Annotated in this window: 178 protein-coding genes, 1 tRNA gene and 4 pseudogenes; 87 read left to right on the forward strand and 96 right to left on the reverse strand. The window is 62.5% G+C overall.

The window, feature by feature from the left end; genetic code table 11:
• The 6 genes from NKI66_RS21055 to NKI66_RS21080 all read left to right on the forward strand — a co-directional run.
• On the forward strand, positions 1-2,588 hold a 2,588-nt coding region (locus tag NKI66_RS21055), incomplete at its 5' end, for a cadherin-like domain-containing protein (RefSeq protein WP_352752887.1).
• Between the two features lie 60 nt (positions 2,589-2,648).
• Positions 2,649-3,020 (forward strand): hypothetical protein, encoded by a 372-nt coding sequence (locus NKI66_RS21060; protein WP_023809946.1) that lies wholly within the window; start codon positions 2,649-2,651, stop codon positions 3,018-3,020.
• A gap of 31 nt (positions 3,021-3,051) precedes the next feature.
• Positions 3,052-3,825 carry a lytic transglycosylase domain-containing protein gene (locus NKI66_RS21065; protein ID WP_128305813.1) on the forward strand — a complete coding sequence of 258 codons (774 nt, stop codon included), beginning with the start codon at positions 3,052-3,054 and terminating at the stop codon, positions 3,823-3,825.
• 92 nt (positions 3,826-3,917) lie between these two features.
• Positions 3,918-5,117: a type 1 periplasmic-binding domain-containing protein gene (locus NKI66_RS21070; RefSeq protein WP_128305810.1), complete on the forward strand. Its 1,200-nt coding sequence runs from the start codon at positions 3,918-3,920 to the stop codon at positions 5,115-5,117.
• A 348-nt stretch (positions 5,118-5,465) separates the two neighbouring features.
• Complete coding sequence (locus tag NKI66_RS21075; protein WP_245486389.1) at positions 5,466-5,855, forward strand: thermonuclease family protein; 390 nt, start codon at positions 5,466-5,468, stop codon at positions 5,853-5,855.
• Positions 5,856-6,083: 228 nt separating this feature from the next.
• On the forward strand, positions 6,084-6,836 hold the full coding sequence (locus NKI66_RS21080; RefSeq protein ID WP_352752889.1) for a GGDEF domain-containing protein: 753 nt from the start codon (positions 6,084-6,086) through the stop codon (positions 6,834-6,836).
• A gap of 58 nt (positions 6,837-6,894) precedes the next feature.
• On the opposite strand, the gene NKI66_RS21085 is transcribed toward NKI66_RS21080, so the two are convergent.
• Complete coding sequence (locus NKI66_RS21085) at positions 6,895-8,442, reverse strand: GMC family oxidoreductase (RefSeq protein WP_352752891.1); 1,548 nt, start codon at positions 8,440-8,442, stop codon at positions 6,895-6,897.
• Between the two features lie 43 nt (positions 8,443-8,485).
• Positions 8,486-9,163 carry a FadR/GntR family transcriptional regulator gene (locus NKI66_RS21090; protein ID WP_023809939.1) on the reverse strand — a complete coding sequence of 226 codons (678 nt, stop codon included), beginning with the start codon at positions 9,161-9,163 and terminating at the stop codon, positions 8,486-8,488.
• Positions 9,164-9,367: 204 nt separating this feature from the next.
• On the opposite strand from NKI66_RS21090, the gene NKI66_RS21095 reads away from it, so the two are divergent.
• The 9 genes from NKI66_RS21095 to NKI66_RS21135 all read left to right on the forward strand — a co-directional run bounded on the left by NKI66_RS21095 (position 9,368) and on the right by NKI66_RS21135 (position 18,457).
• Positions 9,368-10,996, forward strand: coding sequence for a GMC family oxidoreductase (locus NKI66_RS21095; RefSeq protein ID WP_128305807.1), 1,629 nt, complete (start codon positions 9,368-9,370; stop codon positions 10,994-10,996).
• Between the two features lie 290 nt (positions 10,997-11,286).
• The gene (locus NKI66_RS21100; protein ID WP_027039500.1) at positions 11,287-12,438 is read left to right on the forward strand and encodes a cupin domain-containing protein; all 1,152 of its coding nucleotides are present in this window, start codon (positions 11,287-11,289) and stop codon (positions 12,436-12,438) included.
• Positions 12,439-12,483: 45 nt separating this feature from the next.
• The gene (locus tag NKI66_RS21105) at positions 12,484-13,641 is read left to right on the forward strand and encodes an LVIVD repeat-containing protein (protein WP_050592656.1); all 1,158 of its coding nucleotides are present in this window, start codon (positions 12,484-12,486) and stop codon (positions 13,639-13,641) included.
• A gap of 9 nt (positions 13,642-13,650) precedes the next feature.
• Positions 13,651-14,058, forward strand: coding sequence for a RidA family protein (locus tag NKI66_RS21110; protein WP_023809936.1), 408 nt, complete (start codon positions 13,651-13,653; stop codon positions 14,056-14,058).
• A 26-nt stretch (positions 14,059-14,084) separates the two neighbouring features.
• Positions 14,085-14,705 carry a glutathione S-transferase family protein gene (locus tag NKI66_RS21115; RefSeq protein ID WP_023809935.1) on the forward strand — a complete coding sequence of 207 codons (621 nt, stop codon included), beginning with the start codon at positions 14,085-14,087 and terminating at the stop codon, positions 14,703-14,705.
• Positions 14,705-15,634 carry a 5-formyl-3-hydroxy-2-methylpyridine 4-carboxylate 5-dehydrogenase gene (fhmpcd1, locus tag NKI66_RS21120; RefSeq protein WP_023809934.1) on the forward strand — a complete coding sequence of 310 codons (930 nt, stop codon included), beginning with the start codon at positions 14,705-14,707 and terminating at the stop codon, positions 15,632-15,634. Before NKI66_RS21115 ends, fhmpcd1 begins: the two co-directional genes overlap by 1 nt.
• A gap of 130 nt (positions 15,635-15,764) precedes the next feature.
• Positions 15,765-16,595, forward strand: a complete 831-nt coding sequence (locus NKI66_RS21125) for an ABC transporter ATP-binding protein (RefSeq protein ID WP_023809933.1) — start codon at positions 15,765-15,767, stop codon at positions 16,593-16,595.
• Positions 16,592-17,407, forward strand: coding sequence for an ABC transporter permease (locus NKI66_RS21130; RefSeq protein WP_023809932.1), 816 nt, complete (start codon positions 16,592-16,594; stop codon positions 17,405-17,407). Before NKI66_RS21125 ends, NKI66_RS21130 begins: the two co-directional genes overlap by 4 nt.
• 39 nt (positions 17,408-17,446) lie before the next feature.
• Positions 17,447-18,457: an ABC transporter substrate-binding protein gene (locus NKI66_RS21135; protein WP_023809931.1), complete on the forward strand. Its 1,011-nt coding sequence runs from the start codon at positions 17,447-17,449 to the stop codon at positions 18,455-18,457.
• Positions 18,458-18,495: 38 nt separating this feature from the next.
• Here NKI66_RS21135 and NKI66_RS21140 read toward each other — a convergent pair whose 3' ends face one another.
• A complete protein-coding gene (locus NKI66_RS21140; RefSeq protein ID WP_023809930.1) occupies positions 18,496-18,921 on the reverse strand; it encodes a hypothetical protein in 426 nt (141 codons plus the stop codon).
• A 154-nt stretch (positions 18,922-19,075) separates the two neighbouring features.
• On the opposite strand from NKI66_RS21140, the gene NKI66_RS21145 reads away from it, so the two are divergent.
• The 8 genes from NKI66_RS21145 (at position 19,076) to NKI66_RS21180 (ending at position 27,531) form a co-directional block, all read left to right on the forward strand.
• A complete protein-coding gene (locus tag NKI66_RS21145) occupies positions 19,076-20,050 on the forward strand; it encodes a putative B6 ABC transporter substrate-binding protein (protein ID WP_023809929.1) in 975 nt (324 codons plus the stop codon).
• 79 nt (positions 20,051-20,129) lie between these two features.
• Positions 20,130-21,698, forward strand: coding sequence for a putative B6 ABC transporter ATP-binding protein (locus NKI66_RS21150; RefSeq protein WP_352440320.1), 1,569 nt, complete (start codon positions 20,130-20,132; stop codon positions 21,696-21,698).
• Positions 21,695-22,792 carry a putative B6 ABC transporter permease subunit 2 gene (locus tag NKI66_RS21155; protein WP_023809927.1) on the forward strand — a complete coding sequence of 366 codons (1,098 nt, stop codon included), beginning with the start codon at positions 21,695-21,697 and terminating at the stop codon, positions 22,790-22,792. The genes NKI66_RS21150 and NKI66_RS21155 overlap by 4 nt, the downstream gene beginning before the upstream one ends.
• 3 nt (positions 22,793-22,795) lie before the next feature.
• Positions 22,796-23,731, forward strand: a complete 936-nt coding sequence (locus tag NKI66_RS21160) for a putative B6 ABC transporter permease subunit 1 (protein ID WP_023809926.1) — start codon at positions 22,796-22,798, stop codon at positions 23,729-23,731.
• Positions 23,732-23,778: 47 nt separating this feature from the next.
• Positions 23,779-24,585 (forward strand): 4-pyridoxolactonase, encoded by an 807-nt coding sequence (gene pldA, locus NKI66_RS21165; RefSeq protein WP_127290290.1) that lies wholly within the window; start codon positions 23,779-23,781, stop codon positions 24,583-24,585.
• A gap of 25 nt (positions 24,586-24,610) precedes the next feature.
• The gene (gene ppaT / locus NKI66_RS21170) at positions 24,611-25,789 is read left to right on the forward strand and encodes a pyridoxamine--pyruvate transaminase (protein WP_352752894.1); all 1,179 of its coding nucleotides are present in this window, start codon (positions 24,611-24,613) and stop codon (positions 25,787-25,789) included.
• A gap of 33 nt (positions 25,790-25,822) precedes the next feature.
• On the forward strand, positions 25,823-26,569 hold the full coding sequence (gene pldH, locus NKI66_RS21175; protein ID WP_352721711.1) for a pyridoxal 4-dehydrogenase, SDR-type: 747 nt from the start codon (positions 25,823-25,825) through the stop codon (positions 26,567-26,569).
• Positions 26,570-26,694: 125 nt separating this feature from the next.
• Positions 26,695-27,531 carry a sulfite exporter TauE/SafE family protein gene (locus tag NKI66_RS21180; protein ID WP_352752895.1) on the forward strand — a complete coding sequence of 279 codons (837 nt, stop codon included), beginning with the start codon at positions 26,695-26,697 and terminating at the stop codon, positions 27,529-27,531.
• 21 nt (positions 27,532-27,552) lie between these two features.
• Here NKI66_RS21180 and NKI66_RS21185 read toward each other — a convergent pair whose 3' ends face one another.
• Positions 27,553-28,902, reverse strand: coding sequence for an HlyD family type I secretion periplasmic adaptor subunit (locus NKI66_RS21185; RefSeq protein ID WP_352440323.1), 1,350 nt, complete (start codon positions 28,900-28,902; stop codon positions 27,553-27,555).
• Positions 28,899-30,668, reverse strand: coding sequence for a type I secretion system permease/ATPase (locus NKI66_RS21190; protein WP_352752897.1), 1,770 nt, complete (start codon positions 30,666-30,668; stop codon positions 28,899-28,901). The genes NKI66_RS21185 and NKI66_RS21190 overlap by 4 nt, the downstream gene beginning before the upstream one ends.
• 390 nt (positions 30,669-31,058) lie before the next feature.
• Here NKI66_RS21190 and NKI66_RS21195 point away from each other — a divergent pair, with 390 nt between their 5' ends.
• Positions 31,059-31,277, forward strand: coding sequence for a hypothetical protein (locus NKI66_RS21195; RefSeq protein WP_352752899.1), 219 nt, complete (start codon positions 31,059-31,061; stop codon positions 31,275-31,277).
• A 543-nt stretch (positions 31,278-31,820) separates the two neighbouring features.
• Positions 31,821-33,914: a DUF5801 repeats-in-toxin domain-containing protein gene (locus NKI66_RS21200; protein WP_352752901.1), complete on the forward strand. Its 2,094-nt coding sequence runs from the start codon at positions 31,821-31,823 to the stop codon at positions 33,912-33,914.
• Between the two features lie 350 nt (positions 33,915-34,264).
• On the opposite strand, the gene NKI66_RS21205 is transcribed toward NKI66_RS21200, so the two are convergent.
• Positions 34,265-34,903 carry a response regulator transcription factor gene (locus tag NKI66_RS21205; protein WP_352440327.1) on the reverse strand — a complete coding sequence of 213 codons (639 nt, stop codon included), beginning with the start codon at positions 34,901-34,903 and terminating at the stop codon, positions 34,265-34,267.
• Positions 34,904-35,001: 98 nt separating this feature from the next.
• On the opposite strand from NKI66_RS21205, the gene NKI66_RS21210 reads away from it, so the two are divergent.
• The gene (locus tag NKI66_RS21210; protein WP_023809917.1) at positions 35,002-35,211 is read left to right on the forward strand and encodes a hypothetical protein; all 210 of its coding nucleotides are present in this window, start codon (positions 35,002-35,004) and stop codon (positions 35,209-35,211) included.
• Between the two features lie 270 nt (positions 35,212-35,481).
• Positions 35,482-35,931, forward strand: a complete 450-nt coding sequence (locus NKI66_RS21215) for a hypothetical protein (RefSeq protein WP_352553336.1) — start codon at positions 35,482-35,484, stop codon at positions 35,929-35,931.
• Positions 35,932-36,308: 377 nt separating this feature from the next.
• Here the strand turns inward: NKI66_RS21215 and NKI66_RS21220 are convergent.
• Positions 36,309-36,385, reverse strand: a tRNA-Met gene (locus NKI66_RS21220).
• Positions 36,386-36,625: 240 nt separating this feature from the next.
• Between NKI66_RS21220 and NKI66_RS21225 the strand changes: the two genes are divergently transcribed.
• The gene (locus tag NKI66_RS21225; RefSeq protein ID WP_352440334.1) at positions 36,626-37,591 is read left to right on the forward strand and encodes a Gfo/Idh/MocA family protein; all 966 of its coding nucleotides are present in this window, start codon (positions 36,626-36,628) and stop codon (positions 37,589-37,591) included.
• Between the two features lie 24 nt (positions 37,592-37,615).
• On the opposite strand, the gene mnmA is transcribed toward NKI66_RS21225, so the two are convergent.
• Positions 37,616-38,806 carry a tRNA 2-thiouridine(34) synthase MnmA gene (mnmA, locus tag NKI66_RS21230; protein WP_023809913.1) on the reverse strand — a complete coding sequence of 397 codons (1,191 nt, stop codon included), beginning with the start codon at positions 38,804-38,806 and terminating at the stop codon, positions 37,616-37,618.
• A gap of 288 nt (positions 38,807-39,094) precedes the next feature.
• Between mnmA and sciP the strand changes: the two genes are divergently transcribed.
• On the forward strand, positions 39,095-39,370 hold the full coding sequence (sciP, locus tag NKI66_RS21235; protein WP_013529904.1) for a CtrA inhibitor SciP: 276 nt from the start codon (positions 39,095-39,097) through the stop codon (positions 39,368-39,370).
• 64 nt (positions 39,371-39,434) lie between these two features.
• On the opposite strand, the gene NKI66_RS21240 is transcribed toward sciP, so the two are convergent.
• On the reverse strand, positions 39,435-40,361 hold the full coding sequence (locus NKI66_RS21240) for an NADP-dependent oxidoreductase (protein WP_352721705.1): 927 nt from the start codon (positions 40,359-40,361) through the stop codon (positions 39,435-39,437).
• 90 nt (positions 40,362-40,451) lie between these two features.
• Here NKI66_RS21240 and NKI66_RS21245 point away from each other — a divergent pair, with 90 nt between their 5' ends.
• On the forward strand, positions 40,452-40,850 hold the full coding sequence (locus tag NKI66_RS21245; protein WP_023809911.1) for a winged helix-turn-helix transcriptional regulator: 399 nt from the start codon (positions 40,452-40,454) through the stop codon (positions 40,848-40,850).
• 85 nt (positions 40,851-40,935) lie between these two features.
• Here the strand turns inward: NKI66_RS21245 and NKI66_RS21250 are convergent, their stop codons facing one another.
• Positions 40,936-41,313, reverse strand: coding sequence for a flagellar export protein FliJ (locus tag NKI66_RS21250; RefSeq protein ID WP_109659601.1), 378 nt, complete (start codon positions 41,311-41,313; stop codon positions 40,936-40,938).
• A 451-nt stretch (positions 41,314-41,764) separates the two neighbouring features.
• On the opposite strand from NKI66_RS21250, the gene ctrA reads away from it, so the two are divergent.
• Entirely contained in the window at positions 41,765-42,460 is a 696-nt protein-coding gene (ctrA, locus tag NKI66_RS21255) for a response regulator transcription factor CtrA (RefSeq protein ID WP_006203583.1), read from the forward strand.
• 104 nt (positions 42,461-42,564) lie between these two features.
• On the opposite strand, the gene NKI66_RS21260 is transcribed toward ctrA, so the two are convergent.
• Positions 42,565-42,969: a response regulator gene (locus NKI66_RS21260; protein ID WP_024504503.1), complete on the reverse strand. Its 405-nt coding sequence runs from the start codon at positions 42,967-42,969 to the stop codon at positions 42,565-42,567.
• A 239-nt stretch (positions 42,970-43,208) separates the two neighbouring features.
• Positions 43,209-43,838 (reverse strand): histidine phosphotransferase ChpT, encoded by a 630-nt coding sequence (chpT, locus tag NKI66_RS21265; RefSeq protein ID WP_024504504.1) that lies wholly within the window; start codon positions 43,836-43,838, stop codon positions 43,209-43,211.
• 391 nt (positions 43,839-44,229) lie between these two features.
• On the opposite strand from chpT, the gene NKI66_RS21270 reads away from it, so the two are divergent.
• Entirely contained in the window at positions 44,230-44,766 is a 537-nt protein-coding gene (locus NKI66_RS21270; protein WP_245273156.1) for a DUF1134 domain-containing protein, read from the forward strand.
• Between the two features lie 189 nt (positions 44,767-44,955).
• A complete protein-coding gene (locus tag NKI66_RS21275) occupies positions 44,956-46,092 on the forward strand; it encodes a coiled-coil domain-containing protein (protein WP_352721703.1) in 1,137 nt (378 codons plus the stop codon).
• Positions 46,093-46,183: 91 nt separating this feature from the next.
• Here NKI66_RS21275 and NKI66_RS21280 read toward each other — a convergent pair whose 3' ends face one another.
• The 6 genes from NKI66_RS21280 to NKI66_RS21305 all read right to left on the reverse strand — a co-directional run bounded on the left by NKI66_RS21280 (position 46,184) and on the right by NKI66_RS21305 (position 51,013).
• Complete coding sequence (locus NKI66_RS21280; protein WP_352721701.1) at positions 46,184-46,999, reverse strand: TrmH family RNA methyltransferase; 816 nt, start codon at positions 46,997-46,999, stop codon at positions 46,184-46,186.
• 164 nt (positions 47,000-47,163) lie between these two features.
• Complete coding sequence (locus NKI66_RS21285) at positions 47,164-47,508, reverse strand: ArsR/SmtB family transcription factor (RefSeq protein WP_023809905.1); 345 nt, start codon at positions 47,506-47,508, stop codon at positions 47,164-47,166.
• 152 nt (positions 47,509-47,660) lie between these two features.
• A complete protein-coding gene (locus tag NKI66_RS21290) occupies positions 47,661-48,440 on the reverse strand; it encodes a HugZ family pyridoxamine 5'-phosphate oxidase (RefSeq protein ID WP_023809904.1) in 780 nt (259 codons plus the stop codon).
• A gap of 31 nt (positions 48,441-48,471) precedes the next feature.
• A complete protein-coding gene (locus tag NKI66_RS21295; protein WP_023809903.1) occupies positions 48,472-49,647 on the reverse strand; it encodes a CaiB/BaiF CoA transferase family protein in 1,176 nt (391 codons plus the stop codon).
• A 6-nt stretch (positions 49,648-49,653) separates the two neighbouring features.
• Complete coding sequence (locus NKI66_RS21300; RefSeq protein WP_023809902.1) at positions 49,654-50,415, reverse strand: 3-hydroxyacyl-CoA dehydrogenase; 762 nt, start codon at positions 50,413-50,415, stop codon at positions 49,654-49,656.
• A gap of 61 nt (positions 50,416-50,476) precedes the next feature.
• On the reverse strand, positions 50,477-51,013 hold the full coding sequence (locus NKI66_RS21305) for a GNAT family N-acetyltransferase (protein WP_023809901.1): 537 nt from the start codon (positions 51,011-51,013) through the stop codon (positions 50,477-50,479).
• A gap of 275 nt (positions 51,014-51,288) precedes the next feature.
• Here NKI66_RS21305 and NKI66_RS21310 point away from each other — a divergent pair, with 275 nt between their 5' ends.
• Complete coding sequence (locus NKI66_RS21310) at positions 51,289-52,281, forward strand: glutathione S-transferase family protein (protein WP_023809900.1); 993 nt, start codon at positions 51,289-51,291, stop codon at positions 52,279-52,281.
• Position 52,282: 1 nt separating this feature from the next.
• Here the strand turns inward: NKI66_RS21310 and NKI66_RS21315 are convergent, their stop codons facing one another.
• The gene (locus NKI66_RS21315) at positions 52,283-52,777 is read right to left on the reverse strand and encodes an NUDIX domain-containing protein (protein ID WP_023809899.1); all 495 of its coding nucleotides are present in this window, start codon (positions 52,775-52,777) and stop codon (positions 52,283-52,285) included.
• Between the two features lie 53 nt (positions 52,778-52,830).
• Here NKI66_RS21315 and NKI66_RS21320 point away from each other — a divergent pair, with 53 nt between their 5' ends.
• A complete protein-coding gene (locus NKI66_RS21320) occupies positions 52,831-53,760 on the forward strand; it encodes a metallophosphoesterase family protein (protein WP_023809898.1) in 930 nt (309 codons plus the stop codon).
• Here NKI66_RS21320 and NKI66_RS21325 read toward each other — a convergent pair.
• The 4 genes from NKI66_RS21325 to leuA form a co-directional block, all read right to left on the reverse strand.
• Entirely contained in the window at positions 53,744-54,361 is a 618-nt protein-coding gene (locus NKI66_RS21325) for a hypothetical protein (protein WP_023809897.1), read from the reverse strand. The two genes, NKI66_RS21320 and NKI66_RS21325, sit on opposite strands and share 17 nt — an antisense overlap.
• A gap of 113 nt (positions 54,362-54,474) precedes the next feature.
• Entirely contained in the window at positions 54,475-55,278 is an 804-nt protein-coding gene (locus tag NKI66_RS21330) for an alpha/beta fold hydrolase (RefSeq protein ID WP_023809896.1), read from the reverse strand.
• 198 nt (positions 55,279-55,476) lie between these two features.
• Positions 55,477-57,252 carry a tetratricopeptide repeat protein gene (locus NKI66_RS21335; protein ID WP_352752904.1) on the reverse strand — a complete coding sequence of 592 codons (1,776 nt, stop codon included), beginning with the start codon at positions 57,250-57,252 and terminating at the stop codon, positions 55,477-55,479.
• A 184-nt stretch (positions 57,253-57,436) separates the two neighbouring features.
• Entirely contained in the window at positions 57,437-59,113 is a 1,677-nt protein-coding gene (gene leuA, locus NKI66_RS21340; RefSeq protein WP_023809894.1) for a 2-isopropylmalate synthase, read from the reverse strand.
• 712 nt (positions 59,114-59,825) lie between these two features.
• On the opposite strand from leuA, the gene NKI66_RS21345 reads away from it, so the two are divergent.
• Together NKI66_RS21345 and NKI66_RS21350 are read left to right on the forward strand one after the other, a co-directional pair.
• Positions 59,826-60,992, forward strand: coding sequence for an ATP-grasp domain-containing protein (locus NKI66_RS21345; RefSeq protein ID WP_023809892.1), 1,167 nt, complete (start codon positions 59,826-59,828; stop codon positions 60,990-60,992).
• Between the two features lie 4 nt (positions 60,993-60,996).
• A complete protein-coding gene (locus tag NKI66_RS21350; protein WP_023809891.1) occupies positions 60,997-61,773 on the forward strand; it encodes an esterase family protein in 777 nt (258 codons plus the stop codon).
• A 23-nt stretch (positions 61,774-61,796) separates the two neighbouring features.
• On the opposite strand, the gene NKI66_RS21355 is transcribed toward NKI66_RS21350, so the two are convergent.
• Positions 61,797-63,332 (reverse strand): MFS transporter, encoded by a 1,536-nt coding sequence (locus NKI66_RS21355; RefSeq protein ID WP_023809890.1) that lies wholly within the window; start codon positions 63,330-63,332, stop codon positions 61,797-61,799.
• Positions 63,333-63,479: 147 nt separating this feature from the next.
• On the opposite strand from NKI66_RS21355, the gene NKI66_RS21360 reads away from it, so the two are divergent.
• The gene (locus NKI66_RS21360) at positions 63,480-64,364 is read left to right on the forward strand and encodes a LysR family transcriptional regulator (RefSeq protein ID WP_352721693.1); all 885 of its coding nucleotides are present in this window, start codon (positions 63,480-63,482) and stop codon (positions 64,362-64,364) included.
• A 122-nt stretch (positions 64,365-64,486) separates the two neighbouring features.
• Entirely contained in the window at positions 64,487-65,566 is a 1,080-nt protein-coding gene (locus tag NKI66_RS21365) for a siderophore-interacting protein (protein ID WP_023809889.1), read from the forward strand.
• A 36-nt stretch (positions 65,567-65,602) separates the two neighbouring features.
• Here the strand turns inward: NKI66_RS21365 and NKI66_RS21370 are convergent, their stop codons facing one another.
• From NKI66_RS21370 to NKI66_RS21390, 5 genes are all read right to left on the reverse strand, one after another.
• The gene (locus NKI66_RS21370) at positions 65,603-66,706 is read right to left on the reverse strand and encodes an AbrB family transcriptional regulator (protein WP_023809888.1); all 1,104 of its coding nucleotides are present in this window, start codon (positions 66,704-66,706) and stop codon (positions 65,603-65,605) included.
• A 90-nt stretch (positions 66,707-66,796) separates the two neighbouring features.
• Positions 66,797-67,042, reverse strand: a complete 246-nt coding sequence (locus NKI66_RS21375; RefSeq protein WP_023809887.1) for a type II toxin-antitoxin system Phd/YefM family antitoxin — start codon at positions 67,040-67,042, stop codon at positions 66,797-66,799.
• A 28-nt stretch (positions 67,043-67,070) separates the two neighbouring features.
• Positions 67,071-67,379: a putative quinol monooxygenase gene (locus NKI66_RS21380; RefSeq protein ID WP_127290228.1), complete on the reverse strand. Its 309-nt coding sequence runs from the start codon at positions 67,377-67,379 to the stop codon at positions 67,071-67,073.
• A gap of 62 nt (positions 67,380-67,441) precedes the next feature.
• Positions 67,442-68,221 carry an SDR family NAD(P)-dependent oxidoreductase gene (locus tag NKI66_RS21385; protein WP_023809885.1) on the reverse strand — a complete coding sequence of 260 codons (780 nt, stop codon included), beginning with the start codon at positions 68,219-68,221 and terminating at the stop codon, positions 67,442-67,444.
• Between the two features lie 150 nt (positions 68,222-68,371).
• On the reverse strand, positions 68,372-68,809 hold the full coding sequence (locus NKI66_RS21390; RefSeq protein WP_352721689.1) for a DsrE family protein: 438 nt from the start codon (positions 68,807-68,809) through the stop codon (positions 68,372-68,374).
• 102 nt (positions 68,810-68,911) lie between these two features.
• Here NKI66_RS21390 and NKI66_RS21395 point away from each other — a divergent pair, with 102 nt between their 5' ends.
• A complete protein-coding gene (locus tag NKI66_RS21395; RefSeq protein WP_352752906.1) occupies positions 68,912-70,015 on the forward strand; it encodes a hypothetical protein in 1,104 nt (367 codons plus the stop codon).
• A 245-nt stretch (positions 70,016-70,260) separates the two neighbouring features.
• On the opposite strand, the gene NKI66_RS21400 is transcribed toward NKI66_RS21395, so the two are convergent.
• The gene (locus NKI66_RS21400; RefSeq protein ID WP_023809882.1) at positions 70,261-71,208 is read right to left on the reverse strand and encodes a cation diffusion facilitator family transporter; all 948 of its coding nucleotides are present in this window, start codon (positions 71,206-71,208) and stop codon (positions 70,261-70,263) included.
• 5 nt (positions 71,209-71,213) lie between these two features.
• The gene (locus NKI66_RS21405; protein ID WP_352752908.1) at positions 71,214-73,403 is read right to left on the reverse strand and encodes an anthranilate synthase; all 2,190 of its coding nucleotides are present in this window, start codon (positions 73,401-73,403) and stop codon (positions 71,214-71,216) included.
• A 318-nt stretch (positions 73,404-73,721) separates the two neighbouring features.
• On the opposite strand from NKI66_RS21405, the gene NKI66_RS21410 reads away from it, so the two are divergent.
• Positions 73,722-74,492, forward strand: a complete 771-nt coding sequence (locus NKI66_RS21410) for an isocitrate lyase/PEP mutase family protein (protein ID WP_352752910.1) — start codon at positions 73,722-73,724, stop codon at positions 74,490-74,492.
• Between the two features lie 273 nt (positions 74,493-74,765).
• Here the strand turns inward: NKI66_RS21410 and NKI66_RS21415 are convergent, their stop codons facing one another.
• The 4 genes from NKI66_RS21415 to NKI66_RS21430 form a co-directional block, all read right to left on the reverse strand.
• Positions 74,766-75,821 (reverse strand): succinylglutamate desuccinylase/aspartoacylase family protein, encoded by a 1,056-nt coding sequence (locus NKI66_RS21415; protein ID WP_352752912.1) that lies wholly within the window; start codon positions 75,819-75,821, stop codon positions 74,766-74,768.
• A gap of 86 nt (positions 75,822-75,907) precedes the next feature.
• On the reverse strand, positions 75,908-77,080 hold the full coding sequence (locus NKI66_RS21420; RefSeq protein WP_352752914.1) for an MFS transporter: 1,173 nt from the start codon (positions 77,078-77,080) through the stop codon (positions 75,908-75,910).
• Positions 77,081-77,206: 126 nt separating this feature from the next.
• Complete coding sequence (locus NKI66_RS21425; RefSeq protein WP_352752916.1) at positions 77,207-78,583, reverse strand: FAD-containing oxidoreductase; 1,377 nt, start codon at positions 78,581-78,583, stop codon at positions 77,207-77,209.
• Positions 78,580-79,041, reverse strand: coding sequence for a DUF4126 domain-containing protein (locus NKI66_RS21430; protein ID WP_352553394.1), 462 nt, complete (start codon positions 79,039-79,041; stop codon positions 78,580-78,582). Before NKI66_RS21430 ends, NKI66_RS21425 begins: the two co-directional genes overlap by 4 nt.
• A gap of 141 nt (positions 79,042-79,182) precedes the next feature.
• Between NKI66_RS21430 and NKI66_RS21435 the strand changes: the two genes are divergently transcribed.
• Complete coding sequence (locus NKI66_RS21435) at positions 79,183-79,740, forward strand: sugar O-acetyltransferase (protein ID WP_128303722.1); 558 nt, start codon at positions 79,183-79,185, stop codon at positions 79,738-79,740.
• Between the two features lie 5 nt (positions 79,741-79,745).
• On the opposite strand, the gene NKI66_RS21440 is transcribed toward NKI66_RS21435, so the two are convergent.
• Positions 79,746-80,741 carry a GlxA family transcriptional regulator gene (locus NKI66_RS21440; RefSeq protein ID WP_023809874.1) on the reverse strand — a complete coding sequence of 332 codons (996 nt, stop codon included), beginning with the start codon at positions 80,739-80,741 and terminating at the stop codon, positions 79,746-79,748.
• A 127-nt stretch (positions 80,742-80,868) separates the two neighbouring features.
• Between NKI66_RS21440 and NKI66_RS21445 the strand changes: the two genes are divergently transcribed.
• Positions 80,869-81,513 carry a cysteine hydrolase family protein gene (locus NKI66_RS21445; protein WP_023809873.1) on the forward strand — a complete coding sequence of 215 codons (645 nt, stop codon included), beginning with the start codon at positions 80,869-80,871 and terminating at the stop codon, positions 81,511-81,513.
• Between the two features lie 65 nt (positions 81,514-81,578).
• On the opposite strand, the gene NKI66_RS21450 is transcribed toward NKI66_RS21445, so the two are convergent.
• The 8 genes from NKI66_RS21450 to NKI66_RS21485 all read right to left on the reverse strand — a co-directional run bounded on the left by NKI66_RS21450 (position 81,579) and on the right by NKI66_RS21485 (position 92,160).
• Positions 81,579-83,258 carry a formate--tetrahydrofolate ligase gene (locus NKI66_RS21450; protein WP_023809872.1) on the reverse strand — a complete coding sequence of 560 codons (1,680 nt, stop codon included), beginning with the start codon at positions 83,256-83,258 and terminating at the stop codon, positions 81,579-81,581.
• 312 nt (positions 83,259-83,570) lie between these two features.
• Positions 83,571-84,695 carry a DUF2333 family protein gene (locus NKI66_RS21455; RefSeq protein ID WP_013529949.1) on the reverse strand — a complete coding sequence of 375 codons (1,125 nt, stop codon included), beginning with the start codon at positions 84,693-84,695 and terminating at the stop codon, positions 83,571-83,573.
• Positions 84,696-84,800: 105 nt separating this feature from the next.
• A complete protein-coding gene (locus NKI66_RS21460; protein WP_352610501.1) occupies positions 84,801-86,111 on the reverse strand; it encodes a DUF6638 family protein in 1,311 nt (436 codons plus the stop codon).
• Positions 86,112-86,306: 195 nt separating this feature from the next.
• A complete protein-coding gene (locus NKI66_RS21465; RefSeq protein WP_352752919.1) occupies positions 86,307-88,217 on the reverse strand; it encodes an AAA family ATPase in 1,911 nt (636 codons plus the stop codon).
• Between the two features lie 24 nt (positions 88,218-88,241).
• On the reverse strand, positions 88,242-89,387 hold the full coding sequence (locus NKI66_RS21470) for a hypothetical protein (protein ID WP_352610498.1): 1,146 nt from the start codon (positions 89,385-89,387) through the stop codon (positions 88,242-88,244).
• Between the two features lie 31 nt (positions 89,388-89,418).
• The gene (locus NKI66_RS21475) at positions 89,419-90,507 is read right to left on the reverse strand and encodes a hypothetical protein (RefSeq protein WP_127266549.1); all 1,089 of its coding nucleotides are present in this window, start codon (positions 90,505-90,507) and stop codon (positions 89,419-89,421) included.
• A gap of 311 nt (positions 90,508-90,818) precedes the next feature.
• The gene (locus NKI66_RS21480) at positions 90,819-91,208 is read right to left on the reverse strand and encodes a c-type cytochrome (protein WP_023809867.1); all 390 of its coding nucleotides are present in this window, start codon (positions 91,206-91,208) and stop codon (positions 90,819-90,821) included.
• 94 nt (positions 91,209-91,302) lie between these two features.
• Positions 91,303-92,160: a LysR substrate-binding domain-containing protein gene (locus NKI66_RS21485; protein ID WP_128303730.1), complete on the reverse strand. Its 858-nt coding sequence runs from the start codon at positions 92,158-92,160 to the stop codon at positions 91,303-91,305.
• 101 nt (positions 92,161-92,261) lie between these two features.
• Here NKI66_RS21485 and NKI66_RS21490 point away from each other — a divergent pair, with 101 nt between their 5' ends.
• On the forward strand, positions 92,262-92,975 hold the full coding sequence (locus tag NKI66_RS21490; protein WP_352752921.1) for a DMT family transporter: 714 nt from the start codon (positions 92,262-92,264) through the stop codon (positions 92,973-92,975).
• 8 nt (positions 92,976-92,983) lie between these two features.
• A complete protein-coding gene (locus NKI66_RS21495) occupies positions 92,984-93,157 on the forward strand; it encodes a hypothetical protein (protein ID WP_352752923.1) in 174 nt (57 codons plus the stop codon).
• Between the two features lie 70 nt (positions 93,158-93,227).
• Here the strand turns inward: NKI66_RS21495 and NKI66_RS21500 are convergent, their stop codons facing one another.
• Complete coding sequence (locus NKI66_RS21500) at positions 93,228-93,839, reverse strand: thymidine kinase (RefSeq protein ID WP_023809864.1); 612 nt, start codon at positions 93,837-93,839, stop codon at positions 93,228-93,230.
• Between the two features lie 258 nt (positions 93,840-94,097).
• On the opposite strand from NKI66_RS21500, the gene NKI66_RS21505 reads away from it, so the two are divergent.
• From NKI66_RS21505 to choV, 3 genes are all read left to right on the forward strand, one after another.
• The gene (locus tag NKI66_RS21505) at positions 94,098-95,033 is read left to right on the forward strand and encodes a choline ABC transporter substrate-binding protein (RefSeq protein ID WP_023809863.1); all 936 of its coding nucleotides are present in this window, start codon (positions 94,098-94,100) and stop codon (positions 95,031-95,033) included.
• Positions 95,034-95,156: 123 nt separating this feature from the next.
• On the forward strand, positions 95,157-96,011 hold the full coding sequence (gene choW, locus NKI66_RS21510) for a choline ABC transporter permease subunit (protein ID WP_128303732.1): 855 nt from the start codon (positions 95,157-95,159) through the stop codon (positions 96,009-96,011).
• Positions 96,008-97,189 (forward strand): choline ABC transporter ATP-binding protein, encoded by a 1,182-nt coding sequence (gene choV / locus NKI66_RS21515; protein WP_023809861.1) that lies wholly within the window; start codon positions 96,008-96,010, stop codon positions 97,187-97,189. The genes choW and choV overlap by 4 nt, the downstream gene beginning before the upstream one ends.
• A 51-nt stretch (positions 97,190-97,240) precedes the next feature.
• Here the strand turns inward: choV and NKI66_RS21520 are convergent, their stop codons facing one another.
• Both NKI66_RS21520 and NKI66_RS21525 read right to left on the reverse strand, forming a co-directional pair.
• On the reverse strand, positions 97,241-98,647 hold the full coding sequence (locus NKI66_RS21520) for an ATP-binding protein (protein ID WP_023809860.1): 1,407 nt from the start codon (positions 98,645-98,647) through the stop codon (positions 97,241-97,243).
• Positions 98,644-99,360: a response regulator gene (locus NKI66_RS21525; protein ID WP_013529960.1), complete on the reverse strand. Its 717-nt coding sequence runs from the start codon at positions 99,358-99,360 to the stop codon at positions 98,644-98,646. The genes NKI66_RS21520 and NKI66_RS21525 overlap by 4 nt, the downstream gene beginning before the upstream one ends.
• 252 nt (positions 99,361-99,612) lie before the next feature.
• On the opposite strand from NKI66_RS21525, the gene NKI66_RS21530 reads away from it, so the two are divergent.
• The 4 genes from NKI66_RS21530 (at position 99,613) to clpS (ending at position 101,202) form a co-directional block, all read left to right on the forward strand.
• Entirely contained in the window at positions 99,613-99,915 is a 303-nt protein-coding gene (locus tag NKI66_RS21530; protein ID WP_023809859.1) for a hypothetical protein, read from the forward strand.
• A gap of 39 nt (positions 99,916-99,954) precedes the next feature.
• On the forward strand, positions 99,955-100,188 hold the full coding sequence (locus NKI66_RS21535; RefSeq protein WP_013529962.1) for a hypothetical protein: 234 nt from the start codon (positions 99,955-99,957) through the stop codon (positions 100,186-100,188).
• A 215-nt stretch (positions 100,189-100,403) separates the two neighbouring features.
• Positions 100,404-100,769, forward strand: coding sequence for a hypothetical protein (locus NKI66_RS21540; protein ID WP_023809858.1), 366 nt, complete (start codon positions 100,404-100,406; stop codon positions 100,767-100,769).
• A 127-nt stretch (positions 100,770-100,896) separates the two neighbouring features.
• Entirely contained in the window at positions 100,897-101,202 is a 306-nt protein-coding gene (gene clpS, locus NKI66_RS21545) for an ATP-dependent Clp protease adapter ClpS (RefSeq protein WP_023809857.1), read from the forward strand.
• A 2-nt stretch (positions 101,203-101,204) separates the two neighbouring features.
• Here the strand turns inward: clpS and NKI66_RS21550 are convergent, their stop codons facing one another.
• The 4 genes from NKI66_RS21550 to NKI66_RS21565 form a co-directional block, all read right to left on the reverse strand.
• Positions 101,205-103,283, reverse strand: a complete 2,079-nt coding sequence (locus NKI66_RS21550) for a membrane protein (protein WP_023809856.1) — start codon at positions 103,281-103,283, stop codon at positions 101,205-101,207.
• A 63-nt stretch (positions 103,284-103,346) separates the two neighbouring features.
• Positions 103,347-106,169, reverse strand: a complete 2,823-nt coding sequence (locus tag NKI66_RS21555; RefSeq protein ID WP_023809855.1) for a DUF4159 domain-containing protein — start codon at positions 106,167-106,169, stop codon at positions 103,347-103,349.
• On the reverse strand, positions 106,166-107,131 hold the full coding sequence (locus NKI66_RS21560; RefSeq protein WP_023809854.1) for a DUF58 domain-containing protein: 966 nt from the start codon (positions 107,129-107,131) through the stop codon (positions 106,166-106,168). Before NKI66_RS21560 ends, NKI66_RS21555 begins: the two co-directional genes overlap by 4 nt.
• Positions 107,131-108,135, reverse strand: a complete 1,005-nt coding sequence (locus tag NKI66_RS21565) for an AAA family ATPase (RefSeq protein WP_023809853.1) — start codon at positions 108,133-108,135, stop codon at positions 107,131-107,133. Before NKI66_RS21565 ends, NKI66_RS21560 begins: the two co-directional genes overlap by 1 nt.
• A 154-nt stretch (positions 108,136-108,289) precedes the next feature.
• Here NKI66_RS21565 and NKI66_RS21570 point away from each other — a divergent pair, with 154 nt between their 5' ends.
• From NKI66_RS21570 to NKI66_RS21580, 3 genes are read left to right on the forward strand one after another with little or no spacing between them, the layout of a single operon-like run.
• Positions 108,290-108,919 carry a DUF1285 domain-containing protein gene (locus tag NKI66_RS21570; RefSeq protein ID WP_023809852.1) on the forward strand — a complete coding sequence of 210 codons (630 nt, stop codon included), beginning with the start codon at positions 108,290-108,292 and terminating at the stop codon, positions 108,917-108,919.
• Positions 108,919-109,551, forward strand: coding sequence for a CoA pyrophosphatase (locus NKI66_RS21575; RefSeq protein WP_023809851.1), 633 nt, complete (start codon positions 108,919-108,921; stop codon positions 109,549-109,551). The genes NKI66_RS21570 and NKI66_RS21575 overlap by 1 nt, the downstream gene beginning before the upstream one ends.
• Positions 109,548-110,813, forward strand: a complete 1,266-nt coding sequence (locus NKI66_RS21580) for a CCA tRNA nucleotidyltransferase (protein ID WP_023809850.1) — start codon at positions 109,548-109,550, stop codon at positions 110,811-110,813. Before NKI66_RS21575 ends, NKI66_RS21580 begins: the two co-directional genes overlap by 4 nt.
• A gap of 1 nt (position 110,814) precedes the next feature.
• On the opposite strand, the gene NKI66_RS21585 is transcribed toward NKI66_RS21580, so the two are convergent.
• The 3 genes from NKI66_RS21585 to hemF all read right to left on the reverse strand — a co-directional run bounded on the left by NKI66_RS21585 (position 110,815) and on the right by hemF (position 112,715).
• Positions 110,815-111,000: a DUF1059 domain-containing protein gene (locus NKI66_RS21585; RefSeq protein WP_013529972.1), complete on the reverse strand. Its 186-nt coding sequence runs from the start codon at positions 110,998-111,000 to the stop codon at positions 110,815-110,817.
• A gap of 228 nt (positions 111,001-111,228) precedes the next feature.
• A complete protein-coding gene (locus NKI66_RS21590) occupies positions 111,229-111,489 on the reverse strand; it encodes a DUF1344 domain-containing protein (protein WP_023809849.1) in 261 nt (86 codons plus the stop codon).
• Between the two features lie 311 nt (positions 111,490-111,800).
• Positions 111,801-112,715: an oxygen-dependent coproporphyrinogen oxidase gene (hemF, locus tag NKI66_RS21595; protein WP_023809848.1), complete on the reverse strand. Its 915-nt coding sequence runs from the start codon at positions 112,713-112,715 to the stop codon at positions 111,801-111,803.
• A gap of 167 nt (positions 112,716-112,882) precedes the next feature.
• Between hemF and NKI66_RS21600 the strand changes: the two genes are divergently transcribed.
• Positions 112,883-113,140 (forward strand): hypothetical protein, encoded by a 258-nt coding sequence (locus NKI66_RS21600; protein WP_013529975.1) that lies wholly within the window; start codon positions 112,883-112,885, stop codon positions 113,138-113,140.
• On the opposite strand, the gene soxR is transcribed toward NKI66_RS21600, so the two are convergent.
• Together soxR and NKI66_RS21610 are read right to left on the reverse strand one after the other, a co-directional pair.
• Positions 113,137-113,598: a redox-sensitive transcriptional activator SoxR gene (gene soxR, locus NKI66_RS21605; RefSeq protein WP_023809847.1), complete on the reverse strand. Its 462-nt coding sequence runs from the start codon at positions 113,596-113,598 to the stop codon at positions 113,137-113,139. The two genes, NKI66_RS21600 and soxR, sit on opposite strands and share 4 nt — an antisense overlap.
• A gap of 161 nt (positions 113,599-113,759) precedes the next feature.
• A complete protein-coding gene (locus NKI66_RS21610; RefSeq protein ID WP_023809846.1) occupies positions 113,760-114,218 on the reverse strand; it encodes a tRNA (cytidine(34)-2'-O)-methyltransferase in 459 nt (152 codons plus the stop codon).
• Positions 114,219-114,681: 463 nt separating this feature from the next.
• Here NKI66_RS21610 and NKI66_RS21615 point away from each other — a divergent pair, with 463 nt between their 5' ends.
• The 5 genes from NKI66_RS21615 to NKI66_RS21635 are packed head-to-tail and all read left to right on the forward strand — an operon-like array spanning position 114,682 to position 119,695.
• On the forward strand, positions 114,682-115,077 hold the full coding sequence (locus NKI66_RS21615; RefSeq protein ID WP_023809845.1) for a hypothetical protein: 396 nt from the start codon (positions 114,682-114,684) through the stop codon (positions 115,075-115,077).
• A gap of 29 nt (positions 115,078-115,106) precedes the next feature.
• Entirely contained in the window at positions 115,107-116,993 is a 1,887-nt protein-coding gene (locus tag NKI66_RS21620; protein ID WP_023809844.1) for an ABC transporter ATP-binding protein, read from the forward strand.
• 10 nt (positions 116,994-117,003) lie between these two features.
• Positions 117,004-118,887 (forward strand): ABC transporter ATP-binding protein, encoded by a 1,884-nt coding sequence (locus NKI66_RS21625; RefSeq protein ID WP_023809843.1) that lies wholly within the window; start codon positions 117,004-117,006, stop codon positions 118,885-118,887.
• Between the two features lie 3 nt (positions 118,888-118,890).
• The gene (locus NKI66_RS21630; RefSeq protein WP_023809842.1) at positions 118,891-119,382 is read left to right on the forward strand and encodes a GNAT family N-acetyltransferase; all 492 of its coding nucleotides are present in this window, start codon (positions 118,891-118,893) and stop codon (positions 119,380-119,382) included.
• Position 119,383: 1 nt separating this feature from the next.
• A complete protein-coding gene (locus NKI66_RS21635; RefSeq protein ID WP_023809841.1) occupies positions 119,384-119,695 on the forward strand; it encodes a DUF6665 family protein in 312 nt (103 codons plus the stop codon).
• 62 nt (positions 119,696-119,757) lie between these two features.
• Here the strand turns inward: NKI66_RS21635 and NKI66_RS21640 are convergent.
• From NKI66_RS21640 to NKI66_RS21650, 3 genes and pseudogenes are all read right to left on the reverse strand, one after another.
• Positions 119,758-120,103 (reverse strand): annotated as a pseudogene (locus NKI66_RS21640) (cupin domain-containing protein).
• The gene (locus NKI66_RS21645) at positions 120,104-120,526 is read right to left on the reverse strand and encodes a type II toxin-antitoxin system VapC family toxin (protein WP_023809840.1); all 423 of its coding nucleotides are present in this window, start codon (positions 120,524-120,526) and stop codon (positions 120,104-120,106) included.
• Positions 120,526-120,801, reverse strand: a complete 276-nt coding sequence (locus NKI66_RS21650; RefSeq protein WP_031212730.1) for a type II toxin-antitoxin system Phd/YefM family antitoxin — start codon at positions 120,799-120,801, stop codon at positions 120,526-120,528. The genes NKI66_RS21645 and NKI66_RS21650 overlap by 1 nt, the downstream gene beginning before the upstream one ends.
• A gap of 260 nt (positions 120,802-121,061) precedes the next feature.
• Here NKI66_RS21650 and petA point away from each other — a divergent pair, with 260 nt between their 5' ends.
• The 6 genes from petA to NKI66_RS21680 all read left to right on the forward strand — a co-directional run bounded on the left by petA (position 121,062) and on the right by NKI66_RS21680 (position 126,541).
• Entirely contained in the window at positions 121,062-121,622 is a 561-nt protein-coding gene (petA, locus tag NKI66_RS21655) for a ubiquinol-cytochrome c reductase iron-sulfur subunit (protein WP_023809838.1), read from the forward strand.
• A gap of 16 nt (positions 121,623-121,638) precedes the next feature.
• Positions 121,639-122,940, forward strand: coding sequence for a cytochrome b (locus NKI66_RS21660; protein WP_013529985.1), 1,302 nt, complete (start codon positions 121,639-121,641; stop codon positions 122,938-122,940).
• Positions 122,941-122,968: 28 nt separating this feature from the next.
• Positions 122,969-123,841: a cytochrome c1 gene (locus NKI66_RS21665; protein ID WP_023809837.1), complete on the forward strand. Its 873-nt coding sequence runs from the start codon at positions 122,969-122,971 to the stop codon at positions 123,839-123,841.
• Positions 123,842-123,968: 127 nt separating this feature from the next.
• Positions 123,969-124,664: an acid phosphatase gene (locus NKI66_RS21670; protein WP_023809836.1), complete on the forward strand. Its 696-nt coding sequence runs from the start codon at positions 123,969-123,971 to the stop codon at positions 124,662-124,664.
• Between the two features lie 176 nt (positions 124,665-124,840).
• Positions 124,841-125,986: an alpha-hydroxy acid oxidase gene (locus NKI66_RS21675; RefSeq protein ID WP_023809835.1), complete on the forward strand. Its 1,146-nt coding sequence runs from the start codon at positions 124,841-124,843 to the stop codon at positions 125,984-125,986.
• A 9-nt stretch (positions 125,987-125,995) separates the two neighbouring features.
• The gene (locus NKI66_RS21680) at positions 125,996-126,541 is read left to right on the forward strand and encodes an adenine phosphoribosyltransferase (RefSeq protein WP_013529989.1); all 546 of its coding nucleotides are present in this window, start codon (positions 125,996-125,998) and stop codon (positions 126,539-126,541) included.
• Positions 126,542-126,586: 45 nt separating this feature from the next.
• On the opposite strand, the gene NKI66_RS21685 is transcribed toward NKI66_RS21680, so the two are convergent.
• The 4 genes from NKI66_RS21685 to NKI66_RS21700 form a co-directional block, all read right to left on the reverse strand.
• Positions 126,587-127,057: a MaoC family dehydratase gene (locus NKI66_RS21685; protein WP_023809834.1), complete on the reverse strand. Its 471-nt coding sequence runs from the start codon at positions 127,055-127,057 to the stop codon at positions 126,587-126,589.
• On the reverse strand, positions 127,054-127,530 hold the full coding sequence (locus NKI66_RS21690; RefSeq protein ID WP_023809833.1) for a MaoC family dehydratase: 477 nt from the start codon (positions 127,528-127,530) through the stop codon (positions 127,054-127,056). The genes NKI66_RS21685 and NKI66_RS21690 overlap by 4 nt, the downstream gene beginning before the upstream one ends.
• A 123-nt stretch (positions 127,531-127,653) precedes the next feature.
• Positions 127,654-128,628: a magnesium/cobalt transporter CorA gene (gene corA / locus NKI66_RS21695; protein WP_023809832.1), complete on the reverse strand. Its 975-nt coding sequence runs from the start codon at positions 128,626-128,628 to the stop codon at positions 127,654-127,656.
• A 236-nt stretch (positions 128,629-128,864) separates the two neighbouring features.
• Positions 128,865-130,199 (reverse strand): uracil-xanthine permease family protein, encoded by a 1,335-nt coding sequence (locus tag NKI66_RS21700; RefSeq protein ID WP_023809831.1) that lies wholly within the window; start codon positions 130,197-130,199, stop codon positions 128,865-128,867.
• Between the two features lie 136 nt (positions 130,200-130,335).
• Here NKI66_RS21700 and guaD point away from each other — a divergent pair, with 136 nt between their 5' ends.
• Positions 130,336-131,700 (forward strand): guanine deaminase, encoded by a 1,365-nt coding sequence (gene guaD / locus NKI66_RS21705; protein ID WP_023809830.1) that lies wholly within the window; start codon positions 130,336-130,338, stop codon positions 131,698-131,700.
• Positions 131,701-131,767: 67 nt separating this feature from the next.
• On the opposite strand, the gene ychF is transcribed toward guaD, so the two are convergent.
• The 4 genes from ychF to NKI66_RS21725 all read right to left on the reverse strand — a co-directional run bounded on the left by ychF (position 131,768) and on the right by NKI66_RS21725 (position 135,637).
• Positions 131,768-132,871, reverse strand: coding sequence for a redox-regulated ATPase YchF (gene ychF / locus NKI66_RS21710; RefSeq protein WP_023809829.1), 1,104 nt, complete (start codon positions 132,869-132,871; stop codon positions 131,768-131,770).
• Between the two features lie 91 nt (positions 132,872-132,962).
• Complete coding sequence (gene pth, locus NKI66_RS21715; protein ID WP_023809828.1) at positions 132,963-133,688, reverse strand: aminoacyl-tRNA hydrolase; 726 nt, start codon at positions 133,686-133,688, stop codon at positions 132,963-132,965.
• A gap of 23 nt (positions 133,689-133,711) precedes the next feature.
• Positions 133,712-134,353: a 50S ribosomal protein L25/general stress protein Ctc gene (locus tag NKI66_RS21720; protein WP_023809827.1), complete on the reverse strand. Its 642-nt coding sequence runs from the start codon at positions 134,351-134,353 to the stop codon at positions 133,712-133,714.
• A 249-nt stretch (positions 134,354-134,602) separates the two neighbouring features.
• Positions 134,603-135,637, reverse strand: coding sequence for a class I SAM-dependent methyltransferase (locus NKI66_RS21725; protein WP_023809826.1), 1,035 nt, complete (start codon positions 135,635-135,637; stop codon positions 134,603-134,605).
• A 292-nt stretch (positions 135,638-135,929) separates the two neighbouring features.
• Here NKI66_RS21725 and NKI66_RS21730 point away from each other — a divergent pair, with 292 nt between their 5' ends.
• The 8 genes and pseudogenes from NKI66_RS21730 (at position 135,930) to NKI66_RS21765 (ending at position 146,249) form a co-directional block, all read left to right on the forward strand.
• Positions 135,930-137,936 carry a putative bifunctional diguanylate cyclase/phosphodiesterase gene (locus tag NKI66_RS21730; protein WP_023809825.1) on the forward strand — a complete coding sequence of 669 codons (2,007 nt, stop codon included), beginning with the start codon at positions 135,930-135,932 and terminating at the stop codon, positions 137,934-137,936.
• A gap of 478 nt (positions 137,937-138,414) precedes the next feature.
• Positions 138,415-139,848: pseudogene (locus NKI66_RS21735) on the forward strand (LLM class flavin-dependent oxidoreductase).
• A gap of 91 nt (positions 139,849-139,939) precedes the next feature.
• Positions 139,940-140,734: an ABC transporter ATP-binding protein gene (locus NKI66_RS21740; protein ID WP_031212725.1), complete on the forward strand. Its 795-nt coding sequence runs from the start codon at positions 139,940-139,942 to the stop codon at positions 140,732-140,734.
• The gene (locus tag NKI66_RS21745) at positions 140,731-141,612 is read left to right on the forward strand and encodes a branched-chain amino acid ABC transporter permease (protein ID WP_023809823.1); all 882 of its coding nucleotides are present in this window, start codon (positions 140,731-140,733) and stop codon (positions 141,610-141,612) included. Before NKI66_RS21740 ends, NKI66_RS21745 begins: the two co-directional genes overlap by 4 nt.
• A gap of 3 nt (positions 141,613-141,615) precedes the next feature.
• On the forward strand, positions 141,616-142,686 hold the full coding sequence (locus tag NKI66_RS21750) for a branched-chain amino acid ABC transporter permease (protein WP_023809822.1): 1,071 nt from the start codon (positions 141,616-141,618) through the stop codon (positions 142,684-142,686).
• Positions 142,683-143,982 (forward strand): annotated as a pseudogene (locus NKI66_RS21755) (ABC transporter substrate-binding protein). The gene NKI66_RS21750 and the pseudogene NKI66_RS21755 overlap by 4 nt, the downstream one beginning before the upstream one ends.
• A gap of 86 nt (positions 143,983-144,068) precedes the next feature.
• Positions 144,069-145,418 carry an ABC transporter substrate-binding protein gene (locus NKI66_RS21760; protein WP_023809821.1) on the forward strand — a complete coding sequence of 450 codons (1,350 nt, stop codon included), beginning with the start codon at positions 144,069-144,071 and terminating at the stop codon, positions 145,416-145,418.
• 60 nt (positions 145,419-145,478) lie between these two features.
• Complete coding sequence (locus NKI66_RS21765; protein ID WP_023809820.1) at positions 145,479-146,249, forward strand: ABC transporter ATP-binding protein; 771 nt, start codon at positions 145,479-145,481, stop codon at positions 146,247-146,249.
• Positions 146,250-146,345: 96 nt separating this feature from the next.
• Here NKI66_RS21765 and NKI66_RS21770 read toward each other — a convergent pair whose 3' ends face one another.
• Positions 146,346-146,774, reverse strand: a complete 429-nt coding sequence (locus tag NKI66_RS21770; protein ID WP_023809819.1) for a MarR family winged helix-turn-helix transcriptional regulator — start codon at positions 146,772-146,774, stop codon at positions 146,346-146,348.
• 150 nt (positions 146,775-146,924) lie between these two features.
• Here NKI66_RS21770 and NKI66_RS21775 point away from each other — a divergent pair, with 150 nt between their 5' ends.
• The gene (locus tag NKI66_RS21775; protein WP_023809818.1) at positions 146,925-147,782 is read left to right on the forward strand and encodes an alpha/beta fold hydrolase; all 858 of its coding nucleotides are present in this window, start codon (positions 146,925-146,927) and stop codon (positions 147,780-147,782) included.
• Between the two features lie 76 nt (positions 147,783-147,858).
• Here the strand turns inward: NKI66_RS21775 and NKI66_RS21780 are convergent, their stop codons facing one another.
• On the reverse strand, positions 147,859-149,100 hold the full coding sequence (locus NKI66_RS21780) for an MFS transporter (RefSeq protein WP_023809817.1): 1,242 nt from the start codon (positions 149,098-149,100) through the stop codon (positions 147,859-147,861).
• A gap of 172 nt (positions 149,101-149,272) precedes the next feature.
• On the opposite strand from NKI66_RS21780, the gene NKI66_RS21785 reads away from it, so the two are divergent.
• A complete protein-coding gene (locus tag NKI66_RS21785) occupies positions 149,273-150,157 on the forward strand; it encodes an AraC family transcriptional regulator (protein WP_023809816.1) in 885 nt (294 codons plus the stop codon).
• A gap of 117 nt (positions 150,158-150,274) precedes the next feature.
• Here NKI66_RS21785 and NKI66_RS21790 read toward each other — a convergent pair whose 3' ends face one another.
• The 7 genes from NKI66_RS21790 to lgt form a co-directional block, all read right to left on the reverse strand.
• Positions 150,275-151,210 carry a ribose-phosphate pyrophosphokinase gene (locus NKI66_RS21790; RefSeq protein WP_013530002.1) on the reverse strand — a complete coding sequence of 312 codons (936 nt, stop codon included), beginning with the start codon at positions 151,208-151,210 and terminating at the stop codon, positions 150,275-150,277.
• Between the two features lie 63 nt (positions 151,211-151,273).
• On the reverse strand, positions 151,274-151,405 hold the full coding sequence (locus NKI66_RS21795; protein WP_280940280.1) for a hypothetical protein: 132 nt from the start codon (positions 151,403-151,405) through the stop codon (positions 151,274-151,276).
• A 42-nt stretch (positions 151,406-151,447) separates the two neighbouring features.
• Positions 151,448-152,035 carry a hypothetical protein gene (locus tag NKI66_RS21800; RefSeq protein ID WP_023809815.1) on the reverse strand — a complete coding sequence of 196 codons (588 nt, stop codon included), beginning with the start codon at positions 152,033-152,035 and terminating at the stop codon, positions 151,448-151,450.
• Positions 152,036-152,078: 43 nt separating this feature from the next.
• Entirely contained in the window at positions 152,079-153,230 is a 1,152-nt protein-coding gene (locus tag NKI66_RS21805) for a M24 family metallopeptidase (protein ID WP_352721648.1), read from the reverse strand.
• The gene (pgeF, locus tag NKI66_RS21810) at positions 153,230-154,024 is read right to left on the reverse strand and encodes a peptidoglycan editing factor PgeF (protein ID WP_023809813.1); all 795 of its coding nucleotides are present in this window, start codon (positions 154,022-154,024) and stop codon (positions 153,230-153,232) included. Before pgeF ends, NKI66_RS21805 begins: the two co-directional genes overlap by 1 nt.
• A 107-nt stretch (positions 154,025-154,131) precedes the next feature.
• A complete protein-coding gene (locus NKI66_RS21815; protein WP_023809812.1) occupies positions 154,132-155,220 on the reverse strand; it encodes a class I SAM-dependent methyltransferase in 1,089 nt (362 codons plus the stop codon).
• Positions 155,217-156,071, reverse strand: coding sequence for a prolipoprotein diacylglyceryl transferase (lgt, locus tag NKI66_RS21820; protein ID WP_023809811.1), 855 nt, complete (start codon positions 156,069-156,071; stop codon positions 155,217-155,219). Before lgt ends, NKI66_RS21815 begins: the two co-directional genes overlap by 4 nt.
• Before the next feature lie 166 nt (positions 156,072-156,237).
• Here lgt and NKI66_RS21825 point away from each other — a divergent pair, with 166 nt between their 5' ends.
• The 3 genes from NKI66_RS21825 (at position 156,238) to NKI66_RS21835 (ending at position 157,771) form a co-directional block, all read left to right on the forward strand.
• Positions 156,238-156,540, forward strand: coding sequence for an accessory factor UbiK family protein (locus NKI66_RS21825; protein WP_023809810.1), 303 nt, complete (start codon positions 156,238-156,240; stop codon positions 156,538-156,540).
• Positions 156,541-156,884: 344 nt separating this feature from the next.
• Positions 156,885-157,385, forward strand: a complete 501-nt coding sequence (locus NKI66_RS21830) for a type III secretion system chaperone family protein (RefSeq protein WP_013893499.1) — start codon at positions 156,885-156,887, stop codon at positions 157,383-157,385.
• Positions 157,386-157,411: 26 nt separating this feature from the next.
• Positions 157,412-157,771, forward strand: a complete 360-nt coding sequence (locus tag NKI66_RS21835) for a tRNA-binding protein (RefSeq protein WP_023809809.1) — start codon at positions 157,412-157,414, stop codon at positions 157,769-157,771.
• A 78-nt stretch (positions 157,772-157,849) separates the two neighbouring features.
• On the opposite strand, the gene NKI66_RS21840 is transcribed toward NKI66_RS21835, so the two are convergent.
• From NKI66_RS21840 to NKI66_RS21855, 4 genes are all read right to left on the reverse strand, one after another.
• A complete protein-coding gene (locus NKI66_RS21840; RefSeq protein ID WP_023809808.1) occupies positions 157,850-158,872 on the reverse strand; it encodes a glycosyltransferase family 4 protein in 1,023 nt (340 codons plus the stop codon).
• Between the two features lie 221 nt (positions 158,873-159,093).
• On the reverse strand, positions 159,094-160,509 hold the full coding sequence (locus NKI66_RS21845) for an ATP-binding protein (RefSeq protein WP_023809807.1): 1,416 nt from the start codon (positions 160,507-160,509) through the stop codon (positions 159,094-159,096).
• Between the two features lie 49 nt (positions 160,510-160,558).
• Positions 160,559-161,278 (reverse strand): response regulator, encoded by a 720-nt coding sequence (locus NKI66_RS21850; protein WP_013530014.1) that lies wholly within the window; start codon positions 161,276-161,278, stop codon positions 160,559-160,561.
• A complete protein-coding gene (locus tag NKI66_RS21855; protein WP_023809806.1) occupies positions 161,265-161,798 on the reverse strand; it encodes a MarR family winged helix-turn-helix transcriptional regulator in 534 nt (177 codons plus the stop codon). The genes NKI66_RS21850 and NKI66_RS21855 overlap by 14 nt, the downstream gene beginning before the upstream one ends.
• A gap of 246 nt (positions 161,799-162,044) precedes the next feature.
• On the opposite strand from NKI66_RS21855, the gene NKI66_RS21860 reads away from it, so the two are divergent.
• From NKI66_RS21860 to NKI66_RS21870, 3 genes are all read left to right on the forward strand, one after another.
• Positions 162,045-162,938, forward strand: a complete 894-nt coding sequence (locus NKI66_RS21860; RefSeq protein WP_023809805.1) for a branched-chain amino acid aminotransferase — start codon at positions 162,045-162,047, stop codon at positions 162,936-162,938.
• Positions 162,939-163,083: 145 nt separating this feature from the next.
• Positions 163,084-163,401 (forward strand): hypothetical protein, encoded by a 318-nt coding sequence (locus NKI66_RS21865; RefSeq protein ID WP_023809804.1) that lies wholly within the window; start codon positions 163,084-163,086, stop codon positions 163,399-163,401.
• A 137-nt stretch (positions 163,402-163,538) separates the two neighbouring features.
• The gene (locus NKI66_RS21870; RefSeq protein ID WP_023809803.1) at positions 163,539-164,177 is read left to right on the forward strand and encodes an MBL fold metallo-hydrolase; all 639 of its coding nucleotides are present in this window, start codon (positions 163,539-163,541) and stop codon (positions 164,175-164,177) included.
• A gap of 126 nt (positions 164,178-164,303) precedes the next feature.
• Here the strand turns inward: NKI66_RS21870 and NKI66_RS21875 are convergent, their stop codons facing one another.
• The 3 genes from NKI66_RS21875 to NKI66_RS21885 form a co-directional block, all read right to left on the reverse strand.
• Positions 164,304-164,732, reverse strand: coding sequence for a BA14K family protein (locus NKI66_RS21875; RefSeq protein WP_023809802.1), 429 nt, complete (start codon positions 164,730-164,732; stop codon positions 164,304-164,306).
• A gap of 183 nt (positions 164,733-164,915) precedes the next feature.
• Entirely contained in the window at positions 164,916-165,128 is a 213-nt protein-coding gene (locus tag NKI66_RS21880) for a cold-shock protein (protein WP_013530020.1), read from the reverse strand.
• A gap of 320 nt (positions 165,129-165,448) precedes the next feature.
• Entirely contained in the window at positions 165,449-165,661 is a 213-nt protein-coding gene (locus NKI66_RS21885) for a cold-shock protein (protein WP_006202520.1), read from the reverse strand.
• A 495-nt stretch (positions 165,662-166,156) separates the two neighbouring features.
• On the opposite strand from NKI66_RS21885, the gene NKI66_RS21890 reads away from it, so the two are divergent.
• Positions 166,157-166,579: a Kazal-type serine protease inhibitor domain-containing protein gene (locus tag NKI66_RS21890; protein WP_352553468.1), complete on the forward strand. Its 423-nt coding sequence runs from the start codon at positions 166,157-166,159 to the stop codon at positions 166,577-166,579.
• A gap of 31 nt (positions 166,580-166,610) precedes the next feature.
• Here the strand turns inward: NKI66_RS21890 and NKI66_RS21895 are convergent, their stop codons facing one another.
• The 7 genes from NKI66_RS21895 to NKI66_RS21925 all read right to left on the reverse strand — a co-directional run bounded on the left by NKI66_RS21895 (position 166,611) and on the right by NKI66_RS21925 (position 170,319).
• A complete protein-coding gene (locus tag NKI66_RS21895; protein WP_352752929.1) occupies positions 166,611-168,164 on the reverse strand; it encodes an EAL domain-containing protein in 1,554 nt (517 codons plus the stop codon).
• A 149-nt stretch (positions 168,165-168,313) separates the two neighbouring features.
• Entirely contained in the window at positions 168,314-168,532 is a 219-nt protein-coding gene (locus tag NKI66_RS21900) for a hypothetical protein (RefSeq protein ID WP_136615974.1), read from the reverse strand.
• Positions 168,533-168,631: 99 nt separating this feature from the next.
• The gene (locus NKI66_RS21905; protein ID WP_164482279.1) at positions 168,632-168,769 is read right to left on the reverse strand and encodes a hypothetical protein; all 138 of its coding nucleotides are present in this window, start codon (positions 168,767-168,769) and stop codon (positions 168,632-168,634) included.
• A 39-nt stretch (positions 168,770-168,808) separates the two neighbouring features.
• Complete coding sequence (locus tag NKI66_RS21910; RefSeq protein ID WP_352721643.1) at positions 168,809-169,072, reverse strand: hypothetical protein; 264 nt, start codon at positions 169,070-169,072, stop codon at positions 168,809-168,811.
• The gene (locus tag NKI66_RS21915; RefSeq protein WP_352553473.1) at positions 169,069-169,338 is read right to left on the reverse strand and encodes a hypothetical protein; all 270 of its coding nucleotides are present in this window, start codon (positions 169,336-169,338) and stop codon (positions 169,069-169,071) included. Before NKI66_RS21915 ends, NKI66_RS21910 begins: the two co-directional genes overlap by 4 nt.
• Positions 169,339-169,482: 144 nt before the next feature.
• Positions 169,483-169,689 (reverse strand): cold-shock protein, encoded by a 207-nt coding sequence (locus NKI66_RS21920; protein ID WP_023809797.1) that lies wholly within the window; start codon positions 169,687-169,689, stop codon positions 169,483-169,485.
• Between the two features lie 219 nt (positions 169,690-169,908).
• Positions 169,909-170,319 (reverse strand): hypothetical protein, encoded by a 411-nt coding sequence (locus NKI66_RS21925; protein ID WP_352752932.1) that lies wholly within the window; start codon positions 170,317-170,319, stop codon positions 169,909-169,911.
• Positions 170,320-170,383: 64 nt separating this feature from the next.
• On the opposite strand from NKI66_RS21925, the gene NKI66_RS21930 reads away from it, so the two are divergent.
• Positions 170,384-172,036, forward strand: coding sequence for a tetratricopeptide repeat-containing sulfotransferase family protein (locus NKI66_RS21930; protein ID WP_352752934.1), 1,653 nt, complete (start codon positions 170,384-170,386; stop codon positions 172,034-172,036).
• A gap of 144 nt (positions 172,037-172,180) precedes the next feature.
• Here the strand turns inward: NKI66_RS21930 and NKI66_RS21935 are convergent, their stop codons facing one another.
• Positions 172,181-172,534 (reverse strand): DUF1428 domain-containing protein, encoded by a 354-nt coding sequence (locus tag NKI66_RS21935; protein WP_023809794.1) that lies wholly within the window; start codon positions 172,532-172,534, stop codon positions 172,181-172,183.
• 75 nt (positions 172,535-172,609) lie between these two features.
• Complete coding sequence (locus NKI66_RS21940; protein WP_023809793.1) at positions 172,610-173,038, reverse strand: VOC family protein; 429 nt, start codon at positions 173,036-173,038, stop codon at positions 172,610-172,612.
• A gap of 238 nt (positions 173,039-173,276) precedes the next feature.
• Here NKI66_RS21940 and NKI66_RS21945 point away from each other — a divergent pair, with 238 nt between their 5' ends.
• Positions 173,277-173,891 carry a glutathione S-transferase family protein gene (locus NKI66_RS21945; protein WP_352752936.1) on the forward strand — a complete coding sequence of 205 codons (615 nt, stop codon included), beginning with the start codon at positions 173,277-173,279 and terminating at the stop codon, positions 173,889-173,891.
• A gap of 23 nt (positions 173,892-173,914) precedes the next feature.
• Here the strand turns inward: NKI66_RS21945 and NKI66_RS21950 are convergent, their stop codons facing one another.
• The 4 genes and pseudogenes from NKI66_RS21950 to NKI66_RS21965 all read right to left on the reverse strand — a co-directional run bounded on the left by NKI66_RS21950 (position 173,915) and on the right by NKI66_RS21965 (position 176,426).
• The gene (locus NKI66_RS21950) at positions 173,915-174,073 is read right to left on the reverse strand and encodes a hypothetical protein (RefSeq protein ID WP_352553483.1); all 159 of its coding nucleotides are present in this window, start codon (positions 174,071-174,073) and stop codon (positions 173,915-173,917) included.
• A gap of 135 nt (positions 174,074-174,208) precedes the next feature.
• A complete protein-coding gene (locus NKI66_RS21955; RefSeq protein ID WP_127268663.1) occupies positions 174,209-174,517 on the reverse strand; it encodes a HigA family addiction module antitoxin in 309 nt (102 codons plus the stop codon).
• A 27-nt stretch (positions 174,518-174,544) separates the two neighbouring features.
• Positions 174,545-174,822, reverse strand: a pseudogene (locus NKI66_RS21960) (type II toxin-antitoxin system RelE/ParE family toxin).
• A gap of 77 nt (positions 174,823-174,899) precedes the next feature.
• A complete protein-coding gene (locus NKI66_RS21965) occupies positions 174,900-176,426 on the reverse strand; it encodes an ABC-F family ATP-binding cassette domain-containing protein (protein ID WP_352752939.1) in 1,527 nt (508 codons plus the stop codon).
• Positions 176,427-176,753 lie beyond the last annotated feature (327 nt).

Genomic DNA, 176,753 nt, shown 5'->3' on the forward strand with positions numbered 1-176,753 from the left:
TCGAGACCTTCACCTACCAGGCGACCGACGCCAACGGCAACACGATCACCAACACCATCACCATCGACGTCACCGACGACATTCCGACGGCACATGCCGACACCAACAGCGTTGTCGAGGGCGGCATCGTGAGCGGCAACGTGCTGACGGACGGCACGGACGACGTGTTCGGCGCCGACGGCGCGGCGGCGGGCGGCGGGGTTGTCGGCGTGGCCGCCGGGAGCAACACCGCGGTTCCTGTGAGCGGCGGGCTTGGCGCCGGCATTCCCGGCACTTACGGCACGCTGACACTGAACGCCAACGGCAGCTACAGCTATGACGGCCTGCCCAACGTGGTCCCGCCGGCCGGCGCGACGGAGACCTTCGTCTACACCATCATGGACGGCGACGGCGACCTGTCGACGACGACCTTGACCATCAACCTGTCGGATAGCGGCCTTGCCGCCTCCAATGACGACCTGACGGTCAACGAGGCGGCGCTGCCGATCGGCAGCAACCCGTCGAGCACCGCCGAGACCATCGCCGGAACGGTCGTCGACAATGTGTCGGGCGGCACCGGCCCCTACACCTACGCCCTGGTGGGCAGCGGCACCGGCACGCACGGCACGCTGACCTTCAACGCCAACGGCACCTACAGCTACACGCTGACCACGCCGGTCGACGGCGCCGATGCCAACAACGGCACCAACACCGTCAACAATGTCGAGACCTTCACCTACCAGGCGACCGACGCCAACGGCAACACGATCACCAACACCATCACCATCGACGTCACCGACGACATTCCGACGGCACATGCCGACACTGGCAATGTAAACGAAGGCGCTCTGCTGACCGTGACGGCGGCGGCGGGCGTGCTGGTCAATGACGTTGCCGGCGCCGACGGTGCAACCATCGACGGCGTGCGGGCAGCGGGCGGCAATACGACGACGGCGGTGACGACCGGTGTTAACACCGACATTGCCGGCCTGCACGGCACCTTGCACCTCAACGCCGACGGCTCCTATACCTACCAGTCGACGACCCACAGCATCAGCGCCAACACCACGGACGTGTTCGTCTACACCATCAAGGACGGCGACGGCGACCTGTCGACGACGACGCTGACCATCAACCTGGCGGACATCAATGACGCACCCGTTGTCGCGAACACCCAGAACTGGATGTCGAGCGACCCGGCGCAGCAGACCTTGAGCACGCCTAGCTATCCGAATGGGTATCCGTTGCTGGTTTCCATTCCGACGGATGCGGACGGGGATAACCTCATTGTCACCGCCACGGGAACGATCCCCACCGGCACATTCTATTTCAACGGCGTGACCTATGTCGCCCTGACAGCCGGCACGGTGCTCTACAATCCGTCCGGCGGTATCGATTTGCTGGACGACCTGGTTTATCGGCCAACAGCATCGCAAACTGACACGGTCAACAACAACCTGTCGCTGGATGTATATGACGGTCATACTCACATAGCGCAGACGGTCGGCATCCACGAAGTGCCGCCGACTAGCCTGCCGAGCGACACGTCGCAGATTGGCAATGGCAACAGTCCGCTTACGTCGGGCAACGATCAGATCACAACGCTCTCCCTGTCGCAAGCGACGGTCAGCGCAATCCTGGCTGATCCACACAACTCGACGGTAGTGGTCTATACCGACTTCCAGGAGTCGCCTTTCATCACGCCTATTCCCTTGGGCGAACGGAATCCGGGTGTCTACGGAGACAGCAGCGCGGGCTCGCATCGTGAGCAGGAAGTGCAAGTCGAAATCAGAATTGGCTCGGATCGCTTCGCGATCGTCGAAGATGACACCAGCCCTGGGACTTTCGAGCAGAGCTGGTTCTACGATCCGACCACAGGTTTGATGAAGGCGACCGTCGACTACGACCACATTTACCTTCTGGACGGCAGCGGCAATGCCACCTCCACAACGCTTGCCAGCTACCTGATCACGCATCCGCCGTCAGTCGGCGACAACTGGACCCTGTCTTATTTCGACAATGATGGCGGCAATTTCCAGGCGCGCAAAGTGAGCTTCTCTTTCTTCTCGCATGATCCAGGCGACCCCGGGATCACGGTGAATGGCGATGCCACACTGGCCGACCAGATCTATGGAACGTCCGGCATCGACCATCTTAACGGCAATGGCGGCAATGACATCATCATTGGGCGAGGTGGCAACGACTTCCTTGACGGTGGTGCTGGCAACGACACGCTCGATGGAGGTGCTGGCAACGACCTGCTCATCGGTGGCGCGGGCCAAGACACGCTTACCGGAGGCACTGGCGCCGACACGTTCAAGCTCGATCATCTCGACATCAAGGATCTCATCACTGACTTCAATGGCGGCGAGGGCGACAAGATCGACCTGACCGGGCTGTTCGACACAGCACCCGGAGGGGCTAATATCGGTGACTTCGTGAACTACGATGCGGGGACGGGCACGCTCAGCGTAGATGCGAATGGGACAACCGGCGGAGCCAATTTCATTGACGTGGCAACGCTGACGAACCTGCCCGCTGCCAACACCATCACGCTGCTCTACGACGATGGCGTAACCCAGCATACGACGACTGCAAACGTGGTTTAACGCCATGGCGCACGGCCACGCGACTATGTTATACATCGCTAATATCTAGGGGAGCTCAACATGAAACGTTCTGCAAGACTGCTGGTTTCCGCTGCGACGCTGTTGCTGGCAGTCGGGTCGACGGGGTATGCCGCCGACATCATCGATGGCCCGACCGGCGATTATTGCCGTGTCGTGGGGACGTCCAACCTGGTGCTGAACGACAACATCGTCGATCTGAAGCAGCAAGTGGTGAAGCTGATGGACGAGTCGGTCGCCGCCGCCAACAGTTCGGAGTGGATCAACTCGTCGCGTCCCGTCTTCGTCTGGGCATCGGAAGCCAAGGTCGCCTGCGGCATGGCTTACGGCTACCTCAAGACGAACTACAAGGACGAAGACACCCTCAACAAATGCGAGTGTTTTCACGATCGCATGGTCGAGTACATGCACTGACCGGCTAGGCGAACCACGCCTGTTGGCCATCATGACAGCCGACGGATCCTTCCTGAAGGCGGTCGCGGGCGCGATCGTGTTGCTTGGCTTTGTCCAAACGGTCACGCCGGCCAGTGCCAACTGGCTGGAACGACCATCCGTGAAACAACAGCTTTCGTCCGGCCTGAAGCAGGCAGTGCGCTGTGATCCGGCCACGGAGTGGACCCGGCAGACATTCAAGGCATTTGCCAGCTGCCAGGCATCGATCCATGGCCTGGAGCCGCTGCTGGCGCATGCGGTGATGGAGATCGAAAGCGGCTTCGATCCCGGCGTGCAAGGCGCCGACGGCGAAGTCGGCCTGATGCAGGTGATGCCGGCGACGGCCAGGATGCTCGGCTTTCGAGGTTCTCTGGACGATCTGAGCGCGCCGGCGACCAACATCGCGCTGGGAGTCAGATATCTTGCACAGGCCAACAGGTTGGCCGGGGGCGATCTGTGCACCACCGTCATGAAGTATCGCGCCGGGCACAATGAAAGCCGGTTCTCGGCCCTTTCGGTCCGCTACTGCCAGCGTGCGCGGGCAATCCTGGCAAGGGAGGGGATTGAAGTGACCGGGCCGTTGCCGGTGGCGACGTTCGGCTTTTCCGCCTTTTCAGGCGGTGAGGGTGGAGCCGCTGCCCAATTCTGGCCGGGGAAGGGGGCAAAGGGCGTTTGCGTGCGCCGCCTGTTCGTGCCCGGGCCGCGATACATGAAATGCGCCGACTATCGAAGTGCCGGGCAAGCAAGGCAGATCAGGACGCTCAGAGGCAGGCTTTTCGGCGGCTAAAAGAACTACAGACGGCACTGCAAGTCCGCCGTAACATGCGTTGGAGACCAGACCGGGAACAATATCCGGCGGCACATAGGGGTGGAGCATTCATGGAAGCTGGCCGACAGGTCCACTGTCCGCGGACATGGGCAATCGCCTTGGCGCTCGCCGCGATCGTGTCGGGCTGCCAGTCGAAAGGCGGCGTGTCCGAAGTGCTCGATCCGGCGGCGGTTGCCGCGCCTGCCGGGCAGAATGGGGCCGCTGTTACCGGTCCCGTCCAGGCGACCCAGTCGCTGGGCACCGGTTCGACCAAAGTCACGATGCTGCTGCCGTTGTCCGGCTCCGGAACAGCGGGCGAAAACGGCAGGAAGATGCTGGATGCGGCCAAGCTGGCGATGACGGATATTGGCAATGGACTGCTTACGCTGACGGTAGAAGACACCAAAGGCGACAGCGCACTGGCCGGCAAAATGGCGATAACGGCCATAACGACGGGCTCGAAGGTCGTGATCGGCCCGACCGAACTGACGGCAGCCCAGCATATTGCCACGCTGTCTGGATCGAAGCGGCCACCGGTCCTGGCGCTCGCCGATAATTTCGCCGGTGGCGCCGGGGTTTATGCCGTGCTCCTTGGCGAAGCGGACAGCGCCGCCGCGGGCGCTGCGGGACTAGCCGCGAAAGGCAGCAAGAAGTTCGTACTGCTTGTCGCGGATGGCCCAAACGCCGGCGCCATGGAGAAGCGGGTCGCAAACAGCCTCAGCATCTACGGCGCGGCGCTCGCGGTCACTCTCCGATATTCCGCCGGCGACGGCGCCGCGAAGGCGGTCGACGAAATGGGCTCACTCGTGGACGCCCCCGACGCCGTCATTGTCGCCAGCGGCAATGGCAGTCCGTCGCCTGTCCTTGCCGCCCTCAAATCGAAGGGCATTCCGGGAAAGACTGTCTCCGTCGTCGGAACGAACCGTTGGCTGGAGCACCCCATGGATCCGCTCTTAGAGGGGGCGTTTATCGCCACGCTCGATCCAAGTGAAACCGGGCCGATCGCCGACCGCTTCAGGACGGCATACAACTATCCGGCTGACGTCAATGTGGCCTATGCCTATGACATGGTTGCCCTGACGGCAGGGATTGCCAGCGCGATCGGGCCTGATGGCTTCAGCAAAAAGGTTCTCGAGAATCCAAACGGCTTTCGCGGGTCGACCGGCCTGTTCCGGTTTCGGGCCGACGGATCCAGCGAACGCTCGATGCCGTTCTATCGGATTGAAAAAGGTGCGCTCAAGCTGGTTGCCAAATCGACGTCGGGTTTCTGACCGGCGCAAATCCCTGAGATCCTGTTCAAGCTGATGGGCAGGCCGGGCCGCAGCCGCTTGGCGATCGCGCTCGGAAGCCTGCTGCTTCTGGCCGGGATACTGTTGATCATTCAAGGTGGGGCGTTGCTTTCGGTCGATCGGCCTGTCCGTGCCCCGTCGCGGGATGTTGACGATACGCAGCCTATCCGGCCGGTTGCCCCGGTAGCCGGCGCACAGCGCCTGGAGCCGGCGCGCAAGGTTGCTCAAGACCTGATCGCTCCGCCACGGCTTGATCCCGCTGAGATCGAACGGACCGAGCCCCGTCCGCCACTCAGCGAGCTCGGTCTCGCCGTGCCCCCGAAAACGCCAATGCCTGGGGATTGGCGGGAGGTCTTGCTCTACCGCCCGGTTGCCACATCGTCGGCGATGTTCGAATCCATGGGCCGCAAGGTGGTCATCAGCGGAGTGCGAGGCATCGATCTCGACAGCTCCTGCTCGTTTCATGACGTCACCTGGCCTTGCGGCCTGCGCGCACGCGCCGTTTTCAATTCCTGGCTGAGGGGACGCGGGCTGCACTGTTTCGTACCGCCGGACGTCGAGCGTTTTGCCGTCGCCGCACCGTGCAGGCTGGGCAAGCAGGATGTTGGCGCCTGGCTTGTCTCCAACGGCTGGGCCACGGCGCTGCCGAGCGGCATCTACGGCAAGGCGGAGGCGACAGCCAGGAAGGCTGAGATGGGCATATTCGGCCCGGCACAATAGCCTGCCATTCAACCCTGATGTTTTGTTTGTTAACCGCCACGGGCGCAGCTTAGATCTTTGTTTTTCTGCATGTCCTTTTCCCAAAGCCGAGGTCATGCATTGGGAGCAAGCCGATTTCGTCCGCAGCCTTGATGGGGTCATCGCGCAATCGATTAAATTGCAAGGTTCCTTGAAACTGAAATTGCAACACACCGGCCCTATACCAGTCCATCCACAGGAGATCGGCCAGTGACAAAGACTATGGTGAGCACCACCGACCAGGCATGGAAATGCGTCGCTTTGCTGACGTTTCTGGGAACCACTGCAATCCTGGGCGTTTCCGTCGGCCTCAATTATCTGCTCCTGTTCTCCGAGGCGCTGACGCCATTTGGGCGCAGCATGATCACGGCAATCCTGTTGCCTGTCGTCCTTGGTGTTCCGCTTTTTCTGTTCGTTGGATTGAAACAGATCGAGCTTCGTCGCTATCGCCGGGAACTCGACAAGTCGGCAACCTTCGACACCACGACCGGCTGCCTGAACGGAGCGGTCTTCACGTCGATGGTCGAAAAAAGAACGGCAAGGCCGTCGGTGCCGGGGCCTAAATCGGGCGCCTTCCTGGTTATCCATTCGGAGCATCTGCGGTCCATCAACCTGCGCTTTGGTCTTGAATGGGGCGATCAAGCCTTGCGGCTCATAGCCTCGACCATACAATCGTCGGTGCGCGCGGAAGACCTGGTTGGACGCATGGGGACGTCTATGTTCGGGGTTTTCCTCGCCGGCGCGACCGAAGCAGAAGCCAGGGAAATCGGCGAGCGTATCGAGGCGCGCATCGCGCAAGTCTATTTCGCGCCAAAGGGGACCGAGGATGCCCTGACCGTCAAGGTCGGCGGCGTGGTGTTCGAAAACCAGGTGGAGTTCGCGGACATGTTCCGGTCCGCCGAGCAGCGCATGGCCGGCGTCCAGGACGGAGCCGCGTTTGAACTGACGCATCTCCATAGCTGACATTCGCCGGGAACCAGAGCCATTCGGAACCCAGGGGAATTGTCGGACGCGGCCGCGGTTACGCTGACGACGGGGTAGCCCGTGAAGACGCCGCCCAGGTTTCGGCTACGGCGACGATCGCGGCATTGATCGGTCCGCTCGGGATCGCCGGCATCACCGAGGCGTCGACGACAAAGGCATTGTCGAAGCCGTTCAGCCGCAAGTCAGGATCGACGACGGCCTCAGTGTCACGACCCATCCGGCACGTGCCGGCCGGATGGTGATGGGTGGAAGCAGCCCTGGCGATGAAAGCATCGAGTTCGGCATCGGACTGAACCGGGGCGCCTGGCAGGATCTCCATATCGCGCCATTCGTCCAGAGCCGCATGATGGCCGACCATGCGCGCCCGCTTCAACGCCATCCTGAATGTCGCGCGATCGTGTTCGGTTTCGAGATAATGCGGGTCGATGACCGGCGCATCGTTGCGGCCCGGCCCGCTTGGTGTGATGCGCCCTCGGCTTGTCGGATGGGTGACGCCGCACAGGATGGTAAAGGCGGAGCCATAGGGCGGGGTCTTCAGGCCCTCGGCCGCGGACGGGGCGACGACGCAGGCGAGCACGATATCGGGACTTCCCGTAGAGCGGGTCGGATCGTCGCTGTGCAGATACATCAGCGATTCGGAGTGCTGCAGGCGGGAGGGCGGCACCGGCTTTTTCGTGCTGTAGACATTTCCGAGAGCCAGCAGATGATCCTGCAGGTTGCGGCCCACATCGCCCCGATCGGCAAGGCAGCGTATATCCGCCTGCTTCAGCGTATCGGGACAGCCAATGCCCGACCGCATGAGGATGAGCGGCGTGGATACGGCGCCGGCGCAAAGGACGATCCGGTCGGCGCAGAGTGTTCCGGTCTCACCCTCGCACACCACGCTCACGCCCGTGATCTTGTGGCCGTCCAGCACCAGGTGCTCGACCTCGTGGCCGGCGAGCAAGGTCAGGTTCGGCCGCGCCATGACCTGCGACGGCAGATAGGCGTCGGCGACGCTCAGGCGCTTGCCGTCACGTATATTGAGTGAATTGGGACTGGTGCCGACCAGTTCGCCGCTGTTGTGGTCGCTCAGGGTGGGAGCGCCCAGGGATCGCCCGGCGGCGATGTAGGCACGCACGACCGGACTGACCTCGGCGTCCGGCAGATAGACGTCCAGCGGGCCGCTCTTGCCGCGTGTCGGCGCATCGAAGGCGGTGAAGGCTTCGCTGCGGATGAAGCCCGGCAACAACCCCCGATAGGACCAGCGCTCGCCGCCGGCTTGCGCCCAGGGTTCGAAATCATCGGGATGGCCGCGCACATAGGCCATTGCATGCAGGCAGCTCGAGCCGCCGACTATCCTGCCTCGCGGCCATTCATGGATGCGGTCGGCGGTGAAGGGCTGGGGCACGGTCCGGTGGCTCCAGTCGTAGGCGCGGCCCTGGAGCATCGTCCACTTAAGCGGATCGGCGATGTCGGGATCGGCCGGCATCGCCCCGGCCTCAATGAGGCCGACCTGGCACGACCGGTCTTCACTGAGCCGGCTGGCAACAACCGAGCCGGCGGATCCCGCACCGATCACCAGCACGTCGAAATGACGTTTCAATTTGGAATTCCCCGCACAGGCTCAATGTCGGAAGCTGATACGATCACGCGGCAAAGGCGCCGGCATTCGACCGTTCCATGATCTGTCTCTGCACGGACAAAAGGTGCGCGCGCATTGCGGTCTCTGCCGCTTCGGGATCGCGCTGCGAGATCGCTTCGGCGATCAGGCGATGCTCGCCGTCGCGGTGGGCGATCCGCTTGGGGCAGGTGGGTGCCGCGGTGCGCGCAACCTTCACCCGCGCATCGACACCGACCTGGCGCAGCATCTTGTAGAATTCCGCGGCGAGGTGGTTGCGGGCCGCGGCAACGATCGCGAGATGGAAAGCGAAGTCGACCTCACCCGACGGGGCGTTCTCAGGCGTGGTTGCCGCGTCGAGGATCCGCGCCGTCTCGAAAGAAGAGGCGCGCAGCGACGCCAGTCGGGCAAGGCCCGGCTCCATGATCAGGCGCAATTCCAGGACCTCGATCGGATTGGTTACCCTGACCAATTCCTCGCCATATCTCGGAAGGGCGGTCGGCGCCCGCCTGGCGCGCGCCGGTTTGAGGTCGCCCGAAAGGCGCAGCACTTCAAGCGCCTTGCGAAGCTGATGGCGCTTGACGCTCAGATGTTCCGCAAGATCGCGCTCGGACGGAAGCTTGCCGCCGCCCTGCTGCAACTGGCGGACCGCGGCGATGATGTCGTCGAGATCCGATGGTCCGACCTGCGGCTCGAATGCGCTCAAAACCAAATCTCCTGTCCGATCGGCAGACCGCCGACTCAACGTCCCGACATCATATTGTGACACGAAAACCTGTTCGACGGCACTCAACCAATTCAACCAATCTACAACTGTACGCAATGGTTGACAACACCAGTTGCGCGATGGTTGACTGCCCATGTCGACGGTTGCCATCGCGGCGGACCGTCTTTCTCCCGAGGATCACGCATGCCGGCTGGCGAAACCTTTGACTACGTCATTGTCGGTGCGGGATCGGCCGGCTGCGTGCTGGCGAACCGGCTGAGCGAAGACCCTGCCGTGTCGGTGCTTCTGCTGGAGGCTGGGGATTGGGACCGCGATCCGATGATCCACATCCCACTCGGCTGGGGCAAGATCCTGACCGAACGCCGCCACGACTGGATGTATTTCTGCGAGCCCGAGGCCAATGTCGGCGGCCGCAAGGTCGAATGCGCGCGCGGCAAGGTCATCGGCGGCTCTTCCTCAACCAACGCCATGGCTTATGTGCGCGGCAATCGCGGCGACTATGATCGCTGGGCGGCAAGCGGCCTGACGGACTGGTCGTTCGACAAGGTGCTGCCCTACTTCAAGAAGCAGGAGCGCTGGGAAGGAGGCGAAAGCCGGTATCGCGGCGGCAGCGGGCCGCTGAACACCCAGTTCTGCCGCTACAAGGACGAACTGATCGATGCGTTCGCGACGGCCAGCCGTGATGCCGGATATCCGCAGACCGACGACTATAACGGCGCCATACAGGAAGGCTTCGGCCGCCTGCAGATGACAATTGCGAACGGCCGCCGCTGCTCGACCGCGACCGCCTATCTGCGGCCGGCTATGCGTCGCGGCAACGTCAAGGTGCTGACCGGCGCGATGGCGACGAAGATCCTGCTGAAGAATGGGCGCGCAACCGGCGTTGCCTACACCAGAGGCGGGGCGAGCCATGAAGTTGTGGCGCGGCGCGAGGTCCTGCTTGCCGGCGGCGTCATCAACACGCCGCAGCTGATGATGCTGTCAGGCATAGGCGACAGCGGCGAGCTCGCGGCGCATGGCATCGAGACGAAAGTCGATCGTGCGCAGGTCGGCAAGAATTTGCAGGACCATGTTTCGGTCATCCTGATGTATCGTCGCAAACAACCGGGACCGTTTCTCAAGATGATGCGGGCCGATCGTATCGGGCTGGATTTCGTCAAGACCTATCTCACCGGAAAGGGCTTTTCGGGAGATGTGCCTGGCGGCGTCGTGGCATTCCTGAAGAGCGACGCAAGCCGGCCGTTGCCGGACGTACAGCTGCTTTTCACCGCCGCACCGCTTGGAGCATGGCCTTACATGTCGCCGTTCAAGGCGCCGTTCGCCGACGGCTTTGCGACCCGTATCGTTGCCGTGCAGCCGGAGAGCCGCGGCAGCGTCAGGCTGGCGTCCAGCGATCCGGTCGCCGCGCCCCTGATCCATCAGAATTTCCTGTCCTCGCAGCGCGACTGGCAGTCGCTTCGCGCCGGCTTTCGTGTTGCGCGCAACCTTGCCAGCCAGCCGTCCATGGCTCCGTTCGTTGGTGCGGAGTTCTTCCCCGGCCCGAAATGCGAGAGCGACGAAGAGATCGACGAGCATATCCGCAAGACCTCGATCACCGTGCATCATCCGGCCGGCACGTGCCGCATGGGCGTCGATGCGGCATCGGTGGTCGATCCGGAATTGCGGGTGCGCGGCATCGCCGGACTTCGTGTCGTGGACGCCTCGGTCATGCCCGACCTCGTCTGCGGCAACATCAATGCGGCGGTCGTCATGATCGCCGAAAAGGCCGCGGATCTGATCCGCAGCCGCGCCCAACAGAGCGTGGCGGCCTGACAGAGGCGGCCGGAATACAACCAAAGTCTTTTGGTTGAGATTGAAAACTGCGTTGGTTGGACCGTCATGTGCCTCCGCCTGGCCGTGACGAGGCGGCTTCATGCCCTGATTTCAAGGCATATTTCGAGCACTCTTGGGCTATTTCTGCCTGTTTCTGGGCATTTGCCTCTCAAAAATGCACCTCAACCAAAAACTTATAAAATTCGCAATTTGGGTATTGTCGCGCAAAACCAATGCGAATACGGTTGAGTTGGTTAGAAGTATTTTCTTCGTGACGAGAGGTGTCCGATATGTCCCTGGCGCAACCAGCTAACGATGTGCTCACCAACAAGAAGGCAGCACTCAAGGGCCTCTATGACGCCCTCTACGCAAAGAACATGTTTCCGTTCTGGGCGACGTCGGAAGGCGTCGATCATGACGAGATAAAGCAGCTGATGGCGACGTCGAAGGCCGTTCCCTTCGTGTGGTCCTATTCGGACATCGAGCCGCTGCTGCAACGCGCCGCCGAACTGGTGACCATGGACGACAGCGAGCGCCGCTCGCTGATCCTGGTCAATCCTGGCCTTGCGCCCAAGCGTGCATCGGTCAGCACCATGTACACCGCCTACCGCCTGAATGATCCCGACGAGATCATGCCGCCGCACAAGCACTCGCCGAGCGCCATCCGCTTCGGCCTGACCGGCAAGGGCAACTTCACCGGCGTCGAGGGCGAAGACGTGGTCTTCGGCCCCGGCGACATGGTGCTGACGCCCAACGACGCCTGGCACAATCATGGCACCGTCGGCGGCGAGCAGGCGGTCAACCTGTCGGTGCTCGACCTGCCGCTGGTCGAAACGCTGCACGCCGTCCATTTCGACCACAAATACACCGAGATGGTCGACGGCAAGGAAGTCGAGAAGAAGGTGCAGACCGCCCGCTATCCCGGTGACTATTCACAGCGCATCTATGGCGAGGGCGGCCTGATGCCGCGTTTCGTCGACCACAAGCGCGGCGGCGGCCTGTCGTCTCCGATGTATGTCTATCGCTGGGAGAAGATGGAAGCGGTCCTAGACGCTCACAAGGATTGGGATGGCGACCCTCATGAAGGCATCGTCATCGACTATGTCGATCCGACGACCGGCGGACCCGTCTTCCACACCATCAATTTCTACGTGCAGATGCTGCGCCCCGGCGAGAAGACCTTGCCGCAGCGCGAGACCGCCAGCCTGCTCTTGGCGCCGTTCCGCGGCAACGGCCATTCGATCATCGACGGCAAACGATATGACTGGAACCAGTTCGACACCATCGCCATACCCGGCGGTTCCTGGGTCGAGCATGTCAACGGCTCGTCGAGCGAGCCGGTGATCTTCTTCGGCGCCACCGATGCGCCGACGCAGAAGGCGCTGCTCCTCTACAAGCGCTGGGGCCGCAACCAGGCCGGCGATCTGCTCCGTCTCGTCTAGTTCCCATCCTACTGCCCCGCCGCCATTGGCGGCGGGGACATTGAAATGACGTTTCAGCAGCAAGGGCGTATGCATTTGGTTTCGGCGTTCAACACCAAGCAGATCGGCCATGTCGACTGCCCAGGCGGCGGCCAGGTCTGGGTCGACGGCAACATCCTCTATATCGGCCACATGCGGCCGCCGAGCGGTACGACGCTGGTCGACATTTCCGACCCGCGCAATCCGCGCAAGATAGCCACGATCGATGTTCCGCCCGGCTGGCACTCGCACAAGGTGCGCGCCAAGGACGGGCTGATGATCATCAACCACGAGCGCTTTGGCGATGCCGGCCCGGCCGATTTCGGCGGCGGGTTGGCACTCTACGACACAACCAAGCCGGCACAGCCCAAGCTCATCTCGAAATGGATAACCGGCGGCAAGGGCGTCCACCGCTACGACTTCGACGGCCGTTACGTCTACATCTCGCCGACCGCCGACGGTTATGTCGGCAACATCGTGATGATCCTCGACCTGATCGATCCCACAAAGCCGGTCGAGGTCGGACGCTGGTGGATACCCGGCCAGTGGACGGGTGGCGGCGAGGAATACCCCTGGCACGACTATGTCACGCCGCGTTGCCACCATCCTTTGCGCATGGGCGACCGGCTGTATGTCAGCTACTGGCATCACGGCCTGTTCATCCTCGACATTTCGGACATCACCAAGCCGAAGCTGGTCTCGCACGTCAATTCGAGCCCGAGCTTTCCGCATCCCACCCACACCTGCCTGCCGATTCCACAGCCGCTCAAGGGCCGCAACATCATGGTGGTGGCGGACGAGGACGTCGCCAAGCTTCGGCCATCACCGCCGGCCTTCACGTGGATCTACGACATCACCGACGAGACCAACCCGTTGCCGATCTCGACCTTCCAGGTGCCGGGCCTCGACCCGGATGGTTCACCGCAGCCGCAGATGACCGGCTGCCATCAGCCTTCCGAACGGTTCAAGGGCACGATCATTCCGTTTGCATGGTTCGCGCAGGGGCTGCGCCTCGTCGACATCGCCGACCCGTTCGCGCCAAAGGAGGTCGGCCATTTCGTGCCCGACGCGCCCGAGGGGGCGGAGCGTTCCTCGTCCAACGACGTGACCATCGACGACCGCGGCATCGTCTACCTGATCGATCGCATCCGTGGCGTCGACATCATCGAAACCAGTGTTCTCTAGGAGCAGGCATTGAGCGACAGCACGCGAAAATCCGCCAGCCATTACGCCATCGGCAACAAGAACCCGAACCTGCCGTTTCATCCGGCGGTGCGTGCCGGCGACTTCATCTTCGTCTCGGGCCAGGTGCCGAAGGACGACAACAACAACATGATCAGCGGCACGATCGAGGAAGAGACGCTGGCCACGCTGAAAACCATCGCGCGCGTCATCGCGCATGAGGGCGCGACGCTGTCGGATGTCGTGCGGATCACCACCTATCTCGAGGATACGCGCGATTTCGGCCGCTACAACAAGGCGTTCCTCGAAGGGATCGGCGATGCCGTGCTGGCGCGCACGACCGTCGAGGCAAAGGCCGTCATCAACACCAAGATCGAAATGGACGCGATCGTCTACAAGCCGCTCCCAGCGAGCAAGTAGGCATTGGACACAATCGAGGAGACGACATGTACAAGCTGTTAGGCCGCCAGACATCAGGCAACGTCCAGAAGGTGCTCTTCATGCTCGAAGAGCTTGGGGCATCCTACAAGCGCGAGGACTATGGCCGCCAGTTCGAGAACACCCAGACGGCGGAATACAAGGCGCTCAACCCGACCTCCAAGGTGCCGACGCTGGTCGACGGCGACACCGTGATCTGGGAGTCCAACACCATCCTGCGCTATCTCGCGGCATTCGGTGGCGAACAGTTGAATGGCGCCACGCCGGCGGAAAAGACCGAGGTCGAGCGCTGGATGGATTTCCTGCTGGCGGCGGTCAATCCCGGCTACCTGGCGGCCTTCAAGGGCGCCAAGCTCACACCCGAGGAACAGACCGCCGAATACAAGGAACAGGTGAAGGACCTTGTCGCGCAACTCAAGATCGTCGATGGCCACCTGGCCGGCAAGGACTTCCTGGCGCTGGACAAGCTGACCCTTGCCGACATCGCCTGCGCGCCGATCCTGAAGCGCTGCGTCGACTTCAAGATCGACCGGCCGTCGATGCCCGATCTGGAGCGTTGGGTGGCCGCGATCGCCGCCCGGCCGGCCTTCAAGGCGGCAACCACTGCTGCTCCCGCAAAGGCCGCATAATGATCAGGCGCGCCGCTCTCATCGGATTGGGAACGATGGGTCCAGGCATCGCCGCGCGGCTTTCGCGCGGCGGCCTCGATGTCACGGCGTATGATGTTTCACAGGCGTCGGTCGAGCGTGCCCGCGGCATGCTCGATCTCGCCGGCGGCGTGCTCGATCGTCTCGACATCAAGGCGCCCGGGACAGGCGCCGGCAGCGTGCGATTCGTCGAGACGATCGCCGAGGCCGTCGATGGCGCCGAACTGGTGATCGAGAACGTGCCCGAGAATATCGACATCAAGGCGCAGACCTATCGCGACATCGATCCGCTGATCGGCCCGTCGGTCATCGTCGCTTCCGACACGTCGGGCATCCCGATCACCAAGCTGCAGGCGCATATTTCGCATCCCGAGCGGATGGTCGGCATGCACTGGTCGAACCCGCCGCACATCATCCCGATGATCGAGGTGATCGGCGGCGAGAAGACCGCACCTGAAACCGTGGCTGTTATCCGCGATCTTATCCGCTCGATCGGCCTGCTGCCGGTGGTGGTGAAGAAGGATGTTCCAGGCTTCGTCGAGAACCGCGTGCTCTATGCGCTGCTGCGCGAGGCGGTTGATCTTGTCGAGCGCGGCGTCATCGAGCCGGAAGACCTCGACACCTGCGTATCCTGGGGCATCGGCTACAAGATCGCCGTCATCGGTCCGATGGCGCTGCTCGATATGGCGGGGCTGGATATCTACAAATCCGTCTCATCCTTCCTGAATGCCGATCTCTCCAACCGCGACGATGTCGCGCCGATGGTGCTGGAGAAGACGGCTGCGTTGAAGTTCGGCATCAAGTCGGGCGAGGGCATGTTTGCCTACACGCCCGAGCAGACAAAGGCGCTGCAAGGCGAACGGGCGCGCAAGCTCGTCGCGGTGCGGCGCATCCTGGAAGGCCGGGAGTAGCTAATGTCAAACGGTGCGCAGAGGGCAGGCCGGTTCGAGGAGTTCCACCGGTCGGCTGTTTGTGTGAAGGGTGCCTTCGCCATCAAGACGGCGTGGCTGCGGCCGACGAAAGCGCGCGGGGCGACAAGCCATGCGCATTGAAACCATTCGAGCCGCCGGTGACAGGCCGGCCCATATCCGCCATGACAATCTGATCTCCGCCAAGGGCGTTTCGGTGGTCATCGCCCGGCAGTTGATCCTCAGCAACATCGATCTCTCTGTGCCGAAGGGGTCGTTTGTCTCCCTTATCGGCCCTTCCGGTTGCGGCAAGAGCACCTTGCTCAAGGTGCTGGCCGGGCTGGTGCAGCCGACCCAGGGCAGCGTTGCGATCGCCGGGCTCGCACCGGTCGAGGCGGCGCGCAAGTGTATGATCGGCCTCGTCTTTCAGGACGCCAACCTGCTCCCCTGGAAGAACGCCGTCGACAATGCGTCGCTGCTGCTCGGCATCGCCGACAAGTCGCTGTCGCGCTCGGATTTGCGGGCGCGCGGGCAGGAGATGCTGGAACTGGTGGGGCTGGGCGACAGCGCCCACAAGCGCCCAAACGAACTGTCGGGCGGCATGCGGCAACGGGTCGCCATCGCACGGGCCCTGGCGCTCGATCCGGCGGTGCTGCTGATGGACGAACCGTTCGGCGCGCTCGACGCCATCACCCGCGATTCGATGGGGCAGTCGCTGCTGGAAATCTGGCAGCGTACCGGCAAGACGATCGTGCTCGTCACCCATTCCATCGACGAGGCCATCCATCTGTCGCGCCATGTGCACGTGCTGGGGATCAAGCCCGGGCGGATCACCGAGAGCCTCGACATTGCGCTGCCTTATCCACGCGACCTGTCGGTCAGCGAAGATCCGGAGTTCGTCAGGCTGGTGGTCCAGTTGCGAACCATGCTGCGCTCCAGCCATCAGCCGGGAGGCGCGTCTTGAGCGACCAACCCATCACGGACCTTCCCGAGCCGCGCCTCGCCTCCAGCTGGAGTGCGGCGACCGGCAGTTGGCTACCGGCGGTCATCCTGCTGCTGGTGACGATCGTGGCGTGGGAAGCCGCCGTGCGGATCTTTGCCATATCCGCCTTCATCATTCCCGCCCCGTCCGAGATCGCGAAGTCGCTGGTGGCGCAATGGGGCACGCTGATGCAAGCGACGCTGGTGACCGCGGGCGAGATCCTGTTCGGCTTCCTGGTCTCGGTCGTGGTCGGCATTGCCATTGCGCTGGTCATCGTGCGCTTCGACTGGCTGGGACGCGCGCTGTATCCACTGGTGGTGCTGTTCCAGAACGTGCCGAAAGTCGCGCTCGCGCCGATCTTCATCCTCTGGTTCGGCTATGGGCTGGCGCCCAAGATCGGCCTCATCCTGGTCATCGCCTTCTTCCCGGTGACACTGTCGATGCTGGCGGGCATGCAATCGGTCGACCGCTCGCTGCTGTCGCTGATGAATTCCGTCGGAGCCAGCCCGACGCAGATCCTGTTCAGGATCCGTGTTCCGCATTCGCTGCCGAACCTGATGGCCGGAACCAAGATCGCCGCCACGTTGAGCGTGATCGGCGCCATCGTCGGTGAGTTCGCCGGGGCGTCGGACGGTCTCGGCTACGTCATCCAGTTCGCTTCGACCCAGCTCGACACGGCGCTGGTCTTCGCAGCGCTGCTGCTCGTTTCCGTGCTTGGCATCGCCTTCTACTACGCCGCCGAAATCCTCGAACGCATCGTGGTGCCGTGGGCGCCGAAATTCAGCCAGTCCTAGGTCCGCTCGATCAACCAAATTCATAAAAGGGAACAAAAAATGCTGAGACGCTCACTTATCAAGGCCGCTACCTTCGCGGCGTTTGTTGCAGCACTCGGTTTTTCCAACGCTGCTCTGGCGGCGGACAAGGTCAACGTTCAGCTCGACTGGGTGGTGCGCGGCAATCACGCCATGTTTTTCGTCGGCAAGGAAAAAGGCTTCTTCGCCAAGAACGACATCGATGTGGCCGAGATCCGCAAGGGGTCCGGCTCGCCGGACGCGATGCGGCTGGTGGGCAATGAGAACGCGGATTTCGGCTTCGGCGATCTTCCCACGCTTGCCGTCGCACGGTCGCAGAATGTCCCGGTCGTGGCGCTGGCGGCCGTCAATCAGCACTCGCCGCTGGGGATCATTTCGCTGGCCAAGACGCTGAAGCTCACCAAGCCGTCCGACCTCAAGGGACTGACCATCGGCATTCATCCGGCTGGCTCCACCTACATCTTCTTCAAGGGCTTCCTGGCCGCCAATGGCCTGACCGAAAAGGACATGACGCTGAACAGCGTCTCGCCTCCCTATGAAAGCTATCTGCTGCTGGGCCGGGTTCAGACGGTCGTCGGCTATATCGACGCGGAGGTTCCCGAGCTGGAGGCGAAGGCCGGAGGCCCCGGCTCGCTCAGCATCATGATGGGGGCGGACCATGGGTGGAAAGCCTATGGCTCGGGCCTGTTCACCTCGCAGGCGATGATCAAGGACAAGCCGGACGTCGTGCGCCGCTTCGTCAAGGCGTACAGGGAGGCCTTCGACTATGTCGTGGCTCATCCGGAAGAGGCCGCCGAGATCACGGCCAAGGCAGCGCCCGGCTATGCGGACAAGAAGGACGTGCTGCTGGCGCAGATCAACGCCGACATCGCCTCGACATTCAGCAGCCCCGACACCAAGGAACACGGTCTCGGCTGGATGACGAAGACGCAGTGGGAGGAGACCCTAAAGACGCTGACGGACCAGGGCGTGCTCAAGGCGGCTCTGTCGGCGGACGACGTCTTCACCGACGCATTCCTGGCAAAAGAATAAGGGGCGCGCGGTGTTCGAACGGAAAGATCGATGAGCGCCTACCGGCAGACCAGGCTGTCCTGCGCGATGGCGCAGGACACATCACGCTCGCCTTTCGCCGCATCGGCGCGGTCGAGCGTGACCTGCACGCGGGTGGCATATGCCCGGCTCGCCAGACCGCACCACAGCCGCTCGACGGGCAGGTTCTCGCGCTTGTCGTTGAGGATCGTGAACGTGCCGGTCTTCGCATCGAACCAGAGCTCGACGCGGGTCTTCTTGCCCGGCTCGATCGTTGCGATCCCGGCTGAATACCAGTGGGCGAAGTCGGCGTTGCAGGAGAGGCCTTCGCTGCCCGCATTCGAAATCGTCAACGGAACCATGTCGAGCCCGTCAGTGCCGGTGCGGACGGTGACATGGTGCAACTCAACCGCGTTGGCGAAGGACGACAACGCCAGCATCACCGGAAGGGCATAACGGATCTTCACTTTGCCTGAGCTCCATATATAAATTTCGCAGGCAGTCTATCTCGCTTTCGCGCAATAACAATAAGAATGTTGATTGGTAAATCAAAACAGAGAGGGTAACATGTTAAAGATTCTCAAGAGCAGTGTAAGTGCAGTTATATTGAGCGGTGTCTTGATGAGCGGCGCGCTTGCCGGCGAGGTCAAGTCGATCGCCATCCTGACGCCCGAAGAAGGCACGGACTATGGCTGGAACCAGCAAGGCATCGACGCTGCCAAGGCGGCGGGCAAAGCCGCAGGTGTCGAAGTGGTCGTGGCCCAGGGTCTCGGCTATGGCGACGTTCGTCCGACCTTGCGGGAACTTGCCTCCGACGGCGCCAGCCTGCTGATCGCGCATGCCAGCGGCTACAACACCTCGGCGCCCGAAATCGCCAAGGAATTGAAAGTTCCGGTGGCGATCGTCGACACGCCAGCCGGCCTGGAGAAGGGCCTTGTCGCCGACTACACGCTGAGCGGCCACGAGGGTGCCTATCTCGCCGGCCGTCTCGCCGCCAAGGTGTCGCGTTCCAAGTCGGTCGGCATCGTCGTCTCGGGCGAACCGCCATCGTGGAATTCGCAGTCGGCGGCGTTCGCACAAGGCGTGAAGGCGGAAAACCCTGACGTCAAGATCACCTATGCGGTGATCGGCCCTGCCGCCTACAGCGACGCGGCCGGCGGCAAGCGCGTCACCGAAAGCGTGATCGCATCCGGTGCCGACATCATCTTCGGCCAGGGCAACGGTTCGAGCTTCGGCATGCTGCAGGCGGTCGAGACGACCAAGGCAGCCGATGGCGGGAAGGTCTATTTCATCGATGTCATCGGCGACAAGTCACCGATCGACAAGGGCTTCCTGCTGTCGTCGGTGGTGTGGAACATCGAGCCGGTTTATGCGGCAATGATTGCCGACCTGAAGGCCGACACGTTCGGCACCAAACACTATACGATCGGCCTCAAGGACGACTCGGTCAAGCTGCTGAAGACCGCTGCGATCCCGGACAATGTCTGGACGGAAATCCAGGCGCTGCGCGAGGACGTCATTTCCGGCAAGATCAAGGTCGAGCCGGTCTATGACGCGGCCGCCGTCAGGGCACTGATGACCAGCGTCGCCCAGTAAGGCGATCACGGTCAACTGCCGGAGGGGTGATCCGTTCACCCCTCCGGACGATTCCCGTTTTTTTTGGTGCTGGGCTTTCATGAGCGGTTTTTCTTCATCGTCCGTTGCCGGGCGCGACATCGTCGCGCTTGAAGGCGTGACCAAACGGTTCCCCGGCATCGTTGCCAATGACAGCGTCGACCTGTCGATCCGCCCGGGCGAAGTGCATGTGCTGCTGGGCGAGAACGGCGCTGGAAAATCGACATTGATCGGCATGTTGTCCGGCCTGCAGCAGCCGGACGAAGGACGCATACTGGTCGACGGCAAACCGACGCCGATCACCTCGCCGCGCCATGCGCTGGCACTCGGCATCGGCACCGTATTCCAGCACATGATGCTGGTGCCGACGCTGACGGTGGCGGAGAACCTTCTGCTTGGCGGGCCGTGGTGGCAGCGCCCCAGGACCGAGGAACTGGCGGCGCGCGTCGCCGAGATCACCGGCACGCTCGGCATCACCGTCAAGCTTCAAGCCAAGGTATCGGAGTTGTCGCTCGGTGAGCAGCAGCAGGTCGAGATCCTGCGCGCGATGCTGCGCAACAGCCGGCTGCTCATCCTTGACGAGTCCACCTCCATGCTGACGCCGAAAGGTATCGACGAACTGGGCGCGCTGATGCGCCGCCTTGTCGAGCAGGGCCTGGCGATCGTCTTCATCACCCACAAGCTCAAGGAGGCGGCTGCCTTCGGCGACCGCATCTCGGTGCTGAAGCTTGGCCGCAAGGTCGGAGAGATCCCGCCCGAGCGGTTTCGCACGCTGGGCGAACAGGAGATCGTCTCCGAGATCGTGGAATTGATGTTCGGCAAGCAGAAGGATGATCCGGAAGCCGTCGAGCGTCCGGTCCGCACTGCCCGAGCAGAAGCGGCCCCGCTGCTTCAGGTTACGGATCTGGCGGTAGCACCGACGGACAATGCACCGGGCCTGTCGTCGATCTCCTTCGACATCCGCCCGGGCGAGATCCTGGGCATAGCCGGCATCGACGGCAACGGCCAGAAGCAGCTGGCGGAAGCGCTGGCCGGCCAGCGTACAGCTGCCGGCGGCTCGGTGCGGCTGGAAGGCGCCGCCATCGAGACGCTGAGCGTCGGCGAGCGCCGCCGGCGCGGCCTTCGCTACCTGACCGACGACAGGCTGGGCGAGGGCACTGTCGGAACCTTCCCGGTCTCGATCAACTTCTTTCTCAAGCAGGTCGGCGCGGCTCCGTTCTGGCGCAACGGCGTCGAGCAACGCGCGGAGATCGACAAGCGCGCCGCCCAGCTCGTGCGCGAATATGATGTGCGTACGCCGAGCCTGAAGACGCCTGTCGCGCGGCTGTCCGGCGGCAACATCCAGAAGGTGCTTCTGGCGCGAGAACTGGCTGAGGGCGCCAAGGTGGTGATCTTCAACAAGCCGACCTACGGGCTCGATCTCGCCAACACTTTGGCGTCGCGCCAGCGCATCCGCGACACGGCGGCGCGTGGCCTTGCGGTGCTGCTGATCTCCACCGACCTCGAGGAATTGCTTGGCATGTGCGATCGCATCGCCGTCATCGCCGACGGAGCTTTGGTCGGCACCGTCGAGAATGCCGACGACGCCCGCACCAAGGTCGGTCGCCTGATGATCGGACTTGCCGCATGAGCATTGACACCGCACCCACGGTCAGTGCTACCGCACTCGATGCCACGAGCGGGGCAACGACGCGCCGCGACATCCTGCATCGGCTGCTGATGACGCTCGGCCCGATCCTCATCGCTCTCGTCATAGCCGGCTGTATCCTGCTTGCCGTCGGCGTCGACCCGCTCGCCTATTATGGCTTCGTGCTGGAGAAGGGACTGTTCTCGCCGCTCGGCATCCAGCAGACGCTGACGCGCATGGCGCCGCTGCTGTTTCTTGCCGCCGGCCTGATCGTGGCCTTTCGCGCCGGCATGTGGAATCTCGGCGGCGACGGGCAGTTCCTGCTTGGCGCGGTGACGGCGGCTGCCAGCGCTCCCGTGTTCGTGCAGATCATGCCAGCCTGGCTGGCGCTGTTCTGCTCGTTCCTCGTCGCCATGGTGGTGGCGATGATCTGGTCGCTGGTGCCGGCCCTGCTGCGTGCCTATCAGGGCGTCAACGAGATCATCACCACGCTGATGATGACGTTCCTCGGCACTTCGCTCGCCAATGTGCTGGTCAAGCTGGCATTTCGCGATCCGGGAACGACCGTGCCGCAGACGCGCACGCTGCCGGTGGAGGGCCGGCTGCCGCGCCTGTTCGAAACGACCATCACCAGTGGCCTGCTGCTTGGGCTGGCGGCGATCGTCATCGTGCATCTGGTGATGACGCGCACGGCGTTCGGGCTGAAGCTGAGGATCGTCGGCGCCAATCCACGCGCGGCGGTTCACTCGGGGCTCGGCGTTCCCGGCCTGACCGTTGCCGTCTTCGCCATTTCCGCCGGGCTGGCCGGACTTGCCGGCGCTGTCGACATCATCGGCGTCCAGGGCAATGTCCGCGCCGACTGGAATCCCGCCTACGGGCTTGCGGTGATACCCGCTGTCTTTCTCGCCCGCATGAACGGCTTTGCAGCCATTGGTTTCGTGTTCCTGCTCTCGGTGCTTTCGATCGGCGGCGAGAGCGCGGCGCGCCGGCTCGGCGTGCCCAATCATTTCACGCTGGTGCTGGTTTCCATCGTGCTGATCGTGCTCGCGCTCGCCGAATATTTCGATCACCGATACAACCAGTCGCGGAGGGCCTAGGGCATGACCGGGCTGTTCAGCGAAGTCTTTCTCAGCGCGCTCCTGTTCGGCGCCGTCACCGCGGCGATCCCGCTGCTGCTTGCCGGGCTCGGCGAGCAGATCTCCGAGAAGGCGGGCGTGCTCAATATCGGCATCGAAGGGATGATGCTGGCCGGCGCCTATCTCGGCTTTGTCGGCGCTTTCTATTCGGGGTCGCTGTGGCTGGGCTTTCTCACCGGTGCCGCTGGCGGCGCCGCGGTGGCGCTTGTCATGGCGCTGCTTTGCGTGCGCATCGGGCTGAACCAGATCGTCATCGGCATCGCGCTGACCTTGGGGCTCGAGGGCCTGACGGCACTGCTCCACCATTTCCAGTTCTCACGCAGCTACCCGCGCCTGCCCGCGGCGGATGCTACCGTCATTCCGCTGCTTTCGGGCATCCCGGTCATCGGGCCTGCATTCTTCAAGCATCATCTGATCGTCTATCTGGCGGTCGCGCTGGTTTTCGGCATGAGCTACCTCTATCGGCGCACGCAACTCGGCCTCAATTTGCAGGCGGCAGGCGACAAGCCGGCCGCGCTCGATGTCGCCGGCATCGATGTCGTGCGGACCCGCACCATCGCCGTGTTGACGACCGGAGCGCTGGCTGGGCTCGGCGGCGCCTATCTCGCCAATGTCGGGGCTGGGCTGTTCATTCCGTTCATCACCAATGGCGCGGGCTTTCTCGGCATCGTGCTGGCCATGCTGGCGCGCGGTCGCCCGATCTGGGTGCTGTTCGGCGCGTTGCTGTTCGGCGTCTGCCTGTCGCTGACGACGGCCATGCAGGTGGCCGGCATCAACATACCGACCGACATCATCCAGATGCTGCCGTTCCTGGCGGTGATGATCATGCTGGTGCTGTTCGGCCGGCGCGCGAGCCTGCCGGCGGCGCTCGGCATTCCATACGAGCGCGGCGCGCGCTGAGCACAATTCATGCGCGGACGGGACCCGCGCCAATAAAGGAGGCAAGAATGTCGGATACCAAGGTCTACCTGCTCGACGGCGGCTCGCTCGTTCTCGACGGCTATCATGTGTTCTGGAATCGCGGCCCTGGCGGTGAAGTGCGCTTCCCCGTCTATTCGATCCTGATCGAGCATGCCGAGGGTCGGTTCCTCATCGACACCGGCTACGACTACGACCACGTGATGAAGGTGCTGCCGTTCGAAAAGCCGATCCAGGAAAAGCACCAGACCATCCCAGGCGCCCTGGCGCTGCTCGGCCTCGAACCGAAGGACATCGACGTCGTCGTCAATTCGCATTTCCACTTCGACCATTGCGGCGGCAACAAGTATTTTCCGCATGCCAAGAAGATCTGTCACCGGACCGAAGTGCCGCAGGCCTGCAATCCCGAGCCCTTCGAACATCTCGGCTATTCCGATCTGAGCTTTTCGGCGGAGGCTGCCGAAGCGCGTGGCGCGACCGGGCAATTGCTGGCGGGCACGACACGGGCGAACTCGACCTTTGAAGGCGTCGATGGCGACGTCGAGCTTGCCAGGGGTGTCCGGCTGATCTCGACGCCCGGTCATTCGATCGGCCATTACAGCCTGCTGGTAGAGTTCCCCAAGCGCAAGCCGATCATGTTCACCATCGACGCGGCCTATACGCAGAAGAGCCTTGAAACGCTGTGCCAGGCGGCCTTCCACATCGATCCGGTGGCGGGCGTCAATTCGATGCGCAAGGTGAAGAAACTCGCCGAGGACCATGGCGCCGAGTTGATGTACTCGCACGACATGGACAACTTCAAGACCTACAGGACCGGCACGCAATTCTACGGCTGACCGCCTGCAATCGGGAGACAAGACGATGCGCTATCTCGAACACGCCGATCCGGTCATCACCCTGACCGCGGGGCCGGTGAACGCCTATGCCGAAGTGCTGCGCGGCCTCGGTCGCACGGTGCTCTACGACTACGACCCGGCGTTCCAGCTCTTCTACGAGGGTGTGGTCGACAAGGCGCAAAAGGCGATGCGGCTGTCGAACAAGCCGGTCATCCTGCATGGCGAGCCGGTGCTTGGCCTGGAGGCCGCCGCGGCCTCGCTGATCACGCCGGACGATGTCGTGCTCAACCTTGCCTCAGGCGTTTACGGTAAGGGGTTCGGCTATTGGGCTAAGCGCTATTCGCCACATCTGCTCGAGATCGAGGTGCCCTATAACGAGGCGATCGATCCGCAGGCGGTCGGGGCAATGCTGAAGGCGCATCCGGAGATCACCGTCGTTTCCGTCTGCCACCATGACACGCCGTCGGGCACCATCAATCCGATCGACGCCATCGGCGCGCTGGTTTCGGCGCATGGCGGCTATCTCATCGTCGATGCCGTCTCGTCATTTGGCGGCATGAAGACACATCCTGAGGATTGCAAGGCCGATATCTATGTCACCGGCCCGAACAAATGCCTGGGCGCGCCTCCCGGCCTCACGATGATGGGTGTCAGCGAGCGGGCCTGGGCCAAGATGAAGGCCAATCCTCTGGCGCCGCGCGCGTCGATGCTCAGCATCGTCGACTGGGAGCATGCGTGGTCGCGGGACAAGCCGTTTCCATTCACGCCGTCGGTCTCGGAGATCAACGGGCTCGATGTCGCGCTCGACCTCTATCTCAATGAGGGACCGGAGGCTGTGTGGGGGCGCCATGCACTCACCGCCAAGGCCATGCGCGCCGGCGTTGCCGCGATGGGTCTGTCGATCTGGGCTGCCAGCGACAGCATCGCGTCGCCGACCACGACCGCTGTCCGCACGCCCGAAGGCATCGACGAGAAGGCGCTTCGCCAGGCCGCGCGCGCCCGCTACGGCGTGGTGTTTTCGTCTGGCCGCGGCGAAACCTTGGGCAAGCTGACACGCATCGGCCACATGGGTCCGACCGCCCAGCCGATCTATGCGATCGCGGCGCTCACGGCGCTTGGCGGCGCCATGAACGCGGCCGGCCAGAAACTGGCGATCGGCAAGGGTATCGACGCGGCGCTGGCCGTGATCGACGCCGACGCCTGAACAGACATCACCACGGATTGAGGGAGCATTTTCATGACTGAACGGCTTGCGGGAAAGACGGCCCTGGTTACGGGCGCCGCGCAGGGTATCGGCAAGGCGATCGCCGCGCGGCTTGCCGCCGATGGGGCAACCGTCATCGTCAGCGACATCAATGCCGAAGGCGCCGGGGCGGCGGCCGCGGCGATAGGCGGAAAGGCGAGGGCGATCGCCGCCGACATTTCCGATCCGGCATCCGTCAAGGCACTCTTCGCCGAAATCCAGACCCTGACCGGGGGCATCGACATCCTGGTCAACAATGCCAGCATCGTGCCGTTCGTCGCCTGGGACGATGTCGATCTCGACCATTGGCGCAAGATCATCGACGTCAATTTGACCGGCACTTTTATCGTCAGCCGTGCCGGTACGGACCAGATGCGTGCGGCGGGGAAGGCCGGACGGGTGATCAGCATCGCATCCAACACCTTCTTTGCCGGCACGCCGAACATGGCGGCCTATGTCGCGGCCAAGGGTGGCGTCATCGGTTTCACCAGGGCGCTCGCCACCGAGCTTGGCAAATACAACATCACCGCCAATGCGGTAACGCCCGGCCTGATCGAGAGCGACGGCGTCAAGGCGAGCCCGCACAATGAGGCGTTCGGCTTCGTCGAGATGCTTCAGGCGATGAAAGGCAAAGGGCAGCCGGAACATATCGCCGACGTGGTTTCGTTCCTGGCCTCCGACGATGCGCGCTGGATTACCGGCCAGACGCTCAATGTCGACGCCGGGATGGTGCGCCACTAACCAAAAGCGCATTCCAAAAACGCTATGACCCTTCTGGGCGACCTGCATTTTTTGGGTCGCAACAGCGGGAGCGCGGCCGTGCCCGCAAGGCCGTGCCGCAAATAGCCAATCAAGGAAAAATCACGGTGGACTTCGGATTCGACACGTCGGTTTTCGACGGGCTGACGATTGCAATGCTGGTCGCTGGCTTGGCCATGACCGGAATGGCCTCCGGCGTGCTCGCCGGTCTGCTGGGAGTCGGCGGCGGCATCGTCATCGTCCCGGTGCTGTTCTGGGTGCTTAGCCTGTTCCACTTTTCGCCTGCTGTGATCAGCCATCTGGCGGTCGCGACCTCGCTCGCGGTCATCATCCCCACCTCGATCTCGTCGATGCGGTCGCACAACAGGCGCGGCAATGTCGATCGGCCTCTGCTCACTCTGTGGGGACCGGCCATTTTCGCCAGTGCCCTCGTCGGCGGCATCATGTCGAAATTCATCCCGGGCGCCGGCTTGCGGCTGGTCTTCGGCGTCGTCGGCCTGCTGGTGGCCGTCAACATGGCGCTGCCGAAGCACCTCGTGATCTCCGATCACCTGCCGCAAAGCGGCTGGATCAACCGCGCGATCGCTGCTGTGATCGGCTTTGTCTCTTCGCTGATGGGAATTGGCGGCGGCACGCTCTCGGTGCCGACGCTTTCCAGTTTTTCCTTTCCGGTGCATCGTGCCGTCGGCACATCGTCGGCGCTTGGCCTGCTTATCGCGCTTCCGGCAGTGGCCGGCTTCATCTGGTCGGGTCTTGAAATCGCCGGCAGGCCTCCGCTCAGCCTGGGTTACGTCAGCCTGCCGGCGGTTGCCATCATAGCGCCCATGAGCTTTCTGTTTGCACCGTTGGGCGCCAAGCTCGCCCACGCGCTCAACCCGCGCTACCTGAAACTCGCCTTTGCGTTCTTCCTGGCGATCACGGCCGGGCGAATGTTGCTGTCTTGAATTTCGTTGGGCGGCGTACGGCTATTTTTCCCGCATGGCCCGGCGGAAGTTCTGCGTGATTGGCTCGGCGAGATAAGAGAGCACGGTGCGAGCCCCCGTCCGGATCATCGTCTCGCTCGACATGCCGGGCAGCAGCTTGCGGCCCTCCAGCTTGCCGAGTTCGCTTTTGTCGATCACAACGGTCGCGGCGAAATAAGGTGCGCCGCTGCGTTCCTCAACCATGCGGTCAGCCGACACGATCTCCACGACGCCCTCGAGCGGCGGCAGGTTGTAGCGAGCGAACGCCGGGAAGCTGACGCGCGCGGGCTGTCCGGGTGCGATCGTCTCGACATCCTCCGGCTTGACCATGGCCTCGACCACGAGTTGTTGTCCGAGCGGCACGATCGTCATCAATGTCTCACCGGGTTTCACGACGCCGCCTGCCGTATGGACCTTCAGGTCCATGACGATGCCGTCAACCGGTGCGGCGACGTTGGTGCGGTCAAGCACGTCCTTGGCGGAGCGCTCCTGCTGTCCGAGGTCGAACAACTCCGCCTCGACCTTGCTCAACTCATCGACGGCCTGGTTCAGCCGCACTGTGTTGAGGTTCAGGATCTGCATATCAATCTCGGCCATGGCGCTTCCGGCACGGGCGATTGCGGCAATGTTGGTAGCGCGCTCCCCTTCGATCTCCCGCTGTTGGCGTCTGAGCAACAGGTTCCGTTCGCGGGTGGTCAGCCCTTTCTTGAGCAGCCCCTCAAGGTCTTTGCTTTCATCCTCGATTGCCTCGATCTGTTTGTCTTCGGTGACGATAAGCTGCTCCAGTCCCGTTATCTCTTCCTCGACCTGGTGACGGCGCTGGCCGAGAATTTCCCGCTCGTCCTTCAGATTGTGGTGCTTCGCGGCAAACACGTCACGCTGTGCGGCCACCGCGTCCTTCACGGCCGTGGCGGGGTCTGCGAGCAACGCCGGATTGAACTCGATCCCGGTCTTGCCGTCACGCTCGGCCCTGAGACGCGCGGCCAGCGCCTCACGCGTTGCTATCCGGTTCTGGATCAGGTCGAGCTGCGCCTTTGCCTGCGTGTCGTCGAGCCGGACGAGGACCTTGCCGGTCTTGACGATATCCCCGTTGGCGGCGTTCAACTCTGCGATGATGCCGCCCTCGAGGTGCTGGATGAGCTTGCGGTCGCCGGCCACCTTGATAACGCCCGGCGCCACGGCGGCGCTGTCCAACGGCGCCAGTGCCGCCCAGCCCCCGGCCACGCCGAAGAACAGGAACATGATCGCGAACCCGGTGCAGGTCACGCCGGTGAGACGCAGCGGCACCGGTTCCAGCAGCGAGGGCGGGGGAAGGGGTAGCGGCACGACGTTCAATCCGGGGGGGCGGCTCATGCTTCCTTGACCTCTTTGATTTCCTTGACCACTTCAAGGGCTGGCAACTGGGCCGCCTTGGGCAGATGGGCCACCTTGCTGACACGGTTGGCGAGTTCGTTGAAGACATGGTCGCGCGGCCCGAAGAGATCCTGCTGACCTCTGTTGAGCACCAGTATCTTGTCTATCTTGTCCAAAAGGTTGGGGCGGTGCGCGATCAGGATAACGGTTGTGTTCGTGGCCTTGGCCACGCCGAGAGCAGCAATCAATGCCTCCTCGCCCTCTCTGTCGAGGTTGGAATTGGGTTCGTCGAGGATAAGCAGCGCGGGGTCGCCGTAGAGTGCCCGCGCCAGCCCGATGCGCTGGCGCTGCCCGCCTGACAGGACGGCGCCGGATTCGCCGATCTCGGTGGCGTAACCCTTCGGCAGTCCCTTGATCAGTTCGTGGACTCCTGCCAACTGCGCGGCCTCGACCACCTTGTTGAAGACCGCCGGGTTGAGCGTCGCGAAGCGGCAAATATTTTCGGACACGGTGCCGGCGAAGAGTTCGATGTCCTGCGGTAAGTAGCCGACATGACGGCCACGGTCTTCCGCCGCCCATTGAGCAACATCCGTTCCGTCCAGCAAGGCGCGCCCTGCGGACGGGCGCCAGGCGCCGGCGAGTATGCGCGCCAGGCTCGTCTTGCCGGCCCCGCTGGGACCGATCAACGCCATCGCTTCACCCGGCTCCAGGCGGAAGTTGATGCCTTTCAGGATATGTTCGCCACCCTGTCGGGCAAGCACAATGTTCTCGGCCTCGAACCTGCCTTTCGGTCGTGGTAGCGGCAGAACCGGTGTGGATTCCCGGTGCTGTCCGGCGACAGCGGTGAGACGCCGGTAGGCGGCACGCGCTCCGAGCGTCGCCTTCCAGGTGCCGATGGCTTGCTCGACCGGTGACAATGCGCGGCCCATCAGGATCGAGGCGGAGATCATGATACCGGGCGAGGCCTCGTTGCGAAGGACCAGATAGGCGCCGAGGCCGAGTATCGCCATTTGCAGGGCCAGCCGGTGACAACGCGCGATAGCCGCGATGGCCCCACCCCGGTTGGCGGCAAGAACTTGTCCTTTGTTCGCCTCGTCCTGCTGTGCCTTCCAGCCCTCCAGCAGGGGCTTCAACATGCCCATGGCCTGGACGACCTCGGCGTTGCGGATCGCCGCCTCGGCCTGCACATAGGCCCGCGACTGCGCACCCGAAGCCTCGGTCAAGGGCTTTCGCGTGACGTATTCGTTGAGCAGCGCCAAAGCGAACAGGACGATCCCGCCGCCGAGCGCCAGCCATCCAAGCCATGGGTGCATGACAAAAATGGCAGCGAAAAACAGCGGCGCCCAAGGAGCGTCGAGGATCGGGAAGACGCTCGGGCTGGTGAAGAAATTCCGCACCTGGTCCAGATCGCGCAGCGGACGGGCGTTGGCCTGGCCAGGCGCCGACGCGGCGTATTCCACCGATGCGGTCAGCAGAACCGGTCCCAAGCGCGCGTTCATCCATGATCCGACCTTGGCCAGAAGACGCCCGCGTATTACTTCCAGCCCGGCGAGCGTCCCGAGCGCGGCCGCCGCCATCAGCGACAGCATCACCAGCGTCTCCAGGCTATGGCTGCCGAGTACGCGGTGGTAGACCTGGAGCATGTAAAGCGCCCCGGTCAGCATCAGCACGTTGATGCCTCCGCTGAACCAGATCAGCGGCCGAATGGCGCGTTTGATCTCTTTCATCACCACCTGCAGGGCAGGGGGCTGTTGCTTGGTTTTCATCGCTATTTCTCTGGTGTGCGGAGTGACATCCGGCGCAAGGGATTGCAGTGAGGCCAGCCATGAGCTGCTATGGTGGGTGCCATCGAGATTCCCCCCTTTTTGAACGCATCAAGAAAAGGGGATCCCCCCAGATGCCCTACCCGAGTGCATCCGCTGGCGCGCTGACGCGCTGAACTGCGGCCTTTGATCCTCGATTGTGTCGCCGCCGACGAGGAGGCGTCCATTCCCGGTTCGATAGTATTGAGATCAATGTCCGCACCTGATCGAACGATATATACCTTTCGATAGATCAGGCCGGCGCAGGCGCTGCGGCGGGTATCACGGCCGATGCCATCACGCGGCTTTCCAGCCCCTTTGCCAGCTTCATGTCGATGCCAGTTGAAGGTGCTGGTGTCAGAGGAGGCCCGTTTCTGGACGCGCAGCGCCTTTGCCATGCGCCATCCAGGCCAGCTCCGCCCGGCTGCCGAGGTGCAGCTTTCGCAAACGTGGTATATGTGCAACGTCGTCGATCTGCTCAACCAGCTCAAGACCGAGTGTCGCGCCGACTATCTCACTCGCCTCGGCTTCGTCGTCTTCGATGAACTCGGATCGTCTCACGCATCACTGTGAGATCATCGAGACTGTCAATGAGTGCGGGCGCTTCAAGAACCGCGCCTGATCACCCAACACGGCCAAGCTCATCCGCGCTCGCCGGGCTGCGCAACCCGATAAGCTCCGGCGATCGCTAAGCGACGTGCCCTACATAGAGGGCGACGCCGATCGGGCCAAGGCTTTTGACACATATGGTTTGCTCCGGCGCGGGCATTCACTACGGCGCTTCTCCGCCAGGTCAATATTCCCATTTAACTGACGACGGCGACCCTATCGAAAACGATATATATCGTTCGATATAGGTCAGAATACTACCAGACGGAAAGTTGACTTGCCATCCTTAGGCTGCGCCAAATTGACCCCTGAGCATCTGGGGTTTGTTAGCATTTCAAGTGGCATCTCAAGTGATGGCGGACGGGCAATCGTAGCTTTCTACGCCTCCGGAACTTACGCACGTCAAGGCGTGCTCTGTTCCGGTTCTCGAAATCCACCATTTTCGGCGCGCCCTGACCTAATCCCAACTGACCCTGGAACAGCTCGATCACAATTGGGAGGAAGATTATGACTACGATTACCGCCACCAATCTCGTTCTCGACGAGCAGATCGGCGTACAGACCGTCACCGATGATAATGATGTCCTCCTCGACCAGACGCTGAGCGACGCGCTCACCGCTCTCGGCGTGCTTGGAATCAGTCCTACCGACCCCGCGACAGGCTTCCCGCAGGTGGCCGTCAACGCCGCTCTCCTTGACACTACCGGAGCTACCGATCTGGCGCTGTCGATCCCCGCTGACGGCACGTCGAGCGGCCTCTTTACCGTCGACGGTGTGGAAATCTTCCTCTACAACCAAGACGGCATCATTTATGGGCGCGAGGCCGACGGGAATGGTGACGCCGATCCCGCTGGCGCCTTGGCGTTCGCGGTTGCGCTTGACGAGACTGACCTGTCATCGGCGCAGATTTACCTCATTCAATACGAACCGCTGCAGCACAACGTTCCTGGTGATCCTCCTGTCATTGACGATGACGACATCCTGTCATTTGCCCAGGGCAAGATCACACTGGATGTAACGACCACCGAACTCGTAACGACGTTTCAGGTGCTGGACTTCGCGTCGATCCCATCAGGTAGCCCACAGGAGACACTCACGGTTGCGACAGCCGATCCCACTGACAATCACAGCGCCAAGTTTGATGGCATCATCTTCCCGGCAGGTGCAGTCGCGGATCCGACGACCATCAACAAGAACCCCGGAACCAATGATGATCTGAACCCCGACGCGGTCGGCTTCGGTGTGAAGGGCGGCCAAGCCTCTCAGATGAATCAAAATGAGGGCTTCTTCGTTCAAGACGCGGCCTGGACCTCGGCTACTCCGGATGCGAACGAGATCGGCGGCATCAGGTTCGACGTCCAAGGCATAGGCGGCGTGAAGAGCGTTAACATTCAGTGGTGGGCTATCGATGATGGAGGCATAGTTGAGCAGGGCAGTAGCACGGTAAGTTTACCTGCAGGCAACGCCGTCTTTGAGAATTATACCATCGAAACGACCGATAGCGTCGATCAAATCTACGTTCGATTTACCTACGACACGAAGCAAAGCACCTCCGGCGTGCGCGTTGAGAACCTCGAAGTCGCGTTCCCATCATCGAGCGAGGTGACGGTCGTCAACCACGAGGACCTTGGGACGCACCTCGTGTTCGAGGACGCCGGGCCGACGTTCACCGGCATCATTGGTGACGGCACGGACTTCCAGGTCGGATTGGCCGCCGGTCAGCACGACGATGGGACGTTCACCCTTAGTCCCGGAGCCGACGGCTCACACGTCACCATCACCGACTGGACCGATCTCGGTGGCACTGCCATCACGGAGAACCTCACCAACGACGGAACCACGCTGACGTACCACGACGTGGCCACCAATCAGGACCTCTACCAACTGAACGTGACGGACTCGGGATACACCTTCGACGTGCTCTTCACCCCCCAGGGTGAGCAGTCCAACCTCGACTTCAACGCGGTCAAGTCGGGCGGTCCACAGGAGACCTTGACGGTACCCACGGCGGACAACACCGGCAGCATCGTCTTTGACGGCCTGATCTTCAACGCTACGCCCGCAGCGGACGCGATCGAGGCAGCCTTTGCGCCGTTCAACACTGCTCCACTGGGAGGCCCCACTGTAGCGGCTGACGATCTTAACCCCGATGCAGTTGGTTTCGGCGTGAAAGGCGGTCAGGCTTCGCAGATCAATAACAACGAGGGCTTCACCTTCTCCACTGCGGACGGTTCTGACATCAACAATCTAACCTTCGCGGTCGCAGGAATTGGAAACATCAACGCCATCACGGTAGAATCGTGGCTTTACGACGATGCCGGTAATCTGATCGATCACAATACCGACAATGTCACCGGCTTGCGCTCGGGTAATCAGACCGTGACCATCAATGACGATGGTGGTCAAGCCTTCGACACGGCCTACGTTCAGTTCCACCTCACCGGTGCCAACTCGGGTGTTCGCATCCTCGACTTCTCGACGAGCATCGAGGGTCCGGTTGACGATCAGCCGTTCGAATTCACTCTGGCAAACACCGACCTCGACGGGGATGCTGCTACGCAAACACTGAGCATCCTCGCAAGCCAGGACTTCATCGTTTGATGACGTTCTCGTAGCTTCATTAGCTTCAACGCAGGCGATCCGGCCCCCTTCGAGGGGCCGGATGTTCAAGACACCAAGGCTCTGGACTCAAACCAGGCGACACGCAAAGCGGCGGCTTGCGGTGTATGCTGTGGCGGCTTTCCGACAACCAGCCTGTTTGGCTGAAGGAATCGGAGGAGGGGAGAGCCAGCAACCGCCAAGCCAATCTCCAATGCCCCGGTTATCAGGCGGGTCGGACCGAGAGCAGGCTGTCGCAATCGTCGAGAACAGAGGGTGTCACGGCCGATGCCATCGCGCGGCTTTCCGGCCCGCTGCCGGCCTCACGTCGATGCCCGTTAAAAGTGCTGCTTTCAGAGGAGGCCCGTTCCTGGGGGGGCGAGGCTTTTGCCGTGCGTCATCCAGGCCAGTTCCGCCCGGCCGCCGAGGTGCAGCTTCTCGTAGACGTGATGCAGGTGCATCTTCACCGTGCCTTCGGATAAATGCAGCCGCTGCGCGATGGTCTTGTTGCGCAGCCCGCGCGAGACGAGATCGGCGATCTCGGTCTCCCGCCCGGTCAGCCGGGACATTGGCTGCGGCTGCGACCCGGGCATCAGCAGTTGCTGGACGATCTTGTTGTCGATCCACTTCTTGCCCGCCGCCACCGCATTCACGCATTCGATGAGAAAGCGGTGGCTGATGCCGTCCAGAAACAGGCCGTCGACGTCGAGCGTCTGTATCTCCTTGACATCGAGCCTGCCGGTTGGCTGCACGATGAAGATGATGCCGAGAGCGCTGTTGCCGGCCTTCAGCCGTGAGGAGAGACCTGATGTCTGCTGGTCCGCGAGATCCACGCCCACGATGACGATATCAGGTTGATGGCGCTCCACATGAGCGAGAACATCCACAGGGCGGCGGCACTGGGCGACAACATCGTGTCCAGCCTTCTGCAACACCCATTCCAGACCGGCGAGATACACCCCCCGCGGGTCGGCGACAACCAAAGTCGACATACCAACACCGTCCGAAAAAAACGCAACGAACTTGGTTAAACACCCGTTAAATCAGGAAACCAGAGCCCAGGCAGATTGTCAAGTAACAGCTAATATACATGTTGCTATATCCGCGACGGGCCGGGGAGCAACCAAAGCCCTGGTTCCGGAAGGAACTGTCGGAGATTAAGCTTGTTCGTCGGATCGGCAAGGTGCGCGATGTCGGCCGCAAGATGCTGGACAAGTCGACCGACCGGCATGCCCAATGCTATCGCGACCGGGTGACGACCGGCCCGCTCAGCGACGGCCAGGGGGGCAGCGCTGCATGACTGCCTTACAGTTGCGACTCGTTGAGCCTGCGGTCGGGAGGTTCCGATCTCACTGGCCCGCGGTATCGCGTTGGCGGTGCAGCGCCTATCAGGTCGCGTGTGAGTGGCTGCTGCTCAGGTCTAGAACGTCGACGCCGACCGACTTCCGCACGAGCCAGGCCGGCATGAGTTCCCGGACAACCGATTTGAGATAATCAACCATGGGCAACGCATGTTGCCTTCTGCGGGTTCCGTATCACCGCCATCCCTCGCAGTTCAGAGCCCGAGGGTTTGGCCCGCTTCAATCTGAAGGAAATCTGCCGACGAATTCCGGAACACAGCGTCCTGGAACGCGGCGACGGCAGAGCCATGGGTGACATCGACCAGCACGGTCGCCGCAGCTTCAACTTTGTCGGCCGCTTCGTCGACCTTGTCGAATCGCATCATCATTCGATCATGGAGCATCGAAAGCCGGGCCGCGTGGTAAAGCACGCTGCGTTTGTGATAATCCGAGTCCAAGGGTTCGAACAGCATTGTCATTTGGGGCTATCGATCTCGTTTGGCGGCCTCGACCAGACGCCGAATCCTGCCGGACCGTTCGATGCTTTGGGCCACCATCTTTTCCGCGCGTTCAATCGCGAGTTCGGCCCGTTCGATCCGCGGCTTGGCGGCTTGGCATTGGCGACATCGGACGCAATCCCGATTCCGTGGGGTTTGATGGTGTTCATCATGAGTTTGTAACCCACCGAGGGCGGAATCGTTCCTTGACCGGCCAAGTAGCCCTGTCGGCCGACGTGGGGGATTCTCTTGACGATGTCAGCACCCTCGACCATCGGCAAGCCATGCACGTGGGCAAGCAGCATGCCTAGCGCGCCGTCCAACGAAGCGCAGGCCAACACGAGGTCGAACATTATCTCCGGTGCCTGGCCTTCAACACACGGTCTATATTTCGCTCATCGAAAAGGGGTTCAGGTCGCATCCATGTCGCGTGGACCTGCCGATAGTTGCAGGAAACCCTTGGAAATCAACGGTAGTCATTTGCAACATGGTGCGACTTGAGAATGGCAAAGAAGGCGCGCTAGATGACGCCTAAACGCCTAAATTTATTTGAAGAAATTTGGTAGCGGGAGAGGGACTTGAACCCCCGACCCCAGGATTATGATTCCCGTGCTCTAACCAACTGAGCTACCCCGCCAGGGCGGCGAAAGGCCCGAAATCCGCCTCAAATCGAAAGGCATGTCGGAGGCGTTCGCCAAGGTCGCGCGGATATAAGGTTGGGAGGGTGAGCCTGTCAAGCTTCGAAGCAACCGGCTTGCCGGCTTATCGTCATTATCGAAAAGCTTTGCCGTGCGGACATTTGGTTGCCGCCGCCGGGGTTGAGTTCGAAGGGGCACGTCGCTATGTCTCGGCCAAGAGTTTTTAGAGTTTGAAACAGATGAAGCCGCGCATAGCAGTCCTCGGTTGCGGATACTGGGGCAGCAACCACATCCGCACTCTCAAGGCGCTCGGCGCGCTGTACGCGGTCTCCGACACCAACCGGGCCCGCGCAGAAGGCTTCGCCAGTGAGCAGGACTGCCTGGCGATCGAGCCGGACCAGTTGTTCGTCCGTGACGATATCGACGCCATCGTCATGGCACTGCCGCCGCAATTCCATGCCGACCTTGCCGTGCGTGCCGTCGAGGCCGGCAAGGACGTGCTGGTGGAAAAGCCGATCGCGCTGACGGTTGCCGATGCCGAGCGTGCGGTGCGGGCGGCCAAGGACAATGGCCGCGTCTTCATGGTCGGCCATGTCCTGCGGTTCCACCCCGCTTTCGAGACGCTGAAAGGGCTCATCGACAAGGGCGAACTCGGCGAAGTCCGCTACATCCACTCGCACCGGCTCGGCCTCGGCAAGTTCCACACAGAGAACGACGCGCTGTGGGACCTGGCGCCGCACGATCTGTCGATGATCCTGGCGATCACCGGCACAGAGCCGATCGAGGTGCGCGGCGAGGGGGCCGCGCTGCTCGACAGTCTCAGCGACTTCGCGCATCTGCACATGCGCTTTCCCAACGGCCTGCGCAGCCATCTCTTCACCTCGCGTCTCAATCCCTATCGCGAGCGGCGGCTGACCGTGGTCGGCACCAAGGCGATGGCGGTGTTCGACGACGTCGAGCCATGGGAACGCAAGCTAGCCGTCTACCGCCACGCGGTGTGGCAGGACAGCGGCCAATGGGCCTTCACCACCAATGAGCCGTCCTATGTCGCGGTTGCCCAGGGCATGCCGCTGACACGCGAGCTGGAGCATTTCATCCAGTGCATCGAGACGCGTGCCGAACCGCGTACCAGCGGCGAGGAAGCGATCAGGGTGCTGCGCATCCTGACCGCCGGCACGGTCACCCACACCAAGTCGAATTCCTGAAGCGCGGATTATTCGGCGGGAACCTTATTCGGCAGGTATCTGGGCCGGCCTGGCGGCAAGCCGGGTCAGCATCGCCTCGGCCTCGGCGCCACGCTCCGAACGCTCGATGAAGCCGCCGCCGAACACGCGAGCTTCGTTGCCGTCATCGGAGTAGAGCACGCAGGCCTGGCCCGGCGCGATGCCGGACTCGCCGTCGATCAGTTCCACCCATGTGGCACCGGCACGATGATGCAGCACGGCCGGGCGCGGCGGCCGCGTCGAGCGGACCTTGGCGAACAGCTCCAGGCCGCCAGCAGGGACGTCTGTGAGCGGTCCGTCGCCCAGCCAGTTCATGTTGCGCAGATAGATCTTGTGCGTCTCCAGCGCCTCGCGCGGGCCAACCACGACGCGAGCGCGGTCGGCATCGAGGTGGACGACGTAAAGCGGCTCGCCGGAAGCGATGCCGATGCCACGGCGCTGGCCGATCGTGTAGCGCAGGATGCCCTCATGGCGGCCGAGCACGCGGCCGTCGATGTGGACGATGTCGCCCGGATTGGCGGCGGTTGGCTTCAGCTTGGCGATGATGTCGGAATACTTGCCCTGCGGCACGAAGCAGATGTCTTGACTGTCCTGCTTGGCGGCAACCGCCAGCCCCATCTCCTCGGCAATGGCGCGAACCTGAGGCTTCGGCAGGCCGCCAAGGGGAAAGCGCAGATAATCGATCTGTGCCTGCGTGGTGGCGAACAGGAAATAACTCTGGTCACGGTCGGCGTCGACCGGCCTGTAGAGCGCGCGGTGGGCGCCGTTGGCGCCGGAACGGATGTAGTGGCCGGTGGCCAGCGCGTCGGCGCCGAGCTCCTTGGCGGTGGCCAGGAGGTCGGCGAACTTCACCGTCTGATTGCAGGAAACGCACGGGATCGGCGTCTCGCCGGCGACGTAGCTCTCGGCGAAGGGATCGATGACCGCCTTGCGGAAGCGTTCCTCGTAGTCGAGCACATAATGGGGGATGCCGAGCGTCTCGGAGACACGGCGGGCATCGTCGATGTCCTGCCCGGCGCAGCATGAGCCGGCCCGGTGCGTCGCCGCGCCGTGGTCGTAGAGCTGCAAGGTGACGCCGACGACGTCGTAGCCCTCACGTTTCAGCAGGCCGGCGACGACAGAGGAATCGACACCGCCCGACATGGCGACGACGATGCGGGTGTTTTCGGGACGTCCGGGAAGATCGAGACTGTTCATGATGCTTTCGTTCTGCACGGCGCCTCAATGCCAATGTCGAGAATATAGGTCAAGCTTTACCGGCGCGCCAGCGTGCAGGGCGATTCACCGGTTGCGTCCGATCTCCGCCAGGGGATGCATTTTCCCCGGCAAATCAGGGTTTGCGGGCAGATGTTTCAAATGCCGGCGAAAAGACTAACGCGGCGTTCATGATCCTTACCTAGTCATTAGGGTCTGCTTAGGCAATTTTTAAAGCTGTGGCGGTAACGTGGCGGGGATTGGGTCTTTGAGTTTTTTGTAGAGAGTACGATGACCGATCTGGTTAGACCGAGAGTCAAATATGTTATCGGGCCTGACGGCAGCCCTCTTACGATTGCCGATCTGCCGCCGACCAATACACGTCGCTGGGTTATCCGGCGTAAGGCGGAAGTGGTTGCGGCCGTGCGCGGCGGGCTTTTGAGCCTGGACGAGGCATGCCAACGCTACAAGCTCACCACCGAGGAATTCCTGTCCTGGCAGGCGTCGATCGACGAATATGGCCTTGCCGGGCTGCGCACGACACGCATCCAGCAATACCGGCACTGACCATTGCGAATTTAGACGAAGGGCGCGGCTAACCCCGCGCCCTTCTGTTTTTCACCGCTCCCGCTCAGAGCGACAGCACAACCTTGCCGATCGGCTTGGTGGCGAGGAAGGCGTGAGCGGCCCCCGCCTGGTCCAGCGGGAAGCTCTTCGCCACATGGACGGCAAGCTTGTTGGCATCGATCAACCGAGCCAGTTCCAGCAGGCCCTCACTGTCGGGCACGACGGACATACGCTCGACCCGAATGTCTCGCGCGCCGGCCTGGGCCCTTGTGTTGTCGCTGACATCGAGCAATGACACCAGCACGCCGCCACGCTTGAGCACCTTCAGCGAGCGTTGGGCGTGGTCGCCGCCCATTGGATCCAGCACCAGATCGATGTCGCGGACCTGATCGGTGAAATCGCCCTTGGTGTAGTCGATGACTTCGTCGGCGCCCAGTTTGCGGACGAAATCGAGTTTTTGCGGGCTGGCGGTGGCGATGACGTGAGCGCCGCGCGCCTTGGCGATCTGCACCGCGAGATGACCGACGCCGCCGGCTGCGGCGTGAACCAGCACGCGCTGGCTCGATTCCAGCCTGCCATGACGGACGAGACCTTGCCAGGCAGTGAGGCCAGCCAGCGGCAAGGCGCCTGCCTCGAGGTGGTCCGCGCCCTTCGGCTTCAGTGCGATTTGATCGGCAGGCACGGCAGCCAGTTCGGCATAGGCCGCCGCCTGCTTGGGGAAGCGCGGCATGCCGAACACCTCGTCGCCGATCTTGAAGCCGATGACGCCGGGGCCGAGTGCTTCGACAGTTCCCGAGATGTCCCAACCCAGGATGAAGGGCGGCTCGCCGAGCAAGGGGTAGTAGCCGGCACGGACGGCGCCGTCGACCGGATTGATGCCTGCGGCCTTGACGCGAACCAGCACTTCGCCGGCCTCTGGCGTGGGATCCGGCTGATCGGCGATGACAAGGACGTCGGGTCCGCCGACGGAATTCTGGATAACGGCACGCATTGAGATGTCTCCTGCTCGGTTGATGCCACTATCATTTGGATAGTAATAGTCTCTTGTCCAGTATGTACCTTCCTGATATATACGCACCCTATGGATAGTGAAGATGATTGCGGTTTCGGCTATGATGCGTTCCGGCGGACGTGTCCTTCGCACACCGTGCTGGAGATGCTGGCCAGCAAATGGGTCTATCTGGTGGTTTGCGCGCTGCGCAAAGGCCGGCTGCGCAATGGCGAGCTCGCCCGCAAGCTCGAAGGCATCACGCCGAAGATGCTGACGCAGACGCTGCGGGTGCTCGAGCGCGACGGCCTGGTGCGGCGCGAGATCTTCCCGGTCATTCCGCCGCGCGTCGAATATGAATTGACCGAGCTCGGCCAGAACCTGGCGGGACTGCTTACCCAGATCAGGTCATGGGCGGAGCAGCATGCGCCGGATATCAAGGATGCCCGTGCAAGGGCAATTGCCGAGAGTGAAGGGGATTGGGCCGCGTAGGGCGGATTCATTTTTCCCGCCGGAGCCGCAAGCCGCGACAATGCGCCAGCCTGATGGCGGGCGTTGGCGCGGCAAACCGCCAGTCTTAGCCGATCATGGCGCTGCGGCCGCCGATTTCGGCTTCGCGGATCTTGGTGTCACGCGATTCCAGCATTTCCGCCTTGGAAAGCTCCGCTTCAGCTTCGCCGAGTAATGATTCGGCAGTGCTTCGCTGCTGCGCGAGGTCGCTTTGCGAATTTCTGAGGTTGTCGCGGCGCAAACGCGCCGCCTTGGCGAAGGTCGGATAGGCGAAATGGTTGATGTCGGTGATGCCGGCCTTCTTTTCCTCGGCGGTGATCTGAAGCTCCAGCTCGACGGCCATGCGTTCGAACTCGGCGATCATCATGTCGAGCTGCAGCAGCTGCCGCCGCTTCTCATTCACCTGAAACTGTTTCAGCCGAACGAGGTTTTCACGTGACTTCATGATTCGGTACTCCCGGAAACGCACACCCGCATCTATCGTCCAAACCACCTGGAAACGCCCAGGCCGCACCCGTGTCCACCGCCTTTCCCCTAACTATGGGAAACAAAACCCTAAAGTTTTTTGCCGACGGTAACCATTCGTTTACGGGCATTGTTAATCATACGGGTCAGGACTTAAGGCCGGGTAAAAATTCCGACCACCGATGCGGAAGCGACGTCGATGAGTCCCTGGAGTCGCTTAGTCCAGGTTGTTAATGTGTTGCATTAGAATTTGGTTCTGAGATTCGTTATTAGATTCAAGAGGGTGTAGAAAGAGGTTAAAAAATCTGGTACCGTCATGGACGGGAAATTAGGATTTGTTAACCATTCAATGGCAGCCTCTGCACAAGGCAACCACTGCTCCGGGTCCGGACGGGTCGTGAAATGGTCCGGCAGCAGAAAAGGGGAATGAAATGCGTGTTCTGCTGATAGAAGATGACAGTGCAACCGCACAAAGCATCGAACTGATGCTGAAATCGGAAAGTTTCAACGTCTACACGACCGATCTCGGTGAAGAGGGCGTCGATCTAGGCAAGCTCTACGACTACGATATCATTCTTCTCGATCTCAACCTGCCTGACATGTCGGGCTACGAGGTCTTGAGAACGCTTCGCCTTTCCAAGGTCAAAACGCCTATTCTCATCCTCTCCGGCATGGCCGGCATCGAGGACAAGGTGCGCGGCCTCGGCTTCGGTGCAGACGACTACATGACCAAGCCATTCCACAAGGATGAGCTGGTTGCCCGCATTCATGCCATCGTGCGGCGCTCCAAGGGCCACGCCCAGTCGGTCATCACTACCGGGGACCTCGTGGTCAACCTCGATGCCAAGACAGTCGAGGTCGGCGGCCAGCGGGTGCACCTGACCGGCAAGGAATACCAGATGCTGGAGTTGCTTTCGCTGCGCAAAGGCACCACGCTGACCAAGGAAATGTTCCTCAACCACCTCTATGGCGGCATGGACGAGCCTGAATTGAAGATCATCGACGTCTTCATCTGCAAGCTGCGCAAAAAGCTCGACGCGGCATCGGGCGGTCAGAACTACATCGAAACGGTCTGGGGACGCGGCTATGTGCTGCGCGAACCGGAAGACATTCGCGTCAGCGCCTGAGCGACGAATCGTTCGAATCTTTTCAATAAAAAACCCGGCTTCGGCCGGGTTTTTGCATGATGGGCTGGTAACAGTCTGTTTTCGGGCTTCCGAGCAGAAAACCGTCACGCACTTTTTCTGGAATTGCTCAAGGATGCCGAATCAGGTGCGCTCTTCAAGGTGCGAAAGCGCTCGAGCAGCTGCGGGCGGTTGAATGGCTTCAAGAGATAGCCCTGGGCGCCGGCGCGCTTGGCCCGCATGATCGAAGCAATATCGAGCTCGACCAGGGAAATCAGGATCTGCGGCCTTATCGGGCTCTCCATGGCGCGGACGCGACGGATGAGATCGACCGCCGGTACGTCGGGCAAGGCGCCATCGACGACGATGATGTCGGGCATGTCGGCGGCGCACATCTCCAGCGCGTCAAGTCCGCTGGCGGCCTCGATGACAATCATTTCGGAGCCGCCCAGGATGCGTTTTGCAACCTTCCTGATGACGCTTGAATCGTCGACGAACATGCAGCGTTTCATTTCCGGGTCCTCTTTGCCTTCTGGCAGTCCGGTAGCGTCGGGGGCATCCAGGGCGGACCATAGGCCAATCTGGTAAAGAAGCCGAAAAGGCGTTAGGTAAAATTTTTACAAAGATAGGCAGGTGCCTGCTTTTATTCGCGAATGCTTTGGCACCGCCTGGACGACCAGATGCATCTCAAGTCGATGAGCTGGAATTACAGATTTCAATGTAGAAATACTTCGCTTTATCGGCTGCGCAATCAGGCCGCAGAAAGGACGATTTCTTCCGGCGTCGCGTGGATCGATATCGTCATGCCGGCTTCGCGCGCCAGAAGCAGCGTGTAGTAGGGCTGCACGGAATGCGCGTCGATCGGTTCCTCCGGCTTGTGGCCGGAATGCAGTTCGAGGAACTTCGGCGGCACACGCAGCATCGGGCCGGCCGACGCAAGCGCGAAACGCGGTTCGGTCTCAAGATTTTCCAGCGTCACGGAAAGCTTGCCGCCGCGCGGAATGGCGGCATTGGCGACGAGGATCAGGTTGAGCAGCAGCTTGACCTTGTTCTTGGGCAGCAACGCGCGGGGCCCGTTCCAGGTCAGTTCCGGCTTTTCGTTCTTGAGGAAGGCGATGGCGACCGCTTCGGCATCGCCGGTATCGATCAACATGCCGGCCGAGCCGGCGGCACCGAAGGCGATGCGGGCGAACTGCAGGCGGGCCGAAGCGTTGCGGGCGCTCTGGCGGATCAGCTTCATCGCGTCCTCGTCGGCGCCGCCTTCATCAAGCAATTCGAGCCCGTTGTTGATCGCGCCGACCGGCGAGATGATGTCGTGGCAGACCCGACTGCACAAAAGCGCTGCCAGATCGGGTGCGGAAAGGGTGAACAGATCGGCCATCGGCGAAAAATCCCTGCAAAATCTCACAACTCATGGCCGGGCGATCGATCGTCGCCTGCCACACGAATCACGCACTCTCTCCTCGGGCTTTCTGAATACACAGCGCCCGTGCGTGCAGCAACAAATCCAAATTGTGGTTGTGGCAAATGGCGTGTTCACGCAGGCTGCCGGCCCCACTTGAGCGACCCCAAACAGCCTTCGAACCGCCATGTTCATGTGTGAGCTTAATGGTTGAAAAAGGATTACGGCATAGTTTGCCCCTAACAGTTACCCTTAACGGCCGGCTAAAAGAGCCGTACGGGGTGCGAGGCGTCGGCGAAGGTGCTCCCTGACGGAGATTGGAAGCATGTTTTCCCGATACTACGACCGGAGCTTTCTCCGTGTCTTCTCAATGGCGGTCACGCTCCTGGGCGTTCTCGTCTTCTCGACTTCAGCCCTGCGGGCCCAGGAATACACCGCTCAAGAGATTGTCGATTCCGGTCACAAATTTTTTGGCGCGACATCGGGCGGGCTCGCCACGGTGATCGAGAAGATTTTTGCCTCCTACGGCCTGCCCAACGGCTATCTGCTGGGCGAAGAAGGCTCGGGTGCGCTGATCGGTGGCCTGACCTATGGCGAAGGCACGCTCTACACCAAGAATGCCGGCGACCACAAAGTGTTCTGGCAAGGCCCGTCACTCGGCTGGGATTTCGGCGGCGAGGGGTCGCGGGTGATGATGCTGGTCTACAATCTCGATGATGTGGGCAGCCTCTACAACCGCTATGGCGGCGTCGCCGGTTCGGCCTATGTGGTGGCTGGCGTCGGCTTCAACGTGCTGAAGAACAACAATGTGATTTTGGTGCCGATCCGCACCGGTGTCGGTGCCCGGCTTGGCGTCAATCTCGGCTATCTGAAGCTTACCGAGCGCGCCACCTGGAATCCGTTCTAAGCTGAAGTCCTTGGCTGTCGTTGCCCAAAACCGGGACCGCTTTTGGGTCGACATGCATTAAACTCGTGGCGTTGCGGCAAACCCTTGCCGCAACGCTGGATTTCCGCCATGTCAACGTGGCACAGTCAAGCGCTCTATGCGCTTTTGGTTTATCTTGTTTGATGCTTACCGGCCACAACGGGTAGTCACTTGGTCCAGTCGGTCCTGTTCTTCGTCCTCGGCTTTCTCTGCGCTGGCTTTCTGGCGCTCATGGTGGCTCCGGCCATATGGCGTCGTGCGGTCGCGCTTACACGCAGACGCGTCGAATCCTCGATCCCTCTGACGCAAACCGAGATCCAGGCGGACAAGGATCGCATCCGCGCCGAATACGCTATGACGACGCGCCGCCTGGAAATCAGCGTCAAGGCGTTGCGAGAGAAGGCGGCCGAACAACTCGTCGAGATCAATCGCGGTCGCGAGGCCATGAAGGGCCTGGCGGTCGAGCGGACGGACAAGAACCAGGCGCTGACCGAGCTGGGCGCGAAGAACGAAGCGCTGCGTCAACGAGAGGGCGAGTTGCAGCAGCTTTCGGAGCGGTTGAAGGAAACCGAGCGCAAGCTGGAAAAGCGCGCAGTTGAGCTGGAAAAGCTGGAGCGCATGTATGACGATGCCAGTTTTTCCTCGAGCAGCCGGCAGATCGAGCTCGTGGCGCGAGAGTCCGAAATGCAGAAACTCGCCAGTGACATTGCGATGCTGCGCGGCCAGCGCAAGGAAGCCGACAGGCGCGGCCAGGAAATCGCGGCCGAAAGCAAGGCCGCGCGGGACGCTCTGAAAGCCGAGAAGAAAAGGACCGCCGAGCTCGACAAGAAGGTCGAGCGGCTGCTGGCCACACTTGCCGATCGCGAAGACAAACTCGACCGCCGCGAAAAGGAACTGGCACGCATGCGCGAAAGATCGAAATCCGAAGACAGCGCGCCAGCCTTGCGGCTGGTCGGCAAGGGCGGCGATGTCGCCAGGAGTGATGATTTGGACAAGGCAATCGCCAAGCTCGACAGTGACCGTGAGCAGCTCGAGGCGAGGCTGACGGCGCTGGCGCGCGAGAACAAGCGGCTGAAGGCCGACCTCACCGCACTGGCCGCGTCCAAGGCCACGGACAGCAGCTCTGCCTTGCGCGAGCAGATGAACGCGCTGGCGGCGGAGGTCGTCCATCTGACGGCGAAGCTCGAGGGGCCTGGTTCGCCGGTCGCCAAGGCATTGGCGGTACCGTCGGACGCCCGCTCCGGCAACGGTGACCGCAGTCTTGCCGACCGCGTGCGCGCGCTGCAGAAGGCTGACGCGACAAGCTGAATCAGGCCTCTTTAGAGTATTTCACCGTTTCACGGAAACGGCGAAATGCCCGAACTCTTTGCTTTGACGCAATTCTGGACGGAAAACCGCTTCACACTTTTCCTAGAATTGCTCTAGCCGAAAAATGATGCAGCGCGATGGCTGAAGCCGCGGCGACATTCAGGCTGTCGAAGCCTTCCGCCATGGTAATCCGCACGTTGCGCAGGCTTGCGAGCAGGTTGTCCGGCAAGCCTTCGCCCTCGGTGCCGAGATAGAGCGCCAGGCGCTTACTGCGCTGCGCATCGCGGATGTCGGTCTTCCCGCGTGGCGACAGCGCGAATTGTTCGAAGCCACGTCGGGCGAGCATCGTTGTGAAGCCGGCGGTATCGGAGAACGATGCGAAGGGGATCTTGAGCGCGGCGCCGACCGAAACGCGGATCGCCTTGCGATAGAGCGGGTCGCAGCATGTCGCATCCAGCAGAACAGCGTCAGCGCCAAAGGCGGCGGCATTGCGGAAGATCGAGCCCACATTGTCATGGTTGGCGATACCGACGAGCACTACGACGAGCGCCCGAGGCGGCAAGCCATCGAGCAGGTCTTCGGCCGGCTGCGGCTCTCCCTTGCGGCCAATGGCCAGGATTCCGCGATGCATATGAAATCCGGCGATAGCGTCCATCACCGCGCTGGTGGCGACATAGACCGGGAGGTCGGCGGGCGCCTTGCTCAGGATGTTGTCGAGACCTGCCAGCCGGTTTTCCAGGACCAGGATCGATTCGGCGGCAAAGCGCCCGGTCGAGAGCAGCAGGTCGAGCACCACCTTGCCTTCGGCGACGAAGCGGCCTTGCCGGCCGGCGAGGTCACGCTCGCGAATGTCGAGATAGGCAGCGACGCGCGGATCTTGCGGGTCGTCGATGCGAATGGGATCCATGCATTCCTCGCGACCGTCGCATCGGCCCGAAAATCCGGACCGCTTCCCGGCGCTCACCTTGTTTGGAAAGCACGATGCGACAATTCGGGACAATCAGCCAGCTCTGTACGCCCCGGATGGGCGCATGTCGCTCTGAAATCACCGGCGAGATCGGCGCTATGTGGTCAGGTTCCAGCACGGCGCAAACGGTGCGCCATCTGGGACAGGTCATCCTTGCCGCTGCCGAAAATGCCGTCCAGCATGACAAGCAGTTCTCGCACGGCGTCGGATTTGCAGGAGTAGTAGATCATCTGCCGGTCGCGGCGGGTCTCGACCAGGTCGAGCGCCCGCAACTTGGCGAGGTGCTGGGACAGGGCGGATTGGCTGAGCATCACCTTCTCAGCAATGGCTCCAACCGACATTTCACCTTCGGCGAGATAGCTCATGATCAACAGTCGCTTCTCATTGCCCATCAGCATGAGAAACTCTGCCGCCGATTCGGCGTTCACGATTAGCTTTGTCGAGACCATCGATCCCCCATGCTTCCTGTTCATCCCGACGCCATGGGGGCAATGGCGTCTGATTCCATAAATTCACTTGTCGATCGGCGCTGGCGATTCAGCGTCACCAAAAGGTAGAGCATTTCACTTAAATCTCAAGTGTTGCTTTTGATCCAGCATAATTAAGTCTCAGTCCCGGCGTCGGCCATGGCTCGGCCGGCCTTGGCCATATCGACCAGAACGTGCCGCAATTCGCCTGCCGCCGCCAAAGGGTGTGGGTAAAAGACCCGGCAAACATCGTCGCCCGACACCAGATCCATGCCATCGGCATCGAATCCGGCAACACGCCAGCCGTTTCCGGACGCTTTGGCGAAATGCTGTGCGTAAACGGCGATTGCGTCGAGATGGTCGGCGTTCATGTGGTCGATGGCGGATTGTTCGCGCGCCGCGAGTTCCTCGACGACCGGTCCGCTGGCGAGCAAATCCGATCGATCGAGCTGATAGGCCTTGCCGAAGCCGCCGTTGAGGCTGGCGCGTTGCGGACCGAGGCGAAAGATCGAAAAGTCGCCGAGACCGGCGTAAAGATTCGCCCTGGGATTGTGATTGAGATAACGGCGCTCGGTGCGGGCGTGTTCGGCTGATCCGCGCTCAAGCCGTGCCGCCTGGCAGATCAATGTCAGGCGCGGGTGCGCCAGCGGGTCGCCCTTGCCCGGTTCGCCGAGCAACAGGGAACAGCGCGGATCGGCAAGCAGAGCGCCGGTGTGCGCCGAAAGCATCGAAACCAGGATCAGCGGCGCGCCGTCGATGTCGGTGGCCACGCCGACCCTGCTGGCCAGCGGCGAGCCGGTTTGCGGTTCGATCACCGCCAGGGCGCCAAAGCGGGCGCTGCGCAGAAGCGTCTTCGCCAGCCGGATCGCTTCGGCGTCCGTCTCGCGGATCACGTCCTTTTTCGGCTCGTCCAAGGCAGCACCACAGTAAGTTGATCTTTCTTCTCTAGTTATCGGTCAGCAAGCTGGATTTGACAAGGTCGTCGATCTCGGCTTTCGCAAAGCCGAAACGTGCCAGAATTTCCGATGGCGACACATCCTCATTGCCTGGCATAGGGGCCAATGTCGGTTGCGAGCTCGAGAAACGCGGCGCGGGGGCCGGGCGCTCAAATGCACCTGTCGTCACAGAGGCGTTGCGTGCCCGATTGTGCGGGTGGTGCTTCGCCTCTTGCAGCGACAGGACGGGTGCAACGCAGGCATCGGTTTGCGTGAACAGAAGGTCCCAGTCGTCGCGTGGTTTCTGCCGGATCCGATCGGCAATGGCGGCGCGCATCGGCGGCCACAGGGCCTTGTCGTACTGGCCGGACGCAAAGCGCTCGTCGAGCGGCAGCAGCCTGGCGAATTCGGCGAAGAATTGCGGCTCGAGACAGCCGATGGCGATATGGCGTCCGTCCGACGTCTCATAGGTATCGTAGAACGGGGCGCCGGAATCGAGCAGGTTCGCGCCGCGCTTGTCGCTCCACAAGCCGGCCGCCATCAAGGCGTGCAGGGGCACCGCCAGCATCGAGGCACCGTCGACCATCGCGGCGTCGATGACTTCACCCTTGCCGGTGCGCGAACGTTGGAATAGGGCGGCCAGCACGCCGGCCATCAGCATCATGGCGCCACCGCCATAGTCGGCGACAAGGTTGAGCGGCGGGACCGGACGGCCGTCGGCATGGCCGATGGCGTGCAGCACGCCGCTATAGGCGAGGTAGGTGATGTCGTGGCCGGCGCGGCCGGCGAGCGGGCCGTCCTGGCCGAAGCCGGTCATACGGCCGTAGATCAGCGCGGGGTTACGCGCCAGCACCGCTTCCGGGCCGAGGCCGAGCCGCTCCATGACGCCCGGGCGAAAGCTTTCGAGCAACATGTCCGCCTTTTCGGCAAGGCGCAGCAACAGATCGGTGCCTTCACGGCGCTTCAGGTCGAGGCGCAGGACGGCGCGGCCATGGCGGTCGATGTTGTACTCATCCGGCAGCGACAGGAACTGGCTCGTCCCCGCCCGTTCGATGCGCAACACTTGCGCGCCCATCTCCGACAGCATCAGGCCGGCCAGCGGCACCGGGCCGAGCCCGGCCATCTCGATCACCTTCAGCCCGGCCAGCGGCCCGGTTTTAGCGGCAGCGGACAGGCCGGCGCTCATGACCTTCTATTTCGGCGCCATGCGAATGGCGCCGTCGAGACGAATGGTCTCGCCGTTCAGCATCTGGTTCTCGACGATGTGCAGGGCGAGCGCGGCGTATTCGGACGGTTCGCCCAGGCGCGACGGGAAAGGCACGGCGGCGCCCAGCGAATCCTGCACCTCTTGCGGCATGCCGGCCATCATCGGCGTCTTGAAGATGCCGGGCGCGATGGTGCAGACGCGGATGCCGGAACGGGCAAGATCGCGCGCCACCGGCAGCGTCATGCCGACGACGCCGCCCTTGGAAGCCGCATAGGCGGCCTGACCGATCTGGCCATCATAAGCGGCAACCGAAGCGGTGTTGACGATGACGCCGCGCTCGCCGCACTGCAGCGGCTCGAGCTTCGACGCGCGCTCGGCAACGAGGCGGATCATGTTGAACGTGCCGATCAGATTGACCTCGATCACCTTGCGATACTGATCAAGGGGGTGGGGACCATCCTTGCCGATCGTCTTCACGCCGATGGCGATGCCGGCGCAGTTGACCAGGATCCGTGGCTGGCCAAGCTTGGCCGTAACGTCGGCGAGGGCAGCGGTCCCGCTGTCGGCGCTGCTGACGTCGCACTGGACGGCTATACCGCCGATCTCGGCCGCGACCTTGGCCGCGCGATCGATACCGACATCGAAGATGGCGACGCGGGCGCCCTTGGCCGCCAGCGCGCGCGCCGTTGCCTCGCCAAGGCCGGAGCCGCCGCCGGTGACGATCGCGATCTGGCCGTTCGGGTTCATGGCGTCATCCTTTGATCTCGGGAACAGTGGGATGGATCAGGCGCCAGATCGAAGGGAAAGGTCAAGCCATCGCCGCGGTAGGATCGGCCACCCTGGCCTGATCGGCGTGGCCGACCTCGCCCAAGAGCCTGGCTACCGCGCCCGGCGCGATCTCGTGCGACAGCAGCCGGTCGAGATCGACGGGGCGCGGCATCGAAATCTGGCCGCGCGGAATCCGCTTGAAACCGAGCGGCCCGTAATAGGGCTCGTCACCGACCAGCATTACGGCAGGTGCGCCGGCCCGGGCGGCGGCCTCCAGCGCGATCGCCACCAGCCGGCGGCCGATGCCGAGATTCTTGAAGGCCGGCCGCACCGCGAGCGGCCCGAGCATCAATGCGCGGCCGGCGCCGGCGGCGATGCGGGTCATGCGCACCGAGGCGACGACAAGGTCGCCGTCGACGGCGACAAAGGACAGCGAGCGCTCGTGCCCTCCGGCTTCACGGATCTTGTAAGCGGCCAGCACAAAGCGGCCGGGCCCGAAGGCTTCGTCGTTGATGGCTTCGATCTCGGGGTCGTGCGCCGGGGTTTCCGGCAGGTATTTCACGTCGGCAAGGCTCATGGTCGTTGCGGTCCGATACAAGGAGGAGAGGTTTGCTGCAAACGGCAGCATTCGCCAGTCAGCGCTTCATCAAGCGCGGGCGCCCTTTCGTCGTCGGTCAAACCGGATCAAAGCAAAGTCGAACATGCGGATTGTGCGCTAGCATCAATTTCCCGCCGCTGCAATCGGCCGTTTTTGTCCGTCATTTCTGCCAAGTGACGGTCTGTTCAGCACCTGACGTCTTCGACAGGGCAGCCTTGTGCCTACATCAACCAACAGGACGCAAGGAGATTTGCATGGGATTGCTGGTTGAAGGAAGATGGCAGGATCGCTGGTATGATACGGCGGACAATGGTGGCAGCTTCGTGCGGACGCAGTCGCAATGGCGCGACTGGATCACTGTTGACGGCAAGCCGGCTGAAGGCCGGACGCGCGGTTTCAAGGCCGAGCCCGGCCGCTATCACCTCTATGTCTCGCTTGCCTGTCCGTGGGCCCACCGGACGTTGATCTTTCGCGCGCTGAAGAAGCTGGAAGGCGTCATATCGGTGTCGGTGGTGCATCATTTCATGGGCGCCAACGGCTGGACGTTCGTGGCTGAGGACGGCGCCACGGGCGACACGCTTTACGGCCTCGACTTCCTGCACCAGATCTATGCCAAGGCCGATCCCGCCTATTCGGGCCGGGTGACGGTGCCGGTGCTGTGGGACAAAAAGGAGCAGACCATCGTCTCCAATGAGTCTTCCGAAATCATCCGCATGCTGAATTCAGCCTTCGACGAATGGGGCGACGCCAGCCTCGATTTCTATCCGAAGGCGTTGCGCGGCGAGATCGATCGGATCAATGCGCTGGTCTATCCCGCGGTCAACAACGGCGTCTATCGCGCCGGCTTCGCCACCACGCAACGTGCCTATGAAGAGGCGTTCGGTGAATTGTTCACAGCGCTGGATACGCTGGAGGAGCGGCTGTCGAAGCAGCGCTATCTCGTCGGCGATCGTATCACCGAAGCCGACTGGCGGCTGTTCACCACGCTGGTGCGCTTCGATCCGGTCTATGTCGGCCATTTCAAATGCAATCTGCGCCGTATCGCCGACTACCCGAACCTGTCCAACTATCTGCGCGATCTCTATCAGGTGCCTGATGTGGCCGGGACGGTGAATCTGCATCATATCAAGGCGCATTATTACGGCAGCCACCAGACAATCAATCCGACGCGGATCGTGCCTGTCGGACCGGATCTGGATTATGCCGCACGGCATGACCGGGCGCGCTTCGAGAAAGCGGCAGCCTGATCTACCAGTAGGGCGAGGGCTGCTCGCCGTCAAAAACCTCGGCGATCCGGCGCAGCGTCGCCGGCGTCGTGCCCTGCGGCAAGCCGTCGAGCGGGAAGAAGCCGGCTTCGGCGATTTCGTGGTCCGGCAGCTTCGGCGCCGTCTGGCTGAAATGCTCGAGCAAATAAAAGCCGACATGGTCGCGGCGGCTGGAGCGGCGGTTGAAATGCATCGATTTGAGCACCGGCGGGGCGGTGAGAGCGATGTTGCCTTCCTCGGCCAGTTCACGGGCCAGTGCCTCGTTCATCGTCTCGCCGACTTCGACGCCGCCGCCGGGAAGCTGCCAGCCCGGTACATAGGTATGGCGAATAAGGAAGACGGACCTGGACGCCCTGTCGTGGATCAAGCCGCGCACGCCAAGCGTCATCGGCCTCCGCAGCACGAAATAGAGATGGAACAGCCTGGCCCTCAAACCTGGCCAGCCGGTCTGGCGGAAGGCATCTTCAGGGCTCGTCATTGATAGCGAAACCGTGGGTGGAAAGCCGCGCGCGGGTCGCCTATGAAGGTTGTATGTTCAGGCTCGCGCATATTTCCGATGTCCATCTGGGGCCGCTCCCCGATGTATCCTATCGCGATCTCGCCTCCAAGCGCGTGCTCGGCTATGTCAACTGGCAGCGCAACCGCCGCCGCCATATGCATGATGCGGTGATTGACACGATCGTCGCCGACATCAAGGCGAACACGCCTGACCACCTCGCCGTCACCGGCGACCTGGTCAATCTGGCGCTCGACGGCGAGATCGAGATGGCCAGGCACTGGTTGGAGACGCTGGGGCCGGCGCATGATGTTTCGGTCGTTCCGGGCAACCACGACGCCTATGTGCCAGGCGCCTTCGACAAGGTCTGCCGATCCTGGGCGGCGTGGATGAGCGGCGACGGCGTCAACACGCCGGTCGATCGTAACGCATTTCCCTATCTGCGCGTGCGCGGCAACGTCGCGCTGATCGGTGTCTCGACAGCGCGCGCCACGGCACCCTTCATGGCCAATGGTTTCTTCATGGAAGGCCAAGCGAAGCGGCTCGGCAAAATCCTCGGGGATACCGCCGGACAGGGGCTGTTCCGCGCCATCATGATCCATCATCCGCCGGTGCGCGGCGCGGTCCCGCAGCACAAGCGGCTGTTCGGCATTGCCCGCTTCAACAAGATCATTCGCCGCCACGGCGCCGACCTTGTCCTGCACGGCCATTCACATCTGCCGTCGCTGTTCTTCATCGGCGGTCGCGGCGTCAGGATTCCAGCGGTCGGCGTCGCCGCCGCCGGCCAGGCGCCGGGCGGCAAGAACCCGGCGGCGCAGTACAATCTGTTCGACATTGACGGCGAGACGGGCAACTGGCGGATCCGGCTGACGCGGCGCGGCCTGACCGGGCCGTCCATGCCGCCATCCGATCTGCAGACGCTGGAACTCGGTGCCGTGACTGGCGCCGCTATGGCCGCAAGCTGACTACCATGGCGACGATGCGGTCCCAGAACAGGACGATGGACACGAGAAGACCGACCAGGGCACCGGCAGCCACAAGGCCAAGCCCGGACAGAAAGGCCGACCAGCGTTTGCCGCGCGCCGTCGCGCGCAGCGGCGGTTCGGCTTCCGGCACATAGGCACGTTTCATGCCGGCGACGGCCGGTTCGACGCCGCCTTCCAGCATCCTCTGACGCTCGACAATGCGCTCCGCGACATAGCGTGTCACGGAATGGGCAACCGGCTTCATCTCGGTGGATTCGGCAAGCACCACCCGGCCGATACGGGTGTCCTTGAGGAAGCGATAGGTCCGGCGGTCGCGCCCCATGGCGACATGACTGATGGCGTCGATCCACAAGCGCGGCTGCAAGCCGGACGAGACGACAAAGTCGAAATTGTCCATGTCGGCCGGAACATCGGCAAAAACCGGTGCCAGTTCGGCGGCGAGCAGATCGAGGCGCATGCGATGCGCCTCGCGCATGTCGACGACGACGTCGTCGCGGTCGGCGAAGGCATTTTTGACATCACGGATGGCATCGGACAGTTTCTTGGACTGGTCGATGGTCTTCTCGCCTGCTTCCTTCATCGGCGTCTGCCTCGTGGGTTTGGTTAACACCGGGTTAACACAGCCGCCGGCAAAATGCACTGGCGAGATCGACGGCCCCCGGGGTGCCCAGGAAGGTTGTCGTGCGAAAAAGGTCAGCTGGCTGCTGCGGCGAATTTCTGGCGATGTGGCCTGGCGCGACGATTGGTGTTGCGGCGAATGATCTCGGCAACAAGGCCGGGGGCTTCCTCAGCCAGCATATGGCCGGCCTCCAGCACGTGGTGCACGTGAAAATGCGCCGGCAGGTCATCCGCCTGGGTAAAGGGCAGCACCGCATCGTTGGTTCCCCATGCCACCATCACTGGCATGTTCAGTCCATCGAGGCGATCGTGCGGGATGACGCCTTGCCGACCGTCCACGGTCATGGCGGCTGCGATCTCGACCAGCTTTTCGAGTTGGCCGGGTCGCCTGCGCATTTCCCAAAGGGTGTCCACCATATGTTCGAGTGGCGGGGCTGAAGGTCCCGACATGACGGCGAGGCAGGAGCGGATCTCGGACCGATCCGAGGCTTCGGCATAGCGGCGCAATAGCGGTCCATTGATTTCGGGGCCAAGGCCGCCCGGCGCCAGAAGCGTCAGCGAGGCTATCTTTTCAGGCTCGGCCAGCGCCATCAGCGCCGCCACGGCACCGCCCATCGAGTGGCCCACGAGATGAACGCGCTTCAGGCGACGCTCAGAGAGATCGGCGAGCACGGCCTTGGCCGCCACCCTGGCCGGACCGGCGGCGGGAAAATCGAGCGACATCCCATACCCAGGCAGATCATAGGCCAGCGTATGCGTGGAAGGCGTCAGGGCGGAAATCACCTCGCGCCATACATCATGGCAGCCGCCGAAACCGTGCAGCAGGACGATGGCCTTCGAGCCAACACCCTCTTCGGCGGCAAAAAGTGATGCGGTCATGAAAGCTGATTTTTTTGTTATTGCAGAATGCGCGACACCAATGATGGCTGAATTGCTCCTAGTCCAACGTGATGACCAGTAAAATTTTCGCGATTTGTACGGTTGTGTACAGAACTTGGCCACCAATCGGCAATCGGCGATCGGAGCGCAGGAAATCCATCGGGACGCGGCGCAGCCAGTGCGCGGACGTCGATGGTGTCAGCTTGGGCTGCCGAGCCCGGCAGCGCGGAGTGCCTGGACCAGCCGGTCGGTCAGGTCGGCCGGATATTTCCGCTCGACGAAAGTCGCCCGTGGATCGGCGGCAAATTTGGGGAACTCGGTGGTCAGCTGTTTCAGCAGCGTGCTCACCAGATGGTCCTGTCCGGCAGCCTTGGCGCCGACCAGCCGCGCCGCCAGATAGTGTGATTTCGTTGCCGTCGTTCTCAGTGCCATGCTGGCCGCGACCGCCTTGTTCATGTCGCCGAGCATGAACTCACCAACGAACAGCCCGTAGTCCCACCATGTCGGGTGCCCGCTGAAGGTCTCCGCCGCATGATTGAGGATCGGCGTTCCCTCGGCATATCGTCCGGCGAAGATCAGCCCGTAGCCGTAAGCGGCGGCCATGCCGAGGTCGTAGGGGTTGAGTTCATAGGCCTTGCGCATCCAGCGGATCGCTTCGTCCGTATTGCCGAGGCGCGAACTGACATAGCCGTAGGAGCGATGCGCATAAGGGCTGGTCGGACCCATCTGCACGCCGCGATGGGCAAACTCGACGGCTGTCTCAATCGTCGCATTGGGCGGATAGGCGTAATGATCGGACACCGCCTCGAGATGCAGGGAAGCAAGTTCCGAATAGACGAGCGAGGACTTGGTTCCACCATTGGCCAGCTTCTCGAGGCAACGGTAGGCTGCCTCATGGGTCCTGGCGTTCTGGTCGAGATAATATTTGCCGTTGAGCAGCAGACATTGCGTCAGGCCGTTTGGCGTGCCGGTCTGCTCGATATAGTTGTAGATGGTGCCGGAGGCGGGGAGTGCCGAGCTCAGCATGTCGGCGATACGGTCTTCGACCGCGGCAGGTGCGCTGTCGGCGGGGGTGAGATTGCGCGATAGAAGCACCCGTCCGGACGCCATGCTTTGCAGTTCGATCGTGATGTCGCCCGCGTCCGGTCCGGGCAGGACGTCGAATATGAAGCTCGCAGCGTCGTCAGCCGGATCGCCGACGGTGTCGCGGCCGATGAAGTCGATGGTATCGAAGCCACTCAGGCCGGCGCGCAGCGATGCGGCGACACGGCTGGCGTCGGGGCCGTCAGCCTTGAGTCCGATATAGACTTGCGGAAGGGCGTCAGCCCTTGCCGATGCCGTGACGCTTGCGCTTGCGCCAGCGATCTCCGGCGTTGCCGAGATGTCGCCGCCTGCCAGCAAGGCAGTGCTGCCCTGGCGAAGGATCAGTACGCCCAGCATGGCGATGACCAAGGCGATCGCCATCCAGAAAAAGCGGAGATGGCGCGCCACCGAGGGGGCAGGCGAAATCGGTACGGAAGCCAGAGACATCGCGTCCAGCATGCCCGTGCCGGCTTCGTTGGACCGATCGGCGGATACGACGCCGTCCAGCCTGAGTTCGGGAACAGCCTCGGCAATATCCGGCAGGCGGATCGCGTTCAATTCATAGGCAGGAACATAGCCGCCGCGCGGAATGGCGATGCGGACCGGCTCGGCAATTCCCTCATTGGCAAAATAGTGCTGCAGAAGCTCGCGCAGCCTGCCTGCCTGCACACGCACCACGGCATCGGTGGACGGATCGAAGTCGCCGTCCTTGCCGAAAACATCCATGGCAATGGAAAAGCCCTTGAGCCTGTCGGCTTCGCCGGCCTGTTCACGTTCGACAAGATAACGCAGCAGCTTGCGCGCGCGTTCGGATCGGCCGAACGTTTGGCTGGCAAGCAGTCGCTCCAGTGTCTCGCGCACTGCGGGGGCGGCAGGCGTGGCATGCTGCAAGTGTCGATCCTCTCGAAGTCGGCACAGGTTGAGGCGCGATCATATAGGTCCCGCACCACCACACAAGTATACACCCCGTTATGCGATCACGTACCCACCGGATAATTCCGCGGTGGTTAATGGCCCGAAAGATCGGAACCGTTCACCAGGTTGGGAGGGTTCCGATCTTTGTTCCCGTCGGGCGTCAGCCGGCTTTTTTACCGACGATACGGTTCGCGGCAGACATCACCGCCTCCAGTGAGGCGGCGACGATGTTGGTGTTGATGCCGGCGCCGAACAGCTTGCCCTGGGGATACTCCATCTCGACATACGAAATGGCTGACGCGTTCGAGCCGCGCTGCATCGAGTGCTCGGAATAGTCGAGCACCGACATCTCGACGCCGACATGGCGCGACAGCGCATCGACGAAGCCGTCGATCGGACCGGTGCCTGTGCCGGAGATCGTCACTTCCTTGCCATTGTCCAGGATGACCGCCTCGACGACGCGCCGGCCCTTGATTTCGGTGCTGGGATAGGTGTGGTGATCGAGGAATTTCAGCCGCGCGGCCGGCTGATCGACATAGGTCTCGAGAAAGCGCTCGTAGATACGCCTGGCCGGCACTTCCTTGCCCTCGGCGTCGGTGATCGCCTGGATTTCCTGGCTAAATTCGATCTGCAGATTGCGCGGCAAGTTGAGGCCGTAATCGGCCTGCAGCACATAAGCGATGCCACCCTTGCCGGACTGCGAGTTGATGCGGATGATGGCTTCATAGCTGCGGCCGACATCGGCCGGATCGATCGGCAGATAGGGCACTTCCCACAGGCTCGTATTGGCCTTCTTCAGCGCCTTCATGCCCTTGTTGATGGCATCCTGGTGCGAACCGGAAAAGGCGGTGTAGACGAGTTCGCCGACATAGGGGTGGCGCTCGGGGATCTTCAACTGGTTCGAATATTCGTAGACGTCCTTCATCCGGTTGATGTCGGAGCAGTCGATCAACGGATCGACACCTTGCGTGTACATGTTCAGCGCCAGCGTGACGATGTCGACATTGCCGGTGCGCTCGCCATTGCCGAACAGCGTGCCTTCGACACGGTCGGCGCCGGCCATCAGGCCGAGTTCGGTGGTGGCGATGCCGGTGCCGCGGTCATTGTGCGGATGCAGCGAGACCAGCAGGTTCTCCCGGTTGTCGAGGTTGCGGCACATCCACTCGATGCGGTCGGCATAGATGTTGGGTGTCGACATCTCGACCGTCGAGGGCAGGTTGACGATCAGCTTGTTGTCCGCCGTCGGCCTGACGATCTCGGTGACGGCGTTGCAGATCTCCAGCGCCACTTCGAGTTCGGTGCCGGTAAAGCTCTCCGGCGAATACTCGAAGCGAAAGCCTCCGCCGGCCTTGGCCGCCATGTCGGTGATCATCTTGGCGGCGTCGGTGGCGATCCGCTTGATGCCGCCGACGTCCTTTTCGAAGACGACGCGACGCTGCAGCTCGCTGGTCGAATTGTAGAAATGGACGATCGGGTTGGTGGCGCCCTTCAGCGCCTCGAAGGTGCGGGTGATCAGCTCCGGCCGGCACTGCACCAGCACCTGCAGCGAGACATCGGCGGGCACGTTGCCTTCCTCGATGCACCAGCGGGCAAAGTCGAAATCGGTCTGCGAGGCCGACGGGAAGCCGATCTCGATCTCCTTGAAGCCCATGTCGAGCAGCAGGCCGAACATGCGTGCCTTGCGCTCATGGCCCATCGGATCGATCAGCGCCTGGTTGCCGTCGCGCAGGTCGACCGAGCACCAGATCGGCGCCTTGTCGATGACCTTCGAGGGCCATGTGCGGTCGGTGAGGCCGACGGTCGGATAGGGCTGATATTTGCGGGCTGCGTCGGACATGCCCTTGTTCTGGATGCTTCGTTCCGCATCCTTGCCGGCTACCGCGGCATCGGAACGGATCTCTTCTCGTGCGTTCATCGTCTTTTCTCCCGGCGGCTCATGGATCCACCCTCAGGTGGATTGATGGCGAGCGGCGCCTTACCAGAATTTCGTTCGCTTGATGTGATTGCCAAGGAGCATGCGCTTGCGCGGCGGTTCGACCGCCGGGCGCTCCTTCAGCGAACCCGGCGATCGCCGATAAGGCCGAGAAGAAGCAGGGTCGAAGCCAGCGCGCGCACGGTCTCGCCGGAAAAACCGGTCGGACGGGAAGCGTTGGTGGCGCGCGTGTTCATGGCTGATCTCATATAGGAGCGGCTTGTGGGAGGCAAGTGGGGCCGCATTGCGGGTAATGCTGATGACAGCGAGTTCGGCAGTGTTGGCAGCCTTTGTGCCGGCAGCTTTCCACGATAGGAATTTTTTCTTGACTGGGTGACCTCAGCTACGGTACATATTCGTCCATGGTGCTGATCTGCGCCAGTGACCCGCCGCACAGGCGGGTTTTTCGTTTGATGCTCCGTCAGCCAACGCGCCGAAGGCCGCGAGGGAACCCGAGTTCGGTGCCTTGGCTTTGCTGGCCGGATTTTGCTGGATATTGTCCCCACCGCACATGCCCTTCCCCAGGCGCTGCAAATGCGCCAGACTTGGGCATCGACGGGTTGCGATGGGGTTGTCCATGAATTTCGTGTTCTTCTCCCCGCATTTTCCCGCCAACGGCGCGGATTTCTGCGACCGTTTGAAGAAGGCCGGAGCCAGGGTGCTCGGCATCGGCGACGCACCCTATGACGCACTCGACGCCAAGCTGAAGGCGGCGCTTTCGGAATATTACCGTGTCGCCGACATGGAAGACTACGATCCGGTGTTCCGGGCGATGGGGCATTTCATCCACAAATGGGGCCGCATCGACCGTTTCGAATCGCTCAATGAACATTGGCTGGAGCTGGAAGCCAACATCCGCTCCGACTTCAACATCTACGGCACCAAGCTCGATTTCGTGAAGAATCTGAAGCGCAAGAGCCGCATGCGCGCCTTCTTCCGCAAGAGTGGCGTCGACACCATCGCGCAGCGCAAATGCTCCGACCGTGCCGGGGCCATGACTTTCATCCGGCGCGTCGGCTATCCGGTGGTGGTCAAGCCCGACAGCGGTTCCGGCGCATCGAACACCTTCAAGATCTCCAACGCCAAGGAACTCGACCAGTTCTTCCGGGACAAGCCCGAGGACGTGACCTTCGTCATGGAGCAGTTCATCGAGGGTCTGGTGGTGACTTATGACGGGCTGGTCAACCGCGACGGCGAGGTGGTGCTGGCGGCCAGCCATCGCTATGACCAGAGCATCATGGAGGTGGTCAACAAGGACCGCCACATGAGCTACACCTGCTTTCCCAAGGTTAGACCGGCGATCGAGGAGGCCGGCCGCAAGATACTGAAGGCGTTCGACGTGCGCGAACGCTTCTTCCACATTGAGCTGTTCGAGACCAAGGACGACCGGGTCATCGCGCTGGAGGTCAACATGCGTCCGCCCGGCGCCTGGATGACCGATGCGATCAACTATACGTTCGACGTCGACGTCTATGCGGCATGGGCCGATATGGTGGTCAGAGATGCCGCCGGCGGCCCTTACGAGGGCAAATACTTCACCGCCTATGCCAGCCGCAAGCGACGCCTCCACTATTTGCACAGCCATGAGGACGTGCTAGCCGCGCACCGCGACAAGATCGTCCACCATCAGGCCATCGAAGAGGTTTTCAGCCGCGCCATGGGAAATTACGCCTATCAGATGCGCTCGAAGGACGAAGCAGCGTTGCGCGAGGCAGTCGCCTATATCCACGCGGAAAAGGCGTGAGGCGATGGACATCTCCTATCACAAGAATTTCTCGAGCCAGCTCGGCCGCGACATGGAATACAAGCGCTACGGCCATGCCGGCCGGCCGGTGGTGGTGTTTCCGACCTCGCAGGGCCGGTTCTACCAGTTCGAGGATTCCGGCGGGGTGGGCGCACTGGCCGAATTCATCGACACCGGCCGCATCCAGCTGTTCACGGTCGACGGCGTCGATTCGGAATCCTTCTTCGACAAGCATGCCGACGCGGCCCATCGCATCGCCCGCCACGAAGCCTATTTCCGCTATGTGCGCGAGGAGGCGCTGCCGGAGTTCCTGTCCGCAGCCGAGCAGGCCAATGGCGGCCGCAAGCTGAAGCCGCTGTTCTCGGGCTGTTCGATGGGCGGCTATCACTCGTCGAACTTCGTCTTCCGCTTTCCCGAACTTGCCAGCGGCGTCATCGCGCTGTCGGGCGTCTATTCGGCGCGCGACTTCTTCGGCAAAGCGCTCGAGGGCGACATTTTCTACAACTCGCCGCTGGACTATCTGCCCGGCATCGTCGATCCCAAACTGCTGACCCGGCTGAAGGCGCTCAGGCTGATCTTCTGCTGCGGGCAGGGCGCATGGGAAGAGCGGATGCTGGTCGAGACGCGCAGGTTGGAACAAATCCTGCGCGACAAGTCCATTCCCGCCTGGGTCGATTATTGGGGTGGCGATGTCAGCCACGACTGGCCGTGGTGGCACAAGCAACTGGTCTATTTCTTCGGCCGCTGGCTGGATGAGGACCTGATGCACAGGCTCGATTGATAGCGGGGGCCGTCCGCTGACTGCTACCCTTCCTGCGGCACTGCCTGGACGTCGACACTTTCACCTGAAGCCGATCCGCGACGCAGGCCAAGGAAGACGACGACGGCGGTCATGACGGTGATTGCCGCCAGCACGATCAGCAGCCTGTCGAACGCCGTCTCGTAGGCCTGGACCAGAACAGCGGCTCCGGCTTGGGGCAGATGTTGTGCTGCTTCGCCGAGATTGCCGGTCACCAGCAGCTGGGCTGCCGCCGCCGCCTCCGTCGAAGATGCCGTTTCCTCGGCGGCGACCTGCGCGGCGGTAAAGCCGGAAAGGGTCGCCATGACGATCGCGAGCGCCACACCCTCGCAGGCGACGCGGGTGGTGTTGAAGATGCCGACCGCCATGCCGGCGCGCTCTCTCGGCACGACACTGACGGCAAGCCCGTCCATCAATCCCCAGGGCAGGGCGATGCCGACGCCGATCAGCATCAGCGGCGCCACCAGCGCACTATCGACCGGTGGTGTCAGGCTCAGCCAGACAAGCCCGGCGGCAGCGACAAGCAGGCCGACGCCGCAGATCGTGGCCGGCGCGATCCAGCGCGCCAGCTGTCCGGCGAGCATCGGCAGGATCAGCAGCGGGCCTGATAGGCAGATCATCAATTGCCCGGCCTTGATCTCGCTCATGCCCTCGATGCCGATGAAGCGGATCGGCAACAGGACGAGCAGGACGACGAAGGCGTAAGCGGGTGCCGCAGCCAGAAACTGGACGCCGACGAAGCGGGGATAGGCAAACAGCGTGAGGTCAAGCATCGGCCGTTGTGCGCGCCGCTCGACAAAGACGAAGGCGACAAAACAGATGACAGAAGCGGCCAGAAGGGTGACGACAAGGGGATCGGCCCAGCCGCGCTGCGGGGCCTGGAGCACGCCATAGGTCAGCGACGCCAGCGCGATCGTGAAGGTGCCGGCTCCCGCCCAGTCGAGGCCAGTCGCATCCGGATCTCGCGATTCCCTGATGGTGCGCAGGCCGAGCATGGCGGCGGCAATCGCGAGTGCTGCAACCAGAATAAAGATCGACCGCCAGCCGAATGCAGAGATAAGCAGGCCCGACGCGATCGGGCCGAAGGCGAGGCCGATGCCGAAACTGGTGCCGAGAAAGCTGAAGGCGCGCAGCCGCAATGGCCCTTCGAGTTCCTGGGCGAGTGCCGAGGCGCCGCCAGCGAAGGCGGCCGCACTGCCGATCCCCTGCGCGGCCCGGAAAATGTCGAACCAGATGATGTCCGGCGCCAGCATCGCGCCCAGCGACGCCAGGACATAGAGGGAGAGGCCGACGAGGAAGAGGCGCTTGCGGCCATGGTTGTCGGCCAGAGCGCCCGACGCCATCAGGGTGGCGCCGAAGGTCAGCATGAAGGCGTTTGTCACCCAGTTGAGCTCGATCGGACTGCCGCCGAGATCGGCCGCGATGCGCGACAGAGCGACGGCCGGACCGGTGAAGGTCAAGGGCATCGTCATCGCGGCAAGGCAAACGGACAAGAGCACGAGCCATCTCTCGGCAGAGCCGGTTGTGGTCCTAGAAGTCATGGATTTCCCTATCTGAAACAGCACTCGCCGGTCGGCCGCGCGTTTGCGGATCCGGTCGTGACGACAAGATAGGTCGTCGGCATTTCAGGAAAAATGGTGTTATATCTCCTGGTATATCGGACTGAAACGCTCGAATGGAATGACACGATGGATCGTCTCAACGGGCTCCTGGCCTTCGCCCGCACCGCCGAATTCGGCAGTTTCGTCGCTGCAGGGCGGGCGCTCGGCATCTCGGCTTCCGCCGTCGGCAAGAGCGTCGCGCGGCTCGAACAGGAGCTCGGCGTGCGGCTCCTGCAGCGCAGCACGCGGCGGATTGGCCTGACGGAAGAGGGCAAGCTGTTCAACGAGCGGGTGCGCCGGATCCTCGACGACATCGGCGATGCCGAGGCGATGCTGTCGCGGACACGGGAAACACCGCGTGGGCGGCTGCGCATATCCACCCCGATCGTCACCTATCATCTGCTGCTGCCGGTGCTGTCGGAGTTCATGGCCCGCTATCCCGAGATTGAGCTCGACATCGATTTCAACGACCGGATCGTCGACGTCATCGACGAGGGCATCGATGTCGCGATCCGTAGTGGCGAACTGCCGGATTCGCGCCTTGTGTCGAGACCCGTTGCGCCCTTTCGCATGCTGCTGTGCGCGGCGCCCTCCTACCTCGACCGCCATGGCGCCCCCAGCGTGCCGGCTGATCTCACCAGGCATTTCGGCATAAACTTCCGCTTCCTGAACAGCGGCAGGCTGCTGGAGTGGCCGTTCACTACCGGAAGCGCCGAACCGCAGATACGCTCGATGCTGACATGCAACAACATGGAGGCGTTGAAAGGCGCCACGCTCGCCGGGCTCGGCATCGCCTGCATGCCGGATTTCCTGGTGCGCGAGGCGCTGCACGAAGACAGGCTGCGTACCGTCCTCGACGGTCATGTCGACGGCCGTGGCCAGTTCCGGATGCTGTGGCCCTCCAATCGCCATTTGTCGCCGAAGGTGCGCGTCTTCGTCGACTTTCTTCCCGAGCGGCTTGCTGCGCGGTAGGCGTTCATCGCTAAATATGAATTTTATAATCAAGTTTATGTGGAAACGCCGCAGCGGCTGTGGCATGTCGCTGACGGCGGTGGCGCTGCGGCGCTTGCCGAATTGTTGCGAAGGACTGAGCGATGGACCAACTGAACGCGCAAACCCGGATCAGCGACGCGGCGATCAGGTTGGTGATGGACCGGCTGCGCGCAGAGCACAGCGAATTCGAGATTGACACTGGCGTTGCCGACCAGTGGGAGCTCCGCCTCTACTACGGCTCGTTGAGCGCTACGCTTGATGATGAAAGCGTGCTGATCCGGGTCGCGGCGACAGACGAAACCTGCCTGTCCTACATGAAGATGACGGTCGCCGGCCATGTCGCCGAACATCTCGGCACGACCAAGGGCATCCATTGGCAAGGTGACGGCAGCGACGCCGGTACGCCGGTCTTCTTCCGCGAGATCGCGGTGATGTCGTCAACGCGGATATCGGCGCACATGCAGCGCCTGCGCTTCGCCGGCAAGGATCTCGGCCGATTTACCCATGGCGGCCTGCACATGCGGCTGCTGCTGCCGCCGCCTGGCCGCCGGCTGGTTTGGCCGACGATGGGCGCTGACGGCTTGATCGTCTGGCCTTCTGGCGACGATGCGCTTGCCGTGCGGGTCTACACGATCCGGGCGGTGGACGCCGCAAGCGGTTGGCTCGACGTCGATTTCGTGTTGCATCCAGGCCAGGAGACGCCCGCCGCCGCCTTCGCGCAAAGCGCACAGGCAGGAGACGTGATCGGCATGATCGGACCCGGTGGCGGCGACGCCCCGGTGGCGCAGACCTTGCTTCTGCTCGGCGACGACACCGCACTGCCAGCCATCGGCCGGATTTTGGAGCATTTGCCGGCGTCAACCCGCGCCGAGGCACTGATCGAGGTCGATGGCCCGGATGACCGGATCGCGCTGGCGCAAGGGGACAATGTCGATATCACCTGGCTCTACCGGCACGGCCGAGAGGCCGGCACCGCCGGCCTGTTGCCAGCCGCCTTGCGGGAGCGCAGCCACATGGCGCTTGCCGACGGTCTTTATGTCTGGGCCGGATGCGAATTCGGCGATTTCCGGGAGATCCGCAAGATCGTGCGCAAGCAATGGAACCTATCGCGCAACCGGCACCTGGTCACCGCCTACTGGCGCCGCGACGCGCAAAGCGAGGATGAGGGCGGCGAGGAATAATCCGCGGCTTATGACCGTCTCTGGCGTCGGTTTTGCCTATTGCCTGACGCTTCTGGCCACCAGCCGCGCGACGCTCGGGCCGACCAGCAGCACGATCAGGAAGCGTGCCGATTGCAGGGCCATGACGAAGGAGATGTCGACGTTCTGCGCGGCGGCGGCGATGATGGCGATGCTGTCCATGCCGCCAGGGCTGGTCGCCAGATAAGCGGTCAGCGGATCGATGCCCAGGAGATGGCTGATCATGAAGGCAAGGCCGCCGCAAAAGGCCATCAGCGCCACGATCGAGGCGATGATCTGCGGCAGCGCGCGTGTCGCATGGCGCAGGATCGCCCTGGTGAAATTCAGCCCGATCGACCAGCCGACCATGGCGTAGCTGACAGCCAGCAGCCAGGGCGGCAATTGCATCTCAACGCCCAGGCCGAGATGGATGACGCCGCCGAAGATGAAGGTGCCGAGGAAGTAGGGAGAAGGCAGCCGGCACAGCTTTCCCGCCAAGCCGCCGATAAACGCGATGCCGATGGTGGCGGCGAAGGCTTGGGCGTCGATCGGCGGGAACCAGGTGATGGCGGGGATTTCGACGCCCGATGTGTCGACCCACATCTTGGCAACGAGTGCTGCCGTCATCGAGACGAAGATGACGCGCAGATATTGCATGAAGGCGACGAGACGCTGGTCGGCGCCGAACGCACCGGCCATCAGCACCATGGCGGTGGCCGCGCCCGGCGACGAACCCCAGACGGCGGTGGTGCCGGGCAGGATGCGCCAGCGGCTGATCAGCCAACCGAGCAGGCTGGAGGCCGTGACGGTCGCCACCACGACACCGAGAAACAGCGGCCATTCCCGGTAGAAGACTGGAAAGATGTCGGCCGAGATCGAGCTGGCGACGAGGCAGCCGACGATCGCCTGGGCGGCGCCGAACAGAAGGCGCGGCACACGCACCGTGGCGCCATTGGTGCCGGCGACGATGGCCGCCAGCATCGGCCCGATCAGCAACGCCGCCGGCAGGGTGGCGAGTTCCAGCGCGCCGGCAAACAGGAGAGAAACAACCAGCAGGGCAAGCCACTGCCAGAGCTTGCGCATCCGCGCCATGCGCTCGAGTGTGGGCAGGTCCGGGGAGGGCTGCTCGGCCGAGGAATCCATGTTTCGCTCTTAGACCCGCAGGGCGAAAAATGCGAACCGCGGTTCATAGAAAACTATTGTTTCACCCGTCCAGGTGTCGAGTAACAGGTTTCATAAGCCGGCGTCGAACCGTTGCTCGATCTCATTGCGACCCATGCGGTCGAAATCGTCGGGGACGGAAAACTGGCCGGCCATAAAACCGACCCGTCGCGCCTGCAGAGCCGGTTGTTCGATCGGCACGATTCTGGCCAACGGCTTGCCGGCTTTGGCAATAACAAACGACTCGCCTTGGGCTGCACGTCTCACAAGGCGCGACAGATGGGCTTTCGCATCGCGAATGTTTACTGTCTGCGTCAAAGGTTGCTCCTCAAAGTTGGCATCGAACTCACCCCGTCTTGCCGTCGGCCAGGCCGAAGCCGCCGACAGGGTGGGTTTCGACCTGGAATTCGAAGCCGGCGATGAACGGCCGCGCCTTGGCGATCGCCGCCTGGACTTCGGGAAGCTGCAGCGAGGCCTTGTGGCTTTCGGCGTCGGTCCACACTTCGGTGACCCAGATCGCATCGGCATCCGCGGGGTCGCGGGCGATGATGTAGTTCAGGCAACCCGGCAGGGCGCCGGTGCTGGCGCGCAGGAGGTCGATGACCGCGTCACGCTGGCCGCGCGCCGCCCGCATCTTGCCGATCAGTCCATACATTCCGTTGTCTCCCTTTGAGGTTTCGACAAGAGCGTGCAGACCGCCAGTATGCCGATAGCCGCTCAAGGCATCAACTGGCCGCCATTCACCTCGATGACCTGGCCGGTGATGTAGCCGCTGAGAAGATCGGAAGAGAGGAACAGATAGGCGCCGACGCAATCCTGCGCCGTGCCGGCGCGTCCCTGCGGAATGGTGGCGACCATGCCTTTGATCTGCTCGTCGGTCGAATAGCGCTCGTGGAACGGGGTGAGAATGGTGCCGGGCGCCACCGCGTTGACGCGGATGCCGAAGCCGATCAGTTCCTTGGCCATGCCGCGCGTCACATTGGAGACGAAGGCCTTGGCCGAGCCGTAAAGCCCGGCGCCGCCGCCGGCGCCATTGCGGGCGGCGATCGAGGAGGTGTTGACGATGAAGCCGCCCTGTTTCTTCAGCCACGGGATCGCCTTGCGCGAAGCAGTCAGTACCGAACGGGCGTTGAGGTCCATCACAGCGTCGTAATGCGCCTCGGTCTGCTCGGCATAGGGAATGCGGCCAAGCATGCCGCCGGCATTGTTGACCAGCCCGTCGAGGCGGCCGAAATATTGCGCGCTATCCTCGACGACGCGCTCGACATCGGCGGCAACGGAGAAATCGCCCTGAACGAGAAACACCTCGCCGCCCTTGTCGGCAATCGTCAGGCCGAGCTTCTCGGCGGCGTCTTGACTCGAATTGTAGTGCAGCGCCACCTTGCATTTCTGCGCTGCATAGGCCAGCGCGAGCGCCGCTCCGATGCCGGTCGACGCACCGGTGACCAGCACTGCCTTGCCGGCAAGATCGGGTATGCTGAGTGTGGTGGCTGGCACGGTTCTTCCTCCGGGACGTCTGCCTGTCCTTCGTAGGCCCTTGCCACCCCGGTGTTCAAGCCTTTGAGCAATTCAAGGAAACGTGTGAAACGGTTTCCCGGGAAAAGGAGTAGCGCTTTCCCTTGGGGAATTTGCGCCAAGCAAACCGCTCTACGGGTGCAGATAGGCGTAACCTTGGCCTTGCAGTTCGGCGAGTTTGACGACGCCGCCCTTGTCGGCGGCATGAAACCCGGCGAGCAGGTCGGGGAGCGAAATATCCATGCCTTGCATGGTGTTGGTGCAAGCATGGGATTCCAGCCCCTGCCGCACCAGGCCGGCGAAGCGCCCGGAAATAGCGGCCGATGTTCCCTTCGACTTGAAGCTGGCCAAGGCCGGACCATGCACGACCAGCACGATGTCGACATTGCCGCCGGTGCCCTCATAGTGGTTCTTGATGTTGCCGAGCACGAAATTGACCTTGTCGGTGTCGCTCAAGTGGTAGGCGACTTTTTGCCTTGTGGGCTCGGTGGCGGCTGCCTGTGCTGCCCGCAAACCGAGAAGCGTTCCGGTTCCGGCAAGAACCGCGCGGAACATGTCGCGCCGACGCATGGCATCCTCCTTCGCTTGGCGGCCCGCCGCGAATTGCGTGGCTGCGGCCGCAATACTAGCATAAATTGACGTTGCGTCCTGTCGATGCGGAGGAGAGATCACATGGCGTTCAGGGCAGGGGAATGGAAGACAGTCGCCGGCGCCGGGTTTGGCGCGGCGCTGCTTGGCTTGCTTGCCGGACCGGCCTCCGCCGACGATGCGCTGAAGCTCACCGAACTCAGTCCGAACGGCGCTGATGTCTGTTTCGGCCGCGTCTATGATGCGGGGCATCTCAAGGCGCACCCGAAGCAGAAGGTGGCGCGGATCTTCTTCTACTACGGCCATGATCCAGTCAGCCGGCCGAATGAAGAGCCGACCGTGAATTCCGACACTTCTTACAATGCCTTCATCGCCACCTCCGTGCGCGGCGCCAAGGCGCCGGAATGGGCCGGCGGCTGGTGCAATCATGTGTCGGAGGACGGCAAGACAGGCCCCATCCATTGCGGTATGGAGTGCGACCGGACGCTTACATCGCTGAAGGTCGACGACAAGGGCCGGCTGCTTCTCTCGGATCTGCAGCCCGACATCTATCTCGATGCCGGATCGGAAGAGGAGCTTGGCGCAGCGGAGTATGACAGGCAGGCGCTCGGCTCGGAGGACGACAATTTCCGCCTCGACCCGATGCCGGCGGCGACCTGCAAGGCCGAGTTCGCGCGCATCGATCCGATCGCCCCTGCGCTCGGGGCTCCACTGCGCGAGCGGCTGAAGCCGGACCAGGCATTCTGCTATGGGCGCGACTACGATGCAGCGCATCTCGGCTCGCACCCCGATCAGCTCACCAAGTCGATCCGGGTTTTCCGCGGCCCGGTCGAACTGGCGTCGTTTGCTTCAGGGGGCGACGCAGCCAACTGGCCTGATGGCGCCGACATTGCCGTTACCGTCACCACACGGCAGAAATCGGCCAAAGTCACGCAGACCTATTCCTGCCAGGCCGAAGCCGACCAGTGGCGCTGCGCGGCCAGTTCGAAGATGAGCGATTTCTCCTGCGACATCGCGCAGAAGGAGATTTTCCTCAAGCGTGGTGCCGATGGCACGATGATGCTGGCCAATCCCAACAGTGCACTCGCGATCGTCGACCTGTGTTCGAAGGCCGCCGACGGCAAGACGAAATCCGACGACAAGGTCTATCGGCTGCAGCCGATGCCGCAATCGGCATGCGCTCCGTAAGCACCCAGCGTTTTCGTCATCCTATGGCGGAGCAAGGAGCGAAGCGACGCGGCGCAGACCATAGGATCCATGCCGTGACATCCGAGCGCTGCTGCGGTGCAGAATTCTGTTCCGCTGCACTCTGAGGCCAAGGTCGCGGCATGGATCCTCGGGTCTCCGCGACGGAGCTTCGCTCCTGCTCCGCCCGTGGATGACGAAGTCGAGGGGCTTTGGCTAATTTTCCAAGGTCGTGACGGGAGACCGCCTCACGCAAACGGCACGGCCGTCGTGCCCTTGGGGAGCTTGGCCTCGTCGTCGGGCTCGACATGGATGGTGACGCGCACCGAGGGGATTTCGGCCTTCAGCGCGTCCTCTATGCGGTCGCAGATGACATGGCTGGCGCCGACCGACATGTCGGCATCGACGACCAGATGAAACTCGATGAAGGTGGCGCGGCCGGCGATGCGCGTCTTGAGGTCGTGCACCTCCAGCGCGCCCTTGCAATTGGCCGAGATGACGTCGCGGATGCGCATGTGTTCCTGGGTGTCGACGGCGCGGTCCATCAGGCCGTTCATCGACGAACCGATGACGTGCCAGCCCTGCCACAGGATGTTCAGCGCCACGAGGACGGCAAGTGCCGGGTCGAGAATCTGCCAGCCGGTCAGGATCGCTCCGACCAGGCCGCCGAAGACGCCGATCGAGGTGACCACGTCGGTCATGATGTGGTTGCCGTCGGCAACCAGCGCCGGTGACTTCTCCGCCCTGCCGGCGCGGATCAACGTCCAGGCCCAGAAGGCGTTGATGACTGTAGCGACGCCGTTGACGGCAAGACCTTCCCAGGGCTGTTCGAGCGGTGCCGGGGTCTGCCAGTGGCGCCAGACCTCGTTAAGGATCAAAAGGGCGGCGAGCACGATCAGCACGCCTTCCAGCACCGCCGAGAAATACTCGGCCTTGTGATGGCCGAAAGGGTGGTCCTGGTCGGCCGGCTTGTGGCTGACCTGGATCGCCCAGAAGGCTGCAACCGAGGCGATGACGTTGACGATCGATTCCAAGGCGTCCGAGTAGAGCGCCACGGAGCCGGTGACGTACCAGGCGGCAGCCTTCAGCGCGAGCACGACAAAAGCGACGATAATCGACCAGAAGGCGAGATTGGCGATTTTGCGCTTCGCGGCCGCCTTGGCCGCGATCGCCATCGTGTTCTCGGCTTCGGCCATGATCGTCAGGCGGCCTTTTCCTTGGCCTTGCGGGGCAGGTGGGCGACGATGTTCTCGATGATGCGCATGCCGGCATTGTGGCCGAGCGTCATGATCGATTCCGGGTGGAACTGTACCGCGGCGATCGGCTCCTTGCGGTGTTCGAAGGCCATGATGATGCCGTCCTCGGTCTCGGCCGTGACGATGAAATCGTCGGACAGGCGCACCGGATCGGCAAAGATCGAGTGGTAGCGGCCGACGGTCACTTCCTTGGGCAGGCCCGAGAAGATGATGCCGGGCTTGGAAACCCGGATGCGCGACGGCTTGCCGTGCATCGGTATGTGCAGCTGCCGCAGTTCGCCGCCATAGGCCTCGGCCAATGCCTGCAGGCCAAGGCAGACGCCGAAGATCGGCAGTTCGCGGGCGCGCGCCTTCTTGATGGTTGCGGCGCAATCGAAGTCCTTCGGCGTGCCGGGGCCGGGCGACAGCACGACGAGATCGGGTTTCAGCCGGTCGAAGACTTCCTCAGGCACCGGCGAGCGAACGGTCGAGACGTTGGCGCCGGTCTGGCGGAAATAATTGGCCAGCGTGTGGACGAAACTATCCTCGTGGTCGACCAGCAGGATGTTGACGCCGTCGCCGACGCGCGCGGTGGTTCGTTCGGTGCTGGCGGAATTGCCTGTCTTGGCGTCGCGAATGGCGGAGAGCATGGCGGATGCCTTCAGTTCGGTTTCGGCTTCTTCTTCCTCGGGAATGCTGTCGAACAGCAATGTGGCGCCGGCGCGCACTTCGGCAATGCCGTCCTTGATGCGGATGGTGCGAAGGGTGAGACCGGTGTTCATGTCGCCGTTGAAATTGACCATGCCGATCGCGCCGCCATACCAGGCGCGCGGGCTTTTCTCGTTCTGCTCGATGAAGCGCATGGCCCACAATTTCGGCGCGCCGGTCACGGTGACCGCCCAGGCATGCGACAGGAAGGCATCGAAGGCATCCATGCCTTCGCGCAGCCGGCCTTCGATGTGGTCGACGGTGTGGATCAGGCGCGAATACATCTCGATCTGCCGGCGGCCGATGACGCGCACCGAACCCGGCTCGCAGACCCGCGACTTGTCGTTGCGGTCGACGTCCGAGCACATGGTCAGCTCGGATTCGTCCTTCTTCGAGTTGAGCAGTTTCAGGATCTGCTCGGAGTCCGAAATGGCATCGTCGCCGCGCTTGATGGTGCCCGAGATCGGGCAGGTCTCGACGCGGCGGCCGTTGACGCGAACGAACATTTCGGGCGAGGCGCCGATCAGGTATTCGCCTTCGCCCAGATTAATGAAGAAGGAATAGGGCGAGGGGTTGATTGCCTTCAGCTTGCGCGAAATCTCGGATGGCTGCGTTTCGCAGCGCTCGTAGAACATCTGGCCGGGCACGACCTCGAACAGGTCGCCGCGCTTGAACGAATCCATCGCCTTGCGCACCAGATCGGCGTATTCGCCGGGTTCGTGGTCGCCGCGCGGCGGGATGCGGTCGGGGCTCTTGAACGGCTCGGCGGTTTCGTCGCGCGCCAGCCCCTCCGTCGAAAACCCGTCGCCGGCATAGTCGTAGCGGTCGGTCCAGGCCTTGGCCGAATAATGGTCGACGACCAGGATCTCGTCGGGCAGGAAAAGCACCAGGTCGCGCTGACTCTCTTTGCGCTCGAGAGTGTGTTCGACCGGATCGAACTGGAAGGCGAGGTCGTAGCCGAAGGCGCCGTAGAGACCAAGATTGGCGTCTTCCTCGGTCTTGAACAGAGCGGTGATGGCGCGCAGTACGGTGAAGACTGAAGGGACGCGGCTGCGCTCCTCCTCGGTGAAGACACGGCCGGGCCTGGCGACATCGAGGCGGATGAGTGTCTTCGACGTCTCGGCGATGGTGACATCCGCCTGGCTGGCGAGCGCCTTGCCGATGACCGGCAGCAGCGCCTCGCCACGGCGGTTCAGCGCCTCGATGCGCATGGCACGGCCGCGCGCCGAGACGACCAGCGGCGGATCGATGATGGCGGTGTCCCAGCGCGTGTAGCGGCCGGGATATTCATAATTGGAGGAAAACACCGCACCGCGGCGCGAATTCAGGCCGTCGACATAGGCGTCAATCGCACCTGCATAGGGCCGGTCGTGGCGCGCGCGCGTGATGGTTATGCCACCCGCGGTCACGAAACTTTCCGCGCCGTTTTCCAGAACCTTCATCGTCATTGCCGTCTCCATCAGCTTCTTGGGCAACGGACCCGGGAATGGCTTGGAAAAAACAAATGGCCGCCCGGACTTTCCGTTGCGGCCACCCTCTCTTTTCACGCGCACGTGTTCGAACAGGCCGCTGTCAGCAGGCCCACCACCAAATGGTCTTGATCGAACGCATGTTCATGGCGAAATCCATAGCTGCGAAAGGGAGGATACGCAACAGGTTTGAAAAGCCTGTCCGGTGGCTGTCGCTTCTGCGCCTCATGGTACATCGCCAGAACCGGCTATGGCGCTTAGAATGTTCATCAACAGCAGGAAGACGAGAAAACAATCATGACCGAGCAGATCGAGCGTGCGCGGACGTTCCATTCCCTCCACGTCAAGGGAAACCCGATCGTTCTCTACAACGTCTGGGATCCGGGTTCGGCCAAGATCGTCGAGAAAGCGGGCGCCAAGGCGATCGCCACCGGAAGCTGGCCGGTGGCGGCCGCCTTCGGCTATGCCGATGGCGAGAAAATCCCGCTGGAGCTGGCGCTCGACAACATCAAGCGCATCGTCACTGCCGTCGACCTGCCGGTGACCATGGACCTCGAGGGTGGTTACGGCGTCGACCCGGAAATTGTTGCTCGCACGGTAACGTCGGCACTGCGGGCCGGCGCTGTTGGGTTCAATTTCGAAGACCAGGTTGTCGGTGGCAGCGGCCTGCACGACATCGCTGTTCAGGTAAAACGCATCGAAGCCGCGGCGGCGGCCGTCAAGGCTTCCGGGATACCGGCGTTCATCAACGCTCGAACCGACATCTTCCTCAAGGCGAAACCGGATGCGCATGATGACGCCATGCTCGACCAGGCCATAGAGCGCGCACAGGCCTTCGAAAAAGCTGGCGCGCACGGCTTCTTTGCGCCGGGCCTTGGCGATGAGGGCCTGATCGAGACACTCTGCAAGGCAATTGCGTTGCCGGTCAACATCATTGCGCTGGCGCATGTGCCGCCGCGCCAGCGGCTAGCGGAACTGGGTGTCGCCCGCATCAGTCACGGCCCGGTGCCTTACCGGCAGATGGCCGAATGGCTGGAGGCGAAGGCGCGGCTGGCTATTTCGGGCTAGGCGGTGATGCTGCATGCAACGGGTTTGGGATTGGCCGAAGCCTCGCAACTTCGTCATCCTCGGGCGGAGCAGGAGCGAAGCGACGTCGCGGAGACCCGAGGATCCATGCCGCGACCTCAGTTGAAGGGCGCAGCGGAACAGAATTCTGAACGTAGCGACGCTTTGAAGTCGCGGCATGGATTCTAGGGTCTGCGCCGCGTCGCTTCGCTCCTTGCTTCGCCCTAGAATGACGAAGCTATGGAGTGCTTCGGCAAACTACGAGGCAAAGCTTTCTCAATCTTCCAGCGTTCCCGACCTGGCGTCGGTGCTCTTCCTGTCGCCGACCAGCTTCAAGAGATCCTCGCCGGCGCGGATGATGCGGCGCGAGCGGCGGGTCAGGATGATGCCATCCTGCGGCGCAAACACTTCGGTGCGGCCATCGGTTTCACCCGGTGCATGGACGATGGTGGCTAGGCGCGCGCCCTTGGCGACGCGGTCGCCGGGTTTCACGTCGTAGAGCACGGCACCGGCCCGTGGCGCCGGCATCATGTCGATGTTTTCCAATGGCGCCACGAAGCCGGTGAAAGGACCCGGCGCGGGCAGGGCGCTATCGGCGATCACGCCGCGCGCCACCAGCAGCCGGTAGAGCCCGTCGGCGTCGGCGTCGGCCAAGGCACCGTCGACATCGAGGATGCCGCGATATTCGACGGTGGTGGCGACGCGACGGTCGAGCTTGGCCACATCGGCGGGGACGTTCTGGTAGGGCATGATCGAGGCGCCCTCGAAGGTGCCGTCGGTGTCCTCGCTCCACAGCACGACCGCGTCGACGCCCATGGCGGCGGCGCAATCGGCCATGGCCGGCCACAGGCTGGTGTGGACGTAGAGATAGGCGAGGCCCTCGTCATCGCAGTGCAGGTCGAGCACGATGTCATGGCCGAGCGAGAGCTGCACCAGCCGCGTCTTCAGCCGCTGGTCGACGCTGCCAAGGGTGGTGTCGGGCAAGAGCGCTGTGTCGGGCGCGGCGAGCAGCGGAAAGCCGCGGTTGAAATTGGTGCGCGTGCCCAGATGGAAGCGGCCCTGATGCTCGCCGAAATGATATTGCGCCCGGCCGATCGGGTTGGCCCAGGGCACGATGGTGAGATTGCCCTTGATGCGGCCTTCGGCCTCCGCCCTGGCAAGCATCGGCATCAGCGCGTCGATGGCGACGACGCCCGGCAACTCGCCGGCATGGAGTGCCGCCTGCAAATACGCCGAAGGAGCAGCCTTGCCGGAACCAGTGAAGCGGAACAGCGGGAATTCGTAGGAAACCCCTTCGCTTTCGCCGGCGACGCGTTCGATCGATTTCTGCATGACTTCCTCCATCAAGAGCGAGAGACATGCGATTTGAAAGCGCCTATGTCGATTGGTCCAGCCCGCCGCGCTATGGGCGCAAGAGGCTATTCAGCCGGAAGCGGGATGACCGGCGCGCGCCGGTCCAGCGCCTGCGACAGCACAGCGACGGTGACCGCCAAAAGGGCGAGTGCTGCGCCGACCAGCGGCAGATTGGCATAGGAAACACCGGCGGACAGGGCCACGCCGCCGATCCAGGCGCCGCTGGCATTGCCGACATTGAAGGCGCCCTGGTTCAGCGTGGCGGCGAGGTTCGGCCCCTCGGAAGCGGCCTCGACGACCCGGATCTGCAGCGGCGGGACAACGACGAAGATCAGCAGACCCCACAGGAAGACGATGCCGACGGCAACGCTGGCGATTGCGCCGAACTGCCTGAAGCCAACGAAAAGCAGGGCCATCAGCAGCAGCGTGCCGATCACCGTCGGCATCAGTTTCCAGTCGGCCAGTCTGCCGCCGATAATGTTGCCGATGGTCATGCCCGCGCCGAACAGCAGCAGAACCCACGTGACTGCGGCGGTCGACAAGCCCGATACCTCGGTGAGGTAGGGCTTGATGTAGGTGAAGACGGTGAACAGGCTTGCGGAAGTCAGCGCCGCGATCAGCATGGCCAGCCAGACCTGCAGCTTGCCCAGCACGCGCAGCTCGCCGCGCAGGCCGCCACCGCTTGGCTGGGCGACATCGGACGGCACCAGCCAGGCGATCGCTGCCACCGAGATCAGGCCGATACCCACCACGGCAAGGAAGGTGGAGCGCCAGCCGAACGCTTCGCCAAGTGCGGTTCCGGCGGGAACACCCAGGATGTTGGACAGCGTCAGCCCGGCGAACATCAGCGCGATGGCGCTGGCGCGTTTGTTGCGCGGCACCAGGCTGGCGGCAACGACCGAGCCGATGCCGAAGAAGGCGCCATGGCCGAAAGCGGTGAAGACGCGCGCGGCCATCAGCGTCCAGTAGTTGGGCGAGATGGCGCAGAACAGATTGCCGATGACGAACAGCACGGCCAGCCCGACCAGCACCGGCTTGCGCGGCAAATGCGCAGTGGCCATGGCGACGATCGGGGCGCCGAAGACGACGCCCAGCGCATACCCTGTGACCAGCAGGCCAGCAGATGGGATCGACACGCCGAGGTCGGCGGCGACTTCGGGCAGCAAGCCCATGATGACGAATTCGGTGGTGCCGATGCAGAAGGACGCAATGGCAAGCGCAAGGATCGGCAAGGGCATGGTGCGTCCAGACTGAATCGGTTCAATTTCGACACTGCGCGAAGGACGCCACCGTGCGCAAGCTGCATTGCTGCATTGCAGCGATGCAGAAAAGGAAGAGCTTTGAAATGGATCGCCAACAGGCTGTCAGGCCAGCGGCTTCAGCTCCTGGGCAATGGTGGGCAGCAGTTCCGAGACATTCGGGTGGATGTGGACGGCACGCGCCAGCGTGTCGACGGGCGCCTTGGCGTACATCAGGTCGAGCACGCAATGGATAGCCTCGTCGCCGCCGGGGCCGAGCACCGAGCAGCCGAGGATCTGCCTGGTGTCGGCATCGACCAGGATCTTCATGAAGCCCTGCGTCTCGCCCTTTTCGATAGCGCGGCCGACGCGGGTCATCGGCCGCTGGCCGACCAGTGCGCGACGGCCGGATTTCTTCACCGCGGCCTCGGTCATGCCGCAGCGGCCAAGCGGCGGGTCGATGTAGAGCGCATAGGCCTCGATACGGTCGCTGACCCTGCGCGGATCGTTGTCGAGCAAATTGGCGGCCACGATCTCGTAGTCATTGTAGGAGGTGTGGGTGAAGGCGCCCCTGCCGTTGCAGTCGCCCATTGCCCAGATGCCGGGCACGCTGCTGCGCAACTGGTCGTCGACAGAGACGAAACCGCGCTTGTCGACCTCGACGCCGGCCTTTTCCAGGCCGAGGTCGTCGGTGTTGGGCGTCCGCCCCAGAGCCAGCAGCACGTGCGAGCCGACCGCCGGCGGTTTGCCGGCCGAGAAGGTCACGGAAATGTCCTGGCCTTGTCTGGCAAAGCCGATGTCGTCGGCGCCGAGATGGACCGTAATGCCTTCGTTTTCGAGGATCGACAGGATGGCGGCGGAGACATCCTCGTCCTCGCGGCCGGTCAGGCGGGGGCTCTTCTCGATGACGGTGATTTCGCTACCGAAGCGGCGGAACATCTGTGCGAATTCGAGCGAGATGTAGCTGCCGCCGACGACGATGAGATGGCGCGGCAGCACGTCGAGATTCATCATCGAGGAATTGGTCAGATAGTCGATGTCGTGGATGCCGGGCAGGTCTGGGACCGAGGCGCGGCCGCCGGTGTTCAGGAAGATCTTTTCGGCGGTCAGCAGATCGTCGCCGACGCGCACCGTGTTGGCGGATTCGAAACGCGCATGGCCGCGATAGAGCGTGCAGCCCTTCATGCCGGCAATCCAGGTCTCGAGATTGGTGCGGGCGTCGATCGTCACCTTGTCCTTGCGCGCCTTGATCCTGGCATAGTCGACGCCGACGGGGCCACTGAGCGTCACGCCATAGTCGGCGGCGCGGCGCGCCAGATGCGCGGCATAGGCGCTGGCGACCATGGTCTTGGTCGGCATGCAGCCGGTGTTGACGCAAGTGCCGCCGACCAGCTTGCGCTCGATCAGCGCCACGCTCATGCCGGCGGCGTTCAGCCGGCCGGCCAGAGGCGAGCCAGCCTGTCCGGCACCGATGATGATGGCGTCGAAGGTTTTCGTCGTCATGCCACTGCCGCTACGATCAGCAGACCGCCGATGATTGCCACCGCGTCCTCGATGAAGGCGGCGGGCTGATCCTTGCCGAAGGCGGCTGCCAGCCGGCCGCGTACTTCGGCGCCGCCCAGCGTGCCGATAACAGCGCCGATGGCGCCGGCGATCAGGCCGCCGATGGTGGCGCCACCGGTGGCGCCGATCACCGCGCCGGTGAAGGCGCCCATGACGATGCGGGCGCCGAACTGCTGCGGTACCTTGCGGCTCGGCGTCGACGGCAGTTGGTCGGTGACCAGTTCGACGATGCACAGGATGGTGAAGATGCCGACAGCCGCCCAGTGGCTCATGAAACTCGCCCAGGTGCCGGCCACCGGCAGCCAGCCGAGATACGCACCCCAGGCCACGGCGGCCGGCGCGGTCATGGCGCGAAGACCGGCAATGACGCCGATCAGAAGTGCGAGAATGTAGAGCATGGTCGATCCCCCTCGATCACCGGGCCAGGACGGCCTTGAGACGCAGGCTACCATAGGTCCAATATTTGACCAGTACTTGCATCGGCGCTTTTCTGTTGGCTGCACTTGTGCTTTGCAAGGACGTGAATTGGAGACCGCGTCATGGCTAAGAGCGAGCGCGTGAAGATGGCGGCCGGCGAATGGTACACCTGCCTCGATAACGAGCTGGAGTCCTTGCGTGTGGTAGCGCGTGACGCGGTGTTCGAGCATAACTCGCTGCCGCCGCGGCAGCGCGGCAATCTCGGGCCGGGCTTGAGAGCTTTGCTCGGCAACGCCGGCGAGGGCGCCCGCATCGAGGCACCGTTTCACTGCGCCTATGGTTTCAACATCTTTCTCGGCGACGGCGTCTTCCTTAATGCCGGCTGCACCATCCTCGACACAGCGAGTGTGCGCATCGGCAAGGGAACGCTGCTCGGCCCCAATGTTCAGATCTACTGCGCCGAGCACCATAGGGAGCCCGCTGGGCGGCAAGCTGGACTGGAGATCGCCAAGCCGGTCGAGATCGGCGCCAATGCGTGGATCGGCGGCTCAGCCGTCATCCTTGGCGGCGTCAGCATCGGTGAAGGTGCCATCGTCGGCGCCGGCGCGGTGGTGACACGCGACGTGGCTGCGAACACCACGGTGGTCGGCAATCCGGCACATCAGGTCAAGCGGGACTGAACAGATCAGGACGACAGGACGTACGCCATGCGCTCGTCCTGACCGGCTCGCCTGGAGAATTCGCGCCGATATTGCGCCGGCGATGTCCTGAGCCTTGCGGCGAAATGCTGGCGCAGCGAGGTGGCGCTGCCGAAGCCGGCTTCGAACGCCACCATGTCCGTCGATTTCTCCGTTGCCTCCAGCAACCGTTGAGCCAGTTCTATCCGCTGGCTGGTCAGCCAATCGCCGAAACTGGTGCCGATCGATTTTTGGAAGCGGCGGGTAAAGGTGCGCCGGGTCAGGCCGGCGGCCTCGGCGACGCTATCCAGGCTATGCGTCTCTCCGAGCGCCGCGCGAACCGCGTCGAGGGCTTGGGTGAACCGGTCGGCGTCCGCGCTTCTTGCCACCGGATGCTCGATGAATTGCGCCTGCCCGCCCTGCCGATGCGGAGAAAGGACGATCTGGCGTGCGAGCCGCAGTGCGGCTTCCGCGCCGTAGCGGGCGCGCACGATGTGAAGACAGCAGTCCAGACCGGCGGCGACGCCGGCCGAGGTCACTATGTCGCCATTGTCGACATAGAGCACCGAGGCATCGACGGCGACGTCGGGATGGAGTGTCTGCAATTGTTCGGAATAGGCCCAGTGCGTCGCGGCACGACGGCCCGAAAGCAGTCCGGCAGCGGCAATGGCGAAGGTCCCGAGGCACAGGCCGACGATCAGGGCGCCGCGTCGGTGCGCCCGGCGCAGCGCCTCCATCAGCAGCGGCGGTGCCGGCTCGCCGAGATGATGCCAGCTTGGGACGATGACGATGTCGGCGCCGTCGAGCCCTTCGAGCCCATGCGGCGCGGCAATTGTCAGTCCGGCTTCTGTGTGGATCGGACCGGCCTTGACCGCGCAGATGCGGAAGTCGAAGCGCGGCAGGCCAAGCGCCGTCCTGTCCTCGCCGAAGACCAGGCACGGCACCGAAAGATGGAACGGGCTGATGTCGTCGAAGGCGAGGACGGCAATGATCGGGTCGGTCATGGGTGCTTCCGGTAGTTGAAAGCGGATTGTCCCAATTCTTTCGAATGATGTCAATCGGGCCACTTTTAGCAGGCCGGCGACCCGTCTATTTTCGGCCCATCGCATTCAAGCCGGAAAGGAAAACACCATGTCTGACCCAGCCAACACCACGCCACGCCGGGCGCTGATCGTCGTCGATGTGCAGAACGACTATGACGGCGGCAATCTCGCCATCCAGCATCCGCCGTTCCGCGACAGCGTCGTCAATGTGGCGCGGGCGATGGATGCAGCGACTGCTGCCGGCATCAAGGTGGTGGTCGTCAAGCAGATGGCGCCGGAGACATCGCCGATCTTCGCTAGGGGCAGCCACGGCGGGGAACTGCATCCCGAGATCGCCAGGCGCGAGCGCGACCATTATGTCGAAAAGAACCTGCCCTCCGCCTTCACCGGCACCGATCTCGAGGACTGGCTGCGCGCCAATGCCATCGACACGATCACTGTGGTCGGCTACATGACGCATAATTGCGACCTGTCGACCATCATCCACGCCGTGCATATGGGCTTTGCCGTCGAGTTCCTGTCGGATGCGACCGGCTCGGTGCCTTACGCCAACAGCGCCGGCTACGCCTCGGCCGAGGAGATCCACCGCGTGGTCACGATCATCCTGCAGTCGCGCTTCGCGGCGGTGCTCAAGACCGCCGAATGGGTCGAGTGCCTGAAAACCGGCGCGTTGCCGGAACGCGACACGATCTTCGGCTCCAACCAGCGGGCGCTGTCGCGCAGCGCTGCTTAGGGTTATCCGAAAACAGAAGGGCGCCGCATCGCTGCGGCGCCCTTTGCGGTTTGAACTGAAGGATTTTAGAACAGGCCTTCGATCTGGCCCATCTCGTTGAGGAAGATCTTTTCCGAGGACGGCGCCTTGGGCAGGCCGGGCATGGTCATGACCTCGCCGCAGATGATGACGACGAAGCCGGCACCGGCCGACAGCCTGACCTCGCGCACCGGCACCGTGTGGCCGGTCGGCGCGCCGCGCAGGTTCGGGTCGGTCGAGAACGAGTACTGCGTCTTGGCCATGCACACCGGCAAGTGGCCGTAGCCGGCGTCTTCCCAGGCCTTGAGCTGGTCGCGCACCGACTTGTCGGCGATCGCTTCCGAGCCGCGATAGATGCGCTGGACGATGGTGTTGATCTTCTCGAACAGCGGCATGGCATCGGGATAGAGCGGCGCGAACTGCGAAGCACCGGATTCGGCCAGTGCCACCACCTTGTTGGCGAGATCCTCGATGCCGGCCGAGCCGTGCGCCCAGTGCTTGCACAGGATCGCCTCTTCGCCCATCGATGCGACATAGTCCTTCATCGCCTGGATCTCGGCGTCGGTGTCGGAGTAGAAGTGGTTGATGGCAACCACCGCCGGCACGCCGAACTGGCGGATGTTCTCGATGTGGCGGCCGAGATTGGCGCAGCCCTTCTTCACCGCTTCGACGTTTTCCTTGCCGAGGTCTTCCTTCTTGACGCCGCCATTCATTTTCATGGCGCGCACGGTGGCGACAATGACGGCCGCCGCCGGCTTGAGGCCCGCCTTGCGGCACTTGATGTCGAAGAACTTTTCAGCACCGAGGTCAGCGCCGAAGCCGGCTTCGGTGACGACGTAGTCGGCGAGCTTGAGCGCCGTCGTGGTGGCGACGACCGAGTTGCAGCCATGCGCGATGTTGGCGAACGGGCCGCCATGCACGAAGGCCGGGTTGTTCTCCAGCGTCTGCACCAGGTTCGGCTGCATGGCGTCCTTCAACAGCACGGCCATGGCGCCGTCGGCCTTGAGGTCGCGGGCATAGACCGGCGACTTGTCGCGGCGATAGGCGACGATGATGTCGCCGAGGCGCTTTTCGAGGTCCTTCAGGTCGGTCGACAGGCACAGGATGGCCATGACTTCCGAGGCGACGGTGATATCGAAACCGCCCTCGCGCGGGAATCCGTTGGCGACGCCGCCGAGCGAGCAGATGATTTCGCGCAGCGCGCGGTCGTTCATGTCCATGACGCGGCGCCAGACGACGCGGCGGGTGTCGATGCCGAGCTCATTGCCCCAGTAGATGTGGTTGTCGATCAGCGCCGAAAGCAGGTTGTGCGCCGTGGTGATGGCATGGAAGTCGCCGGTGAAGTGGAGGTTCATGTCCTCCATCGGCACGACTTGCGCATAGCCGCCGCCGGCGGCACCGCCCTTGACGCCGAAGTTCGGGCCCAGCGAGGCCTCGCGGATGCAGATGATCGCCTTCTTGCCGATGCGGTTCAGGCCGTCGCCGAGACCGACCGTGGTCGTGGTCTTGCCTTCGCCGGCCGGCGTCGGGTTGATGGCGGTGACGAGGATCAGCTTACCGTCCTTGTTGCCCTTCACCGATTTGATGAATTCAGCTGAGATCTTGGCCTTGTCGTGGCCATAGGGCAGCAAATGTTCGGTCGGGATACCGATCTTCTGGCCGATCTCCTGGATCTGCTTTTTCCTGGCGCCGCGCGCGATCTCGATGTCGGACTTCACTTCGGCCATGACGGCTTTCCTCTGGATTGGACGATGGAGGGGACGGGTTGATCTTACTCGCAGGCAGGTTGGACCCGGGCGCGGGCATGTTCTAACCCTGTCGCTGCCGCGGCGTCAACTTTCATGCAACTATGTTTCCTATAGAGAAAATTCCTCTGCGGACCGGCCGACCTGTCATCGGTTCTTCCTGGCTCCGTTGCCGCGCCGTATAGAAGCCAGAGGACACGCCGCGCCGCCGTCTCAAAACAGCCGCACAATGCACGGAATGCGACAGAGGCGACGGCGCAAATTCGCCATCGCCTGGTCCCTAATGGAACAGCGCTACTGCGTCAGAACGTTGCTGATTTCGACCATGTTGGAGCGCACCCTGAGCACATAGAAGCCCATCGTCGTCAGATGCGTCGGCAACAGCCAGCCATCCTCGCGGCCATTGGCGATGATGAAAGGCTGGATCTTCAGCGCCGAAACGAACTGCGAGTCCATTGTGTCCCACAGGTTCTGCAGATGCTTTTCCTTGATGACGTCCTCGAAGTCGGCCTGGGCGCCCTTCATCAGGCCGTAATAGCCATAGAGCTGGCCATAGGCGAACCAGTAGCGGTCGTCGGCGCGGAAGTCGAACCAGCCATTGTTGTGGTTCTCGGCGCGTTCCTTGAGGATCGCCGAGGTCGAGCCGATGTCGGACGAGATGCGGTCGATATACTGTTTCAGATTGTCGGCGCGGGCGTCGAATGTCGCCTGGCAGGTAGCAAGGCGAGCGTTGAAGGAACGCAGCATGCGCACAGCGTCGCGATAGTAGCTCGGTGTCGGCGTCTTGGGGCCGAACGGGTTCAGGCCGAAATACCAGGTCTCCTCGTCGAACTGCAGGTTGCCGCGGGCATTCTGCAGATCGCTGTCGATCTGCGAGGTGGTGCGGACGCGGCCGAGATTGTCAGCGAGTTCGGTCGCGGTGCGCCGCACCGCCTGGTTGATGCCGCGCTGGAAGGAGGCCTTGTTGTCCATCCACGGCGTGTTGTCCCAGTCGATGCCGAACAGGCCAAGCTTGTAGAGGATCATCGACGAGATCCAGGCATTCTGGTTGACGTTGAAGTCGGTCAGGTCGGCGGCGATCTGGGCAATGCCGGAGTTGCCGCAGGTCTTGGCGGTGTCGGTGCCGGCGCCGGCGGAGACCTGTTCGCCGGCGGAGACATTGCGCTTCTCGAACGTGTAGGTGTCGGGATAGTTCGGGTTGAAATTGTTCCACCATTGGGTGGCGTAGAAGAAATTGGCGTAGAGGCCGATCAGCACCAGCAGGGCGAGGCCGACCGCCGCCTTGAGGATCCAGCCGCGCTGCGTGTACCAGCGCCCGGCCCACAGGAACGGCCACAGGATGACGCCGATCAACAGGCCGATGCCGCGGCCAATCCACTGGAAAATGCGGGTGAAGAAATTCACGATCGGATCGAGCATGGCTGTGTCACCCCCTCAAAGCATGACGCCAAAAAGTTGCAGGCTTTTTGGATAACATCATGCGCCAAAACAAGAAGTTAGAACGACATAACGATTCATTTCGTTCTAGTCAGTCAGGCCGTAGAGGCGTGTGCGAAACGCCACCTTGTCCTTCAAATATGTGGTTTTGAGAACGTCCACAACATGCGATCGCCACGCGTCGCTGAAGCCGCCATAGTCCTCATAAAAGCCGTCCTTGTTGAAGATGTAGCGCGAAACGAAGTCCGACGGTACGAAATCCGAGATCAGCCGGTTGGTCAGCCAGGCGTCGGGGTGGTCAGGCTTGGCGCGGATGACAAGGAAACGTTGCTGCGGGAAGACATCCTCGATCTTGAGGTGGCCGAGTTGGGCGATCTCGCGCTTGGCGGCGTTGAGGAACGGAAAATTGCCGTCTCTGGTGATCAGGTCGGCATGGCTCTGGATCCAGGTCTGCAGCCAGACCTTGTCGACATCGGTCAAATTGCGGTTCGGCTCGGCATCGCGGATCAGCGCGCGCACCACCATCTCGGCGCGGTGCTCGAGATAGCCCGAGGTCTCCACCCAGGAGGCACGCGGCAGCTCGATGCGGCCGGTGGTGGCGAGGAACTTGAACACCTTGTCGGCGTCGTTGATCGAGAGATAGCTGACCTGCCACGGCCGCGAGCGGCGGAAACCGGGGGCGGCCGGATCGCTGATCACCGTCGTTATATCAGGGTCGACGAACACGTAGAGACCGCCGAAGTGACTGGTCCAGTAGGCATTGTGGCGGAAGATCACCTGGTCGGGCACCAGCGCGTTCTCGCGGATGTCGCCGCAGATCTTGGCAAGCTCCACCATCCGGTTCAGCATGGCGCTGTCGCGCCAGGCATCGGGCTCCTGCTTCAGCCGGTCCACGAGCTTGCCGAGTTCGGCGGCCTTGCCCAGCACATCCTCGGCCGACAGCACCTTGAATTCGACCTGGCTGATCGACAGCAAATCCTCGATGTCGTTGACCTTCGGAATGGAATCCTCGATCTCGCCGTAGATGACGTCCTTGATCGTCAGCGCATCGATGGCGCGCCGGTTCCTGGACATGAACTCGAACATCAGTTGCGAGGTGTTGGAGAAGGCGGTGTGCACCACCGGCAGGTCGATCTGCGACGGCGTCAGGATGATGAAGCGGCGGTTGACCTCGTTGGGATCGAGATAGTCATAATCATCGCATTCCTCGGCCACTTCAGGCGAGAAGCCGGTGCGGTCGATCTGCAAGCTCTTTAGTTTGGTCGGCTTCAAGCCGAATGCGGCGAGCGCCTTGTTGTAGCGCTGGATCAAATGCGGCTCGTCGACCGTCAGCAGCCGGCCATAGATCAGCTCGTTGTCGCGCAGGAGATCGGGTTTCTTGGCGGGTTTTGTGGTCAAGGTGCATCGCTCCCGAGGAGCGTGCCAGCACCCCCCTCTGGCCTGCCGGCAATCTCCCCCTCAAGGGGGGAGATTGGCAGCGTCGTCCGTGTCGCTTCTCCAGATAGGTCGAAGATTGGCAAAAGCGATGGTGAAAGTCGATCTCCCCCCTTGAGGGGGAGATGGCCGGCAGGCCAGAGGGGGGTAGGCGCGCACTCACGCATTCCACAGCCCCTTCTTCTTCATCTCCTCCATCTCGCGCGCGGCCCGTTCGCGCAGGCGGGCGTCGCGCAGCAGCTTTTGTACGGCGGAGTCGTCGGACTTGTCGGAATAGCGGAACTCCGAGTCGGCGTAGCGGTTGATCTCCTGCATGACCATGTCCATCGAAAAGGGGCCGCGCAGTTCCTCGATCATCGCTTTCTTCTCGTCATAACCCTTGCGCATGAAGACTTCCGGCTTCTCGAACCAGTCGTCGGGAAGCTCGATGTCCATGGCGCGCATCTTGATGGCGTCGGTGACGTTTTTGATGGCGCGGCCGGTGAAGCGGGGCTCGGCATCCTTGATCAGGTGCAGATAGGTGCCGATGTCGGCCATCGTTTTCGGTGCGCCGTTCTCCTTCATGTAGCGCTCGTAGACCTTCATCAGCCCGTCTTCTTGCGGCTTCTCGTGCCCCTCATAGGCTTCGGTCACGGCGCGCTGGATTTCCTGCGCGGCGTAGAGATCGTGGTCGCCGAGCGGGATCTTGTGGTTTTTTCCCGCCAGCAGGACAAAAATATCGATGTAGTCGTTGCGGCTCTGCGGCCCGTCGACCAGCCAGCGGGCGCCGGCGCGCTGGCGCAGCGCGTCGTCGACATTTTCGGGATAGTTGGAGAACATGCCGAACGAGCAATTGCCGCGCACCACGGTCGCGGCACCGGCGAAGGCATCCATCAACACGCCGGTGATTTCCTGCTGGCCGGCCGAGGCGCGGTCGTCTGAGCGGCGCGCCGCCACCTGGTCGATGTCGTCGATGGTGCCGAATCCGATGACGCGCGGGTTCAGCACATTGTTGATGAACTGGCGGCAGTTCTGGCCTGATTTGCCCTGATAGGACGAGATCTGGTCGACGCCGAAATTCTCGTAGGCGAAGGGATAGCCGGCGACCTGGCAGTAGCCGTTGACGAGGCCGGCGATCATCTGGATCAGGGTCGTCTTGCCGGTGCCGGGGGCGCCGTCGCCGATGAAGGTGAACAGGAAGCCGCCGAGTTCGACGAACGGATTGAGTTCGCGCTCGAAGTCGTAGGCCATCAGCATCTTGGCGAGCTTGACCGACTGGTATTTGGCGATGTGATTGCCGACGACCTCTTCCGGCTTCTTGAATGTCATCACCAGCGGTTTTGAACGCTTGCCCGGCGCGACGTCGAAACCATCGAGGGTGAAATCGTCGGCATCGATACGGATATGCGCGTTCTCGAACGGGCCGATGCCGTCGAAGCGGCCCTTGCGGGCCAGCAGCCCGTCGATGGCGACGCGGGCGAACGCACGCGCCCTTGTCATCAGATCGGCGTCGTCGGACGATCCCGATATCGCCTTGTCGAGGCCGGCGAGGATAGACTTCACCGCATCCTGCGGCGTGTCGAACAGGAAGTCCGGCTCGGGGATGTCGTTGGGTGCCTCGCCGTCGCTGTCGATCAGCTGGAACAGATAGGAGGCGAGGCTGAAGGCGGAGATGTAGGCGGAGGCCGACAGAAGCTTCTTGAAGGTGGACGCCTCGTCGCCTTCGAGCGGCGCGCGGGTGTTCCTGGCCTGCAGACTTTCGAGATCCGAACTTTCGGCAAAGACATCCGATATTGCCAGCGCGATCGCCGTGCCGCGCCGGGCGCGAAACAACAGCGTGTGCTGCGGGATGGTCAGCAACTGGTCGTCGGGATGAACGGCGCCGACGGTCTTGGCCAGCTCGACCTCGCGCGTGCGACGCACGGAGCCGACCGAGACGGTCGAGACAAAGCGGCGGTTGGTGCCGGCAAGTGCTGTGCCGGAGGAGCTAGACGGGTCCTCCAGCACGACGACGCGGGTGATGAAGCTCTGCGCGGTGGCGCGGTGCTTCTCGATGGCGGCTTCCGGGATGGTGGTCAGGCCGGTATCCATGAAGGGTGCTCCGTGGTGTGACGGTCAGACGTCTGAGATGACCTGTCCGTTGGACAGAATGTGAACCTTGTAGCCGGCAAAAATCTTCTGCGCCTCGCCGGCGGCGTAGAGCGCCTGATAGGCCTCGTGCGGGATCAGCGCATGGTTTTCGTAGCTCGACACGCCTTGGCGCGCGGCTTCCAGATCGTCGGTGTTGATGAAGAATTCCTGCGTCGTCTTCTCGCTCGAAAACAGGCCCTTGCGGCCGGGCTTTTCTGCCTTGGAATAGACCTCCTGGATGGTCCAGGTCAAAAGCCAGGCATTTTCCGGCTTGCGCACCTTGGCCAAAACCTCGGTCACCGTCGAATTGTTGTCGGTGATGCCAGCCGAATAGAACGGGCCGAGCACAACGCGGCGCAGCTGCTTGGGGTGCAGCGGCTCGAAATCCTTGTCGAGATTGACCGCGATGGTCGCCGGCGACAGCGTATAGGCGGAGTTCTTCTCGGTGAAATCGTCGAAACGGTGGGCAAGCTCGGGATTGAGCAGGCCATCGACCGGCAGCGGAATGTCAATCGTCTCGTTCAGCTTGCCGTTTCTATCGACAAGCTGGCGAATCATCGTTTCGGACGAATCCTCCACTGTCACCATGTAGACTAGCGGCAGGTTGGCGCTGCCGTCGAACGTCGCCCAGTGGACGAGATAATAAGGCCGCCCCGTCTTCGGATTGACCGAGACCTTGGCCGTTTGCGCCAAGGTGAACGGGCCGAACGTGTTCTCGCTTTTCACGTCCTCGAGATAAAGCCGCTCGGCTATCGACTTCTGCAGCGCCGCGGGGAATTCCTTGTGGCGCAGGATGAAGTCGGCCATTTCCTCGCGCAACTCGCCGGCGAGCGGAATGTTGGCAAGCCGCGCGTCGGCCTGGCGTCGGTCGTTTTCCAGTTCGAGCAAGTTCTGGAACACCGGAAATCCGCTTTCGGCGCGCGAAATGTGGAATGTGTCCATGAAGCCGAGCCGGTTGCGCCAGCAGGAAAACGACTTGTCGAGCCTGGCGATGTGTTCGGCGACGATCTTGGCGACGATGCCATGCCGGTAGAGCGGCGAGCGATCGTCGCGCATGAACACTTCAAGGCCGCTGAGTGCGGCCGTGATGGCGGAAAAATACCGTGCCGCCGTTTCGTTTTCGGGGGTCATGCCTGTGCGCTCGCGGGCAGTCCTGTCACTCCTAAGACTGCACGTAGTTCGCCGAATTGTGCTTCTTCAGCACCTCGTCGAAGCGGCGGGCAAAGGCATCGTCGGCCAGCTTCTTGCGGCGCTGGATGTCGGCGGTAGCGACCATGTTCTTCTCGTGCATCTCGAGCAGGTCGCCGATGTGCTTTTGCGAAGCAGCACCGATGCCGGCCATGGTTTCCTCGGCGGTGTTGTCGACCTGGCTGCCCAGCGTGTTGATCTTGTGGGCGACGTCCTGCTGGGCGGCGGTCTTCAGCGAATCTTCCAGCGCTTTGTAGAGCACGATGCGCTGCTCGGTATCGATGGTCAGCTTGTTGATCAGCGTCGATTGCGCGGCGATCTGGTTGTTGAGCGAATCGACGAAGGTCTGGAACATCGAGGTGTAACGCTCGAGCGTCTGGCTCTCGGCCAGCAGCTCCTGCTCCTTGGCCTGCTTTTCGTTGTATTCCGTCGCCAGCTTGGAGCGTTCGCCTTCGAGCTGCGTGCGGTCTTTCTGGCTGGTCGAAGCGGCGATCTTGTTTTCGATGTCGAGCAGCATCGGGTTGAGCTCCTCGATGCGCTTCTGCACGGCTTCGAGATTGGTCATGGTGGTCTTGCGGCGCTCGATAACCTGAGACAGGCTGGTTTCCGAGGTCTTGTAGCGTTGGTCGAGAACCTCTTTCTGCGCCTTCAATATGCCGACGATGGTGTCGGATTTGACCAGCAGTTCCTGCAGATTGCCGGCCAGCGACATGTTGCGAACGCGGTCGGTGCGCATGCGCTGCTTGCTCTGGCTGGAGAAGATGCCAATGAATTTTTCCCAGCCGGTGTAGTTCTTCATGCTCTCGAACTCGGCGCCGAAGACGTTGGTGGCGTCCTCCAGCCCGATGATCAGGTCGGCAATGTTGCCTTCCATCACCTTCTGCTGCTTCAGCACATCCTCGATGCGGGCGTTCTCGAGGTCGAAATTTGCGTCGCCGATCTTCTTGTCTGATGTGGCAAGCGTATCAAGCATGGTGCCGGATTGCTCGATCTTGGAGCGCATGTCCTGCACGACCTGCTTGGTCTTGGCAATTTCGGCGTCGAAATTCTGCAATGTCGCCATTGGGGCCTCCCGCTTCGGCATGACGTCGCTGGTCGCGAACAGCGGCGAATATATGTGGGGCATCAGGGGATTGAAAGACGTGAAGATAAGGGCGGCGTGAAAACAAAAAAATTCGTCAGGGTCTTGAAAACCAGTGAAGGCGTGGGCTTAGCGTGATTAGCTTGCCGACCAGCCATAGTTCAGCTGTCATTGAACTTTCATGCGGCAAGGCGAAGGCGCACGGATGCCTTTGTATTGGGCAAACCACCGAAGCAATCGCGGCCGCGATATGCGAGGAGAAAGCCGGCTTTACAGAGCTGACGAACAGCGGATCAGGGCTTGGGATCGGCCTTCAGATAGGCAATGACATTGGCGATGTCGTCGTCTTTGGCCAGGCCGGCAAACGCCATCTTGTTGCCGGGCACTTTCAGCTTGGGTGCCCTGAGATACTCGGTGAGATTGGCTTCATCCCAGACCAGGCCGGCGGCGCCGGCACTCTTCATCGCCTCGGAATAGCGGCCAAGAAAACTCTCCGCACTTCCGGCGGTGCGACCAACGACGCCCAGCAGATGTGGGCCGACCTTGTCGCGGTCGGTGGCTGCTTCATGGCAGGCCATGCACCGGTTGAAGGCCTTCTTGCCCAGGGCCGGGTCGCCGCCGGCATGGGCCACAAGCGAGCTGGCAAGGAGAAGGATGCTGGCGGACGAAGCGGCTCGAAACATGCTGCCTCCGGAGAGTTCTGGCTGGCGGCCTTATAGTACCGAGGCTTTAACAAACGCTGCATCGCGGCGGGATTGCGGAAGACAGGCCCGCGAGTCAGGCCTGTTGTGCCAGATCGCGGCGCAGGAAATCATTCAGCCGCTCGACCGCCTGGGTCGTCGACAGCGGGTTGCGCAGGATGCCGATTTCGAGGTCCGGCAGCACCGGAAGCCCTTCATTGCCGCCGACGATGCGCAGCGACGGTGGTACGCTGCGCAGGGCGAGGCCAGCCACCGCGAGCCCGGCCTGGACGACGGCGATCAGGCCAAGCAGAGAGGCGCTTGAATAGGTACAGCGATAGGAGCGGTCGGCATCGCCAAGCGCCTGCAGGACATTCATCCTGGCGGCGCAGCCCGGTTCGAACAAGGCGACCGGAAGCGGATCGGTCTCCCAGGCGACATGGTTTGATGAGGCGACCCAGACGAAGCGTTCCAGCCGGATCACCTCAAGCGGCTGCTCCGGCAAGCGGGTGATGATCGCCAGATCCAGCCGCCCCTCCGCCAGCGTCTTCACCAGCGCGGTCGACTGTTCGCAGATCAACTCCACCGTCACCAGGGGATGCTCCGCCGCGAAGCGTGAGAGCACGGGCGGCAGGAGGAAGGCGGCATAATCGTCGGGCACCCCCAAGCGGACGCTGCCTGTTTCCTTGGGCCGGGTGACACTTGCCCAGGCTTCATCCGACAGTTTCAGCAACCGGCGCGCATAGATCAGGAAATCCTCGCCGATCGCATTGGGAGTGACGGTTCTGGGACCACGCACCAGAAGCTGGTTGCCGACCATCTCCTCCAGCCGCTGCATCTGCATGCTGACCGCCGACTGGCTGCGGCCGACCCTGGGTGCTGCATTGGAAAGGCTGCCGCTCTCCACGACGGCGACAAAGGTTTTCAGCAGATTGAGATCAAGTGGCGCGGCCATGGTGCTATCAGTATATCGAATAGGTCATCCCAAATCTATTCGCTTGTTTGAAGGTGGCGCCAGTGACCAGATGGTTGCTGGGATCGCTGGGAAACCACCACATGACGGACGCCTCGACAGCCCGCTTTCCGGCCGCGAGCCTTGCTCTGGCAATGGTGATCGCCGGTACGGTCGGCGCCTTCGCCACGGAATCGGGGCTGCATCCCGTCGCCGTCGTCTTCTGGCGATGTGTGTTCGGCGCGATATTCCTTTTCTTATGGTGCCTGTTGCGCGGCTATCTGCCGGATCGGACGCTGTCGCCGTCCCGGCTTGCCCTTGCAGCACTTGCCGGCGTCTGCATGGTGCTAAGCTGGACGGCCTTCTTCGCCGGCTTCGCCATGACATCGATCGCCACGACGACGATTATCTACCATATCCAGCCGTTCTTCGTGGTCCTGATCGGTGTCGTCTTCCTCAAAGAGCGCATCTCGCTCGACCAACTGCTGTGGATGCTCGGTGCGTTTCTCGGCGTCGTGCTGGCCAGCGGCCTCGTCTTCGCGCACGGCCACGACGATGCCAACTGGGCGCCGGGCATTGCGCTGACGCTGGGCGGCGCAATGCTCTACGCCGTTACAACGATCCTCGCCAAGGGCCTTGGTCAGCAGCGCGCCGAAATTACGGTACTCTGCCAAACACTGGTTGGGGTCGTCATGCTCGCCCCGTTCGCCGGCATCGGCCAACATATTGCGCCTGCGTCATGGGGCTGGCTGCTCGGCATCGGCGTGCTGCACACTGGCATCGCCTACGTGTTGATGAATTCGGCCTTCCGCGCCTGACGACACCGGTGATCGGCGTCATCACCTTCATCTATCCCGTCGTCGCCATCATCGTCGACTGGGCGATCTATGGGCATCCGCTCGGACCGGCGCAGGCTGCCGGCATGGCGCTGATTGCAGTGGCGACGCTGGGTGTGCGGCTGGGTTGGCGGTTTCCGAAGTGGCGTGTCTCGACCGTATGAGCCCGGTGCAATTCCAAGAAAAGCACATAGCGCTCCCCCTGGGAATTGCTCCAAAAACCAAGAGACAGAGTCAGCCCTTGATAAAGCCGATGAAGTCGTCGGGCGCGGCGCGGCCCATTTCTTCTTCCCAATGACGGCGGCAGAGCGAGACATAGACGTCCTTGCCGATCGCCACCTGCTCGCCCAGGCGCGCCACTTTGCCATCGGGGCCGAGGCGCACGACCATCGTCGCCTTGCGGCCGCAGCGGCAGATTGTACGCACTTCGCGCAAATCGTCGGCGATGGCCAGCAGCGCGCGCGAGCCGGAAAACAGCTTGCCCTGGAAATCGGTGCGCAGGCCGTAGCACATGACCGGGATATTCAGCCGGTCGGCGATGCGGGCGAGCTGCCAGACCTGCTCCTCCTCGAGGAACTGCGCCTCGTCGACGAAGACGCAATGCACTGACGTATGCGCGTGATGATCGGCGACGCGGGTGAACAGATCGTCGCCATCGCGGAACATCTCGGCTTCCGTCTCCAGGCCGATGCGCGACGAGATCAGGCCGGTGTCGCCCTTGCGGTAGTGGCCGGCGACGAACAGCATCGTGCCCATGCCGCGCTCGCGATAATTGTAAGAGGCCTGCAAGAGCATCGTCGTCTTGCCGGCGTTCATAGTCGCGTAGTGGAAGTAAAGCTTGGCCATGCCGCTCTTTTAAGCCGACTTGCCCTGATACGGGGAGGGGCGGTCGCCCGCATTCCCCTGAAAAAGCCCGCCCGTCTTCGAAAAAACCGTCCGGCATGGCAAAAGCGCCTGATGTGTCGCTGATTGGCCAGCCCGCGCCGTTGATCGTGATTGTCTTAATGCTTGAAACCACACCAGAATGGTGTTTGGCTGACGAAACAAGGCGGGCATAGAAACCGTAGCTACGCTTCGCCAAAGAATCACAATGGGAGACTGTCTATGTCGCGTATGAACTCTTTCGTCGCCGGCCTCGGCCTGGCGGCTTTTTTGTCCACCAGCGCTGCCTTTGCCGGCGATCCGGCGAGCTGCAAGGCGGTGCGTCTTTCCGATGTCGGCTGGACCGACATCCAGGCGACGACCGGCGTCGCATCGGTACTGCTCACCGCGCTCGGCTACGAACCGCAGACGATCCAGCTGTCGGTGCCGGTGACCATGGCGTCGCTGAAGAACAAGGATCTTGATGTCTTCCTCGGCAACTGGATGCCGTCGATGACCAACGACATCAAGGACTACACCGCCGACGGTTCGGTCGAGACCATCAGCGAAAACCTCAGTGGCGCCGGCTACGGTATCGTCGTGCCGACCTATGTCGCGGACGCCGGCGTCAAGACGCTGACCGACCTCGGCAAGTTCAAGGACAAGTTCGACGGCAAGATCTACGGCATCGAGGCCGGCAATGATGGTAACCGCATCATCCTCGACATGATCAAGAACCCGAAGGACAATCTCGAAGGCTTCGAGCTGGTCGAATCCTCGGAGGCTGGCATGCTCACGCAGGCCGAGCAGTCGATCAAGAGCAATGAGTGGATCGCGTTCCTCGGTTGGACGCCGCATCCGGTGATGGGTGCCATGAAGATCACCTATCTCGATGGCATGGGCGACAGCGGCTTTGGCGCAGCCACCGTGCATACCAATGTGCGCAAGGGTTACACCACCGAGTGCCCGAATGCCGGCAAATTCATCGCCAACCTGAAGTTCAATCTCGACATGGAAGGCGAGATAATGGACGCGATCCTCAAGGGCGCCGATGCCAATACGGCTGCGACCGACTGGCTCAAGAAGCATCCGGACGCGGTTGCTCCATGGATTGCCGGCGTGACCACTTTCGATGGCGGCGACGCGGCTGCAGCCGTGAAGACTGCGCTCGGAAGCTGAGCAGGTCTTGCGTTCGGCGTGACCGATCAAGAAGGGCAGTCACTTTAGAAGGGGCTGCCCTTTTTCATATCCTGTGACAAGATGACCGTCCGGCAAGGACGGCGACTGTCAAAGAGGGGCAAGATGGATCCGATTTCAAAATTCTTTGTCAGTTACAAGATCCCCATAGGCGAATGGGGCAAAGCGTTCTTCACCTTCCTTACCGACAATTTCAACACCTTCTTCCGCGGTCTCTCCGGCGGTTTGAATTTCCTGCTCGACGGAGTGGTCGACACGCTGCTGCTGGTACCGCCGGTCCTTCTCATCGCGCTGATTGCACTGCTTGCCTATTATCTGCAGCGATCGAGAGGCTTGGCCATGGCTGTCTTTCTCGGATTGCTGTTCATCCTCAACCAGAACCTCTGGAAGCAGACGGTAGAGACGCTGGTGCTGGTGGTTGCCGCCGCCGCCGTCTCGATGGCCATCGGTGTGCCACTCGGTATCTGGGCGGCGCACAAGCCGAAGGTCTATCGCGTCATGCTGCCGGTGCTCGATTTGATGCAGACGCTGCCGACCTTCGTCTACCTGATCCCGGTGCTGACGCTGTTCGGCCTCGGCAATGCGCCCGGCCTCATCGTCACGATCATCTTCGTCATCCCGACCGCGGTTCGTCTCACGCATCTCGGCGTCGTCTCGGTGCCGAAGTCGATCGTCGAGGCCGGCGAGGCGTTCGGCGCCACCAAGAGCCAGTTGCTGTGGAAGGTGGAGCTGCCCTCGGCGCTGCCTACCATCATGGCCGGTCTGACGCAGTGCATCATGCTGTCGCTGTCGATGGTGGTGTTTGCCGCACTGATCGGCGCCGGCGGCCTCGGCACCGAAATCAACCGGGCGCTGGGTTCGCGCAAGATCGACCTCGGGCTTGAGGCGGGCCTCGCTATCGTCGTTTTGGCCATCGTGCTCGACCGGATGACCCGCATCGCCGTTGGAGGCAAGAAATGACCGTCGCCGTCGATTTCCGGAACGTCGATATCGTCTTCGGCGCCGACCAGGCCGGATCGCTGAAGATGGTCGACGCCGGAGCCAGCCGCGCCGAGATCCTCGACAAGACCGGCAATGTACTGGGTTGCGCCGGCGCCAGCCTGACCGTGAACGAGGGCGAAATCTCCGTGCTGATGGGTCTCTCCGGTTCGGGCAAGTCGACATTGCTGCGGGCGGTCAACCGGCTCAACGTGGTGTCGCGCGGCCAGGTGCTGGTCAAGGATGGCGACAAGACCGTCGACGTCGTCACCTGCGACGAGGCGACCCTGCGGCGCCTGCGCCAGAAACAGGTGGCGATGGTGTTCCAGCAGTTCGGCCTTTTGCCCTGGCGTACGGTGGAGGAGAATGTCGGTCTCGGCCTCGAACTCGCCGGCGTACCGGAAGCCGAGCGCAAGGAGCGCGTGCAACGCCAGCTCAAGCTGGTCAATCTCGACCAGTGGTCGAAGAAATACGCGCATGAGCTGTCGGGCGGCATGCAGCAGCGCGTCGGCTTGGCGCGGGCCTTCGCCACCGAGGCGCCGATCCTGCTGATGGACGAGCCGTTCTCGGCGCTCGACCCGCTGATCCGCACCAAGCTGCAGGACGAATTGCTGCAACTGCAGGCCGAGTTGAAGAAGACCATCATCTTCGTCAGCCACGACCTCGAGGAGGCGCTGAAGATTGGCTCCCACATCACCATCATGGAGGGTGGGCGCATCGTGCAAACCGGCGCGCCGGAGGACATCGTGCTGCGGCCTGCCAACGACTATGTCCGCGACTTCATCGCCAATGTGAACCCGCTGTCGGTGCTGACCGCCTGGAACGTGATGCGCGACCGTCGCGATCTGGAGCACGGCAAGGACGGCTGGGTGTGGCTCGACCGCCGCAAGACGACGCGCTTCAAGATCGACGATCACGGGCTGGTGGCGGCGGCCGAACGCGACGGCAAGCCGGCGGTGTGGGTGTCGTGCGCCGACGTCGAAGGCCAGCCCGAGGAAGTAGCGCAGGTGTTCTGGGCCAATCCGGGCACCTCGCTGAAAACCGTCATGCTGGCCATGCACCGCTCGCAGACAGCACCCGTGGCGCTGTTCGACGACCAGTCGCGCTTCGTCGGCGCCATCGGCATCCGCGATGTGCTGAGCGCGGTGCTGCGGCGGTAACGCCAAATTCGTGGACGCCGCCGCGGGCAGCGGAGGCTGCTTGAATGCTTTTTATGCCGCCAGCGGCAGGCGCAGTTGCGTCAGCAGGCCACCGCCCGGGTTGTTGGACAGGCGGATCTCGCCACCTGCGGCGCGCGCGATGTTGCGGGCAATGGTCAGGCCGAGGCCCAGACCGCCGGTCTGGCGGTTGCGCGATTGTTCGAGGCGCACGAACGAGCCGAACACGGCGTCGATCTGTGCCTGCGGTATCCCGGGCCCTTCATCGCGGATGGTGAGCAGGATCATGTCTTCCGACCGGCGCAGCGAAAGATGCGCCTTCTTGCCGTAGGTGACCGCGTTCTGCACCAGATTGGTGACGCAGCGCTTGAGCGCGACCGGCCGCGCCATGCAGATCAGCCCGCGCGAACGGGTCTCGTCGTCGAACGACACGTCGTCATAGCCGTCGGCGATCGATTCCACGAGCGACCAGAAATCGATGCGTTCGTTCTTCTCTTCCGTCACCTCGAAGGTGGCGAAGTCGATCACCGAGCTGGCGATGCCCTCGACGTCGGCGAGGTCGTGCGCCAGCGCCTCGCGGACCGCCGATTTGCGCAACAGCTCCAGGCGCAGGCGCATCCTGGTCATCGGCGTGCGCAGATCATGCGCCAATGCCGCCGCCAGATGTTCGCGGTCCTCGACATATTCGCGCAACCTCGCCTGCATGGCGTTGATCGCCTTGGCGGCGGCACGGACCTCGCGGCTGCCGCTCTCGGCGATCGGTGGGCTCTTCAGATCCTTGCCGATCCGGTTCACGGCGGTTTCCATCATCCGGTAGGGCGCCGTCAGCCGGCGCAGCGACCAGATCGACATGATCACCACCAGCCCTGCGATCAGCGAATAAAGCGGCAGGCTGTCGAAGCTCAGGATCGGGCCGACGGGCGTGATCGGTTCGGTGAAGTTCAGCCATTGGCCGTCGGCGAAGCGCAGCGAGGCCGTCAGCTTGTCGCTCTGGGCGAAGTCGGCGGCCAGCACCAGAAGGTCACGCTCGACCTGTCCGATGTCGGGTCCCGGCGCCGTGCCGTCCGCGTCATCGGCCTCGCGCGTCGCCGGATCGCGGCGCACGCGTGCATCGGTGATGCCGAATTTCGACAGCCGGCCGACGAGGATGTCTTCGAGTTCGGCCAGTTCGTCGTCGCCGGCGATCGACGAAGTGACCGCCGGCGTGTCCGAAACGGTGAGCGCGTAAGTGGAGTTGAAGAGGCCGGTCGCCGTCGCCTTGCGCTCGTCCGGACTGGCGTCATGCATGAGCTGAACCAGCGAGAAGGCACGGTCGTTGAGCCGGTAGAGGTCGACGACGCCGTTGGCGGCGGCGCGGTCGCGCGACACGATATAGAGGGTCGCGACCTGGCTGATCAGCAGGCCGGCAATGACGATCAGCAGCACCCAGACAGGCAAGGTCTGCGGCAGGAAACGTCTCATTCGGAGGTCGTCTCGGGCAGGAACTGGTAGCCGCCGCTGCGTACGGTCAGGATCAGCTTGGGCGTCTTCGGGTCATCCTCCATCTTGCGTCGCAGCCGGCTGACCAGGATGTCGATGCTGCGGTCGAAGGAATAGTCGCTGTCGCCGCCGGACAGCTCGATGAGCTGGTCGCGGGTCAGCACGCGCTGCGCGCTCTTGACGAAGGTCTGCAGCAGATTGAATTCGGCCATGGTCAGTTCGACCCTGACATCGTCGGGTGCGATCAGCCGGCGCCGAGCACAATCCATCGTCCAGCCGGCGAAGCGGTAGATCTGCTTGGTGGTGGCGCGCTTCGGCTCGGCGGCGCCATTGCGCCTGAGCACGGCGCGGATACGCGCCAAAAGCTCGCGCGGGTCGAAGGGTTTGGGCACATAGTCGTCGGCGCCCATTTCCAGGCCGACGACGCGGTCGGTCGTCTCGGTGACGGCGGTCAGCATGATGATCGGCGTCGAATACTGGGCGCGCAGGTCGCGGCACAGCTCCAGCCCGCTCTTGCCGGGCAGCATCACGTCGAGGACGATGAGGTCCACCTGGACGCGCCGCAGGATGGTCTCCATCTCGATGCCGTCGGCGGCAACCGAGGTGTGCAGGCCCCGTTTCTGGAAGAATTCCTGCAGCAGGTCGCGGATACCCTTGTCGTCGTCGACGATCAGTATGTGTGCGTCGGATTTCACAGCAGCCCTGTCATTGTTGCCAAGCCCTTCTGTCTTTGATTGCCAAGCCCTTCTGTCGCAACCCACACGATAGAATTCAGGCCATATGTTGGCCAGTGGCTATGACGGGTTCACACCGGCTTTCTCAGACACAATCCAGAAACAAAATTCTACAGTTCAGAAAAACTCCTGAAAAATTTCAAGGGCATAACTGATCTCGTGGCGGTCAGGTCATCGGCTGCGACGCTAGTCTCCGGGTTTACGGATAAACCGATGCCAAGGTTGTCGATCAGTTTGTTGGGTGCGTTGCTGGGCTTCTGCCTGGTCACTGCCGCTGTCGGACAATCGGACGCAAAGGTGACGCTCACAACCCGGAGCGAACGGTGCGCCAATCTTAGCCACCAATTTGATGAAGCCCTCGAAACCCATGCCACGGCAACGCAGGTCACCGCGGCAAAGGCACTTCAGAGAAAGGGCAACCGGTACTGCGCCGCCAAGAAACAGGCGCAGGGCATCCGGATGCTCGCCAGTGCTTTGAAGCTGCTTGGAGTGACGCCGAACGACCCGGTTCAGTAACACTCCGAAACTTGGCCCGCATAAAAAGGAAACGAAGCCATGAAAAAGTCCATCCTCTCCGCAACCGGTCTCGCCGTCGCTCTCGCCTTCGCGATGCCGGCTCTCGGCAACGCCGCCGCCACCACGACCGCTGCTCCGGCTGCTTCGACGACCACCGCTCCGGCGACTGCCGCTCCGGCCAAGGCTGCTCCGAAGAAGGTCGTCAAGAAGACCGTCAAGAAGCACAAGAAGGCTGCCGAGAAGGCCGTCAAGAAGGACGCCCCGAAGACCTAATAAGGTCCGGCGCAAAATGCCGGCCTGTTGACCAAGGCCGCTCCAGCTGGTTTCGGCTGGAGCGGCCTTCTTCCTGTCCGAACCGCTGAAGCCCTGACGTTGGCGATGAAGCGGGTCGATGGGTTCAACTGATCTTGACGAAGTCTGGCACCGGCAGCTTCCGCCTCGACTGACACTTAACCCGTTTGAAACGCCGACCGTGTAGGACAATCCGCATGAAGAAGCGGCTTTCGTCCATTTTGCGCTCGATGGTGATCGGCGGCCTGGTTGCCACCGGCGTCGCCAGGGTGCTGATCCTGTTCACCGCCAGCCCGGTGCCCGATCCGGCCACCGGACGCACCGAGCCTTCGCTGTTCGCGCCGGCGATTTCCACCAGCTGGGACTACATCACGCCGGCACAGACCTGGCTGCTGGTCGTGCTGACCGGCGCGACGCTGATCTGCGTCGCCGCGTGGCCGATCGCGACCTGGCTGGAACGCCGGGCGGATGCCGGTGGAAACCGCTTTCGCCCCGATATGCCGTCCGCCACGACCGCGCGGCAGATTCCAAGCCGTCGGATGTTCGGTCGCCAGGGCCGTTGAACGGCAAACGACACTTTCCCACATAGGTGTGAATAGCCGCGCCCGGCTTGCGGCGTTGATCAAAATAGACGGCTGCTTTCGCTGGTGCCAGAATGGCGAAGGTCGCTTACGCAAATGGTCGGTTCCAATGCCTGAAATCACCACAAAACCGCGCGTCCAGGTCAAGCCGCAGGTCGAACGGCCAAAGCTCTACAAGGTCATCCTCATCAACGACGATTTCACGCCGCGCGAGTTCGTGGTGACGGTGCTGAAGGGCGAGTTCAAACTCAGCGAAGACCAGGCGCATCGGGTGATGATCACCGCGCATCGGCGTGGCGTCTGCGTCGTCGCCGTGTTCACCAGGGATGTCGCCGAGACCAAGGCGACGCGTGCCACCGATGCCGGCAAGGCCAAGGGCTATCCGCTGATGTTCACGACGGAGCCGGAAGAGTAGCCCTACCGTCCTTCGCGGTACCACATCGAACCCATTGCCAGAAGCAGCAGGCCGAGGCCGAGGAAGCCGCCGAACAGCGGCACGCGCGAGACGGCCTTGAGCACGCTGTCGTCCGTGGTGCGCAGTCCGATCCAGTCGTTGCCGGACGCGGCGCCAGCCGAGCGCACCGGCACGATGGAGGGCAGCGTCACGTCGCTGCCAAGGGCTGTGGACGACGCCAGCCGGCGCACGCTGCCGCCGGTGGCTTCAGCCGGCGCCTTCAGCCGGCTTTCGGTGGAAATGACGTCGGCGAATTCCGGTGCGTTGACCGGCCCGACATGGGCGAGCGCGGTGAGGTCGCCATTGGCGACCTGATAGAGGCCGATCTCGCTGGTCTCGACGCTGCCGAGGAAGACCCCGGGCTCGGATTTATCGAGCTTGACGGTCAAGGTCTTGCCGGACGGGGTGATGATCTGCGCGGGGCCGGGATCGTCGGCCATCGTCTGGCGGCGGATTTCCAGCACCATGCCACGGCCGTCGGCGGTCAGCCGCTCTTCCTCGAGCTCAGGCTCCTTCATCAGCCAGTGGGCGATGCGCCGGTAGAGCTGGACATGCGGGCCGCCGCCCTCGAAGCCGCGCGCCCACAGCCAGCCCTGATCGGACAGCAGCATGCCGACGCGGCCTTCGCCCTTGCGGTCGAGCAACAGCAGCGGCCGGTTGTCGGCGCCCTTCATCACCACTGCGCCTTCGGGGTTCTGCACGCCGATGGTGCGGAACCAGCGGCTCCAGTGCGGCGGCTCGGTGGCGGAGCCATCCAGCCCACGCGTCACCGGGTGGCGCTGGCCGAGTTCGGTGAGGCGCGGATAGAAGGCCTTGTCGACCACCTCGCCGGTCGGCATCGCCGGCAGGGCGGACATCAGCGGCGTGCGCGCGATCGAGCTTTCGCCGGCATATTCGGGGCCGGCCGCGATCAGCAGCGCGCCGCCCTTTTCGACATATTCGGAGATGTAGTCGTAATAGAGGATCGGCAGCACGTCGCGGTGCTGGTAGCGGTCGAAAATGATGAGGTCGAAATCCTTGATCTTCTCGACGAACAGTTCGCGGGTCGGGAAGGCGATCAGCGACAATTCGTTGATCGGCGTGCCGTCCTGCTTTTCCGGCGGCCGCAGGATGGTGAAATGGACGAGATCGACCGAGGCGTCGGATTTCAGCAGGTTGCGCCAGGTGCGTTCGCCGGCATGCGGCTCGCCGGAGACGAGCAGCACGCGCAGATTCTCGCGAATGCCGTCGATGAGCGCGATGGCGCGGTTGTTGGTGTCGGTCAGTTCGCCCGGTTCGCGGTCGATGGCGAGTTCGACGATGTTGCGCCCGGCACCCGGAATGGTCACCTGCAGCGGCATCGCCTGGCCAACGGTGGCGTGCTCGACCGCGACCTGTTCGCCATTGACCGAGACGCGCACATCGACCGGGCCGGTCTCGTTTTCGGTCGAGATGACGCGGTAGGTCATGTCGAGCGGCTTGCCGACAAGGCCGAAGCGCGGCGCGTTCTCGAAGCGGATGCGGCGGTCCTTTTCGTGGTCGTTGCCGGTGATCAGGGCATGCAGCGGGGCGTTGAAATCGGGCGCGGCCGGGGGGGCGTCATGGACCTCGCCGTCGGTGATCATGATGGCGCCGCCGATGCGCGACGGCGGCACGTCGCGGAAGGCGCCCTCGAGCGCGCCGAACAGCCGTGTCTCGGTGCGCTCCTCGGCGGCTTCGGATTTACCCGCTTCGACGACGCGCACGTCGAACTGCTTGAAGCGGCCAAGACGCTGCTGCAGCCCGGCCAGTGCCTCGTCGGTCTGCTTGGTGCGGTCGCCGATATCCTGGCTCTGGCTACGGTCGACAATCAGCGCGACGACGCTTTTCAGCGGCTCGCGCTCCTCGTTGAGGAACACCGGGTTGAACAGGGCGGCGGCGAGCGCCAGAAGGGCGACGAAGCGGAAGACCGAGCCGCGCTGGCGAAACCACAGGCCGACAAGCGCCAGCAGCGCCAGCGGCACCAGCGCCAAGGCCAGCAGGGGCCAGGAGATCAGCGGTTCGAAGGAGATCGACCAGTTCATCCCTTACCCTCCCCTTTGTGGGGAGGGTTTATCCGAGACCGGAGGGCACCAAACAAACTCATCTTACTGCCCCAGCCGTTCGAGCAGGATGGGCACGTGCACCTGGTCGGATTTGTAGTTGCCGGTCAGCATGTACATCATGATGTTGACGCCGGCGCGCAGCGCGTAGATGCGCTGCATCGGGTCTGCCGGCACGGTCGGAAGCAGCGCATCGCCGTTCTCGTCGACCGCCCAGGCGCCAGCGAAATCATTGGCAGTGATCATGATCGGCGAGACGCCATCGCCGGTGCGCACCGGCCGGTTCTCGGCGTTGCTGGCGTCGAGCGAGGCCTCGACCCAGAGCGGGCTGCCGGCGAAGCGGCCGGGGAATTCGGGCAGGATGAAGAAGGATTTGGTCAGCACGTGGTCGGACGGTACCGGTTCCAGCGGCGGCACGTTGAGGTTGCCGAGGATGTCGCGCAGCCGCTCCGTCGCCGGGCTGGTCGAATCGGCGCCGATGCCGTTGGCGAACTGGTCGCGGGTGTCGAACAGCACCGTGCCGCCTTGCTGCATATAGGCGTCGACGCGGGCGATCGCGGCCTGGCTGGGCATCGGTGCGGCCGGATCGATCGGCCAGTAGATCAGCGGATAGAACGACAACTCGTCCCTCGAGATGTCGACGCCGGCCGGCTCGCCCGGTTCCAGTGCCGTCTTCTCGACCAGAAAGCGCGTCAGGCCCTCGAGCCCGGCGCGGCTGATCGAATCGTCGCCCGGCACGCCGGTCAGCACATAGGCGATGCGGGTCTTCGAAATCGCCTCGATGGCAATTTCGTCACCCGGCTTGGCGTCGTCGGCGCGGGCAAGGTCGGCATGACCGAACAAGGCACCGAGCGCAATCAGGACGACGGCGGCGCTTGTCACGGCACCGGCGCGGCGCGGCCGGCGTGAAAACAGGCCACCCATCCAGAACACCGCCAGCGTATCAAGCAGCATCAGCACCAGGGCGGCCGCGACCAGCGTGCCTTTCAAATTGCGCGATTCGTCAAAGGCATACTGGATCGAGGTGACTGGAACAGTGATTCGCGGGCGCACCAGGGGCGCCAACTTGCTGTCGGTTTCCAGCAGATTGTGGGCAAATACACCCGTCTCGGAACCATAGAGACCGGGCGGGTTTTCAAAAGTCACCGGCAGCGCGCCAGCGCCCGGTACAAGCGGCCGCGCGTCCGGCGTCGGCGGCACCAGCGAGCCGTCGGCTGCAATCATGCGATAGGGCGCCAGCGACGCCGCGGCGGCTTCGGCATTGGCGATGGCCGCGCCCTGGTTGCGCGACAGCTGCACGATGCGGCGCAGCATCTCGACGAAGCTGCCAGAGATCGGCAGGTTCGACCAGGTTGCCTCAGGGGTGACGTGGAACAGCACCAGCGTGCCCTTGCCTTTCTTCAGTCCGGTGACCAACGGCGTGCCGTCGGCAAGGGCCGCCCAGGTGCGCTCGACGATATCGGGTGTCGGCTCGGCCAGCACCTGCCTGCTGACGGTGACCTCGGTCGGGGGCGCCAGATCGGCGAACGGGCCGGCCTTGGGGAATTCGGTGACAGGCTGCGGCGACGTCCATGATAGCGCGCCGCCGAGCGAACGCTCGCCGGTGCGAAGGCGGACCGGCAGCAGATCGTCGTCATCGCCCGCAGTAGCCAGCCGCGAACCGGCGAAACGCACCAGCGTGCCGCCATTGTCGACCCAATCGACAAGCCTCTGCCGGACTTGTCCGGGAATGGTGCCGATATCTGCCATGACGATCATCGCGGGCTTCTGGTCGAGGATCTGCGGGATGGCGTCGGCAAGATCGGCGCTGGAGGGTTCGACCAGATCGGCGAATGGCTGCAGCGCCCGCCTGATGTAGTAGAGCGGCGACAAAAGCGGCTGTGCCTGGTCGGCCTCGGCCTGCGACAATAGACCGACGCGCCGCCGCTTGGAGCTTTCGTCGAGCACGCGGACCGCACCGGCCTGCCGCTCGCCGTCGAGCGCGATGGATGCGAAGTCGTTGCGCAGCTCGAACGGCACCGCCATGGTGCCGGTGGCGGTGGTTTCGCCAGGCGAAAAGGTCAGCGTAGCATCGGCGATGCGGCGGCCCTTGTCATCGAAGGCGCCGGCGGTGACCTGAGCCGGGGCAGGGTCGCCCGGCGCGCGGATGGCGGTCAGTGCAAAGCCGTCGACCTGGTTGTCGGCGGTGGTCAGGCCGGTCAGCGACAGCCTGTCTGCGGTTGCCCAGACGACACGGGTGGCATTTTTCGACAAAAGTGTGTTGAAGGCGGCTTCATCGCCTTTTGCCGCCAGGCCGTCGGCAAGCACGGCGACACTGGCCCCGGGCAAGGTCTCCAGCACGCCGGCGACGCGGGCATAGACGGCGGGCCGGTCGGTCGGGATCGGCCGCGGCTTGGCGGCACGCAGCCGGTCAAGGGCGGTGGCGGCATCGAACGGCCCGATCTCGGCATTGGCCTTTTCGGCGGTGAAGGCGATGACGACCGGCACGCCGTTGGAGCCGGCGTCGTTGATCAGCCGCTCGGCGGTGGCGACGCGTTTGCCCCAGTCGGCGGCACTTGCCCAGTCATTGTCGATGACGAGCGCAAGCGCTGCACCCTCGGCCGGCAGCTTTTCGCGCGGATTGAAGACCGGGTCGGCCAATGCGGCGACGATGAGGGCCGCCATCAAGAGCCTGAGCAGCGTCAGCCACCACGGACTCTGCTGCGGCGTCTCCTCGCGCTTCAGCACGCGGGCCAGGATCTTCAGCGGCGGGAAGATTTCGGTCTGCGGCTTGGGCGGCGTCAGCCTGAGCAGCCACCAGATCACCGGCAGTGCCAGGAGGCCCCACAGCACCATGGGGGCGCCAAAGGAAAGCGGCAGCCAACTCATGCGACAGCCTTTCCTGGCCGATCGCCACCGGCGATCGTGCCGGCACGACCGTCAGCGGTCGGCCTGACCGAGGGGCCATCAGTGGTCATCGCCATGTGCAGCCGCACCAGCGCGTCGGAAGCCAGCCGATCGGTGTGGTTGACGGTAAAGCTCCAGCCAAGCCGTTTGCACCAGGCTGCCAGTTCGTGGCGTCGGGCGGCGTAGAGCAGGCGATACTCATCCCCCAGCATTTCGGCGCGGCCGGCGGTCAGCTTGTCGCCGGTCTCAGGATCGGTGAACTCGGTTCGGCCAGCATAGGGGAAGGTCTCCTCGGCCGGGTCGGCGACCTCGATCAGGTGGGCACGTACGCCGTGGCGGGCCAGCACGTCGAGCCAGGCCATCGTCTCTTCGACGGGATCGAGGAAATCGCTGACGATGACGATGTCGCAGAAGCGCCTGATATCGGACAAATCGGGTTTTGCCGGCAAATCGCCGGCATGCATCAACTGGGCGGCGATGCGTTCGGCGCCGTTGCGGGCGGTGAACGGATCGGTGAGGCCCGGCCAGGCGATGCGCTCGCCGCTGCGCGACAACAGCTCGGCCATGGCCAGCGCCAGCACCAGCGCGCGCGATTGCTTGGAAACGCTGGCGCCGGTCGATTTGTAGAGCATCGACGGCGAGGGGTCGGCCCACAGCCAGACGGTATGGGCGGCTTCCCATTCGCGGTCGCGCACATAGGTGTGGTCGTCGCGGGCCGAGCGGCGCCAGTCGATGCGCGAGGAATCGCCCTCGACATAGGGCCGGAACTGCCAGAAATTCTCGCCGATGCCGCGCTTGCGGCGGCCGTGCCAGCCGGCGATCACGGTGTTGACGATGCGCCGCGCCTCGACCAGCAGGTCTGGCACAAGCGAGGCCCGCAACCGGCCACGGGCGAGCGCGTCACGCGTCGCTGCCGGAGCCTGGACCTCGCCGATGCGCGGCATCAAATCCCTTTCACGAGTTTCGCCACCACGTCACGCACGCTGGTGCCTTCGGCGCGGGCGGCGAAGGTCAGCGCCATGCGATGCTGCAGCACCGGCTCGGCCAGCGCACGCACGTCGTCGACCGAGGGCGCCAGCCGTCCGTCGTAAAGCGCGCGCGCCCTTGTGCACAGCATCAGCGCCTGGCTGGCGCGAGGGCCGGGGCCCCACGCGACGTTCTTGTCGGTTTCGGCGTTGCCTTGGCCGGGACGCGCCGAGCGCACCAGCGTCAGGATCGCTTCGACGACGCTTTCCGGCACCGGCATGCGGCGGATCAGCGTCTGGATTTCCTTCAGCCGCACCGGCTGCAGCACGTTCTGGGCTTTCGCGTCCTCGATGCCGGTGGTTTCCAGAAGGATGCGGCGCTCGGCCTCGATTTCTGGATAGAGGATGTCGACCTGCATCAGGAAACGGTCGAGCTGCGCCTCGGGCAGGGGATAGGTGCCTTCCTGCTCGAGCGGGTTCTGCGTTGCCAGCACATGGAAGGGCGCCGGCAGGTCGTAGCGGGCGCCGGCAATGGTGACGTGGTATTCCTGCATGGCCTGCAGCAGCGCCGACTGGGTGCGCGGCGAGGCGCGGTTGATCTCGTCGGCCATCAGAAGCTGGGCGAAGATCGGCCCGGAGATGAAGCGAAAGGCCCGCTTGCCGGTCTCGTCCTGCTCCATCACCTCGGAGCCGAGGATATCGGACGGCATCAGGTCCGGGGTGAACTGGATGCGGCGCGAATCGAGGCCGAGCACGATGCCAAGTGTTTCGACCAGCTTGGTCTTGGCGAGGCCCGGCACGCCGACCAAAAGCGCATGTCCACCGGCCAGCAGCGCCACCAGCGTACGCTCGACGACGCTTTCCTGTCCGAAGATGACCCGGCCGACCCCGTCGCGGATCCGGGAGATGTCGGCAAGCGCCTTTTCGGCCTCGGCGATCATGTCCTTTTCGCTGATCGGGCTTTCCTTGACCATCACGCTCATGCCGCATCGATCCTTGTGGTTGGAATACCATGGCTGGAACAACGGCTGCACCATACCATAAGTTGCCGCGATTCGGCCTCGCGTGGCGCCTATGTCGAAACTTAAATCACAGACTTAGGCTGACAAGCGGAACAACAGTGACTATTTCGTGACCATGACGGGACCCTTGGTACATCGTGAAGAAAGCCTGACTGGTGCCACCGAGGCGCGTGGCCTCGAGGCACTCATCTCGCGCGCCGCCCGTGCCGGCAAGGGCGCGGCACCCGTCGAACGCTGGAATCCCGACTTCTGCGGCGATCTGGACATGGAGATCAAGTCCGACGGCACCTGGTTCTATCTGGGCACGCCGATCGGGCGCATGCCGCTGGTGCAGCTTTTCTCCTCGGTGCTGCGCAAGGACGCCGATGGCAGGACCTATCTGGTGACACCGGTGGAAAAGGTCGGCATCCGCGTCGCCGATGCGCCGTTCATCGCCGTCGAAATGGACGTTTCGGGTAGCGGCGAAGCGCAGACCATCACCTTCCGCACCAATGTCGGCGATGTCGTCGAGGCCGGGCCGGAACGGCCGCTGCGCTTTGTCGACGAGAACGAGACCGGCGGATTGAAGCCCTATGTGCTGGTGCGTGGCCGTCTGGAGGCGCTGGTGGCGCGGCCGGTGATGTATGAACTGGTCGGGCATTGCGAGGAGGTCGAGATCGGCGGCGAGACGATGTTCGCGGTGCGCTCCAAGGGCGCCGTGTTCCCGATCATGCCGGCGGACCAGTTGAAGCGGCTGAGCGCGTGATGGACCAGGTGACGCCGGCGCCGTTTTCATCCGCAGATTTTCGCGCGCGTTTTGCCGTGCAGCCCGATGCGCATGCAGGCGACGATTATGGCGATCATCGCTTTAACCCCGGCCATCCGCGCCTCAATCAGGGCATGGCGCTGCGCAATGCCGCGGTGCTGATCCCGGTGGTCGATCATGAGGGCGATGCGACGGTTCTCCTGACCAAACGGGCCGAAAAGCTGCGCAGCCATTCGGGGCAGGTGGCATTTCCCGGCGGCACAATCGATCCGACCGATCCGAGCCCTGAGGCTGCGGCGCTGCGCGAGACCTTCGAGGAGATCGGGCTTGGCCGAGACCGCATCGAGATCATCGGCCGCATGCCCGACTATGTGGCCGGCAGCGGCTACCGCATCGCGCCGGTGCTGGGCATCGTGCTGCCCGGTTTCCAACTGACGCTCAACGCCGACGAGGTCGACGCCGCTTTCGAAGTGCCCCTGCGCTTCTTGATGGACCCGGCCAACCACAAGCGCGACAGCCGTATGTGGAACGATCTCGAATGGTTCTTCTACGACATGCCTTACGGCGAACGGCGCATCTGGGGCGTCACCGCCGGCATCATCCGTACCCTCTATGAAAGGCTTTATGCGTGAGTGTCTCGATCGCGGACAGGGCCGACTGGCTCGGCGACAAGCATCTGCAGCGCCTGCTGTTCGCACTGGCCGAAGGCGGTGAAGAGGCGCGAGTCGCAGGCGGCGCGGTGCGCAACACGCTGATGGGCCAGCCGGTCGCCGACATCGACATCGCCACCACCTGCCTGCCGGAGGAAACCCTCCGCCGCGCCGAAGCGGAAGGGTTCAAGGCGGTGCCAACCGGCATCGAGCATGGGACAATCACCGTGGTTGCCGGCGGAAAACCTTATGAAATCACCACCTTGCGCGCTGATATCGAGACCGACGGGCGGCGCGCGAAAGTGTCGTTCGGGCGCGACTGGAAGCTCGATGCTGAGCGGCGCGACTTCACCATCAACGCGCTCTATGCCGGGGCCGATGGCAAGGTGGTCGACCTGGTCGGCGGCATTGCCGACATCGAGGCGCGCCGGCTGCGATTCATCGGCGACCCGGAAGCGCGCATTCGCGAAGACTACCTGCGCATCCTGCGCTTCTTCCGCTTCTTCGCCTGGTACGGCGACGGGCGGCCGGACGCCGAAGGGCTGAAAGCCTGTGCCCGGCTTAAGGAAGGGCTGGCCCAGCTTTCGTCCGAGCGAATCTGGTCGGAACTGAAGAAACTTTTGTCGGCGCCCGATCCGTCACGGGCGCTGCTCTGGATGCGGCAGGCAGGTGTCTTGACCGCAGCGCTGCCGGAAAGCGAGAAATGGGGCATCGATGCCATCCATGGGTTGGCCAAGGCCGGGAAGGATCTGGGCTGGGCACCCGACCCGCTGCTCAGACTGGAAGCGATCGTGCCGCCCGATGCCGCTCGCATGAAGACGCTCGCCGAGCGGCTCAAACTCTCGACCGCCGAAGCGGATCGCCTGCGTCACTGGGCGCTTGCCAGCGCCGTCGAGCCGAAGACGACCGAGGGCGAACTGGCGAAAAGGCTCTATCGCGGTGACCGGCAGGGGTTTGTCGACCGTCTGCGGCTGTCGCTTGCGGCAGCCAGGGTGCGCGCCGTCGAGGACAATGAGGCGCTGCTCGAAGCCGGTGGTTTTTCGCGCCTGCTCGCCTTCGCCATCAAATGGGAAAAGCCGTTGTTTCCACTGAAAGGTGCCGATCTCACGGCGCTCGGCGCAACTCCGGGGCCGAAACTCGGCGAAGTCCTCAGGAATCTCGAGGCGGAATGGGTCGAAGCCGGGTTTGCCCCTGATCGCGACGCGCTCCTCAAGCGCGCCGCCGAAGCCTTGAAGGCCGGGTAGATCAGGCCGCGTCGCGGGTCTTTTCGATGCGCGAGCGGATCGCCTCGATCATCGTCTCGCGGATCACCGTCTCGCCATGCGTCTCGCGCATGTGCTCGACGGCACGGCGCATGACCTCGGCCTCCTCGTCGGCACGCGTGTGCCAGTCACAGCCGGGCACGAGCGACCCGCAGTGAAATTCCTTCATGGGATTTTCTCCTTTTCCTCCGTGGAGCCCGAGGCTCCGGCACTTTTTTGGCTGACGGTCCAAATCCGAGATCGGATCCTGGGGCCGCGAGCGGGAGAAGCATAACACAGATGGGGTGGCATTGGTTGCAGTCAACGGCGAAAAGGCGGAGCAGGCGCTGCTCCGCCCTCTTACGCTACCCCCAAACAGGACCGGATATCGTCTCATCCTGCTCTGGCGGGCAAGCCATCATTTTGCGACCTTGACGGCCTCGGCGACCTTGTTCTTGCCCTTCATATCCCATGAGACGCGGACCTTTTCACCGACCGTCAGGCCAGGATCCTTGAAGGTTTTGGGAAGCGTAAAAGACGATCCATCATCGAGGACCAGGCTCATGGCCGTCGTGTCAAAGGTCTTGATCGTTCCGGTGGTGTGCTTGACGGCGGCGAATGCCACTGAACCGGAAGCGAGAAGGGCAGCGGCGGCAGCCGAAACAATGATCTTGCGCATTGCGAAGTACTCCTGGAAAGGCGGGTATCTTTTTGACGAAGATGTCCCGCATCGTCTTGGGCCGTCCGGTCGCGTCGGGTCGCGGCTCGCTTTGTCTTGACGCAATTCCCGTCGGAAAGCCGTTTCGCACTTTCCTGGAATTGCGCGCAGGCGAGCCGCCGGCGCTTCCCGACTCGGCGCCACAAATAGACTAGTCTTTTCAACAGCCTATTAGACGAAAAAGAAATTTTTCGCCGCACCGTGTGCCACATTCCATGCCCATTTCGAGCGAATGGGACATCAATGCGGCTCACGCCGGGCTCACCATTTTGTTACGGCCAGCGGACCTCGGGTGGCAGGCTGGAAAGGATGGACGCGACATTGCCGCCGGTCTTCAGTCCGAAGATGGTGCCGCGATCGTGAAGCAGATTGAATTCGACATAGCGGCCGCGGCGGATGAGCTGTTCGTCGCGGTCGCCATCGGTCCAGTTCTCGTTGAAGTTGGCGCGCACGAGGTGGCCGTAGACGACGAGAAAAGAGCGGCCGACATCCTGGACGAAGTTGAAATCGGCATTCCAGCCGCCTTTGTCCTCGCCCGAATGCAGCCAGTCGAAGAAGATGCCGCCGGTGCCGCGCGGCTCGTTGCGGTGCGACAGATAGAAATACTCGTCGCACCAGGCCTTGTATTTCGGGTAATCGGCGACGTCGGCGTTCTTCTCGCAAGCGAATTGCATGGCGCGGTGGAAGGCGACCGTGTCGGGGTCGTCCTGCGTGCGGCGGCTGTCGAGCACCGGCGTTAGATCGGCGCCGCCGCCGAACCATTGGCGAGATGTGACCACCATGCGCGTGTTCATGTGCACGGCCGGAACGTTTGGGTTCCAGGGATGCGCGATCAGCGAAATGCCAGATGCCCAAAAGCGCGGGTCTTCCTCGGCGCCCGGCATCTGCTTCCTGAATTCGGGTGAGAACTCGCCGTGGACGGTCGAGGTGTGGACGCCGACCTTTTCGAAGACGCGGCCGTGCATCATCGACATGGTGCCGCCGCCGCCGCGCCCCTCGTCACGTTCCCATGGCGTCTTTTCGAAGCGGCCGGGCGACCACGAGGCCAGCGGCCCGCCAAGATCCTGCTCGATCTGCTCGAAGGTGGCGCAGATGCGTTCGCGCAGCGCCTCGAACCACAGCCTTGCCTTCATCTTCTTCTGTTCGATGTCGGCGGGCAGGCCTGCCGGTATTTCTGGTCGTTCCAAGTGCCGTCTCCGGTTGGGGCGGCGAGTCCCACAAATGACTCGTCTTTTGCCGGCGCGATCCCTAATCTCTTAAGGGCAAGGGTCAAGTCACTTTGGTTTTGCGCATGATCCTTTCCGAAACTCGATTCCGATTTCGGGGTCATGCGCCAGGTGCAAGGAGTTGTTTCGTGCGCACCCCGGCAAGACCGCCGCTGGATGGCCTGAAGAAAAGGCTCGACCAAAGCCGTGCCGAGCGTGTTCGTATGCCGCGCGACGGTTTCCTGCGCGAGACCTTCGTGCTGCCGCGCTCCGATGCGCGGCTCAAGGCCAAGGAATGGTTCGAGCGCTTTCCCAAGCAGGCCTACTGGACCGAGATCGAAAGCTGGTTCGAGCGGCCGGGCGACTTGATCGAGTTCACCATCAGGCGGTTGCCTGCGGCTGACTAGGATGTCCTCGAGAGAGGCGGAGCAACCAGCCTTCTTGCCCCTGTCCCCTCGCGCGCCAGCCGGTCGCCCTTGTTACGCAGCGGGCATTTGTCGATCGACATGCAGCCGCAGCCGATGCAGTCGGTCAGCCCGTCGCGCAGTTTCTTCAACTGGGCGATCTTGTGATCGAGCCCGTCGCGCCAGGCGGTCGACAAAAGGTTCCAGTCATCGCGCGTCGGCGTGCGGCCTTCTGGCAGCGATGCCAGGGCTTCACCGATCTCGGCCAGCGAAATGCCGACCTCCTGCGCCACCTTGATGATCGCCACGCGCCGCAGCACGTCACGGCCGTAGCGGCGCTGATTTCCCGCCGTGCGGTGGCTGCGGATCAGGCCGCGGGCCTCATAGAAATGCAATGCCGACACCGCCACACCGCTGCGCATGGCGACCTGGCCGACCGTTAATTCCGTTATCGGTGCCATTCCTGATTTTCCCGCTTGACCTCAAGTTAAGCTGAGCTTGTAGCGAAGAAACCCGGGGTCTGCAAACGAAGGAGAAGGCGATGTGTGCCTGGGTAAGAATGAGTGGAGAAACCACTGTCGTCGGCGGCGGCAAGCATGGTGTTGTCGATGGGTTGCGGATCCTATCCGAGTTGCCGGATGGCTTCGCCCGCCGCCATGGCGACCGAAAGCGCGACATTGATGCTGCGCGCCGTGCCCTGCATGGGGATGGTCAGCCGCGCATCCGCCGCCTGATGGACAGGATCCGGCACGCCTGCGGATTCGCGACCGAACAGCAGAATGTCGCCTTCGGCGAAGGTGAAGTCGGTGTAGGCCGTCGTCGCTTTGGTCGACAGCAGCACCAGCCGGTGCGAACCAGCCTTGCGCCGTTCCTCGAAGGCGTGCCAGTCGACATGCCGGGTCAGGGCAGCCATTTCGAGGTAGTCCATGCCGGCTCGTTTGAGCGCTTTGTCGGAGAGCGGAAATCCGGCCGGTTCGATGATGTCGACGCCAAGTCCGAGGCAAGCGGCGAAGCGCAGGATTGTCCCGGTGTTGCCGGCGATATCCGGCTGGTAGAGCGCGATGCGGAGACGACAGTTCATTTCCGCGTCTTTCTAATAAGTGGCAAATCGGCCACAGCGGGCTCGCGGTTTTGGAAATTGCTGGACCTGCGGGTGGCCATTTTCTGCGAAGTCGGGTATGTCAGCTCCATTGTCAACCCGAACCGATGGAGGGGTAATTCATGATGACCATGCACATCCAGCGCCCCTCTTATGGGCTTACCTGCCTGCCGGCGGTTTCGGTACGACGATTCTCCTGACTCTCTAAGACTTGATCGCACCGATTCCCGCCGAAACGATTTTTCGGCTCTCGAAGGAATCCTGCGATGTTTTCAAAAAGTCAAAAGGGCTAAACGCCCCAACTGAAGCTGTCCGGACCGATGCTTGTCGTGTCCGGACCGATGCTTATCGTGTCCAGACCGACGCAAAGCGCGCCTCCGGCCGAATGCCGGCGGACGATATTGCTTCGCCTTTTTATCTCGATTTTCACACGGAGGACGGACCGATGTTCGATCCCTATAGAATACCTGGCTCGAGGAGCCTGCATATCCACCGACTGCCGACCTGGGCGCTGCTGATCGGCGACACCTATTCGTCTGCGGTTCACGCCGAGGTTCGCCGCCGGCCGCATCGCGGCATGCTGCCGGATGTCGATTTTTCGCGCGCGGTTCCCGATCCGAGCCGCCCGTCGCTGGTGCGCCGGATCATCCGGCTGGTCAGGCCGGGCGCGAAAAACCGGGCTGGCGGCACCGTGTCGTCAGGATCGGCTGGCGCAGCTGTCGGCGAAAAGCCCGCGAGCCCCTATATTGCACGAGGCATGGCCGACGGTCCGGGTGATTCCAGACCGTCGGCCCTTGATGCCATGGGTACCGGGGATTTCGTACGCTCACGTGCCGCGTAAGCGGCAAACACATTTCACAGGCATAACCTATGTTGTTGTTTAGCTGGTTTGAAAAAAGGCTCGATCCGTTCCCCGCAGCGGAACCGGTCGAGCCGCCCAAGACGCTGGTTGCCTTCTGCCTGCATTATACGCGCGGCGCATGGCCTTATATCCTTTTCGACGCGGTGCTGGTGACGGCCATCGCGATCGCCGAAGTATGGATGTTCGGCTTCCTCGGCCGCATCGTCGACTGGCTGTCGGGGCAGAATCGCGAAACCTTCCTGCAGACGGAAGCCTGGAAGCTCGCCGGCATGGCCTTCATCGTGCTGTTCGCGCTGCCGGGCACGGTATGGCTGCATTCGTTTCTCAACCAGCAGACGCTGATGGGCAATTATCCCATGCGCATCCGCTGGCAGGTGCACCGCTATCTGCTCAAGCAGTCGATGAGTTTCTACCAGGACGAGTTCGCCGGCCGCATCGCGACAAAGCTGATGCAGACGGCTCTCGCCGTGCGCGAATGCGTCATCAAGGTGATCGACGTCCTGAACTACGTTATCGTCTATTTCCTCGGCATGCTGCTCATCGTCGGCTCGGCCGACTGGCGGCTGGCCGCGCCGCTCGGCGTCTGGCTGGTCGGCTATATCCTTTTGCTGCGGTTTTTCATTCCCCGGCTGGGCAAGGTTGGCGAGGAACAGGCCAATGCGCGCTCGATCATGACGGGCCGTGTCGTCGACAGCTACTCCAACATCCAGACGGTCAAGCTGTTCAGCCATGCACGCCGCGAAGCGTCATTCGCCAAAGACGGCATGTCCGGCTTTCTCGAAACGGTCTACCGGTCGATGCGGCTGGTGACAGTGCTTTTTGGCTCGCTTTACATCCTAAATGCATTGCTCTTGTTCTCTGTCACCGCGATGGCGTTGTGGCTGTGGCTGGGGCAAGCAGTGACGATCGGCGCGGTCGCCGTGGTCATCGGCCTTGTGCTCAGGATGTGGGGGATGTCGCAATGGATCATGTGGGAAATGTCGGGCCTGTTCGAGAACATCGGCACGGTGCAGGACGGCATCGCCTCAATCTCGCTGCCGCGCCTTGTCGAGGACAGGCCGGACGCGAAGGAGATCAGCGTTTCCAGGGGTGAGATCCGCTTTGAGGACATTCGCTTCCACTACGGCAAGCAGAAGGGTGTGATTGAAGGCCTGTCGCTGGCGGTGAAACCGGGCGAGAAGGTCGGCATCGTCGGCCGTTCCGGCGCCGGCAAGTCGACGCTGGTCAACCTGTTGCTGCGCTTCTACGACCTCGAAGCCGGGCAGATATTGATCGACGGCCAGGAGATCGCCGGTGTGAAGCAGGATTCGCTGCGTGCGCAGATCGGCATGGTCACGCAGGACACCTCGCTGCTGCATCGTTCGGTGCGCGAGAACATCCTTTATGGCCGGCCCGATGCCACCGACGAGATGCTTGTCGAGGCGGCGCGCCGCGCCGAGGCGCTGGATTTCATCGGCGGGCTTTCGGATGCCAGCGGCCGCAAGGGCTTCGATGCCCATGTCGGTGACCGCGGCGTCAAATTGTCCGGCGGCCAGCGGCAACGCGTCGCCATTGCTCGCGTTATGTTGAAGGACGCACCTATACTTATCCTTGACGAAGCGACTTCGGCGCTTGATTCCGAAGCCGAGGCGGCGATCCAAGAGAATCTCTACAAGCTCATGCAAGGCAAAACCGTCATCGCCATAGCGCACCGGCTGTCGACCATCGCGGCGATGGACAGGCTGGTGGTGATGGACAAGGGTCGTGTCATCGAGGAAGGTTCGCACGAGGAACTCGTCGCCAAGGGCGGGCTCTACGCGCAGCTCTGGCAGCGCCAGTCGGGCGGGTTCCTGCTTGAGGACGGTCCCGCCGACGCCGCCAACGACGCACTTGCAAAGGGGCAAGCCGCAGAATGATGGCCGCCGCATGATGACAGCCGTCTATCGCTGGTTCGAGAACTGGGTCTATCCGTTCAGGGAGCCAGCGAATCTTCGGCCACCGACCAGCGTCGGCGGCTTTCTCTGGCACTATGTCGGCCAGGCGAAGTTCGCCTTCTTCGCCATGCTGGTCATCGGCGGCATCGCGCCGCTGGTCGAGGCCGGCCTGTTCTACTTCGTCGGGCGGCTGGTCGATATTCTCGACCAGCTTCCCGCCGAGCGCAGTTGGCACGCACTGTGGGCCGCCGCAGGCCCTGAACTGGTTTTCATGGCCGTGGTGGTGCTGGTCATCCGCACCGTCGTCGTCGGCCTTTCGGCGCTGGTCGACGAACAGACGATCACGCCCGGCTTCTACAATCTGGTGCGCTGGCAGGCGCACCGGCATGTCTCGCGCCAGTCCTACGCCTTCTTCCAGAACGATTTCGCCGGCCGCATCGCAACAAAGGTCTGGCAGGCGGGCCAGGCCACCGGCGACCTGATGGAAAGCTTCATCGAGGTCGTCTGGTTCATGATCGTCTATACGGTGACGACGCTGGCGCTGGTCGCAGGCCTCGATCTCAGGCTGGCGGTGCTGGTGGTGATCTGGATTTCCGCTTTCGCTTGGCTGGCCAAGCTCTATCTGCCGGCAATCCGCAAGCATGCCGAGGAAACAGCCGAGGCCGGCTCGATGATCACCGGCCGCATTGTCGATTCCTATTCCAACGTGCAGACGCTGAAACTGTTCTCGGCCGATGGCGACGACCGCTACATCAGGAACGGTTTCGACATCTACCTCGACGCATTGCGCCCGTTCACCCGCCGGCTGACCGGCGTGCGCATGGCGCTGACGACGCTGTCGGGCATCATGATCACGGCGATCGGCTGTTTTGCCGTCTATCTCTGGGTCGAGGGCTCGATCACCGTCGGCGCTGTCGCCTTCACCCTGTCGCTGGTGCTGCGGCTCAACATGCTGCTTGGCCGGCTGATGATGCAGCTCAACAGCATCTTGCGAAACCTCGGCGTGCTGGAGAACTCCAAGGCGCTGATTTCGCAGCCGCTCGGCCTCACGGATGCGCCCGACGCCAAGGAACTCGTGGTGGCAGGCGGGCGTATCGAGGTGAAGAACGTCGAGTTCCATTACGGCAAAGGTTTCGGCGTACTGAACGGCATCGACCTTGTCGTCAAGCCGGGCGAGAAGGTCGGGCTGGTCGGACCGTCTGGCGCGGGCAAGACGACCCTCGCCAATCTGATCCTGCGGCTCTACGATCTGGAGAGCGGGTCGATCACCATCGATGGCCAGGATGTCGCCAAAGTCACGCAAAATTCGCTGCGCGCCAATATCGGCGTCGTCAGCCAGGACACGGCGCTGTTCCACCGTTCGCTGCGCGACAACATCAAGCTCGGCATGCCTGACGCGACCGATGCGGAGGTGATCGCGGCGGCGAAAAAGGCCGAGGCGCACGAGTTCATCCTGACCTTGCGCGACAACAGGGACCGCGCCGGCTACGAGGCCTTTGTCGGCGAGCGCGGCGTCAAACTGTCGGGCGGCCAGCGCCAGCGCGTGGCGATCGCCCGTGTCTTCCTGAAGGACGCGCCGATCCTGATCCTCGACGAGGCGACCTCGGCGCTCGATTCGGATATCGAGGCGGCAATCCAGGAGAATCTGACGCGGCTGATGGAGAACAAGACGGTCATCGCCATCGCCCACCGGCTGTCGACGATCGCAGCACTCGACCGGCTGGTGGTGCTCGACGGCGGCCGCATCGTCGAGCAAGGCACGCATGACCAGCTGGTGGCGCTCGACGGGCTCTATGCGCGGCTGTGGAAGCGGCAGTCCGGCGGTTTTCTCTATCACGAGGACAGCGTGCTCGAAGAGACGCGGCCTGCGGAGTAGGGCATGGTTGGATCGGCAGAGGTCATTCCAGAGATCGGCCCCGGAGTGAGCTATGTGCTCAAGCGGCTCCGGCCAACCACGCCGGCCTTCGACGCGCTGAAGCAGGAAAGCCGGTTTGGGGGCTACTGGATGCTGGTGCGCCTGGCGGATGGCTGGGCTAGCGGCCGTAACAAGTTCTTGAAGCGCGGCGAGGCACTCTACGGAGCCTGGAATGGCCGGGAACTCGCCGGCGTGTGCGGGCTGAACATCGATCCCTATTTCGAGGCCAGGGGCCACGGCCGGGTCCGGCACCTGTTCGTCAGTGCGCGCCACCGTCGCAACGGTCTTGGCCGGATGCTGGTCGAGACCGTTATCGACAGGGCACGTCACCATTTCGCCGTGCTGAACACCCGCGCGCCGCAAGAAGCCTTCGGTTTCTACGAACGGCTTGGCTTTCAGCGCGTGGAAGGCGAAGAATTCGTCACACACCGCATGGTCTTCGGGAAAGGAAGCTGAAATGTCCTTGCGTCCGCCATCTCATCTAGCCGGCGCCTCGTCCGCGGAAGCCGCCTTCGACGCGCTCGGCCATGAAATATTGGCGGAAAAGGCGGCAGCACTTGGCCGCGCCGGCCAGCGGGTAGAGGAAACGTTGGCCAGGCTGCGCGACAATGCCGACGAGCAACTGCGCCCCCGGCTGCTCAAGGATGCCGCCGAGGCGGTGCATGGCTATTTCATCCAGCGCGAGCTGTGCGGCTTGCGCAAGCACGATACCGTCATTCGTGAATACAACATCCCGAAAGCGGTGCTGGCCAGGCTCGGCGCGAAATAACTCTCTTTTGTTGGACCATGATCTTATTCCGAAAACCGGTTCCCACTTTTCGGGATCATGGTCTACTCAAGCCATTCGGTGATGAAGCTGCCATTCTCGTGGATGTCGGTCGTCTCCGGCGGGCCTGGGCCGAGATTGGTGAATTTGTGCGGCGTATTGGGCGGCACGATCAGGATCTGGCCGGCGGATGCCTCGATCTCCTGGTCGCCGACGGTGAACAGGCCGGTGCCCTGGCGAATGATGAAGATCTCAGCGTAGGGATGTGTATGCAGGCGGGGCCGCCTCCGACGCCAGGCAGATAGTTGAAGATCAGGCAGGAGAGCCGTAGGCGCCACATTGCAATTCGCCCTTCCAATGGTCGGAGCGAACAGACCAGGTGTCGCGGTCTATGATTTGTGCCCTGGCTATCTAGCCCTTCGCGGGTATCCAGGGGTTGAAAAGCTTCACCCCGGTGCCCTCAAAATCCTTGGTATTGCGTGTCACGACTGTCAAATTATTGACAAGCGCGCTGGCGGCAATGAGAGCATCGCGTTCCGGCTTAGGGTCAGGAACGTGGAGGTTTGCGCAACGCACGACAACGGCCGTGTCTATGCTCAGTATCCGGTCGTCGAACTGTGGAATTAGTATTTGATCCAACCACTCACGGTACATGGCGGCCTGGCGGGTGTCCTTCCTCGACAACAACAGTGTTCCGATTTCGAGTTCCAGGATCGAAATCACCGACATGAAAAAGCTGGCGACGTCGTGGGTCTCAGACCAGGCTAAAACGTTGCGATCGGCCTTGTCCCGACGACGCAGATTCGAAACGACATTGGTGTCGAGAATAAACATCAGTCGAGATCGGGAATCTTGAAAAACGGTCCTTCCAGGCGAGGTGGTTCCCAGTCGAAGTCTGCTTCGGGGCGATCGTCGGCAATCGCGTCCGCGAGGCTTCTCGGCTTCTTCTCCAACCGCTCGTATTCCTCCATCGAAATCAGCACATGGGAAGGCTTGCCGCGATCGGTGATGATAACCGGTCCGTTCCTGGCAGCCCGCTTCGCAAGCGCCGTGTCCTGGTTGAATTCACGGCTCGACATGATGGTGATCGTCTTCGTTGAGATGTTCATTTCAGCACCTCCGTCGAGTAGATGTAGACATATTGCTACATTTAGCCAAGCACGTCAAATTCATCGCTGTGCGGAACGCCCGCGACAATCTGCCCTTGTGCCTTCACCCGTCTGGACAAAAACGGGCTTCACGCATAAACCGAAGTCCAAATGCCGGAGGAATTCGCAAGCCTGTTCGCCATGCGCTGTCGGGTTGGCGTAATTGAGCGGGGAACAAGGCTCAGCCACCGGCACGGAAGAGGCGAAAGGATCAGGCACCCGTGAGCGCAACCGACACCCAGGATCCCAACCGTCGTGATTTTCTCTACGTCGCCACCGGCATGGCCGCAGTGGTCGGCGCGGGTGCTTTCGCGTGGCCGTTCATCGACCAGATGCGCCCCGATGCCTCGACGCTGGCGCTCGCTTCCGTCGAAGTCGACGTCGCCTCGCTGACGCCGGGCATGTCGCTGATCGTCAAGTGGCGCGGCAAGCCGGTCGTGGTCCGCAACCGCACCGAACAGGAAATGAAGGACGGCGAGGCTGTCAATCTCGCCGATCTCAAGGATCCGATCGCCCGCAACGCCAATCTGCCGTCCGATGCGCCGGCGACCGACGCCAATCGCACCACGCCCGGCAAGGAGGCCTGGATGGTGATGGTTCAGGTCTGCACGCATCTCGGCTGCATTCCGCTTGGCCAGGAAGGCGATTTCGGCGGCTGGTTCTGCCCGTGCCACGGTTCGCAATACGATACGGCCGGCCGCATCCGCAAAGGCCCGGCGCCTGAGAACATGGCGGTTCCGGTATTCAAGTTCATTTCCGATACCAAGATCCTTATCGGTTGAGGCAGGGGATATTTCGATGAGCGAGGGACACTCGACCTATACGCCCAAAACCGGTCTCGGACGCTGGTTCGACGCCCGCATGCCGCTGCCGCGGCTGGTCTATGACAGCTTCGTTGCCTATCCGGTGCCGCGCAACCTCAACTATGCGTGGACCTTTGGCGGCATCCTTTCGATCATGCTGGTGGCGCAGATCCTGACCGGCATCGTGCTGGCCATGCATTACACGGCTGACACCAATCTGGCCTTCGGCTCGGTCGAGAAGATCATGCGCGACGTGAATTCCGGCTGGCTGCTGCGCTACATGCATTCGAACGGCGCCTCGTTCTTCTTCGTCGCCGTCTACATCCACATCTTCCGTGGCCTCTATTACGGCTCCTACAAGGCGCCGCGCGAACTGCTCTGGATCCTCGGCTGCATCATCTATCTCCTGATGATGGCGACCGGTTTCATGGGCTACGTGCTGCCATGGGGCCAGATGAGCTTCTGGGGCGCCACCGTCATCACCGGCTTCTTCAGCGCCATTCCGCTGGTCGGCGACTGGATTCAGCAGCTGCTGCTCGGCGGCTTTGCCGTCGACAACCCGACGCTGAACCGTTTCTTTGCGCTGCACTATCTGTTGCCGTTCATGATTGCCGGCGTCGTCGTTTTGCACATCTGGGCGCTGCATGTCGTGGGCCAGTCGAACCCGACGGGTATCGAGGTCAAGTCGAAGACCGACACTGTCGCCTTCACCCCCTACGCGACCATCAAGGACGCGTTCGGCATGATCGTGTTCCTGTTCTTCTTCGCTTATTTCGTCTTCTACCTGCCGAACTATCTCGGCCATCCCGACAACTACATCGTCGCCAACCCGCTGAAGACGCCGGCCCACATCGTGCCCGAATGGTACTTCCTGCCGTTCTACGCGATCCTGCGCGCCATCACCTTCAATGTCGGGCCGATCAACTCCAAGCTCGGCGGCGTGCTGTGCATGTTCGGCGCCATCGTCATGTTGTTCCTGGTGCCGTGGCTCGACACTTCGAAGGTACGCTCGGCCGTTTACCGGCCCTGGTACAAGCTGTTCTTCTGGTTGTTCGTGGCCGATGCCATCCTGCTTGGCTGGCTGGGCTCGCAGCCGGCCGAAGGCAGCTATGTGTTCATGGCGCAGATGGCGACATTGTTCTACTTCGCCTTCTTCCTGATCGCGCTGCCGGTGCTCGGCCTGATCGAGACGCCGCGACGGCTGCCGAACTCGATCACCGAGGCGGTGCTCGAGAAGAACAAGGGCGGCAGCGGACATCCGGCGGGCGCTACGGCGGCTCCGGAAACCAAAGGCTGAGCGGGTAGAGAATCTAAGGGGATTTGGCATGAAAAAGATTCTCACCTCGCTGGCGCTGATCGGCCTCGTGGCGGTCGCCGCTGGGGCCGCGGGCACTCGGGCGATCGCCGCCGAAGAGGCACACAATGTGGCCAATCCGACGCATTTCCCGATCGACGAGCCAAAGGAAATGGACTGGAGTTTCACCGGCCCATTCGGCACTTACGACAAGGCGCAGTTGCAGCGCGGCCTCAAGGTCTACAAGGAAGTCTGCTCGGCCTGCCATTCGATGAACCTGGTGGCGTTCCGCACGCTGTCGGACCTCGGCTATTCCGATGCGCAGATCAAGACGCTGTCGGCCGAGTACACAATCCATGACGGCCCCAACGATGCCGGCGACATGTTCGACCGTCCCGGCAAGCCGTCCGACCATTTCCCGCCGCCCTTCGCCAATGAGGAAGCGGCTGCTGCTTCCAATGGCGGCGCTGCCCCGCCCGACATGTCGCTGCTGGCCAAGGCGCGCGGCGTCGAGCGCGGCTTTCCGCAATTCGTCTTCGACATCTTCACACAATACGATGCCGGCGGTCCCGACTATATCCACTCGCTGCTGACCGGCTACGACCAGACGCCGCCGGCCGGCATGGTGATCCCGGAAGGCACCCACTACAATCCGTACTTCATGTCCGGCGTGTCGCTGAAAATGCCCAAGCCGCTCTCCGACGGCCAGGTGACCTATGATGACGGTGCGCCGCAGACCGTCGACCAGTATTCCCGCGACGTCTCCGCCTTCCTGGCGTGGGCGGCCGAGCCGCATATGGAAGACCGCAAGAAGACCGGTTTTCGCGTTCTGGTGTTCCTGCTTTTGTTCGGCGCGCTGGTCTATCTCACCAAGCGCAAGGTGTGGGAAGGCGTGGCCCACTAGGCCATACAATCAAGTGATCGCGAAGGGCGCCGAGAGGCGCCCTTTTGCATTTCCGGAGGCTGGTCATGTCACATGGCCGTCATCGCATCCGGCGATCCTGTGCTGCTCTCATCAAAGGATCGCATTCATGAAAAGATACGCATCGCTCGCGGCAGGCCTGTTGCTGCTCATCCTCGGCTCGGCAGCGCAAGCGGAAGACGCCCAGCCCTTCGTCACCAACAAGGACGTCGACCTGACGATGATCCTGCCGCCGCCGCCGGCAAACGATTCGGCGCAGACCAAGGCCGAACTCGGCGAGGTGCTGACGCTGCAGGTGACGCGCACCCCGGAGATGGTCGCCAGCGCGGTGGCTGATGCCGAGGAGAATGTCTGGCGCTTTGCCGACGTCATGGGGCCGAAATTCAACAAGGAAACGCTGCCGAAATTCAGCGCTTTCTTCGATCGCGTGGTGGCTACCGAAGGGGCTGTAGTCGACCCGGCCAAGGATGTCTGGAAGCGCCCGCGCCCGCATCAGCTCAGCGATCTCGTCAAGCCGGCGGTCAAGCTGTCGAGCTCCGGTTCCTGGCCGTCCGGCCATGCCACCGTAGGCACGATGATGGGCATCATCCTGTCCGACATGGTCCCGGAAAAGCGCGCCGAGATCATGGCGCGTGCGGCCGAATACGCCCACAACCGCGAGGTCGGCGGCATCCACTATGCGTCCGACGTCGAGATGGGCAAGATTTCCGGCAGCGTTATTGCCGCGGTCCTGCTCAACCGGGACGACTTCAAGGCTGAATATGAAGTGGCCAGGGCCGAGCTTCGTTCCGATCTCGGCATGTAATCCTCGTCAGCCGGATTTAGACGGGAAGGGGCGCTTAAGGCGCTCCTTTTTTGTTAACGCTCGTGCTCAAGCGAAAGTTCGGCAATTAGTCCGTTGGCATGGCGGCATCAGGTTGATATTCGACGCATCGAACGGTGGCGAGAAGCTCGTCCCGCCATGGCCTTTGGAATTCGATGATGCGGCTCAGCGACTGTCACAACTTTTCCGATTTCCGGCGGATGGCACAGCAGCGGCTGCCCGGGCCGATCTTCAACTACATCGACGGCGCGGCCGACGATGAGGTCACCTATCGCCGCAACACCGAAAGCTTCGAGACCTGCGACCTTGTTCCCAACGTGCTGCGCGGAGTGAGCGAGGTCGACATGTCGGTGACGGTCATGGGCCAGAAGCTGGCGATGCCGTTCTATTGCTCGCCGACCGCCTTGCAGCGCCTGTTCCACCATCAGGGTGAGCGCGCGGTCGCCAGGGCCGCCGCCAAATACGGCACCATGTTCGGCGTCTCCTCGCTTGGCACCGTCAGCCTCGAGGAGGCGCGCGGCATCAGCAGCAGCCCACAGGTCTACCAGTTCTATTTCCACCGGGACCGAGGTCTTAACCGGGCGATGATGCAGCGCGCAAAGGCGGTCGGCGTCGAGGTGATGATGCTGACCGTCGACAGCATCACCGGGGGAAACCGCGAGCGCGACAAACGCACCGGCTTTGCCATTCCCTTCAAGCTCAATCTCGCCGGAATGGCGCAGTTCGCGCTCAAGCCGGCCTGGGCGATCAATTATTTCACCCATGAGGGGTTCAAGCTGCCGCAGCTCGACGAGCATGTCGACATGGGTGGCGGCACGATGTCGATCAGCCGCTACTTCACCGAGATGCTAGACCCGTCGATGACGTGGGACGACGTGGCCGAGATGGTCAAGCTTTGGTCGGGTCCGTTCTGCCTCAAGGGCGTCATATCGGTGGAGGATGCAAGACGCGCCGTCGACATCGGCTGCAGCGGCATTGTGCTGTCGAACCATGGCGGGCGGCAGCTGGATGGCTCGCGGGCGGCGTTCGATCAGCTTGCCGAGATCGTCGACGCCGTTGGCGACAGGATCGACGTCATCATGGATGGCGGCGTGCAGCGCGGCACCCATGTGCTGAAGGCGCTGTCGCTCGGTGCCAAGGCCGTCGGCGTCGGACGCTACTATCTGTTCCCGCTCGCGGCGGCAGGCCAGCCCGGCGTCGAACGGGCGCTTGAGCAGATGCGGGTCGAGATCGAACGCGGCATGAAGCTGATGGGCTGCAGTTCGATCGAACAATTGTCGCGCAAGAACGTCCGTTTCAGGTAATCTCGACCCATGAAATCCTCCCTCGAAGACACATTGCTCGCCGCGATCCGCACCATTCCGGATTATCCCAAGCCCGGCATCCTGTTTCGCGACATCACCACGCTGCTCGGCAATGCGCGCGCCTTCCGCCGCGCCATCGACGAACTGGTGCATCCCTATGCCGGCCAGAAGATCGACAAGATCGCCGGCATCGAGGCACGTGGATTCATCCTTGGCGGCGCCGTCGCCCATCAGCTCTCGGCCGGTTTCGTGCCGATCCGCAAGAAGGGCAAGCTGCCCTACGAAACGGTGCGCGTCGCCTATAGCCTGGAATATGGGCTGGACGAGATGGAGATGCACAAGGACGGCGTTGCTCCGGGCGAGAAGGTGATCCTTGTCGACGATCTGATCGCCACCGGCGGAACGGCTGAAGCCGCGGTCAAACTTCTGCGCCAGATCGGCGCCGACATCCTCGCTGCCTGTTTTGTCATCGACCTGCCGGACCTCGGCGGCCGCGCCAAGCTCGAAGCCCTCGGTGTGCCGGTCAGAACGCTGATAGGGTTCGAAGGACATTGAGGAGTGCTCTCCCTTCTCCTACAAGAAGGGAGAGGGAAAGTGGCGTTACTCGGCCTTCACCAGAACGGCGCTTTCGAACTCGAGCACCTTGTCGCCGGTGGAATCGAAAGCTTCCGAACGCAGCGCCAGCAGCCGCCAGCCGGGGCGTGAGGCGATTGGGCGGTGCGACAGCGCGGTGCGCGTGAAGGTGATGGTTTGCCCGGCATAGACCGGCTTCAGCCATTTCAGGTTCTTGAAGCCGGGCGAGGGACCGAATTCCGGCACTGGACCGGGACCGCTCCACGCAGCGATCTCGGCGTCCATACGGTTTTCCAGATTGAGTTTCATCCAGGTCGCGGCCGTGTGCCAGCCGGACGCGCAGAGGCCGCCGAGCACACTTTTCTTCGCGGCCTCCTCGTCGATATGGAAGATTTGCGGGTCGTACTTACGGGCGAAGGCCTTGATCGCCTCGGGCTCGAATGAGTGCGAGCCGAGCGTGACGGTGGTGCCGATACGGAAGAACTCGTCCAGTGTCATGCTTGGCTCCCCGCGGCATCGCGCGTGAGGAACATGACGGAGTTCTCGAGCTCGAAGACGCTTTCGCCACGCTGGTTGAACAGTTCGCTGCGCATGGTGACGAAGCCGAGTTGCGGCTTCGATTTCGACAGGCGCTTGGCAATAACCATCAGGGTGCCGGTCAGTTGGTCGCCGGCCAGGACCGGCTTCTTCCATTTGACCTGATCGACTCCGGGCGCGCCCTGGCAGGTCGAGTCCAGCAGGAACGCATCGCACAGCATGCGCATGAACATTGCGCAGGTGTGCCAGCCCGACGCTGCCAGCCCGCCGAGGATGCTGGCCTTACCGGCTTCCTCGTCGAGATGCATCGGCTGCGGGTCGAATTCTCCGGCGAATTCGACGATCTCGGCGGCACTCACGAGCTTCGAGCCGAGGTCGATCGATGCGCCCTCGATGAAGTCCTCATAGGCCCATGTTTTTATCTCTGCAGTCATGGTCTGGAATCCGGCTTGTCGACCCACGATCCCCAGGATCGGGGTTTCCGGATGCAGGCCGGCGTTCGTTTGGTCAAGCGATTTCTACTGCGCCAGCCTGTGGCAGCCGATCGACAGGGCCACTCAGAGCCAGCCGCGGCGGCGGAAGTACCAGAAGGGCAGGATCGCCGACAGCACCATCATGGCGATGGCGAAGGGATAGCCAAGCTCCCATTTCAACTCGGGGATGACGTCGAAATTCATGCCGTAGATCGAGGCGACCAAAGTCGGCGGCAGGAAGATGACGGCGGCGACCGAGAAGATCTTGATGATGGCGTTCTGCTCGATCGAGATCATGCCGAGGGTGGCGTCGAGCAGGAAGGAGATCTTCTGCGACAGGAAGGTGGCGTGGTCGGCGAGCGACAGCACATCGCGCGACAGCGTCTTGATGCGCGCCTTGGTGTCCTTGCTCATCTTGGTGCGGGTCGAGGCATGGGCGAAGAAGCCTGCCAGCCGCTGCAGAGAGATCAGGCTGTCGCGGATCGAAGACGCGATGTCCTCCTTGCGGCCGATGGCTTTCAGCAACTCCTGGAAATCACGGTTGCGCTTGGAAACCTTGGTCGACCGCGCCTCGAATATATCGCGCGAGATCGCCTCGATGTCGCGGCCGGCGCGTTCCAGAATGTCGGCGAGACGGTCGACGATCGCCTCCAGCAAGCCGATCAGGATGGTGTCGCCGCTGGTGCAGCCGGTCGCCACCTTCTCGGCGCGCTGCGGAAAGGTCTTGAAGGCCTTCGGCTCGTGGTAGCGCACCGTGATCAGCCTTGTGCCGGCGAGCACGAAGGTGACCGGCGACATCAAGGGATCGTCGACCTCGGTCTGGGCGGGCAGGGTGGCGGTCATGAAGTAGGCGCCGTCCTCGACATAGAGGCGGCTCGAAATCTCGATCTCCTCCATCTCCTCGCGCGTCGGAATGGCAACGCCGAGCCAGCTCTCGATCGTCGCTTCCTCTTCCTTTGTCGGGTTGAACAGGTCCGCCCAGACGATGGTCTCGCTGTTTGCCAGGAGATCGTCGACGACGCGCAGGCGGTCATTGTCCACGACGAAGGCCTTGATCATCGCCTGATATCCCTTGCTGGGGTCAAAGGGTGCGTTCGGATTGACGCGTCGTGTTGGATTGCACGAGACGGACACTTTCGCCGAAAGCGCCGACCGCGTGCCCCAGCCGATTAGACCCGTGATGTGACAAGGTCAAGGCAGGCCATGCCGCCCGCAAAACAGGTCAACGGCAAGTGCTGTCAACGATGCAGAGAGATAGCGGACGGCACATTGCCGCCCGCCATCTTAGGATACGTCTACCGGGAGTTTGGCAGGATCTGGTGCAGCACGATGGCCCAGACGGCGCCGAAGGCGATCGATGAGCCGAGGATGTACTGCACGAGGTCGGGGAGCGTCTTGACGAAATCCGGCGGCGCCAGCGTGGCAAACAGCGCCATCAGGATCGGCAGACCGATGACCAGCATGTTGCGCTCGGTCAGGGGTGTACCGCGCACGACGCGGAAACCGTTCATGGCGATGACGACGCAGAGGACGCCGAAAACGCCGCCGATGACAGGCCCCGGTATCGAGGCGATGACCGCCGAAAGCTTGCCGATCAGCCCGAACAGCACCAGGAAGATGCCGGCGGCGGCAAAGGCGGCGCGGCTGGCAATGCCGGTGATGGCAATGATGCCGGCATTGGACGAATAGCCGGTCACCGGGGTGCTGCACAGCAGCGCGCTGACCAGGCAGCCGAGGCCTTCACCTGTCGCGCCCTTGTCGAGCTGCTCGTCCGACAGCGGCTTGTCGATGACGGCGCCGACGGCGAACCAGGTGCCGGTGGTTTCGGCGAGAACGACGATATAGACGATCAGCATCGTCAGTGTCGCCGACAGCGAGAACGTCACGTCGAGATTGAGGAAGGCGATTCGCGGCATGGAAAACCATGTCGCGTCCGCAACGCCCGCCATGTTCAACTGGCCCATGAAGGCGGCGGCCACGCTGCCTGCCACCAGGGCGATGATCACGGACAGCAGGCGCAGCCAGGCGCCCTTCGCGCCAAGTGCCATGCCGGTCAGCATGCAGCCGACGAGGAAGGCAGCGGCGATAAAAGCGAGGACGATGTTGCCGCCGACCGTGGCGGTGCCGTGGACCGCGAACACGCTCTCCTTGAGCGCCACCGGCATCAAGGCGACGCCGACGACGATGATGATCGCACCGCCGACGATGGGCGGTACGAAGCGGTTGACGAGGCGATGGAAGATTCTTGTCGGCGAACCGAGCAGGATGACCAGTATGGCGCCCGGAATGAGCGCTCCGACCACGGCGGAGAGACCGCCAACGCCGCCGCCTGCTCCGAAGGCGATGGCCAGCACCGCGCCGATCGGGACGAAGGACGGCCCCTGGACGACCGGCAGCCGCATCAAAAGCTGCGACTGGATCAGTGTGGCAATGCCTGCGGCCACGAATGCGGACTGGATAAAGGCGCCGGCATCGCCGACGCTGAAGGCGAGCACCGATGCGATGATAAACGGCACGATGTAGACGTCCATCGCCAGTACATGCTGGAGGCCGAGCAGCGCTGCCTTGCCCCATGGCAGCGGATCGTCCGGTTGGGCAATCAATGTGATCTCTGACGCAACGCGTTCCATGTACCGTTCCCCTTCTGACCCCTCTGGAAATTCCCGCTCGATCATGGGATCAGTCGGTGCCGAAGGACAGCGGCCACAACATTTGCCAACTGTTTTTTTGTAGGCCAAGCAGACCGTTAGCCAAACCGGAGCCGCAATGACGAGAGAACCCTTCACGCTGCTCGGCACCGCCTTCCACACGCCCCAACGCGGCAGGCTGGAGGTGCTGAAGGACCATCTGTTCAGCGTCGATGCACAGGGGCGCATCGCGGAAATGCTGGCGCCGGATCATCGCGAGTACGAGGTCAGGCAGAACGCTGCCCGCCTGGCGGGCACGCTTGTTGAGCTTGCCAATGGCCAATTCCTGCTGCCCGGTCTCATCGACCTGCATATCCATGCGCCGCAATGGCCGCAGATGGGCAAGGCGCTGGATGTGCCGCTCGAAGTCTGGCTGCAGAAATACACCTTTCCGCTCGAAGCCCGCTATGCGGATGTCGATTATGCCCGCGAGGTCTATGCCGATCTGGTCGATAACCTGCTGGCCAACGGAACCACCACGGCGCTCTATTTCGCCACGGTCCATGTTGACGCGAGCCTGGCGCTTGCCGAGACCTGTCTTGAGAAGGGTCAACGCGCGCTCGTCGGCAAGGTGGTGATGGACGATCCAGAGCAGTGTCCACCTTTCTACCGCGATGCCGATGCGGCAAGCGCGGTATCGGACACCAGACGGTTCATCGAGGCGGTCAAGTCGCTGGATCCGCGCGACAGGCCGCTCGTCCAGCCGGCGATCACACCGCGCTTCATCCCAAGCTGCACGGATGCGGCGCTGCAAGGACTCGGCGAGCTGGCAACCGAATTCGGCTGCCACGTGCAGACGCATTGCTCGGAGAGCGACTGGGCAAAGCAGTTCGTCGAGACGCGCTTCGGCCGCACCGATGCGGCAAGCCTTGATGGTTTCGGCCTGCTCACCCGGCATACGATCCTGGCGCATTCGAATTTCATCGATGAGCAGGATATGGACCTCATAGAGGAGAGGGGCGCGGCTGTTGCCCATTGCCCGCTGTCCAATTTCTATTTCGCCAATGCCGCATTTCCGCTGCGCGCAGCACTTGACCGGCACATGCACGTCGGGCTCGGAACCGACATTTCCGGAGGCTACAGCCCGTCACTGTTCGATGGCTGCCGACATGCATTGTCAGCGTCGAGGACGCTGCAAAGCGGTGTGCATGCCGGCCTGCCGCCGGAGCAACGCGGTGCGCCCGGCGAACCCATCACGCACCAGGAGGCGTTCTGGCTGGCGACCGCCGGCGGTGCGGAAGCACTTGATCTGCCGACGGGCAATTTTCGCGTCGGCTATGAGTTTGACGCGCTGCTGATCGACACCAGCGCCAGGGCATCGAACATCCACATCGGCATGGCCGACGATACGCTTGAGGAGATATTCCAGAAGATCGTGCTCAACGCAGCGCGGGCCAACATCGCCACGGTCTGGGTGAGTGGCCGGAGGGTAGTTGGGCAATAGCTGGTTTTCCCGGGCTAGCCGGAGAGGGCGCTGATCACGCCGCCACGGCGGCGTGACATCCGTCACATCAGGTGTTGAACTTGAACAACAGCACGTCGCCGTCCTGGACGACATATTCCTTGCCTTCGTCACGCGCCTTGCCGGCTTCCTTGGCCGCCACTTCGCCGCCCAGTGTGACGAAGTCGTTGTAGGAGATGGTCTGGGCGCGGATGAAGCCGCGCTCGAAATCGGTGTGGATGACACCGGCGGCCTGTGGCGCCTTGTCGCCCTTATGGATGGTCCAGGCGCGCGTCTCCTTCGGCCCGGCGGTGAAATAGGTGATGAGATGCAACAGGTCGTAGCCGGCGCGGATGACCTTGTTCAGGCCGGGTTCGTCGAGGCCCAGCGACGACAGGAATTCCATTTCTTCCTCGTCGGAGAGCTGGGCGACTTCCGCCTCGATCGCCGCCGAGATCACCACGGTGCCGGCGCCTTGGGCGGTGGCCATGTTTTCCACGGCACTGGTGTGCTCGTTGCCGGTGGCGGCGTCGGCCTCGGCGACATTGCAGACATAGAGCACGGGATGCGAGGTCAGAAGGTTCAAGCCCTGCAGGATGCGCAAATCTTCGGGCGAAATACCCTTGAGCAGAATGCGGGTCGGCTTGCCGGCCTGCAGCAGTTCGAGCGCTGCCTCCATCAGCGGCAGCACGGTCGTCGCTTCCTTGTCCTTGCTGCCGGCGCGCTTGCGGAATTGCACGATGCGGCGTTCGAGGCTGTCGAGGTCGGCGAGCATCAGCTCGGTCTCGACCGTCTCGGCATCGGCGACGGGGTCGATGCGGCCCTCGACATGGGTGATGTCGTCATCCTCGAAGCAGCGCAGCACATGCACGATGGCGTCGACCTCACGGATGTTGGCGAGAAACTGGTTGCCCAGCCCTTCGCCCTTCGAGGCACCGCGCACCAGACCGGCAATGTCGACGAAGGATATGCGGGTCGGGATGATCTCCTTCGACTTGGCGATCGCGGCGATCTTCTGCAGGCGCGGATCTGGCACCGCCACCTCGCCGGTGTTCGGTTCGATGGTGCAGAATGGATAGTTGGCGGCTTGCGCCGCAGCCGTTCTGGTCAACGCGTTGAAAAGCGTCGACTTGCCGACGTTGGGCAAGCCAACGATGCCGCATTTGAAACCCATTTTTGTTCGGTCCTATCGGGAAAATAGAAATTTGATCAGGGCTATGGGCGATAGGGGTGATCAACGTCAAGCCCTTCGGTCCCCTTGATGCTCAGTCCTTGCCGCCGAACAGCTTCTTCAGCATGGCGGCCATTGGACCGCTTTCCGGCAGCTTGACCACCGGCTGTTGAGGCCGTGCTTGGCGGACGTGACTTTGCTGCTTCTGCGCCGGCTGCTTCGGTGCCGGCTTTTCCGGTTGCGAGCCGGCCTTGCCCTGGACGGCGAGGCTGGTCTTGTTCATGAAGCCGGACTCGTCGCCCTTGGCGATCATGGCGGCGTTGTCGGCGATCGCGTCGAGCAGCGGGTCGAGCCATTCGCGGTCGGCCTTGTCGAAATCGCCGAGCACATGGTGCTGGACCATTTCCTTGACGCCGGGATGGCCGACGCCGATGCGTACGCGGCGATAGGCGTTGCCGACATGGCCGTCGATCGAGCGAATGCCGTTATGGCCGCCGGCACCGCCGCCAGTCTTTATGCGCAGCTTGCCTTCGGCAAGGTCGATCTCGTCATAGAAGACGGTGAGCGCGGAAAGCTCGAGCTTGTAGAAGCGCAGTGCTTCGCCGACCGACTGGCCGGACAGGTTCATGAAGGTCTGCGGCTTGATCAGGACGATTTTTTCGCCGCCGAGCGTGCCCTCGGAAATCAGGCCCTGGAATTTCTTCGACCAAGGCGAAAAGGAATGGCGGCGGGCGATTGCGTCCGCCGCCATGAAACCGACATTGTGGCGGTTGTCAGCGTATTTCGCGCCCGGATTGCCGAGACCTGCAAACAGCAGCATCGCCTGCTCCGGGCGTGAAAGAGTTACTTCTCTTCGGCGGCAGGAGCCGCTTCAGGTGCAGCCGCTTCAGCCGTCTCTTCCGTCTCCGGCTTCATCGCCGACGAACCGGCAATGGTCGCGATGGTGAAGTCGCGGTCGGAGATCACAGGCTTGACGCCAGCCGGCAGCTTGACCGCCGAGATGTGGATCGAGTCGCCGATGTTGGCGCCGGTGAGATCGACGGTGATGAATTCCGGGATCGCATTGGCCGGGCAGTGGAACTCGACTTCGTGACGCACGATGTTGAGCACGCCGCCGCGCTTGATGCCGGGCGACTTGTCTTCATTGATGAAGTGGACAGGCACGTCGACATTGACCTGGGTGTCCTTGCCGATGCGCAGGAAGTCCACATGGACAGGGAAATCCTTGACCGGGTCGAGCTGGAAGTCCTTCGGCAGGACCTGGATCTTCTTGCCGTCGACATCGATCGTGGCGATCGTGGTCAGAAACCCGCCGCCATGGATCTTGTAGTAGATGTCCTTGTAGGTGAGCGCGATAGCCAGGGGAGGCTGCTTGTCACCATAGATTACTGCAGGCACTTTACCGTTGCGGCGAACTGCACGGGCGGACCCCTTACCGACCTGTTCGCGTGCTTCGGCCTTGAGCTCGTAAGTGTCGTGGCTCATGGCATTTCCTTTCGGTTTGTTCTGGAGCGCTCACGGTGGGCAGAGTGCCTGGACCGTAAACGTCGAAAGCCGACATACCCATGCATGATCTGGTCCGAAAACCGGAATCCACTTTTCGGGATCATGCGGGAAGGCGGCCTTCCGCCGCGTTGCCTCCAAGGGTGTCTACGCGGGTGGCGGCTCTATAGCGGAAGGCGGCCGGAGGTGCAAGCCAAAGGCACGCCCGGCCTGGTGCAGTCCAGGCGGTCGCTATCCGCGCTTTTCGATGACGGCATAAAGCACGTTGCGGTTCTCGCCGAAGAACACCTGCGCCTCGACGGTGTTGCGGTCGACGCTGGCATTGACGATGTTCCACATATCGATCTCCGATCTCAGCAGCAACACCCAGTCCATGAATGTCTCCCGGTAGCCGGCGTCAGGCGTGCCCTCGGCGTAGTTCGCAAACAGGAAGGTGCCGTTCGGCTTCAACATCTGCAGGCAGGTCTTCGTGAGTTTCACGGCGACGTTGTGGGCGAGGTAGTCGTAAAGGCCGGAGGCATAGATGAAGTCGAATTTGCCGAGCTTGTGGCCTCGCGTGAGCACGGTTCGCACCGAGCCGTCGATGGCTTCGACCGCGGTGCCCTGGAAGTCGCGCGCGATAAGCCCAACGCTCTGGGGGTCCTGGTCGAGCGCAACCCAGCGCTTGAGCCGGCCCTCCGTCAGGGCGACCGAACGATTGGCTTCCCGCAAATGGCCGGCCGCGATCGCCAGGACCTCGGTTTCCGGTCCATTCTTGGCCGCGATCTGATCGACATATCGGGTCAAGAGATCGCGCCGCTCCCGTGCGGCGACGCATGACGGTACGTTCTGGGTATGGCTGTACAGGGCCTTGCCGATCTCCGAGGCGTTGGCCACGCTCTCTGCCACATGCGGATCGCAATAGATGTAATCAAGCAACTGCGCGTCGCCGGAATAGCCCCTGGGCTTGGTGAAGGACCAGTGCGTCAGCGGATCCTCGAGAAAATACTTCAGGATCGGATGGTTCTGCGCGACCGGTATCAACGCATGCCAGACGTCGGGATGAACCTTGGAATGCAGGCCATTCAGAAAGGACAGCAAGCGACCGACGATCTCGGCCGGGTTCTTGTCCTGTTCGACCTGCTGCTGTGTCGCGTGGAGAATGAGGGCCAGCTCAGCACGCGCGGTTTCGAACGCTTCGCCATGATGCTCGAGCTTTCCCCGAGGCAGCGTGCCGGCGAGCATCTCGGCAGTAATCAAGCTTTTGCCATCAAGAACGGTCTGCACGCCATCACTCCATAGTTAACAGTCGGTTAACTTATTGCGTAGAATGCTCCCTTTGCCAATGTCGGGCCGACGGCATTTTATCGTTATGATTAATTTCCCGCCAACCATGTTCCTCTTTAGACGGCTTTCGGCCCGAATTCCGGGTTCGAGTTAACGGAAACTTGTCTTGCGCGATTGCATTTGTTTGCCCGGCGTCGCAATCGCCGTCGCGTCCAAGGAGCCGGCCCGCGTGGGGGCAGAAGCTGGAAATGAGTTCGGGAAACAAAATCCCTTTCAAACGGGGTCTATTGTGATGAACGAACACCTGTCATCCGTATTGGTCGATGCGGTTGATGCGGAGCCGTACGAGCCGCGCTACGAACTGGGGGCCGACGAGCTTCGCACCCTTTACCGCACGGAAGCGCAGGCGACGCGAAGAGGGGAAGCCAGGCCAGGGCTTTGGATCGCGGTTGCGATCTATCTCTTGTTTTCGGCAACCGATCTGCTGCTGATCCCGGATGTGGCCGCCTATACGATCACGGCGCGCTTCACGGTCGGATTGAGCGCGCTTTTGATCCTGGAAGCGCAGCTTCGCCATGGCGTCGGGACGGAATGGCTCGACGTGACCTGCGCCGGGGCCATTATCTTTGGCTATGTTGGTTGGCTGTGTCCGGCGATTATGGGCGCGGACAAGGAAAGTGTCTCTTACTATATGGTCTTTGGGACCATATTCATGATGAGCGCCAATCTTTTCTTTACGTTCAATTTCAAGCTTTCTATCGTAACTTCCGCAGTAATTTTATGTATACTTTATATTGTAAACTACTTTGTTCCTTCAACCCTCACATACAAAATGGTATTTGGGGCCTTCTATGTTTCGTGTTTCACGTTCACCTCGTATGTGAACTGGAAACTAAATGAGGAACGCTACAACGTCTTTCTGAATGCCCTGGAAGCCAAGATCCAGCACAATGAGGCGACCGAACGCGGCAAGGCCCTGCTGAGATTGTCGCGGACCGATCCGCTTACAGGTCTGGAGAACCGGCGCGCGATCGACGAGAAGCTGCGGGACTACTGGAGCGATTGGCAAAAGGTCGGCACCAGCTTCGGGGCGATCCTCATCGACGTGGACTTCTTCAAGAAATTCAACGACTGCTACGGCCATCAGGAAGGCGACCGCTGCCTGATCCATGTCGCCAATGCCCTGAGCGAGATGATCAAACAGTATAATGGTTCCATAGGCCGCTACGGCGGCGAAGAGTTCATCGTCCTGGCGCGCATGGAGACAAAAGAGCAGATCCTGAACATCGCGGAAGCCATTTGCAGCACGGTGGAGAACCTGGCGCTTACCCACGAGCTCCGGCGCGACGGCGTCTCGATCGTAACGGTGAGCGTTGGCGCCGCATTCACCAGGACGCAGACCGGGGCCAAGCTGGAGAAGATCATCCACGAGGCCGATCGCGCTCTCTATCTGGCAAAAGCCGGCGGCCGAAATTGTGCCCGGCTGTTCGATCCAACCGATCCGCAAAGCAGCGACGAGAGTGAGAACATTGCGGCCTTGCTGAAGATCGCGATCGGCCAGAATCTCGTTTCACTCGTTTATCAGCCCATCCAGGATGTCAAATCGGACCGGGTCGAAGCGGTGGAGGCTCTGATGCGCCTCAAGATGCTGGACGGCACATCGGTTCCGCCCAGCCTGTTCATTCCCGTTGCGGAACGAACCGGTGCGATCCTGGAACTCGGGCGCTGGGCGATAAGGACAGTGTGCGCCGAGCTCCTGGCGGACGACCACGTCCGTGTCGTCAGTGTCAACGTCTCCCCGATCCAGCTCAAGACACCGGGCTTCGCAACGTCTGTTGCGACTATTCTGGGCGAGACCCGCGTCGCCGGCAGCAGGCTGGCCTTCGAGATCACCGAAGGGCTGGAGATGGAGATGCATTCGGACATCCTGCGCTGCATCAGCGACCTGAAGCTGCTCGGGATCAAGATATGGCTCGATGATTTCGGGACGGGCTTCGCGGGCCTTTCGTGGCTTCGCCTGATCGATTTCGATACGGTGAAGATCGACCGCTCGTTTCTTCACGACTGCAGCTCCCCGAGCGGCAAGGCAATGCTACAGGACATTATCACCCTGGTCCGAAATCGCGGCCACAAGATCCTGGTCGAAGGGGTGGAAACCGACGAGCAGATGGTCTTGATGCGCGAATTCGGCATAGACAAGATCCAGGGCTTCCATGTCGGCCGCCCCGCTCCCGCCGTCAGTTTCCAGGCAAAGCGGGCCATGCGCAAACGGTCATTTGCCGTGCTTAAGTCCGCATGATGACGTGTGGGCGGTGGCATTTGGCTCAGAGCTTAGGCCGCTATTTGGCCGCGACGGGCCAAAAGCCGAAGTCTAGCTGACTTCACCTGAGCGCCGCGCCGGCTTCCAGTTTCTGGCCTGCTTCATATCGGCAGGAACACCGTCAGCGGGCTGAGCCGCGGCGGATGTCGAGACGCGGCCCGGCACCAAAGACGACCACGTGGAGAAGGCCGGCGCCAGATCAGCCCGACCATCGCCGTCAGGATCATCGCACCATCCGCTTGGCGGACCGGGTCAAGATCGCCACCGGCGGCAAGGTGATTGCGTCTACTTTTTCCTGATGGGGATCTCGCGCAAAACACCTTGCTTCCGCGAAACGGCTCGATCGAGGAATGCTATTCCCTAGATTAGTCTATTAAAACCATTTACTTTGATATTTGGCTCCCGGCCCTACCCTGCCAGCTCAACCACGATTGCTTGCAGGATTCCGGAACCGACAATGAGCAAGACCATCCGCTTCAATGCCTTCGAAATGAACTGCGTCGGTCACCAGTCGCCCGGCCTCTGGCGCCACCCGCGTGACCGGTCCTGGGACTACAAGGATCTGGAGTATTGGACAGATCTCGCCAGGCTTTTGGAGGCCGGGTTCTTCGACTCCGTCTTCATCGCCGATGTGATCGGCTATTATGATGTCTACAAGGGCAACCTCGACAATGCGTTGCTGCAAGGCGTGCAAATCCCGGTGAACGATCCGTTGCAGCTCGCCAACCCGATCGCCTTGGCCACCAAACATCTCGGCATCGGCATCACGGCTTCGACGAGCTTTGAGCATCCCTACACCTTCGCACGCCGCCTCTCGACGGCGGACCACCATACCAAGGGCCGTATCGGCTGGAACATCGTCACGTCCTATCTGGAGAGCGGGGCCAAGAACATCGGCCAGGGCGGGCTGCGCAGCCACGACAATCGTTATGACGTTGCAACCGAATATGTCGAAGTCCTCTACAAGCTGTTCGAGGGCAGTTGGGAAGAGGGAGCCGTGCTGCGCGACTAGGAGCGCGGGATATTTGCCGATCCGACAAAAATCCACGAGATCGGCCACAAGGGAAAATATTTCGATGTGCCGGGCTTTCACCTATGCGAACCTTCGCCACAGCGCACGCCCGTTCTCTTCCAGGCCGGCGCCTCGGGTGCCGGCAAGCAGTTCGCCGCCGGCCACGCCGAATGCGTGTTCATCTCGACGCCTCTGAAGGATGCCACCCGCGCCTATGTCGCGGAAATCCGCAAGCGCGCCGCCGAGCAGGGTCGCGATCCGAAAAAGGTGCTGATCTACGCGATGGCAACCATCATCGTCGATGAAACCGACGAAAAGGCACGGGCTAAATATCAGGATTACGCGAACCACGCCTCCTATGACGGCGCCCTGGTCCTGATGTCTGGCTGGACCGGCATCGATTTCGGACACTACAAACCGACGGATACGGTCAAGAAGGTCAAGACAAACGCGATCATCTCCGCCGTCGAGCATCTGGCCGGAGGCGACAAGGTCTGGTCCATCGAAGAGCTTGCAAAATGGGGCGGCATTGGCGGTCTCGGGCCGCTTTTCGTGGGATCGCCATCGACGATCGCCGATCTTCTGCAGGAGTGGGTCGAGGAAACCGACATCGACGGCTTCAACCTGGCTTATGCGCTGGCGCATGACAGCTTTGCCGACGTCATCGGATACGTCGTGCCGGAACTGCAGAAGCGCGGGGTCTACGCGACGCAGTATCGCGAGGGCACACTGCGCGAAAAGCTGTTCGGCGAAGGCCCCTATCTGCCGGCAAACCATCCGGCCCATCGCTTCCGCGACATCGAACGCGTCAAGCGCGACGAGGCCGCGGCGCAATCAACCTTGACCGAAGGGCATGCCCGCCAATCCGAACCGGCCTGACATCATCCCTGCACGGCGCCGGAGGGAAAGCGGCCCGCGCCGCCGGACCGTCGGACTTTGCCTCTGTCAGCCACCATGGAGCGCTGAATTCATGACAACGCCATCCGCACCCGCATTGGAAGTCAAGAACATCTCCCTCGCATTCAAAGGCGTGAAGGCGATCTCCGATCTAAGTTTCGAGGTGGCGCCTCAGGAAATCTGCGCCCTGATCGGCCCGAATGGGGCGGGAAAAAGCTCGCTGCTGAACATCCTGAACGGCGTCTATGTTCCCGATTCAGGCGAGATCATCTTCGAGGGCGAACATTTCCATCGGATGCAGCCGCTGGAGGCCGCGCGCCGCGGCATCGGCCGCGGGTTCCAGAACAACGCGCTGTTTTCGGGAATGAGTGTCGCCGACAATGTCATTGCCGGCCTGTCCAGGCATGCTCGCGCAACGCTCCTGGAAGAAGCACTGCTTTTGCCGCGCGCACGCGCCGAGGCGCGCCGTTTCCGCGAGCGCGCCCATGAAGTCCTGCGCCTCTTCGATCTGGAGCGGCATGCCGAGACCACCGTGGCCTTGCTGCCCTACGGCGTGCAGAAGAAGGTCGAACTAGCGCGCGCCATTGTCGCGGCTCCCCGCCTGCTGCTTCTCGATGAACCGCTGGCAGGCATGAACAGCGCCGAGAAACAGGAAATCGCGCAGATCATTGCCAGGCTGAACCGCGACCTGAAGCTGACGATCGTGCTGATCGAGCACGATATCGGCATCGTGCTGAAGCTCGCTCACCATGTCGTCGTGCTCGATTACGGGCGCAAGCTGGCCGATGGCGCGCCGGATACCATTCGCGACAATCCCGAGGTCATCGCCGCGTATCTGGGCCACGACAAGGTTGAGATCGCCGCATGAACATGTTTCTCGAAACCCTCATCGGCGGCCTGCTGGCGGGCACGATGTACTCGCTCGTCGCCATCGGCTTCGTGCTTATCTACAAGGCCTCCGGCGTCTTCAACTACGCGCAGGGGTCCATCCTGCTGTTTGCAGCCCTGACCTTCGTGTCGCTGACCGATCAGGGTGTGCCGGTGCTGGTGGCGCTGGCGATCACGGTGGTCGTGCTTGCGCTGATGGCAGTCGGGATCGAGAGGCTGATCCTGCGCCCGCTCGTCAACCGCAGCCCGATGACGCTGTTCATGGCGACGCTCGGGCTGGCCTACATCGTCGAAGGGACAGCCCAAGGGCTCATGGGGTCGCAGGTCAGGGCGCTCGATCTCGGCATCGAGGATCTGCCGATCTTCCTCGGCGACATCATGATCAGCCAGTTTGATCTCACCGCCGCCGCAGTCGCGCTCGTCCTGGTGGTGGCCCTGTCGCTGCTGTTCAACAAGACCCGCCTCGGAGTTGAGCTCAGGGGCGTGGCCGACGATACTCGCGCCGCTCTCTCCATCGGCATCGATGTCAACCGCATCTGGCAGATCGTCTGGACCATTGCGGGGCTCGTCGGGCTTGTGGCCGGTCTGCTCTGGGGCGCCCGCCAGGGCGTGCAGTTCTCATTGTCGCTGGTGGTGCTGAAGGCCCTGCCGGTGCTCATCATCGGCGGCTTCACCTCTATTGCCGGCGCCATCGTCGGCGGGCTCGTTGTCGGTGCAACGGAAAGCCTAGCCGAAACCTATATCGGCCCCTTCCTCGGCGGCGGCATCACGCCCTGGTTTGCCTATGCGCTGGCGCTCGCCTTCCTCTTCATCCGCCCCGCCGGTCTGTTTGGCGAACAGAAAATCGAAAGAGTCTGAATCATGTCCGATATTGAACTCCGGCTTACCGGCGGCATAGGCGAGGGCGCAAGCACCCGGACACTGGTCGGCATAGCCGCGGCTGCCCTGATTGTTGCCCTACCTTTCCTCGCCACGGAATACTGGATCAATGCTATCGCCGTGCCGTTCCTTATTCTGTCGCTGGCAGGTCTCGGCCTCAACCTTTTGACGGGTTATGCCGGCCAGATATCGCTCGGCGCCGGTGCGTTCATGATGGTGGGCGCCTATGCGGCATTTGCCTTCCAGCTGCGGCTGCCCGAACTGCCGCTGCCATTGGCACTGATAGCAGCCGGCATCGTCGCCGGCGCGGTCGGGTTCGCCTTCGGCTTTCCCTCGACCCGCATCAAGGGTTTCTATCTGATCGTCAGCACGCTTGCCGCGCAGTTCTTCTTCGAATGGCTGTTTCTCAAATTTCCGTGGTTCTACAACGGTGATCCGTCTGCCACGATCTCGCTTCCAGCGGGTCTGTCCGTCTTCGGCATCGATCTCAACAGCCCGCACGGACGCTATTACCTGACGCTCGCCAGCGTCGCCGTGCTGACCTGGCTTTCCTACAATCTCGTGCGCAGCCAGCCCGGTCGCAACTGGATGGCCCTCCGCGACATGGATACGGCAGCGGCCGTGATCGGCGTGCCGATCCTGCGCGCGAAACTCCAGGCCTTCGCCGTATCGAGCTTCATCTTGGGCATTGCGGGCGCACTCTGGGCATTTGCGTATCTCGGATCGGCCAGCGTGCAGAGCTTCGGCCTGACGCGATCCTACCAGATACTCTTCATCATCATCATTGGCGGCATGGGCACCATTCGCGGCGCTTATTTCGGAGCCGCCTTCGTCAGCCTGTTGCCGCTGGCGCTCGACTGGCTGTTCCAGCGGCTGCTCGGCGGCCATGTCGACGCCGGACTGCTTCAAAACATCCAGAAGGTGATCTTCGGGGTCCTCATCCTCTGGTTTCTCATCAAGGAACCGGAGGGACTAGCCCGCTTGCTGCAAAGACAGCGTGGAGATTTAGGCAATCGCCGCCTTGCGCGGCTCAAAATCAGGAGACAGACGTGAAGAAACTGATCATTGCCGCGCTTTTGGCGGGTGGCGCCTTCGTGGCGAGCCCCGCCACGCTCAACGCCGCGGATGTGTCGCAATATATCCCGCTGCCGACCTATCGTGTCGGTGCCTACGCCTCTTCGGGCGAACTCTGGTGGGCAGGCGAAAGGGACTATTTCCGCTATATCAATGAGGTCGAGGGCGGCATCGACGGGATAAAACTCAACTACGAAGAGTTCGAGACCGAGTGGAGCCCGGACCGGACTGTCGAGGTCTACGAGCGGGTCAAGGGCGGCAAGGATGGTTCGCCGATCGCTTTCTTCTTCACGCACGGTACGCCCGCGACCTATGCGCTGCTCGAGAAGGCTGCCGCCGACAAGATCCCGCTGATCGATCCGGCCGGTGGGCGCACCGAATCCATCGACGGCAGGGTGTTCCCGTATGCCTTCCCGCTGCTGTTCAGCTATTACAGCCAGGCCTCGACCGGCATCAACTATATCGCGTCCAAGGTCGGTGGGTTCGATAAGCTCAAGGGCTTGAAGATAGCAACCGTCTATCACGACAGTGTCGACCTGCTCGCCAAGAAATACGGCTTCGAGAACATCCAGATCCCCGTCGCCGATCCAGGCAATGAACAGTCGCCGCAATGGCGCCAGGTCCATGAGCTGAAGCCGGACTGGGTGTTCTTGCGCACCTGGGGTGTCTCCACCGTGGTGGGCATCAAGACGGCAGCCCGCTTCGGCTTTCCGGCCGATCATATCATCGGCGACGTCTGGGCCGGCTCCGAATCCGACGTCATCCCGGCCGGGAAGGCGGCGATCGGCTATTCCGCCCTTGCGCCTTATCCGGCGGGGGCCGATTTCGAGATCCATCAGCGGCTCAAGAAATTCATTCTCGACGCCGGCAAGTCCGACCTGCGCGATCAGAAGTATTTCGGCGCCGTCAATTACAATGTCGGTCTGGTCAATGCCGCGCTCGCCGTGGAGGCGCTCCGCACCGGCTACAAGAAGTTTGGCGCTCGTCCCCTGAATGGCGAGGAAGGCCGGTGGGCCTTCGAGCATCTGACCATCGACGAAAACCGTCTCAAGGAGATCGGCTTTGTCGGCCTGCTGCAGCCGATCCAGATCACGCCGCTTGACCATGAAGGCGGCGGCGCTGCCCGCATCCAGAGCTGGGATGGCAAGAAGTGGGTTCTCCAGACCGACTGGATCAAGGCCGACCACGGAGCGCTACGGCCGCTGATCGAGCAGCAAGCCGCCGCCCAAGGAACACGGCATCGCACCGCGTACGCCAGATACCGAAACCAATTGATATTCCACTTGATAGTCCCACCGGGGGAGGGGCGTCGTGCCCCTCCTTGCCTGAAACAGGAGTTCACCATGCACCAAAAGCTCGCCATGCACCAAAAGCTCTTGCGCGCTGCCCTGGCGGCTGCCACTTCGTTGCTGCTGCTTGCCAGTGCAGCCAAGGCCGTTGAAACCCAGCCGGGTCCCGACAGCGACAAACAGTTTTTCCCGATCGCCAGCTATCGCGTCGGCCCCTATGCGGCGTCGGGCGCTTCCATCTGGGCCGGGCAGATCGATTATTACCGCTATATCAACGAAGTCGAAGGCGGCATAAACGGCGTCAAGATTGCCTGGCAGGAATGCGAGACGGAATGGACGGCCGAAAAGGGCATCGAATGCTATGAGCGCTTCAAGCACGGGCTGAACGGCGCTCCGGTCGCCGCCTATTTCCCGAACGGCGCGCCTGCCGCCTATGCACTTTCCGACCGCGCGGCCGCGGACAAGATACCGCTGGTAACACTTGCCTACGGTCGCACCGAGGCCACCGACGGGCGTGTGTTCCCCTATATCTTTCCGGTCATGGTGACCTTCTACAGCGAGGCGTCGGCGGTCGTGAACTATGTTGCCGAGCGCGAAGGCGGCTTCGACAAGCTCAAGGGAAAGAAGATCGCCACCGTCTACCATGACAGCGCCTATGGCCGCGAGACGCTTGATCCGCTCGCCCTTCTGGCAAAGAAATACGGTTTCGAGAATATCCAGATTCCCGTTGCCGATCCGGGCAGCGAACAATCCTCGCAGTGGCGGCAGGTCCGCGAAGCAAAGCCGGACTGGGTGTTCCTGAGAACCTGGGGTGTTTCGACGCCGGTAGCCATCAAGACCGCGGTGCGTTTCGGCTTTCCCGCCGACCACATCATCGGCGATGTCTGGGCTTCGTCCGAGGAAGACGTGATCCCGGCCGGCGAAGCGGCGAAGGGATATCTGGCGCTGACGCCTTATCCGGCCGGCGCCGACTTCAAGATCCACGAGCGTTTGAAGAAGGACATCATCGACGCCGGCAAGTCCGACCTGCGCGATACCAAGGCTTTCGGCAGCGTCTATTACAATTCAGGTCTCGTCGGCGCCCTGCTCTCTGCGGAGATCGTTCGGCAGGCCCAGGCCAAGTTCGGCAACCGCCCGATCACCGGAGAAGAAGGCCAGTGGGCGCTGGAGCACCTGAAGCTTGATGACGCAGCCCTTGAAAGGGCAGGTTTCCGAGGCCTGGTGCAGAACCTCCAACTGACGCCCGCGGACCATGAGGGCGGCGGCGCGGTGCGAGTGCAGCAATGGAACGGGTCCAAATGGTCTCTCGTCAGCGACTGGGTGCAGGCCGATCGCACAACGCTGCGTCCGTTGATCGACGCGAAATCCGAGGCCTATGCCAAGGAGCATGGAATTACGCCCCGCGATATCGGCAGCAACTGACAGGACGCGGCGGCCGCTTTGACGGTTTCCCACGATAAGGAGAAACGCCATGACCACGACATCGAAGCCGTCGCCCCGGCGGCTGATCAGGACACCCTTCTCGAAGTGTCGGGCATCGAAGTCGTCTATGGGGGCGCCATTCTGGCCGTCGCCGATGTGTCGCTGACGATCGGCAACGGCGAAATCGTTGCTTTGCTTGGAGCCAACGGTGCCGGCAAGAGTACTGTGCTCAAGGCGATTTCGGGCCTGGCCAGCGCCGATCGGGCCAAGGTGCGCCGGGGGCATATTCGCCTCGACGGTGAGGATATTCTCGGGCTTGCGGCCAACAGACTGGCAACGCGGGGCATCGTCCACGTCATGGAAGGGCGCCATGTCTTCTCGCATCTGACGGTCGAGGAGAACCTCTTGACCGGCGCATTTCTGCACCGGCCAAGCCGCAAGGAGCTGCAGCGTCAGCTCGATGACGTCTACGGCTGGTTTCCACGCCTGCGCGACAAGCGGCGCACGCATGCCGGGCTTGCGTCCGGCGGCGAACAGCAGATGCTGGCCATCGGCCGGGCGTTGTTGACGCAACCAAGGCTCGTCCTGCTCGACGAGCCCTCCATGGGGCTCGCACCGCGCATCGTTCAGGAAATCTTCGCGATCATCGCGCGCCTTAACCGGGAGAAAGGGACGGCCTTTCTGCTGGCGGAGCAGAATGCGGCTCTCTCGCTTGCCTACGCACAGCGCGGCTATGTTCTTGACACCGGCCGCGTGGCGCTCGAAGGGCCGGCGGCCGACCTTGCAGCGCGTGACGATCTCCACCGCATCTATCTGGGCGACGCGCCCTGACGCAGTCGTCGCGTTCGATCCGCGAATGTCTTCGAGGATGCATCTCGCGGGCAGAGGCCGGCGGGTGAGGTCCGACCGTCGAGAAGGCCGGGCCGGCTACCGGTCGCCGATCAACGCGGCGCGTAGCGCCTGGATCTGCCGGTTCAAGGCATCGAGCTGCGCCAGCGTCATGCCCGAGCGCTCGATCAAGGCTTCATTCAGGCAGTTGCATTGCACCAGCAGCCCGCGCCCGGCTGATGTCAGGTCGACCTGCACCTGGCGTTCGTCGGTCTGGCTGCGCTGGCGGGTCACCAGCCCGGCCTGCTCCATTCGCTTTACCAGCGGCGTGACGGTGCTCGATTCCAGAGCGAGCCTGTGGGCGATCGTGCCGACCGACATGCCGTCAGCCTCTCCAAGCGCGTTCAGTACCAGGTACTGCGGATAGGTGATGCCCATCTCGTCCAGCATAGGCTTGTAGCTGCGGTTGATGGCCATGCTGGTGGCATAGAGCGTGAAACAGAGCTGATTGTCCAACGGGAGAGGCACGGCGCATTCCTTTTGCCAATATGGGCGTCAATTCGATACCACGAAAAATAATATCGCGATATATATTTTTGTGGACAAGGGTTTTGAGTCGCGCTAGCTAAATCGTTATCGCGATATCGTTTATCGCGAAAATAACAGAAGGAGATTGAGATGACCTCGCAAACCAAGCCCAGTTCCGGCAGCGGTACGATCACCACCAAGGACGGAACGCAGATTTACTACAAGGACTGGGGGACCGGGCAGCCTGTCGTCTTTCATCACGGCTGGCCGTTGAGCAGCGACGATTGGGACGCTCAGATGCTGTTCTTCCTGTCACAGGGCTACCGTGTCATTGCACATGATCGTCGTGGCCACGGCCGCTCGACCCAGACCGATATCGGCAACGAGATGGATACCTATGCCGCCGACGTCGCGGAACTCACCGCTCATCTGGACCTCAAGAACGCCATCCATGTCGGCCATTCGACCGGCGGCGGCGAAGTGGCGCGCTATGTCGCCAAATACGGCGCCGAAGGCCGTGTCGCCAAGGCGGTGCTGATCGGCGCGGTGCCGCCGATCATGCTCAAGACCGCTGCCAATCCCGGCGGCCTGCCGATCGAGGTCTTCGACGGCTTCCGCTCCGCCCAGGCAGCCAATCGCGCCCAGTTCTTCCGCGATGTTCCCGCCGGTCCATTCTATGGGTTCAACCGCCCGGGCGCGGACATCTCGCAGGGCGTCATCGACAATTGGTGGCGCCAGGGCATGATGGGCGGCACCAAGGCGCATTATGATTGTATCAAGGCTTTCTCGGAAACCGACTTCACGGAGGATCTGAAGGCAATCGACGTGCCGGTCCTGGTCATGCACGGAGACGACGACCAGATCGTTCCGATCGCCGACTCGGCGCTGCTGACGATCAAGCTGCTCAAGAAGGGCGAGCTTAAGGTCTACGAGGGTTTTCCGCACGGCATGGCCACAACCCATGCCGATGTCATCAACGCCGACCTGCTGGCCTTCTTCAAGGCATAGGGCTTTCCGAATAGCCTACAAAAATGCACCCGCCATCAGGCGGGTGCATTTTTTGTGAGGTTCAGATTAGCGTGATCTAGGCAACTAACTGCGCTTTGCGTGCTTCCTTCATGTTCGGCAGGAACACGGTGAGCAATCCAAGAAACGGCAAATACGAGCAGATCTGGAAGACGAAATCGATGCCCTTCATGTCGGCGACGATGCCGAGCACGGCCGCCGCGATGCCGCCCATGCCGAAGGCGAAGCCGAAGAAGATGCCGGCGATCATGCCGACGCGGCCCGGCACGAGCTCCTGCGCAAAGACGACGATGTTCGAGAAGGCCGAGGACAGGATCAGGCCGATCAGCACCGTCAGCACCATCGTCCATTCCAGATTGGCGTAGGGCAGGGCGAGCGTGAAAGGCAGCACGCCGACGATGGAGAACCAGATCATCGCCTTCTGTCCGTAGCGGTCGCCGAACGGGCCGCCGAGCAGGATGCCCAGCGCCGAGGCACCGAGGAACAGGAACAGCATGACCTGCGACATCTGCACCGAAACGCCGAACTTATGCATGGAATAGAAGGTGTAGTAGCTGGCGAGGCTGGCGATGTAGGCATTCTTGCTCAGCACCAGCAATGTCAGCACGATCAATGCATTCGTCACCTTGCGGCGCGGGAAAGGCGAAACGAAGCTCGCCGCCTTGCGGGTGCCCTGCGCGGCACGCAGCCGGCTGTACCAGCCGCCGACCTGCCACAAAACGATGATGCCGATCAGCGAGCCGACGGCGAACCAGGAAATGCTGGTCTGGCCGAACGGCACGACGATGAAGGCCGCCAGCAGCGGCCCCATGGACTGGCCGAAATTGCCGCCAACCTGGAACAGTGACTGCGCCAGGCCGAAGCGGCCGCCGGAGGCGAAGCGGGCGATGCGCGAGGATTCCGGATGGAAGATCGCCGAGCCGATGCCGATCAGCGAGGCGCCGATCAGCAGCAGCGAATAATGCCCGGCATAGGCGAGCACAATCAGGCCGATCAGCGATGACGCCATGCCGTAGGGCAGCGAGTAGGGCATCGGCCGCTTGTCGGTGATCATGCCGATCACAGGCTGCAGCAGCGACGCGGTCACCTGGAAGGTGAAGGTCAACAAGCCGATCTGCCAGAAATCGAGGCCATAATTCTCTTTCAGGAGCGGGTAAATGGCCGACAGCAGCGACTGCATGATATCGTTGATGCAATGGCAGAAGCTCACCGCCAGGATGACGGTGAAGGCCGTCGCCTGGGCTGAAGCGTGACTGGTGGTCGCCGGTGGGGCGACGCTGGCGGCTATCGTATCGGTCAAGGTAGGCTCCGTGGTCTTTTTGGCGGGCAGGCCCGCAGGCAGTTGACGGACGCACCTGCGGCCGCCTTGTCGGACGCTCCTGTGGAGCGCTTGGGACGGTGCCTTATAAGCTGCTTGCGGGATGACTTCTTTCGTGGTTTGGTCCAATAGTTTCGCAAGTGGGCCATATCGGATGCCGCACGGCAAAGAAGTCTTTCACGCTGGCAACGCCAATCTCGGCCAGTTGCACGAGAGCCGCTGGCAGTGGCTTGAGCAAGTGGCCGGGCCGGCGGTGGCATTGCCGACCGAATATCCCGATGGCTACCGTGTGCCGCAGCACCGCCACAGCCGCAGCCAGCTCTTGCATGCGCTTGTCGGCGTGGTGTTGGTGACGACGCGCTACGGGCGCTGGATGGTGCCGCCGGACCACGCGATGTGGATTCCAGCCGGCACTGAGCATTCCGTCGAGATGCTGGGCGATGTCTCGATGCGTTCGGTCTATGTCATGCCACAGGCGATCCCCGGGCTGCCCGAAGGCTTGCGCGTCGTCGGCGTCACCGACCTGATGCACAGCCTGATCGTGGAATCGGAAAAGCTGCCGCAAGGCGGCGTTCTGGAAGGACGCGGTGGGCTGATCATGAACCTTTTGCTGCACGAAATCCCGACCTTGCCGGAACGGCCTCTCGGGCTGCCATTCCCGTCCGATCCGAGGCTGTCGGCGCTGTGCCGGCGCTTCGTCGCCGCACCGTCGCCGCACGCGACGATCGATGAATGGGCGGATGCCGCCGGCATGAGCCGGCGTTCGTTCACGCGCGCCTTCCAGCGCCAGACCGGCCTGTCGCTGTCGACATGGCGCCAGCAGGCCTGCCTGTTCGCGGCGCTGCCCAGGCTGGCGGACGGCGAGCCGATCACCAGGGTGGCGCTCGATCTCGGTTATGACAGCGTGCCGGCCTTCATCACCATGTTCAAGCGCATGCTGGGGACCTCGCCGCGCGGCTATATGCGCGGCGCACGAGAGAGCGTCGAGGTCGCTCGTCGCCTGATCGGGCCGGTTCGGTTGGAAAGCTCTGCGCCGTAACGGCAGGTGCTGTTCTAGAAGCATCTCACCGTTTCACGGAAACGGCGATCTGCTCTAACTCTTTGTTTTGACGCGGTTCTAGACGGAAAACCGCTTCACACTTTTCCTGGAATTGCTCTAGTCGAACAGGCTCGACACCGATTCTTCGGTCGCGGTGCGCGAAATGGCTTCGCCCATCAGGTCGGCGATCGAGATGACGCGGATGTTGGGAGCATCGAGCACGCCCTGCGTCGGCTGGATGGAATCGGTGATCACCAGTTCCTGGAGCTTCGAACCGCTGATGCGGGCAACCGCGCCGCCCGACAGCACGCCGTGCGTGATATAGGCGGTGACGCTGGTGGCGCCGTTGGCCAGCAGCGCATCGGCGGCGTTGCACAGCGTGCCGCCGGAATCGACGATGTCGTCGATAAGCAGGCAATCCTTGCCGGCGACCGCGCCGATGATGTTCATGACTTCCGATTCGCCGGGACGCTCGCGGCGCTTGTCGACGATGGCCAGTTGCGCATCGAAGCGCTTGGCCAGCGCACGGGCGCGGACCACGCCGCCAATGTCGGGCGAGACCACCACGACGTTGCCGAGCTGCTTGTATTTGGCCTTCACGTCGCGGGCCATCACCGGCACGGAAAACAGATTGTCGGTCGGAATGTCGAAGAAGCCCTGGATCTGGCCGGCATGCAGGTCAAGCGTCAGAACGCGGTCGACACCGGCGCGGGTGATCATGTTGGCGACCAGCTTGGCCGAGATCGGCGTGCGGCCGGAGGCGCGGCGGTCCTGCCTGGCGTAGCCGAAATAGGGGATGACCGCCGTGATGCGCTTGGCCGAGGAACGCATGAAGGCATCGATCATGATGAGCAATTCCATCAAATGATCGTTGGTTGGGAACGAGGTCGATTGCAGGATGAAGACATCCTCGCCGCGCACGTTTTCCTGGATTTCGACGAAGATTTCCTGGTCGGCGAAGCGCCTGACCGTGGCTTTGCCCAGCGGGACGTTGAGGTACCGGGCGACCGCTTCGGCCAGCACCCTGTTGGAATTGCCCGCGAAGAGTTTCATGCACGGTTCCTGGTGGAGGATGATGAGACCTGACGGACTCGCTTGCGCCCTTTAACCGGGCTTTTAGCGGCCCGCGCCGGTATTGCAAGCGCCGAGATCGGGAATCCGCCGGCTAAACTCAAGAAAGCTCCGCGCCATCGCCGGGCTGCAACAGGGAGCAGCGGACTTGCGCTGCCCCTTCTTCTCGTCGGGCATCGGATTTTCCCAAAACCGTCTCCACTTTTGGGTCCGATGCCTCTAGCCCGCCTTGCCGCCGAGCCAGGCCGCGAATTGGTCGATGGTCTGATCGGCGATCGTCTGCATGGTGGCCGGCGAGACCCCCTTCCAGCTGTCGCCGCCCGCGCTGGCGCCGGAATTGACCGACGGAGCCTTCTGCTGACCATTGATGCGGTGCAGCCGGTTGCCGGCGGGGTCATAGATATCCCAGACGTAGATGACGGTGATGTCGGCGCCTTCCGACATCGTCGAGAAATAGCCCTTCAGCACATGTGTCACGGTCTGGTCGGCGCTGCCGGCGAGCGTGATACCGCGCTGCCTGGCGCGGGTCTGCAACTCCGCCGTCAGAGGTGTCGCGGCTTCCACCGAAGCGCCGACGATCGGCGCGATCTGCAGGCGGGTCTTCGACAGGATGGCAGCGCTTTGGGCTGATGTGACCGGTGCGGCGGTGGTTGCGGGAGCGCCCGCCGTGCTGGTGGCGGGCAGCGTCTGGGTCGACGTCGCCGGCGGCGTGATCGCCGACGGTTCGAGCACGTCCTTTGCGTTGGTGCAGGCGGCAAGAGCCAATGCCACAAGCAATGACACGGTCGTCACATGCGATCGTCTCATTTGCCTTCTAACTCCTTGGCGAAGAACGCCTCCCACTGTGGATTCACTGTACGATCAAGTCGAGATCATGGCGGGACAGCGGCTTGGGCTGGGATTCGGTGGTCAGGTAGGTGCGGCCAAGCGTCATCGCCGTCTCGGTATCGGAGTCCATGATGATCATATGGGCGAACAGCGTCATGTTGGGCGCGATCGGTTCGGGATTGCCCTGGTAGAACATCGGCATGTCCATCCAGGACGGGGTGAAGCGGGCGCCGACTGAATAGCCGCAGGCGTTCAGCCGGTGCTTGGTCAGGCCGTGCGCCTCCATGGTGCGGGCATGCGCATCGAAGACGTCGCCGAAGCTGTTGCCCGGCGTCATCGCCTTTTCGACAGCCAGAAGGGCCGCGCGGGCGGCGTCGAACAGTTCCTGATGGCGCTTCGACACCTTGCCGGTCAGCACCGTGCGCATCATCGGTGCGTGGTAGTGGTTGAAGACGCCGGCCCATTCGAGCGTCAGCTGGTCATTTTTGGTGAGCTTGCGGCGGCCGGCCTTGTAGCGGCACAGCAGCGCATCGACGCCGGAGCCGATGATGAATTCGTTGGCCGGATAGTCGCCGCCGCCGGCAAAGATCGCACCCTGCATGGCGGCCAGGATCAGGGCTTCGTCGCCGCCTTGCTTGATCAGCGGCAGCGCCGCGTCGAGCGCATCATCGGAAAGATTGGCGGCCTTCTCGGCCTTGGCGACCTCGGCCGGGCTCTTGAACAGGCGCAGACGGCCGACAATGCCGGACGCATCGGCGATCTGGCCGAAGGTCTGCAACTGTTCGTCGAGCCGTCGGCCATTGAACGCGGTCAGGCCATGGGTGTCGTATTCGACGCCGATGCGGGCGCCGAGCAGGTCGAGTTCGTTGAGCAGATTGCGCAGGTCGACCGCCGGATTGGCGCCGTTGCGGTCCGTCCACAAGACGATGTTGTCGATAATCGAGGTCTGACGCGCCTGGCGCAGGTCGGCCGAGCGGGTCAGAAGCACCATCGAACCGTCGGCCTTCACCACCAGGCACTGGAAGAAGCAGAAGCCGAACGTGTCGTAGCCGGTCAGCCAGTACATGCTTTCCTGCGCGAACAGCAGGATGGCGTCGAGCTTCTTTTCGGCCATCTCGATGATCAGCCGGTCGCGCCGCGCGTCAAATTCAGATCGTTCAAAATGCAGCGCCATTATTCCCTCTCCAAGACAATTGCCGAAACCTGCCGGCCGTAATCGGGCTCCTTGCGATGCGTGGTGCGCCGGTAGGAGTAGAACAGGCCCTCCTCGGCGTAAGTGCAGCGGTCGAGGCCCTCAGCCGTCACGCCGGCCTTGGCCAACCGGTCAACCGTGTAGCGGTTGAGGTCGAACATCGCATGGCCGGCATTGGCGGACGGCGCGAAATAGAGGATGTTTTCGGCGTCGGCTTCGACAAAGCGGGCGACGAATTCCGGGCCGATCTCGTAGTTTTGCGGGCCGATGGAGGGGCCCAGCACGGCGACGATGTTTTGACGCCGGGCGCCGAGGCTTTCCATTGCCAGGATGGTGTTTTCGAGCACGCCAGTGAACGCGCCTTTCCAGCCGGCATGCGCGGCGCCGATGATGCGCGCCTGGGCATCAGCGAACAACACGGGACCGCAATCGGCGGTCGAAGCGCCGATGGCGATGCCCGGTCGGTCGGTGACGATGGCGTCTGCCTTGGGCCGCTCGCCGGCAAAGGGCTCCCTGGCGATGATGACGTCGGGCGAATGGATTTGCCAGGCGGTTAACAGATGGCTCGCCGGCACGCCCATCCATGCCGCGACACGGGCGCGGTTCTGCGCCACAAGCATCGGGTCGTCATTCGATCCGGTGCCGATGTTGAGGCCCTGGTAGATGCCGCCGGAGACACCGCCGACGCGGGTGAAATAGCCGTGGCGAATGCCTTGTGCCCGCGCCTTGTCCAGCAGCGGCGACCGAACGGGATCCGGTTTGGTCTGATTCAGCATGCGGGCGTTGTTGTCCGTGTGGGCGGTTTCGTCAAGAAGAAGGTGCTTGGTCGAGAACAGGCGCTGCAAAGCGCGGACGGGAGATTGGGAGGGGTGGCGGTAAAAAGTCAATCCGCCCCAGCGAAGGGCCGAACCGCCACGCCGCGGGGCAGTACCGCAAGCACCTTGAACAGCTCGCCCATGGCTTGCGGCCCTGCGAGGCGCTCGACGTCCCCGGCGATCCTTTCGCGCGCCGCCTGGCCGGCATCGGCGCCAAGCCGGCCGGCGCGCTCGAGGATACCCATGCCGAGGAGGAAGTCGCCCTGTGTCGTCAGATGAGCTTCGAGGCCATGTGCACGCACGATCATGGCAAGGGCGGCGAAATCGACATGGGAGGTGAGGTCGGCCTCACCGGGATTGGCCAGCACATCTTCGTGATCGTGGCTGCGCAAGGCCTGAAGCGTGTCCCCGACACCCGGCTGGAAATGGCCGTAGTCGAGAAACAGGCCAACGCCGCCATGCCTGGATATGCGCTCGGCGATCGTTGCCATGAGCGCGGTGCGGGCAGGCGCCACTTCGGCAATCGCGCCTTGCGGCGCTTGAGTGGCATCGGCGGGCAGCAGCGTCGGGTCGACCGAACCGGCGCCGGCGAAGAAGCAAAGGTCGTTGGTCTCGTCGAGGCCGACCATGCGCTCGCGCCAGCCGGTGCCGGCTCGGACGAACTGGCGGATGGGCACGGCGTCGAACAGTTCGTTGCCGACGATGAACAGCGGTTGCTGCGGCAAGGTCTCGATGGTTTCATGCCAGCCAACCGCGAAGGGTGTGGCGCCAAGCGTCTGCTTCTGCACCTCGGTCAGGCGCGGGCTGGTCTCGATCATGGCGAAGGTGGCGCCGCTGGCCAGATCAGGATCGAGCCGCGACAGCGTACGCAACATGTCCTTCATCAGCGTGCCGCGGCCGGGGCCGATCTCGGCGATGGTGGCCGGCAGCGGCCGGCCGCTCGCCTGCCACGCCTGGTACATCCACACGGCGACCAGTTCGCCGAACATCTGGCTGATTTCCGGCGCGGTGATGAAGTCGCCGCCCGCACCAAAAGGCTCGCGCGTCGTGTAGTAGCCGTCCGCCGGGTCGAACAGGCACAGCGCCATGTATTCGTTGATCGGAAGTGGCCCCAATGCCTCGATCAGGTCGACGATGCGGGTTTTCAGCCGTGTCATGCCGGCTGCGGCTGCGCCACCGGCCTGGCGGTCAGCATCGCCCAGATACCGGCCAGCACCATCGGCGTCGACAGGATCATGCCCATGGTCAGCCAGTTGGTGCCGAGGAGGTAGCCGAGCTGCTGGTCGGGCTCGCGGAAGAACTCGACGAAAATGCGCGACAGGCCGTAGCCGCAGATGAAGGCGCCGCCGACGAAGCGCGGCGTCTTCAGCTTGAGGCGCGAATGGGTGAGGATGCGCAGCACGAGGAACAGCACCACGCCTTCGAGAAGCGCCTCGTAGAGCTGGCTCGGGTGACGGGCAAACGGCCCGCCATTGGGGAATTCGAAAGCCCAGGGCACGTCGGTCGGGCGCCCCCATAGCTCGGAGTTGATGAAGTTGGCGACGCGCACCAGGCCAAGGCCGACCGGCACGCCGGCCGCCACGACGTCAAACAGCGACCAGATGCGGATGCCGCGCTTGATGGAAAACAGCGTCATGGCGAGGATGACGCCAAGCAGGCCGCCATGGAACGACATACCGCCTTGCCAGACCGCCAAGATGTCGAGCGGGTGGGCGATGTAGCGTGGCAGATCATAGAACAGCACATAGCCGGTGCGGCCGCCCAGCACGACGCCGATGGCCGCCCAGACGATGAAGTCGTCGAGATCCTCCGGCTTCATCGGCAGGACGCCGTTCGGCCATAGCTTGGCATTAGAGGCGAGCCGCTTGGCATACCACCAGGCGAACAGGATGCCGACGATATAGCCGAGGCCATACCAATGCACCGCCAGCGGCCCGATCTGGATGAGGATCGGGTTGATGTTGGGGAAGGGTAGGGAGGCCAGAGGCAGCAGGAAATATTCGTTCAACGGGGAACTCTCGGTTGCGAACGTGTTTGCGCGCGGACCATGCGGCAGGGTTTTGGCAGGGTCAAGGCAAGGTGGGCGCCCTCGACTTGATGCCGCAGCGCGGCGCAACATGCTTGCATTCGACGCGCGGCGCCATTACCTCATTTCGAGCAAGCGAGGATTTGCCATGTCGACCGGACCGAACCGCATTCTCGATGAATTCGCCAAGCTGATGACCGATGCCGCCGGCGCTGCCCAGGGCGTGCGCCGGGAGGTGGAGACCGCCTTCAAAGGCCAGGCCGAACGCATCCTCAACACCATGGACGTGGTGCAGCGCGAAGAGTTCGAGGCCGCGCGCGAGATGGCCGCCAAGGCCCGGGAAGAAAACACCCGCCTTGCCGCCCGTATCGAGGTGCTCGAGGCGAAGCTTGCGGAACTGGCCGGTGACGCCGCACCGGCGGCGGCGGCCAAGCCCCGCACAAAAAAATAATCGTTAAACTTTTCCACATAGCCCGATCCTGAAAAGCGCTTTGCCGTGAATCGCTTAACGGCATTGCATGAATCTTTGTGACAGCGGCTTTCCACATGCGAATGACGCAGTGCGAAAAATTGGGCTGTTCACGCGACTCCCGATCAATAGACTGAATTTGTTGCATGATTCGGAGCAGGGTCATGCGACCGGGCGGTGGGGTCCGGTCTGGGGTCTTTGCGTCGAGAAGTCGTCTTTTGCGCAGGAAAGTCCTGGCCGTCCGAGTTCTAGACAAGATTGTTCGTTGTGTGTGCCCTCCCGCGGAGCGTGTGGCGGCGCTCGTACAGAACGACAGGAAGCATTCCATGGAACTTCTCGAACTCGAATTCTCCCGCGAAATCCATCCGGTGGATGTTATCGAGCAGGTGGCCCACAACAACGACTGGTCCTTTGAGCGGGCAGGCGACGACGAGATTTCGATCTCGGTTGCCGGAAGCTGGACCGACTATCACGTCTCCTTTTCGTGGATGGAGGATTTCGAAGCGCTGCACCTAGCCTGTGCCTTCGACATCAAGGTGCCGGAGACCCGCGCGCTGGAAGTGATGCGGCTCTTGTCGTTGATCAACGAGCAGATGCTGTTTGGCCATTTCGACCTCTGGGAGCAGGAGGGCGCGATTATGTTCCGCCAGTCGCTGCTGCTGGCCGGCGGGGTCGAGCCGTCGAGCCAGCAGGTCGAAGTGTTGCTGTCGTCGGCGCTGGAAGCCTGCGAATGCTATTTCCAGGCGTTCCAGTTCGTCGTCTGGTCGGGAACCTCGGCCAAGGACGCCCTGGCCGGCGTGCTGTTCGAGACCTACGGCAACGCCTGAGTCCCCGTGAGGCAGACAAGACCAAGATGAGTTCGAACAGCGAGCGCAAGCCCGAGATCAGTTTTGCCGATTTCGATCGTGTCGACATCCGCGCCGGCACGATCGTCGAGGCCGAACCGTTTCCCGAGGCGCGCAAGCCCGCATTCAAGCTGAAGATCGATTTCGGCCCCGGCATCGGCATCAAGAAATCGTCGGCGCAGATCACCAAATATTATACACCGGAGACGCTGATCGGCCGGCAGGTGTTCGCGGTGGTCAATTTCCCGCCGCGCCAGATCGGTCCATTCATGTCGGAAGTGCTGACGCTCGGCTTTCCCGACGAAGAGGGCGCTGTGGTGCTCGGAGCGATTGAGCGCAAGGTGCCGGATGGCGGGCGGTTGTTTTAGGCTAGAGGAACGACCGTCGTTCCTTCGCGCTCCCTCCGTCCTGCTGATGTCGAACAGTACGATGCCGCCAGCCTTGAGTCAGGCCGCCAGCTTGCGCGTTGTGCCCAGTGCTTCCTCGACCGTATCGAGAAACATCTCCGCACAGGCTTTCCAGCTATAGCGCATGGCACGTTCGCGGGCTTCGGCACGGTCTACATTGAGCGCGGCAAGCGAGGCCTCGCGCAGATCGTTGGAGACCGCGCCGCCGAAGCCGTCGCCGACGATGTCGACCGGCCCGGTCACCGGATAGGCGGCAACCGGCGTGCCGCTGGCCAATGCCTCGATGATGACGTTGCCGAACGTGTCGGTGCGGCTCGGGAAGACGAAGACATCGGCCGAGGCATAGATCTCGGCCAGTTCGTCGTTGGGGCGATGGCCAAGGAAATGCGCTTGCGGATATTTTGCCTTGAGCCTGGCAAGCTCGGGGCCTTCGCCGACGATCACCTTGCTGCCCGGCAGGTCGAGGTCGAGAAAGGCGGAGAGGTTCTTTTCGATGGCGACGCGGCCGACGCAGAGGAAGACAGGGCCGGGGAAGCCGAGATCCTTCTTCTTGTCGGGCCGGAAATGGTCGGTGTCGACGCCGCGCGTCCACGGCCGCAGCTTGGTGAAGCCGCGCGCTGAGAGGTCGTCTGCGAGCGACTGGGTGGCGACCAGCGTGCCTTGGCCGGAATTGTGGAAATCGCGCAGCCAGCGATAGGCCCAGCTTTCCGGCACCGGCAGCCGTGCGCTGAGATATTCGGGGAAGCGCGTGTGATAGCTGGTGGTGAACGGCCTGCCGGCATTGCGGCAATAGCGCCGCGCCATGATGCCGAGCGGTCCTTCGGTGACGATGTGGATGTGGTCGGCTCTGCCGGCGTCGATCAGGCGCGCGACATGGCCGGGCGTGGTCAGCGCCAGCCTGATGTCGGGATAGGTCGGCAAGGGCAGGGTGCGAAAGATGTTCGGCGTCAGGAAATCCACGGCGACATCGAAGGATTTCAGCGTCTCGGTGAGCCGCTCCAGCGTGTGGACAACGCCGTTAACCTGCGGCCGCCAGGCATCGGTGACCATCAATATGCGCATGGCGGCCCTTTGCAGGAAAGGTCGACGGTTGCCTTGAGACGATGCCGGAACGGCGACCAGCCCGCTGCTCTCGCTTCGCTCCAGCGCACCCGGACGGGCACGGGGTCGAAGTGAGGCGGCAAGGCCGAATCGATTGAGGTCGCGCGCTTCATGCACGCTCTTGATCATGGTTTCATGACGGGCGGATGAAGCCGGTTTCCACTTTTCGGAATCGTGCCCCGTTATGCGGGAACCTTGATGACAGCGCGCAGTCCGCCGAGCGGGCTGTCTTCAAGGGTGATGTCGCCGCCATGGGAACGGGCGATGTCGCGGGCGATCGACAGGCCGAGCCCGGTGCCGCTGGCATCGAGGTTGCGGGCCTCGTCGAGCCGCACGAAGGGTTTGAACACGTCTTCGCGCCGGTCAGCGGGGATGCCCGGACCATCGTCGTCGATGGTGACCAGCAGCGAGCCGCGGCCATGGGTGGCGTTGACTTCCACCGTCTTGGCATAGCGGAAGGCGTTGCCGATCACGTTGGACATCAGCCGGGCAAAGGCGTTCGGCCGCACATGCACGTCGGGGTCTCCGGCAAGCGTCGTCGACAGCTTGCGCTTGCGCAGCCTGGCCTCCTCGTCGAGTTTCTCGAAATAGGCCTCGAGATCGAACCGTCCGGCGTCTTCCGAAGCCTCGCCACGGGCAAAGGCGAGATAGCCTTCGAGCATCGACTGCATGTCGTCGATGTCCTGGTCGAGCGCGGCCTTGGTCTCGGCCTTGCCGCCGGAAAGCGCCAACTGCAGCTTGAAGCGGGTGAGGATGGTTCGCAGGTCATGGCTGACGCCGGTCAGCATGGCGGTGCGTTGCTCGATCTGGCGCTCGATGCGCTCGCGCATCTGCATGAAGGCAAAGCCGGCGCGGCGAACCTCCTCGGCGCCGCGCGGCCGGAAGTCGCGCGGCATCGGCCGGCCCTTGCCGAAACTTTCGGCGGCTTCGGCGAGCATCAGGATCGGCCGGATCTGGTTGCGCAGGAAGGGGATGGCGATCATCAGGAGCACCAGCGAGGTGCCGACCATCCAGATCAGGAAGATGTGGGTGTTGGAGGCATAGGCCTGGCTGCGGCGCACGAAGACGCGCAGCACCTTGCCCTCGAGCTGCACGCGCACCTCGACGATGTTGGAGTTGCCGACCGTGTCGATCCAGAACGGGCGGTTGATCTGGCGGGTGATCTCGGACGAGAGAACATCATCCAAAATCGAGAAAAACGGCTTTGGACCGGGCGCGGGCAGTGGGTCGGGCGGCAAGAGGTCGACCTTCAGCTGCATGCGGTCCTGGGCGATGCGGATGATGTTGGTGTAGTCGGCATCGCGCGGATAGGTCTCGATCAGGTCGATGATGGCGGCAATGTCGCGCACGGTGGCCTGCGACAGGCGCTGCGTCACGGTTGCCCAATGACGTTCCATGAAGACGAAGGCGACGACCGATTGCAGCAGGATCATCGGCGCGATGACGATGATCAGCGAGCGGGCATAGAGCCGCTTGGGCATATAGAGCGAGACGAGGCGCCAGAAGCGGTTCCAGGCGCGCGGCACCGCCTTCAGCGTCCGCGCGGCGCGTGCGCTCAAGCCGCCATTGCCCGGCTGTTCCAGTTCCGTGGTTGCCATTCGCTCATTTCGCTTGCCCGCAGCCGCTCAACAGGCCGCAGGCGGCATTCTATTCCACGCTGAGCCGATACCCAATACCGCGCACGGTCTGCAGCCAGACCGGGTTGGACGGATCGCGCTCGATCTTGCGGCGCAGCCGGTTGATCTGGACGTCGATGGTGCGCTCGCCGACCTCCGAATCGTCACCGACAAGCTCGTGGCGGGGTATCGTCTCGCCGGCCCTTGCCGCGAAGATCGCCAGGATCTCCTGTTCGCGGTCGGTCAGCTTCAGCGCCTCGCCGCCACGCTTCAATTCGCGCCGGGCGATCTGGAAGGTGTAGGGGCCGAAGACCAACTGCTCGACCTTGGGCGTGGTCGCCGGGCCACCACGGCGAAGGATGTTGTTGATGCGCAGGATCAGCTCGCGCGGATCGAACGGCTTCGGCAGGTAGTCGTCGGCGCCGGCCTCAAGCCCTGAGATGCGGCTGTCGGTCTCCGACAGGGCCGTCAGCATCAGGATCGGTACGTTCTTTTCGGCCCGCAGCGACTTGGTCAGGTCGACGCCCGTCTCACCCGGCATCATGACGTCCAGCACCAGAAGGTCGAAGTCGAGGCCGGCAAGCTTGCGCCTGGCTTCGCCGGCATTGCCGGCGACGGTGACGCGAAAGCCGTTTTCGGTCAGATACTGCTTGAGAAGATTGCGGATTCGGGTGTCGTCGTCGACCACAAGCAGGTGTGGCGCGTCGTCGTCCGGTGCGGCCGCGTGATCGACCCGTTCAGTGCTCTCCATGGCTTTTCCCTGACATTTTTGCGGACCCAACGTCGATCTGCGCCCTCAGTTCCGGATTGACCATCGCTTCGAGGAACCGTTCCACCAAGGTTCGTTCGGCTATTCCGGAATCTCCCAATGCAGCATGGATGCGGCGCGACTGTGGCCGCGCCAGCGCCAACGCCAGCGCACGGCCCTTGGCCGTCGGGTAAAGCTCGCGCTGGCGGCGGTCGCGCGGACCTTGCAACTGCACGACATGGTCGGTGTCGATCAATTGCTTGAGCACGCGGGCCAGGCTCTGCTTGGTGATCTTCAGCACGTCGAGCAGTTCGGCGACCGTCAGGCCAGGCCTGCGGTTGACGAAATGCAGCACCCGGTGATGGGCACGGCCGAAGCCGTAGTCGGCCAGGATCTGGTCCGGATCGGAGGTGAAGTCGCGATAGGCAAAGAAGAGCAGTTCGATGATGGCGAAGTCGATGCCGTCCTCGACCGACATCGCGGTCCTGATCGGTTTTCCGGCGGCTGGGCTTCGATCCGTCATTATTTCTCCGTGGGAAAGAGAGATTATGTCAGTACTATTGACGTAATTTCCCTGCAATGGTAATTTTTGACAAGCTTTTGGGCGGATTGCGAACGAAAAGGCAAGGGAAGCCGGTTTTTCCGGAATTTCCTAAGTTTGCCAGAGCGCAATTATCCGCCTACGCTCCACCATAAAAGCCGCTTTGGGCGGCCGACACGAAACACACAACGATACAACTATCCGGGCTGCCGCCCGTGGGAGGTTACCATGGCATCCGTTCCCTTCGATCAACTCGATGGCTTCATCTGGATGAACGGCGAATTCGTCCAATGGGGTGACGCCAAGATCCATGTGCTGACGCACGGGCTGCATTACGCCAGCGCCGTTTTCGAGGGAGAGCGTGCCTATGGCGGCGAGATCTTCAAGCTCAACGAACACACCGAGCGCCTGCATGAATCGGCACGCCTGCTCGGTTTCAATATCCCCTATTCGGTGGCCGAGCTCAACGACGCCTCTTCCACGCTTCTCAAGAAGCAGGGTTTCCAGGACGCCTATGTCCGGCCGATTGCCTGGCGCGGCAGTGAGCAGATGGGCGTCTCGGCGCAGAACAACCGCATCAACTGCGCCATCGCCATCTGGCAATGGCCGAGCTATTTCGATCCTGCGCAGAAGCTGAAAGGCATCCGTCTCGATGTGGCGGAATGGCGCCGGCCCGACCCGCGCACCGCGCCTTCCAAGTCGAAGGCCGCCGGCCTCTACATGATCTGCACCATGTCCAAGCACGCCGCCGAGGCCAAAGGCTATGCCGACGCCATGATGCTCGACTGGCGTGGCCAGGTCGCCGAAGCGACCGGAGCCAACATCTTCTTCGTCAAGGAGGGGAAGATTCACACACCCAAGCCCGACTGCTTCCTCGACGGCATCACCCGCCGCACGGTCATTGGGCTGGCCAAGGATCGCGCCTTGGAGGTGATTGAACGCGCCATCCTGCCGGAAGAGCTGGAAAGCTTCGAGCAGTGCTTCCTGACCGGGACGGCAGCGGAAGTGACGCCGGTTTCCGAGATCGGGCCTTACCGATTCGAGGTCGGCGAAATAGCCAAGAATCTTATGAATGACTATTCTGCGGCCGTTCAGCCCAAGCACGCGATCGCCGCAGAATAACGAAAGTCACAGCTTTTTTAGGAAGTAGGGGCGGTTTTCGGGCCGCCCCTTTTATTTCAGCGTTTCTGCATTTGACTTTCGTCCAATTCGGCGTCTCATGATGGTGTCGGCCCGGGAGGCTGACAGCTATGGAGGGACTAATCATATGGACATGAACACGCTTCTTCCGATCATCATACAGGTGATTACTGGCGTCATCGGTGGTCAGGCGGTCGGTGCGGCGCTCAAGACGGCGGCGATGGGTCAGCTTCCCAAAATCCTGGGCGGAGCCATTGGCGGCGTCGGCGGTGCGGCGATCCTCGGCAGCCTGCTGGGTGGCGGTGCGGTCGATCCGGCGGCTGCGGCAGCAGCAACGAGCGGTCTCGGCAGCGCGCTGAACCTGCAGAACATCGTCGGCGGCGCCGGCGGCGGCGCGATCCTGACCGCCATTCTCGGCGCGGTCATGGGCGCCATGAAGAAGTAGGCAGGCCGTTTCGGTCTTTTCAAATGGGCGGCTTCGGCCGCCCATTTCCGTTTTCGGAGCTACCGATGTTCGTCTTTCGAGGGTGGACGCCCTTTGTCCGCGCCTCTACATCACCCGTGAACATCGAAAGGACGATCATGGGTCAGCTCAATGCCGGCATCGTGCCGGTCACACCGTTCCAGCAGAATTGCACCATCCTGTTCGACATGGATGACAAGCATGGCGTCGTCGTCGATCCTGGCGGCGACATCGACAAGGTGCTGACGGTGCTGAAGGACAATGCGATCTCAGCCGGGGCTATCTGGATAACGCATGGCCACATCGACCATGCCGGCGGCGCAATGGAGTTGAAGGAGGCGCTCGGCGTCGAGATCATCGGTCCGCATGAGGCCGACAAGTCGCTGCTCGACAATCTGGAAAACCAGGGCAAGCGCTACGGCATCGCCGGAGCGCGTAACTGCGTGCCCGACCGGTTCCTGGCCGAAGGCGAGACCGTGTCGTTCGGCGGCCATGTGTTCGAGGTGCTGCACTGCCCCGGCCATGCACCAGGTCACGTTGTTTATTACAACCGCGCGGCCAAGTTCGCCCATGTCGGCGACGTGCTGTTCCGCGGCTCGGTCGGCCGCACCGACCTGCCGGGCGGCGACCACGCGGCGCTGATCGCTTCGATCAAGGACAAGCTCCTGCCGCTCGGCGATGACATCGGCTTCATCTGTGGCCACGGTCCCGGCGGACGTTTTGGCGAGGAGAGGCGGACCAACCCTTTTTTGACTTGAACCAGGCTCGGAACCGTAGCTGTTTTCATCAGCCTCAAGCGACCGTTGACATTGTAGGGACCACAACAAAAAAGCGCTGGCCTTGCGGTCAGCGCTTTTCTGTTTTGGGGCAGGGAAGCCCTTGGTTTAATTGGCAGTGCAGAAATGCTGTTCGCCGTCATTGCCGGTGAACGTGCCGGTACGGGAATTGAAGCTGCGGTAGCGGTCCGAGCAGTATTCGTACCAGTCACGCGTCCATGGCTCGGCATAACGATCGGCGTAGACCACTCGCGGCTCCGCATAGTAGCGGCGCACCGGGGCCGGGCGTATCACCACGTCACGATCGTAACCGTCATCGTAGTAGCGGTCAGCGCCGGGCGGCGGCCGGTCATTGGCCAATGCACCACCGATCAGCGCGCCGGCCGCGAGGCCGAGCACGCCGGCGGCAATGGCATCGCCGTTGCCATGATGGCCATGATGACGGCGCCAGTCGCGCGCATTGGCGGCGGGCAAGGCCGTGAGCGTGGTAGCGACCACGGCAGCGGCCAGGACGGCGGTTTTGAAAATTCGGTTCATGTCGATCTCCTTCGTGCCGGCCCGTGTAGTTTCGGGGATGCGGTCCGGCTTTACCGAAGACTAATATGCGACCGTGGCTGAACGGGGGCTGAACGGATTTTTACGTGTCTATTCAAAACAGACGTCAAAAATCATAGGCTCTCAAGGGAGCGATCTGCCTGGGATCGCCGGTTTGAAGCCGGCTCAGCCGACCGACAGGTTGACGGCCTTGGGACCCTTGCCGCGCTTGTCCGGCTCGGTGTCGAACGACACTTTCTGGCCATCCTCGAGACCGGGAAGACCGGACGCCTGCACGGCTGAAATATGGACGAAAACATCCTTCGCTCCATCATCGGGCGTGATGAAGCCGAAGCCCTTGGCATGGTTGAAGAATTTGACGGTGCCGGTCTGCGGCATGGGAAGCTCCTTTGTCCCATAAACTCCAGTCTCGGGCCGGCAAATGCCCGAGTGGAAATTTGTCCTTTATTTTAGCGTCATCGGCAAGGGAAAGTTTTGCGGGCGTCTAAAGCACGTTGCGGCGCGCTTTGGGTCTTTGTTTTTATGCAAGTCGTTGCCCAGAACCTGGCGGCTTGGGCGACATCACCGGCCCGCGCCTTCGATAAGGAAAAGGCGCGACGAAGATCGCCGCGCCTTTCAAAATTCAGATCCCTCTCCAGGCCAGGTGCAGGCATGGAGCCTCCGTCGCACGTCCGAGTGACATGCGGCGCGCCGATGGCTCAGGCTGCGCGGAGGTTGACGGCCTTGGGGCCCTTGCCCATGCGGTCCGGCTCGACGTCGAAGGTGACCTTCTGGCCGTCGACGAGCGTGCGCAAGCCGGAGGCTTCGATCGCGGAGATATGGACGAACACATCCTTGGCGCCACCATCGGGCGTGATGAAACCGAAGCCTTTGGTCGCGTTGAAGAATTTAACGGTGCCGGTCTGGGCCATTGGGGAAACTCCTTCACCCGTTCAGTCTTTGGTGGTCCCGCCCGCCGCCTGGCGCAAAGGGCAGTTCCCGGTGGTTGCTTCGGCAGTCATGCATTGGCGCATGGTCAAACCCCCCGCCGAAAACGGGGCCGTCAGAGATTCACAGTATCGGGGAAAGGTCGTCCAAAACGTTCCGCTCTCCGGGTCGCAAATGCCCGAACACGGAATTTATCGCACGGAAACGTGATGGTTGCAAGATACCGCCGCGGGCCGCCACACTGGGCGCATCCCGACGCAAGGATCGACTGACTTGGGCATCGATGGGCTCGGCATAGGCTTGCTTGCCGGTCGGGTCATCGGCCAGAGCCAGCCCACGAATGGGCCAGACATCGGCGGCGCGCTACCCCCCCCTTGCGGGCCAGGCGCCGTCGTCGTTGCGGGGCCCAAACGGGGGGTTGCATTTGGCAAGGGAATGGCGAGGATCGATAACCGGAGACGCGATCGTGGGAGATCATCATGAAATTTCTGGCGGCAATCTTTTCGCGGCAGGGTTTTGCCATCCTGTTGCTGTCGGCAATTCTTGCCGCCTGCACCGTCGTCGTCGATGAGGGACCAGGGCCGCGCCCGCGTCCGCCACGGCCCGAACCGCAATATTGCAGCAAGCAGTACGAGCCGGTCTGTGCCCGCCGCGGCGGCGACCGCCAGACCTTCGCCAATGCCTGTCTTGCCGACCGGGCCGGCTACCGCATCGTGCGCGACGGCCCGTGCCGCGACGGCGGCGGTGGCGGTGGCGGTGGCGGTGGCGGTGAAGAGCAGACGTTCTGCACCCGCGAATATGCTCCGGTCTGCGGCCGCCGTCATGGCGAGATGCGCACCTTCCCCAATTCCTGCGAAGCCCGCGCCGCGGACTATCGCGTCGTTGGCGACGGGCCGTGCTGAGAACGCTGCGCCTTGTTGAGGACGACAGGCGTCAAGCCGTCGGCTTCACCTGGCGACAGTAGGCGATGAACTCGGACGCGGGCATGGGTTTGGCGAAAAGCCAGCCCTGGGCGTAGTCGACGTCGCGCGCCGCGAGATAGTCGGCTTGCGCCTGCGTTTCCACGCCCTCGGCAACGATCTTCAGCTTTAGTGTCTTGGCCATGTCGATGATATGCGGGGTGACGGAACTGGTGGCGGAATTCGTGCTGATCGTATCGATGAACGATTTGTCGATCTTGAGCGCATCGAGCGGCAGCCCCTCGAGATAGGACAGGCTGGAATAGCCGGTGCCGAAGTCGTCGATTGCCACTGCGTGGCCAAGTTCGCGGGCACGAACGAGCGTCGAGCGGGCCGAGTTGATATCGACGAAACCTCGCTCTGTCGCCTCGAGCCAGATTTGCTGGGGCCGGATCCCGGTGTGCTGCAACGCGTTTTCGATGATAGGCAGGACCCGCGCGGTGCCGACATCGGTTGCGCTGAGATTGATGGCGATGTGAAGCGAGCGGTCGGCGACCAGAAGCCTGTTCAGGTCGAACACAACCATCGCGATGACCTGATCGGTGATCGCCGTGATCAGGCCGCTCTCTTCCGCCAGCGGAATGAAGAGATCGGGCCGGACCAGGGAACCGTTCGGCCGCTTCCAGCGCACCAGCGCTTCCGCCCCGATGCAATTGCCGGTCCTGAGTTCGACGATCGGCTGATAGTGGACGATGAATTCGCGCTTGCGTACGGCGATCTGCAATTCTCCCAAGGGCGAAAGCCGCCTTCGCGACAGCCACACAACCATGCCGATGATGAAGGCGGCCATGAAGGCGCCGAGCGGGAGCAGCAGAAATTGCTGCTGGCGAACGCTGCCCAGGATCTGGCTTGTCGGTTCGGTGGCGACAGCGATCCAGCCCGTCTCGCGCGCCGTGGCAAACAGGAGATCGTCATCGATGCCTTTGCTGGGGCCGGCGATGATCTTCTCGACGCGGGCGGGATCAGGGCCGTTTAGTGCTCCAAGCAGGATGCCCGTTTGCGTCGTCAAGGCGAGTTGGACACCGGGATCGACGATGACGTCGACAAAGCGTACCGGATCGACAAGGACGTTGTGATCCCTGTATCGCAGCGCCATCAGAAAATGGTCCTCGCTCATCACCGGCTGCATGCGGGCGGTGACGGCAATGCCGTCCCTGGTGGTGAAGTCAGGGGTGGATTGCGCAACGCGCGCTTCGGTCGATCCCCAGGAAGAGCATTTAAGCAGGCCGTTTTCGAAATAGCCCATTTCTTCGATCGGGCGCGTGTTGATGGTGAGTTGCCGCATGCGGGCTATATGGTCCGCCGAACAGCGGATGCCGGTGAACTGGTCGATCTGCCGCAAAGCGGCGGTGGCATCCTTGAGCGAGATGTCGGCCCTGGCGATGGCGCGGCTGGCGAACAGCTGCAGCCGCTCATGTTCCTTTTGGACGGCCTGAATCCAAGCGAGATGAAACATAGCCGCGATTGGCACGATGGCGCCCAGCATGGCCAACACCACCGCCGTCACGATGATGCGCGACCTGTCCATGCGCCTCCTGCCTCCTGGTATGAGCGGCGATCGTGGGTGGTCGCCCGCAACGTCTCGGCCACCAATCGCGGCAGCGGCCCGGTTCAGGCGGATCTTAGGGCCTCGATCTTACGTGAACTTTAATGGAGTCGTTGGGCAGCACCGCTGCTCTAAACCGGATAGGCGCCGTCGGCCGGGCCGGCATAAAGCTCGCTGCCATTGTCGTCGCAAATGCGCAGGCGATCGGGGATTTGCGGCATGGCCAGCGTGTGGAACAGCGCGGTGGCGCCCTGCAGCGCGGCGCGCAGGTTCGGCGCCTCCAGTGATACCTTGTCGAGAGTGGCTTCGTCGGCGTCGCGCGACCGGTAGAACTCGATGACGAAATTCAAGCGCGCCTCCGTGGCAGAGCATTGCGCGGGCCTGTTCAGTCAATTCGTCCCCCACAGAGGGACGACGGAGAGGACGCACGAGGCGCGCCCTCCAGTTTGTCAGCCCTTCGACTTCGGCTTCAGGCTGCTCTCCGCCTGCTTGACCGAGGAGCCGAACGGGGAGGCGGGCTTTGCCACGACCTTGTCCTTCTTCGGCTTGCGCGTTTCGCGGTTGCTTCGCTGTTGACCTTTGGACATGTCGTGCTCCTGCTTCAGTGTTGGCTTGGCGGTGGGGTCTCAGATAAGCGGGTTGCCGGCAACAACCGGATCTGCCGGTTCGAGATTGTCTTCGGTGGTGACCCGCTCATAGGTCTCCTGCTCGCTGCGGATGCGGTACTGCGGCGAACCATCCTTGACCGGCAGCCTGCTCTTGATCTGGAACAGTTCGGCGGTCTTCTGGACGAGGCCGGTGCGGCTCTTCATGCGCACGGTCTGACCGATCGAAAACTGGTGCGCGGGCGTGTCGGTACGCGGGCGCGCATTCTGCTGGAAACGGATCATGCTGCATTCTCCCTGTCGCGCTTCAGCGCTGTTTCGAGTTCGAGGTAATCGATGGCGACAAGCTGGCTGGTGGGCGGGTTTTCCGCTGCCCTTGCCGGCAGATGGATGAAAGTGGCGACGCGGCGCCAGGCAAGCCGCGACATGCCCTCGATCAGCTCTTCGTCGTGGTCGATGTCGTAGTCGCCGGCCGGCAGCTGCCCTTCCAGTCCGCCGAGCACGAAAGGTGCGGTGAAGTGCGCGATGGAGTGGGTGGTGCGGTCCGGCATTGTCTTACCTATGCAAAGCAGCGGTCCTGAAAACAAAAAAGCGGGGACGAGCCCCGCTTTCCTATTTCCGGCAGTCGCTGGAAATAAGCCGCTTTCGAGAGCTGCCAGTACATCCGTGGTCAGCGTTCATCGAATTCGGCCGGATCAGATCAATTGCAAATTGGCGGCCGACTCGCGGCCCTTGGTGTCACGCTCCAACTCGAACTGCAGCTTCTGGCCTTCGGCGAGGCCGGGGAAGCCGGCGCGCTCCAGTGCGCTGACATGGACAAAGACGTCCTTGCCGCCATCGGTCGGCTGAATGAAGCCGAAGCCCTTCTGGCCATTGTAGAACTTCACGGTTCCGGTGTTCATGTCGGTCTTTCGAAGAATGAGAATGGTCGCGCGGAGCGAATATGCCGCGCGCTCGGTATCGATGATTTGGAATGAGATTGGCGGGTCGAGAACCTCTGACGCCGCGAGATGCCAATTCTGGCCCAAAGCGATCCTGTACAGATAGGCCTTTGTTGTAATTTAATCAAGGCGTTTTAAAATAAAATTGGGTTTCATTCAAAAAATTGCGCGCTGTAACTATCAGAAAAATGATGATACAAATTCATACAATTCAAAAACTGTTTGAAGCTTAGCGGGAATAATTCTCCCGGTATTTTCATTTTTCTTGTGAATTGAAGAAGGAGACCTCGTGATGTCCGTAAAGACGCCAATAGGCACCCCCGTAACGATCACGCCGGTCGCAAAGCCGGTAATGGCAAAGCCGATGGTTGTCCTGTCGCCGCGGCTGACTGTCAGAAGTGACGAGGCGGCAAAGCGAAGGATCGCCGACACCGATGGAACGGTTCGGCGTGCCAGGCAGGTTGCCGAGACCAATCGCCTGATTTGATCTTTCCGCACCGACGAAAGGACGAGACAGCAAGCGAAGGCTTGAACCTGCGGCGCCGATGGCCTAGATCGCCACAGGCGGATAAAACACGGCAGGTTTCCCATCAACAGAGATCAAAGACGAGCGGCGGGTGCGGGAGCCAGGTCTGGCGCAGGCGGACAGCCACCGTTGGGCCTCGACCAGTATGTGCAGCAGGCGTTGCAACTGCATCAGGCGGGGCGCCGGCAAGAGGCTGAGACGATCTACCGGCAGGTGTTGGCGCGTCAGCCCAAGCATGCGGCCGCGGCGCATTTCCTGGGACTGCTGCTGCACCAGACCGGGCGCAGCGAAGAAGGGCTGGATCTCATCGAACGGTCGGTGAGCCTGCAGCCGACGAATCCCGATTTCCTCAACAATTTCGGTACGGTGATGCGCGACCTCGGCCGCCCTGCTGCGGCCATCGATTTCTTCCGCGGCGCGGTGGATCTGCGGCCGGACCAGCTCGCGGCGCGCGACAATCTCGGCTCATCGCTGAAACAGGTCGGCCAGTTCGAAGAGGCCGAAGAGATTTATCGCGGCACGGTTGCACGCAACCCATTTCATGTGCGCGCCCGCATCGGGCTTGCCGAAACCCTGCAGGAAGCCGGGCGGCTGGATGAGGCGCTGGCTGTCTTCCGCGAAGCGCTGACGATCCGGCCCAAGGATGCCGACCTGCTGCACGGGCTCGGCGTCGGGTTGATGGAAAAGGGCAAGCTCGACGAGGCGGCCGACCTGTTCCGGCAGGCGTTGGCGATCAACCCCGCCATGGCCACAGCCTGGCTGATGCTGACGCAGGTCAAGCGCCAGAAGGAGCGCGACAGCGAGCTTGGGGGCATGGAGGCCCAGCATGCCAAAGCGCCGCAGGACAGCCTGGCACGCATGCAGCTGTCCTTCGGACTCGGCAAGGCGAATGACGATCTCAGGGATTATGGCCGGGCCTTCGACTATTTCGCCGAAGGCAATGCGATCCGCCGCAAAGGCATCGACTACGACCAGGCCAGGACGCGGGCCGAGTTCGAGGCGATGAAGGCCACCTTCGATGCCGGCTTCTTCGAGAAGCACAGGCCCAGCTCAATCAGCGACGACACGCCGATCTTCGTCGTCGGCATGCCGCGTTCGGGCACGACGCTGGTCGAGCAGATCATTGCCAGCCATCCGCAGGTCTATGGCGCAGGCGAGCTCAGCATCTTGAAGAAGGCGGTCGGCAGGCAGTTCCCGGCGACCATGCCGGGTGGCTTCCCCTGGGGCGTATCGGATATGGGCGATGCGGATTTTGCCGAGGCCGGCCAAGCCTATCTCGACATGCTGCATGCCCGCTATCCGAACATGCGCCACGTCACCGACAAAATGCCGGGCAACTTCCTGCTTGTCGGCTTCATCCACATGATGATGCCGAAGGCCAGGATCATCCACTGCGCGCGCGATGCGGCGGCCACCTGCCTGTCGATCTACAAGGTGCATTTCCGCGGCGACAGCCATCGCTATGGCTACGATCTCGGCGAGCTCGCCGACTTCCACAATCTCTACACCGACATCATGAAGCATTGGCACACGGTGCTGCCGGGCGTCGTGCATGATGTACGCTACGAGGATTTTGTCGCCGACCAGGACGGACAGACGCGGGCATTGATCGCTCATCTCGGCCTGCCTTGGGACGATGCGGCACTATCGTTCCACGAAACCGACCGACCGGTTCGCACGGCTTCAGCCGCACAGGTGCGCCAGCCGATGTATCAGGGGTCGGTCGATCTGTGGAAGCGCTATGGAGACCGGCTCAAGCCGTTGCTGGACAAGCTGGATTAGTGCAACGCTATCTAGCTGATCGCGTGGCCTTAGAGATTGGCCTAAGCACCCGCGTCGTCATCCTAGGGGCTTCGCGACGGAGCTTCGCTCCTGCTTCGCCCTAGGATGACGAAGCTGAGGCTTCTTCTAATCGCTACCGGCTGCTCAAAGCTCAATGAATGGCTTGAAGCCACCGAAGATCATGCGCTTGCCGTCGAACGGCATGTCCGCCCAATCGGCCTTCAAGCGCGGGTCGGCCATCACCTTGGCCATGACGGCATCGCGGCTCTCCCGCGACTCATAGACGGCCCAGGCGAAGACGACGATCTCGTCGTCCTTGGCCTGCACGGCACGCGGGAAGGACGTGACCTCGCCATAGGGCACGTCGTCGCCGATGCATTCGACATAGGCGAGCGCGCCATGTTCCCTCCAGATAGGCCCTGCGAGGTTGGCCAGCTTCTTGTAGTCATCGAGTTTTGCCTTGGATACGGCAAGTACGAAACCATCGACATAGGACATTTTGGATCTCCTCCTGGAAGTTCACGGGGCCTCACCGGCGCTGGCCGGTGAGGGGCTCGGGCCATCGGCGGCAGATCAGGCTTTCTTCACCGGCGCGTTCATCGCCCATTCGACGCCGAACGGGTCGCGCATATTGCCCCATTGATCACCCCAGAACATGACCTGGAGCGGCACGGCGACTTCGCAGCCGGCATCGACGGCGCGCTTCCACCAGGCTTCGATATCGTCGCTGCCGAGGTGAAGCTGCATTGTGTAACCCTGCGGCTTGACGGCGGGCATTCCGTTTTCCGGATAGAAATCGGAGAGCATGAGCGTCGAGCCGTTGATGTAGAGGTGAATGTGCATGGTGCGGCCTTTTTCGTCCGCCGGATAGGCAAAGACCTGCTCCGCGCCGAAGGCCTTCTTGTAGAATTCGGCAGCCTTGAAGGCGCCATCCAACTGCAGATAGGGGGTCAATCCGCCGAGCACTTTGGCCGCGGGCTGAACGGGGGTCTGGTCAGTCATTTGTTGTTCCTCTTTGCGTTTGGCCTTGCGAGCCAAAGGACGGATGAGGCGGCGGCGATCCTACATGGCCGGGAGATTTTTTTTGGCCGACCGGCCCTGGACTGGCCAGGCAGCCGGCAGCTGAACGAGAGACGTGAAACGAACTTGCGTCGACCGCCCCCAATCAGAGCGCAATTCTCGCTGCTCGCGGGCTAGAACAGATGGATCACGCGAACGCCTCTTCAACCCCGGGACGACAATGATCCTCTATTATCAGACTCACTCGCCCTTCGCGCGCAAGGCGCTCGTCTTCGCTCATGAGGTCGGCATTGCCGATCGGCTCGAGGTCATTCATCACGAGACCAGTCTGACCTTGCGCAATGCTCGCGTCTACGCCGAAAATCCGCTCGGCAAAGTGCCGGTGCTGTTGCGGCCCGACGCGTCGCCGATGTTCGATTCCGATGTCATCTGCGCCTATCTCGACACACTGCATGACGGCCGCAAGCTGCTGCCGCAGGGCGGCGAGGCGCGCTGGCAGGCGTTGCGGCTGCAGTCGGTTGCCCAAGGCCTGGCTCAGACGGGTATAGCCTTGCGCTGGGAGACGGAAAGAAGACCCGAACAGCTGCGTTATAGCGCTCTCGCCGACGGACACCGGGAAAAGATCGAGGCGAGCTACGATTGGATCGAAAGCACGCTGGACGACGAGGCACCGCTCCATGTCGGCCATATAGCCTTGGCCACGACGCTGTCCTGGATGGCGTTCCGCCACCTTCCGCCTTTTCGCTCACGGGCGCGGCTGACGCGCTGGTTCGACGCTTTCGAGAAGCGCGTATCGATGCAGGCGACGCCGCTTTCAGGCGATACGCATGACTGACCAGCACCTCGTGACATTCGGCGTCAATAGCGACGGTTGTTTTGCGCGTCGAAGACGTCCGGAAAGCCGATATCCTTGCGCAGCGAGGCTGGCAGTGAAAGCAGGATGCGCTCGCTGCGGTGACGAGCGCGCGCTGCCGCATATCGGGTTGCGACGCGACCGATGGATGAAAGAACCGACATGATAATTCTCCCTGGGTTGGCGCCGGCATCATCGTGTCGGCATCCCAAGGACGCGACGGGCTGAGGCTATCCGACAGACCGTCGAGATTTTTTATCGCGGCGTCTGATGGTCTGTCCGAATGCTGCCGTGCGGACCTACGCAACCCTGAGCGTAGGGATCGCTGAAACATCAACTTCACGCTCTGCGTGCCAGGCATCGAAAGCCGCTTGCATTCGAAGCCAGATCGCGGCTCCGTCGCCGAACAGCTTCCCGAGGCGAGCGGCCACAGCCGGCGAAACCGGCTTCTTTTCGCGGATGATGTCATAGAGCTGCTGCCGGGAGATCCCGAGCAGATTTGCAATTTCCACCTTGGTCTTTCCAGTTGCCGGGATAATGTCCTCAAGCAGCGCTCCCGGGTGGGAGGGACAACGCTCAATAGGACGCGTCGGCTCGTGCACGGTCATAAGTCGAACTTCTCCAGTCTGGCCGCCTCAGTGATATTGCTCGAAATCGACGCGGGCGGCGTCCTTGCCGTCGAACTCGAATGTGATGCACCACGGACCGTTGACGTGGACCGTGTAGCGGATTGGATCTAAGCCTTTCAGCGGGTGGAAATCGAAGCCGGGAAGGTTCATTTCCTCCGGCTTCTCCGAAGCTTCCAGGCGGTCAAGCCGGACAAGAATGCGCTTGTGCATCTTGGCGTCGATCTTGCCGGTCTTCCAGTTTGAAAGAGGTCCGACAGCGCCTTGTTCTTGAAGGACTTGATCATCGGTATATGTAAACAGATTGCTTACAAAAAACAAGGTCTGTAAGCAAATAATTTACATGCCAGTCGACTCCGTGGCCTCATCCTGCCGTTTCAACCACCGAGCGGAAGAAATCCTCCGGGTCTTCGACTTCGGTGAGCTTCCGCTTCTCGATCAGCCAGAAGCGGTTGCCGATGGCGCGGATGAAGGAGCGGTCGTGCGAGGCGAGCACGCAGCTTGCCTGATGTGCCAGCAGTTCCGCTTCCAGCGCTTCCTGGCCGTCGATGTCGAGATGGTTGGTCGGCTCGTCGAGCAGATAGAAGTTGGGATCGGCGAGCCTGAGCGCCAGCATCATCAGCCGCGCCTTCTGGCCGCCGGACAGCACGCCGATCTTTTTCTCCTGCATCTCGATGACCACGCCGGCGCCGGCCAGCAACGACCGTGCGCGCTGCTCGCCGATATCGTAGCGCCGCGAGACCAGCGCCAGCGGCGTGTCGTCGCCGCTGATGCCGGACAGCGCCTGGTCGCTGTAGCCGAGCACGGTCGACGGCGTCACCTTCACATTCCGCAACGTGTCCGGTTCGATGATGGCATTGCGGATCAAGGTGACGAAGCGCGACTTGCCGACGCCATTGCGGCCGAGCAGCACGATGCGGTCGCCCTGGCAGATATGGCGCCTGCCGGTCTGAAACAGCAGTGTGCCGTCGGGTGTTTCGACAGCCGCGTCGTCGAGCGTGATCAGCACTTTGGCGTGAGTGCCGCGATTGGCCAGTTTTATGGCACCCGCCGACTTCTCGCGATGCGCCGGGTTCGCCGCTTCCTCTAGTTTTTCGGCCCGCTGGTTGAGTTGCTTGGTCTTGACCGTCAGCAGATCGCTGCCCGAATTGATGCCGATGTTGTTGAGCTTGGCCGCCTGTCGGCGCAATTGCTGCGCCACCTTCATGTCGCGCTGGAACTTGCGCTCCGTCGAAGCATCGACGTCGTCGAGCGCCTGTCTGGCGCGGGAGTAGGGCAGAGCAAACACCGGCGACTGTTCAGGGCGCAGGAACAGCGTCCGGTTGGTGGTGGCGTCGAGGAAGGCCCGGTCGTGGCTGGCGATGACGACCGGCACTTCGCGCGGCAGCGTGTTCAGCCAAGTTTCGAGCTGGCTGATGCGGGCCAGATCGAGATGGTTGGTCGGTTCGTCGAGCAGCAGCACGTCCGGATCTGTCACCCAGACGCGGGCGATCAGCGCCAGTCTCTGCCAGCCGCCGCTCAGCGCCTGCATTGGCCGCTCGCGCATGGGCTCCGGCACATCGAGTGAATCGAGAACCACGTCGACGCGCCACAGCTCGCTTTCAGCCTGCTCGGGCGGCAAGACGTCGGCCACTACCTGATGGAAGCTGCGGGTGAGAAGGGCCGGGGCAACGGATTGCTCGACATGACCGACGCGCAGGCCGCGCGTGCGGGTGATGTCACCGGAGGTCGGCTCCATCTCGCCGGTCAGGCATTTCAGCAAGGTCGACTTGCCGCGGCCATTGGCGGCGACAATGCCGAGCCGGTCGCCGGAGCCGATGGTGAGGTCGAGATTGGCAAACAGCGGCGCACTCATGGTGACGCCGAGGGATTTGAGGCTGATCAGGGCCATTTTGATTTCTCTGGTCTTGCCGGAGGAAAAGTCCGGTTCAATGCACTTTGACGGTGCGCGGGCTGGCCATCAGGCTCGGCGTTGCAACACCACGAAGGGCAGACCAAAAAATCGAAGCGGGAAAACCCGGACCGTCCCTGGTCAGCCCTGCAAGCAAGCTCGCAGGGCAGAAATCGGGCCACGCTGACGATGGTGACGATGAAACGTAAACACGTGAGCCCTCCTTTCAAGACGTTCGAGTGTGCGGAGCGATTACACCAAAGGCGAGGCTGGTGGCAAGTGGGCGGTCCAGGAGGGAGCGATGCGGTGAAGCTGCCAATCTCCCCC

Source organism: Mesorhizobium sp. M0518 (genome assembly GCF_040321125.1).
Classification (GTDB): domain Bacteria; phylum Pseudomonadota; class Alphaproteobacteria; order Rhizobiales; family Rhizobiaceae; genus Mesorhizobium.

Coding starts and splice junctions, on each gene's coding strand:
- NKI66_RS21895 (WP_352752929.1), bottom strand. CDS start 168,164: ATGGACAGGTCGCGCATCATCGTGACGGCGGTGGTGTTGGCCATGCTG.
- NKI66_RS21840 (WP_023809808.1), bottom strand. CDS start 158,872: ATGCGCATATTGATGGTCACCGATGCCTGGCGGCCGCAGGTTAACGGC.
- NKI66_RS21870 (WP_023809803.1), top strand. CDS start 163,539: ATGGGTCAGCTCAATGCCGGCATCGTGCCGGTCACACCGTTCCAGCAG.
- NKI66_RS21645 (WP_023809840.1), bottom strand. CDS start 120,526: ATGTTTATTCTCGACACCAATGTCGTTTCGAATCTGCGTCGTCGGGAC.
- NKI66_RS21350 (WP_023809891.1), top strand. CDS start 60,997: ATGGACATCTCCTATCACAAGAATTTCTCGAGCCAGCTCGGCCGCGAC.
- NKI66_RS21660 (WP_013529985.1), top strand. CDS start 121,639: ATGAGCGAGGGACACTCGACCTATACGCCCAAAACCGGTCTCGGACGC.
- pth (WP_023809828.1), bottom strand. CDS start 133,688: ATGCTGCTGTTTGCAGGTCTCGGCAATCCGGGCGCGAAATACGCTGAC.
- NKI66_RS21490 (WP_352752921.1), top strand. CDS start 92,262: ATGACGGACGCCTCGACAGCCCGCTTTCCGGCCGCGAGCCTTGCTCTG.
- NKI66_RS21865 (WP_023809804.1), top strand. CDS start 163,084: ATGGACATGAACACGCTTCTTCCGATCATCATACAGGTGATTACTGGC.
- NKI66_RS21875 (WP_023809802.1), bottom strand. CDS start 164,732: ATGAACCGAATTTTCAAAACCGCCGTCCTGGCCGCTGCCGTGGTCGCT.
- NKI66_RS21445 (WP_023809873.1), top strand. CDS start 80,869: ATGTCTGACCCAGCCAACACCACGCCACGCCGGGCGCTGATCGTCGTC.
- NKI66_RS21760 (WP_023809821.1), top strand. CDS start 144,069: ATGCACCAAAAGCTCTTGCGCGCTGCCCTGGCGGCTGCCACTTCGTTG.
- NKI66_RS21250 (WP_109659601.1), bottom strand. CDS start 41,313: ATGAAGTCACGTGAAAACCTCGTTCGGCTGAAACAGTTTCAGGTGAAT.
- NKI66_RS21070 (WP_128305810.1), top strand. CDS start 3,918: ATGGAAGCTGGCCGACAGGTCCACTGTCCGCGGACATGGGCAATCGCC.
- NKI66_RS21555 (WP_023809855.1), bottom strand. CDS start 106,169: ATGAGTTGGCTGCCGCTTTCCTTTGGCGCCCCCATGGTGCTGTGGGGC.
- NKI66_RS21920 (WP_023809797.1), bottom strand. CDS start 169,689: ATGAACACCGGAACCGTGAAGTTCTACAATGGCCAGAAGGGCTTCGGC.
- NKI66_RS21190 (WP_352752897.1), bottom strand. CDS start 30,668: ATGAAAACCAAGCAACAGCCCCCTGCCCTGCAGGTGGTGATGAAAGAG.
- choW (WP_128303732.1), top strand. CDS start 95,157: ATGGATCCGATTTCAAAATTCTTTGTCAGTTACAAGATCCCCATAGGC.
- corA (WP_023809832.1), bottom strand. CDS start 128,628: ATGATCAAGGCCTTCGTCGTGGACAATGACCGCCTGCGCGTCGTCGAC.
- NKI66_RS21345 (WP_023809892.1), top strand. CDS start 59,826: ATGAATTTCGTGTTCTTCTCCCCGCATTTTCCCGCCAACGGCGCGGAT.
- NKI66_RS21485 (WP_128303730.1), bottom strand. CDS start 92,160: ATGGCCGCGCCACTTGATCTCAATCTGCTGAAAACCTTTGTCGCCGTC.
- mnmA (WP_023809913.1), bottom strand. CDS start 38,806: ATGAACAGTCTCGATCTTCCCGGACGTCCCGAAAACACCCGCATCGTC.
- NKI66_RS21355 (WP_023809890.1), bottom strand. CDS start 63,332: ATGACTTCTAGGACCACAACCGGCTCTGCCGAGAGATGGCTCGTGCTC.
- pgeF (WP_023809813.1), bottom strand. CDS start 154,024: ATGCTGAATCAGACCAAACCGGATCCCGTTCGGTCGCCGCTGCTGGAC.
- NKI66_RS21145 (WP_023809929.1), top strand. CDS start 19,076: ATGAGCGGCGCGCTTGCCGGCGAGGTCAAGTCGATCGCCATCCTGACG.
- NKI66_RS21280 (WP_352721701.1), bottom strand. CDS start 46,999: ATGGATCCCATTCGCATCGACGACCCGCAAGATCCGCGCGTCGCTGCC.
- ctrA (WP_006203583.1), top strand. CDS start 41,765: ATGCGTGTTCTGCTGATAGAAGATGACAGTGCAACCGCACAAAGCATC.
- NKI66_RS21225 (WP_352440334.1), top strand. CDS start 36,626: ATGAAGCCGCGCATAGCAGTCCTCGGTTGCGGATACTGGGGCAGCAAC.
- NKI66_RS21905 (WP_164482279.1), bottom strand. CDS start 168,769: ATGTCCAAAGGTCAACAGCGAAGCAACCGCGAAACGCGCAAGCCGAAG.
- NKI66_RS21390 (WP_352721689.1), bottom strand. CDS start 68,809: ATGCGTCGGCGCGACATGTTCCGCGCGGTTCTTGCCGGAACCGGAACG.
- NKI66_RS21850 (WP_013530014.1), bottom strand. CDS start 161,278: ATGGAGAGCACTGAACGGGTCGATCACGCGGCCGCACCGGACGACGAC.
- NKI66_RS21815 (WP_023809812.1), bottom strand. CDS start 155,220: ATGACACGGCTGAAAACCCGCATCGTCGACCTGATCGAGGCATTGGGG.
- NKI66_RS21625 (WP_023809843.1), top strand. CDS start 117,004: ATGATGACAGCCGTCTATCGCTGGTTCGAGAACTGGGTCTATCCGTTC.
- pldA (WP_127290290.1), top strand. CDS start 23,779: ATGTCGGATACCAAGGTCTACCTGCTCGACGGCGGCTCGCTCGTTCTC.
- NKI66_RS21380 (WP_127290228.1), bottom strand. CDS start 67,379: ATGTATGGACTGATCGGCAAGATGCGGGCGGCGCGCGGCCAGCGTGAC.
- sciP (WP_013529904.1), top strand. CDS start 39,095: ATGACCGATCTGGTTAGACCGAGAGTCAAATATGTTATCGGGCCTGAC.
- NKI66_RS21620 (WP_023809844.1), top strand. CDS start 115,107: ATGTTGTTGTTTAGCTGGTTTGAAAAAAGGCTCGATCCGTTCCCCGCA.
- NKI66_RS21365 (WP_023809889.1), top strand. CDS start 64,487: ATGGACCAACTGAACGCGCAAACCCGGATCAGCGACGCGGCGATCAGG.
- NKI66_RS21785 (WP_023809816.1), top strand. CDS start 149,273: ATGCCGCACGGCAAAGAAGTCTTTCACGCTGGCAACGCCAATCTCGGC.
- NKI66_RS21890 (WP_352553468.1), top strand. CDS start 166,157: ATGAAATTTCTGGCGGCAATCTTTTCGCGGCAGGGTTTTGCCATCCTG.
- NKI66_RS21095 (WP_128305807.1), top strand. CDS start 9,368: ATGCCGGCTGGCGAAACCTTTGACTACGTCATTGTCGGTGCGGGATCG.
- NKI66_RS21210 (WP_023809917.1), top strand. CDS start 35,002: ATGTTGCTATATCCGCGACGGGCCGGGGAGCAACCAAAGCCCTGGTTC.
- NKI66_RS21530 (WP_023809859.1), top strand. CDS start 99,613: ATGCCAAGGTTGTCGATCAGTTTGTTGGGTGCGTTGCTGGGCTTCTGC.
- NKI66_RS21405 (WP_352752908.1), bottom strand. CDS start 73,403: ATGACGATGAAGGTTCTGGAAAACGGCGCGGAAAGTTTCGTGACCGCG.
- NKI66_RS21635 (WP_023809841.1), top strand. CDS start 119,384: ATGTCCTTGCGTCCGCCATCTCATCTAGCCGGCGCCTCGTCCGCGGAA.
- NKI66_RS21535 (WP_013529962.1), top strand. CDS start 99,955: ATGAAAAAGTCCATCCTCTCCGCAACCGGTCTCGCCGTCGCTCTCGCC.
- NKI66_RS21835 (WP_023809809.1), top strand. CDS start 157,412: ATGAGTTCGAACAGCGAGCGCAAGCCCGAGATCAGTTTTGCCGATTTC.
- NKI66_RS21680 (WP_013529989.1), top strand. CDS start 125,996: ATGAAATCCTCCCTCGAAGACACATTGCTCGCCGCGATCCGCACCATT.
- NKI66_RS21300 (WP_023809902.1), bottom strand. CDS start 50,415: ATGAACCCGAACGGCCAGATCGCGATCGTCACCGGCGGCGGCTCCGGC.
- NKI66_RS21685 (WP_023809834.1), bottom strand. CDS start 127,057: ATGACACTGGACGAGTTCTTCCGTATCGGCACCACCGTCACGCTCGGC.
- NKI66_RS21570 (WP_023809852.1), top strand. CDS start 108,290: ATGACGGGACCCTTGGTACATCGTGAAGAAAGCCTGACTGGTGCCACC.
- NKI66_RS21805 (WP_352721648.1), bottom strand. CDS start 153,230: ATGGCGCTGCATTTTGAACGATCTGAATTTGACGCGCGGCGCGACCGG.
- NKI66_RS21065 (WP_128305813.1), top strand. CDS start 3,052: ATGACAGCCGACGGATCCTTCCTGAAGGCGGTCGCGGGCGCGATCGTG.
- NKI66_RS21830 (WP_013893499.1), top strand. CDS start 156,885: ATGGAACTTCTCGAACTCGAATTCTCCCGCGAAATCCATCCGGTGGAT.
- NKI66_RS21860 (WP_023809805.1), top strand. CDS start 162,045: ATGGCATCCGTTCCCTTCGATCAACTCGATGGCTTCATCTGGATGAAC.
- NKI66_RS21775 (WP_023809818.1), top strand. CDS start 146,925: ATGACCTCGCAAACCAAGCCCAGTTCCGGCAGCGGTACGATCACCACC.
- NKI66_RS21315 (WP_023809899.1), bottom strand. CDS start 52,777: ATGACGAGCCCTGAAGATGCCTTCCGCCAGACCGGCTGGCCAGGTTTG.
- NKI66_RS21675 (WP_023809835.1), top strand. CDS start 124,841: ATGCGGCTCAGCGACTGTCACAACTTTTCCGATTTCCGGCGGATGGCA.
- NKI66_RS21100 (WP_027039500.1), top strand. CDS start 11,287: ATGTCCCTGGCGCAACCAGCTAACGATGTGCTCACCAACAAGAAGGCA.
- NKI66_RS21690 (WP_023809833.1), bottom strand. CDS start 127,530: ATGACTGCAGAGATAAAAACATGGGCCTATGAGGACTTCATCGAGGGC.
- NKI66_RS21360 (WP_352721693.1), top strand. CDS start 63,480: ATGGATCGTCTCAACGGGCTCCTGGCCTTCGCCCGCACCGCCGAATTC.
- NKI66_RS21550 (WP_023809856.1), bottom strand. CDS start 103,283: ATGAACTGGTCGATCTCCTTCGAACCGCTGATCTCCTGGCCCCTGCTG.
- NKI66_RS21395 (WP_352752906.1), top strand. CDS start 68,912: ATGGCGTTCAGGGCAGGGGAATGGAAGACAGTCGCCGGCGCCGGGTTT.
- NKI66_RS21320 (WP_023809898.1), top strand. CDS start 52,831: ATGTTCAGGCTCGCGCATATTTCCGATGTCCATCTGGGGCCGCTCCCC.
- NKI66_RS21670 (WP_023809836.1), top strand. CDS start 123,969: ATGAAAAGATACGCATCGCTCGCGGCAGGCCTGTTGCTGCTCATCCTC.
- NKI66_RS21500 (WP_023809864.1), bottom strand. CDS start 93,839: ATGGCCAAGCTTTACTTCCACTACGCGACTATGAACGCCGGCAAGACG.
- NKI66_RS21825 (WP_023809810.1), top strand. CDS start 156,238: ATGTCGACCGGACCGAACCGCATTCTCGATGAATTCGCCAAGCTGATG.
- NKI66_RS21415 (WP_352752912.1), bottom strand. CDS start 75,821: ATGCAGAAATCGATCGAACGCGTCGCCGGCGAAAGCGAAGGGGTTTCC.
- NKI66_RS21700 (WP_023809831.1), bottom strand. CDS start 130,199: ATGGAACGCGTTGCGTCAGAGATCACATTGATTGCCCAACCGGACGAT.
- ychF (WP_023809829.1), bottom strand. CDS start 132,871: ATGGGTTTCAAATGCGGCATCGTTGGCTTGCCCAACGTCGGCAAGTCG.
- guaD (WP_023809830.1), top strand. CDS start 130,336: ATGACGAGAGAACCCTTCACGCTGCTCGGCACCGCCTTCCACACGCCC.
- NKI66_RS21910 (WP_352721643.1), bottom strand. CDS start 169,072: ATGATCCGTTTCCAGCAGAATGCGCGCCCGCGTACCGACACGCCCGCG.
- NKI66_RS21425 (WP_352752916.1), bottom strand. CDS start 78,583: ATGACGACGAAAACCTTCGACGCCATCATCATCGGTGCCGGACAGGCT.
- NKI66_RS21935 (WP_023809794.1), bottom strand. CDS start 172,534: ATGTCCTATGTCGATGGTTTCGTACTTGCCGTATCCAAGGCAAAACTC.
- soxR (WP_023809847.1), bottom strand. CDS start 113,598: ATGGCACCGATAACGGAATTAACGGTCGGCCAGGTCGCCATGCGCAGC.
- NKI66_RS21740 (WP_031212725.1), top strand. CDS start 139,940: ATGACAACGCCATCCGCACCCGCATTGGAAGTCAAGAACATCTCCCTC.
- NKI66_RS21745 (WP_023809823.1), top strand. CDS start 140,731: ATGAACATGTTTCTCGAAACCCTCATCGGCGGCCTGCTGGCGGGCACG.
- NKI66_RS21845 (WP_023809807.1), bottom strand. CDS start 160,509: ATGGCAACCACGGAACTGGAACAGCCGGGCAATGGCGGCTTGAGCGCA.
- NKI66_RS21615 (WP_023809845.1), top strand. CDS start 114,682: ATGTTCGATCCCTATAGAATACCTGGCTCGAGGAGCCTGCATATCCAC.
- NKI66_RS21480 (WP_023809867.1), bottom strand. CDS start 91,208: ATGTTTCGAGCCGCTTCGTCCGCCAGCATCCTTCTCCTTGCCAGCTCG.
- NKI66_RS21470 (WP_352610498.1), bottom strand. CDS start 89,387: ATGACCCCCGAAAACGAAACGGCGGCACGGTATTTTTCCGCCATCACG.
- NKI66_RS21285 (WP_023809905.1), bottom strand. CDS start 47,508: ATGGTCTCGACAAAGCTAATCGTGAACGCCGAATCGGCGGCAGAGTTT.
- NKI66_RS21115 (WP_023809935.1), top strand. CDS start 14,085: ATGTACAAGCTGTTAGGCCGCCAGACATCAGGCAACGTCCAGAAGGTG.
- NKI66_RS21885 (WP_006202520.1), bottom strand. CDS start 165,661: ATGGCCCAGACCGGCACCGTTAAATTCTTCAACGCGACCAAAGGCTTC.
- NKI66_RS21400 (WP_023809882.1), bottom strand. CDS start 71,208: ATGGCCGAAGCCGAGAACACGATGGCGATCGCGGCCAAGGCGGCCGCG.
- leuA (WP_023809894.1), bottom strand. CDS start 59,113: ATGTCCGACGCAGCCCGCAAATATCAGCCCTATCCGACCGTCGGCCTC.
- NKI66_RS21800 (WP_023809815.1), bottom strand. CDS start 152,035: ATGAGACGATCGCATGTGACGACCGTGTCATTGCTTGTGGCATTGGCT.
- clpS (WP_023809857.1), top strand. CDS start 100,897: ATGCCTGAAATCACCACAAAACCGCGCGTCCAGGTCAAGCCGCAGGTC.
- NKI66_RS21505 (WP_023809863.1), top strand. CDS start 94,098: ATGTCGCGTATGAACTCTTTCGTCGCCGGCCTCGGCCTGGCGGCTTTT.
- ppaT (WP_352752894.1), top strand. CDS start 24,611: ATGCGCTATCTCGAACACGCCGATCCGGTCATCACCCTGACCGCGGGG.
- NKI66_RS21720 (WP_023809827.1), bottom strand. CDS start 134,353: ATGAGCCACGACACTTACGAGCTCAAGGCCGAAGCACGCGAACAGGTC.
- NKI66_RS21260 (WP_024504503.1), bottom strand. CDS start 42,969: ATGAAACGCTGCATGTTCGTCGACGATTCAAGCGTCATCAGGAAGGTT.
- NKI66_RS21310 (WP_023809900.1), top strand. CDS start 51,289: ATGGGATTGCTGGTTGAAGGAAGATGGCAGGATCGCTGGTATGATACG.
- NKI66_RS21880 (WP_013530020.1), bottom strand. CDS start 165,128: ATGCCGCAGACCGGCACCGTCAAATTCTTCAACCATGCCAAGGGCTTC.
- NKI66_RS21105 (WP_050592656.1), top strand. CDS start 12,484: ATGACGTTTCAGCAGCAAGGGCGTATGCATTTGGTTTCGGCGTTCAAC.
- NKI66_RS21370 (WP_023809888.1), bottom strand. CDS start 66,706: ATGGATTCCTCGGCCGAGCAGCCCTCCCCGGACCTGCCCACACTCGAG.
- NKI66_RS21965 (WP_352752939.1), bottom strand. CDS start 176,426: ATGGCCCTGATCAGCCTCAAATCCCTCGGCGTCACCATGAGTGCGCCG.
- NKI66_RS21540 (WP_023809858.1), top strand. CDS start 100,404: ATGAAGAAGCGGCTTTCGTCCATTTTGCGCTCGATGGTGATCGGCGGC.
- NKI66_RS21420 (WP_352752914.1), bottom strand. CDS start 77,080: ATGCCCTTGCCGATCCTTGCGCTTGCCATTGCGTCCTTCTGCATCGGC.
- NKI66_RS21955 (WP_127268663.1), bottom strand. CDS start 174,517: ATGACCGTGCACGAGCCGACGCGTCCTATTGAGCGTTGTCCCTCCCAC.
- NKI66_RS21795 (WP_280940280.1), bottom strand. CDS start 151,405: ATGCCCGACGAGAAGAAGGGGCAGCGCAAGTCCGCTGCTCCCTGTTGC.
- NKI66_RS21590 (WP_023809849.1), bottom strand. CDS start 111,489: ATGCGCAAGATCATTGTTTCGGCTGCCGCCGCTGCCCTTCTCGCTTCC.
- NKI66_RS21465 (WP_352752919.1), bottom strand. CDS start 88,217: ATGGATACCGGCCTGACCACCATCCCGGAAGCCGCCATCGAGAAGCAC.
- NKI66_RS21585 (WP_013529972.1), bottom strand. CDS start 111,000: ATGAAGGAATTTCACTGCGGGTCGCTCGTGCCCGGCTGTGACTGGCAC.
- NKI66_RS21075 (WP_245486389.1), top strand. CDS start 5,466: ATGCCTGGGGATTGGCGGGAGGTCTTGCTCTACCGCCCGGTTGCCACA.
- NKI66_RS21245 (WP_023809911.1), top strand. CDS start 40,452: ATGGATAGTGAAGATGATTGCGGTTTCGGCTATGATGCGTTCCGGCGG.
- NKI66_RS21160 (WP_023809926.1), top strand. CDS start 22,796: ATGACCGGGCTGTTCAGCGAAGTCTTTCTCAGCGCGCTCCTGTTCGGC.
- fhmpcd1 (WP_023809934.1), top strand. CDS start 14,705: ATGATCAGGCGCGCCGCTCTCATCGGATTGGGAACGATGGGTCCAGGC.
- NKI66_RS21945 (WP_352752936.1), top strand. CDS start 173,277: ATGATCCTCTATTATCAGACTCACTCGCCCTTCGCGCGCAAGGCGCTC.
- pldH (WP_352721711.1), top strand. CDS start 25,823: ATGACTGAACGGCTTGCGGGAAAGACGGCCCTGGTTACGGGCGCCGCG.
- NKI66_RS21750 (WP_023809822.1), top strand. CDS start 141,616: ATGTCCGATATTGAACTCCGGCTTACCGGCGGCATAGGCGAGGGCGCA.
- NKI66_RS21520 (WP_023809860.1), bottom strand. CDS start 98,647: ATGAGACGTTTCCTGCCGCAGACCTTGCCTGTCTGGGTGCTGCTGATC.
- NKI66_RS21200 (WP_352752901.1), top strand. CDS start 31,821: ATGACTACGATTACCGCCACCAATCTCGTTCTCGACGAGCAGATCGGC.
- NKI66_RS21125 (WP_023809933.1), top strand. CDS start 15,765: ATGCGCATTGAAACCATTCGAGCCGCCGGTGACAGGCCGGCCCATATC.
- NKI66_RS21155 (WP_023809927.1), top strand. CDS start 21,695: ATGAGCATTGACACCGCACCCACGGTCAGTGCTACCGCACTCGATGCC.
- NKI66_RS21440 (WP_023809874.1), bottom strand. CDS start 80,741: ATGACCGACCCGATCATTGCCGTCCTCGCCTTCGACGACATCAGCCCG.
- NKI66_RS21430 (WP_352553394.1), bottom strand. CDS start 79,041: ATGCTCTACATTCTCGCACTTCTGATCGGCGTCATTGCCGGTCTTCGC.
- NKI66_RS21150 (WP_352440320.1), top strand. CDS start 20,130: ATGAGCGGTTTTTCTTCATCGTCCGTTGCCGGGCGCGACATCGTCGCG.
- NKI66_RS21455 (WP_013529949.1), bottom strand. CDS start 84,695: ATGCTCGATCCGATCGTGAATTTCTTCACCCGCATTTTCCAGTGGATT.
- NKI66_RS21560 (WP_023809854.1), bottom strand. CDS start 107,131: ATGCCGCGCATCGGCGAGGTCCAGGCTCCGGCAGCGACGCGTGACGCG.
- NKI66_RS21240 (WP_352721705.1), bottom strand. CDS start 40,361: ATGCGTGCCGTTATCCAGAATTCCGTCGGCGGACCCGACGTCCTTGTC.
- chpT (WP_024504504.1), bottom strand. CDS start 43,838: ATGGCCGATCTGTTCACCCTTTCCGCACCCGATCTGGCAGCGCTTTTG.
- NKI66_RS21450 (WP_023809872.1), bottom strand. CDS start 83,258: ATGGCCGAAGTGAAGTCCGACATCGAGATCGCGCGCGGCGCCAGGAAA.
- NKI66_RS21650 (WP_031212730.1), bottom strand. CDS start 120,801: ATGAACATCTCAACGAAGACGATCACCATCATGTCGAGCCGTGAATTC.
- NKI66_RS21060 (WP_023809946.1), top strand. CDS start 2,649: ATGAAACGTTCTGCAAGACTGCTGGTTTCCGCTGCGACGCTGTTGCTG.
- NKI66_RS21575 (WP_023809851.1), top strand. CDS start 108,919: ATGGACCAGGTGACGCCGGCGCCGTTTTCATCCGCAGATTTTCGCGCG.
- NKI66_RS21950 (WP_352553483.1), bottom strand. CDS start 174,073: ATGTCGGTTCTTTCATCCATCGGTCGCGTCGCAACCCGATATGCGGCA.
- NKI66_RS21790 (WP_013530002.1), bottom strand. CDS start 151,210: ATGAAACTCTTCGCGGGCAATTCCAACAGGGTGCTGGCCGAAGCGGTC.
- choV (WP_023809861.1), top strand. CDS start 96,008: ATGACCGTCGCCGTCGATTTCCGGAACGTCGATATCGTCTTCGGCGCC.
- NKI66_RS21915 (WP_352553473.1), bottom strand. CDS start 169,338: ATGCCGGACCGCACCACCCACTCCATCGCGCACTTCACCGCACCTTTC.
- NKI66_RS21205 (WP_352440327.1), bottom strand. CDS start 34,903: ATGTCGACTTTGGTTGTCGCCGACCCGCGGGGGGTGTATCTCGCCGGT.
- NKI66_RS21295 (WP_023809903.1), bottom strand. CDS start 49,647: ATGAGCGCCGGCCTGTCCGCTGCCGCTAAAACCGGGCCGCTGGCCGGG.
- NKI66_RS21565 (WP_023809853.1), bottom strand. CDS start 108,135: ATGAGCGTGATGGTCAAGGAAAGCCCGATCAGCGAAAAGGACATGATC.
- NKI66_RS21925 (WP_352752932.1), bottom strand. CDS start 170,319: ATGGGAAACCTGCCGTGTTTTATCCGCCTGTGGCGATCTAGGCCATCG.
- NKI66_RS21410 (WP_352752910.1), top strand. CDS start 73,722: ATGACCGAGCAGATCGAGCGTGCGCGGACGTTCCATTCCCTCCACGTC.
- NKI66_RS21855 (WP_023809806.1), bottom strand. CDS start 161,798: ATGACGGATCGAAGCCCAGCCGCCGGAAAACCGATCAGGACCGCGATG.
- NKI66_RS21435 (WP_128303722.1), top strand. CDS start 79,183: ATGGCTAAGAGCGAGCGCGTGAAGATGGCGGCCGGCGAATGGTACACC.
- NKI66_RS21665 (WP_023809837.1), top strand. CDS start 122,969: ATGAAAAAGATTCTCACCTCGCTGGCGCTGATCGGCCTCGTGGCGGTC.
- NKI66_RS21185 (WP_352440323.1), bottom strand. CDS start 28,902: ATGAGCCGCCCCCCCGGATTGAACGTCGTGCCGCTACCCCTTCCCCCG.
- NKI66_RS21325 (WP_023809897.1), bottom strand. CDS start 54,361: ATGAAGGAAGCAGGCGAGAAGACCATCGACCAGTCCAAGAAACTGTCC.
- NKI66_RS21475 (WP_127266549.1), bottom strand. CDS start 90,507: ATGGCGACATTGCAGAATTTCGACGCCGAAATTGCCAAGACCAAGCAG.
- NKI66_RS21330 (WP_023809896.1), bottom strand. CDS start 55,278: ATGACCGCATCACTTTTTGCCGCCGAAGAGGGTGTTGGCTCGAAGGCC.
- NKI66_RS21610 (WP_023809846.1), bottom strand. CDS start 114,218: ATGAACTGTCGTCTCCGCATCGCGCTCTACCAGCCGGATATCGCCGGC.
- NKI66_RS21940 (WP_023809793.1), bottom strand. CDS start 173,038: ATGACTGACCAGACCCCCGTTCAGCCCGCGGCCAAAGTGCTCGGCGGA.
- NKI66_RS21730 (WP_023809825.1), top strand. CDS start 135,930: ATGAACGAACACCTGTCATCCGTATTGGTCGATGCGGTTGATGCGGAG.
- NKI66_RS21270 (WP_245273156.1), top strand. CDS start 44,230: ATGGCGGTCACGCTCCTGGGCGTTCTCGTCTTCTCGACTTCAGCCCTG.
- NKI66_RS21305 (WP_023809901.1), bottom strand. CDS start 51,013: ATGAGCCTTGCCGACGTGAAATACCTGCCGGAAACCCCGGCGCACGAC.
- NKI66_RS21135 (WP_023809931.1), top strand. CDS start 17,447: ATGCTGAGACGCTCACTTATCAAGGCCGCTACCTTCGCGGCGTTTGTT.
- NKI66_RS21630 (WP_023809842.1), top strand. CDS start 118,891: ATGGTTGGATCGGCAGAGGTCATTCCAGAGATCGGCCCCGGAGTGAGC.